Annotated in this window: 176 protein-coding genes, 8 tRNA genes and 2 riboswitches (1 of these 186 only partly in view); of the genes, 70 read left to right on the forward strand and 114 right to left on the reverse strand. The window is 73.2% G+C overall.

Going from position 1 to position 183,153, the window contains the following annotated elements:
* The 3 genes in view from pdhA to J4709_RS08825 are tightly spaced (at most 1 nt apart) and all read left to right on the forward strand, a layout consistent with a single transcriptional unit that may run on beyond the window.
* On the forward strand, positions 1-389 hold the 3' portion of the coding sequence (gene pdhA, locus J4709_RS08815) for a pyruvate dehydrogenase (acetyl-transferring) E1 component subunit alpha (protein ID WP_372442051.1). 778 nt of this gene lie to the left of the window's left edge; the window shows 389 of its 1,167 coding nt (coding positions 779-1,167); the start codon falls outside the window, past its left edge; it ends in the stop codon at positions 387-389.
* A gap of 1 nt (position 390) precedes the next feature.
* Positions 391-1,431, forward strand: a complete 1,041-nt coding sequence (locus J4709_RS08820; protein ID WP_208238966.1) for an alpha-ketoacid dehydrogenase subunit beta — start codon at positions 391-393, stop codon at positions 1,429-1,431.
* The gene (locus tag J4709_RS08825; protein WP_307801090.1) at positions 1,428-2,759 is read left to right on the forward strand and encodes a dihydrolipoamide acetyltransferase family protein; all 1,332 of its coding nucleotides are present in this window, start codon (positions 1,428-1,430) and stop codon (positions 2,757-2,759) included. The genes J4709_RS08820 and J4709_RS08825 overlap by 4 nt, the downstream gene beginning before the upstream one ends.
* Positions 2,760-2,775: 16 nt before the next feature.
* Here the strand turns inward: J4709_RS08825 and J4709_RS08830 are convergent, their stop codons facing one another.
* Together J4709_RS08830 and J4709_RS08835 are read right to left on the reverse strand one after the other, a co-directional pair.
* The gene (locus J4709_RS08830) at positions 2,776-3,798 is read right to left on the reverse strand and encodes an NAD(P)/FAD-dependent oxidoreductase (RefSeq protein ID WP_208238968.1); all 1,023 of its coding nucleotides are present in this window, start codon (positions 3,796-3,798) and stop codon (positions 2,776-2,778) included.
* Positions 3,799-3,942: 144 nt separating this feature from the next.
* On the reverse strand, positions 3,943-4,803 hold the full coding sequence (locus tag J4709_RS08835; protein ID WP_208238970.1) for an LLM class F420-dependent oxidoreductase: 861 nt from the start codon (positions 4,801-4,803) through the stop codon (positions 3,943-3,945).
* Positions 4,804-5,038: 235 nt separating this feature from the next.
* Here J4709_RS08835 and ctaD (J4709_RS08840) point away from each other — a divergent pair, with 235 nt between their 5' ends.
* Together ctaD (J4709_RS08840) and J4709_RS08845 are read left to right on the forward strand one after the other, a co-directional pair.
* Complete coding sequence (ctaD, locus tag J4709_RS08840) at positions 5,039-6,730, forward strand: aa3-type cytochrome oxidase subunit I (RefSeq protein WP_208238972.1); 1,692 nt, start codon at positions 5,039-5,041, stop codon at positions 6,728-6,730.
* A gap of 49 nt (positions 6,731-6,779) precedes the next feature.
* On the forward strand, positions 6,780-7,121 hold the full coding sequence (locus tag J4709_RS08845; protein WP_208238974.1) for a PadR family transcriptional regulator: 342 nt from the start codon (positions 6,780-6,782) through the stop codon (positions 7,119-7,121).
* A gap of 47 nt (positions 7,122-7,168) precedes the next feature.
* Here J4709_RS08845 and J4709_RS08850 read toward each other — a convergent pair whose 3' ends face one another.
* The 10 genes from J4709_RS08850 to J4709_RS08895 all read right to left on the reverse strand — a co-directional run bounded on the left by J4709_RS08850 (position 7,169) and on the right by J4709_RS08895 (position 15,776).
* Positions 7,169-7,318 carry a DUF6893 family small protein gene (locus J4709_RS08850; RefSeq protein ID WP_208238975.1) on the reverse strand — a complete coding sequence of 50 codons (150 nt, stop codon included), beginning with the start codon at positions 7,316-7,318 and terminating at the stop codon, positions 7,169-7,171.
* 21 nt (positions 7,319-7,339) lie between these two features.
* On the reverse strand, positions 7,340-7,549 hold the full coding sequence (locus J4709_RS08855; RefSeq protein WP_208238976.1) for a hypothetical protein: 210 nt from the start codon (positions 7,547-7,549) through the stop codon (positions 7,340-7,342).
* Entirely contained in the window at positions 7,549-8,184 is a 636-nt protein-coding gene (locus tag J4709_RS08860; RefSeq protein WP_208238977.1) for a DUF5947 family protein, read from the reverse strand. Before J4709_RS08860 ends, J4709_RS08855 begins: the two co-directional genes overlap by 1 nt.
* Positions 8,181-8,753, reverse strand: a complete 573-nt coding sequence (locus tag J4709_RS08865) for a NifU-related iron-sulfur-binding protein (RefSeq protein WP_208238978.1) — start codon at positions 8,751-8,753, stop codon at positions 8,181-8,183. Before J4709_RS08865 ends, J4709_RS08860 begins: the two co-directional genes overlap by 4 nt.
* Positions 8,746-10,545: a nickel-dependent hydrogenase large subunit gene (locus tag J4709_RS08870; RefSeq protein WP_208238979.1), complete on the reverse strand. Its 1,800-nt coding sequence runs from the start codon at positions 10,543-10,545 to the stop codon at positions 8,746-8,748. Before J4709_RS08870 ends, J4709_RS08865 begins: the two co-directional genes overlap by 8 nt.
* Before the next feature lie 17 nt (positions 10,546-10,562).
* Positions 10,563-11,600, reverse strand: a complete 1,038-nt coding sequence (locus J4709_RS08875; protein WP_208238980.1) for an NADH-quinone oxidoreductase subunit B family protein — start codon at positions 11,598-11,600, stop codon at positions 10,563-10,565.
* A 31-nt stretch (positions 11,601-11,631) separates the two neighbouring features.
* Positions 11,632-12,174, reverse strand: a complete 543-nt coding sequence (locus J4709_RS08880) for a hemerythrin domain-containing protein (RefSeq protein ID WP_208238981.1) — start codon at positions 12,172-12,174, stop codon at positions 11,632-11,634.
* Positions 12,174-12,728, reverse strand: a complete 555-nt coding sequence (locus J4709_RS08885; RefSeq protein ID WP_208238982.1) for a hydrogenase maturation protease — start codon at positions 12,726-12,728, stop codon at positions 12,174-12,176. Before J4709_RS08885 ends, J4709_RS08880 begins: the two co-directional genes overlap by 1 nt.
* Entirely contained in the window at positions 12,725-14,125 is a 1,401-nt protein-coding gene (locus J4709_RS08890; RefSeq protein ID WP_232383181.1) for a hypothetical protein, read from the reverse strand. Before J4709_RS08890 ends, J4709_RS08885 begins: the two co-directional genes overlap by 4 nt.
* Positions 14,126-14,330: 205 nt before the next feature.
* A complete protein-coding gene (locus J4709_RS08895) occupies positions 14,331-15,776 on the reverse strand; it encodes an MFS transporter (protein ID WP_307801092.1) in 1,446 nt (481 codons plus the stop codon).
* A gap of 152 nt (positions 15,777-15,928) precedes the next feature.
* Here J4709_RS08895 and J4709_RS08900 point away from each other — a divergent pair, with 152 nt between their 5' ends.
* Positions 15,929-16,384, forward strand: a complete 456-nt coding sequence (locus J4709_RS08900; RefSeq protein ID WP_208238983.1) for a MarR family winged helix-turn-helix transcriptional regulator — start codon at positions 15,929-15,931, stop codon at positions 16,382-16,384.
* A gap of 41 nt (positions 16,385-16,425) precedes the next feature.
* Positions 16,426-17,832 carry an alpha/beta hydrolase domain-containing protein gene (locus J4709_RS08905; protein WP_208238984.1) on the forward strand — a complete coding sequence of 469 codons (1,407 nt, stop codon included), beginning with the start codon at positions 16,426-16,428 and terminating at the stop codon, positions 17,830-17,832.
* 24 nt (positions 17,833-17,856) lie between these two features.
* On the opposite strand, the gene J4709_RS55465 is transcribed toward J4709_RS08905, so the two are convergent.
* From J4709_RS55465 to J4709_RS08920, 3 genes are all read right to left on the reverse strand, one after another.
* On the reverse strand, positions 17,857-18,525 hold the full coding sequence (locus J4709_RS55465; protein ID WP_208238985.1) for a PaaI family thioesterase: 669 nt from the start codon (positions 18,523-18,525) through the stop codon (positions 17,857-17,859).
* Positions 18,526-18,577: 52 nt separating this feature from the next.
* Positions 18,578-19,330 carry a GntR family transcriptional regulator gene (locus J4709_RS08915; RefSeq protein WP_307801093.1) on the reverse strand — a complete coding sequence of 251 codons (753 nt, stop codon included), beginning with the start codon at positions 19,328-19,330 and terminating at the stop codon, positions 18,578-18,580.
* Between the two features lie 143 nt (positions 19,331-19,473).
* Positions 19,474-21,201, reverse strand: coding sequence for a class I adenylate-forming enzyme family protein (locus J4709_RS08920; RefSeq protein WP_208238986.1), 1,728 nt, complete (start codon positions 21,199-21,201; stop codon positions 19,474-19,476).
* Between the two features lie 147 nt (positions 21,202-21,348).
* Here J4709_RS08920 and J4709_RS08925 point away from each other — a divergent pair, with 147 nt between their 5' ends.
* The 3 genes from J4709_RS08925 to J4709_RS08935 are packed head-to-tail and all read left to right on the forward strand — an operon-like array spanning position 21,349 to position 24,656.
* Positions 21,349-22,539, forward strand: coding sequence for a cytochrome P450 (locus J4709_RS08925; RefSeq protein ID WP_208238987.1), 1,191 nt, complete (start codon positions 21,349-21,351; stop codon positions 22,537-22,539).
* A 1-nt stretch (position 22,540) separates the two neighbouring features.
* Positions 22,541-23,617, forward strand: coding sequence for a TIGR03857 family LLM class F420-dependent oxidoreductase (locus tag J4709_RS08930; protein ID WP_208238988.1), 1,077 nt, complete (start codon positions 22,541-22,543; stop codon positions 23,615-23,617).
* A 4-nt stretch (positions 23,618-23,621) separates the two neighbouring features.
* Positions 23,622-24,656, forward strand: a complete 1,035-nt coding sequence (locus J4709_RS08935; protein WP_208238989.1) for a phosphotransferase family protein — start codon at positions 23,622-23,624, stop codon at positions 24,654-24,656.
* A 9-nt stretch (positions 24,657-24,665) separates the two neighbouring features.
* Here J4709_RS08935 and J4709_RS08940 read toward each other — a convergent pair whose 3' ends face one another.
* The 5 genes from J4709_RS08940 to J4709_RS08960 all read right to left on the reverse strand — a co-directional run bounded on the left by J4709_RS08940 (position 24,666) and on the right by J4709_RS08960 (position 29,219).
* Complete coding sequence (locus tag J4709_RS08940) at positions 24,666-26,453, reverse strand: ABC transporter permease (RefSeq protein ID WP_208238990.1); 1,788 nt, start codon at positions 26,451-26,453, stop codon at positions 24,666-24,668.
* Between the two features lie 5 nt (positions 26,454-26,458).
* On the reverse strand, positions 26,459-27,199 hold the full coding sequence (locus J4709_RS08945; RefSeq protein ID WP_208238991.1) for an ABC transporter ATP-binding protein: 741 nt from the start codon (positions 27,197-27,199) through the stop codon (positions 26,459-26,461).
* Positions 27,196-27,729 carry a PadR family transcriptional regulator gene (locus tag J4709_RS08950; protein WP_208238992.1) on the reverse strand — a complete coding sequence of 178 codons (534 nt, stop codon included), beginning with the start codon at positions 27,727-27,729 and terminating at the stop codon, positions 27,196-27,198. Before J4709_RS08950 ends, J4709_RS08945 begins: the two co-directional genes overlap by 4 nt.
* Before the next feature lie 108 nt (positions 27,730-27,837).
* Complete coding sequence (locus J4709_RS08955) at positions 27,838-28,323, reverse strand: nitroreductase family deazaflavin-dependent oxidoreductase (RefSeq protein WP_208238993.1); 486 nt, start codon at positions 28,321-28,323, stop codon at positions 27,838-27,840.
* A 2-nt stretch (positions 28,324-28,325) separates the two neighbouring features.
* The gene (locus J4709_RS08960; protein ID WP_208238995.1) at positions 28,326-29,219 is read right to left on the reverse strand and encodes an SDR family NAD(P)-dependent oxidoreductase; all 894 of its coding nucleotides are present in this window, start codon (positions 29,217-29,219) and stop codon (positions 28,326-28,328) included.
* Positions 29,220-29,269: 50 nt separating this feature from the next.
* Between J4709_RS08960 and J4709_RS08965 the strand changes: the two genes are divergently transcribed.
* Both J4709_RS08965 and J4709_RS08970 read left to right on the forward strand, forming a co-directional pair.
* On the forward strand, positions 29,270-30,031 hold the full coding sequence (locus tag J4709_RS08965; protein WP_208238997.1) for an SDR family NAD(P)-dependent oxidoreductase: 762 nt from the start codon (positions 29,270-29,272) through the stop codon (positions 30,029-30,031).
* A 12-nt stretch (positions 30,032-30,043) separates the two neighbouring features.
* Positions 30,044-30,862, forward strand: coding sequence for an SDR family oxidoreductase (locus J4709_RS08970; protein WP_208238998.1), 819 nt, complete (start codon positions 30,044-30,046; stop codon positions 30,860-30,862).
* A 40-nt stretch (positions 30,863-30,902) separates the two neighbouring features.
* Here J4709_RS08970 and J4709_RS08975 read toward each other — a convergent pair whose 3' ends face one another.
* Both J4709_RS08975 and J4709_RS08980 read right to left on the reverse strand, forming a co-directional pair.
* Positions 30,903-31,667 (reverse strand): enoyl-CoA hydratase/isomerase family protein, encoded by a 765-nt coding sequence (locus J4709_RS08975; protein WP_208238999.1) that lies wholly within the window; start codon positions 31,665-31,667, stop codon positions 30,903-30,905.
* Between the two features lie 51 nt (positions 31,668-31,718).
* Positions 31,719-32,924, reverse strand: a complete 1,206-nt coding sequence (locus J4709_RS08980) for an MFS transporter (protein ID WP_208239000.1) — start codon at positions 32,922-32,924, stop codon at positions 31,719-31,721.
* A 47-nt stretch (positions 32,925-32,971) separates the two neighbouring features.
* On the opposite strand from J4709_RS08980, the gene pdxR reads away from it, so the two are divergent.
* Positions 32,972-34,384 carry a MocR-like pyridoxine biosynthesis transcription factor PdxR gene (gene pdxR / locus J4709_RS08985; RefSeq protein ID WP_208239001.1) on the forward strand — a complete coding sequence of 471 codons (1,413 nt, stop codon included), beginning with the start codon at positions 32,972-32,974 and terminating at the stop codon, positions 34,382-34,384.
* Between the two features lie 80 nt (positions 34,385-34,464).
* Entirely contained in the window at positions 34,465-34,848 is a 384-nt protein-coding gene (locus J4709_RS08990; protein ID WP_208239002.1) for a BlaI/MecI/CopY family transcriptional regulator, read from the forward strand.
* Positions 34,849-34,857: 9 nt separating this feature from the next.
* Here the strand turns inward: J4709_RS08990 and J4709_RS08995 are convergent, their stop codons facing one another.
* The 5 genes from J4709_RS08995 to J4709_RS09015 all read right to left on the reverse strand — a co-directional run bounded on the left by J4709_RS08995 (position 34,858) and on the right by J4709_RS09015 (position 39,738).
* On the reverse strand, positions 34,858-35,793 hold the full coding sequence (locus J4709_RS08995; RefSeq protein ID WP_208239003.1) for a M56 family metallopeptidase: 936 nt from the start codon (positions 35,791-35,793) through the stop codon (positions 34,858-34,860).
* A gap of 6 nt (positions 35,794-35,799) precedes the next feature.
* Positions 35,800-36,156, reverse strand: a complete 357-nt coding sequence (locus tag J4709_RS09000; RefSeq protein WP_208239004.1) for a BlaI/MecI/CopY family transcriptional regulator — start codon at positions 36,154-36,156, stop codon at positions 35,800-35,802.
* 61 nt (positions 36,157-36,217) lie between these two features.
* Positions 36,218-36,961: a DedA family protein gene (locus tag J4709_RS09005; RefSeq protein ID WP_208239005.1), complete on the reverse strand. Its 744-nt coding sequence runs from the start codon at positions 36,959-36,961 to the stop codon at positions 36,218-36,220.
* A 102-nt stretch (positions 36,962-37,063) separates the two neighbouring features.
* Positions 37,064-38,770, reverse strand: coding sequence for a glycosyltransferase family A protein (locus J4709_RS09010; RefSeq protein WP_208239007.1), 1,707 nt, complete (start codon positions 38,768-38,770; stop codon positions 37,064-37,066).
* A gap of 155 nt (positions 38,771-38,925) precedes the next feature.
* Positions 38,926-39,738, reverse strand: coding sequence for an SAM-dependent methyltransferase (locus tag J4709_RS09015; RefSeq protein ID WP_208239009.1), 813 nt, complete (start codon positions 39,736-39,738; stop codon positions 38,926-38,928).
* Positions 39,739-39,822: 84 nt separating this feature from the next.
* Between J4709_RS09015 and J4709_RS09020 the strand changes: the two genes are divergently transcribed.
* Together J4709_RS09020 and J4709_RS09025 are read left to right on the forward strand one after the other, a co-directional pair.
* Entirely contained in the window at positions 39,823-40,674 is an 852-nt protein-coding gene (locus J4709_RS09020; RefSeq protein WP_232383182.1) for a DUF72 domain-containing protein, read from the forward strand.
* Between the two features lie 69 nt (positions 40,675-40,743).
* Complete coding sequence (locus J4709_RS09025; RefSeq protein WP_208239012.1) at positions 40,744-41,733, forward strand: BtrH N-terminal domain-containing protein; 990 nt, start codon at positions 40,744-40,746, stop codon at positions 41,731-41,733.
* A 32-nt stretch (positions 41,734-41,765) separates the two neighbouring features.
* Here J4709_RS09025 and J4709_RS09030 read toward each other — a convergent pair whose 3' ends face one another.
* The 4 genes from J4709_RS09030 to J4709_RS09045 form a co-directional block, all read right to left on the reverse strand.
* The gene (locus J4709_RS09030; RefSeq protein ID WP_208239014.1) at positions 41,766-42,872 is read right to left on the reverse strand and encodes an acyl-CoA dehydrogenase family protein; all 1,107 of its coding nucleotides are present in this window, start codon (positions 42,870-42,872) and stop codon (positions 41,766-41,768) included.
* Positions 42,872-44,074 carry an acyl-CoA dehydrogenase family protein gene (locus J4709_RS09035; RefSeq protein WP_208239016.1) on the reverse strand — a complete coding sequence of 401 codons (1,203 nt, stop codon included), beginning with the start codon at positions 44,072-44,074 and terminating at the stop codon, positions 42,872-42,874. The genes J4709_RS09030 and J4709_RS09035 overlap by 1 nt, the downstream gene beginning before the upstream one ends.
* The gene (locus tag J4709_RS09040; protein ID WP_208239018.1) at positions 44,071-45,345 is read right to left on the reverse strand and encodes an acyl-CoA dehydrogenase family protein; all 1,275 of its coding nucleotides are present in this window, start codon (positions 45,343-45,345) and stop codon (positions 44,071-44,073) included. Before J4709_RS09040 ends, J4709_RS09035 begins: the two co-directional genes overlap by 4 nt.
* Before the next feature lie 81 nt (positions 45,346-45,426).
* The gene (locus J4709_RS09045; RefSeq protein ID WP_208239020.1) at positions 45,427-46,986 is read right to left on the reverse strand and encodes a class I adenylate-forming enzyme family protein; all 1,560 of its coding nucleotides are present in this window, start codon (positions 46,984-46,986) and stop codon (positions 45,427-45,429) included.
* A gap of 83 nt (positions 46,987-47,069) precedes the next feature.
* Here J4709_RS09045 and J4709_RS09050 point away from each other — a divergent pair, with 83 nt between their 5' ends.
* Complete coding sequence (locus J4709_RS09050) at positions 47,070-47,768, forward strand: TetR/AcrR family transcriptional regulator (protein WP_208239022.1); 699 nt, start codon at positions 47,070-47,072, stop codon at positions 47,766-47,768.
* A 9-nt stretch (positions 47,769-47,777) separates the two neighbouring features.
* Here the strand turns inward: J4709_RS09050 and J4709_RS09055 are convergent, their stop codons facing one another.
* The 10 genes from J4709_RS09055 to J4709_RS09100 all read right to left on the reverse strand — a co-directional run bounded on the left by J4709_RS09055 (position 47,778) and on the right by J4709_RS09100 (position 61,277).
* Positions 47,778-49,049 carry an ABC transporter substrate-binding protein gene (locus J4709_RS09055; RefSeq protein WP_208239023.1) on the reverse strand — a complete coding sequence of 424 codons (1,272 nt, stop codon included), beginning with the start codon at positions 49,047-49,049 and terminating at the stop codon, positions 47,778-47,780.
* Positions 49,050-49,051: 2 nt separating this feature from the next.
* Entirely contained in the window at positions 49,052-50,104 is a 1,053-nt protein-coding gene (locus J4709_RS09060) for a GlnX family signal transduction membrane protein (RefSeq protein ID WP_208239025.1), read from the reverse strand.
* Positions 50,105-50,220: 116 nt separating this feature from the next.
* Entirely contained in the window at positions 50,221-53,835 is a 3,615-nt protein-coding gene (gene metH / locus J4709_RS09065; RefSeq protein WP_208239035.1) for a methionine synthase, read from the reverse strand.
* A 179-nt stretch (positions 53,836-54,014) separates the two neighbouring features.
* Entirely contained in the window at positions 54,015-55,604 is a 1,590-nt protein-coding gene (locus J4709_RS09070) for an FAD-dependent monooxygenase (RefSeq protein ID WP_208239038.1), read from the reverse strand.
* Positions 55,588-56,544: an MBL fold metallo-hydrolase gene (locus J4709_RS09075; protein WP_208239039.1), complete on the reverse strand. Its 957-nt coding sequence runs from the start codon at positions 56,542-56,544 to the stop codon at positions 55,588-55,590. Before J4709_RS09075 ends, J4709_RS09070 begins: the two co-directional genes overlap by 17 nt.
* Before the next feature lie 91 nt (positions 56,545-56,635).
* On the reverse strand, positions 56,636-57,592 hold the full coding sequence (locus J4709_RS09080) for a glycine betaine ABC transporter substrate-binding protein (RefSeq protein ID WP_208239041.1): 957 nt from the start codon (positions 57,590-57,592) through the stop codon (positions 56,636-56,638).
* 18 nt (positions 57,593-57,610) lie between these two features.
* Positions 57,611-58,420 (reverse strand): ABC transporter permease, encoded by an 810-nt coding sequence (locus J4709_RS09085; protein WP_208239043.1) that lies wholly within the window; start codon positions 58,418-58,420, stop codon positions 57,611-57,613.
* Positions 58,417-59,466, reverse strand: a complete 1,050-nt coding sequence (locus J4709_RS09090) for an ABC transporter ATP-binding protein (RefSeq protein ID WP_232383183.1) — start codon at positions 59,464-59,466, stop codon at positions 58,417-58,419. Before J4709_RS09090 ends, J4709_RS09085 begins: the two co-directional genes overlap by 4 nt.
* Complete coding sequence (locus J4709_RS09095; protein WP_246342539.1) at positions 59,463-60,107, reverse strand: ABC transporter permease; 645 nt, start codon at positions 60,105-60,107, stop codon at positions 59,463-59,465. Before J4709_RS09095 ends, J4709_RS09090 begins: the two co-directional genes overlap by 4 nt.
* Before the next feature lie 141 nt (positions 60,108-60,248).
* Positions 60,249-61,277: a helix-turn-helix domain-containing protein gene (locus J4709_RS09100; RefSeq protein ID WP_208239045.1), complete on the reverse strand. Its 1,029-nt coding sequence runs from the start codon at positions 61,275-61,277 to the stop codon at positions 60,249-60,251.
* Between the two features lie 122 nt (positions 61,278-61,399).
* Between J4709_RS09100 and J4709_RS09105 the strand changes: the two genes are divergently transcribed.
* On the forward strand, positions 61,400-62,362 hold the full coding sequence (locus tag J4709_RS09105) for an alpha/beta hydrolase (protein ID WP_307801097.1): 963 nt from the start codon (positions 61,400-61,402) through the stop codon (positions 62,360-62,362).
* 7 nt (positions 62,363-62,369) lie between these two features.
* On the opposite strand, the gene J4709_RS09110 is transcribed toward J4709_RS09105, so the two are convergent.
* From J4709_RS09110 to J4709_RS09165, 12 genes are all read right to left on the reverse strand, one after another.
* A complete protein-coding gene (locus tag J4709_RS09110; protein WP_232383184.1) occupies positions 62,370-63,857 on the reverse strand; it encodes an FAD-binding protein in 1,488 nt (495 codons plus the stop codon).
* A 40-nt stretch (positions 63,858-63,897) separates the two neighbouring features.
* Positions 63,898-64,632 (reverse strand): glucose 1-dehydrogenase, encoded by a 735-nt coding sequence (locus J4709_RS09115; RefSeq protein WP_208239047.1) that lies wholly within the window; start codon positions 64,630-64,632, stop codon positions 63,898-63,900.
* Positions 64,633-64,721: 89 nt separating this feature from the next.
* Positions 64,722-65,807, reverse strand: coding sequence for an NAD(P)H-dependent amine dehydrogenase family protein (locus J4709_RS09120; protein WP_208239049.1), 1,086 nt, complete (start codon positions 65,805-65,807; stop codon positions 64,722-64,724).
* An 8-nt stretch (positions 65,808-65,815) separates the two neighbouring features.
* Positions 65,816-66,232: a carboxymuconolactone decarboxylase family protein gene (locus J4709_RS09125; protein WP_208239050.1), complete on the reverse strand. Its 417-nt coding sequence runs from the start codon at positions 66,230-66,232 to the stop codon at positions 65,816-65,818.
* Positions 66,229-67,116 (reverse strand): NAD(P)-dependent oxidoreductase, encoded by an 888-nt coding sequence (locus tag J4709_RS09130; protein WP_208239051.1) that lies wholly within the window; start codon positions 67,114-67,116, stop codon positions 66,229-66,231. The genes J4709_RS09125 and J4709_RS09130 overlap by 4 nt, the downstream gene beginning before the upstream one ends.
* Positions 67,117-67,138: 22 nt before the next feature.
* On the reverse strand, positions 67,139-68,623 hold the full coding sequence (locus tag J4709_RS09135) for an aldehyde dehydrogenase (RefSeq protein ID WP_208239052.1): 1,485 nt from the start codon (positions 68,621-68,623) through the stop codon (positions 67,139-67,141).
* Complete coding sequence (locus tag J4709_RS55470; RefSeq protein WP_208239053.1) at positions 68,620-69,267, reverse strand: nuclear transport factor 2 family protein; 648 nt, start codon at positions 69,265-69,267, stop codon at positions 68,620-68,622. Before J4709_RS55470 ends, J4709_RS09135 begins: the two co-directional genes overlap by 4 nt.
* Positions 69,268-69,276: 9 nt before the next feature.
* Entirely contained in the window at positions 69,277-69,474 is a 198-nt protein-coding gene (locus tag J4709_RS09145; RefSeq protein WP_208239054.1) for a ferredoxin, read from the reverse strand.
* A 5-nt stretch (positions 69,475-69,479) separates the two neighbouring features.
* Positions 69,480-70,865, reverse strand: a complete 1,386-nt coding sequence (locus J4709_RS09150; protein ID WP_208239056.1) for a cytochrome P450 — start codon at positions 70,863-70,865, stop codon at positions 69,480-69,482.
* A complete protein-coding gene (locus J4709_RS09155; RefSeq protein WP_208239058.1) occupies positions 70,862-71,644 on the reverse strand; it encodes an SDR family oxidoreductase in 783 nt (260 codons plus the stop codon). Before J4709_RS09155 ends, J4709_RS09150 begins: the two co-directional genes overlap by 4 nt.
* Before the next feature lie 2 nt (positions 71,645-71,646).
* Entirely contained in the window at positions 71,647-72,915 is a 1,269-nt protein-coding gene (locus J4709_RS09160) for a cytochrome P450 (RefSeq protein ID WP_208239060.1), read from the reverse strand.
* Positions 72,912-73,502 carry a TetR/AcrR family transcriptional regulator gene (locus J4709_RS09165; RefSeq protein ID WP_208239062.1) on the reverse strand — a complete coding sequence of 197 codons (591 nt, stop codon included), beginning with the start codon at positions 73,500-73,502 and terminating at the stop codon, positions 72,912-72,914. The genes J4709_RS09160 and J4709_RS09165 overlap by 4 nt, the downstream gene beginning before the upstream one ends.
* A gap of 143 nt (positions 73,503-73,645) precedes the next feature.
* On the opposite strand from J4709_RS09165, the gene J4709_RS09170 reads away from it, so the two are divergent.
* Positions 73,646-74,497: an LLM class F420-dependent oxidoreductase gene (locus tag J4709_RS09170; RefSeq protein WP_208239064.1), complete on the forward strand. Its 852-nt coding sequence runs from the start codon at positions 73,646-73,648 to the stop codon at positions 74,495-74,497.
* A gap of 41 nt (positions 74,498-74,538) precedes the next feature.
* Positions 74,539-75,795, forward strand: a complete 1,257-nt coding sequence (locus J4709_RS09175; protein WP_208239066.1) for a hypothetical protein — start codon at positions 74,539-74,541, stop codon at positions 75,793-75,795.
* Between the two features lie 575 nt (positions 75,796-76,370).
* Here J4709_RS09175 and J4709_RS54595 read toward each other — a convergent pair.
* A complete protein-coding gene (locus J4709_RS54595) occupies positions 76,371-77,303 on the reverse strand; it encodes a PDR/VanB family oxidoreductase (protein WP_307801101.1) in 933 nt (310 codons plus the stop codon).
* A gap of 421 nt (positions 77,304-77,724) precedes the next feature.
* On the reverse strand, positions 77,725-78,519 hold the full coding sequence (locus tag J4709_RS09185; protein WP_208239070.1) for a phosphotransferase enzyme family protein: 795 nt from the start codon (positions 78,517-78,519) through the stop codon (positions 77,725-77,727).
* 107 nt (positions 78,520-78,626) lie between these two features.
* Between J4709_RS09185 and J4709_RS09190 the strand changes: the two genes are divergently transcribed.
* A complete protein-coding gene (locus J4709_RS09190) occupies positions 78,627-78,968 on the forward strand; it encodes an MmcQ/YjbR family DNA-binding protein (RefSeq protein WP_307801102.1) in 342 nt (113 codons plus the stop codon).
* Positions 78,969-78,982: 14 nt separating this feature from the next.
* Here J4709_RS09190 and J4709_RS09195 read toward each other — a convergent pair whose 3' ends face one another.
* Positions 78,983-79,870: a type IV toxin-antitoxin system AbiEi family antitoxin gene (locus tag J4709_RS09195; RefSeq protein WP_208239072.1), complete on the reverse strand. Its 888-nt coding sequence runs from the start codon at positions 79,868-79,870 to the stop codon at positions 78,983-78,985.
* Between the two features lie 77 nt (positions 79,871-79,947).
* Positions 79,948-81,339, reverse strand: a complete 1,392-nt coding sequence (locus J4709_RS09200) for an MFS transporter (RefSeq protein ID WP_208239074.1) — start codon at positions 81,337-81,339, stop codon at positions 79,948-79,950.
* An 88-nt stretch (positions 81,340-81,427) separates the two neighbouring features.
* Here J4709_RS09200 and J4709_RS09205 point away from each other — a divergent pair, with 88 nt between their 5' ends.
* Positions 81,428-82,117, forward strand: coding sequence for a TetR/AcrR family transcriptional regulator C-terminal domain-containing protein (locus J4709_RS09205; protein WP_208239076.1), 690 nt, complete (start codon positions 81,428-81,430; stop codon positions 82,115-82,117).
* Between the two features lie 2 nt (positions 82,118-82,119).
* Here J4709_RS09205 and J4709_RS09210 read toward each other — a convergent pair whose 3' ends face one another.
* Positions 82,120-82,884 carry an alpha/beta hydrolase gene (locus J4709_RS09210; RefSeq protein ID WP_307801103.1) on the reverse strand — a complete coding sequence of 255 codons (765 nt, stop codon included), beginning with the start codon at positions 82,882-82,884 and terminating at the stop codon, positions 82,120-82,122.
* Between the two features lie 151 nt (positions 82,885-83,035).
* Between J4709_RS09210 and J4709_RS09215 the strand changes: the two genes are divergently transcribed.
* The 3 genes from J4709_RS09215 (at position 83,036) to J4709_RS09225 (ending at position 85,043) form a co-directional block, all read left to right on the forward strand.
* Positions 83,036-83,365, forward strand: coding sequence for a hypothetical protein (locus tag J4709_RS09215; RefSeq protein WP_208239079.1), 330 nt, complete (start codon positions 83,036-83,038; stop codon positions 83,363-83,365).
* 69 nt (positions 83,366-83,434) lie between these two features.
* Positions 83,435-84,082, forward strand: coding sequence for a hypothetical protein (locus J4709_RS09220; protein WP_208239080.1), 648 nt, complete (start codon positions 83,435-83,437; stop codon positions 84,080-84,082).
* Positions 84,083-84,131: 49 nt separating this feature from the next.
* A complete protein-coding gene (locus J4709_RS09225) occupies positions 84,132-85,043 on the forward strand; it encodes an LLM class F420-dependent oxidoreductase (protein ID WP_208239082.1) in 912 nt (303 codons plus the stop codon).
* Positions 85,044-85,059: 16 nt separating this feature from the next.
* Here the strand turns inward: J4709_RS09225 and J4709_RS09230 are convergent, their stop codons facing one another.
* Together J4709_RS09230 and J4709_RS09235 are read right to left on the reverse strand one after the other, a co-directional pair.
* Positions 85,060-85,437: a VOC family protein gene (locus tag J4709_RS09230; protein WP_208239084.1), complete on the reverse strand. Its 378-nt coding sequence runs from the start codon at positions 85,435-85,437 to the stop codon at positions 85,060-85,062.
* The gene (locus J4709_RS09235; protein ID WP_232383185.1) at positions 85,434-86,075 is read right to left on the reverse strand and encodes a TetR/AcrR family transcriptional regulator; all 642 of its coding nucleotides are present in this window, start codon (positions 86,073-86,075) and stop codon (positions 85,434-85,436) included. Before J4709_RS09235 ends, J4709_RS09230 begins: the two co-directional genes overlap by 4 nt.
* Before the next feature lie 276 nt (positions 86,076-86,351).
* Between J4709_RS09235 and J4709_RS09240 the strand changes: the two genes are divergently transcribed.
* The 4 genes from J4709_RS09240 (at position 86,352) to J4709_RS09255 (ending at position 90,187) form a co-directional block, all read left to right on the forward strand.
* Positions 86,352-87,269, forward strand: coding sequence for an ABC transporter substrate-binding protein (locus tag J4709_RS09240; RefSeq protein ID WP_208239086.1), 918 nt, complete (start codon positions 86,352-86,354; stop codon positions 87,267-87,269).
* Between the two features lie 409 nt (positions 87,270-87,678).
* A complete protein-coding gene (locus J4709_RS09245; protein ID WP_208239310.1) occupies positions 87,679-88,707 on the forward strand; it encodes a FecCD family ABC transporter permease in 1,029 nt (342 codons plus the stop codon).
* Positions 88,704-89,474 carry an ABC transporter ATP-binding protein gene (locus J4709_RS09250; protein ID WP_208239088.1) on the forward strand — a complete coding sequence of 257 codons (771 nt, stop codon included), beginning with the start codon at positions 88,704-88,706 and terminating at the stop codon, positions 89,472-89,474. Before J4709_RS09245 ends, J4709_RS09250 begins: the two co-directional genes overlap by 4 nt.
* Positions 89,471-90,187: an adenosylcobinamide amidohydrolase gene (locus tag J4709_RS09255; RefSeq protein ID WP_232383186.1), complete on the forward strand. Its 717-nt coding sequence runs from the start codon at positions 89,471-89,473 to the stop codon at positions 90,185-90,187. Before J4709_RS09250 ends, J4709_RS09255 begins: the two co-directional genes overlap by 4 nt.
* Positions 90,188-90,298: 111 nt before the next feature.
* On the opposite strand, the gene J4709_RS09260 is transcribed toward J4709_RS09255, so the two are convergent.
* From J4709_RS09260 to J4709_RS09270, 3 genes are all read right to left on the reverse strand, one after another.
* Positions 90,299-91,612: a phytochrome family protein gene (locus J4709_RS09260; RefSeq protein WP_208239090.1), complete on the reverse strand. Its 1,314-nt coding sequence runs from the start codon at positions 91,610-91,612 to the stop codon at positions 90,299-90,301.
* 89 nt (positions 91,613-91,701) lie between these two features.
* The gene (locus tag J4709_RS09265; protein WP_208239091.1) at positions 91,702-93,249 is read right to left on the reverse strand and encodes an AMP-binding protein; all 1,548 of its coding nucleotides are present in this window, start codon (positions 93,247-93,249) and stop codon (positions 91,702-91,704) included.
* Positions 93,250-93,386: 137 nt separating this feature from the next.
* Entirely contained in the window at positions 93,387-93,998 is a 612-nt protein-coding gene (locus tag J4709_RS09270; protein WP_208239093.1) for a TetR/AcrR family transcriptional regulator, read from the reverse strand.
* A gap of 76 nt (positions 93,999-94,074) precedes the next feature.
* Between J4709_RS09270 and J4709_RS09275 the strand changes: the two genes are divergently transcribed.
* Genes J4709_RS09275 through J4709_RS09290 form a run of 4 tightly spaced genes read left to right on the forward strand, consistent with a single transcriptional unit; the run spans position 94,075 to position 99,708 of the window.
* Positions 94,075-95,688 (forward strand): carboxyl transferase domain-containing protein, encoded by a 1,614-nt coding sequence (locus J4709_RS09275; RefSeq protein WP_208239095.1) that lies wholly within the window; start codon positions 94,075-94,077, stop codon positions 95,686-95,688.
* An 8-nt stretch (positions 95,689-95,696) separates the two neighbouring features.
* Positions 95,697-97,634, forward strand: a complete 1,938-nt coding sequence (locus J4709_RS09280; protein WP_208239097.1) for an ATP-binding protein — start codon at positions 95,697-95,699, stop codon at positions 97,632-97,634.
* Positions 97,631-98,560, forward strand: a complete 930-nt coding sequence (locus J4709_RS09285) for a hydroxymethylglutaryl-CoA lyase (protein ID WP_208239099.1) — start codon at positions 97,631-97,633, stop codon at positions 98,558-98,560. The genes J4709_RS09280 and J4709_RS09285 overlap by 4 nt, the downstream gene beginning before the upstream one ends.
* On the forward strand, positions 98,560-99,708 hold the full coding sequence (locus J4709_RS09290; protein WP_208239314.1) for an acyl-CoA dehydrogenase family protein: 1,149 nt from the start codon (positions 98,560-98,562) through the stop codon (positions 99,706-99,708). The genes J4709_RS09285 and J4709_RS09290 overlap by 1 nt, the downstream gene beginning before the upstream one ends.
* A gap of 39 nt (positions 99,709-99,747) precedes the next feature.
* Here the strand turns inward: J4709_RS09290 and J4709_RS09295 are convergent, their stop codons facing one another.
* The gene (locus J4709_RS09295) at positions 99,748-100,194 is read right to left on the reverse strand and encodes a MarR family winged helix-turn-helix transcriptional regulator (RefSeq protein ID WP_208239101.1); all 447 of its coding nucleotides are present in this window, start codon (positions 100,192-100,194) and stop codon (positions 99,748-99,750) included.
* 18 nt (positions 100,195-100,212) lie between these two features.
* Entirely contained in the window at positions 100,213-101,583 is a 1,371-nt protein-coding gene (locus tag J4709_RS09300) for an MFS transporter (protein WP_208239104.1), read from the reverse strand.
* Positions 101,584-101,669: 86 nt separating this feature from the next.
* Here J4709_RS09300 and J4709_RS09305 point away from each other — a divergent pair, with 86 nt between their 5' ends.
* The 3 genes from J4709_RS09305 (at position 101,670) to J4709_RS09315 (ending at position 103,944) form a co-directional block, all read left to right on the forward strand.
* Positions 101,670-102,587, forward strand: coding sequence for a LysR family transcriptional regulator (locus tag J4709_RS09305; protein WP_208239106.1), 918 nt, complete (start codon positions 101,670-101,672; stop codon positions 102,585-102,587).
* A 32-nt stretch (positions 102,588-102,619) separates the two neighbouring features.
* Entirely contained in the window at positions 102,620-103,300 is a 681-nt protein-coding gene (locus J4709_RS09310) for a class I SAM-dependent methyltransferase (RefSeq protein WP_208239108.1), read from the forward strand.
* 74 nt (positions 103,301-103,374) lie between these two features.
* A complete protein-coding gene (locus J4709_RS09315; RefSeq protein WP_208239110.1) occupies positions 103,375-103,944 on the forward strand; it encodes a DUF4240 domain-containing protein in 570 nt (189 codons plus the stop codon).
* A 3-nt stretch (positions 103,945-103,947) separates the two neighbouring features.
* Here the strand turns inward: J4709_RS09315 and J4709_RS09320 are convergent, their stop codons facing one another.
* A complete protein-coding gene (locus J4709_RS09320; RefSeq protein ID WP_208239112.1) occupies positions 103,948-105,360 on the reverse strand; it encodes a G protein-coupled receptor family protein in 1,413 nt (470 codons plus the stop codon).
* Positions 105,361-105,551: 191 nt separating this feature from the next.
* Here J4709_RS09320 and J4709_RS09325 point away from each other — a divergent pair, with 191 nt between their 5' ends.
* The 5 genes from J4709_RS09325 (at position 105,552) to J4709_RS09345 (ending at position 109,686) form a co-directional block, all read left to right on the forward strand.
* Positions 105,552-105,989 carry a DUF4260 family protein gene (locus tag J4709_RS09325; protein ID WP_208239114.1) on the forward strand — a complete coding sequence of 146 codons (438 nt, stop codon included), beginning with the start codon at positions 105,552-105,554 and terminating at the stop codon, positions 105,987-105,989.
* A 45-nt stretch (positions 105,990-106,034) separates the two neighbouring features.
* A riboswitch (cobalamin riboswitch) is annotated at positions 106,035-106,226 on the forward strand.
* 39 nt (positions 106,227-106,265) lie between these two features.
* On the forward strand, positions 106,266-106,880 hold the full coding sequence (bluB, locus tag J4709_RS09330) for a 5,6-dimethylbenzimidazole synthase (protein WP_208239125.1): 615 nt from the start codon (positions 106,266-106,268) through the stop codon (positions 106,878-106,880).
* A 57-nt stretch (positions 106,881-106,937) separates the two neighbouring features.
* Positions 106,938-107,819 carry a GNAT family N-acetyltransferase gene (locus tag J4709_RS09335; protein ID WP_208239127.1) on the forward strand — a complete coding sequence of 294 codons (882 nt, stop codon included), beginning with the start codon at positions 106,938-106,940 and terminating at the stop codon, positions 107,817-107,819.
* Positions 107,820-107,930: 111 nt separating this feature from the next.
* Entirely contained in the window at positions 107,931-108,533 is a 603-nt protein-coding gene (locus tag J4709_RS09340) for an RNA polymerase sigma factor (RefSeq protein ID WP_208239129.1), read from the forward strand.
* Positions 108,526-109,686 carry a hypothetical protein gene (locus J4709_RS09345; RefSeq protein WP_208239131.1) on the forward strand — a complete coding sequence of 387 codons (1,161 nt, stop codon included), beginning with the start codon at positions 108,526-108,528 and terminating at the stop codon, positions 109,684-109,686. Before J4709_RS09340 ends, J4709_RS09345 begins: the two co-directional genes overlap by 8 nt.
* 88 nt (positions 109,687-109,774) lie before the next feature.
* On the opposite strand, the gene J4709_RS09350 is transcribed toward J4709_RS09345, so the two are convergent.
* Complete coding sequence (locus J4709_RS09350) at positions 109,775-110,107, reverse strand: DUF397 domain-containing protein (RefSeq protein WP_208239133.1); 333 nt, start codon at positions 110,105-110,107, stop codon at positions 109,775-109,777.
* Complete coding sequence (locus J4709_RS09355) at positions 110,104-110,952, reverse strand: helix-turn-helix domain-containing protein (RefSeq protein ID WP_208239135.1); 849 nt, start codon at positions 110,950-110,952, stop codon at positions 110,104-110,106. The genes J4709_RS09350 and J4709_RS09355 overlap by 4 nt, the downstream gene beginning before the upstream one ends.
* Positions 110,953-111,138: 186 nt before the next feature.
* Here J4709_RS09355 and J4709_RS09360 point away from each other — a divergent pair, with 186 nt between their 5' ends.
* Positions 111,139-111,528, forward strand: a complete 390-nt coding sequence (locus tag J4709_RS09360; protein ID WP_208239137.1) for an ATP-binding protein — start codon at positions 111,139-111,141, stop codon at positions 111,526-111,528.
* 10 nt (positions 111,529-111,538) lie between these two features.
* Here J4709_RS09360 and J4709_RS09365 read toward each other — a convergent pair whose 3' ends face one another.
* Positions 111,539-111,994 carry an Lrp/AsnC family transcriptional regulator gene (locus J4709_RS09365; RefSeq protein ID WP_208239139.1) on the reverse strand — a complete coding sequence of 152 codons (456 nt, stop codon included), beginning with the start codon at positions 111,992-111,994 and terminating at the stop codon, positions 111,539-111,541.
* Positions 111,995-112,116: 122 nt separating this feature from the next.
* Here J4709_RS09365 and J4709_RS09370 point away from each other — a divergent pair, with 122 nt between their 5' ends.
* Positions 112,117-112,665: an RBBP9/YdeN family alpha/beta hydrolase gene (locus J4709_RS09370; RefSeq protein WP_208239146.1), complete on the forward strand. Its 549-nt coding sequence runs from the start codon at positions 112,117-112,119 to the stop codon at positions 112,663-112,665.
* A gap of 97 nt (positions 112,666-112,762) precedes the next feature.
* Positions 112,763-113,443 (forward strand): hypothetical protein, encoded by a 681-nt coding sequence (locus tag J4709_RS09375; protein WP_208239148.1) that lies wholly within the window; start codon positions 112,763-112,765, stop codon positions 113,441-113,443.
* 11 nt (positions 113,444-113,454) lie between these two features.
* Here J4709_RS09375 and J4709_RS09380 read toward each other — a convergent pair whose 3' ends face one another.
* Positions 113,455-114,072, reverse strand: coding sequence for a GNAT family N-acetyltransferase (locus tag J4709_RS09380; RefSeq protein WP_208239150.1), 618 nt, complete (start codon positions 114,070-114,072; stop codon positions 113,455-113,457).
* 7 nt (positions 114,073-114,079) lie between these two features.
* Positions 114,080-114,168, reverse strand: a riboswitch (SAM riboswitch).
* 455 nt (positions 114,169-114,623) lie between these two features.
* Here J4709_RS09380 and J4709_RS56095 point away from each other — a divergent pair.
* Positions 114,624-114,860, forward strand: coding sequence for a DUF397 domain-containing protein (locus tag J4709_RS56095; RefSeq protein ID WP_372442052.1), 237 nt, complete (start codon positions 114,624-114,626; stop codon positions 114,858-114,860).
* 21 nt (positions 114,861-114,881) lie between these two features.
* On the opposite strand, the gene J4709_RS09390 is transcribed toward J4709_RS56095, so the two are convergent.
* Entirely contained in the window at positions 114,882-115,757 is an 876-nt protein-coding gene (locus J4709_RS09390) for a helix-turn-helix domain-containing protein (protein WP_208239154.1), read from the reverse strand.
* Between the two features lie 283 nt (positions 115,758-116,040).
* On the opposite strand from J4709_RS09390, the gene J4709_RS09395 reads away from it, so the two are divergent.
* The 3 genes from J4709_RS09395 (at position 116,041) to J4709_RS09405 (ending at position 121,960) form a co-directional block, all read left to right on the forward strand.
* Positions 116,041-116,667, forward strand: a complete 627-nt coding sequence (locus tag J4709_RS09395; RefSeq protein WP_232383188.1) for a nucleotidyl cyclase domain-containing protein — start codon at positions 116,041-116,043, stop codon at positions 116,665-116,667.
* 47 nt (positions 116,668-116,714) lie between these two features.
* Positions 116,715-119,972: an NACHT domain-containing protein gene (locus J4709_RS09400; protein ID WP_208239158.1), complete on the forward strand. Its 3,258-nt coding sequence runs from the start codon at positions 116,715-116,717 to the stop codon at positions 119,970-119,972.
* 437 nt (positions 119,973-120,409) lie between these two features.
* On the forward strand, positions 120,410-121,960 hold the full coding sequence (locus J4709_RS09405; protein ID WP_232383189.1) for a DHA2 family efflux MFS transporter permease subunit: 1,551 nt from the start codon (positions 120,410-120,412) through the stop codon (positions 121,958-121,960).
* A 127-nt stretch (positions 121,961-122,087) separates the two neighbouring features.
* Here J4709_RS09405 and J4709_RS09410 read toward each other — a convergent pair whose 3' ends face one another.
* Together J4709_RS09410 and J4709_RS09415 are read right to left on the reverse strand one after the other, a co-directional pair.
* Positions 122,088-123,623 carry an acyl-CoA synthetase gene (locus J4709_RS09410; RefSeq protein WP_208239160.1) on the reverse strand — a complete coding sequence of 512 codons (1,536 nt, stop codon included), beginning with the start codon at positions 123,621-123,623 and terminating at the stop codon, positions 122,088-122,090.
* 57 nt (positions 123,624-123,680) lie between these two features.
* Positions 123,681-123,908, reverse strand: coding sequence for a DUF397 domain-containing protein (locus J4709_RS09415; protein WP_208239161.1), 228 nt, complete (start codon positions 123,906-123,908; stop codon positions 123,681-123,683).
* 198 nt (positions 123,909-124,106) lie between these two features.
* On the opposite strand from J4709_RS09415, the gene J4709_RS09420 reads away from it, so the two are divergent.
* Positions 124,107-124,721 carry an ATP-binding protein gene (locus J4709_RS09420; protein WP_208239162.1) on the forward strand — a complete coding sequence of 205 codons (615 nt, stop codon included), beginning with the start codon at positions 124,107-124,109 and terminating at the stop codon, positions 124,719-124,721.
* Here the strand turns inward: J4709_RS09420 and J4709_RS09425 are convergent.
* From J4709_RS09425 to J4709_RS09435, 3 genes are all read right to left on the reverse strand, one after another.
* Positions 124,702-126,162: an alpha,alpha-trehalose-phosphate synthase (UDP-forming) gene (locus J4709_RS09425; protein ID WP_269757137.1), complete on the reverse strand. Its 1,461-nt coding sequence runs from the start codon at positions 126,160-126,162 to the stop codon at positions 124,702-124,704. The two genes, J4709_RS09420 and J4709_RS09425, sit on opposite strands and share 20 nt — an antisense overlap.
* A 196-nt stretch (positions 126,163-126,358) precedes the next feature.
* Positions 126,359-127,192, reverse strand: coding sequence for a PCRF domain-containing protein (locus J4709_RS09430; protein ID WP_208239164.1), 834 nt, complete (start codon positions 127,190-127,192; stop codon positions 126,359-126,361).
* Between the two features lie 69 nt (positions 127,193-127,261).
* Positions 127,262-127,732, reverse strand: a complete 471-nt coding sequence (locus J4709_RS09435; protein WP_208239165.1) for a DoxX family protein — start codon at positions 127,730-127,732, stop codon at positions 127,262-127,264.
* A 123-nt stretch (positions 127,733-127,855) separates the two neighbouring features.
* Here J4709_RS09435 and J4709_RS09440 point away from each other — a divergent pair, with 123 nt between their 5' ends.
* Positions 127,856-128,317 carry a MarR family winged helix-turn-helix transcriptional regulator gene (locus J4709_RS09440; protein ID WP_208239166.1) on the forward strand — a complete coding sequence of 154 codons (462 nt, stop codon included), beginning with the start codon at positions 127,856-127,858 and terminating at the stop codon, positions 128,315-128,317.
* Positions 128,318-128,374: 57 nt separating this feature from the next.
* The gene (locus tag J4709_RS09445) at positions 128,375-129,469 is read left to right on the forward strand and encodes an FAD-binding protein (protein ID WP_208239168.1); all 1,095 of its coding nucleotides are present in this window, start codon (positions 128,375-128,377) and stop codon (positions 129,467-129,469) included.
* A 112-nt stretch (positions 129,470-129,581) separates the two neighbouring features.
* Here the strand turns inward: J4709_RS09445 and J4709_RS09450 are convergent, their stop codons facing one another.
* The 5 genes from J4709_RS09450 to J4709_RS09470 are packed head-to-tail and all read right to left on the reverse strand — an operon-like array spanning position 129,582 to position 133,558.
* Complete coding sequence (locus J4709_RS09450; protein WP_307801105.1) at positions 129,582-130,166, reverse strand: HDIG domain-containing metalloprotein; 585 nt, start codon at positions 130,164-130,166, stop codon at positions 129,582-129,584.
* A 2-nt stretch (positions 130,167-130,168) separates the two neighbouring features.
* Positions 130,169-130,687: a YbaK/EbsC family protein gene (locus J4709_RS09455; protein ID WP_208239170.1), complete on the reverse strand. Its 519-nt coding sequence runs from the start codon at positions 130,685-130,687 to the stop codon at positions 130,169-130,171.
* A 27-nt stretch (positions 130,688-130,714) separates the two neighbouring features.
* Positions 130,715-131,359 (reverse strand): response regulator, encoded by a 645-nt coding sequence (locus tag J4709_RS09460; protein ID WP_208239172.1) that lies wholly within the window; start codon positions 131,357-131,359, stop codon positions 130,715-130,717.
* Positions 131,350-132,534: a sensor histidine kinase gene (locus J4709_RS09465; protein WP_307801106.1), complete on the reverse strand. Its 1,185-nt coding sequence runs from the start codon at positions 132,532-132,534 to the stop codon at positions 131,350-131,352. The genes J4709_RS09460 and J4709_RS09465 overlap by 10 nt, the downstream gene beginning before the upstream one ends.
* Positions 132,518-133,558, reverse strand: a complete 1,041-nt coding sequence (locus J4709_RS09470) for a DedA family protein (protein WP_232383190.1) — start codon at positions 133,556-133,558, stop codon at positions 132,518-132,520. Before J4709_RS09470 ends, J4709_RS09465 begins: the two co-directional genes overlap by 17 nt.
* A gap of 228 nt (positions 133,559-133,786) precedes the next feature.
* Here J4709_RS09470 and J4709_RS09475 point away from each other — a divergent pair, with 228 nt between their 5' ends.
* The 3 genes from J4709_RS09475 (at position 133,787) to J4709_RS53080 (ending at position 135,732) form a co-directional block, all read left to right on the forward strand.
* Positions 133,787-134,602 carry an SAM-dependent methyltransferase gene (locus tag J4709_RS09475; protein ID WP_208239176.1) on the forward strand — a complete coding sequence of 272 codons (816 nt, stop codon included), beginning with the start codon at positions 133,787-133,789 and terminating at the stop codon, positions 134,600-134,602.
* Between the two features lie 284 nt (positions 134,603-134,886).
* Positions 134,887-135,384, forward strand: coding sequence for a hypothetical protein (locus J4709_RS09480; protein ID WP_208239178.1), 498 nt, complete (start codon positions 134,887-134,889; stop codon positions 135,382-135,384).
* Between the two features lie 138 nt (positions 135,385-135,522).
* On the forward strand, positions 135,523-135,732 hold the full coding sequence (locus J4709_RS53080) for a DUF5999 family protein (protein WP_307801107.1): 210 nt from the start codon (positions 135,523-135,525) through the stop codon (positions 135,730-135,732).
* A 136-nt stretch (positions 135,733-135,868) separates the two neighbouring features.
* Here the strand turns inward: J4709_RS53080 and J4709_RS09490 are convergent, their stop codons facing one another.
* Together J4709_RS09490 and J4709_RS09495 are read right to left on the reverse strand one after the other, a co-directional pair.
* The gene (locus J4709_RS09490; RefSeq protein ID WP_232383192.1) at positions 135,869-138,025 is read right to left on the reverse strand and encodes a molybdopterin-containing oxidoreductase family protein; all 2,157 of its coding nucleotides are present in this window, start codon (positions 138,023-138,025) and stop codon (positions 135,869-135,871) included.
* A 19-nt stretch (positions 138,026-138,044) separates the two neighbouring features.
* Complete coding sequence (locus J4709_RS09495) at positions 138,045-138,698, reverse strand: YdcF family protein (protein ID WP_307801108.1); 654 nt, start codon at positions 138,696-138,698, stop codon at positions 138,045-138,047.
* 127 nt (positions 138,699-138,825) lie between these two features.
* On the opposite strand from J4709_RS09495, the gene J4709_RS09500 reads away from it, so the two are divergent.
* Together J4709_RS09500 and J4709_RS09505 are read left to right on the forward strand one after the other, a co-directional pair.
* Entirely contained in the window at positions 138,826-139,140 is a 315-nt protein-coding gene (locus tag J4709_RS09500; protein ID WP_208239184.1) for a hypothetical protein, read from the forward strand.
* 182 nt (positions 139,141-139,322) lie between these two features.
* On the forward strand, positions 139,323-141,284 hold the full coding sequence (locus J4709_RS09505) for an SNIPE associated domain-containing protein (protein WP_208239186.1): 1,962 nt from the start codon (positions 139,323-139,325) through the stop codon (positions 141,282-141,284).
* Positions 141,285-141,296: 12 nt separating this feature from the next.
* Here the strand turns inward: J4709_RS09505 and J4709_RS09510 are convergent, their stop codons facing one another.
* From J4709_RS09510 to J4709_RS09530, 5 genes are all read right to left on the reverse strand, one after another.
* Entirely contained in the window at positions 141,297-142,247 is a 951-nt protein-coding gene (locus J4709_RS09510; RefSeq protein ID WP_208239188.1) for a ribose-phosphate diphosphokinase, read from the reverse strand.
* Between the two features lie 75 nt (positions 142,248-142,322).
* Positions 142,323-142,724 (reverse strand): nuclear transport factor 2 family protein, encoded by a 402-nt coding sequence (locus J4709_RS09515; RefSeq protein ID WP_208239190.1) that lies wholly within the window; start codon positions 142,722-142,724, stop codon positions 142,323-142,325.
* Positions 142,725-142,810: 86 nt separating this feature from the next.
* A complete protein-coding gene (locus J4709_RS09520) occupies positions 142,811-143,626 on the reverse strand; it encodes an ArsR/SmtB family transcription factor (protein WP_232383193.1) in 816 nt (271 codons plus the stop codon).
* Between the two features lie 125 nt (positions 143,627-143,751).
* Entirely contained in the window at positions 143,752-144,918 is a 1,167-nt protein-coding gene (locus tag J4709_RS09525; protein ID WP_208239192.1) for an acyl-CoA dehydrogenase family protein, read from the reverse strand.
* Between the two features lie 133 nt (positions 144,919-145,051).
* A complete protein-coding gene (locus J4709_RS09530) occupies positions 145,052-145,927 on the reverse strand; it encodes a LysR family transcriptional regulator (RefSeq protein ID WP_208239194.1) in 876 nt (291 codons plus the stop codon).
* Between the two features lie 75 nt (positions 145,928-146,002).
* Here J4709_RS09530 and kdgD point away from each other — a divergent pair, with 75 nt between their 5' ends.
* Together kdgD and J4709_RS09540 are read left to right on the forward strand one after the other, a co-directional pair.
* A complete protein-coding gene (kdgD, locus tag J4709_RS09535) occupies positions 146,003-146,917 on the forward strand; it encodes a 5-dehydro-4-deoxyglucarate dehydratase (RefSeq protein ID WP_208239196.1) in 915 nt (304 codons plus the stop codon).
* A 1-nt stretch (position 146,918) separates the two neighbouring features.
* The gene (locus J4709_RS09540) at positions 146,919-148,067 is read left to right on the forward strand and encodes an L-talarate/galactarate dehydratase (RefSeq protein ID WP_208239198.1); all 1,149 of its coding nucleotides are present in this window, start codon (positions 146,919-146,921) and stop codon (positions 148,065-148,067) included.
* Between the two features lie 9 nt (positions 148,068-148,076).
* Here J4709_RS09540 and J4709_RS09545 read toward each other — a convergent pair.
* The 10 genes from J4709_RS09545 to J4709_RS09590 all read right to left on the reverse strand — a co-directional run bounded on the left by J4709_RS09545 (position 148,077) and on the right by J4709_RS09590 (position 150,150).
* Positions 148,077-148,152: transfer RNA gene (locus tag J4709_RS09545), tRNA-Val, on the reverse strand.
* A gap of 30 nt (positions 148,153-148,182) precedes the next feature.
* Positions 148,183-148,254 (reverse strand) — tRNA-Gln (locus J4709_RS09550).
* A 23-nt stretch (positions 148,255-148,277) separates the two neighbouring features.
* Positions 148,278-148,348, reverse strand: a tRNA-Lys gene (locus tag J4709_RS09555).
* Between the two features lie 13 nt (positions 148,349-148,361).
* A tRNA-Gly gene (locus J4709_RS09560) sits at positions 148,362-148,434 on the reverse strand.
* A gap of 25 nt (positions 148,435-148,459) precedes the next feature.
* Positions 148,460-148,531 (reverse strand) — tRNA-Arg (locus J4709_RS09565).
* A gap of 5 nt (positions 148,532-148,536) precedes the next feature.
* Positions 148,537-148,608 (reverse strand) — tRNA-Phe (locus J4709_RS09570).
* A 1-nt stretch (position 148,609) separates the two neighbouring features.
* Positions 148,610-148,682: transfer RNA gene (locus J4709_RS09575), tRNA-Pro, on the reverse strand.
* Positions 148,683-148,715: 33 nt separating this feature from the next.
* Positions 148,716-148,789 (reverse strand) — tRNA-Ala (locus J4709_RS09580).
* Positions 148,790-149,164: 375 nt separating this feature from the next.
* Complete coding sequence (locus J4709_RS09585; RefSeq protein ID WP_173100220.1) at positions 149,165-149,302, reverse strand: LPFR motif small protein; 138 nt, start codon at positions 149,300-149,302, stop codon at positions 149,165-149,167.
* Positions 149,303-149,355: 53 nt separating this feature from the next.
* Positions 149,356-150,150: a putative protein N(5)-glutamine methyltransferase gene (locus J4709_RS09590; RefSeq protein WP_208239200.1), complete on the reverse strand. Its 795-nt coding sequence runs from the start codon at positions 150,148-150,150 to the stop codon at positions 149,356-149,358.
* Positions 150,151-150,374: 224 nt separating this feature from the next.
* Here J4709_RS09590 and J4709_RS09595 point away from each other — a divergent pair, with 224 nt between their 5' ends.
* The 4 genes from J4709_RS09595 to J4709_RS09610 all read left to right on the forward strand — a co-directional run bounded on the left by J4709_RS09595 (position 150,375) and on the right by J4709_RS09610 (position 153,769).
* Positions 150,375-151,103, forward strand: coding sequence for a 2OG-Fe(II) oxygenase (locus tag J4709_RS09595; RefSeq protein ID WP_208239201.1), 729 nt, complete (start codon positions 150,375-150,377; stop codon positions 151,101-151,103).
* 41 nt (positions 151,104-151,144) lie between these two features.
* Positions 151,145-151,987, forward strand: a complete 843-nt coding sequence (locus J4709_RS09600; protein ID WP_232383194.1) for a pentapeptide repeat-containing protein — start codon at positions 151,145-151,147, stop codon at positions 151,985-151,987.
* Between the two features lie 118 nt (positions 151,988-152,105).
* Positions 152,106-152,633, forward strand: coding sequence for a hypothetical protein (locus J4709_RS09605; protein ID WP_208239203.1), 528 nt, complete (start codon positions 152,106-152,108; stop codon positions 152,631-152,633).
* The gene (locus J4709_RS09610; protein WP_208239206.1) at positions 152,630-153,769 is read left to right on the forward strand and encodes a PrsW family intramembrane metalloprotease; all 1,140 of its coding nucleotides are present in this window, start codon (positions 152,630-152,632) and stop codon (positions 153,767-153,769) included. The genes J4709_RS09605 and J4709_RS09610 overlap by 4 nt, the downstream gene beginning before the upstream one ends.
* Positions 153,770-153,772: 3 nt before the next feature.
* Here the strand turns inward: J4709_RS09610 and J4709_RS09615 are convergent, their stop codons facing one another.
* Positions 153,773-155,143: an MFS transporter gene (locus J4709_RS09615; RefSeq protein ID WP_208239207.1), complete on the reverse strand. Its 1,371-nt coding sequence runs from the start codon at positions 155,141-155,143 to the stop codon at positions 153,773-153,775.
* A gap of 97 nt (positions 155,144-155,240) precedes the next feature.
* On the opposite strand from J4709_RS09615, the gene J4709_RS09620 reads away from it, so the two are divergent.
* A complete protein-coding gene (locus J4709_RS09620) occupies positions 155,241-156,119 on the forward strand; it encodes a LysR family transcriptional regulator (RefSeq protein WP_208239209.1) in 879 nt (292 codons plus the stop codon).
* Positions 156,120-156,198: 79 nt separating this feature from the next.
* Positions 156,199-157,845, forward strand: a complete 1,647-nt coding sequence (qcrB, locus tag J4709_RS09625) for a cytochrome bc1 complex cytochrome b subunit (RefSeq protein ID WP_208239211.1) — start codon at positions 156,199-156,201, stop codon at positions 157,843-157,845.
* 73 nt (positions 157,846-157,918) lie between these two features.
* Here the strand turns inward: qcrB and ctaD (J4709_RS09630) are convergent, their stop codons facing one another.
* From ctaD (J4709_RS09630) to J4709_RS09640, 3 genes are all read right to left on the reverse strand, one after another.
* A complete protein-coding gene (gene ctaD, locus J4709_RS09630) occupies positions 157,919-159,601 on the reverse strand; it encodes an aa3-type cytochrome oxidase subunit I (RefSeq protein WP_208239213.1) in 1,683 nt (560 codons plus the stop codon).
* A 150-nt stretch (positions 159,602-159,751) separates the two neighbouring features.
* Positions 159,752-160,087, reverse strand: a complete 336-nt coding sequence (locus J4709_RS09635; protein ID WP_208239215.1) for a DUF2795 domain-containing protein — start codon at positions 160,085-160,087, stop codon at positions 159,752-159,754.
* Positions 160,088-160,116: 29 nt separating this feature from the next.
* Positions 160,117-161,334, reverse strand: a complete 1,218-nt coding sequence (locus tag J4709_RS09640; protein ID WP_208239217.1) for a zinc-dependent alcohol dehydrogenase — start codon at positions 161,332-161,334, stop codon at positions 160,117-160,119.
* A 187-nt stretch (positions 161,335-161,521) separates the two neighbouring features.
* On the opposite strand from J4709_RS09640, the gene J4709_RS09645 reads away from it, so the two are divergent.
* The 3 genes from J4709_RS09645 to J4709_RS09655 all read left to right on the forward strand — a co-directional run bounded on the left by J4709_RS09645 (position 161,522) and on the right by J4709_RS09655 (position 164,309).
* Entirely contained in the window at positions 161,522-162,514 is a 993-nt protein-coding gene (locus J4709_RS09645) for a Dyp-type peroxidase (protein WP_307801110.1), read from the forward strand.
* Complete coding sequence (locus tag J4709_RS09650) at positions 162,511-163,305, forward strand: family 1 encapsulin nanocompartment shell protein (protein WP_208239221.1); 795 nt, start codon at positions 162,511-162,513, stop codon at positions 163,303-163,305. The genes J4709_RS09645 and J4709_RS09650 overlap by 4 nt, the downstream gene beginning before the upstream one ends.
* A 185-nt stretch (positions 163,306-163,490) precedes the next feature.
* Complete coding sequence (locus J4709_RS09655) at positions 163,491-164,309, forward strand: MerR family transcriptional regulator (RefSeq protein ID WP_208239223.1); 819 nt, start codon at positions 163,491-163,493, stop codon at positions 164,307-164,309.
* A gap of 70 nt (positions 164,310-164,379) precedes the next feature.
* Here the strand turns inward: J4709_RS09655 and J4709_RS09660 are convergent, their stop codons facing one another.
* The 3 genes from J4709_RS09660 to J4709_RS09670 form a co-directional block, all read right to left on the reverse strand.
* The gene (locus J4709_RS09660) at positions 164,380-164,853 is read right to left on the reverse strand and encodes an SCP2 sterol-binding domain-containing protein (protein ID WP_208239225.1); all 474 of its coding nucleotides are present in this window, start codon (positions 164,851-164,853) and stop codon (positions 164,380-164,382) included.
* A gap of 118 nt (positions 164,854-164,971) precedes the next feature.
* Entirely contained in the window at positions 164,972-166,297 is a 1,326-nt protein-coding gene (locus J4709_RS09665; protein WP_208239227.1) for a PucR-like N-terminal domain-containing protein, read from the reverse strand.
* Between the two features lie 323 nt (positions 166,298-166,620).
* The gene (locus J4709_RS09670) at positions 166,621-167,748 is read right to left on the reverse strand and encodes a Ppx/GppA phosphatase family protein (protein ID WP_232383195.1); all 1,128 of its coding nucleotides are present in this window, start codon (positions 167,746-167,748) and stop codon (positions 166,621-166,623) included.
* Positions 167,749-167,857: 109 nt separating this feature from the next.
* On the opposite strand from J4709_RS09670, the gene J4709_RS09675 reads away from it, so the two are divergent.
* Positions 167,858-169,045, forward strand: coding sequence for a zinc-dependent alcohol dehydrogenase (locus J4709_RS09675; protein WP_208239229.1), 1,188 nt, complete (start codon positions 167,858-167,860; stop codon positions 169,043-169,045).
* A gap of 30 nt (positions 169,046-169,075) precedes the next feature.
* Here J4709_RS09675 and J4709_RS09680 read toward each other — a convergent pair whose 3' ends face one another.
* Positions 169,076-171,421 (reverse strand): MFS transporter, encoded by a 2,346-nt coding sequence (locus tag J4709_RS09680; RefSeq protein ID WP_208239231.1) that lies wholly within the window; start codon positions 171,419-171,421, stop codon positions 169,076-169,078.
* 339 nt (positions 171,422-171,760) lie between these two features.
* Here J4709_RS09680 and J4709_RS09685 point away from each other — a divergent pair, with 339 nt between their 5' ends.
* On the forward strand, positions 171,761-172,147 hold the full coding sequence (locus J4709_RS09685) for a nuclear transport factor 2 family protein (protein WP_208239233.1): 387 nt from the start codon (positions 171,761-171,763) through the stop codon (positions 172,145-172,147).
* Positions 172,148-172,153: 6 nt separating this feature from the next.
* Here the strand turns inward: J4709_RS09685 and J4709_RS54605 are convergent, their stop codons facing one another.
* The 8 genes from J4709_RS54605 to J4709_RS09720 all read right to left on the reverse strand — a co-directional run bounded on the left by J4709_RS54605 (position 172,154) and on the right by J4709_RS09720 (position 181,925).
* The gene (locus J4709_RS54605; RefSeq protein ID WP_269757120.1) at positions 172,154-172,285 is read right to left on the reverse strand and encodes a hypothetical protein; all 132 of its coding nucleotides are present in this window, start codon (positions 172,283-172,285) and stop codon (positions 172,154-172,156) included.
* Between the two features lie 297 nt (positions 172,286-172,582).
* Positions 172,583-173,176 carry a cytochrome P450 gene (locus J4709_RS09690; protein WP_208239338.1) on the reverse strand — a complete coding sequence of 198 codons (594 nt, stop codon included), beginning with the start codon at positions 173,174-173,176 and terminating at the stop codon, positions 172,583-172,585.
* A gap of 426 nt (positions 173,177-173,602) precedes the next feature.
* Positions 173,603-174,817 (reverse strand): PucR family transcriptional regulator, encoded by a 1,215-nt coding sequence (locus tag J4709_RS09695; protein ID WP_208239235.1) that lies wholly within the window; start codon positions 174,815-174,817, stop codon positions 173,603-173,605.
* A gap of 14 nt (positions 174,818-174,831) precedes the next feature.
* Positions 174,832-175,878: an isoprenoid biosynthesis enzyme family protein gene (locus J4709_RS09700; protein WP_208239237.1), complete on the reverse strand. Its 1,047-nt coding sequence runs from the start codon at positions 175,876-175,878 to the stop codon at positions 174,832-174,834.
* 45 nt (positions 175,879-175,923) lie between these two features.
* Positions 175,924-178,056: a PEP/pyruvate-binding domain-containing protein gene (locus tag J4709_RS09705; RefSeq protein WP_208239246.1), complete on the reverse strand. Its 2,133-nt coding sequence runs from the start codon at positions 178,054-178,056 to the stop codon at positions 175,924-175,926.
* Positions 178,053-178,481 (reverse strand): methyltransferase family protein, encoded by a 429-nt coding sequence (locus tag J4709_RS09710; RefSeq protein ID WP_208239248.1) that lies wholly within the window; start codon positions 178,479-178,481, stop codon positions 178,053-178,055. The genes J4709_RS09705 and J4709_RS09710 overlap by 4 nt, the downstream gene beginning before the upstream one ends.
* Positions 178,478-179,308 carry an AfsA-related hotdog domain-containing protein gene (locus J4709_RS09715; RefSeq protein WP_208239250.1) on the reverse strand — a complete coding sequence of 277 codons (831 nt, stop codon included), beginning with the start codon at positions 179,306-179,308 and terminating at the stop codon, positions 178,478-178,480. The genes J4709_RS09710 and J4709_RS09715 overlap by 4 nt, the downstream gene beginning before the upstream one ends.
* 517 nt (positions 179,309-179,825) lie before the next feature.
* Complete coding sequence (locus J4709_RS09720) at positions 179,826-181,925, reverse strand: catalase (protein ID WP_208239252.1); 2,100 nt, start codon at positions 181,923-181,925, stop codon at positions 179,826-179,828.
* A gap of 252 nt (positions 181,926-182,177) precedes the next feature.
* Here J4709_RS09720 and J4709_RS09725 point away from each other — a divergent pair.
* Positions 182,178-183,153: PucR-like N-terminal domain-containing protein (locus J4709_RS09725; protein WP_504740134.1), on the forward strand; the 976-nt coding region annotated here is incomplete at its 3' end.

Raw genomic sequence — 183,153 nt, forward strand, 5'->3', positions numbered from 1 at the left:
TCCTGGCCTCGGCAGTGGAGTACGCGCGTTCGGGCGGCGGACCGTCGCTGGTGGAGGCGCACACCTACCGGATGGACGCGCACACCAACGCCGACGACGCCACCCGCTACCGGGAGGACGGCGAGGTCGAGCGGTGGGAGGCGGCCGATCCCCTCGCGCGTCTGGAGACCTACCTGCGCGGCCGGGGCGTGCTGGACGACGCGGAGGTCGCGGCGGCGCACGAGGCCGCCGAGGCGTTCGCCGCCGGGGTCCGCGACGCGCTGAACGCCGACCCCGAGCATGCGCCCGGACCGATGGACCTGTTCGAGCACGTCTTCGCCGAGCCCACGCCGCAGCTGCGCGAGCAGCGCGACCTGCTGGCGTCCGAACTCGCCGCCGAGGAGGACTGAGATGACCGCGACGACGACCGCCGGGACGGCGGAGACGACCATGGCGCGGGCGCTCAACGCCGCGCTGCGGGACGCGCTGCGCGAGGACGAGCGGGTCCTGGTGTTCGGCGAGGACGTCGGCCCGCTGGGCGGCGTCTTCCGCATCACCGACGGGCTGACCGCCGAGTTCGGCGAGGACCGGTGCTTCGACACCCCGCTCGCCGAGGCGGGCATCGTCGGGCTCGCGGTCGGCATGGCGATGGGCGGGTTCCGCCCCGTCGTGGAGATGCAGTTCGACGCGTTCGCCTACCCGGCGTTCGAGCAGATCGCCTCGCACGTGGCGAAGATGCGCAACCGCACCCGCGGCGCGCTGCCGATGCCGATGGTGATCCGCATCCCGTTCGCGGGCGGCGTCGGCGGCGTCGAGCACCACTGCGACTCCAGCGAGGCGTACTACGCGCACACCCCCGGCCTGAAGGTGGTCACCCCCGCCACGCCGGACGACGCGTACTGGCTGCTGCGCGACGCCGTCAACGACCCCGACCCGGTGGTGTTCATGGAGCCCAAGCGGCTGTACTGGGCCGCGGGCGAGGTCTCGCCGGCGGACCGGCGGCCCACCGGGATCGGGCGGGCGGCGGTGCGCCGCACCGGGACGGACGCGACGCTCGTCGCCTACGGGCCGAGCGTCTCCGTCGCCCTGGAGGCGGCCGAGGCGGCGGCCCAGGACGGCCGTTCCCTGGAGGTCGTGGACCTCCGGTCGATCGTCCCGTTCGACGACGAGACCGTCGCGGCGTCGGTCCGCAAGACGGGCCGGTGCGTGGTGGTCCAGGAGGCGCAGGGGTTCGCGGGCGTCGGCGCGGAGATCGCGGCGCGCGTCCAGGAGCGCTGCTTCCACTCGCTGGCCGCGCCGGTGCTGCGGGTGAGCGGGTTCGACATCCCCTACCCGCCGCCGAAGCTGGAGCGCTCGCACCTGCCGGACGCCGACCGCGTCCTCGACGCCGTCGACCGGCTCCAGTTCGACGACGAGCCGGACGTCCTGCACCTGGCGCGGGAGGCATCGTGACGACCGCGCTCGCGGTGCGGGTGTTCCGCCTGCCCGACCTCGGCGAGGGCCTGACCGAGGCCGAGGTCCTGGAATGGAAGGTCGCGGTCGGCGACGCCGTCGAGGTCGACCAGGTCGTGGTGGAGGTCGAGACCGCCAAGGCCGCCGTCGAGGTGCCGGTCCCGTTCGCCGGGACGGTGCTGAAGCTGCACGCCGGGCCGGGGACGGTGCTCGGCGTCGGCGAACCGCTCATCGAGGTCGGCCCCGCCGGCGCGGAGCAGGAGGCGGAGGTTCCCGAGCAGGCCGCCGCGGCGCGGTACCGCGAGGAGGAGCAAGCGGGATCGGGCAATGTCCTGATCGGCTACGGGACGGGCGGCGCGTCGGGCGCGCGCAGGCGGCGGCGCGGCCGGGCCCGGCCCGCCGGGGAGACGCCCGCGGCGGCTCACCCGCTGCGCGCGCCACGCGTGATCTCGCCGCTCGTGCGCAGGATCGCCCGCGAGCACGGCGTGGACATCGGCGCCGTCACTCCGACCGGACCGCGCGGCGTGATCCTGCGCCGCGACGTCGAGCAGGCCATCGCCGCCGCCGCGCCCCCGCAGGCCGCGTCCCCGCAGCCCGCACCCGAGACGGCGGCGCCCAGAGAGCCGGCCGGGCTCGCGGACGAGCGCATCCCGCTGCGCGGCCTGCGCCGGGCGGTCGCCGACAAGCTCACCCGCAGCCGCACGGAGATCCCCGATGCCACCACCTGGGTGGACGTCGACGCCACCGGGCTGCTCGCGGTGAAGGACGCGCTGCGCCGCACCCGCCCGGACCTCGGCATCGGGCTGCTGGCGCTGCTCGCCCGCATCTGCGTGTCCGGGCTGCGCCGGTTCCCGGAGCTGAACTCCTCGGTCGACACCGGCCGCGCCGAGATCGTCCGGCACGGGCGGATCAACCTCGGCTTCGCCGCGCAGACCGACCGGGGGCTCGTCGTCCCGGTCGTGCGGGACGCGCACCTGATGACGACGGAGGAGCTCGCCGCGGAGCTGGCCCGGCTCACCGGCCTCGCCCGGGAAGGGAAGCTGCCGCCCGAGGTGCTGACCGGCGGCACGTTCACGCTCAACAACTACGGGGTGTTCGGCGTCGACGGCTCCACGCCCATCATCAACCATCCGGAGGCGGCGCTGCTCGGCGTCGGTCGCGTCGTCGACCGGCCGTGGGTGCACGACGGAGCGGTCGTGCCGCGCAAGATCACGCAGCTGTCGCTCACGTTCGACCACCGGGTCTGCGACGGCGGCGCGGCCGGCGGGTTCCTGCGCTACGTGGCCGACTGCGTGGAGGATCCCGCCGTGCTGATCGCGTACGGCTGAGCCGCGGCCGGCGGGGTCAGCGGCCGGGCCGGTAGGGCCCGAGCGCCTCGGCGGGACGGCCGTGGATCTCCGCGGCGACGAGCTCGGCGAGGTGCGGGCCGAGCGTGATGCCGCTGTGCGTCACGACGGTGTAGAGGCCGGGGATCTGCGGGCCGACGAGCGGGTAGCCGTCGGCCGGCAGCGGCCGCACGCAGCGCCGCACCTCGGCGACCTGCGCGGTCAGGCCGGGGATGAGCGCGCGGGCGCGGGCGAGGAGTTCGGTTCCCACGGCCTCGATCCGCTCCGCCGTGACCGAGTCGTCGACGCCCGCGTCGATGTCGTCGGCCTCCAGGACGAGCCCGCCGTTCTCCGCCGGACGAACCGACAGTTCGGGGCTGTGCACCAGCCCGTTCAGGGCGCCAGGCGCGGACGTCGTCCGGGCGACGAGGCACGGCGCCGCCGAGCCGGGCGCGGACGGGTCGACCAGCGGCAGCGTGATCCCGGCGGTGGCCAGCAGCGCGGGGGCGTGCGGGCCGGCGGCGCAGATCACGAGGTCGGCGTCCAGGTCCCGGCCGTCGTCGAGGCGTGCCCCGGTGGCGCGTCCGCCGTCGACGTTCAGGGCGACCGCGCGGTGCCCGGTGAGGATGCGGGCGCCCGACTCCTGCGCCCGCAGAGCGAGCGCCTGCGCGGCCATGCCGCCGTGCACGTAACCCTCGTCGGGATAGTGCGCGATCAGCGCGTCGTCCGGGACGCGGACGGCCGGTTCCAGCTCGCGCAGCTGATCCGGGCCGATCAGGCGGGCGGCGTAGCCGAGGCGGTCCAGTCCATCGACCCGCGCCGCCAGCCGCGCCTTCTCGTCCGCCGTCACCGCCCACGCGGTGTTGCCCGCGAGCCGGTACCAGGACGGCCCGCCGAACCCGGCGGCGAGGTCGCGCCAGGTCCGCAGCGCCGCCGTCCGGAACCGGTGGTAGACCGGGTCGGCGGGGTCGTTGGCGTTGAGCCACGCGTAGCTGGTCCCGGACGTCCCGGCGCCGGGCCGCCGCTCCTCGACGACCGTCACCTCGTCGCCGCGCCCGGCCCGCCCGGCCCGCCCGCCGGGCGGGCGAGCCGGTCGGCCAGCGCGGCCCCGATGATCCCCGCGCCGATGACGAGTATCCGCATCAGCCCAGCGTGACACCCCGCGCGTCAGGCGCCAAGCGGGGCGTCAGCGCAGCGCGGGGGCCAGGCGGCGCCATTCCTCGCGTGGGAACGCGTTGCCGTCCGCCGTGAGCACCTGCACGCAGACGTGGTCGGCGCCGGCCGCGCGGTGCTCGTCCACCCGCCGCCGGATCGCCTCCTCGTCGCCCCAGGCGATCAGGGCGTCGAACAGCCGGTCGCTCACCGCGTCGACGTCCTCCTGAGTGAACCCGAGCCGCAGCAGGTTGCCCGCGTAGTTCGGCAGGCCGAGGTAGGAGCGCAGCCAGTCCGCCCCGATCTCGCGCGCCTGCTCGCGCGTCGAGCACAGGACGACCGTCTGCTCCGGTACCACGAGCGGCCCGTCGCCGACGGCCTCGCGGGCGAGCCGGGTGTGCTCGGGCGGGACGAGGTAGGGGTGCACGCCGCGGGCCCGCTTCGCCGCCGTCTCCAGCATCTTCGGGCCGAGCGCGGCGAGCACCCGGCTCCCCTGCGGGACGGGCCGCGCCGCCGCGTCGAGGCCGTCGAGGAACTCCGACATCGCCGCGAGCGGCCTGCGGTACCGGCCGGGCTCCGCGGCGTCGACCAGCGGCGCGTGGCTCACCCCGATGCCCATCAGGAAACGGTCGCCGTGCGCGTCGGTCAGCGCGGCGAACGACGCGGCGGCGTCCTCGGGCGCGTGCATCCACAGGTTCAGGATGCCGGTCGCGACGACCGCGTCCCGGGTCGCGCCGAGCAGGTTCCCGACCGCGTCGAACACCGGTCCCCCGATGTCGGGCACCCACATCGCGCGGTACCCCAGTTCCTCCAGCTCCGCGGCGGCCTCCGCCGCCTCCGCAGCGTCCCCGTAACGCAGCTGCTGGCTCCATACACCGATACCGGACAGCTCCACGGCGCCCCCTCCGGGTCATGCCGGACGGGGGCGGGCGGGCCGCCCGCCGTCCGGCCGGTCGTCCTCGATCTCGGGCAAGAGCGTATCGGTGCCGCGGCGGCGGGGGCCTGCGTGCGGCCGGATCCGCTCCGGCGCCGTGCCCGCCCCATGACGATGATCAGGCGGTGCACGGCGTTTGACGTGGGCTTTCTCCGGCTACTGCCCGGTGTAGGCACGGCAGCGGGAGGGGGGCCGGATGACGGCGGTCGAGGAGGCAGCCGACACCAGCGCCGAGGAGGCGCTGGAACGGCACGGCCTCGGGACGCGGATCGGCAACGTGCTGGCGACGACCGACCACAAGATGGTCGGCTACCTGTACCTGACGACGTCCTTCGCGCTGTTCCTGGTCGCCGGGCTGATGGCCATGCTGATGCGCGCCGAGCTGATGCGGCCGGGCCTGCAGGTGATGGACGAGCTGCAGTACAACCAGCTGTTCACCATGCACGGCACGATCATGCTGCTGCTGTTCGCGACGCCGCTGTTCCTCGGCTTCGCCAACGTGATCATGCCGCTGCAGATCGGCGCCCCGGACGTGGCGTTCCCGCGGCTGAACGCGCTGACCTACTACCTGTTCCTGTTCGGCGCGATCATCGTGGTGGCGGGGTTCCTGATGCCGGGCGGCGCGGCCGACTACGGCTGGTTCGCCTACTCGCCGCTGACCTCGTCGACCTTCTCGCCCGGCCTGGGCAAGGACATGTGGGTCATGGGCCTGATCGTGTCGGGGGTCGGGACGACGCTGACCGGCGTCAACCTGATCACCACCATCATCACGATGCGGGCGCCCGGCATGCTGATGTTCCGGATGCCGATCTTCACCTGGAACGTGCTGCTGACCAGCCTGATGGTCATCATCGCGTTCCCGGTGCTGGCGTCGGCGCTGTTCGCGCTGGAGGCCGACCGCAAGTTCGGCGCGCACGTCTACGACGGCGCGTCCGGGGGCGCGCTGCTGTGGCAGCACCTGTTCTGGTTCTTCGGCCATCCGGAGGTCTACATCGTGGCGCTGCCGTTCTTCGGCATCGTCACCGAGATCATCCCGGTGTTCGCGCGCAAGCCCATCTTCGGCTACCTCGGCATGGTCGCCGCCACCATCAGCATCACCGGTCTGTCGATGACCGTCTGGGCGCACCACATGTTCGCGACCGGGCAGGTGCTGCTGCCGTTCTTCTCGATCACCTCGTTCATGATCGCGGTGCCGACCGGCATCAAGTTCTTCAACTGGGTCGGCACGATGTGGAAGGGCGAGATCTCCCTGGAGACCCCGATGCTGTGGGCGATCGGGTTCCTGGTGACGTTCCTGTTCGGCGGCCTCACCGGGGTGATCCTGGCGTCGCCGGCCATGGACTTCCACCTCACCGACTCGTTCTTCGTCGTGGCCCACATGCACTACGTGCTGTTCGGCACGGTGGTGTTCGCGATGTTCGGCGGCTTCTACTTCTGGTGGCCGAAGATGACCGGGAAGAAGCTCGACGAGACCTGGGGAAAGATCCACTTCTGGTCGCTGTTCGCCGGGTTCCACACGACCTTCCTCGTCCAGCACTGGCTCGGCGCCGAAGGCATGCCGCGCCGCATCGCGGACTACCCCAAGGAGTTCGCGACGCTGAACCTCGTGTCGTCGATCGGCGCGTTCGTCCTCGGCGCGTCCACCTTCGCGTTCCTGTGGAACATCTACCGGACGCACAAGCGCGGCGTGCCCGTCGGCGTGGACGACCCGTGGGGCTACGGCGGCTCGCTGGAGTGGGCGACCTCGTGCCCGCCGCCGCGGCACAACTTCGAGGCGATGCCGCGGATCCGCTCGATGCGCCCGGCGTTCGACCTGCACTATCCGCCGCTGGAGCCGCCGGAGGAGGCGGAGATCGCCACGCCTACGCCGCCCGGCCTGTCCTCGTAGCGGCCGGCGGCTGCGGTTCGGCGGCGGTTCCGGTTCCGAGGGAGGACGTGTGTGCGGCGGTGAGGTCGGCAGCCTGCTTCGGCTCTTCCTGCTGCTGCTCATCCACCAGCGGCCCGGCCACGGCTACGACCTCATCGAGCGGCTCGCGGGCACGGGCGTGATGGACGCCGAGCCCGGGCACGTGTACCGGGTGCTGCGCGGCCTCGAACGCGAGCGGCTGCTGACCTCGCGGCTCGTCCCGTCCGGGTCGGGACCCGCCCGGCGGCACTACGAGCTCACCGCGGAGGGGCTGGACGACCTGGACGCGCGGATGGCCGGTCTGGCCCGCCTCGAAGGCGTGCTCGGCGCGTTCCTGGCCTCATGGCGGGAAACGTCCGGGCTACGGAGATGACGCGCACGCCGGCGGGGGCGGTCCGTGCCCGCCCCCGCCGGCAGCGGTCACATCCGCTCGATCTTGATGTAGCGGACCGCGGCCGGAAACTCCTTCCAGAACAGCGCGGCGAGCCCGGCGGCGGCCACGCACGCCGCCGCGATCGCCGCCGTCCGCCGTCCGCCCGCTCTCTTGCACGTCCGTGACCGGTTCCCCATGGTCGCGCTCCCCTCTCGGTGTCAGCCGGGCGGCAGGTTCGGCATGATCGGCAGGATCGGGTTCCGCCGCTTCGGCCGGATCCCGGTCGAGCGCCGCGCGTCGGCGGTGCCGTCCAGGTGGTGCCCCGCCTCGTGCCGGTAGGCGCCCGTCTTGTTGCCCTGGTGCACGCCCTTGGTGTGCGAGGGCAGGTCGAGCCGGACGTCCGGCTTCCCCACGCGGATCTCGGCCATCACCCTTCCCCCTTCCGGTTCTGCTGCGCCGCCCGGTCCCCGCCGGCGCGGCGCTCGGCCAGGCCGGCGAAGAACGCTTCGATCTCGGCCTGTACGCGGTCTCCCCCCGACAGCCCGGTCCACGCGCGGCGGACGGCGCCGACCAGCCGGAAGCAGTCGTCGACCGGCACCAGCCACTGCTCGGCGGCGCCCTTGGCGGTGTTGACGAGGAGCGCCTCGGTGGCGGGCCGGATCGACGCCAGTTCGGCGCAGCCCGCGGTGGCGGCGGCCCAGGCGTCCTGGTCCACGGACCAGGCGGTGGCGCCGGCGGGGCTCGGGTAGCGGGCCGTCACGGCGCCGTCCGGCTCCACGACGAAGAACGCCAGGCCGACGGGGACGCCGAGGTCGGCGGCCCGGACGCCGGTGAGCCGGATCCTGCGGTCGGGGACGAGCCGGTAGCTTCCCTGCCCCGCCGCGCCCTGTTCGAACAGCAGCGCGCAGGCGCGGCAGGCGCAGAGCGGCTTGCCGCTGCGCTCCTCGACGAGGTGGGCGTGGACGTCGCCGACGGGCGCCGCGCACAGCGTGCACGCGTCGGCGGTGTCCCGTCCCCCGGCGGACGCGCGCTCGACGAGGCGAGCGAAGGCGCCGGCGGTCACGGCGCGCCGTCCGCCGCCGGGACCGGCGGCCGCAGCAGCGCGTCCACCGGGACGAACGCGGGCGCGGTCGGCGGCGGTCCGGTGAACTCCACGCGCGACGCCTCGGGCGCCACGGCGAGGACCGCCTCCCGCACGGCCTCCTCGGTCCCTCCGGCGCCGCAGCCGCAGCCGCCCGCCGTCCGGATCCGTACCGTGCCGCCGTCGAGGCCGGCGAGTTCGGCGGTGACGCCCTGCCGCCGCAGGCCCTCCAGCGCCCGGGCGACGCGGCGCTCGACCGGTTCGGGATGCACGTCGTGCAGGACGAGCAGGTGCCCAAGCAGCTCGTCGCCGAGCAGCGCCTCGACGGTCCGCGGCTCCCCCGCGACGCGGTCCATGACGCGCGCCAGCGCCTCCCCGTACACCTCGGCGAGGGTCGTGACGGCGGCCATGGCGGTCTCGGCGGTCGCGCCGGGCGTGCGCTCCAGCCCGGCGAGCGTCTCGTCGAGCCGGGCGAGCCGCTCGGCGACCTCCGCGCCGCCGAGCCGGTGCGGCCCGCGCGGCGCGGCGCCCGCGGCCCCGGGGTCAGGCATTGTTCTGGCCGAACATCGGCGAGTGGACCTTCTGCAGCGTCCGGCCCTTGCCCAGGTACATGTGCACGCCGCACGGCAGGCACGGGTCGAAGCTGCGCACGGCGCGCATGATGTCGATGCCGCGGAAGTCGTCCGGGCCGTTCTCCTCGAAGATCGGCATGTCCTGGACGGCGTCCTCGTACGGGCCGGGCGTGCCGTAGATGTCGCGCGGGCTGCCGTTCCACGGCGTCGGCGGGTACGGGTGGTAGTTCGCGATCTTCTTGTCCTTGATGACGAGGTGGTGGGACAGCACGCCGCGCACCGCCTCGTGGAAGCCGCAGCCGATCCCCTCGTCGGGCACCTCGAAGTCCTCGAAGATCTTGGTCTCGCCTGCGTGCACGAGGCCGAGGCCCTGCTCGACGAAGTGCAGCGCCATCGCCGCCGCGTACGCGACGAAGTACACCCGGGCCCGGTCGCGCTCGATCGCGTTGGACCACTGCGGGATGCGCCATTCGAGGGTCGTCTCGGGCAGCTTCTCGCCCTTCGGCAGCGAGATCCGCACGCTCGACCCGGTCGCCTTCACGTACGGGGTGTCGACCAGGTTCGCCAGCGCGGTCGTGTAGAGCCGCGCGAACGGCCCGCCGCCGGTGTCCAGCGCCAGGTGCTCGCCCGTCTGCGGGTGCTTCCAGCGCGGGCTCATCACCCAGCTGTACTTGTCGCCGAAATCGCGTTTCTGCGGGACGGGAAGCGTCGTCTGGTTCCACGGATGGCGCATGTCGACCGGGTTGCCGAGCGGGTCGCGGGTGACGAACGGATCCTCGTTCACCCAGTCGTCATAGAAGGAACTGCCGAGGAGAATGCGGATGCCGAGGTTGATGTCGACCAGGTTCGTGGTGACGAGCTCCCCGTCGACGACGACGCCCGGCGTGACGTGCATCGCCTTTCCCCACCGGTCCATCGTCTCGTACCGGTAGTCGACCACGTCGGGATCCTGGAAGGCGCCCCAGCAGCCCAGCAGAATGCGGCGCCGCCCGACCTCCTCATATCCGGGGAGCGCCTCATAGAAGAAGTCGAAGACGTCGTCGTTCATCGCCACGGACTTCTTGATGAAGTCGATGACGCGCATCAGCCGGGACAGGTAGTCGGTGAACAGCGTCGGGGTCGGCATCGTCCCGACGCCGCCCGGATAGACCGTCGACGGGTGGACGTGCCGCCCCTCCATCAGGCAGAACATCTCCCGGGTGATCCGGCTGACCTGCAGCGCCTCCTTGTAGACCTCGCCCTCGAACGGGTTGAAGGCCGCCATGATCTCGGCGATCGTCCGGTACCCGTGGACGGCCGCGTTCGGCGCCTCGGCGGTCTTCGCCTTCTTCAGCACGCTCGGGTTGGTGTCCTTGACCATCGCCTCGCAGAAGTCGACGAAGACGAGGTTGTCCTGGAAGATCGTGTGGTCGAACATGTACTCGGCGGCCTCGCCGAGATTGATGATCCATTCGGCCAGCGGCGGGTTCTTGATGCCGTAGGCCATGTTCTGCGCGTACACCGAGCAGGTGGTGTGGTTGTCGCCGCAGATGCCGCAGATCCGGCTGGTGATGAACCCGGCGTCGCGCGGGTCCTTGCCCTTCATGAAGACCGAGTAGCCGCGGAACAGCGACGAGGTGCTGTGGCATTCGGCGACCCGCCGGTTCGCGAAGTCGATCTTCGTGTAGATGCCGAGGTTGCCGATGATGCGGGTGATCGGGTCCCACGACATCTCGACGAGCTGCTCCGGTTTCCCGAGAGCCTTCTGCTTGGACGTAACGGACGTTGCCATCGAACGGGTCCTCTCCCCTAGGGACGCCAGCGCGGGTCGTAGCCGCTGGTCAGCACCTCGCGGTCGTGGTGCCACTTCGGCTCGCGGTTCAGGGTGTCGTTGGTGATCCCGCGCATCCGCCGGATGAACGCGCCGTACGGCTTGATCATCATCGAGGAGAGGCTGCCGCCCGGCGGGGTGTCCATGAACGGCATGAACTTGTCCGGGAAGCCCGGCATGGTGCAGCCGATGCAGATGCCGCCGACGTTCGGGCAGCCGCCGACGCCGCCCATCCAGCCGCGCTTCGGCACGTTGCAGTTCACCACCGGGCCCCAGCAGCCCACCTTCACCTGGCATTTCGGCGAGTTGTAGTCCTTGGCGAAGTCGCCCTGCTCGTAGTAGGCGGCGCGGTCGCAGCCCTCGTGGACCGTCCTGCCGAAGATCCACTGGGGGCGGAGCATGTCGTCCAGCGGCGGCGGCGGAGCGCCGCCCGCGGCGTGCCGCAGCACCCAGGTCAGGGTCTCCATGAAGTTCTCGGGCTGGACGGGGCAGCCCGGCACGTTGACGATCGGCAGCGCGCCCGCCGACCGGAAGTCCGCGCCGAGGTAGTCGGCGAGGCCCATGCAGCCGGTCGGGTTGCCGGCCATCGCGTGGATGCCGCCGTAGGCGGCGCAGGTCCCGGCCGCGACGACCGCCCACGCGCGCGGCGCGAGCCGGTCGATCCACCAGTTCAGCGTCAGCGGCTCGCCGGTGTCCGGGTGGTTGCCGAACGAGCTCCAGTACCCGTCCCCGTTGATCTTCTCGTTGGGCACCGAACCCTCGAGCACGAAGATGAACGGCTCGAGGTCGCCGCGCGCCGCCGCCCGGAACGGCGCGAGGAACTCCTCACCGCCGACGGTCGGCGACAGCACCTTGTTGTACAGGTGCACCTTCGGCAGGCCCGGGATGAGCCCGTTCACGACGTCCTCGATCGCCGGCTGCCCGGACGCCGTCACCGACACGGTGTCGCCGTCGCAGCTCATGCCCTCCGAGATCCACAGGACGTGGATCTCCTCGAAACCGTTCTCGCTGGTCATGACGTGTCCCTCCTGGGTGTCGTCCGGCGGCTCACGTGCGGGGCCGGCTCTGCAGCCGGTCCCGGAGGCGGTCGTAGGCGGCGGCGACCGGCGCCGCCATCGCCAGCGCCGGCGGCCGGTCCGGCGCGGACGGGTGCGGCCGGGTCGGCGCGCGCCGCTTGGCGCGCTCCAGCTCGGCGCCGAGCTCGCGGAGCTCGTCCTCATCGGCCGCGGCGCGCACCTCGGGCATGAGCTGCTCCTCTTCCTCGCGGATGTGCTCGGCGACGGCCTCGCGGAGGGCCGCCAGGACGGGCCCGGCGCGCTCCCCGTCGCCGCGCGCGGAGTCCAGCTCGGCGAGCAGCCGCTTGATCGTCATGTGCTCCTGCAGATGCCGCTTGATCTCCTCCTCGCGGCCGACGGCCCGGCCCGCGAACGGGTAGAACAGCAGCTCCTCCACCGCGGCGTGCTTGGACAGCTCGCGGACGAGGATCTCCAGCACGGCCTTGCGCTGCGCCGGCGTCGCCGCCGACCGGTGGTCGCGGAACAGCTGCTCCACCATCCGGTGGTCGTGCTTCAGCAGGTCGATGGCGTCCATCAGCGGCTCCCTTGGGTCGTGGCGGTGCCCACCGCGCGGTCTGCCTCGTCGCATGCCAGCCGGGTCACCAGCCGGACGGCCTCGCCGAGCGCCGCCTCGACCGGCGCGGACAGCCCGATGCCCTCGTCGAGGCTTCCGGGCCGGCAGCCGGCCACCAGGACGCGGCCGACGCCGCCGCCCAGCTGCCGCAGCAGCCGCAGGACGGCCATCGGGTCCATGCCGTGGCCGTCGAGGGCGGGCGGGGCGATCGGATCGGCCGGGTCGAGGCCGGCGGCCGCGGCGTCGATGTCGGCCGGGTCCACCTCGATGACGGCGAGGGTGCCGGGCGGGCCGTCGACGGGCACGGCGTCGACCATGACGAGCGTGTCGTGCCGGCCGTTCAGCAGCTCGTAGGCCAGGTGGACGCCGCGGATGCCGTAGTCGGCGGCCTCGACGCCGGCGGGCAGCGCGGTGCCCGCGAGCCGCCGGACGACCTCGACGCCGAACCCGTCGTCGCCGAGGAACACGTTGCCGATGCCCGCGACCAGCACGCGCGCCTTCGCCGCGCCGCTCACCGGTCGTCCCCGACCGCGGGCACCGGCCCGGAGGGCAGCGGTTCGATCTCGTCGGGCGCGAAGTAGCGGAACCGGCCGTACCACTGGTTCAGCTCGGCGGCGGGGTCGTCGTCGAGGGTGACGGCCAGGTGGACGGCGTCGTCCACGTCATGCAGCACCGCCTCGACGCGCGCGGTCCGGCCGTCGAGGAACCGGTCGTGCGGGTCGGTGCCGTGCGCCCTCGGCCGCAGCCGGACGCGGCTCCCCTGGACGACGGTCACGCCGTCCACCACGATTCCGCCGGGTTCGGCGTCCCCGGGACTCCAGCGGGACGCCGGGGCGGCGGCGGTGCTCGCGGGCACCGGCCGCAGGGACCGGACCGCGCCGTGCAGGCGGGCGAACGTCTCGGGCGGCAGCGACTCGGTCCGGTCGACGATCCGCGCGGCCCGCGGGTCGGTCCCGCGCGCCTCCCGCTTCTCCTCGTCGGTCAGCGTCAGCGTGCGAAGCGACAGGATCTCGTCGATCTCCGTCGCGTCGTGCAGGTCGCCGGGGCTCTCCGGCGCGACGCGCGGGTGGTCGTAAAGCAGGATCGGCGAGGACAGGACCGTGCGGCGCTCCCCGGCCGCACCGGCCAGGACGGGGAACGTGTGGACGTTCCGGCATTCCCCGGCGGCCCGCTCCGCCCGGTCCGGCGGATCGAGCAGGGACACGAACGAGCCGTCCGCCGTGTTCAGGAGGACGTGGCAGGCCAGCAGCGAGTCCCGCAGCGCCTCGTCCCGCGACGCGTCCGGCGGGGTCGCCGCGCCGGTGTTGTCGATCCGCACGCGGATCCGCGTGAGCGGCTCCGCCGTGCCGCAGCGCACCGCCGACACGGTCACCGCCGCGGCCAGCGGCCGGCGCCGGCGGACGGTGCGGCCCGCGGCGCCCGCGATTGGCTCGCGGTCCTCGCCGCCGGGCGTCCGGACGGCGAAGCGCCGCTCGCCGGCGACGACGTCGGCGAGGCGGAAATGGAAGTCGAACTCCTGCGGGACGGCCTCGTCGAAGGCGCACTCCGTCCGCGCGCCGGCGTCGAGGGAGTCGACCTCGGCATGGGAGCCGTCGGCGCACCGCTGCTCCACGGTCTTCTTCTGCACCTGGAGGAAGCGGACCCGGCCGTGGACGACGGCGTCCTCCGGCGCCTCGACCAGGCATTCGGTCTGCTGCCACGACGCCTCCGCCGACCCCGCGACACCCGTGTCGTCCAGCCCGTGCGCCTCCGCCCAGGCGGGCGGCACAAGGACGCCGAACTGCCAGCGGACGCGGTTCTTCCCCGACGAGCGCCGGTACGGGTAGAGCAGGTATCCCTCGTAGAGGATCGCGTCGGCCACCGCGCGGGCGTGCTCGAAGCCGGCCATCGCCGTGGCAGGCGCGTTCTCCATGGTGAGCGACCCCTCCTCGTGGCATGCCGGAACGCGCGCACTTCGTCCCGCTGCGCGCGCGCAGCCGGCACACGGAGCCCGCCACTTCTGTATAACAACGGCGAACACGCTCAGTAAGTGCAAGACGCCACTACGTGCATGCATGGGAAACGCCGCGGGGCGGGCGCAATGGCGCGCCCGCCCCGCGGCGTTCGTTCGAGGTCGGTCAGGCGACGGGTTCGGTGGACGGTTCGGCGTGCGCGGCGTCCTTGGCGGCGGCGGCAGCGCGGCGGCCCGGGATCGTCATCGCGATCAGCGCGGCGAGGACCGCGACGCCGCAGCCGATCCCGAGGCCGGTGCGGAAGCCGTTCTCCGAGGGCAGCGCGTGCCCGCCGAGGCTGATCGTCATCTGCGACAGCACCGCGCCGACGACGGCGGCGGACACCGACGTGCCGATCGAGCGCATCAGCGTGTTGAAGCTGTTGGCCGAGCCGGTCTCCGACCGCGGCACCGCGCTCATGATCAGGGCGGGCATCGCGCCGTAGGCGAGGCCGACGCCGGCACCGCAGATCGCGGTGAAGACCATCAGGCCCCAGGCGTGCCCCAGCAGGACCTGGGACGACCCGTACCCGACCGCGACGACCAGGGCCCCGCAGATCAGCGTGACCTTGGGGCCGCGGGCGGCCGACAGCCGCGCGCCGAGCGGGGACACAGCCATCATCACCAGGCCGGACGGGACCATCCAAAGGCCGGCGGCGACCATCGACTGGCCGAGCCCGTACCCGGTCTGCTCGGGCAGCTGCAGGAGCTGCGGGGCGATCAGCGACTGGGCGTACATGGAGAAGCCGACGACGACGGACGCGGCGTTGGTGAGCAGCACCTGCGGCCGCGCGGTGACGCGCAGGTCGACGAGCGGGTCGCGGGTGCGCAGCTCCCACAGGCCCCAGGCGAGCAGGACGACGACGGCGGCGGCGAACAGGCCGATGGTGGTGCCGCTCGCCCAGCCCCAGTCGGCGCCCTTGGAGACGGCGAGCAGCAGGCACACCAGGCCCGCGCCGAGCCCGACCGCGCCGAGGGCGTCGAACCGGCCCTTGGCCTGCGCGGGGACGGCGGGCACCAGCAGCCAGATCAGCACGGCGACGAGGACGCTCAGCGCCGCCGATCCCCAGAACAGCACGCGCCAGTTGGTGTTCTCGGCGACCAGCGCGGCGATCGGCAGCCCGAAGGCGCCGCCGATGCCCATCGAGGAGCTCATCAGCGCGATGGACGAGCCGAGCCGCTCGGGCGGCAGCAGGTCGCGCAGCGCGCTGATGCCGAGCGGGATCATGCCCATGCCGAGGCCCTGCATCCCGCGGCCGATGATCATCGGCCAGAGCGAGCCCGACAGCGCGCAGACCACCGAGCCGGCGATCAGCGGCACCATGCAGGCCAGCATCAGCCGGCGCTTGCCGTACAGGTCGCCGAGGCGGCCGATCATCGGCATGGCGACCGCGGAGGCCAGCAGCGTGCCGGTGATCACCCAGGTCGCGTTGGAGGCCGTGGTGTGCAGCAGCCTCGGCAGGTCGGCGATCAGCGGCACGACCAGCGTCTGCATGAACGCGGCGACGATGCCCGCCACGGCCAGCACCGCGACGATGCCGTTCGGGCGGGCGGCGGGCCCGGACTCGTCCACGTGGGTCTCCTCTTCGGGGAACGACGGTCTCGACCATGTGCACGATACATACGATGTGGTAGATACACAACGTGTGTATGCCGCACATGCGTTGTGATAGGCAGGAGCACGCGCCCGGAGGGCCGATCCCGGGGGCACGGATCGGAGGCACCATGGACAGACCGACGCATCGGGTCGAGTACGAGACCATGCTGCTCGGGCGGCACAGCCTGGAGTTCGCGGGCGGCTCGGCGCGCGCGGCCGGGCATCTGGAGCGCAGCGCCTACATCCTGCTGAGCCGCATCCGCGTCGAGGGGCCGATGTCGATCCGCCAGCTGAGCGAGGCGTTCGGGCTCGATCCGTCCACGCTGAACCGGCAGACCTCCGCGATGGTGCGCTCCGGGCTGGCCGAGCGCATCCCCGACCCCGAGGGCGGCATCGCCCGCAAGTTCCGCATCACCGCCGAGGGCGAGCGCCGCCTCGACGAGGAGCGCGGCCGGATCGTCGCGAGCCTGGACAAGATCATGGCCGAGTGGCCGCCGGAGGACGTGCAGACGTTCGCCGACTGCCTCAAGCGCTTCAACGCCGACATCGAGCGGCTGAGCGGCCGCCCCTGGCCGCGCCCCTGAGCACTCCCCGCCTTCCGGGGCGAAGAAAGGACGGCAAGGGAATGGACATCCGGCTCGTGGACGGCCCCCCGTCCCTGATCTCCACGTTCTTCGACCTCGGCGAGTCCGGGTACACGGCGGCCGAGTACTTCGTCTCGGGCGAGGCCACCGCGTACGAGCCCGCCGGCGGGACCGGCGACGACGGCGTGTGGCCCGTCCGGCCCGGCCGCCGCGCGCCCTTCACGACGCGGCTGGTGGTGTACCGGCCGGCCGATCCGGCGGCGTTCGGCGGGACGGTCGTGGTCGAGTGGCTCAACGTCTCGTCCGGCGCGGACGCCCCGGCGGGCTGGCTGACCCTGCACCGGCAGCTGATCCGGGACGGCGCCGCCTGGATCGGCGTCTCCGCCCAGCGGGACTCCATCGACGGCGAGTCGCTCTTCTCCAGGCTGTCGAGCACGGAGGGCGACTTCTCCTCGATCATCCTTCCGCCGCTGAAGAAGACCGATCCGGAGCGGTACGCGCCCCTCGACCATCCCGGCAACGCGTTCTCATACGACGTCTTCGCGCAGGTAGGGCGGCTCGCGCGGCAGGAGGGCGGCGTCCTCGGGCCGCTGCGGGCGTCCCGCGTCCTCGCCGTGGGCCAGTCGCAGTCGGCCGCGCATCTCGTCACGTTCGTCAACGCGGTCGCGCCGGTCGCCGGCGGCTACGACGGGTACCTGATCCACGGCCGCCCGGGCAGGCCGGCGTTCCTCGACGGGACGCGCTGGGAGACGCGGGAGGGACGCGTCCAGATCCGCACCGACGGCGGCGCGCCCGTCATCACGCTGCAGAGCGAGACCGACGTGGCGGGGCTGCTGCGCTCGGCGGGGTCGCGGCAGCCCGACGGCGAGCGGTTCCGGCTGTGGGAGGTGGCGGGCACCGCGCACGCCGACACCTACACGATCGACGCCGCGTTCCGCGACTCCGGGCGGCGCCGCCCGGACGAGCTGGCGGCGATGCTGGCGCCGCGGTCCGCTCCGCTCGGCGCCGAGTTCCCGCTGCCGATCAACTCCGGTCCGCAGCAGCACTACGTCGCGCAGGCCGCGATCGCCGCGCTGGACCGCTGGGTGCGCACCGGCGCTCCCCCGGCGTCCGCCGACCGCCTCGGCCTGGAGCCGGGCGAACCGGTCCGGCTGCGGCTGGACGGGCACGGCATCGCGACCGGCGGCGTCCGGACGCCGTGGGTGGACGTGCCGGTCGCGGTGCTGTCGGGCCTCGGCCAGGAAGCGGCGCCCGGTGCCGCGCTGCTGTTCGGCTCGACGCGCCCGTTCGGCGCGGCGACGCTGCGGCGGCTGTACCCGCGCGGCGCGGACGACTACCTGCCCGCGTTCCGGGACGCGGCCGAGCGGGCCGTCGCGGCGGGGTTCCTGCTCGCCGGCGACCTCGACGAGATCACCGGGCTCGCCGCCGCCTCCTTCCCGGCCTCCTGACGCCCGCCCGGCCGGTGCGGAGCCTCACTGCATCCGGGCGGCCATCCGGACGATGTCCTCGCGGTCCAGCTGGACGAAGTCGCCCGTCGCCTCGACCGTCACCCGGCCGCGCTGCAGCAGCCGCCCGGCCGTCCGCACCCGCTTGCCCTCGTGCGCCTCGACCTCGCCCTCGAACAGGCACGGCTCCCCGAGCAGGGTCGGGCGGCGGTAGACGATCTCCAGCCGGGCCGTCGGGCCCGCGACCCCGGCGGCGAAGTTCGCCGCCGCGCACAGGATGTCGAACGCGCCCGCGAGCACCGCGCCGTGCACGCAGCCGGGCGGCCCCTCGTAGGGCCGGGTGAACGTGCCGCGCAGCAGCGCCTTCGGCGGCTCGAACTCCACCTCCAGCGGCAGGGCCATCGGGTTGTGCCGGCCGATGACGAAGTCGTAGGCCATCCGCCCGGCGAAGTCGGCCCTGCCGTCCTCCGGGAGGTGCACCAGCGTCTTCGGCAGCGGCGGGTCGGGGACGTGCCGCTCCAGCGCGTCCGCGACGGACTCCAGCTCGCGCGCCGCGGCCAGCGTCGCGTCCGCGGGCGCCGTCGTCGCCGTGGCGACCGCGATGAGGCGCCGGAGGGCGGCCGTCAGCGCCGCGGACTCGCCTTCGCGGCCCGCCAGCGCGGGGTGCAGGGGTTCGGGGGTGTTCGTCACAGGCACCTCTACCATCGTTGATCAGGCCGCCGGCCCGGCGGAGGCGCCGGGACGGGTGTCATGGCGAGGCGGGCGCCGCCTCCGCGTCCGGCCGCTCGAACATGCCGCGGCCGCGGAACAGCTCGACGACGAGGTCGCCCTGGGAGCGCAGCATCGCGACGTACTCCCGCTCCGCGGCCTGCGCGTCCGCCTTCCGGACGGCCCGGACGATCGCCGCCGTGCCGCGCTTCTCCACCGCCTGCACGCCGGGCACCAGCTCGAAGAAGTTGCCGGGCACGATCCCGGTCATCTGCTTCAGCATGTTGCGCAGCCGCGGCGACTGCGCGGCCTCCACGATGAGCCGGTGGAAGCGCGCGCTCAGCTCCTGCAGCGCCTCCGGGTCGCCGGCCGCGGCGAGCTCCTTCTGCAGCGGCGCCAGCCGCTCGCCCAGCTCGGCCCCCTGCCGCTCCACCGCGCGCCGGACCGCGAAGCCGTAGAACAGCCCGTACAGCTCGTAGTGGTCGTGCACCGACGACGCGTCGAGCGCGTTCACGAACGCCCCGCGGTGGGCGATGATCGTGATCCAGCCCTCCCGCTCCAGCGCGATCAGCGCCTCCCGGACCGGGATCCGCGACACCCCGAGCGCGCGGGCCACCGCGTCCTGCGGGACCCGCTGCCCCTGCCGCAGCACGCCGTCGAAGATCAGCCGGCGCAGGTAGAGCCGGACCTGCTCGCCGCTGGTCAGCCGGGACAGGTTCTGCCCCGGCAGCCCGCCGGCCCCGTCCGCCGCGCCCCGCAGCTCGGGTTCCTGGCTCCGCGGGATCTGTCTCACCCCCAGGTTCGGTGGGCGGTCCGGCGCCGCCCGGCACGCAACGCAAAGCTAGCAGCGCGCACTCCCCGCGTCCGGCGGCCCGCACGTCCGGCGCGGCGGCGCGTCCCGGCACTCGGCGCGCAAAGAATATATTGTAGCCGTTATCAGATCGCATGGCCGCGTCCGGCGGGCGGCGCCTCCTCCAGGAGCCGCTTGATGACCTTGCCGGTCTCGTTGTAGGGCAGCGCGTCGCGGAACTCGACGTGCGCGGGGACCTTGAAGGACGCGAGCCCCGCGGCGACCCAGTCCCGGACCTCCCGCTCGGTGAGGCGGACGCCGTCGCGGGGCACCACGACCGCCTTCACCTCCTGGCCGAGGACGGTGTGCGGCACGCCGATCACGCAGGCGTCCGCGATCCCCGGATGCTCCACGAGCCGGTACTCGATCTCGATCGGGTACACGTTCTCGCCGCCCCGGATGATCAGGTCGCGCATCCGGCTCTCCAGGTACAGGACGCCGCCCGCGATCCGGCCGAAGTCGCTCGACCGGTACCAGCGGTCCGCCGTGAGCGCCTCCGCCGTCGCCTTCTCGTCGCCCCAGTAGCCGAGGAACACGCCCGCGCCGCTGATGTGGACGCGCCCGACCTCGCCCTCGGGCAGCGGGTCCCCGTCCTCGTCGCGGACCTGCACGCGGATGGTGGGCGCGGCGGCGCCGACCGAGGCCGGATGCCCGTCCATCGCGCGGCCGTTGAGGAACGTGCCGGTCCCGGTCGTCTCGGTCATCCCGTAGCCGTTGGTGATTCCGACGCCGGGCAGCCTCTCCTCGAACAGCCGCAGCAGCTCCGGCGCGAACGTGGCGCCGCCGCTGCCGATCGTCGCGACCTGCGAGGTGTCGTACTCGTCGAACCGCGGGTGGGTGAGCATCCGCCAGAAGTGGGTGGGGACGCCGGTCCACTGCGTCAGCCGGTGGTCGTGGGTCAGCTTCAGCGCGGCCTCGGCGTCCCAGCGTCCGGGCGGTGGCAGCACGAGCTTCAGCCCGAACAGCGGCGCGTTCGCCAGCGCGAGGCAGGCACCGGAGACGTGGAACAGCGGGTTGGCGAACACCGACGCGCGCTGGACGCCGTCCGGTACCTGCCGGCGTCCGGGCGGGCCGGTGAGCGCGTCGACGGCGCCGCCGAGCCCGCCGAACAGCCCGAAGTGGACGAAGTTGCGGTGCGACAGGGTGGCGCCCTTCGGGCGTCCGGTCGTCCCGCTGGTGAACATGATCGCCGCGGGGTCGTCCTCGTGGAGCCCGGCGTCGGGCAGGTCGTCGGGCGGGTCCGGCAGGGACGTCGCGGCGGCGTGCAGCTCGTCCAGGGACACGACCGGGACGCCGCCGGCCGCGGCGCGGGTCTCCGCCAGGCGCGCCAGCGGCCGTCCCGCGCCGAACAGCACCGACGGCCCGGTCAGCGCGATGCCGTGGTCGAGCTCGCCGGGCGTCCACCAGCCGTTCAGCCCGGCCATGATCGCGCCGAGCGACAGCGTCGCCCACCACAGCAGGATGTGCTCCAGCCCGTTGGGCGCGGCCACCGCCACCCGGTCGCCCTTGCCGATCCCGTAGCGGGTGTTGAGGACGCGGGCGTACGCGGCGGCCAGGCGGTGCGCCTCGGCGAACGTCACGGCGCCGTCCGGTGCGCCGGCGAAGGCCAGGTAGCTCAGGCCGGGGGTGCCGGACGCGGCGCCCGCGAGCATGGCGGGGACGTGCGGCGCCCGCTGCGCGAACACCTCCGCAGGCACGCCGAGCACGTCCTCGACGCGGCGCTCGAACATGGCGCCGGGCCCGCACAGCAGCTCGCGCAGGCCGCCGTCGAGGAGCTCGTCGCCGTGCCACGCCAGGGTGGTGGGGGTGGGCATGGATCGCTCCCGTCGGCCGCCGGATCGACCCTTGTATATAACATCAAGTCTACGAAATGATGAGACTGCAGTCTCATTTCGATCCGTCGGGCGCGAACCGCACGCCGGCCGGCGCCGCCGGCCGGCCGCTACTGGTGGAGATGGCACATGCACGAGTCGATCAACCTGGTCAGCGGCGAGTTCTGGGGCCGCGACCCGCACGAGGAACTGCGCTGGATCCGCGAGAACGAGCCCGTCTACCGGGACGAGAACGGCGGCGTCTGGGGGATCTCCAAGCACGCCGACGTCAAGGCGGTCTCCCGCAACCCCGACGCGTTCTCCAGCGCGCACGGCATCCGGCCCGACAACGCCGCGATGCCGATGATGATCGACATGGACGACCCCGAGCACAAGCTGCGCCGCAAGCTGGTCAGCGCCGGGTTCACCCCGCGCCGGGTCGCCGCGCAGGAGGACTACCTGCGGCGGATCTGCGACGAGATCCTCGACGGCGTCTGCGAGCGCGGCGAGTGCGACTTCGTCCACGACATCGCCGCGCAGCTGCCGCTGATCGTCATCGGGGACGCGCTCGGCTTCGCGCCGCAGGACCGGCAGAAGCTGCTGACTTGGTCCGACGACATGCTGTGCGCGCTGACCGGCGGCGACGACCTGGAGCTGATGGTCAAGGCAGGCGAGGCGTTCAACGGGTTCAACGAGTACGCGTCCCGGGCCGTCGAGCGGCGCCGCGCCGAACCGGGCGACGACCTGCTCAGCATCCTCGTGCACGCCGAGATCGACGGCGACCACCTCGACCACGACTCGCTGCTGCAGGAGTCGCTGCTGATCCTGATCGGCGGCGACGAGACGACCCGGCACGTCATCTCCGGCGGCATGTACCAGCTGTGCCTGCACCCCGACCAGCGCCGCAAGCTCGTCGACGACCCCGGGAAGATCCCGACCGCGGTCGAGGAGATGCTGCGCTGGGTCTCCCCCATCAAGAACATGAACCGGACCGCGAACCGCGACGTCGAGCTCGGCGGCCGGACGATCCGCGAGGGCGACAAGGTGCTGCTGCTGTACCCGTCGGCCAACCGGGACGCGGACGTGTTCGACGACCCGTTCCGCTTCGACGTGGAGCGCACCCCCAACGACCACATCGCGTTCGGCAACGGCCCGCACTTCTGCCTCGGCAACAGCCTCGCCCGGCTGGAGCTGAAGGTGATGTTCGAGCGGCTGCTGGCCCGGATGCCCGACATCGAGCCGATCGACGACGCCGAGCCCGCCCACCGGGCCGCGAACTTCGTCTCCGGCTACGAGTCGATGAAGGTCCGGTTCACCCCGTCCGCGCCGCTGGGGAACTGACATGGACGACCTGCCGGAGCTGGGCTTCTACGGACTGGCCGGGCACTCGTCCGCGCCCCGCGACCTGCTCGGCCAGGTGCGCGACGGCGAGCGGCTCGGCCTGGGCTCGGTGTTCCTGTCCGAGCGGTTCGCCACCAAGGACGCCGCGACCCTGTCGGGCGCGGCGGGCGCGGTGAGCGAGCGGCTCGGCATCGCCACCGCCGCGACCAACCACAACACCCGGCACCCCCTCGTCACCGCGACGTTCGCGGCGACGATGCACCGGCTCACCGGCGGGCGGTTCGCGCTCGGCCTCGGCCGCGGCTTCGACATGCTGTTCGACGTGATGGGGCTGCCCCGCGTCACGTCCGCGCAGCTGGAGGACTTCATCGGCATCATGCGCCGGCTGTGGCGCGGCGAGCCGGTCGTCGACCACCACGGGCCCGCGGGCGACTTCCCCTACCTGAACCAGGACGCGTCGTTCGACGAGGACATCCCGATCCTGCTGACGGCGATGGGCGAGAAGACCCTCGAGTTCGCCGGCCGCGTCGCCGACGGCGTCGTCCTGCACACCTTCTTCACCGACGAGACGCTGAGCCGCTCGGTGGACGCGGTGCGGCGCGGCGCCGAGAAGGCCGGTCGCGACCCCGCGAGCGTCCGCGTCTGGTCGGTCCTCGCCACCGTCGGCGACCATCTGGACGAGGAGCAGCGGCTCCGCAAGCTCGTCGGCCGGTTCGCCACCTACCTGCAGGGCTACGGGGACCTGCTCGTCCGCGTGAACGGCTGGGACCCGGCGCCCCTCGCCCGGTTCCGCGCGGACGACCTCGTCAACGGCTTCCCGGGCGCGTTCGACGCGATCGGCACGGCCGAGCAGCTCGAACACGTCGCGGCGCTCATCCCGGACGCGTGGCTGGCCGCGTCCGCGACCGGCCCGGCCGCCGTGTGCGCGCGGCGCGTCCTCGACCAGTTCGACGCGGGCGCCGACGGCGTGATCCTGCACGGCGTCACGCCAGCCGAGGTCGAACCGGTCGTGGCCGCCTACCGCGACGTCAGGCCGGAGGGCTTCGCGGGCGCGCCGCACAACCCCGGACGGAGCTGACCACGTGCCCGTCATCGACGGCCCGTCCGGGCTCACCCCGGCCGCGCTCAGCGAGATCTTCGAGGCGCCGGTGACCTCCGTCGCCTGGGAGAAGGTCGGCTCCGGGCAGATCGGCGCGTGCTACCGCCTCCGGCTGGAGGGCGCCGAAGGCGTCCCGCGCCGCCTGGTCGCCAAGCTCGCCGCCGAGGACGAGGCGTCCCGCGCGTTCCTCGCGTCGGTCTACCGCACCGAGGTGTCCTTCTATCGGGACATCGCCCCGACCGTCGCGGTGCGAACGCCCCGCTGCCACTATGGCGCCCTGTCCGACGACGGCACGGCGTTCGTCCTGCTGCTCGACGATCTGCACCCGGCGACGCAGGGCGACCAGATCGCCGGGTGCACGCCGGAGCAGGCGGCCGACGCCGTCACGAACCTCGCGGGCCTGCACGGCCCGCGCTGGTGCGACCCGACGCTGACCGACCTTCCCTGGCTGAGCACGGTCGGCGACGACGACGCGGCCACGCTCGGCGAGGTGTACGCGCCCGCCGTCGAGACCTTCGTGGACCGCTTCGCCGGCGAACTCTCCGACCGGGACGTCGGCACGCTCCGCGACACCACCGGCGCGGTCGCCGCGTGGATGACGGGCCGTCCCGGACGCTTCGGCCTCGTCCACGGCGACTACCGCCTCGACAACCTGCTCTTCCCGCCCGCCCCGGAACGCGGCGCGACGGCGGTGGACTGGCAGACCCTCAGCCTCGGCCACCCCCTCCGTGACCTGGCCTTCTTCCTCAGCACCGGCCTGGAACCCGCCGACCGGGCAGCGCACGAGCGGTCGCTCGTCGCGACCTACCACGCCGCCCTGACCGGATACGGCGTGGACGGCTACGACCTGGACGAGTGCTACGACGACTACCGGTTCGCCGCCCTTCAGGGGCCGCTGATCACCGTCCTGGGCTGCGCGTACGGGACGCGCACCGAACGCGGCGACCGCATGTTCCTAACGATGACCACCCGTTCCTGCGCCGCCATCCGCGACCTCGGCTCGCTCGGCCTGATCTGACGGCGGCGCTCATCCTGTTTCGACGCTGAGGGTCCGGGCGACGGACCGGCGGGCCGCGAGGCGCGCGGGCACGGCGGTGAGCGCCGCCGTCGCCAAGGGTGCGACGAGCACGGGGATGAACAGCCACCACGTGGGAGGCACGACGGTGTTCTGAGGGGAGAGGGACAGCACCAGGAACAGCCCCAAGGGAACGCCGAGCACGGCACCGGGCACGGTCGGGAGGAGTTGCGCGGCGGACAGCCCGGCCGTGATCTGCCCCGGCGTCGCGCCGAGCGTGCGCGCGATCGCCATGACGGGCCGGGCCTCCAGCGCGGTCGTCCAGGTGATCGTGACGATGTTCACGGCGGCGAGCGCGGCCAGCGCGGCGGTGACGGCGAGCAGCACGTTGTGGCCCTGCTCCCTCTGCACGTTGCCCAGGTGGGAGGAGCCCAGGCCGTAGTCGAAGTCGGTCTGGACGCGGGCCATCAGCAGGGCCGTGGCGCCGATCATCATGACCGCGATGCTCCACGCGTGCAGGACGGCGCGGCCGGGCCGGCGGGCGATCAGGCGGAGCGCGAGCAGCAGCGGGGTCGGCAGCAGCGCCGACAGGCCGTTCAACCAGGGCCGGTGGCCGGGCCGGCGGGCGGTGTCGGCCAGCGCGGAGACGGTCTCGGTGCGCAGGGCGCGCCGCGTCGGGCCGAGGGTGGTGAGGACCGCCATGGCCAGGGCGACGCACGTCGTGGCGGCGACGGTGTCATCGGACGGGCCCGCGGCGGCGGTCAGCAGGCTGGCGGTCGGGTTGGCGAGGCCGGGCGCGGCCAGCCGGGCGATCGCCAGTCCCAGCGCGTCGGCGATCAGCGCCAGCGTCAGGTACTCGCCGAGCAGGACGGCGGCGATGAGGCCGGGCGTGGCGCCGACGGCCTTGAGCAGCCCGACGCGGCGGGTCTGCTTGGCGGCGCGTCCCGCCGCCAGGGTGGCCACGCCGCCGACGGCCAGCAGGGCCAGCAGCCAGCTGCCGATCACCAGGACCGGCTGGCCCTGCCGGAGTATGCGCGCGTCGTCTTCGGCCATGAACTGCCAGGTGAAGAAGTTCGTCTGGTGCTCATCACCGAACTGGCGGCGGGACTCGACGAACTCCTGTGCGGCGGCGGGATCCCGCAGGTCGAGGTAGAGCAGGGAGGTCACCGGGAGGCCGGCGGCCGCCAGCGGCCCGGTGTCGGCCTCGCTCATCCAGACCAGGCCGCTGTAGTCGCTCGGACCGCCGCCCGGGCCCATCATCTGCGCCCCCGGGTAGACGGGGTGCCCCGCACCCACGGCGATCCCGGTGACGGGAAGCGAACGGCCGGCGACGGTGACGCGGTCGCCGACCCGGACGCGCAGGGCGGCGGCGAAGCCGCGCTCGACCACCACACCGCCGGGACGCACCCAGGTGCCCGACGTGACCAGAGGACGATCGACCGGGCCCGGTGCCGCCCCGGCGCCCTGCGCCACCGCGGCCGACGTCAGGCCGTGCGCCGTCACGGTCGTGTAGTACTGGCGGTGCGGCCCGCTATGCGCGGTGACCTCGGGCGCCCGCGTCAGCGATCTCAGAGCCGAGGTGGCGGCCTTGTCGCCGCCGGGGGTGAGCGCGACCACGTCCGGCCCGGCCGTGGCGGCGCGGGTCTGCCGGTAGAGGGTGTCGGTCGTGCCTCGCAGCGACATGCCGAGCGACAGCGCGGCCGTGGCGGCGGTGATCGTCATCAGCATCATCGCGGCCTGGGCCGGATGGCGGCGCACGTCGGCCGCGACGAGGCGGAGCACCAGCAGGATGCGTCCCACGGCGCTCAGTACTCCAGCCCGAACATCTCGCCGAGCCCTCCGGTGGCGTGGCCGGCCAGCCGGGTGTCGTCGACGAACGCCCCGTCGCGCATCGAGACGACCCGGTCCGCGGTGGCCGCGACCCGCTCGTCGTGCGTGACGATCACCAGCGTCTGCCCGGCGGCGCGCAGCCCCTCGAAGAGCCGCAGCACGTCGAGCGTCGCCGCGGTGTCCAGGTTCCCGGTCGGCTCGTCGGCCAGCAGCACCGCCGGCTCATTGGCCATCGCACGGGCGATGGCGACCCGCTGCCGCTGCCCGCCCGACAGCTCCCACGGCAGGTGCCGCGCCCGGTCGGCGAGCCCGACCCGCTCCAGCAGCATGGCCGCGCGCTTCTTGGCCGCGCGCGGCGAACGGCCAGCCAGCAGCACGGGAAGCTCCACGTTCTCCCGCGCCGACAGCTCCTCCACCAGATGGAACGCCTGGAAGACGAACCCCACCGACCGGCGCCGCAGCCGGGCCAGCGCCCGCTCGCTCAGGGCGTCGATCCGCCGCCCGGCGAGCCGTACCTCGCCGCGGCTCGGCCGCTCCAGCCCTCCCAGCAGATGCAGCAGCGTTGACTTCCCGCAGCCGGACGGCCCCGTCACCGCCAGCATCTGCCCGGCCGGGACGTCCAGGTCGACCTCGTCGACCGCCCGGACCAGCCCCTGCCCCTGGCCGTGCTCCTTGGCCAGGCCGCGGGCCTGCAGCACCGCGCCGAACTCGTTCATGCGTCCTCGGATTCGTCGACGACCTTCGACCAGACCCGCTCGCAGGCCTCCAACCAGCGCAGGTCGGCCTGCAGCCGCAGCGCGATGCCCTCCAGCAGCAGGCCGGCGGTCGAGCCGTCCGGCTCGGCCAGCACCGCGCGCTGCGCCTCGCCGAGGCGGCGCATCAGCTCGCGGCGCTGCGCGTCGACCAGCTCCACCGGATCGGCGAGCCGGCCCGCGGCCGCGGCGGCGAGCTTGAGGTGGAACTCCGCCAGGTTCGGCTTCGGCCAGCTCACCTCGCTCAGCCAGGCGGCCACCCGCCGCTGGCCGGCGGGCGTCAGCGCGTAGACCTTGCGGTCCGGCCGGTCGGGCAACCCCTCGGCGTGCTCGGACGCGACCAGCCCGGCCTTCTCCAGCCGGGTCAGGGTCACGTAGACCTGGCCCGCGTTCATCGACTCCCCGAGCGGCCCGAGGGCGCGCCGGAGCCGCTCGCGCAGGAGGTAACCGTGCGACGGTTCCTTCGCGAGCATCGCCAGCACCGCGTCCTGCATGCACCACCCCTAACGGCTAGCTAATGAATAGCGGTTAGCCATCAAGGCGGTCAAGCGGAAGCCGCCGACGGGCGGGTCCGACGGCGGTAAGAAGAGTGACCGGGCCGGCTAGGCGGGCTCGCAGATGACGACCGGGATCTCCCGGTCCGTCCAGGACTGGTACTTGTCGAAGTCGGCGTACACGTCGAGCAGGCGGGGCCACAGCGCCTCGCGCTCGTCGGACGAGGCGGTGCGGGCGCGCATGCGGCGGACGTCGCGCCGCACCTGCACGGTGACGCGCGCGTCCGCGCACAGGTTGAGATACCAGAGGGGATGCTTGGGCAGCCCGCCCTGGGACGCGACGATGACGACGCGGTCGCCGTCCGGCATGTACAGCAGCGGCTGCGTACGGGGCTTGCCGGTCTTGCGGCCCTTGGTGGTGAGCAGGCAGATCGGGACGCCCTTGCGGAAGCCGGCGCCGATCCGCCAGGTGCCGCCCACCCGTCCGCCGGTCGCGCGGTAGAGCGCGATGTTCATCCGCGCCATGACCTTGAGGATCTTCGGGACGATCGGCGAGTCCATGCCCTTGGGCGCGGCACTGGTCGCAGGCGACATCGTCACCCCTTCCATTCGAAGTCGGGCATCCGCGGCAGGCGCCCGGTGGCAAAAGCCGCGGCCTGCTCGGCGAGGCCGGGCTCGTACTCGGGGTGGGTGAGGACGAGGAAGCGGCCCTCGCGGACGGCGCTCAGCGTCGCCTCCACCACCTTCTCCACCGGGATGCCGTCCGCGACGGTCTGGGCGATCATCTCGCCCATGAACGCGGAGTCCTCACCCGGCTCGCTTGCCAGGCTTGCCGGACGGCCCCGTTCCGACTCGTGGATGCGCGTCTGCACGCCGCCGGGGCACAGGGCGGAGACGCGCAGCGGCGAGTTCTCCAGCGCGAGTTCCTGGGCGAGGCTGAGGGTCGCGGCGAACGCCGCCCACTTGGAGACGGTGTAGGGCGCGGCGCCCGGGCCGACGAAAAGCCCGGCGACCGAGCAGGTGTTGACGATGTGCCCCTCGCCGCCCTGCTCGATCATGCGGGGGACGAAGGCGCGGATGCCGTGCAGGATGCCCCAGAGGTTGACCCGCAGCGTCCATTCGAAGTCGGCGGCGGGGCGCGTCCACGTGCGCCCGCCCATGTAGACGCCCGCGTTGTTGAACAGCAGGCGCACCTCGCCGAGGGCGGCGAAGGCGCGGTCGGCGAACGCCCGCACCGACTCCTCGTCGCCGACGTCGGTGACCTGCGTGATGACCGAGGTACCGGGGCTCAGGGCCCGTTCGGTCTCGTCGAGGGCCTCGGCGTCGATGTCGGCGAGCGCGAGGCTCACGCCTTCGCGCGCCAGCCGGACGGCCAGCGCGCGGCCGATGCCGCTTCCGGCGCCGGTCACGGCCGCCGCCGTCCCGCGCAGTTCCCGCACCGCAGCCTCCAGCGTGGGCGCGCCCGCCCCTGTCGGCGGGATCGCCAGCACGCTAATCTCGATCTGAACTTGTATCAAGTATCAAGTATCGAGGAGTCGCCATGGCGATCCGCAGCGCGTCCTCCGGCACCGCGGTCGTCGTCACCGGAGCGGCCTCGGGCATCGGGGCCGCCTGCGCCCTCGCCCTCGCCGAGGCCGGCCGCCCCGTCGCCCTGTGGGACCGCTCCGACGCGGCCGGGGTCGCCTCCGCCATCACCGCGGAGACCGGGACGGCGGCGCTCGCCGTCGGCATCGACGTGACGGACTCGGCCGCGTTCCCGGACGCGATCGAGCGCAGCCGCGCCGCGCTCGGCCCGATCGGCGGCCTCGTGCACGCCGCCGGGATCTCCGGGCCCGCCGCGGTCGGCGACCTCGACGAGGCGCGCTGGGACGCGGTCCAGCACGTCAACCTGCGGGCGCACGCGCTGCTGTCCCAGGCGCTGCTGGACGACCTGCGCGCGCAGGAGGGCTCGGCGATCGTCGGGATCGCCTCGATCGAGGCGTTCCTCGGGAGCCTGTTCATCCCGTCGTACTGCGCGTCCAAGGCGGGGCTGCTCGGCCTCACCCGGTCGATGGCGCAGCTGCTCGCCGGCGACGGCGTCCGCGTCAACGCCGTCTGCCCCGGGTACATCGACACCCCGATGCTCAGCACGGACGTCCCGCCGCAGATGCGGCCGGCGTTCGCGGCGAAGGCCCCGGTCGGGCGGCTCGGCCGCCCCGAGGAGGTGGCCGCGGCGGTCCGGTTCCTCATGAGCGACGAGGCGTCCTTCATCACCGGCACGCACCTGACGGTCGACGGCGGCACCACCGCCGTCGACCGCTGAAGAGGAGACGGCATGGGAAACCTGGACGGCACGGCGGCGCTGGTCACCGGCGGCGGCAGCGGCATCGGGCTCGGCTGCGCCGTGCGGCTCGCCGAGCAGGGCGCGGCCGTCACCATCTGCGGCCGCACCGAGGAGCGGCTGCGGGAGGCCGCCGGCAAGGCCGGGAAGGGCATCGGGTACGTCGTCGCGGACGTCACCGACGACGCGCAGGTCGCGAACGCCGTCGCGGCGGCGGCCGAGCGCGGGCCGCTGCGGACGGCGGTGGCGTGCGCCGGCGGATCCAGCTCCATCGGGCCGATCGGGGACCTCGACCTCGACGCCTGGCGGGCGACGATGGAGCTGAACGCCACCGGCACCATGCTGACGATCCGGCACGCCTCGCGGGCGATGGCGGGCGCGGGCGGCGGCTCGATCATCGCGATCTCGTCGATCGCCTCGTCGAACACGCACCGCTGGTTCGGCGCGTACGGGGTGTCGAAGGCGGCCGTGGACCACCTCGTCCAACTGGCCGCCGACGAGCTGGGCGGCGCGGGGATCCGGGTGAACGGGATCCGCCCCGGGCTGACCCGCACCGAACTCGTCGCGGGCATCGCCGACACCGGGCCCGTGCTGGAGGACTACCTGTCCTGCATGCCGCTGGCGCGGGTCGGCGAGCCCGAGGACATCGCCGCCGCCGTCGGGTTCCTGGCCGGCCCGGACTCGTCCTGGATCACCGGGCAGATCATCAACGTGGACGGCGGCCACCACCTGCGCCGCGGCCCCGACTACTCCTCGGTGTTCGAGCCGCTGTTCGGCGAGGCGGCACTGCGCGGCCTGCCCGCGCAGGAGTGACCCCGGCGCGGCCGGCGGGCCCGCCGAGCCGGGAGGCGGGTCAGCCGAGCCGGGAGGCGATGCGGTCGCCCGCGGCCGCGTCGCCGAGCAGCCGCGCGAACGCGGCGTCCTCGCGCTCGCGGGCGCGCCGCACCTCCTCGCGCCGGGACGCGACGATCAGCTCCTTCGTCGCCACCAGCGACGCGAGCGGCTTGGCGGCGATCTCGCCCGCGATCCCCCGGGCCGTGTCCAGCAGCGTCTCGGCCGGGCAGGCGCGCAGCGCCAGGCCGCACCGCACGGCCTCCTCGGCGGTGACCCAGTTCCCGGTGAACAGCGCGAGCGCGGCCTGCTGGTGGCCCATGCGCGCGGGCAGCAGGTAGCTGCCCGCCGCCTCCGGCACGACGCCCATCGACGCGAACGGCGCCATCAGCCGCGCGTGCTCGGCGATGAGCACCACGTCGCAGTGGCCCAGCATCGTGATCCCCAGCCCGACGCCCGAGCCGTTCACCGCCGCGATGAGCGGCTTGGTGAACTCGGCCAGCGCGTCCACGAGCGCGACGAACCCGCTGCCCATCTCCTGGTCCGAGCGGCCGGCGGCGTGGTCGCGGGCGATCTCGGCCATCTCCTTGATGTCGGTCCCGGCGGTGAAGGCGCGGCCCTCCCCCGTCAGCAGCACGACCGACACGCCGTCGTCGGACGCGGCGTCCCGCAGGGCCCGGGCGGCGGCGTGGTACAGCTCCTCGTTGAAGGCGTTGGCCGCCTCGGGGCGCGCGAAGACCAGCGTCCGCACCGCGCCGTCGTCCTCGATCCGCAGCGTCTCGGTCATCGCCGGGTCCTCCTCAAGATCTCCGTCTGAAGATACTTGATACAATATTTGTCACTCGGTGCCGGGGACGGCGCCCGGTGAGCGGGACCCGCCGCGCACGTCCCGCAGCGCCACGGGCAGCGCCGCCGCCAGCAGCGCCGCGGTGAGGACGAACGCCCACGGGTAGCCGGTCCGCCCGGCGACCAGCCCGAAGCCGAGCGCGCCCGCGCCCATCCCGGCGTCGTAGGCGAGGTTCCACAGGGCGCTGACCGTGCCGTACCCGGACCGCGGCGTCCGCGCGTACATCAGGACGAGCGTGGCGTTCTGCAGCAGCCCGAAGCCGACGCCGAACACCGTAACCCCGGCCAGCACGGCGACGTCGTGGCCGGTCAGCGCGGTGAGCAGCACGCCGGCCGCCGACAGGACCACGCCGGGCGGCACCATCCCGGCCGCACCGCGCCGGTCGCCGATCCGGCCCGCGGCGACGCGGGCGGCGGTCGAGGCGAGCGGCTGCAGGAACAGCGCCGCCGCCACGACCCCGGCGGACGCGGACGCGACGGCGAGCGGCAGGAACGTGACGATGATCCCGGCGACCAGCGCGGACGCGCCGAAGACGAGCGCGGGCCGCGCCAGCGCCGGCGTCCGCAGCCCCGCGAGCACCCCGGCGCCCCGCCCGGCGCCGCGATCACCGTCCGGCAGCCCGGGCACCGAGGCCACCGCGGCGAGGGCGGCGACGCCCGCGGCCACGGCGACCGGCGTGTACCCGAAGTGCCGCGCGGCCCAGACGCCGAGAGGCAGCGCGCCCAGGGCGGGGGCGCCCGCGACGATCCCGACGAGCGCCAGGCCCTCGCCGCGCCGCTCGTCCGGGATCAGCGCGGCGGTCAGTGCGCCCCCGGCGACCACCGTGAGCGCGAACCCGAAGCCGCGCAGCAGGCAGATCAGGACGATCCACGGCAGGCCCGACGACAGCGTCAGCACGAGGGCGGGCGCGCCGAGCAGCACCAGCCCGGCACCGAGCACGGCCCGGTAGCCGTACCGGTTCGCCAGCCACGGGGTGCCGAGCTCGCCGGCCACGGTGGCCGCCATCAGCGCGCCCGTCGCCAGGCCCGCCGCGCCGCCGCCACCGCCCGTGCCCTGGGCGTAGATCGGCGCCACCGACAGCAGCAGGTAGAAGCTGACCGCCGAGCCGAGCAGCGACACGAAGCGCAGCAGCAGCGGACGGGTCATGAGCGGCGGCCTCGTGAGCGGGGCGGGCGCCTCAGGGCAGTGCGTCGTCATGCCGATCACGTTAGGGACCGGGCGGACCGCCGATAAGCTCCACTTCCATGCCGCTGGAGTGGTCCGGTTCGTCCCCCGAACTGTTGCTGACGCTGGACAGGGCGTCCGCCGAGCCGCTGCGCTGCCAGCTGGAACGCCAGGTCAGGGACGCGATCCGGGGCGGGCGGCTGCGGGTCGGCGAGCGGCTGCCGTCCTCCCGGGAGCTGGCCCGGACGCTGGGGATCTCCCGCGGGCTGATCCAGGAGTGCTACGCCCAGCTGCGGGCGGAGGGGTACCTCGCCACGCGGACCGGCTCGGCCACCCGCGTCGCGGCCGGTGCGGTGCCCCCGGCCCCGGCGGCGCCCGCGCGGCCCGCTCCCCCGCCCGCCCGGCTGATCGCCGACTTCCGTCCCGGGGTGCCCGACCTCGGCTCCTTCCCGATGGCCGACTGGCTGTGGGCGGTCCGCGAGGCGGGGCGGGCGATCCCGACCGCCGCGCTCGACTACGGCGACCCGGCGGGCGCCGCGGCCCTGCGCGAGGTCCTGGCCGGATACCTGCGGCGCGTCCGGGCCGCGGCCGCGGAGCCGGACCGGATCGTCGTCTGCTCCGGCCACGCCCAGGGGCTGGTGCTGGCGTTCAGCGCCCTGGCCAGGGCGGGGGTCCGGACGGTCGCCTACGAAAACCCCGGCGGTCCCCGCTCCACCGAGGCCGCCGCGGCGTGGGCGGGGCTGGACGCGGTTCCGGTGCCGGTCGACGAGGACGGCGTCGACGTGCGGGCGCTCGCCGCCACCGGCGCCCGCGCGGTGGTCGTCACCCCGGCGCACCAGTGGCCGACCGGCGTGGTCATGGCGCCGCGCCGCCGCCTGGAGCTGATCGCGTGGGCGGCGGACCGGGACGCCGTGATCATCGAGGACGACTACGACGCCGAGTTCCGCTACGACCGCGAGCCGGTCGGCGCGCTGCAGGGCCTCGCCGCCGACCGGGTCGTCTCGATCGGCACGGTGAGCAAGTCGCTGGCGCCCGCGCTGCGCCTCGGCTGGCTGCTCGCCCCGCCCTCGCTCGCGGGGACGGTCCTGGAGCACAAGCTGCTCAACGACCGCGGCTCCCCGGCGCTCGACCAGCTCGCGCTCGCCCGGCTCGTCGAGTCGGGCCGCTACGACCGGCACCTGCGCCGGATGCGGGCGGTGTACGCCGCGCGCCGAACCGCGCTGCTCGCGGCGCTCGCCGAGCACGCGCCCGGCGTACGGGTGACGGGCCTGGACGCCGGATTCCACGCCGTCGCGCACCTCGACGTCCCCGGCGGCGAGGCCGCGCTGGTCGAGGCGGCCCGCGCGCGCGGGGTCGGGCTGCACGGGATGAGCATGTGCCGCGCCGACGGCGGGGACGCCCCGGTGCAGCTCGTGCTCGGGTTCGGCAACACCGGAGAGCGGGCCGTCCGGGCGGGCATCGCCGCCGTCGGCGACCTCCTCGCACCGCGCTGACCAGCGCCGACGCGTGCCGACGCCCGCCGTCCACCTGCCGTCCATGGGGTCGCCGCCGGCGGTGTGGCACACTTCGGTCCGTGACCTCCGCAGCGCGCCGCCCCTCGGGCGAGCTGGAATCGGCGGTGCTCGAGACGATCTGGGCCGCCGCGCGGCCGCTGACCGCGCGCGACGTCCGCGCCGCCCTCGGCGACGGCCTGGCCCGCACGACGGTCGCCACGATCCTGTCCCGCCTGCACGCCAAGGGCCTGCTCCGCCGGGTCCCCGCCGGGCGCACCTTCGCCTACAGCGCCGCCGTCGAGGACACCGCGGCGCTCACCGCCCGCCGTATGCACACCGAGCTCGACCGCAGCGGCGAGGAGCGTCCGGGCGTGCTGGCCCGCTTCGTCTCCGACCTGAGCGAGACCGACGAGCGGCTCCTGCGCGACCTGCTGGGACGGCCGCCCGCCACCGACGGGGACTGACCGGCCGGCTCAGCGGGTCTGGGCGTGCTCGATCAGCTGGTGCAGGTCGAGCACCCCGTCGTTGGCGGCCCACACCGACAGGACGACCAGCGCGGCCGTGGCCACGACGAGCCACCGGCGGTGCGGGAGCGGGGGCGCGAGCAGCGCGGCGACGCGGCGCGGCAACGGCCCCGGCCGGCGGCGGCCGAGCCCGGCGACCCGCCCGATGCCGAGGGCGGCGGCGTGCCCGAGCCCGGGGCGCCCGTTGTGCGCGAGGGCGGCCTTGCCGATCGCGCGGGCGGCCCGCTCCCGGTCGGCGCCGGCGGCGGCCCGCTCGTCCGCCCAGCGCTCGGTCGTGAAGGTCACGGCGCCGCGCAGCGGCCACAGCAGCGGGTTCGCGGCCGTCGCGACATGGACGAGCGCGCGGAACCAGTGGTGCCGCCCCGCCAGGTGGGCCCGCTCATGCGCGAGCAGCACCCGCCGCTCGGCCTCGTCGAGGATCGACAGCATCCCGGTCGACACGACGACGCGGCCCGGGCGGCCGGGCAGCGCGAACGCGTCCGCCCCCTCGTCCTCGACCACGGCGACGATCCCCCCGCCGGGCAGTTCGCGCGCCGCCTTCGCGCCCGCGAGCAGGGCGCGGACCCGCTGCACGGCGGCGCAGCCCGCCGCGCCCAGGCTCGCGACCAGCGCGGGGCCCGCGACCGTCGCCACCAGCGGGCTGGTCTGCGGGTCGCGGTGCAGGACGTGCTCCGACAGGTGGCCGAGCGCCGCGATCACCGGCAGCCGCAGCGCCCCGCCCAGCGCCAGCACCGCCAGCGTCGCGGTGCTCGCCAGCGCCAGCACGACCGCGGTGCCGGTGAGCAGCCAGGTCGCGGTGCGCGGCGGCAGCCGCCCCGACAGCGGGCGCGCGGCGAGGGCCATCACGGCGGGCAGCACCAGGGGCAGCAGGCCGTCCAGGTCCATGGCCGCTCACCCGCCTCCGAGCAGCGTGCGGACCAGCCGCTCGTCCTGGGCGGACAGGGACTCCACGAACCGCGCGAGGACGGCGGCGCGGTCGGGCCGCCCGTCCAGGGCCTGGTACATGCGCCGGGCGACCAGCCCGGGCTCGTCGCTCACCGGCGCGTACCGGTAGGCGCGGCCGGACTTCTGGCGGACCAGCAGCCCCTTGGCGTGCATGCGGGTGAGGATCGTCACGACCGTGGTGTAGGCCAGGTCGCCGTCCAGGTGCCGTCGCACGCCCGCCGGGGTCAGCGGTTCCGCCGCCCCCTGCAGCACTTCCATGATCTCCGACTCCAGGGCGCCCGCCGCCCTGCGTCCGCCGGTCATCGGCGCCCCCTCGTGAAACCCGCCGGCCGCCCCGCACGGCCCAGTCTGGCACGAGGGGCGCTCACCTCACCCGCCGGTGCGCGCCGCGCGAGCCCGCCGGGCGGCGCGGCGGCGCCGCGTCCGCCTGGTCTCCCGGGCCGGCCGGACGGCCCCGGGAACCCGCCTTCTTGCGGCGCCCCTTGAGCAGTTCGACGGCGACCGGGATCAGCGACAGCGCGACGATCACAGCGACGGCGGGCAGCAGGTAGTGGTCCACGTTCGGGATGGAGGAGCCGAGCAGGTAGCCGCCCATCACCAGGCCGAGGCTCCACACCAGCCCGCCGGCGATCTGCCAGATCGTGAACACGCGCGTGGGCACGTCCAGGGCGCCGGCCAGCGGGTTCAGGACGGTCCGGACGACCGGGACGAACCGGGCCAGCACGATGGCCTTGCCGTGCCCGTACCGGGCGAGGAACTCCTCCGCCCGCTGGACGCCTTCCAGCAGGTGCCGGTTGCGGCTGCGGGCGAGCAGCGCGCGCCCGCCCCGCCGGCCGATGATGAAGCCGGTCTGGGCGCCGGCCAAGGCGCCGAAGGCGGCGGCGGCGAGCACCGCCGGCAGCGAGAGCCGGGTGTCGCCGTGCGAGCTCGCCGTGCACAGCAGGCCGGCGGTGAACAGCAGCGAGTCGCCCGGCAGGAAGAAGCCGATCAGCAGTCCGGTCTCGGCGAACATCACCACGGCGATGCCGATGGCGCCGAAGGCCGCCAGCAGCGACCCCGCGTCCAGCGGGTTCACCGCCGCGGGCAGTGCGCCGAAGGCGTCGATCATGGGATCCCCCGTGTTCAGGAGGGACCGGGCGCCCGCCCGGTCCGGCGTCCCCGAAATCTACACGCATGTAGACGGGGGTCGCGACCGCGTCGCACCCGGTGATCATCGCACGGCCGGGCGGGCCGGCGGGCCGGAAGCGGGATCCCCGAGCCGATCCCCCGGCGGTCCGGTGCGGCCGCGGGCCGCCGGGCGCAGCCGCGACCGGCCGGCGCGGCGCAGCGCGGGCAGCGCCGCCCGCGCGGGCCAGCCGGCTGCCGCGACACGCAGCGCCAGCTCGCCGGTCTCGGCGACGTAGGGCTCCAGCCGGTCGCCCGCCGCCCGGGTCAACCGGGGCCGGACGGGCAGGAGCAGCCCCCGGTGCGCGGTGCCGTCGGAGGTCAGCCGGACCTCGACGGTGCTCGCGCCCGCGCGCAGCCTCAGCCACAGCCCCCAGGTCCGGTCGGCGAGGCCGGTCGGGCGGATCACGGCGTCCGGGACGAACACCGCCTCCCAGGTGATCTCCCCGCCGCGGGCCCGGACCGTCACCGGCACCTCGAACACCCGGCCGGCGCGGTGCCGGTCGCGGATCTCCAGGGCGCCGCCGAGGCCGGTGCCGGGCCCGAGCCGGCCGAGCGGGTTGGCGACGGTCCCCGACACGCGCAGCGCCCGGCCGGCGCGGCGCATCCGGGTGACCTCGCCGCCGAGCCGCAGCGCGCCCAGCGGGGCGGTCGCGATGCCGAGGTCGGTGATGTCCAGGACGCGGCGGCCCAGCGCGGTGCCCAGGCCGGCGCCCGGCCAGTAGACGCGCCCGTCCCGCTCCACCGGCTCGACCGCGAGGACGGGCCGCCCGGCGCCGCGGGGCGCGTAGTCGGCGGCGGCCATCGCCGCGGAGGCGTCGCCCTCCAGGACCATGAGCGCGGCGATCGCCGGCATCCGCCCGGACCCGGCGAGCAGCGCCTCGTCCAGCCCGGCGAGGTAGCCGCGGGCCAGCTCGACGAACGCCTGCCGGTGCCCGGGCTCGCGGCCGCGCAGCTCGCGCAGGCAGCCCGGCAGCACCCGGCCGACGAACCGCGCCTCCACCCGGCGCGCGAGCGCCTCGGCGCCCCGCGCGCGCAGCAGCGCGCCGGTCCGCCGGAGGATCTCCAGCCGGTCGGCGAAGTCGCCGAGGTCGGTCCGCGGGACGCCCCTGTGGTCCGCGGACCGGTGGTGGACCCGGTCGGGCACGACCGCGATCGGCTCGGCCGCGGCGTACGCGGCGGCGGTGAACAGCAGGTCCGCGTGCCGCAGCCGGTCGACGAACCGCAGCCCCTCGCGCTCCAGGAACGCGCGCCGGTAGCACTTGCCGGCGGCCGCCGCGTCGTCCAGCAGCTCCGGCGCGCGCGAGATCGACGGATGGAGCCGCCGCTCGGCGTACAGCTCCGGAAACCCGGTCCGTTCCCCGCCGCGGGACGCTTGGACGCAGCGTCCCGCGACGAGGTCGGCGCCCGCCTGCGCCGCGGCGGTCACCATGGTCTTGCAGGCGTGCGGGTCGAGGGCGTCGGCTGCGTCGAGGAACATCACGTAGCGGCCGCGCGCGTAGCGCAGGCCGAGGTTGCGGGCCCGGCCGTCGCCGCCCGAGCGCTCCTGGAGCGCGAAGGCGCGCACCCGGTCCCGCGCGCCCGCGACGAGCCGGGCCGCCGCGCGCGCGGACGCGGCGCCGCCCGCCTCGTCGACGATCACGACCTCGACGCCCGGCAGCGACTGCTCCAGCGCCGAGCGGACGGCGCGGGCGAGCCCGCGGGGCTCGCCGCGGGCGACCACGACGACGGTCACGTCCGGGTCCGGCAGCACCCGGCCCACCTCCTCGCCCCGGTCGGCTCACCGGCACATGAACAGGCCACTGGCCGGATGTTAGGAGGCGGAGGGTTATCGGAACGTAAGCGCCGGGACACCCCGCCGCGAACGCGGGACGTCCGGACGGCGCGCGCCCGCACGGGGGCGCCGGGTCAGCCGATGCGGCCGACGCCGCCCAGGTAGGAGGGGACGGTGAAGTCGGCCGGCACGTCGCCGCGCCAGCTCTGCACCGGGACCAGCCCCGGCTCCAGCAGTTCGGTGCCGGCGAGCAGTCTCCCGACGGCGGCCCGGCCGCGCAGGGTGAACGACCCCGAGGACGTCGTGGTGTAGACGTCGCCGATCTCCTCGAACGCCTCCCCCGGGCGCTCGCCCGGGAACGGGTGCGAGACGACGAGGTGGCTTCCGGCGGAGCACCGGTCCCGGAACGCGCCGACGATCGCCGCGGCCTCCAGGTCGTCCGGCACGAACTGCAGCACCGCGCAGAACACGATGGCGACGGGCTCGGCGAAGTCGATCCGCGAGACGACGCCGGGGTGCTCCAGGACGCTCCGCGGATCGCGCAGGTCCCCGTCGACGACGGTCGCGGCCCGGTCCGCGGCGAGCAGCGCGCGGGCGTGCACGAGCACCATCGGGTCGTTGTCGACGTACACCACCCGCGAGTCGGGCGCGCAGCGCAGCGCGACCTGGTGCACGTTCTCCTGCGTCGGCAGCCCGGCGCCGACGTCGATGAACTGGCGGACGCCGGCCTCGGCGAGCGCCTGCACGGCGCGGCCGAGGAAGCCGCGGTTGTCGCGCGCCGCGACCCGGATGTCGGTGCCGCTCTCCCGGCTGGCCGCGATGACCTTCTCCGCCGCGTCCCGGTCCACCTGATAGTTGTCCTTGCCCATCAGGTAGTAGTCGTACATCCGCGCCACACTCGGGACGGTGGTGTCGACCCCCGCCGGTGCCTGCTCGGGACCGCTCACCGGCCACCGCCTTCCGCTCGCAGTAGTGCGATCACCCTAACCGCCGGGCCGGATGCCCGCGCCGCCTCCGATAACGTCGCGTCCATGCGGCTTCATGTGGGATGCGCGATGTGGGCGCACACGCCGTGGCAGGGCCGTTTCCTGCCCCATCCGCTGCCTCCGGCGGAGCGGCTGCGCGCCTACGCGTCGTGGTGCAACGCCGTCGAGGGCAATACGACGTTCTACGCGACGCCCACGCGGGCGACCGTGGAGACGTGGGCGCGGCAGACCGCGCCGGACTTCCGCTTCCTGCTCAAGCTGCCGAAGACGATCACGCACGAGCGGCGGCTCGCGAACGCGGGCGAGGAGCTGCGGGCGTTCCTGGCGGCGGTCGAACCGCTCGGGCCCCGCGTCCACGCCCTCTGGGTCCAGCTGCCCGGCGCGTTCGGCCCCCGGGACGTCGGCGCGCTGGCGGCGTTCCTGCGCGGCCTGCCGCCGGAGTACCGGTACACCGTCGAGGTGCGGCACCGGGCGTTCTTCGAGGACCCCGGGGCCGCGCGCGACCTCATGCGGGTGCTCGGCGGGGCCGGGGCCGAGTGGGTGCCGTTCGACACCACCGTCCTGTTCCGGAGCCCGCCGACCAGCGACGCCGAGCGGGACGCGTGGACGAAGAAGCCGCGCGTCCCGCGCCGGGCGCCCGCGCTGACCGACCGTCCCGTCGTCCGCTATCTCGGCCGGGACGACGTCGACCGCACGGTCGAGGGCTGGGGGCCGTGGGCGGAGAAGGTCGCCGGGTGGCTGCGGGAGGGACGCTCGCCGACGGTGTTCGTGCACACCCCCGACAACGCCGAGGCGCTGCCGCTGGCCCGCCGCTTCCACGACGACGTGCGGGCCCTCGTCCCGGAGCTGGAGCCGCTCCCCGAACCGGTGCCCGCCGAGCCGCCCACGCTCTTTTGAGGGGACCGCGCTGGACTCTCCCACCAGGGGAGAGTCCAGCATGAGGGCGACCGTCCGGAGAGGTGGGGCATGGCCACGGTGATCGACGTTGAAGCGCCTGGGACGCGGCACTGCGAGACGACCGCCCTGGCGGTGCTGCTGCGGCACCAGGGAATCGGCCTGTCCGAGCCCATGCTCTTCGGTCTCGGTTCCGGCCTGTCCTTCATCTACTGGGACGCCAAGAACATGGGCTTCCCGTTCCTCGGGGGACGGGTCAAACCGTTCGAGCTCACCAGGAACCTGGCCGGCCGGCTCCGGCTGGAGCTGCGGGTCCAGGAGACCACCTCACCCCGCAGAGCCTGGGACAACGCGGTCGCCGCGCTCGACGCCGGACGCCCCATCGGGCTGCAGCTCGACAGCTACCACCTGGACTACTTCGGGTCGAAGGTGCACTTCGGCGGTCATGTCGTCGCCATGTACGGCTACGACGACCACGACGCCTACCTGGTGGACACCGACCAGCAGGGCGGAAAGGTGAAGACCAGCCTGACCAGCCTCGCCGAGGCCAGAGCGGCGCGCGGCCCGATGACCGCCAAGCACCGGTCGTTCACGATCACCACTCCCAAGGACGTGCCCTCGCCACAGGAGGTGGTCGTGCAGGCGATCACCGCCTGCGCCGACGCCTTCCTCGACCCGCCCATCGCCAACCTCGGCCACCGGGGCATCGAGAAGGCCGGCAGGCTGGTGCGCACCTGGCTCAAGCGGACCGACGACCCGCGGCGGGACCTGCCGCAGGCCGCCATGCTGATGGAGAGGGCGGGCACCGGCGGCGCCCTGTTCCGCAACTTCTACCGCGACTTCCTCGCCGAATGCATGCAGATGATCGACAGCGGCCACCTGCGCACCGGCCATGGGCTGTACGCCGAGGCGGCCACCCTGTGGACCGAAGTGGCGGCGCTGGTCGCGCAGGCCGGGGAATCGGGCGATGCGCAGAGCCTCGTCAAGGCCGGCGCCGTCCTCGATGACCTTTCACGCCTTGAGCGCGAGGCGATGCAGGCGCTGAGCCGCCTGGCCGAATGACTCCCGAAGAGCCCCTCTTCCCCCGGGACCGGCTAGATCTGGAGCTGGTCGGCGAGGCGGGCGCGGTGCTCGCCCGGCGGGCCGAACAGCAGCTCGGAGCTCTTCGCGCGCTTGTAGTACAGGTGCGCGTCGTGCTCCCAGGTGTAGCCGATGCCGCCGTGGTACTGGACCATGTCCGTCGCCGTGCGGAAGTAGGCGGGACCGATGTAGGTCTGCGCCAGCGCGGCGGCCGTGGGAAGTTCGGCGATGTCGTGGTCGGCGGTCCAGGCGGCGTACCGCGCGACCGACAGGGCCAGCTCCCATGCGCTGTACATGTCGGCGCAGCCGTGCTTGACGGCCTGGTAGGAGCCGATCTGGCGGCCGAACTGCACCCGCGCCTTGGCGTAGCCGACGGTCAGCTCCATCGCGCGGCGCATCCCGCCGACCTGCTCGGCGGCGAGCGCGACGGCGGCGAGGCCGGTGACCGTCTCCAGCGCCGCGCCGGGGTCGGCGCTGATCAGCCGGCGGGCGGGGGCGGCGTCGAAGTCGATCCGGGCGAGCCGCCGGGTGGGGTCGAGGCCGGTCAGGGTCGTGCGGGTGACGCCGGGCGCGCCGCGCTCCACCGCGAACCAGCCGGGCCCGGCGGGCGTCCGCGCGTACACCAGGACGAGGTCGGCGCAGTCGCCGGCGAGCACCGGGGTCTTGGTGCCGGTCAGCTCCCAGCGGCCGTCGCGCTCGGCCGCCGCGGTGGCGCCGCCGGCGAGGTCCCAGGCGCCGTCCTCGGCGGCGGCGACCGTGCCGATCAGCTCGCCGGCGGCCAGTTTCGGCAGGTGGTCGCCGCCGGCGCCGACGTCGTCGAGGGCCAGCAGCGCGTCGGTGGCGAGGACGGCCGACGCGAGGAACGGCGCGGGAGTCAGCGCGCCGCCGAGTTCCTCGAGGACGACGGCGCGCTCCGCGTGGCCCGCGCCGGAGCCGCCGAACGACTCCGGTACGACCAGCCCGAGGACGCCGAGGTCGCCGAGGGTGCGCCACAGGTCGCGGTCGAACCCGTCCTGCGAGTCCATCGCCTCGCGGACCTTCGCGCTCGGCGCCCGGTCGGCGAGCACCTTGCGGACGGTGTCGCGCAGCGCCTCCTGCTCGGGGTCCAGAACGAGCCTCATCAGGCGTCCTCCGTCCGCTGCGTGCCGACCTTCAGGTCGCGGAACGGGACGTCCCGGTCCACCTGCGGTTCCTTCGGCAGGCCGAGGATCCGCTCGCCGATGATGTTGCGCTGCACCTCGTTGGTGCCGCCCGCGATCGCCGACGCGGGCGCGGAGTTGATGCCGAGCGCGAGGCCGTCGCCGTGCGGGTCGCCCGGCTCCCACGCGACCGCGCCCGCTCCGGCCAGTTCCCCGGCGACCTCGATGGCGCGGCGCAGTTGGAGCGCGCCCGCGAGCTTGGCGACCGACCCGCGCGCCCCCGGCGGACGCCCGGCCTGCGCCTCCTGCCGCATCCGCGCGTTGAACAGCTCCAGCGCACGCTCGTGCGCGTAGAGTCCGGCGAGCCGCTCGCGCTGTGCCGGGACGTCGGTGACGCCCTGCCGCCGGGCCAGGTCGAGGACCGCGTCGAACGCCAGCGCGCTGCTGCGGGACGGGCGGGACGAGCCGATCGACACCCGCTCGTGCCCGAGCATGGTGATCGCCGCCCGCCAGCCCTGCCCGACCTCGCCGATGACCGCGTCCGCGGGGATCCGCACGTCGTCGAGGTACACCTCGTTGAACGGCGCCCTGCCGGACATGTCCTTCAGCGGCCGGACGGTCACGCCGGGCGCGTGCATGTCCACGATGAACATCGTGATGCCCGCGTGCTTCGGGACGCCGGGGTCGGTGCGGGCGAGCAGCGCCCCGAAGTCGGCCCACTGCGCGTTGGTCGTCCAGACCTTCTGCCCGTTCACGACCCAGCCGCCGCCGTCGCGGACGGCCCTGGTCTGCAGGCTCGCCACGTCCGATCCGGCGCCCGGCTCGGAGAACAGCTGGCACCAGATCTCCTCGCCGCCGAGCAGCGGCCGCAGGTAGCGGTCCTTCTGCTCGGGCGTGCCGAGGTCGACGAGCGTCGGCCCGGCCATCCCCGTGTTGACGATGAACGGGTAGGTCGGCAGGTCGTGCTCGGCGGCCTCCTCGGCGAAGATCTGCTGCTCGGCCGTGCCGAGCCCCTGCCCGCCCGCCTCCACCGGCCAGGTGATGCCGGCGAAGCCCGCCTCGTACAGCGCCGCCTGGAACCGCTTGGACGCGCTCAGCCGCTCGGCGGGCGGCAGCTCGGCGACGGATCCGGGGGCGTTGGCGGCCAGCCACGCGCGCGCCTTCGCGCGGTAGTCCTCCGTCATCCCTTCTCCCCGCCCCTGCCCGCCCTGTTCGGGCCGGCGAAGCCGAAAAGGTAGCCGGCCACCTTGCGCATCTGGACCTCCTCGGCGCCCTCGGTGATCCGGTAGCGGCGGTGGTGGCGGTAGATGTGCTCGAACGGGGTGTGCCGCGTGTAGCCCAGGCCGCCGTGCACCTGCATCGCGCGGTCGGCCGCCTCGCACACGAACCGGTTCGCGCGGTAGTTGCACATCGAGACCTTGTCGCTGATCTGCAGGTGCGGGACGCGGTCCAGCTCCCAGGCCGTCTTGCGGACGAGCCCGCGCAGCATCTCCGCCTCGGTCTGCAGCTCCACCAGCGGCCACTGGATCGCCTGCCGCGTCGCGAGGGGCTTGCCGAACGTCACGCGTTCCCGCGCGTACTCGACGCTGCGGTCGATGCAGTACTGGCCCGCGCCGACGCCGGAGGCCGCCTGCCGGATCCGGTTCTCGTGCACGAACGACTGCGCGACCGCGAGCCCCTCGCCCTCGGCGCCGAACACCGCCGAGTCCGGCACCCGCACGTCGCGGATGGTGACCTCCGCGTGGTCGGTGGGCATGTTGAGCGTCCACCAGTGGAAGTCGACGGAGAACCCCGGGGCGCCGGTCGGCACGAAGAACGCGGTGATGCCGCGCGCGTCGCCCGGTTCGCCGGACGTGCGGGCGAACACCACGTCGTGGGTGGCCGAGTGCATGCCGGAGTTGAAGCGCTTGGCGCCGTTGAGGACCCAGTCGCCGCCGTCGCGGACGGCGGTGGTCTCCATCCTGGTCGCGTCGCTGCCGTGGTCGGGCTCGGTGAGCCCGAAGCCGATCCGCTTCTCGCGGGCGAGCATCGGCTCGAGGAACTCCTGCTTCTGCTCGTCCGTCCCGAACTCCAGCAGCATGTGGGCGAACGGGAAGTTCCCGACGACCGACGACTCGTTCTGCAGGTCGTTGTGCAGCCCGAGGCCCTTGTGCGCGAGGTGCTCGCGGATCACCGCCATGTCGAGGTTGGTGCCGCCGGAGCCGCCGAGCTCCTTGGGCAGGCCGTAGCGCAGCCAGCCGGCCGCGTCCGCCCGCCGGAACATCTCGCCGAGCAGCTCCTCCCACTCCCGGCGCGGCACGCCGCCGCTCTCGAAGTCGGTGCGCGCGTACTCGCGGCGGTGGTCGAAGAAGCGCTCGTTGTCGTCCTGAGCCTGCAGCGGCGCGATCTCGCGCTCGACGAACGCGTCGAGATCGGCCAGCAGCCGGGTCAGCTCCGCGGGCAGCTCGAAGTCCACACACCCTCCCTAACGCTTGCTCTGGCCAGCTTGGCACCGGGGCGGCCCGCGCGGAAGCCGCCCGCGCCCGCCCGGCCCGGGTCAGCCGATCTTCTTCTCCTGCGACTCCCAGTACGGGTCGCGCAGCTGCCTCTTGAGCGCCTTGCCCGACGGGTTGCGCGGCACCTCGGCGATCCGGTCGAAACCGCGCGGCACCTTGTAGGACGCGAGGTGCTCGCGGCAGAACGCGTCCAGGTCCGCGTCCGCCGCCTCGGCACCGGGATGCACCACGATCGCGGCGTGCACCGACTCGCCCCACTCCTGCGACGGGACGCCGAACACGGCCGCGTCCGCGATCGCCGGGTGCGCGGTCAGCACCGCCTCGATCTCGGCCGGGTAGATGTTCACCCCGCCCGAGATGATCATGTCGGTGCGGCGGTCGCAGATGTAGTAGAAGCCCTCCTCGTCGCGGTAGGCGATGTCGCCCACCGTCAGCCACTCGCCGAGCTTGGCGTCCTCGAACTTGCGGTCCGCCTTGTAGTAGGCGTCGAACGTCGCCTTGCTGCGCACGTACAGGTCGCCCGGCACGTGCGGCTCCTCCACGCGCTCGCCCTTGTCGTCGAACAGCGCGATCTCGATGCCGGGCGCGGGCCGGCCGCAGCTGCCCGGCTTGCGCATCTGGTCCTGCGGCCGAAGGATCGTGTCGACGCCCAGCTCCGTCGACCCGTACACCTCGAACAGCGACCCGTCGCCGATCCTCTCGACGTAGCGGCGCTTCAGCTCGAACGGCCAGGGCGCCGCGTTGGCGATGAACCGGCGCAGCGACGACAGGTCATGGGCGGCGACCACCTCGTCCGGCAGGTCCAGCACGCGCCGGATCGGGGTCGGCGCGGAGAACGTCGCGGTCACCTTGTGCTCCTCGACCAGCTCCAGCCAGCGCCGGGGGTCGAAGTCGCGCATCACCACGACGGTGCCGCCCATCTGCTGGACGATCAGCATGAAGCTCATCGGCCCGGAGTGGTAGAGCGGGCCCGTCGTCAGGTATACGTCGCCGGGCTGGTAGCCGATCTCCGTCACCAGCCCGATGACGATCTCCGGGTCCGGCTGGCCGCGCACGACGCCCTTCGGCTTGCCGGTCGTCCCGGACGTGTAGAACATCGCGGTGCCCGCCGCCGGGTCGTCGCCCGCGGCGGCCGGTTCGGTCTCCGGGCTCGCGGCCGCGTCGGCGTCCAGGTCCGACGCCCAGTCCGGCACGTCCCCCGCGCCGCCGCGGAACGCCAGCCAGCCGCGCACGCCCTCCACCTCGCGCGCCGCGAGCTCCAGCTGCGGCGCCTGCTCGACGTCGAACAGCACGAGCGCGCTGTCGGCGTTCGCGACGACGTAGGACGCCTCCTCCGGGCTCAGCCGGTAGTTCAGCGGCACGCCGACCGCGCCGGCCTTGCGCAGCGCGGCGATCAGCGCGACGACCTCGGTACTGTTGCGCCCGCACCAGGCGACCTTGGTGCCGGCCCGGACGCCGAGGCCCACGAGCACGTTGGCGTAGCGGTTGACCAGCGCGTTGAACGCGGCGTAGCCGAGCCGCCGGTCCCCCTCGATGATCGCGGTCTTGGACGGGTGGGCGGCGGCGAGCGCCGCCAGCGGATCGGGGACGGGTGCGGTCACGGTGTCACACTCCCGGTAGCCGGCTGGGGTGGCATTGAACGAATGTACGTTGGAATGCAGGCGGAATCCAGAGGAGGATCTTCGTGGCCGACGACGCAGCCGCCGGACCGCAGCGCGCGTCCCGCGGGCGCGGGACCCCGGCGCACCGCACCACCGCCGACGTCACGCCCACGTCGAGCGACGCCCTGTCCCTGCCGACCGACACGCCCGGCACCCGGATCCTCATCGCGGCGGCCGTCGAGACGATGGCGGAGAAGGGCTACAACGGCACCTCGGTCCGCGACGTCGCCGACCGCGCCGGGATGAGCCCCGCCGTGCTCTACCACTACTTCGGCTCCAAGCACGACCTGCTCGTCGCCATCATGCACCGGACCATCGACCACCTCATCGAGCGCTGCGAGGCCGTCCTCGACGACGGGCCGGCCGACCCCGTGCACCGGCTGCGGCGGCTCGTCCGCGAGCACGTCCTCGTCCACATCGAGCTGCGCAGGGAGGCCGTGCTCGGCGTCGGCGAGATGCACAGCATCGAGGAGCGCGAACGCGCGCTGCTCATCGCCAAGCGCGACCGGCACGAGCGGCCGTTCCACCGCGTCGTCAACGCCGGCGTCGCATGCCGGGCGTTCCGCACCCCCTACCCCGCCGAGGCCGTCCGCGGCATCCTCACGATGGCGACCGGCGTGTCGGTGTGGTTCCGCGACGACGGCCCGCTCACCGCCGCCGAGGTCGCCGACCGGTTCGGCCGCCTCGCCCTGGCCATGGTGGAGGCGGACCCGGGCGCGTGATCCCGTCCGTCAGCAGCCGGGCGCCCGCGCGGAACCGGAGCCGGTCGTGCAGCGGACCTTGTCCAGCGAGCGGAGGATCCGGTCGAGGCGCTGCGGCGTCGGGTCGGTGACGTACTCCAGGACGGCGTGGTCGAACGCGGCGGCCATCACGGTCGGCATCGAGTCGGAGGCGTCGAAGCGGACCGTCTTCGCGCTCGCGAGCGCCTGCGCGATCCGCCGGGACAGCGCGTCGGGGTAGGCGCTCGGCGGGACGGACCGGTTGAGCGAGAACGCGCCGCCGCCCTTCTCGCCGACCCACGTCTTCTGGGCCTTCGCCGTGGTCAGATAGGCGACGAGCTTACGGGCGGCCGGGGTGGAGCGGAACATGCCGAGCAGGTCGCCGCCGATCTCCATCGCCTGCCCGCCGGGGAACGGCACGAAGTCGTAGTCGGCTCCCGGCTGCAGATTGGTGGAGACCTGGCGGTAGAAGCCCGTGATGAACGACGCCTGGTGGTCGAACATGCAGCCCGGCGGATTCGCGAACATCGGCGCGCCCGCCTTGCCGTAGCCGGTGAGCAGGATGGAGTCCGTGCCGGAGCGGGTTCCGGCGACGACGGACCCGAACGTCTCCCACGCCTTGCGGACGGCCGGAGAGGCCCATTCCAGCTGCCCGGAGACCCACTGGTCGTACTTCTCCGGACCGAACTCGTGCAGCATGACGTCCTCGATCCAGTCCGTCCCCGGCCAGCCCGAGTTGGACGTGTCCTCCAGGCCGAGGCACCAGGGCTTCGGCGCCGCGCCGGACGCGATCCTCATGAGGTCGTCGACGGACCCGATGGGCTGGGCGAGCCGAGCGCGCGTCGCCGCCGGCAGGGTCCGCGGGTCGTACCAGATCAGGCCCTTCACGGCCGCCTTGACGACGATGCCGTAGGGGCGGCGGACCTTGTCCGGGCCGGTCGCGGCGGTCAGGTCGCCGCCGATGCCCTCCTGCGCGCCGCCGACCGGCTTCAGCTCGCCGGCCGCGGCGTAGGTGCGCAGGTCGCCGGGCGTGGCGAGGACGGCGGTGTCGGGCGGCGTGCCGTCGTGCAGCTCGCTGGCGAGGATGGCGCGGGCGTCGCGGGTCCCGGTGTAGTCGACGTGGATGCCGGTGCTCTTCTCGAAGCCGTCCAGCGCCTTGCGGAACACCGTGCCCTCGTCGCCCGTCCACGAGCCGAGCACGGTGACGCTCTCCCCGGACCCGGTGCCGCCGCACGACACCGCGGTGAACGCGCAGAGCAGGAGGAGCGCTGCCAGCAGTCGCACGGTCATCTCCTGTATTCGCGGAGCCGGATCCACAGGCCGAGGGCGGCGAGGCCCGCGATGGCGAGGGACAGTAGCGGGAGGCCTACGTCCAGGCCGCGGGTGTCGGTGGCGTCGGCGAGCTTCGCCTCCAGCGGGCGCTGCGCCTTGTCCGCGGCGGCGACGTCCAGGCCGCCGGCCTGGGGGACGTTGTGTCCGGCGCGCAGTTTGCCGGCCCCGACGTCGGCGCCGCGGATCTGGGTCCGCATCGTGCGGTCGAAGGCGGGCACGCCGGCGTTGGACGCGTCCGCGAAGGCGTGGTCGATGTGCAGGAACGTGGTGGACGTCCAGACGACCAGCCCGACCAGGACGGCGCTGGCCGCGACGAGGGGCAGGTTGACCAGCCGGCGGAAGCGGCGCGCCATCGACACCTGCGCGTACCCGAGGACGGCGAGCAGCACCGCGCCGATGACGGCGGTGCCGAGCGCGAGGCCGCGGCCGGCCCACGCGGAGTCGCGCTCGCCGTCGATGCCGTGCAGGTCGCGGCGCGCGATCTCGTCGATGCGGGAGAGCAGCCCGCCGTCGCCGCGCAGCAGATCGGAGGCATAGGAGAGATAGGCGTAGCCGAGTTTCTCGAGCCCTTCCCGATAGGTGGCGTCGGCCTGTTCCACGAGCCCCTGATAGGTGACGACCTGCGCGTTCACCGCGCGCAGGAGATCGCGTCCGGTGGCGCCGCCGAAATCGAGTTCGGCGAGGTGCGCGAGATTGTCACTGGCCGTCGTGAGATCGTCCCGGAACTGCTGGCCCGGGCCGATGAGCTGCGCCGCACCGGAACGGAAGCTCTGCCATGCGGCCCGGTCGGCGTCCGACAGCGCGGCGTGCGCGGTGCGGGCGCTGACGTAGGCGGGGGCGCCGCCGTCCTTCACCGACGACACCGCCGACCGGCTCCCGACCAGCACCGCCGTGGCCGCCAGCCAGGACAGCACCGCCAGCCCGACGGCCGCGGCGAGCACCGTCCACAGCCAGCGCGGGGTGCTCCACCTCCTCGGGACCGCCCGGGCGGCCAGCGCTACCGACACGCGGGCCATGGTAATCCGCGGCCCTTTGCCGGGGCCTTTCGATTATGGGAGAAAAGCCGCCCGGGAGCCGCGGGGCATTGGCCGGTTCAGGTCAGCCCCGCGGCGTTTCCCGCAGCTCATTCCGTTTCGTAGGCGAGATTCGGGCGCAGCCACCGCTCGATTTCGGGAAGGGTGAGCCCGCGCCGCGCCGCGTAGTCCTCGGTCTGGTCGCGGCCGATCCGCCCGACCGTGAAGTACCGCGCCGACGGGTGCGCGAAGATCAGCCCGCTGACGCTGGCGGCCGGGGTCATCGCGTACGACTCGGTCAGCCCGATCCCGAGCTCCTGCGCGCCGAGCAGGTCGAACAGGTCCTTCTTCTCGCTGTGGTCGGGGCTCGCCGGGTAGCCGAGCGCCGGGCGGATGCCGCGGAACCGCTCGGCGTGCAGGTCCTCCAGCTTCGGGTCGGCGTCCGGCTCGAACCAGTCGCGCCGCGCCTGCAGGTGCGCGTACTCGGCGAACGCCTCGGCGAGCCGGTCGGCCAGCGCCTTCACCATGATCGAGCGGTAGTCGTCGTTCTCCGCCTCGAACTGGGCGGCGAGCTCCTCCGCACCGAGCACCGTCACCGCGAACCCGCCGAGGTGGTCGCCGGACGGGGCGATGTAGTCGGCGAGGCACCGGTTCGGCCGGCCCTCCGGCTTGGCGGTCTGCTGGCGCAGCATCGGGAAGCGCGGCGCGCCCTCGGCGTCCAGGACGATGTCGTCGCCCTCGGAGTGCGCGGGCCAGAACGCGTAGGCGCCGCGGGCGCGCAGCAGCCCGTCCGCGATGATCTTGTCGAGGAGGCCGTTGCCGTCGTCGAACAGCTCGCGGGCGACCGGCTGGTCGAGGATCGCCGGGTACTTGCCCTTCAGCTCCCAGGCGAGGAAGAAGAACTGCCAGTCGATCATCGCGCGCAGCTCGTCCAGGTCCGGCTCGAGGGTGCGCACCCCGGTGAAGGCGGGGACGGGCAGGTCGTCGAAGGCGACCCGCTCCCGGTTCGCGCGGGCCTTCCCGACCGTCAGCATCGGCGCGCGCTGCTTGCGCTCGTGCTGCTCGCGCAGCCGCTGCTGCTCCTCGGCGTTGGAGATCGCCAGCGCGCCGGCGCGCTCGGGGTCGAGCAGGTTCGACACCACGCCGACGACGCGGGAGGCGTCCAGCACGTGCACGGTGGTCTGGTCGTAGGCGGGCGCGATGCGCACCGCGGTGTGCTGGCGGGACGTGGTGGCGCCGCCGATCAGCAGCGGCAGCTTCATCCCGCGGCGCTGCATCTCGGTCGCCACCGACACCATCTCGTCCAGCGACGGGGTGATCAGCCCGGACAGCCCGACCGCGTCGGCGCCCTCGGCGACCGCGGTGTCGAGGATCTTGGCGGCGGGCACCATCACGCCGAGGTCGACGACGTCGTAGTTGTTGCAGCCGAGGACGACGCCGACGATGTTCTTGCCGATGTCGTGCACGTCGCCCTTGACCGTCGCGAGGACGATCTTGCCCTGGCCGCGGTCCTCCGTGACGCGGCCCTCGGCCAGCGCCTTCTCCTTCTCGGCCTCCATGAACGGCTCGAGGTAGGCGACGGACCGCTTCATCGCGCGGGCGCTCTTGACCACCTGCGGCAGGAACATCTTGCCGGACCCGAACAGGTCGCCGACGATCTTCATGCCGTCCATCAGCGGGCCCTCGATGACGTCGAGGGGGCGGGGCAGCTGCTGCCGGGCCTCCTCGGTGTCCTCCTCGATGAAGTCCACGATCCCGTGCACGAGGGCGTGCGACAGGCGCTCCGCCACCGGCGCGTCCCGCCAGGACAGGTCGACCTCGCGCTTGGTGCCCTTGCCCTTGACGTTCTCGGCGAACGACACAAGCCGGTCGGTGGCGTCGGGGCGCCGGTCGAACAGCACGTCCTCGACGAGTTCGAGCAGGTCGGCGGGGATGTCCTCGTAGACGGCGAGCTGCCCGGCGTTGACGATGCCCATGTCCAGCCCGGCCTTCACCGCGTGGAACAGGAACGCCGAGTGCATGGCCTCGCGGACGACCTCGTTGCCGCGGAACGAGAACGACAGGTTGGAGATGCCGCCGCTGGTGCGGACGCCGGGGCAACGCTCCTTGATCCGCGGCAGCGCGTCGATGAACGCCTTGGCGTACCCGTTGTGCTCGCTGATGCCCGTCGCGACCGCAAGGACGTTCGGGTCGAAGATGATGTCCTCGGCGGGGAAACCGGCCTTCTGCGTGAGCAGGTCGTAGGCGCGGCCGCAGATCTCGACCTTGCGGTCGGCGGTGTCGGCCTGGCCGGTCTCGTCGAACGCCATGACGACGACGCCGGCGCCGAAGTCGCGGATCCGGCGAGCCTGCTCCAGGAAGGGCTCCTCGCCCTCCTTGAGGCTGATCGAGTTGACGACGCCCTTGCCCTGCACGGTCTTCAGCCCGGCCTCCAGCACGCTCCACCGCGAGCTGTCGACCATGATCGGGATGCGGGCCACCTCGGGCTCGGTCGCGATCAGGTTGAGGAACGTCGTCATCTCCCGCTCGCTATCGAGCAGGTCGGCGTCCATGTTGACGTCGAGGAGGTTCGCGCCGCCGCGGACCTGCTCCAGCGCCACGTCCACGGCGGCCTGGTGGTCGCCCGCCTCGATCAGGTTGCGGAACCGCTTGGAGCCGGTGACGTTGGTGCGCTCGCCGATCATGACGAAGCCGGTGTCGCGGCCGATCTGGAACGGCTCGAGACCGCTGTAGCGGGTCGCCTTGCCGGGCTCGGCCACCGGGCGGGTGGCCGTGCCGCGGACGGCCTCGGCGATGCGCCTGATGTGCGCCGGGCCCGTCCCGCAGCAGCCGCCGACGGCGTTGACCATGCCGGACGCGGCGAAGTCGCCGAGCTTGACGCCCATCTCGTCGGGGGTCTGGTCGTAGCCGCCGAACGCGTTCGGCAGGCCCGCGTTGGGGTGGCAGGCGGTGTAGGTGCCGGCGAGGCGCGCGAGCTCCTCGACGTGCGGGCGCATCTCCTCGGCGCCGAGGGAGCAGTTCACGCCGACGACGAGCGGCTCGGCGTGCTCGATCGAGCGCCAGAACGCCTCGACGGTCTGCCCGGACAGGGTCCGGCCGGACAGGTCGACGATCGTCACCGAGATCCACAGCGGCAGTTCGGGCGCGACCTCGCGGGCCGCCGCGATCGCCGCCTTCGCGTTCAGCGTGTCGAAGATCGTCTCGATCAGCAGCAGGTCGACGCCGCCCTCGGCGAGGCCGGCGATCTGCTCCGCGTAGGAGGCCTTGACCTGGTCGAAGGTGACGGCGCGGTAGGCCGGGTCCTCGACCCGGGGCGACAGCGACAGCGTGACGTTGAGCGGGCCGACGGAGCCGGCGACGAACCGGTTCCCGTACTCGTCGGCCGCCTGCCGGGCGAGCCGCGCGCCCTGCACGTTCATCTCGCGGACCAGGCCCTCCAGGCCGTAGTCGGCCTGGCCGATGCTGGTGGCGGTGAAGGTGTTGGTGGTGGTGACGTCGGCGCCGGCGTCGAGGTACTGCCGGTGGACGTCGAGGATCACGTCCGGGCGGGTGAGGTTCAGCAGGTCGGGGTCGCCGGTGACGTCCTTCTCGTGGTCGCCGCCGATCCGGTCGCCGCGGTAGTCCTCGGGGGTGAGCCCCGCGCCCTGGAGCATCGTGCCCCACGCCCCGTCGAGCACCACGACCCGCTCGCCCAGAAGCCTGTGCAGCTCTTCGGTTCTGCCCACCAGCCACCTCCCACGTCGTTGGGAGGCGCCCTTGCGTGTACCGGTCTCGGGCCGAGCGTGGCGGACGCCCGCGCGTCCGTTGCAGCGCCTCTCGGCCCGTCTCCGAGGTTACCGAATGGACCCGGCGCCTGTGAAACTCCCGTCCCCCTTTCCGGATCATCCCGGGCGGGGGCGGGCGGTCAGGAGCGGCCGCAGGCGCGGCGCAGCGCCGCCGCGAACGCGCCCGGGTCGGGGTCCGGGAGGACGGCGGCGAGGTGGCCGTCGGGCCGGACGAGGTGGACGGTGCCGGGCCCGGTGTCCAGGGCCGTCCTCAGGACGCCGCCGGTGTCGATCGCGTCCAGGGCGTGGACCGCGACCGGGACGCCGCCCGCCGCCTCCTCGATCCGGGCGCATCGGCGCCCGTCGGCGGCCAGGGCGACGAATTCCGTGCCGAACAGGCGGCGCAGCCGGGTCTCGCGGCCGTCGACGATGCAGGGGCCGTCGGGGCACAGGACGCCGGGCAGCGGCGGCCGGACGGCCCCGGCGGCCTGCGGGAAGCCCTCGACCGGCCCGGCCGGGGTGGTCAGTGGCGATTCCAGGTACCAGTACGGTTCGGCGAGCTTGCCCGAGTCGATGCGGGCGCGGGCGGCGGGATCGGTGAGCGCGGCCTCCAGCGCGGTCGCCCGCCGCGTCCTCTCCTCGGCGCTGTGCGGGACGAGGAACTCCATCGTCCGGGTCGTCACCCCCAGGTTCTCGTGGGCCGCCGCGCGCCGCTCGGCGTCGTAGCTGGCGAGCAAGCGCTCGGCGCCATGGCCGTGGCGGGCGAACGCGAGCTTCCACGCGAGGTTCTCGGCGTCCTGGACGCCGGAGTTCAGCCCGCGCGCCCCGAACGGCGCGTACAGGTGCGCCGCGTCCCCTGCAAGGAACACCCGCCCGCGCTGGAACGTCTCGGCGCACCGCTGGTGGAACCGGTACACCGACGCCCACACGACCTCGTACGGAACGTCCCCGGTGATCTTCCGGATGCGGTCGTCCAGGGCACCGGAGGCGCGCTCGGCCTCGAAGTCGTAGTCCGCAGGCATCTGCCAGTCGATCCGCCACGTGCTGTCGGGGCACTGATGCACGAGGACCTGGCGGCCCGGGTTCCATTCGGGATCGAAGTAGAACCGGCGTTCCTTCGGGAACGGCAGGTCGGCGCGGACGTCGCAGATGAGGAACCGGTCGTCGTACGAGCGGCCCGGGAACCCGGCGCCGATCAGCCGCCGGACCGCGCTGTGCGGCCCGTCCGCCCCGATCAGGTGGCTTCCGGCGACGGTGATCTCGCCGTCGGGGGATTCCGCGCGGACCCGCACGCCGCCCGTGTCCTGGTCGAGACCGGAGACGCGGTGCCCGTACCGGACGTCGACCAGCGGCTCGGCGTCCGCCAGATCGCGCAGGAGGCACTCGACCTCGGCCTGCGAGATGTTGATCCACGGCGGGACGTCGCTGCGCCCGGCGTCCGGGAACGTGACCGCGAACAGCTCGGTGCCGCGGTAATAGGTGCGGCCGGTCGTCCAGGTGACGCCGCGTTCGATCATCTTCTCCGCGCACCCGGCGCGGTCGAACACGTCCAGCACGTCGCGCTGGAAGCAGATGGCCTTGGACCCGACGGGTTCGCACCGGCCGGCGGCCTCCAGGACGGTCGCGGGCACGCCGAACCGTGCCAGCAGCAGCGCCGCGACCAGTCCCACCGGCCCGGCGCCGGCGATCACGACCGGTTCGGCGGGTCCGGCGTCAGCCTTGGAGTTCATCCCAGACGGCCCGGTCGCGTTCGGCCGTCCAGATGACGGGCCGCTCGATGCCCGACAGCTCGTCCCACAGCCGCGACACATCGAACGGCAGACAGTGCTCGAAGATCGGCCACCGCCCGTACCGCGGCTCCAGCTCCCCGTGCACCGCCTCGAACGCCTCCTTGAGCGTCCCGCCGCGGCCCTGGACGGCCGTCACCTCACCGATCATCACCTGCAGGAAGTGCCGGGTCTGGTCGATCGCCGCGTCCACCGCGTCCCGGCCCACCGCAACCGCGCCGCGTCCGCCCACCAGCGCCTCGGCGCCCAGCGCCGCCACCCGGTCCAACGTCCCCGACGCCCAATCCCGATGGAACGCATCCCCGGTGTAAAGGGCCGCCTGCGCCTCCACCAGATCACCGGCGAACAACACCCTCTGCCGCGGCAGCCACGCCACGATGTCGCCCTCGGTATGCCCCCGCCCGCAGTACTGCAGCACCAGTTCACCGCGGTCACCACCCAACTGGACGGTGAACCGGTCAGAGAACGTCACCGTCGGCCACGTCAACCCCGGAATCGACTCCGGCTCCTTGAACAGCCGCGGCATCCGCCCGAACTCCGACTCCCAATCCTGCCGCCCCCGCTCGGCGACCAGCTCACGCGTCTTCTCATGCGCCACGACCACCTCGGCACCGAACGCACTCGCCCCCAGCACCCGCACCGCGTGATAGTGCGACAACACCAGAAACCGCACCGGCTTGTCGGTGTGCTCACGCAGCAACGACAACCACTCACGCGCCGCCACCGGCGTCGCCAGCGCCTCGAAACAGACGACGAAGTCCTCCCCCTCCACCGCCCCCACATTCGGATCACCCTCGGCGGTCAACGCGTACACCCCGTCCGCCAGCACCTCCAGACTCCGCTCCTTCTCCCCCAGATCAGCCGACGACGCGAACGGCTTCATCTGACGCCTCCCTGAGCTCCTCTGCGGACTCGGCCACCCTGGAGTCCTGCCCGGCCGGGCCCGGCGCGCAACAACGAACTCCGGCGGGCCGCTACTTGCCGATGAAGCCCTTCGACTGGAGCCACTTCTGGGCGACGTCCGTGGCCTCCTGGCCCTTGATGTCGACCTCGCCGTTCAGCGTCTGCAGGACGGAGTCGCTGAGCGCCGCCGCGATCGGGTTCATGATCTTCTCGATGCCGGGGTGGTCCTTGTAGACCGAGTCGCGCAGCGTCAGCGCGGGGTTGTAGACGGGGAAGAACTTCTTGTCGTCGGGGATCGAGGTGAGGCCGAGCGCCTTGATGCGGCCGTCGGTCGTCGCGACCTCGCCGAAGTTGCACGGCTTCCCCTTGCCGATGGCGTCGTAGATGGCGCCTTCGGCGAGGGTCGCGACCGACGATTTCGGCAGCGTGAACCCGTACGCCTTCTGCAGCCCGGGCCATCCATCGCTGCGTCCGGCGAACTCGCTGGCCACGCAGGTGGACGCCTTGGCCGGGTCGGAGTGCGCGAGCTTGGCGTAGTCGGAGAGGTCCTTGATGCCGAGCTGCTGCATCGTGGTCGTCTTCACCGCGATCGCATAGGTGTTGTTCGCGGACGCGGCGGCCAGCCACTTCACTCGGTTCTTGGAGAGGTCCTGCTGCGCGACGGCCTGGTACTGCTCGGTGGAGTTGTTGAGCGGCTTGGTGTTCTTCAGGTAGTTGATCCAGGCCGTCCCGGTGTACTCCCAGTACATGTCGATGCTGCCGGACGTCAGCGCGGCGCGCGTGGTGTTACTGCCCTGCAGTCCGCACTTCTCCTTGACGGTCGCGCCCGCCGACCGCAGCGCCAGCGCCGTGATCTGGCAGAGGACGAGCTGCTCGGTGAACTCCTTGCCGCCGACGGTGAGGGTGGCGCCCTTGAGCGAGTTGCCCTTGGCGAGGCTGCCCGCCTTGGCGTCGGTGCCGGCCGAGCTGAAGCACCCCGCGGTGAGGCCGACGGCGGCGATCGAGGCGACGATGGGGAGCAGGCGCATGGTGACTCTCCTGGGGGTTCAGATGCCGCGCGGGCGCAGGTAGTGATCGACGATGCCGATGAGCCAGTCCGCGGCCATCGCGAGCACGGCGGTCAGGACGCTTCCGGTGAGCAGGATCGGGGTCCGGTTCAGCGCGATGCCGGTGTTGATGAGGTCGCCGAGGCCGCCGGCGTTGGTGAACGCGGCGAGCGTCGCGCTTCCGACGTTGAGGATCACCGCGACCCGGACGCTGGCGAGGATCACCGGGACGGCGAGCGGCAGCTCCACGCGCAGCAGCACGGCCGTCCGAGACAGCCCGATGCCGCGGCCCGCGTCGATCAGCGAGCGGTCGACGCCCTGCAGCCCGACCATGGTGTTGCGGAGCACGGGCAGCGCGGACACGAGGATGAGCGCGATCACCGCCTTCTGGAAGCCGATCCCGACCGTGACGGCGAGCAGCACCAGCACCCCGATGGACGGGACGGCCTGCCCGACGTTCGCCAGCGCGAGGAACGGCGCGGACAGCGCGCGCAGCCCCGGCCGGGTCAGCAGCACGCCGAGCGGGATCGCGACCGCGAGGACGAGCGCGGTCGACGCCGCGACCAGCTCGATGTGCTCGACGAACCGCTGGGTGATCACGTCCCCGTTGATCGAGCGGCGCTCGATCGCGTCCAGGTGCCGTCCGTGCAGGTAGGCGAAGAGCGCGGCGGTCGCCAGGACGAGGACGGCGGGCGTCGCGACCATACCGGCCACCGAACGCCGTGGCTTCTCCCCCGCCGCCTCGTCGCGCGCGGCGCCGCCGCCGCTCGGGTCGTCGGGGCGGCCGTCGAGCATCGTGGTGACGCTCATCGGCGGCGGCTCTCCCCGTTCGGCGCCTTCGTCAGCGACGGCTCGGCAGGCGGTTCGGCGGACGGGCCGGCGGGCGGGGGCTCCGCGGCCCGCGGCGTCTCCCGGACGATCGTCGACCACGAGACGGCGCCGGCGGGCCTGCCGTCCTCGTCGAGCACGACGGCGCCCTCGTCGCCGGCCCGCAGCATCGCGTCGAGCGCCTCGTACAGGCTCTGGTCCGCGCGCACGCTCGTCGAGACGGCGCCGACCGCCTCGACCGGCACCAGCTCGATGGACCCGACCTCGACCAGCCGGAGCCGCCGCATCGCGGCCCCGGAGCCGACGAACGAGGCGACGAACTCGTCCGCGGGCTCGGCGAGGATCGCCGCGGGCGTGTCGTACTGGACGAGCCGGGCGTGCTCGCCGAGCATCGCGATCCGGTCGCCGAGCTTGAGCGCCTCCGTCAGGTCGTGCGTGACCAGCACGATCGTCTTGCCGATCCGCCCCTGCAGCTCCAGGAACGCGTCCTGCAGCCGCTCCCGCGTGATCGGGTCGATCGCGCCGAACGGCTCGTCCATCAGCATCGCGGGCGGGTCGGCGGCGAGCGCGCGGGCCACCCCGACGCGCTGCTGCTGCCCGCCCGACAGCTCCTTGGGGTAGCGGCCGCGGAACGTGCCCGGGTCGAGGCCGACCAGGTCGAGCAGCTCGTCGACGCGGGCGCGGACGCGCTTTTTGTCCCAGCCGAGCGTCCGCGGGATGAGGCCGATGTTCCCGGCGATCGTCATGTGCGGGAACAGTCCGACCTGCTGGATGACGTAGCCGATGCGGCGGCGCAGCTCGTCGGGGTTCACCCGGGTGACGTCCTCGCCGTCGAGGAAGATGCGCCCCTCGGTGGGCTCGATGAGCCGGTTGATCAGCCGCAGCGTCGTCGTCTTGCCGCAGCCGGACGGGCCGAGCAGCACGACGATCTCGCCCGCCCGGACGCTGAGGGTGAGCCCGTCGACGGCCGGCGCGGCCTGCCCGGGGTAGCGCTTGGTGACGCCGTCGAGCCGGATCATCTCCGTCATCGCATGCCCCTCGGGGTGGTCAGCCGCGACACCACGGCGAACATCAGGTCCAGGGCGAGCGCCAGCAGCGCGACGCCGAGCGTGCCGGCGAGGGTGTCGTTGAGCGCGTTCGCGCCGCCGATCCGCGACAGCCCGCCGAAGATCAGCTCGCCGAGCCCGGGGCCGGCAACGGCGGCGGCGATCGCGGCGATCGCGACCGTCATGATCGTGGCGACCCGGACGCCGGTGAGCACGACGGGCCAGGCCAGCGGCAGCCGGATCCGCAGCATCCGGCTCGCCCGCCCCATCCCCATCCCCCGGGCGGCCTCCTCGACCGCGCCGGGCACCGACTCCAGCCCGGTGATGGTGTTGCGCAGGATCGGGAACACCGCGTACAGCACCAGCGCGGTGATCGTCGGCGCGAGGCCCAGCCCGAACAGCGGGATCAGCAGCCCGAACAGCGCCAGCGACGGGACGGTCAGCATCGTGCCGGTGACGCCGAGCGCGAGCCGGCTGAGCCGCGGCCGGCCCTCCACCGCGATGCCGAGGCCGATCCCGACGACCGCGGCGATGCCGACGGCGATCAGCACCACCTCGGCGTGCTCGGCCATCTCCCGCGCGATCGTCGGCCAGCGGTCGGCGAGGTAGTCGGAGAAGCTCACGCGCACCCTCCGTCTCTCGGCGGTAAGGGTGGTGGAACCGGGGCGAGGACGGTCAGGCGGGCGTCTCCCATACCAGAAGAGGCTGCCTACGGGTGATCAATAAGGCAAGAAAAGTCAGGACACAGATCTGTTAAGTGGGACTCACTCGGGTTCGTCCCGCAGGTGGCGGAGCAGCAGCGCGAGGTCCAGCCGCAGCCGCCCGCCGGGCGCGTGGAAGGAGAACCCGAGCCGCCGTTCCGCGTGCGCGAGGCGCGCGGCGATCGTGCTGTGGTGGCGGTGCACGCGGGCGGCGGCCTTGCGGGTCGAGCCCGTCGCGCAGAACGCGACGAGGACGTCCAGGACGTCGCCGCCGTGCGGTTCTCCGGCGAGCCGGTCGAGCGCCGCCACGTCCGCGACCTGGGCGATGTCCTCGGGGCGCAGCCGCGCGGCGATCGCGGCGAGCCCGCCGAGCCGGTCGTGGCGCACCACCGCGGGCAGTCCCTCGCCGAGCGTGGTGAACCGCAGCGCCGACCGGGCCTGCCGCCACGACTCCGGGGCCCGCACGCCGGGCAGCGCGGGGCCGATGCCGATCCGCGTCCCGCCGGGCGTCCGGTGCTCCAGGTCGGCCGGGACCTCCCGGGCCAGGACGGTGTGGACGGGCCCGGGCGACGCGGCGCGCGCGTCCCGGCCGAGGGCGGCGAGCACCGCCGCGACGTCGCCGGCGACGGCGAGCGCGTGCAGCGGGGCCGCCGGCTCGAACCGCAGCGCCCGCAGCGCGCGGGACCGTTCGGCCTCCGCCGCGTCCGCCGACACGGCCAGGCCGGCCAGCGCGGCGTCGTCCCGCTCGTCCCGGTCGCGCTCCAGCAGCAGCGCGGCGGCGAACGCGAACCGTTCGAGGACGATGTCGTCCAGCGGCAGCGGCGCGCCGGTGCGCTCCAGCCACACGAGCCCGGTCTCGGCGAACTCGCGGACGGACCGCTCCCCCGCCGCCGCGCCGGGCTCCGAGCGCAGCGAGATCCCGCGCGCCGGGTCGGCGAGCCCGGCGGGGCACTCGGCGAGCGCGGCGGTGGCGCGCACCAGCGCGTGCGGGGCCGCGCGTCCCGCGATCAGCCGGTCGAAGAAACCGATCACCCGGACGGCGTTCTCCGCGTCGGCGTCCAGCCCCGACAACCGCAGGAGCAGCCCCTTCATGGACGGATCGTACGCCACCCGACGATCGGCGGATTCCGGTCCGCGATCCCCGCCGCCCGGCGGCTGGGCGGGACCGCGGATCGCCGCGAAACTGGTGGTCAGCCGCCGAGAGGAGCCGGAACGTGACGTACGCCTTCGACCCGGAGCTCGCCCCGTGGACCGCCATGATCCCCGAGATCACGCTGACCGACCCCGTGGCGATGCGGGAGGCCGACGACCGGCTGCTCGCCGCGCGCCCCCCGTACGAGCCGCCCGTCCCGGTCGAGATCCGCGACGTCTCCGTCCCCGGGCCGGGCGGCGCGCCTGAGGTGCCGGTGCGGATCTTCACCCCGGCCGCCGCCGACGGCGGGCCGCTGCCCGGCCTGCTCTACATCCACGGCGGCGGGTTCGTCCTCGGCAGCGTCGACGCGTTCCACGACGACGCGCTGCGCATCGCCGCGGAGGTCGGCGCGGTGGTGCTGTCGGTGGAGTACCGGCTCGCGCCCGAGCACCCGTTCCCGGCCGGGCTGGAGGACTGCTACGCCGCGCTGACCTGGACGGCCGCCAACGCCGCCGAGCTCGGGATCGATGCCGGCCGGCTCGCGGTCGGCGGCGAGAGCGCCGGCGGCGGCCTGTCCGCCGCGACCGCGCTGCTCGCCCGCGACCGCGGCGGCCCCGCGCTGTGCTTCCAGCTCCTCGGCATCCCCGAGCTCGACGACCGGCTCGACACCCCGTCGATGCGGGCGTTCACCGACACCCCGATCTGGAACCGGCCGAACGCCGAGCTGAGCTGGGACTACTACCTCGGCAAGGGCGTGCGCGGCACCGCCGGGGTCTCCCCCTACGCCGCGCCCGCCCGCGCCGACGACCTCACCGGGCTGCCGCCCGCCTACGTCACCACCTGCGAGTTCGACCCGCTGCGCGACGAGGGCCTCGCCTACGCGCTGCGGCTCGTCCAGGCGGGCGTCGGGACGGAGGTGCACCACTACCCGGGGACGTTCCACGGCTCGGCCCTGATCCCGGACGCCGCCGTGTCCCGCCGCATGGCCGCCGACCGCATCGGCGTGCTCCGCCGCGCGCTGCGCACCGTCGAGCAGCCCACGTAGCCGCTGCCTACCGCGCCGCCGCGCGTGCCCGCGCGGCGGCGGCGACACCGGCGCGGCGGCCGAAGAACGAGCCTTCGCCGAGCTGGGTGCCCGAGCAGTATCCGGCGCCGTCCTGCGCGATGTTGGACGCGCAGGCGCCGGCCGCGTAGAGCCCGCCGATGACCGACCCGTCGGCCCGCCTGACCTCGCCGTCGACCGTGGTGGCCATGCCGCCGAGCGTGAAACCGGCGTACAGGGCGGTGCCGAGGGTCAGGTCGTAGACACCCCACGGGCCGTTGGTCTGCGGCGCGAGCCAGTCGGGGTGCTTGTGGAAGTCGGGGTCCTCGCCCCGCGCGGCGTGCTCGTTGTAGCGCGCCATCGTCGCCGCGAGCGAGCCGGGAGGCAGGCCCAGGCCCGCCTCCATCTCCTCGATCGTCTCGTAGCCGTCCTTCAGCGGGACGAGCGGCATCCGCTGCTCCTCCATGTGGTCGCTGTCGGCGATGAGGTACGCCGCCGCGCCCGGCTGCTGGAGCACGAAGTACGAGGTGCGCGCGTGGTAGCTGTCCTCGGCGACGAACCGCTCCCCGCGGTTGTTGACGATCAGCCCCTTGACCAGCGACGACGGCGGGTAGAACGGGGCGGTGATGAACGGCTCGTCCATGTGCTCCAGCGCGGCGCCGGCCGACTGGCCGAGCCGGATGCCAAGGCCGTCGTCGTAGGTGCCGCCGAGCGTGAACAGCTTCTCGCCGAGGGCCGGGGTGTACGCCGCGACCATGTCCGCGTTCATCACGAACCCGCCGGCCGCGACCACCACCCCGGCGGCCGCCACCACGCCGGTCTCCTCGAACCTCCGCCAGGCGACGCCGGTGACCGCGCCGGACCCGTCCACCACGAGGTTGGTGGCGCCGGTCTCGTAGCGGACCTCGACGCCGGCCTCCTCGACCCGGTCCCGCAGCAGGTCCATCACGATCTTGGTGCCCTCGGTGTCGCCCGGCACCGGCACCTTGTGGCCCCGCGGCGCCGGGGCGGTCCCGTCGCGGAACGGCCACACCTTCTCGTTGCCGGTGAACATCAGGCCCTCGGTGCCGGGCTGGATCACCGCCTTCCCCGGGAAATAGGACCGCTCGAACGCGAACCCGAGCGCCTCCAGCCAGTCGAAGTGCTCGACCGACCCCTCGCAGTAGGTCCGGATCTTCTCCTCGTCCGGGTCCTTGGTGCTGGCCATGAGATAGCGCGCCATCGCCTCGGCCGTGTCGTCGTGGCCGGTGGCCTTCTGCACGGCGGTGCCGCCGCCGAGGTAGAAGTGGCCGCCCGACATGCTCGACGTGCCGCCGTGCACGGCGGCGCGCTCGAGCAGCAGCACCCGGGCTCCCGACCGCGCGGCCTCCAGGGCGGCGCAGCCGCCGGCGATCCCGAAGCCCACCACGACGACGTCGAACCGCTCGGCGTCGCCGGGGAGCTCCGCGGCCGGCACCACCGGGGGGACGGCCATTCCGGGGGAGGTCTGTGCGTTCATCGGTCCCTGTCTCGAATCGCTCTGCGTCTGGGGTCTTGTGTCACTTGTGGGGGATCTGGTTGACGGTGCCGCCGTCGATGACGAACTCCGACCCCGTCGCGTAGGACGACTCGTCGCTGGCCAGGAAGACCACGAACGACGCGACGTCCTCGGGCACCCCGGGCCGGCCGAGCGGGACGGGGATCATGTCGTCGGGGATGCCCTCGGTGAGCGGCGTCCGGATCAGGCCCGGGTGCAGCGAGTTCACCCGGACGCCGTGCGGCGCGAGCTCCATCGCGACCGACTTGGTCAGCCCGCGCAGCCCCCACTTCGACGCTACGTAGCCGTGCGCCCAGGCCGTGCCGCGCAGCCCCTCGATCGACGAGGTGTTGATGATCGACGCGCCGCCGGCCGCGACCAGCGCGTCGGTGGCCGCGCAGATGCCGAGGAACGGGCCGGTCAGGTTGACATCGATGATCTTCTGCCACTTCTCCAGCGAGAACCGGTTGATGGCGGCGCCGTTGGCGATCCCGGCGTTGTTGAACAGCACGTTCAGGCCGCCGAACTCGGTGACGGCGGTCTCGACGGCGGCGGTCCAGTCGTCGGCGCTCGTCACGTCGAGGTGGACGTAGCGGGCCGCGTCGCCCAGCTCGTCCGCGACGGCCTTGCCCTCCTCGTCGAGGAGGTCGCCGAGCACGACCTTCGCGCCCTCGGCCACCAGCGCCCGCGCGCTGGCCGCGCCGATGCCGCGCGCACCCCCGCTGATCAGGGCGATCTTCCCGTCCACGCGTCCCATCTCGATGTCCTCCCTCTCGTCGGTCCGGATGCGTTGACTTGCGGCGTGTCGGCCTCAAGAACCGTGTTTTAAGGCCGACACGCCGCAAGTCAACGGGGCAGTGTCGTGGCGAAGACGCCCTTCGCGGTGTTGAAGGGCAGGTCCAGGGGCGTGCGCAGGCCCGGCGGCGCCGCGACGACGTCGGGGATCGCGTTGACGATGCGTCCGGCGCCCGCCGCGATCGCGGCGTAGTTGTGGTCGCCCTTGGCGCTGGTCGGGCAGACGTCGACGCGGTAGGACGGCTCGCCGGTGATCTCGAGCCGGTAGGAGCCGCCGTCCTGCGCGGGGCGCGGCCAGTCGGGGCGCAGGTCGTCGCGCAGCCGGGTCGTGTGGTCGATGACCAGCACCTCCTTGCCGACGGCGACGCCGGTGATCTGGAACCGCATCGCCGCGACCCCGCCCGCGGGGATGTGCCCGGCGGCGACGTCGAACGCCTCCGGCGCCGGCTCCCGCTCGTAGGACTCGGTGATCTCGTCGAGCTCGAAGCCGAAGCCGCGGGCCATCATCCGGAGGCTGACGCCCCAGGACGCGGCGAGGATGCCCGGCTTGAACATGCGCGGCAGCTCGTCCAGCGGACGTCCGAAGCCCATGAAGTCGAACATGACGGGCCCGCCGTCGTAGGTCGCGTAGTCGGCGATCTCCGAGCAGCGCACCTGCTCCACCCGCTGGCAGGTGCTCGCGATCGCGAAGGGCAGCAGGTCGTTGACCCAGCCGGGGTCGACGCCGCTGGCGAACAGGCTGGTGCCGCCGGCCTCGCACGCCTTCTCGATGGGGTCGATCATCCGGTCGGGCAGCAGCCCCCACGGGTAGATCAGCGGCACCGGCGAGGACGCGGCGACGTTGCTGCCCGAGGCGAGGATCTTCTCGATGTCGGCGAGCGCCTCGAACAGCCGGGTCTCGCCGAGGGCGCAGTAGACGGTGCAGTCCGGCCGCGCCGCGAGGGCCGCGTCGAGGTCGGCGGTGGCGGTCACGCCGGTGACCGCGCCGAGGCCGGCGAGGTCGCCGGCGTCCCGCCCGACCTTCGCGGGGTCGGACACGACGAGGCCCGCCAGCTCGAAGCGGGGATCCTCGATCAGCTGGGACAGGGCGATGCGGCCGACGTTGCCGGTCGCCACGTGCAGGACGCGGATGGCCATGCTGCTCCTCAGTCCCGCTTCTCGGCGGCCCGTGCGGCCTTGCGCGCCGCCTTGGCGATCGTCTCCTCGACGATCGAGTTGAGCCGTGCGCCGTTCGGCCAGCCCGCGTAGTGGGTGAGGAACACCACGACCTCGCGCAGCGCCTCGTCGTCGAGCTCCCCGGCGGCGTGGGCGGCGGGCACCTGGATGCCGAGGACGTCGGCGGCGCCCTGCCCGGCGAGGAGCCCGATGAGCAGCAGCCGCCGGTCCCGGTCCGACAGGCCGGGCCGCTGCCAGATGTCGCCGAACAGGTGGTCGGCGGTGTAGCGGAAGAAGTCGCCGGCCCCGTCGGTCATGTCGAAGCCGTAGACCTGCTCCATCTTGCGCAGGCCCCGGGCCCGCGGCTCGGGGAGGTCGTCGAACTTGCCGGCCTTGTCGTCGGTCATTCCTGCTCCTCGGGGAAACCCAGGCCGGGCGCGAGCCGCTCGCGCGCGAGCCTGGCCATCGGTACCTCGACGCCGAGCTCGTCGGCCAGCGCGATCGCGAAGTCGAGGTCCTTCTCGGCGAGCTGCCGGAGGTGGCCGAAGGTGGTGAACCAGAACGACCCCGGCTCCATCTCGGCGGCCGTGTCCCGGTACATGATCGCTCCGGGGCCGCCGGTGAGCGCGTCGGTGTGCCGGACGACCTCGCCGAGCGCGACGAGGTCGAGCCCGGCCGCCTCGGCGAGCCGCTGCGCCTCCGTCGCCGCGGTGAAGGCGGCGTAGTGCATCAGGTTGCGGGCGAGCTTGAACCGGGTGCCCGCGCCGATCGGCCCGGCGTGCACGACCTTCTTCGCCAGGACGTCCATGACGGGGCGGATCGCCGCGAACGCCTCGTCCGACCCGCCGACCAGGACGGCCAGCTCGCCGGTGCCGGCGCCCATCGCGCCGCCGGAGACGGGCGCGTCGACCAGCCGGACGCCCCGCCGGGCGGCGAGTTCCTGCAGCTCGGCGGGCGTCCCGGGCGCCACGGTCGAGTGGATGACGACGGTCAGGCCGGCGCCGTTGCCGTCGCCGGCGGCGGCGGCGGCGGCCAGCGCCTCGTCGAGCACCGAGCGGACCTGCTGGTCGTTGTTGACCATCACGCACAGCACGTCGCTGCCGGCCGCGAGGGCGCCGACGCTTCCGGCGGCCTTCGCGCCGGCCGCGACCAGTTCCTCGACCGGTGCCGCGGCCAGGTCGAACACGGTGAGGTCCAGCTTCGCCTCGGCCTGCTGCCCGGCCAGCCGGGCCGCCATCGGCTTGCCGATCTCGCCGAGCCCGACGAATCCGACACGGACGGTGTCGCACATGGCATTCCCCTCTCGTCCGCGCTCAGGCCGGCTCGGCCGTGGTCTTGGTCTCGAGGTACTCCTCGAACCCGGCCACGCCCATCTCGCGGCCGATCCCCGACTGCTTGTAGCCGCCGAACGGCGCGTCCGCGCCGAACCACAGCCCGCCGTTGACGCCGATCGTGCCGGTGCGGATCCGGGCGGCGACCGCCTTCGCCCGCTCCAGGTCGCCGGAGTCGACCGAGCCGGACAGCCCGTACGGCGACTCGTTGGCGATGCGGACGGCGTCGTCGTCGCCGTCGTGCGCGATGACGGTCAGCACCGGGCCGAAGATCTCCTCCTGGGCGACCCGGGCGGTGTTGTCCAGGCCGGCGACGACGGTCGGCTGGATCCAGAACCCGCCGGCGAGGTCGCCGTCCTGCTCGGCGATGCCGCCGCCGGTCGCGAACCGGCCGCCCTCCTGCGCCGCCAGGTCGAGGTAGGACTTCACCCGGTCGCGCTGCGCCGCGGAGATCACCGGTCCGCAGATGGTGCCGGGGTCGGCGGGGTCCTTCGCGCCGAGCGAGGCCATCGTGGACGCGGCGATCTCCACCGCCTCGTCATAGCGCTCGCGGGGCACGACCAGGCGGGTGGTGATGGCGCATCCCTGCCCGGCGTGCACGGACGCCGCGAACGCGGTGGTGCCGACGACCGCCTTGAGGTTCGCGTCGTCGAGCACGATCGCCGCGGACTTGCCGCCGAGTTCGAGGAACACCCGTTTGAGGGTCGGGGCCGCGGCCGCCGCGATCGCCCGTCCGGTGGCGGTCGAGCCGGTGAAGGACACCAGGTCGACGCGCGGGTCGGACGTCAGCTGCGCCGCCACCGCGTTGTCGCGCGGCGTGACGACGTTGAAGACGCCGGCCGGGATGTCGGTGCACTCGGCGAACAGCCGTCCCAGCTCGCATGCCAGCCACGGGGTGTCGGGCGCGGGCTTGAGCACGACCGTGTTCCCGGCGGCGAGCGCCGGCCCGATCTTGGCGAGGTTGATCTGGTTGGGGAAGTTCCACGGCGTGATCGCGGCGACCACGCCGACCGGCTCGCGGTACACGGTCCGGCGCGACCGGATCCCCATCGTGACGCCGACGCCGAGGTCGGTCTCCCACTCGTAGCCTTCGGCGAGGTCGATCGTCCACTTGAGGCTTTCGACCGGGGTGTCGAACTGGGGGCCCGCGACGAAGAACGCCGGCGCCCCGGCCTCGGCGGTGGTGAGGGCGCGGAGCGCGTCGGCGTTGTCGAGCAGCGCCTGGTGGAACTGGCGCAGCACCCGGATCCGCAGCGCGCGGTCGGTCGCCCAGCCGGACGTGTCGAACGCGCGGCGGGCGGCGCCGATCGCGGCGTCCACGTCGGCGGCCGTGCCGCCGGGCGCGCGGCCGATCTCCTGCCCGGTCGCCGGGTTGAGGATCGGGTACGACGCCCCGCCGCCCGCGGCGCCGAGCTTGCCATCGACGTACTGCTGCGCGGGCGGATTCGTCGGAACGCGCTCGGTCACTTCGCCGCCTCCCCGTCGCCCTTCGGGGCCTGCGTGATGAAGTCGCCGCGCTCGACGGGCGGCGGCCACAGCGTCGAGGGCATCTCGGCGTAGTGGTAGTGGCCGGGGACGCCATGGCCCGCGACCTTCATCCGCTTCAGCAGCGTCTCGGGCGCCTTGCCGGAGTTGATGATCTCCATGAAGGTGTGGACGGTCGACGGCATGTCGAACCAGTCCCGCTGCCAGGCGATCTTGACCTGGCCGGCGTCCGCGCCGGCCGTCTGCCGCTCGACGCCGAACCACGAGCCGCCGATGCCGAGGATCTCGAACTCCCCGCCCGTCGCGTCGTTCGTGATCCCGGACTTCTGCTTCCAGAACCCGACGATCATCGACTTCTTCTCGTCGATCACCGTGACCTGGTAGTCGTAGTGCCAGCCGTCGAGGCCGTCCATCTCGATGCCGATCGCCCAGTCGCGGATCTGGTCGCGGCCGACCGCCATGAAGTGCTCGTCGGGGCTGTACATCCAGCCGTACGTCGCGTCCTCGGCGTACCACTCGGCCATCACCCGCCAGTCGCCGGTGCGCTCGGCCTCGCGGTTGATCGCCAGCCAGGAGTCCCAGAACTCCTCGATCTCGGCGCGGGTCAGCCCGCCGTCATCGCTCACGTCGTCCCCTTATTCGTCTTCGATGGAAAGCGCGAAGGCCGGGCAGTACTTGACGGCCGTGGCCACGTCCTTGCGGCGGGACTCGTCCGGTCGCTCGTCGAGGACGACGACCACGTCCTTGTCCTCGTCGAACCCGAACACGTCGGGCGCCTCGCCCTGGCAGAGCTGGTGCCCCTGGCAGAGGGTGGTGTCGGCGACCACGCGCATGCCGCTCACCGCCCCGCCCGCCGGCGGTACTTCACCCGGCACGGCTGCTTGAGCTGGATCACCATCTTGGTGAAGTCGTCCTGGTAGGAGTCCAGGGACTGCGCGGCCTCGAACGTGAAGTCGCGCAGGACGACGGAGAAGATCGCCTTCATCTGCATCATCGCGAACGCGTTGCCGACGCAGCGGTGCCTGCCGGCGCCGAACGGGATCCACGTCCAGCGGTTCTGCAGGTCCTCCTGCCGCGGGTCGATGTAGCGGCCGGGATCGAAGTCCGCAGCCTTGGGGAAGTCCTCCTCGATCCGGTTGGAGACCCGCGGCGAAGCGGCGAGCATCGTCCCGGCGGGGATCGTCCGGCCGAGCAGCTCGAAGTCCTCCCGGACCAGCCGCATCAGGATGACCAGCGGCGGGTGCAGCCGCAGGGTCTCCTTCAGCGCCGACTCCAGCACCGGGATCGACCGCAGCGCCTGGAACGACACCTCGGTGCCGTCGGCGTAGAGCGCGTCCAGCTCGGCGACGACCTCGGCGAGCACGTCCGGATGGCGGAGCAGCTCGATCATCGCCCAGGACGCGGTGCCGCTGGAGGTGTGGTGCCCGGCGAACATCATCGAGATGAAGATGCCGGTGATGTGGTCGGCGCTCATGTCCAGCGAGATCAGGACGTCGAGCAGGTCGCGCTCCTCACGCGGCACCTTCCCGCGCTCCTTGCGGCGCTCGATGATGCCCTGCACCAGTGCGACGAGCTTCCCGCGCGCCGCGTCCCGCATCCGGAAGCTGTCGATGTCGGCGTACGGATCGACGTAGGCGATCGCGTCGGTGCCGCGCTCCAGCTCGTGGTAGTGCTGCGCGAACGAGGCATCGAGCTCGTCGCGGAACGGCTTGCCGATCAGGCACGCGGACGTGGTGTAGATCGTCAGCTCGGCGAAGAAGTCGAGCAGGTCGATCTCCCCCTCGTCGCCCCAGCCCGCGACCATCCGGCGGATCTCCGCCTCGATCGTCCGCGCGTGCCCGCGCATCATGTCGCCGCGCAGCGCCTGGTTCTTCAGCATCTGCTGCCGCTCCTCCGGCGAGGCGTCGAACACGACGCCCTTGCCGAAGATCGGCGTCATGAACGGGTACGCGGCGGCCTGGTCGAGCTGCTCGTCCGGCGCGCGGAAGAACACCTCGTTCGCCCCGGCGCCGCTGACCAGCACGACGTCCTTGTCGGCGAGCCGGAACCGGCCGACGTCGCCGCACTCCGCGCGGACGCGGTGGAACAGGCCGATCGGGTCGACCCGCATCTCCGGCAGGTGCCCGGTGCCGCGGATGATCTCGGGCACCTCGGGGCTCTGGTCGTCGAGGACCGTGCTCACCTCGGGGATCGCGGCGAGCCGATGACTCTCGGCGGCGGTCATGGCTTCTCCTCCACGGGCGCTTCGGGATTGACGTCGAGCAGGCTGAGGTGCACGCCGCGGGGCGCGCCGACGATCGTCGCGATCGCGTCGGCGTGCGCCTTCGCCTTGAGGAAGTGCGGGTGCCGGGCGAGGCCGAAGCGCACCCACTGGTCGAGCACGAACCCGGCCTCGTCGGCGTCCCAGTCGGTGCCCATGCCGCTCCACGTCGGGCCGGGCCGGATGATCGAGGCCCGGACGCCGGTGCCCTCGAGCTCCATCTGCAGCGCGCTGACCATTCCCTCCAGACCCCACTTGCCGGCGGAGTACGCCGACATGAAGGGCCGCGCGCGGACGGCGACGTCGGACGAGACGAAGACGATGTCGCCGCGCCGCCGCTCGACCATCGCGGGCACGAACGCGCGCAGCACCCGGTGCGCGCCGACGAGGTTGACGTCGATCTCCCGCGCGAACCGCTCGGAGCCGACCTCGATCGTCGCGCCCGGCGCGACCAGGGCGGCGTTGCTGACCACGACCTCGATGTCGCCGAGGTCGGCGGTCGCCTTCGCGGCGAACTCGGCGACCGACGCGCCGTCGGCGACGTCGAGCGCGTGCGCGACCGCCTCGCCGCCCTCGGCGCGGACCGCCGCGGCGATCTCCTCCAGGACGTCGGTCCGGCGCGCGCCGAGCGCGACCGGGTGGCCCGCCGCCGCGAGGACCTTCGCCGTCTCCGCGCCGATGCCGGACGACGCGCCGGTGATCACCGCAGGGCGGCGCTCGGGATGCCGGTACTTCTTGGACACGATCAGTCCCTCCCCTCAGCCCTGCGCAGCGTGAAACCGGTCGGCAGCTTCGCGAACCCGCGAACGCTCGTGGAGTGCACGCGGACGGCCCGGTCGGCGTGCACATGGAAGTCCTCCACGCGCCGGACCAGCTCGTTGAGGACGACCCGCGTCTCCAGCCGGGCCAGGTTCGCGCCCAGGCAGAAGTGCTTGCCGGAGCCGAAGCTGAGGATCTGCCCGAGCTCGGTCTTGGGCCGGTGGACGTCGTAGACGGTCGGGTCGGCGAAGACCCGCTCGTCGCGGTTGGCGGAGCCGAGCAGGACCAGCGCCTTCGACCCGGCCGGGATCGTGACGCCGTGCATCTCCACGTCCTCGACGACGTAGCGCGCGAGCATCTGGCTGGAGGTGTCGTGCCGCAGCGTCTCCTCGATCCACGGCGTCACCAGCGTCTCGGGATCGCCGGGGTCCGCGAGCACCTCCGCCTTCTGCGCGGGGTGCGCGGACAGGTGGAACAGCGCGTTGCCGAGCAGCTTGGTCGTCGTCTCGTTCCCGGCGACCACCATGAGGAAGAGGAACGCGATGATCTCGCCGTCGGTGAGCCGGTCGCCGTCGATCTCGGCGACGGTGAGCGCGGCGGTGAGGTCCCCCGCCGGTTCGCTCGCGGCCCGCCGCCCCTGCACCATCGCCGCGTAGTAGGTGATCAGCTCGCCGGCCGCCTCCATCCCGGCGGGCGGGACGTCGCGGACGCCGTCCTCGCGGTGCACGACCAGGTCGGCGAGCCGCCGGACCTCGTCCCGGTCGGACTCCGGCACGCCCATCATCTCCGAGATGACGTCCATGGGGAGCTTCCCGGCGAAGTCGGTGATCCAGTCCGCCTCGCCGTGCTCGGCGTTCGCGGCGAAGGCCCGTTCGAGGTAGTGCTCGGTGAGCCGCTGGATCTGCGGCTGCAGCTCCTTGACCCGGCGCGGCGTGAACGCGGCGGACACCAGCCGACGCAGCCGGGTCTGCCGCTGCCCGTCGAGGGCGAGGAAGCTCATCACCCGGTGCGCCTCGGGGCTCCACGCGCTCGCGTCGAGGGAGACGCCCATCCGGTTGGAGAACGTCGCGTCGTCGCGGAGCACGTCGAACACGTCGGCGTGCCGCGAGATCGCCCAGAAGTCGTCGCGCTCGGCGTGGAAGACCGGCGCCTCGTCGCGCAGCCGCCGGTAGAGCGGGTACGGGTCCTCGTGGAAGTCGTAGTCGTAGGGGTCGAAGACCAGGGGTTCGACCGCGGCGTCGCTCGACGCGCTCATTCGTTGCCTCTCATGATCACTTCCACGGCGGAGACGAGCCGGTCGGCGATCTGGTCGTAGGTCAGCAGGCCCATGCCGGCCTGCAGCAGCGCGCCGGTGAAGGTGAGGACGAGCACCTCGAGCACGGCGGGGTCGGCCGGCCGCCGGTCCCCCGCGAGGGCCGCCTCGAACCGGGCGTAGAACTCCCCGCCGATCCGCAGCCGCAGCCGCGCGACGTCGGGGTCGCCGCCGAGCAGCGCCGGCGTCACCGCCGCCGCCAGCTCCGGTTCCGCGACGATCCGGGCCGTCAGCGCGCGGACGGTCGCCTGCAGGCGCTCGGTCGCGCGCGCCCCCGCGGGTGCTCCGGTGCCGTCCTCGCTGAGGTGCCGCCAGAACAGTTCTGCGAAGAGGTGGTTCTTGGACGAGAGGTAGGTGTAGGCGGTCGCCGGGGAGACGCCGGCCCGCTGGGCCACCGTCCTGATCGTCAGCCCCTCGTGCCCGACGGCGCGCAGCTCCTGCAGCCCGGCGGCCATCAGGTTCTCCACCGTTTCGGCCTGCCGGGCGTTGAGGCCCTGCCGCAGCGCGGGACTGGTCACCTGACTGGACATGTGTCCACCGTAGTGCGGGCCGGACATCCCCGCAATAGCCGGATCCGGGCGGGGTTCCCGTTTCCGAGCGGGAAGGACTCTCGATCGGACAGCTGTCCAGTCACTATTCCAGAAATCCTAGAACGCGTTCTAGTATGGCGGCCATGCGCAACGGAATCGTGCTCTTCACCTCGGACCGCGGCATCACGCCGGCCGCCCTCGCGAAGGCCGCGGAGGAGCGCGGCTTCGACACCTTCTACGTCCCCGAGCACACCCACATCCCGGTGCGCCGCGACGCGCTGCACCCGACCGGCGGCGAGGACCTGCCCGACGACCGCTACATGCGCACCCTCGACCCGTGGGTGTCGCTGGCCACCGCCGCCGCCGTGACCGAGCGGATCGGCCTCGCGACCGCCGTCGCGCTGCCCGTCGAGTCCGACCCGATCACCCTCGCCAAGGCGCTCGCGACCCTCGACCACCTGTCCGGCGGCCGGCTCACGATCGGCGCCGGCTTCGGCTGGAACACCGACGAGCTGGCCGACCACCACGTCCCCGGCGGGCGCCGGCGCACCGCCCTCAAGGAGTACCTCGAGGCCATGCGCGCACTGTGGACGCAGGAGGAGGCGTCCTACGACGGCGAGTTCGTGTCGTTCGGGCCGAGCTGGGCCTACCCCAAGCCCCCGCAGGGCCGGATCCCCGTGATCATCGGCGCGGGCGGCGGCCCCAAGACCATGGCCTGGATCGCCCGCCACGCCGACGGCTGGATGACCACCCCCATCGAGACCGGCATCGGCGAGAAGGCCGCTCTCCTGCGGAAGGAATGGGCGGACGCGGGCCGCACCGGTTCGCCCGACGTCCGGATCCTGGTCGCCAAGAAGCCCACCCCGGAGGACCTCGCCGAATGGTCCGCCGCAGGCGCCGCCGAGCTGATCTGGGGCGTGCCCGACGCCGACGAGGCCACCGTGCTCAAGTACCTGGACAAGACGGCCGCCCGGCTCGGCCTCACCGGCCGGTAGACGCGGACGAGAACCCATTTCACCTTCGAGGAGATCATCCGATGACGCACCCCGAGGCGATACCGCCCGGCCGCTACTCCGCCTTGTCCAGGAAGGAGCTCGCGGTCGCCGTCCCCGAACTGCTGCTGATCGGTCAGCTCATCGACCGTTCCGGAATGGCGTGGTGCATCTCCGCATTCGGCCGGGAGGAGATGGCGCGGATCGCGATCGAGGAGTGGGCCGCCTCCAGCCCGATCTACACCCGGCGGATGCAGCGCGCGCTCGGCTACGCCCCCGAGGTCCCCGGGAAGGGCGACGTTCCGACGATCTTCAAGGGCCTCCAGCTCGACATCGGCGCCCCGCCCCAGTTCATGGACTTCCGCTACACCGTCCACGACCGCTGGCACGGCGAGTTCCACCTCGACCACTGCGGCGCCCTCATGGACGTCGAACCGATGGGCGACGACTACGTCCGCTCCATGTGCCATGACATCGAGGACCCGACCTTCGACGCCACCGCGGTCGCGACCAACCCGAAGGCGCAGGTCCGCCCCGTCCACCGGCCGCCCCGCTCGCCCGCCGGCCGGCACCCGCACTGCGCCTGGACCGTGATCATCGACGAGTCCCATCCGGAGGCGCAGGGCATCCCCCTGCTCGCCGACAACGAGCGGTCCCGCGCCGCGACCCTCGACCTCGCACCCATCGACCCCGCCGACGACGGCCTCGCCGACTACACCGGCCCGCTGCTCTCCGACCTCGACTTCGCCGCCTTCTCCCGCTCCGCGCTCGCCCGGATCGCCGACGAGGTGTGCCTGCAGATGCACCTGCTCAACCGGGCCTTCACCCTCGCCGTCGCCGAACGCGCCGACGCCGACGGCCTCCTGCGCATCCGCCGCAAGCAACTGGTCGGCATCGCCGGCATCGCCGCCGAACGCCTCGCCCGCGCCCTCGACCTCCCGGCCACCCCCGAGGGGGCGGCCCGCCTCCTCGCCGTCCACCCGCTCCTCAACCCGTCCGCCTACGTCGACGCCACCGTCGACGGCGCGACCATCACCGTCCGCCCGTCCCCCGCGCACGAGGACGGCGCCTGGATCTCCCTCTGCGGCCCCACCTGGACAGCCGCCCTGCAAGCCGTCGTCCGCGCCGCAGACCCCTGCCTCGACACCGAGGTCACCGGCACCACGAACGAGTGGCGACTCACCGTCGTCCGCCGCGACGAGCCCACCCCCGAGCCGGACGAGGTCGCCGTCGTCCGCTTCAGCACCGGCTCCGACTTCACCTTCGAACCCCGCCGCTCCCTCCCCATCACCCCCCTCTAACCCCCACCCCACCGACCAGCGGCCCGCCTGACCAGGGACCACCGCCCTCCATGCGGCGGCCGACCGAACCCGCACAAGCCCGACCGCAGCGCCACCTGACCAGCGGCGCATCCGACCAGCGGCGCATCCGACCAGCGGTCACCGCCCCTCATGCGGCGGCCCACAGAACCCACACAAACCCATCCCAACCCCTGGCCAGCAGCCCACCAGCGCCCGCATCCGACCAGCGGTCACCGCCCTCATGCGGTGGCCGACGAAAGCGCGCGAGCCCGACCACGACGCCACTTGACCAGCTGCCGCATCTGACAAGCAGCCACCGCCCCCCTTCCGTAGCCGCCGCAAATCGCGCAAGCCCGACCGCAACGCCACCTGACCAGCAGCCGCATCTGACCGACGGTCACCACCCCCTCGTGCGGTGGCCGACGGAAGGCGCGCAAGCCCGACCACAGCGTCACCTTGACCAGCGGCGCCTAACCAGCGGCCGCATCTGAGCAGCGGCCACCGCCCTCGTGCGGTGGCCGACGGAAGGCGCGCGAGCCCGACTGCGGCGCCATCGGGGTGAACGGATTCGCGGGTCAGAGTTCCAGGACGAGGCGCGGGCCTTGGGCGCGGGACACGCAGATCATCATGAACCCGCCGTCCGCGCGCTCGTCCTCGGTGAGCACGGAGTCGCGGTGGTCGGGCACGCCGTCCAGGACGGGCGTCTCGCACGTCCCGCACGTCCCTTCCCGGCAGGACGACAGGACCGTGACGCCGGCCTCCTCCACCGTCTCCAGGATCGAGCGGCCCGCCTCGACCTTCACCGTCCGGCCGCTGAGCGCCAGTTCGACCTCGAAGGCCTCATTCGGCCCGGTCACGGGCTTCGGGGAGAAGCGCTCGGTGCGCAACGCTCCCGGGAGGCACCGCTCCTCAACGGCCGCCAGCATCGGCTCGGGGCCGCAGCAGTAGACGAGCGTGCCCTCCTCAGTCCCGGACAGCACGGCGTCCAGATCGGGCAGTCCGACCTCGTCCTGCGGACGCACCTCGACACGCTCCCCATAGCGCGCCAGGTCGTCGAGGAAGGCCATCGCCGTCCGCCGCCGCCCGCCGTACAGGAGCCGCCAGTCCGCGCCCGCCGCGTCCGCTGCGGCGATCATCGGCAGGATCGGCGTGATGCCGATGCCTCCTGCCAGGAACAGGTAGCCGGGTGCCTCCTCCAGCGCGAAGTGGTTGCGGGGACCGCGAGCGACGAGCCTGTCGCCGACCCGGAGGCGCTCGTGGACGAACGTCGAGCCCGGCCCCTCCTTCAGCACACCGAGCCGCCACGTGCGGTCGTCGGCGGGGTCGCCGCAGAGGGAGTACTGCCGCTCGAGTCCGTCCGGCAGCAGCAGGTCGACGTGCGCACCCGGCCGCCAGGACGGCAGCGCGCCCCCGTCCGCGGCGGCCAGCGTCAACCCCACGACGCCTTCCGCGAGGTCCGTCCTCTCCTGGACGACGACCTCCGTCTCGACGGCGCTCTGCTCGGTCACGTGGCCCCCCTTGCGTTCGTGGTCGTCCTGACCATCGCCGGTCCGCCGAGCCCGCGGCACCCCCGCTTCCACCGAACGGAAGACCTCCCCCCAACCACCACAGCCCTGCCGCCTTAGCCCCGATGACCGCGCATCCACCCCCGACGACCTCTCCCAGCCGATGCGGCAGCGCAGCACGAGCAGCAACACCGGCGGTCGCGTTGCCCGGCGCGAGGTATCCGTCGCAGCGCGCATCGACCGGATGCCGAGCTACGCAGGCGGGAGGCGATCGCGCCGGACAGCATCGCGCCGGAGAGCACCGAAGCGCGCCACCCCAAGCTGCTCCAGCAGACGAGTGCGATTACTGCCGAAGCGCATAGATGTACGGGGACGCCCTTCGACCGAGCTACAGCCAGCGCCCTACTGCCGCAAGAACATCGCCTCAGGTATCGAGCAGGGCGCGTTCCCACAGCTCCTGCCGGTCCTCGATGTAGTCGGCGTTGTTCCGCCACGTATCACCGTGGCCCTGCCGCCAGAGCGTCTTCCAAGGCTGGTTGCCCGCGGCCGCCTGCGCTTGCAGGAAGTCGTGCATGGCCCGCGCCCGCTTGCCCAGCAAGGGCACCAACGCGCGCCGCTGTCCTTCCTCCAGTCCATAGGCGTCGGCGAAAACAACGAGTCGGTCAGCCGCATCGGCGCGTTGCCACGCCGGATCGGCGGACAAGGGGATGAAGCTCTGGCAAGCATGAGCAAGGTCCCACAGCCGGGAGCCGGGGCCCGCGGTGTCCCAGTCGATGAAGACCCATGCGCCGTCATCGCCGGCGACCAGATTCCACGGCGCCAGGTCGTGGTGAGCGATGATGTCGCGCGCATCGGGAGGTATCAGCGCCTGCCAGCAGGCATCCGGTGGCGGCGTGAAGCCCTGCACGGCGTCATGGAACTCGCAGATGAGCCGCGCAACGCGCTTCGCGCTCTCCATGCCGTCCATCAAGTCGAAGTGATCGGGCCACACCGTGGTGCCGGGAACAAAGGTGAGCACCTCCCTTCCCTGCTCATCGAGCCCCAACGGGCGCGGTGCCGCCCGGAACCCGACCGAGCGCAGGTGGTCGAGCAACGCGTGGACCGCCGGCGTCCACGGCCCCGCGGGACGTCGAACCGTGTCGCCTACCCGGACTACTCCGGCGCTGACGTTGCCACCGGCCAGAGGCTCCTCGTCCAACTCAACCTCCATCAGTGTCATCTGGACCCCGAGGAGCACCTCATCAGGGCTGGTTCGGAGGTTGGGGTGGAGTGGGGGGCGGCGTTTAGGGTGCGTTGGACGGGTGGTCGTTGCGGGAGGGGTGGGGCGTGGACGTTCTGGAGCGGGTTCGGGAGATCTGCTTGGGGATGCCGGAGGCGACGGAGAGGCCGTTCGGTGGGCATACGTCGCCCTCCTTCCGGGTGCGCGACAAGTTGTTCGTCATGACCAGCGAGGACGGCTCGTCCATGATGTTCAAGGCCGGGCCGGGGGTGCAGGAGGCCCTCGTTTCGGAGAGCCCGGAGCGGTTCTTCGTTCCGAAGTACGTGGGCGCCAAGGGATGGGTCGGCGCACGGTTGGACGTCGAACAGGACTGGGCGGAGCTGGCGGAGCTCATCGAGGACAGTTTCCGTCTGATCGCGCCGAAGCGGGTCTCGGCTCAGCTGGACTGAGGCGCCCCGGGGGGTCAGCGGCGGCGGGAGAGGGACGTGAGGCGGGCGGCGATGCGGGTCATCGTCGCCTCGTCGGGGTTCCAGCCGCGTTGGAGAAGTGCGGTCAGGAGCGCCTCCAAGTAGGGGGCCGGGCGGGACAGGAAGAGCTTGGTGACGGGGATGATCTGCCAGCCCCTCTCCCGGCGGAGCCAGCGGCGGCGGTTCTCGTCGTGGGCGCGGGCGGCGCGGCCCGTGTGGTGGCGTTCGCCGTCGTACTCCAGGCCGACGCGGTAGGTCTCGTAGCCGAGGTCCACGTAGAGGCAGCGGTCGTTCGGGCCCGCGACGGGCACCTGGGTGCGGGGGCGCGGGAAGCCCGCGTCGACGACGGCGGTCCGCAGCCAGCTCTCGCCGGGGGACGCCGCGCCGCGGTCGCCGAGGCGGAGGAGTTCCCGGAGCCGCCTGTTGCCGTGGTAGCCGGGCAGCGTGCGGGCCATGGCCCTGAGTTCATCGGTGTCGACTCCGTTCCTGAGGAACTGGTCCAGTGCGGCGACGGCTTCGGCGCGCGGAAGCCAGCGGGTGCAGTCGAGCGCCGTCCGGGGCCGGGAGGTGACGCGGATGCCCGCCTCCTCCTCGATGTGGTCGGGCGGAAGCTCGACATGGTCGGGAAGTAAGGGAGGGCCCGTTGCGGGGTGGGCGGGTCGTGGGGTGATGAGGTCGACGTCCCAGTCGGTCTCGTTCACGCCCGGCGGGAGGACGTCGATGCCCCAGATCCACGCGGCGGTGCGGCGGGCGATGACCGCATCGGACGGGAGGAGCCGGCTGAGCGCCGCGGCGCGGGCGGTGAGCGACGAGCCGGTGCCCGGCGCCAAGTGGACGGCCGGGCCGCCGGACGTTCGTTTCCAGGTGATGCCGTGTGCGTTCATGTTCACCGATGATGGTCGCCTCGCCGGGCCCGCGGAAGGGTGCGGGGAAAATGTGGATAACCTCCCGTCAGCGCAGGTCAGCGCCGTTCCCGTGTCAGGAGCACTGCCGTCAGCGCGGCTCCGCAGAAGGCGACGGCCGATGCGGTGGCGAAGAGGGCGTCCAGGCCGTCGGCGAACACCCGGTGCCGGCTCAGAACGGCTCCGTACACCGCGATCCCTACGGCTGATCCGACCTGCATGACGGTGTTGTTGACGCCGGACGCCATGCCGAGCCGGGACCGGTCGGCGACGTCCACGGCGAGGCTCCCGAGGGTCGGCAGCGCGATCCCGCACGCGAGGCCGGCCAGCGCCATGCCGGGGGCGAGGTGCGTCCAGGAGGAGCCGGCGTCGAGCCCGGTCATGAGCAGGATCGCGACCGCGAGGAGGGCCAGCGAACCCGCGACGAGCGGTCCCTTCGGGAGGCGGTCCATGACGGCGCCGGCGACGGGGCCGGCGACGAGGATGGGCACGACGAGCGGCAGGAAGCACAGGCCGGTCTTGAGCGCCGAGAAGCCGAGCTGGTCCTGGAACCACAGCGACACGTAGATGAGCAGGGCGAACACGCTGGCCTGCACGGTGAACGACCCGATCTGGGTGCCGCTGAACGCGCGGTCCCGGAAGAGCGGCAGGTCCAGCATCGGGTCGCGCAGGCGGCTCTCGGCGATGAGGAACGCGGCGAACGAGGCGGCCGACGCGCCGAAGACGAGCAGGGTCGCGGTGCTCCCCCACCCGTGGTCCTCGGCCCGGAGCAGGCCGAAGACGAGAAGGGACAGGGAGACGGCCAGCAGGCAGGGTCCGGCCAGGTCGATGCGCCGGGGTTCGGACGCGGGTTCCTCACGCGGCAGTGAGCGGACGCCCATCGCGAGGGTGACGGCCGCGACCGGCACGTTCACCAGGAAGACCCAGCGCCAGCCGAGCGCGGAGACGAGCGCGCCGCCGATGACGGGGCCGAGGACGACGGCGAGCCCGGCGGCCGTCCCCCGCACGCCGAAGGCGACGCCGCGGGCCTGTCCCGTGTAGCACTGCGCGATGAGCGCGAGCGTCGTCGCGAACATCAGCGCTCCGGCCAGCCCTTGGACGGCCCGGGCCGCGATGAGGGCGGCGGCGGTGGGCGCGAGGCCGCATGCCAGGGACGCCAGTGCGAACAGCGTCACGCCCGCGAGGAAGGAGCGGCGCCGTCCCCAGCGGTCGGCGAAGGCCCCGGCGGTGAGCTGGGACGCGGCCATCGCCATCGTGTAGGCGTTCATCACCCATTGCAGGTCGCCGAGGCCGGCGTGCAGGTCGCGGCGCATTCCGGGGACGGCGACGGTCACCACCGTGGCGTCCAGCATCAGCATGAAGACGGCGGCGACGATCGCCGTGAGCGGCCACCATCCGGTCTCCCGGTCCGGGTGGCCGGCGATCTCGGCGGCGGGTCTCTGGTCGACCATGCGACTCCTTCCCTAGCACTGTTAGAGGTAATCTAACACCGCTAGGGGGTGCCTTGCACTGCTAGGTTGGGGTCGTGGAGGTGCGCTGATGGCCGCAGGGGATTACGGGTTCGCGCGCGGCGAGGAGACGTCCGCCGCGCCGCGGCTGGACCGCGCGGAGATCGTCCAGGCGGCGCTGCGGCTGCTGGACGAGGACGGGTTCGACGCGTTCAGCATGCGCCGGCTCGCCGCGGCGCTCGACATCAAGTCGCCGTCGCTGTACTGGCACGTCAAGGGCAAGGACGAGCTGTTCGACCTGCTCGTCGACACCGTCATCGGCAAATGCCCGCTACCGGAGGACGGCGCCGGGGAGCCGTGGGACGAACGGCTCATCGCGGTCGGCCTCGACCTGCGCCGCGTCCTGCTCGCGCATCCCGCGGCGACGCGCCTGCTGCCTGGCCGGCTCCCGTTCGGCCCCAACGGGCTGCGCCTCGCCGACCGCGTGATCGGCATGCTGCGCCGCGCCGGCTTCGACGACCGGATGGCGGGCTACGGGTACCTGCTGCTGATGTTCTACGTGACGGGGTTCGCCGTCCAGGAGATCGCGTTCGGCAAGGGTCCGGAGAACGGGGACCGGCTCGCCGAAGTGGGCCGCTATCTGGAGGGACTGCCCGCCGACCGCTACCCCGACCTGGTGGCGGTCGCGGGCGGGCTCCTCGCGCCGCGCCTCACCGACCGGTTCGATTTCGGGCTGCGGAGCCTCGTCGACGGCCTCGCCGAGAAGCGGCGGGCGCGCTGACGTCAGAGGGTCGCGTCGGGGCGCATGACGGTGGCGGCGGACGCGGCCCAGGCGCCGATGCGGTGGATGAGGTCCGGGGTCGCGGCGACCTCGGCGTGGCCGAATCCCGGTTCGATCCACAGTTCCTTCGGGTCGCGCGCCGCGTCGTACAGCTGCCGTCCGTGCTCGGTCGGGAAGAACGCGTCGGCGTCGCCGTGGACGACCAGCAGCGGCGCGGGCGCGATGCGCGCGGCGACCTCGTGAGGCGCTTCGGGGACGGGGTCCCAGCCCTTGGCGGCGATGCGGGTGCCGCGGGCGAGGCGGACGGCGAGACGTCCGAGGGGCCGTTCGATGACCCAGTGGACGCGGCGCATGGGCACGGTGTCGCGGTAGTACCAGCGGGCGGGCGCGCTGACCGAGACGACGGCGTCGACGTCGCCGTGCAGGGCGGCGTGCCGGATGGCGACGGCGCCGCCCAGCGAGAAGCCGGCGACGGCGACGCGCCGGTAGCCGCGCGAGCGTGCGGCGGCGACCGCGGCCTGCACGTCGAGGACCTCCAGGTCGCCGACGGTGGAGTGCCCGCCGGAGCGTCCGTGGCCGCGCAGGTCGAGGGCGACGACGCCGCCGTACCGGTGCAGGACCGCGCCGATGCGGCGGAGCGCGGGCTGCCGCCACGAGCAGGTGAAGCCGTGCGCGAGCACGAAGCAGAGGTCGCCGTCCCCGCCGAGGTGTCCTGCGTCGATCCGCACGCCGTCGGCGGCGTGCAGGGTCACGGGCTCCGGAGTCACCCCTCCATGATCGGTCATGGCGCCGCGGGGATCTCATCCGGCCCGCCGGAGAAGTGCGGCGGATGGGGCTGAACGGGCAGGTGGGTGGGTAGGGAGCGGGTGTGTCGGGGACGCCGGTCGGGTCACGGGCGCGCGGGTCGGGATGGCCGGTATGGACGGCGAAGACCGCGCGCTGCGCCTGACGGCGCGCGAGGGGCCGCCGGACGCCCCGGCCGCCGGGAAGCGGCCCGCGAAGAAGGCGGGTGCGCGTCCCGGGCGTTCGCCGCGGCGCGGTACCGGCGAGTACGCGCTGCGGTCCATGCTGTCGTCGGCGTGGGCGCACGACCGGGCGGCGGACCTGCTGGAGGACATGGCGGCCGTCCATCCGGACGAGGCCGCGGCGCATCTGGAGACGGCCGAGCGGCATCGCCGGTGGGCGGAGAACGACCGGGACCTGGCGGAGCGGTACGGGCCGCACTCCGGGGACCCGGACGGTTTGTGACGGGCGCCCCGCGGGGTGCAGGGTGGGACACCGGGCGGTCATCGGCGACGGCAGGCGGAGGTAGTGGACATGACGGTGGATCCGGGGACTCTTCGAACGACGCGCCGCTCGCTCCACGGCGTCGCGGAACAGCTGCTCGCGGGCCCGCAGTACCGGGAGAGCGGGACGATCCGCCTGCGCGTGCTGGCCGACGGGTTCGCGACCGTCGGCGCGTCGGGCCTCCGCGTGGCGGGGGCCGAGCTCGTCGCGGGTGACAGGGCGATCCCGCTGAACGGCGCGACGTGCGGGGAAATGGCCACGGCGGCCGGCATCGAGGCGGGCGCCCCGCAGGGCCTCTACAAGGACGGCAGCGGTGTCGGAGCGGACGAGACGCTCGGCGTGGACGCCGGCGCAGCCGCCCACATCGAGGAGTGCTTCGCGCGCGGCAACGAGGCCCTGGTCCGGTTCGCGCCGGATGTCGTGCCCGTCCTGTGGCCGGAGCATTTCGACCTGGCCATCACCCTGGACGAGGTCAATTACGGCATATCCCCCGGCGACGATTTCCTCGGCGAGCCGTACGCGTACGCGGGTCCGTGGGAGCCCCGGCAGGGGGCGTTCTGGAACGCCTCGTTCGGCGCGGCGCGGCCCGTCCGGCTCCTGCCCGGCGCGACGGCGCTGCACGACTTCTTCATGGAGGCGCGGGACCGGGCCGCCCACGACCCCGCCCGGCGGCCCTGACCACGCTCTGTGCGACGATCAGAGCAGGACGCTGACCTGGGAGGTCGTTGTGCGCATCGGTGTTTCCCTCGGCGAGCGCGGCGGTGCCGACGCGCTGGACAGGCTGGCCGACGACGTGCGGCGCGCCGCCGACGACGGGTTCGCCTCGGCGTGGATGTCGAACATCTTCGGCGTGGACGCGCTGACCGCGCTCGCGGTGGCGGGCAGCCGGGTGCCGGGGATCGAGCTGGGGACGGCCGTGGTGCCGACGTATCCGCGTCACCCGGCGGCGCTGGCCCAGCAGGTGCGGACCGCCGCGCTCGCGCTCGGCGAGGGACGGCTGACCCTCGGCATCGGCCTGTCGCACAAGGTCGTCATCGAGGAGATGTACGGGTACGACTTCGGCCGTCCGCTGCGCCACATGGACGAGTACCTATCGGTACTGCTGCCGCTGCTCGACCACCAGACGGCGTCGTTCACCGGTGAGACGGTGCGCGGGCAGATCGGGCTGACCGTGCCGAACGAGGGCCGGGTCCCTGTCCTGCTGGCGGCGCTCGGCCCGAAGATGCTGAGGCTCGCCGCAGAGCGCGCGGACGGGACCGTCCTGTGGATGACGGGCCCGGCCACCGTCCGCGACCACATCGCGCCGACCATCACCGCGGCCGCGGAGGCGGCGGGCCGTCCCGCGCCCCGGATCGTGTGCGTGCTGCCGGTGTGCGTCACGGGCGACGCGGAGCGGGCGCGCGAGCGCGCGGCGAAGGCGTTCGAGGTGTACGGGACGCTGCCGTCCTACCGCGCGATGATGGACCGGGAGGGCGCCGAGGGCCCCGCCGACCTCGCGATCATCGGCGACGAGGACGCGGTCGGCGCGCGGCTCCAGGACCTGGCCGCCGCGGGGGTCACCGAGTTCGTGGCGGGCGAGTTCATGCCCGGCGACGACCGGACCCGCACCCGCGCCTTCCTGCGCTCGTTCGCCTCCTGACCCGCCCCGGCCGCCGTCAGGGCGAGATCAGCTCGTAGAGGTTGCCGCTGGAGTCGGAGAAGTACAGGCCGCGCGCGCCGAGCGGGTGGTCGGTGTCGACGCGGCCGTTGTCGGGGTGCGCGGGGTGGTCGCCGTAGGGGATCTCGCGGGCGTCGAGGCGGTCGAGGACCGCGTCGAACGTGGCGGCGTCCACGTCGAAGGCCAGGTGGTGGCCCTGCGGGAACGCGACGGTCATGAAGTCGAGGGTGAGGCCCTCGTCGACCTTGATCGGGACGAAGTGGCGGGCGTGCGGGTGCGGCCCGGTGTACGCCAGGCCCATGACGGCGGCGAAGAAGCGGGCGGCCTCGTCGTTGTCGGCGGCGGTGACGATGGTGTGGTTGAGGGTGATGGTCATTCGGTGCTCCCTTCGGGGTCCGTGCCGGTGAGCGCGCCGTGCAGGAAGACGTCCAGGTACTCCTCCAGGGAGGGCGCCGGGGCGTCGGGGCCGCCCGGCGGGCGGCTGCGGGTGAACACCAGCCCCATGAACATTCCGGCGAGCTGGTCGACGGGCAGCCGGAGCCGGTCGCGGTCGGGTTCGAAGAGTTCGGCGAGCGCGCCCCGCGTGCGGGCCATGGCGGACGCGCGGTCGATCGCGGCGTCGGCCGCCTCGCCGCCGCCGTGCGAGCCCCGGCCGCGGCGCCCGGTGGCGTGCAGGGCGCCGAGGACCATGCCCATGCGGCCGAGGTAGGCCTCGATCGCGGCGGTGGCCTCGGCGAGGCGGGCGGAGAGCGGCTGGTCGAGCGGGATCTCCTGGATCTCGGCGAGCACGTGGTCGGTGCGCAGCGCCTCCATGACGCAGGCGTCGAGCAGCTCGTCCTTGTCGGTGAAGACGCGGAAGATCGTCGCCTCGCCGATGCCGGCGGCGCGCGCGATCTGCCCGGTGGTGACGGCGGTGCCGTGCTCGGCGACGAGCGGCAGCGCGGTCCTGACGATCATCTCCCGGCGCTGCTCGGGACTCATCCCGGGGGCGCGGCGGCGGTTCTTGGCCTCCATGCCCGCCACTGTACGGAGTGAGTGCTCACTCCGTCAATACCGAAGTGAGTGCTCACTCCGACGTTCGCGCGAAACCGGATAAGGCGGCTGATACCGTTGCACTTCAAGCGCGCCCTGGAGCGAAGTCCGGTGTGAACCCGGCGCTGTCCCGCAACTGTGGTGCCCCTGTCGAAGAGGCCGAGCCAGGTCGCCTCCGCGCGCGCCGACGACTCTCGACCTCGTGGAAGGGCGATCCGTCATGACGGGCCGCGGCTTCCCTGCAGCCAGGAGGCTCCTGTGAGACCCGTGCGCGTCCTCGGCGCGGCCATCGTGACCGCCGCCGTGACGCTCGCCGCCGGATGCGGCGGCGACGGCAAGACCAAGACGGCGGACGGCGGCGCGAAGACCGTCACCGTCCAGGCCGGGAACGGCGCGGTGAGCGTTCCCGCCCACCCGAAGCGGATCGTGTCGCTGTCCCCCACGCACACCGAGACGCTGTTCGCCATCGGCGCCGGCTCTCAGGTCGTCGCCGTCGACGGCCTGTCGGACTACCCGTCCAACGCGCCCCGCACGCAGCTTTCCGCCTTCAAGCCGAACGCCGAGGCGGTCGTCAAGTACCGGCCCGACCTCGTCGTCCTGTCCAACGACATGGACGGCATCGTCAAGGCGCTGGAGAAGGTCAAGATCCCCGTGCTGCTGGAACCGGCCGCAGAGAAGCTCGACGACGCCTACGACGAGATCACCGACCTGGGCCTCGCCACCGGGCACGCCGCCGAGGCCAAGAAGGTCACCGATGGGATGCGCGCCGACATCCAGAAGACCGTCGCCGCGTCCACCAAGGGCAAGGGCCTCACCTACTACCACGAGCTTGACAACGAGCTCCACACGGTGACGTCGCAGACGTTCGCCGGGCAGGTCTACGGCCTGTTCGGGCTGCGCAACGTCGCGGACGCCGCGGACAAGGCGAGCGGCGGGTACCCGCAACTGTCCCGCGAGTACCTCGTCAAGAAGGACCCGGACCTGATCTTCCTGGCCGACACCAAGTGCTGCGGGCAGAACGCCGCCGCGCTCGCCAAGCGGCCCGGCTTCCAGAGCCTGAAGGCCGTCAAGGACGGCGGCGTCGTGCCGCTGGACGACGACCTCGCGTCCCGCTGGGGCCCGCGCCTGCCGCAGTTCGTGAAGGCGATCGGCGACGCGGTGCAGAAGACGCGTTGACCGCCGCCCCGAAGGACCCCCGCCCGTGACGCCCCCCGACCGCGAGCCGTCCCCGGCCGTCCGCGAGGACGCGCCCGGGGACGTCCCGGCACGTCCCGAGAAGGCCCCGGCGCGAAAGCAGGACGTCCCGCAGGACGCAAAGGACGTCTTGCAGGACACGGCGGACGTCCCACAGGACGTCAAGGACGTCCAAGGGGCCGCGAAAGACGTCCCGCAGAACGCGGAGAACGTCCCGCAGGACACGAAAGGCGTCTCGCAGGGCGCGCAAGACGTCCGGGAGGACGGGGAAGACGTCCCACAAGACGCGAGCGATGTCCCGCAGGACGCTGAGGACGTCCCGCAGGACGCGAGGGACGTCTCCGCGCGGCGGCGCGGAGACGTCCTGGCGGGGCCGGGGGCCGGGCCTCGGGTGCGGGGTCGGTTGCGGCCGTTGCCGCTGGTCGTGGCGCTGGTCCTGCTGGCGGCGACGCTGCTGGCGGGCCTGGTGGTGGGCGCGGCCGGGCTGCCGGTCTCGGGGATCCTGGCGGCGCTCGCCGACAAGGTCCCGTTCGTGCACGTCGACAGCGGGTTCAGCGTCGTCGACGAGAACGTGCTGTTCCAGCTGCGGGTGCCGCGGGTGCTGATGGCGGCGCTGGTCGGCGGGATGCTGTCGATGGCGGGCGCGGGATACCAGGGGGTGTTCCGCAATCCGCTGGCCGATCCGTACCTGCTCGGCGCGGCGGCGGGCGCGGGCGTCGGGGCGACGCTCGTGATCGTGGTGGTGCCGGGCGACCCGGGATACGGGGTGCCGCTGGCGGCGTTCGCGGGCGCGCTCCTCGGGGTGGCGATGGCGTACGCGCTGGGCAGCGCGGCCGGGCGGGGGAACCGGGCGGCGACGCTGGTGCTGGCGGGGGTGGCGGTCTCGTCGTTCCTGTCGGCGGTGCAGACGTTCATGCAGCAGGTGAAGGCGGAGGAGCTGCAGCGGATCTACTCGTGGATCCTCGGCGGCGTCGGTTCGGCGGACTGGCATCAGCTGGCGCTCGTGGCGCCGTATTCGCTGGTCTCGACGGTGGTGCTGCTCGCGCACGGGCGGCTGCTGGACGTGCTGAGCGTCGGCGACGAGGAGGCGGCGTCGCTCGGATTGTCGGCGGCGCGTGTCAGGCTGACCGTGCTGCTGGCGGCGTCGCTGGCGACGGCGACCGCGGTGGCGGTGAGCGGGCTGATCGGGTTCGTCGGGATCGTGGTGCCGCACGCGGTGCGGCGGCTGGCGGGCGGGTCGTACCGGGTGGTGCTGCCGCTGTCGCTGCTCGGCGGGGCGGCGTTCCTGGAGCTGGCCGACCTGGTGGCCCGGACGGTGATCGCGCCGGGCGAGCTACCGCTCGGCGTGGTGACGGCGTTCGTCGGCGGGCCGTTCTTCGTGGCGGTGCTGCGGGCGAGCCGGCGGCAGGTGGAGACGTGACGGTCGCGGTGCGGGGCCTGGACGTGTCGCTGGGCGGGCGTCCGGTGCTGAAGGGGGTGTCGCTGGAGGTTCCGGCGGGGTCGTGGACGGCGGTGATCGGGCCGAACGGGGCGGGGAAGTCCACGCTGCTGCGGGCGGTGCTCGGGCTGCTGCCGTGCGCGGGTGAGATCGGGGTGGCGGGCGCGGACCTGGCGGCCATGAAGCCGCGGCAGCGCGCCCGGCTGGTCGCGTACGCGCCGCAGAGCCCGAACCTTCCGGTCGGGATGTCGGTATTCGACTACACGCTGCTGGGGCGGTCGCCGTACATCCCGCATCTGGGCCGGGAGAGCGCGCGCGATCGCGCCATCGCGGGCGAGGTCCTGGACCGTCTCGACCTGACCGGGCTGGCGGACCGTCCGCTGGACCATCTGTCCGGCGGCGAGCGGCAGCGCGTGGTGCTGGCGCGCGCGCTGGCGCAGCAGACGTCGGTTCTGTTGCTGGACGAGCCGACGACCGCGCTCGACATCGGGCACCAGCAGCAGGTGATGGAGCTGATCGACCAGCTCCGGCTGTCGGACGGGCTGACGGTCGTGACGACGATCCACGACCTGACGCTCGCCGGGCAGTACGCCGACGACCTGGTGCTGCTGTCGGGCGGCCGGGTGGCGGCGGCGGGCGCGCCCGCGAAGGTTTTGACGAGGGCGGCGATCCAGGAGCACTTCGACGCCCGCGTGCACGTCCTTCCCGGGCCGGACGGCCGGCCCCTGCTGTCCCTGGAGCGCCCTTGAACGTCGAGACGACCTGGCGGGACGAGGACGGCGCGCGGCTCGCCGCGACGGTGTGGCGCGCGGGCGGCGGGTGGCGGGCGGTGTCGTCGGCGATGCTCGGCGGCGGGATCGGGCCCGTGAACTGGGTGCTGAACGCGCAGGTCCGCGGCCGGTACGCGCGGACGGACCCGGTCGTCCATCTGGAGGAGCTGGCGGCGTCGTTGGGCCTGGACGGCCCGGGCGTCGGCATGCTGACGGCGGCGTCCGTAGCGCGGACGATGCGCCGTGAGGACGGTGGCGTCGCGGTCTCGGCGACGGTCGGGCTCCGCGTGCCGACGTGGGCGGCGGCACCGGAAGGGGCCGCCGATCCGGAACTGGCGCCGCTCCACATGGACGTGCCGCCACCGGCGCGGGAGCCCGCGCCCGAGACGACGCGGCGGCCGGGGACGATCAACATCGTCGTCGCGGTTCCGGTGGCGTTGAGCGACGCCGCGCTGGTGAACGCGGTGGTGACCGCGACGGAGGCCAAGACGCAGGCGCTCCTGGAGGCGGGTTACCCGTGCACGGGCACCGCGTCCGACGCGATCTGCGTGGCGGCGCACACTTCGGGCGCGCAAGAGCCGTTCGCCGGGCCCCGCTCGACGTGGGGCGCACGGATCGCGCGGGCCGTGCACGCGGCGGTCCGCGCGGGCGCGCTGGACTACACCGAGTACCTGCGCACCCGGCCGTCCTAGCCCGGCGTACCGGCCGCCCCACCACCCCGGTGCGGTGCGGCGGCCGGTTCAGGGCCAGTGCCGTGTGGGTGAGGGGCATCACCTCCTCGTCGTCGGTTCTCCGGCCGGTGGTCAGCCGGCGTGGGGAAGACGGTGTCCGTTGACCGCGAGCGGGTCGGTTCCGTCCAGCGAGGACCCGTTCGGCCGCGACCCGTTCAGCGGCGGCAGGGGGTGCAGGCCGGTCGGCGGTTCGCGGTCGGCGGCGGGGCGGCCGTCCGGGCGCGGGTCCGCCGGGCGGGTGAGCGCGTCGACGCGGCGGCGGGCGCGGTCGGCCTCGGCGCGCGCGGCGTCGCGTTCGGCGGTGAGGGCCTGGACGGCGGCGCGCAGCTCCTCGTTGGCGCGCGAGATGTCCCGGTTGCGCTCGTCGACGTCGCGGGCGCGCGCCTGGATCTGGTCGCGGTCGGCGACGGCCTGGCCGCGCTGGGTCTCGGCGTCGCGGACGGCGGCGCGCAGGTCGTCGGCGGCGCGCCGCGCGGCGGCGGCCTCGATCCGCTGGCCCTCGACGAGGGTCTCGGCCTCCGACAGCCGGCCGTGCAGGCCGACGAGTTCCGTCCGGGCGGTCTCGAGCGCGGCGAGCAGCTCGCCCTCGCGGGAGGCGACGCGGTCACGGTCGCGTTCGGCGGCCAGCCGCGCGGCGACGGCGGCGTCCGCGGTGTCCTTGGCGTCGAGGCCCTCGCGCCGGGCGGTGTCGCGTTCGGCGGCTGCCTGCTCGGCGGCGGCGCGGGCCGCGGCGGCCTCGCCTTCGGCGGAGTCCGCGCGGGCGCGGGCGGACGCGGTCTCGCGCCAGGCGGCCTCGGCCTGGTGCTGGGAGGCGTCGCGCTCGCGCTGGGCGACGGCGATCTGCCCGGCGGCGTCGGCGCGGGCGTCGGCGACGCGCCGCTCGACCCCGGCGACGCCCAGCTCGGAGACCAGCGACCCGGCGAGCCGGTCGGCGACGGCCTCCAGCCGCTCGACCATCTCCCACGTCCAGGCGACTTGGCCGGTGAGGCCGGGGGTCTCGCGGGCATGTTCGCGCTGCTCGTGCGCGGCGCGCTCGCATGCGCCGGCGCCGTCCTGGCAGTAGCGGACGGTGCGGGCGCCGCGCACCGGCTGCGGCACGGGCCTGCCGCAGCCGGCGCACGGCCAGACCGCGACCGGGCCGCCGGGGCGGGCGGTCCCGTCGCGGGGGACGGTGTCGAGCCCGGTGCCGGGGGCGGTGTCGAACCCGGTGCCGGGGGCGGTGTCGAGCCCGGTGCCGGGGGCGGCTGCGTCCTCGGGCGGGACGCTCTGCGCGGAGTACGCGGGGTCGGTGTAGAAGCCGGGGTCCGTGATCACGGGAAGGTCGGTCAACGTCGGGGCGGCAGGGGTCGGGGCGTTGTCGAGCGGGGCGACCTTCTGGTCTTCCATGTGCCGTTGTACGCGGCGCGCCGCGGGATCGTTCGACGGTCCCGCCGGCGAAGTGCGGCGCCCCTCCCCTGCAGGCGGCCCGCGGCCGCCTATCCCGCCTGTTCCCGCAGGTAGGCGTCCCGCACGCGGCTGCGGCTGAGCTTGCCGGACGGGGTGCGCGGCAGCGACGCGCGGAACTCCAGCCGGCGCGGGTGCTTGAGCCGGGCGAGGCGCGGCTCGCAGTGCGCGAGCAGGTCGGCGGCGAGGTCGTCACCGGCGACGGCGCCCTCGGCGGGCTCGACGAGCGCGACGACGCGCTGCCCCCAGTCCTCGTCCGGGACGCCGATGACGACGACGTCGCCGACGGCGGGGTGCTGGAGCAGCACGGACTCGATCTCGGCCGGGTAGATGTTCACGCCGCCGGAGATGATGAGGTCGGTGCGGCGGTCGCTCATGTAGAGCCAGCCGTCCTCGTCGAGGTGGCCGAGGTCGCCGGGGGTGTAGAACTCGCCGCGCATGGTGGAGGCGGTCTTGCCCGGGTCGCCGTGGTACTCGAAGCCGGGCTGGCCGGCGGCGTAGATGAGGCCGGTCTCGCCGGGCGGCAGCTCCGCTCCCTCCGGGTCGAGGATCCTGATCCGGACGCCGTCGACGGCGCGGCCGACCGTCCCGGGGCGGGCGAGCCAGTCGTGCGGGGTGGCGACGACGACGGCGCCGCTCTCGGTGGAGCCGTAGTACTCGTAGAGGACGGGCCCCCACCAGTCCATCATCCGCTGCTTGGTCTCGACGGGGATCGGCGCCGCGCTGTGGTACACCTGCCGCAGCGACGACAGGTCGTACCGTGCGCGGACGTGGTCCGGCAGGGCGAGCATGCGGTGGAACATGGTCGGCACCATGAAGGAGTTGGTGACGCCGTGCCGCTGGACGAGTCCGAGCGTCTGCTCGGGCTCGAAGCGGGACGCGACGACGACGGCGTGGCCGAGGTTGAGCGCCATCATCGCGTGCACGCACGGCGCCGAGTGGTAGAGCGGCCCGATCGCCAGGTGCACCTCGTCGCCGGGTTCGAGGCCGAGGTGGGTCGCGAGCGTCCGGCGCATGATGTCGAAGAGCAGTTCGGGCGGGACGTCGAGCAGCGGGCGCCGCACGCCCTTGGGGCGCCCGGTGGTCCCGGACGTGTAGAGCATGATGGAGCCCATCCGCCGCTTGCCGGGCGGTTCGGCGCTGCCGGACGCGCACAGCGCGGCCATGGAGCGGTGGCCTTCGGCGGGGTCGACGCTGACCCGCAGGTCCGCGGCGATCCCGGCCTCGTCGGCGGCGCCGGTGACGACCTGCGCGAACGCGCTCTCGGTGACGACGGCCTTCGCGCCGGAGTCGGCGAGGATGTAGCCGATCTCGGGCGCGGTCAGGTGGCGGCTCACCGGGACGATGTAGAGCCCGGACTGCATCGCCGCCAGCAGGACGGTGAGGAACTCGGGGCGGTTGCCGAGGACGGTCGCGACGGCGTCGCCGGGGCGCAGGCCGAGCCCGTCCAGCGCGTTCGACAGCCGGTTGACCTCGGCGTGCAGCTCGCCGTAGGAGACGGGGACGCCGGGGGCCAGGATCGCGGGGCGGTCCGGGTCGTTGCTCGCGATCTCGTAGAAGCCGACGCCCTGTACGCCCATGCGGCTCTCCTCTGCGGCGGGGTGGGATGACCGGGTGGCCTTTCATCCCATATGACCCACCTGGGCGGCGGCGCGTCAAGATTGCGGGCCGTCCGCAATCCGGCCCGTCCCGGACGGGCCGGCGGCGGCGCGTCGCGTCAGGCGGCTTCCAGGGCGGCGCGGGCCATGGTGCGCAGGAGGTCGCCCATCGCGTCGCGGTCGAGGCCGGCGGCGCTGCGCGGGGTGGAGTTGAGCAGGCCGAAGCAGGCGTGGACGGCGGCGCGCGTGCGCCCGCCGGGCTGGCCGGGGCGCAGCCGCCGCAGCACGCCGACCCATTCCTCCACGTAGGCGCGCTGGAGCCGGCGGACCTCGTGGCGCTGCGGCTCGGGGACGTTGTCGAGTTCGCGCTCGTGGACGGTGATGAGCGCGGGGTTGTCGAGCGAGAAGGCGATGTGCCAGCGCAGCAGGGCGTCGAGGGCGCGGCCTGGGTCGGGGTCGGCGGCGCGGCGGACGCCCTCGGCGTGCAGCCGCTCGCTGATGTCGACGAGCATCTCGGCGAGGACGGCCTCCTTGCCGCTGAAGTGCCGGTAGAGGGCGGGGCCGGTGAGGCCGACGGCCCGCCCGACGTCGCCGATGGACGCCCCGTGGTAGCCGCGGCGGGCGAACAGCTCGGCCGCCGCGGCGAGGATCTCGGCGCGGCGCGGGTTCACCGCGGCGAGGGGCGGCTCGCCGCCGGTGTCGCCGGGCGCCGCCGCCGGGTAGGAGGTCATGAGAGGAGTCTAGACTAAGGTTGTTAACGAGCATTAACATCGGCGTTGTTAACGAGCATTAACTGGGAAGGGGACCATGAGCGGACCCGAGATCGGCAGCCTCGCCGACGCCGCCGGCGAGGCGTTCAAGGCGAGCGCCGCGCACAACGAGGCGCTGGCGGCCGAGCTGCGCGACCGCGTCGACCGGGCCGGGCGCGGCGGTCCCGAGCGGGCCCGCGAGCGGCACGTCGCGCGCGGCAAGCTGCTCCCCCGCGACCGGGTCGACACGCTGCTGGACCCCGGCTCGCCGTTCCTGGAGCTGTCCCCCCTCGCCGCGAACGGCATGTACGGCGACGAGGCCCCGGGCGCCGGGATCATCACCGGCGTCGGCCGGGTGTCCGGCCGCGAGTGCATGATCGTCGCCAACGACGCCACCGTGAAGGGCGGGACGTACTACCCGGTCACGGTCAAGAAGCATCTGCGCGCGCAGGAGGTGGCCCTGCACAATCGCCTCCCCTGCCTCTACCTGGTCGACTCCGGCGGCGCGTTCCTGCCCCGGCAGGACGAGGTGTTCCCCGACCGCGAGCATTTCGGCCGGATCTTCTACAACCAGGCGACCATGTCCGGACGCGGCATCCCGCAGATCGCCGCGGTCCTGGGCTCGTGCACGGCGGGCGGCGCCTACGTCCCGGCGATGAGCGACGAGGCGGTGATCGTCCGCGGCCAGGGCACGATCTTCCTCGGCGGCCCGCCGCTGGTGAAGGCCGCGACCGGCGAGATCGTCACGGCGGAGGAGCTGGGCGGCGGCGAGCTGCACTCCCGCACGTCCGGGGTGACCGACCACCTCGCCGAGGACGACGCGCACGCGCTGCGGATCGTCCGCGACATCGTCGGCACGCTCGGCCCGCGCGAGCCCCGTCCGTGGGAGATGGCGGCGCCGGAGGAGCCGGCGGTCGACCCGTCCGAGCTGTACGGGGTCGTCCCGCCCGATCCGCGCACCCCCTACGACGTGCGCGAGGTCATCGCGCGGATCGTGGACGGCAGCCGGTTCCAGGAGTTCAAGAAGGAGTACGGCGCGACGCTCGTCACCGGGTTCGCGCGGATCCACGGGCACCCGGTCGGGATCATCGCCAACAACGGCATCCTGTTCGGCGAGTCGGCGCAGAAGGGCGCGCACTTCATCGAGCTGTGCGACCGGCGCAGCGTCCCGCTCGTCTTCCTGCAGAACATCACCGGTTTCATGGTCGGCCGCGAGTACGAGGCGGGCGGCATCGCCAAGCACGGCGCGAAGATGGTCACGGCCGTGTCGTGCGCGCGCGTCCCGAAGTTCACGGTCGTCATCGGCGGGTCGTTCGGCGCGGGCAACTACGCGATGTGCGGCCGGGCATACTCGCCGCGCTTCCTGTGGATGTGGCCGAACGCCCGCATCTCGGTCATGGGCGGCGAGCAGGCCGCGAGCGTGCTCGCGACCGTCCGCCGCGACCAGATGGACGCCCGCGGCGAGGACTGGCCCGCCGAGGACGAGGAGGCGTTCAAGGCGCCGATCCGCGACCAGTACGAGGCGCAGGGCAACCCGTACTACTCGACGGCCCGCCTGTGGGACGACGGGGTGATCGACCCGCTCGACACCCGGCGCGTCCTCGGCCTCGGCCTGTCCGCCGCCGCCAACGCACCGCTGGAGCCGGTCGGCTACGGCGTCTTCCGGATGTGAGGCACTTGATGTTCGACAGCGTCCTGGTCGCCAACCGGGGTGAGATCGCCGTCCGCGTGTTCCGCACGCTGCGGCGGCTCGGGATCCGCGCGGTGGCCGTCCACACGGATGCGGACGCGGGCGCCCGCCACGTCCGCGAGGCCGACGAGGCGCTCCGCGTCCCGTCCTACCTCGACATCGACGCGGTGGTCGGCGCCGCGCGGACGGCGGGTGCGGCGGCCGTCCATCCCGGCTACGGGTTCCTGGCCGAGAACACCGCGTTCGCGCGGGCGTGCGGCGACGCGGGGCTGGTGTTCATCGGGCCGCCCGCGTCGGCGATCGAGGCGATGGGCGACAAGATCCGGGCGAAGCAGACGGTCGCGGCGGCGGGCGTCCCGGTCGTCCCCGGGCGGGACGAGCCGGGCCTGTCGGACGCCGAGCTGGAGGCCGCCGCGCTGGAGGTCGGCCTCCCGGTGCTGCTCAAGCCGTCGGCGGGCGGCGGCGGCAAGGGCATGCGGCTCGTCCGCGACGCGGCGGACCTGCCGGACGCGATCGCGTCCGCCCGCCGCGAGGCGCGCGGCTCGTTCGGCGACGACACGCTGCTCGCCGAGCGGTTCGTGGAGAACCCGCGGCACATCGAGATCCAGGTGTTCGCCGACACGCACGGCAACGCCGTCCACCTGGGCGAGCGCGAGTGCAGCCTGCAGCGCCGGCACCAGAAGATCGTCGAGGAGGCGCCGTCGCCGCTGCTGGACGAGGCGTCCCGCGCGCGGATGGGCGCCGCCGCCGTCGCCGCCGCGCAGGCGGTCGGGTACGTGGGCGCGGGGACGGTGGAGTACATCGTGTCCGCCGACCGCCCCGACGAGTTCTTCTTCATGGAGATGAACACCCGGCTGCAGGTCGAGCACCCCGTCACCGAGCTGGTCACCGGCCTTGACCTGGTCGAACTCCAGTTGCGGGTCGCGGCCGGCGAGCCGCTGCCGTTCGCGCAGGACGGCGTCCGCCTGGACGGGCATGCGATCGAGGCGCGCGTCTACGCCGAGGACCCGGCGCGCGGCTTCCTGCCGACCGGCGGCACGGTCCTGGCGCTCGGCGAGCCGGAGGGCGCCCGCGTCGACTCGGGTCTCGGCGTCGGGACGGAGGTCGGCGGGTCCTACGACCCGATGCTGGCGAAGGTGATCGTCCACGGCGCGGACCGCACGGAGGCGCTGCACCGGCTCGACCGCGCGCTCGCCGGGTACACGCTGCTGGGCGTCCCGACGAACGTGGCGTTCCTGCGCGCGCTGCTGAAGCACCCGTCCGTCGCGTCCGGCGACCTCGACACGGGCCTGGTGGAGCGCGCGCTCGACGAGCTGACCTCGGGCGGCGGCGTGCCGCCGGAGGTGCTCGCCGCCGCCGCGCTGGACCGGATGCTCGCCCTCGAACCCGCCGACGGCGACCCGTGGGCGATCCCGGACGGCTGGCGTCCCGGCGCGCACGCCTGGACGCCGTGGATCATCACCCCGTCCGGCGGCGAGCCCGTCGAGGTCCGCGTGCGGGGCCGCGCCGCGTCCGCGCAGGTGGCCATCGGCGACGGCGAGGCGGTCGCCGCGTCGCTCACCGGCACGACGCTCACCTACGGCGGCCGAACGGTCTCGTTCACCGCGGCCCGCGACGGCCGCACCCTGTGGCTCGGCCGCGACGGGCACGCGTGGGCGCTCGCCGAGCACGTCAAGGCGGAGGGCGGCGCCGCGGCGGACGCGTCCGGCGACGGCGTGCTGCGCAGCCCGATGCCCGGCACCGTCCTGGCCGTCAAGGTCGGCGAGGGCGACCGGGTGGACGAGGGCCAGCCGCTCGTCGTCGTCGAGGCGATGAAGATGGAGCACACCGTCACCGCGCCGCGCGCCGGTGTCGTGGCGCAGTTGCCGGCCCGCGCGGGCGCCCAGGTCGCCCTGGACGCGGTGCTGGCCGTGATCGAGGAGGCATGATGGCGACACCGCTGCCCGGCCTTCCCGACCGGGTCACGATCTACGAGGTCGGGCCGCGGGACGGGCTGCAGAACGAGAAGGCGATCGTCCCGGTCGAGGTGAAGTCGGAGTTCGTGACCCGGCTCGCCGGCGCGGGGCTGACCACGATCGAGACGACGAGCTTCGTCCATCCGAAGTGGGTGCCGCAGCTCGCCGACGCCGAGGAGCTGCTCGGCGTGCTCCCGCGCTCGGGGAACCTGCGGTACCCGGTGCTGGTGCCGAACGAGCGGGGCCTGGACCGGGCGCTCGCCAACGGCATCACCGAGATCGCGATCTTCGGGAGCGCCACCGAGACGTTCGCCCGCCGCAACCTCAACCGGACCGTGGACGAGTCGCTCGCCATGTTCGCGCCCGTCGTGGAACGCGCGCGCGCCGAGGGCCTGTGGGTGCGCGCCTACGTGTCGATGGTGTGCGGCGACCCGTGGGAAGGCGATGTCCCGATCGAGCAGGTCGTGTCCGTCGCGTCCCGGATGATGGAGCTCGGCTGCTCCCAGCTCAGCCTCGGCGACACGATCGGCGTCGGCACGCCGGGGCACGTCACCGCGCTGATCGAGGCGCTGGTCGCGGCCGGGATCGGCACCGACCGGCTCGCCGTGCACTTCCACGACACCTACGGGCAGGCGCTCGCCAACACCCTCGCCGCGCTGCGCGCCGGCGTCACCGTCGTGGACGCCTCGGCGGGCGGCCTCGGCGGCTGCCCGTACGCCGAGAGCGCCACCGGCAACCTGCCCACCGAGGACCTCGTCTGGATGCTGGACGGCCTCGGCGTCGAGACCGGCGTCGACCTCGCGGCGCTCGCCGCCACCAGCCGCTGGATGGCCGAGCGGCTCGGCCGCCCGAGCCCGTCCCGCGTCGTCCAGGCCCTGTCACCCACCACGGAGAAATGATGATCGACTTCAAGCTCACCGACGAGCAGGAGGAGCTGCGGCGCACCGTCGAGCGGTTCGCGCGCGAGACCGTCGCCCCGGTGATCGGGGACCTGTACGAGCGCGGCGAGTTCCCGTACGACATCGTCGCGGCGATGGGCAAGATGGGGCTGTTCGGGCTGCCGTTCCCCGAGGAGCACGGCGGGATGGGCGGCGACTACTTCGCGCTCTGCCTGGCGCTGGAGGAGCTGGCGCGGGTCGACTCGTCGGTGGCGATCACGCTGGAGGCGGGCGTCTCGCTCGGCGCGATGCCGGTCTACCGGTTCGGGTCGGACGAGCAGAAGGCGCGCTGGCTGCCGATGCTGACCTCGGGTGAGAAGCTCGCCGGGTTCGGGCTGACCGAGCCGGGCGGCGGCTCGGACGTCCCGGGCGGGATGCGCACCACGGCCCGGCTGGACGGCGACTCGTGGGTGATCAACGGGTCGAAGGCGTTCATCACCAACTCCGGCACCGACATCACCGCGTTCGTGACCGTCACCGCGTTCACCGGCGACGGCGAGATCTCCACGATCATCGTGCCGAGCGGCACGCCGGGGTTCACGGTCGGCCGCAAGTACTCCAAGGTCGGCTGGTCGTCGTCGGACACCCGGGAGCTGGCGTTCGACGACGTCCGGGTCCCGGCGGAGAACCTCGTCGGGGAGCGCGGCCGCGGCTACGCGCAGTTCCTGCGGATCCTGGACGAGGGCCGGATCGCGATCGCCGCGCTGTCGGTGGGCCTGGCGCAGGGCTGCGTGGACGAGTGCCTGCGCTACGCGGGCGAGCGGCAGGCGTTCGGCCGGGAGATCGGCCGCTACCAGGCGATGCAGTTCAAGATCGCCGACATGGAGGTCCGCGCGCACACGGCCCGCCTCGCCTACTACGCGGCGGCGGCGAGGATGCTGGCGGGCGAGCCGTTCAAGAAGGAGGCGGCGATCGCCAAGCTCGTCGCGTCGAACGCGGCGATGGACAACGCCCGCGACGCGACGCAGGTCTTCGGCGGCTACGGCTTCATGAACGAGTACGCGGTCGGCCGCTTCTACCGCGACGCGAAGATCCTGGAGGTCGGCGAGGGGACGTCGGAGGTCCAGCGGATGCTGATCGCCCGCGCCCTCGGCCTGCCCGCCTCCTGACGCGGGAGCGGGAGAGGGGGCGCGCGCCCCCTCCCCCGCTCACTGGACGAGGCGGTCGAGGACGGTGAAGGCGCGCAGGACCGTCTCGCGCTCCTCCTCGGTGCAGCGGTCCTGGAGGGCGCGGCTCAGCCATTCGTCGCGGGCCTGCCGGGAGCCCTCGACCCATTCGCGTCCGGCGTCGCTCGGCGTGACGAGCTGGCGGCGGCCGTCCTGCGGGTCGGGGTCGCGGCGGATCAGGCCGCGCTCCTCCAGCGCGCCGAGCGTGGCGGCCATGGACTGCGGGCGGACCCGCTCGGCGGCGGCCAGCGCGCTGGCGGTGGTCGCGCCGTCCTTGAGCAGCCGGCTGAGCACCGCCGCCTGCGACGGTGTGAGATCGTGGGCTCCGCCGATCTCGCGCAGCCTGCGGCGCAGCCGGCTGAACACGACCCGCACCTCCTGGGCGGCGCGGGCGGCCGACGGGGAGATGGGCTCGACGCTGTCGCTCATGGACCCAGGGTAAATTATTCAGTCCAACCTGTCCAGTTCAACCTGATCAATACGGGGACGCGCCCGGCCCGCGAGCCCAGCCGCCGCGACGGTGGCCGCGGCCACCGCGACCAGCACGGACCCGGTCGCGGTCAGCGTCCCCAAGGTGCCGAAGACCGCCACGCCGAGCGCGGTGCCGGTCTGCCGCGCGGCGTTGAGCGCGCCCTGCCCCGTCGCCGCGAGCCGCAGCGGGACGGCGGCGGCCATGTCGGCGATGCACGCCGGGATCGCCAGCGGGCTCCCGGTCCCGACCAGTACCTGGACGGCGAACACCGCCCACAGCGACGTCCCGCCTTCCGCGAGGACGAGCCCGCCCAGCACGTCGAGCGCCATCCCCGCGAGCATCACGCGCCGCGCCCCGAACCGGACGACGAGCCGCCCCGTGACCATCGGGACGAACGCCACCGGGACGGTCATCGGCAGGAACGCCAGCCCCGCCTGCAAAGCGGTCATCCCCCGCGCGTCCACCATCCACTGCGTCAGCGTGAACAGCAGGCCGTAGTAGACGAGCTGGGACGCGACCGCGACGACCAGGTCCACGCGGACCCGGCGCAGCGCCATCAGCGCGGGCGGCAGCACCGGTGACGCGGCCCTGCGCTGCGTCACCGGGAGCACCCCGACGGAGGCGAGCGCGGCGAGCAGCGCGACCGCGGGCGTGACCCGCAGCCAGCCGCGCGTCCCCGCGTCCACCAGCCCGAACGTCAGCGCGGTGAGCCCGGCGACCGACAGCAGCAGCCCCGCCCGGTCGATCGGGCGCGCCGCTCCCGACCGGTGCCCGCTCAGCCCGCGCGACGCCGCGAGCGCCAGCGCCGCGACGGGGACGTTCACCAGGAACACCGGCCGCCATCCGGCGAGCGACACCAGCGCGCCGCCGAGCACCGGGCCCGCCACGATGCCGAGCCCGGTGATCGAGACGAGCGCGCCGATCCGGCGGGACCGCTCGCCGGGGTCGGGGTAGAGGGCGGCGAGCAGCGCCATCGACGCGGGCACCAGCCCGGCGGCGGGCACGCCGAGCAGCGCCCGCCCTCCGATCACGAAGCCGACGCCGGGCGACGCGGCGCAGAGCAGCGAGACGGCGGCGAACGCGGCGAGCGCCGCCCGGTACACCCGGCGCGGGCCCCACCGGTCGGCGACCGAGCCGGACGCGAGCATCAGCCCGGCGAGGACCACCGTGTAGGCGTCCACCGCCCACGGCAGCGCCGCCGCGGGCGCGTGCAGGTCGCGCCCCATGCCGGGCAGCGCCACGTTGAGGATCGTCGCGTCCATCGCGATCATGAAGTTGCCGGCCGCGAGGCCGGCGAACCGGGCCGGGGCGCCCCGCCGGACCGGTGGGCTGTCGAGGATCGTCATGGCCACGACCCTCGCGGCCGGCCGCCGCGCCCGACAGGCCGTGGATCCGATGGGGCCATCGAAAAGTCCGATGGCATAATCCGGGCGTGGATTCGCGCTACCTCCGGGCCTTCGTCGCCGTGGCGGAGACCGGCGGCATCTCCGCCGCCGCCGAACGCCTCGGCTACGCCCAGTCGAGCCTCAGCACGCAGCTGCGCCGGCTGGAGGACGACCTCGGCGTCCCCGTCCTGGCCCGCACCAGCACCGGCACCGCCCTCACCGACGCGGGCCGCCGCCTGCTCCCCTACGCGGTGCAGTCCCTCGACCTGGAGGACCGGATGCGCCGCGCCGCCCGCGACGTGGCCCCGCGGCTGCGCGTCGGCGCCCTCGACTGCCTCGCCGACGAGTGGACGACCGACCTGCTCGCCGCCTTCCAGCACGGCGCCGCCGGGCCGGGCACGGCCTGCGAGGTCGACCTGTCCGTCGGCGACCGCGCGTTCCTCGCCGCCGGGCTGGAAGCGGGCCGCCTCGACCTGGTGTTCGTCTACGACAACGGCGTCCCCGCCACCGGCCCGCACGAGATCGTCGACGAGGACCGCGTCGTCCTGGTCGCCGCGCCCGAGCACCCGCTCGCGAAGGCGTCGCCGCTGGACCCCGCCGCGCTGATGTCGGCGGAGTTCCTCATCGTCAACCCCGAGTGCACGTCGGAGATGCTGACCCGCCGCTACGGCCGCGCCCTCGGCCCGGACACCCGCATCGGCATGGCCACCGGCTCCCTCGCCGCGCTGCGCCGGATGGCCGCGCTCGGCCGCGGCGTCGCGCTCATCCCCGAGATGGCCGTCCGCGCCGAGCTCGACGCGGGCGACCTCGTCCGGCTCGACCCCGCCGTCGACGACGTCACCGCCGTCCACATCGAGGCCCGCTGGCGGCCCGGCGCCGAACCCCTGGTCCGGCCGCTCGTCGCGCTCGCCCGCAGGTCCGCGGGCCTGGTGTCCGCCGCCGCGGGCCCGGGCCGGCCGGCTTGACGGGAGCGGGGCGCCGTCCGACGATGTCGATCATGGCGACGGAGGACGGGCGGCGGGCCGGGACGGGTCCCGGCGAGATCGCGGACGACGGCTCGGCGGTCGAGTTCTACGCGGCGCTGCCGCCGGACGTGCCGAGCGCGGCGCTCGTCCACACGGCGATCCCGGCCGGCACGCCGGTCCTGGAGCTGGGCGCGGGCGCCGGGCGCGTCACCCGCCCCCTGATCGACTTCGGTCACCCGGTGACGGCGGTGGACGGCTCCGCGGCGATGCTCGCCCGGATCGAGGGCGCGCGCACCGTGTGCTCGCCGATCCAGGAACTGGACCTGCCGGAGCGGTTCGGCTGCGTGCTGCTGATGTCGTTCCTGGTCAACTACGGTGACCGGGACACCCTCCTCGCGACCTGCCGGCGCCACGTCCGGCCGGACGGCGTGGTGATCGTCCAGCGCGATACCGACGGCCGCTGGCGCGACGACGCGCCCCGCGCATGGGAGCGCGGTGGCGTCCACTACCGGAAGGCGTACGTCGAGCATCCGGAGCCCGGGGTCGTCGTGGCGACGATGGAGTACCGGATCGGCGAGCGCCGCTGGACGCACACCTTCACGACCCGGCGCCTCGGCGACGAGGACCTGCCCGCGGTGCTGGAGGCGGCGGGCCTTCGCCTCGACGGCTTCCTTGACGACGACGGCGCCTGGTTCACCGCGCGCCCCCGCTGACCTCCCCGCCGCTTTGTCGGACCCGTGCGCCACATTGGTCCATCGAAAGCGGAACCGATGCGTGCGGAGAACCGATGGACGAGCGGGCTTGGTGGGACCTGATCGAGGACGCGCGGGCCGCGGCGGGCGGGCACGCCGACGACCGCGACTCCCCCGACGACCCGCTGATCGGCCTGGTCACCGACCGGCTCCTCGCGCTGGACGGCCCCGGCATCGTCGCGTTCGACGCCGCCCTCACCCGGGTCCTCGACGCGGCGTACCGGTGGCCCCTCTGGAACGCCGCCTACCTCATCGAAGGCGGCTGCGGCGACGACGGCTTCATGGACTTCCGCGCCGGGCTCGCGCTGCTGGGACGCGAGGTGTTCACCCGCGCCGTCGACGATCCCGACTCGCTGGCCGACGTCCCCACGGTGGTGCGGATGGCCAAGGAGGACAAGGGCTGGATAGGCGCGGAGGGCCTGCTCTATGCGGCCGTCAACGCCTACGAGCGCGTCATCGGAGGGCGCGAGTCGTTCGACACGGCGGTGGAAACGGCCTTGCGCTCGATGCGGAGTCTCGAACACCCCCTGGGCGAGAGCTGGGACGTCGAGGACGACGCCGAGACCCGGCGCCGCCTGCCCCGCCTCGCCGAGTTGTTCCTCTGAACGTCAGTGCTCGGTGTTCTTGTAGACCTTCGGTTTCTCCGCCTTGCCGGGGAAGACGACGAGCAGGTGGTGCTCTCTCGGCGGTTCGTCCATTGTCGCCTCGGGCGCGTTTCTCCCCCTGACGTAAATGCGGATCCGGTAGCGGCCGGGCCCGGCGGCGTTCACCGCCGGAAAGGGAAGCAGACCGTCCATCGACATCAGACGTGCCCGGCCGCGCGGGTTGTCGACCCCGACCTCCTCGACGCGGTCCCAGCCCCTCGGCGCGAGCGGCGGCGCCTTCCTGTACACGCGGACGGTCAGGCAGAGCGGCCCCTCGGTCCCCGCGATCACCGTGGCCCCATGGCCCGCGCTCGCGATCAGCCCTTCCTTGATGGCGGGGTCGAAGGAGGCGCCGAGGCCGTCGCCCTCGTCCTCGACCGTGTAGCTCCCGCTCTCATCCCCGTCGATGACGTGCGTGGCCTGGCGGACCGGTCCGAACCCCTTCGGAACTCCGCGCCGGCAGAACGCCTCGGCCTTCGCCCTTTCCCGTTGATATCTCGTGTGGAGGGCGGCCAGCGAACGCTGTTGGGCCGCCTGCCGTTCGTCCGCTTTTCCTGGGCACAGGTATGCCATGTCCTGGAGTGAGACGGGGGCGATGCCCGGCCGCACTCCGTTCGTCATCGGCTCTTCGCCGCGGCATGCGCGGCGTCCGGCCTCGATCTGTTCGGCGTCGGAAAGCGAGTCATGGCGCATGGGTCCGCCCGAGTAGCCCATGAGGAAGCCGCGGCGCGAGCAGAGGAAGGCGATCTGCCTCTCGTGCCGCGACAGGCTCGCCATCGCCGCCGTGAAGGACGTCCGCTCGGACGCGGCGGCGTATTTCACACGCCGGCATTCGTCCTCGCTCGTCCCGTACCTGCGCGGAAGCTCCCGGTCCGCGGCGACGGACAGCAGGAGCCCGGCGGCGACCGTCCCGCCGACCAGGCGGACGGTCCGGCGGCCGGGCCGGCAGGTGGACGCGAGGATCAGGAGTACGGGCACCGCCGCGAAGATCCAGCGCGCCACCTCCCAGCCGCCGAAAGGCAGCCACATTCGCGTGCATTGCGTCCCCCAGCGCGCCACGTCGTATCCGTAGAGGACCGGTTCGGGCAGCGTCACCGCCCCGAGAAGCAGCGCCGCCGCCCATCCGATGGCGCGGCGCCGGACCAGCAGCCAGAGCAGGAACGCCGGAAGGACCACCAGGATCGGCCAGGTGTGCAGGAGCCGGTAACCAGGGAAGGACCAGAGCCTGATCTGGTGCCAGAAACCTTGGCAGGCACCGATGCTGGTCAGCCCGACCCCGAAGGAGAGCCTGGACGTCGCCGGCCCGAGCAGCGAGGTGCCGGCTTTCTCCAGGCCCGGTTCCGCGGTAATCGCGACGGCGACGATCCATAGCCGCATCTGTGCGCGCTGGCTCCATTGAGACACAGCCACCTGACCCTAGTGAACGACAAGCTCCCTTTCGCCACCTTTCCCGTGACTGCGCACAGCGACGAAGCGGACACCCTCCGACATAGAATCTCTTATAGCTTGACAGCTAATACCATTAGCCATAACTTGTAGCTAACGCCATTAGCCAGGAGGTCAAGGACATGAGCACCGTCACCGCACCCGCCGCCCGCGAGACCGCCGCCCGCAAGCACCTCGCCCTCACCGCCGTCCGCCGCGGCGCCTGGGCGGCGAACGGGCTGTTCTGGTCGGCGTTCGCCGTCCTCGAAGGGGTCAACCACGGCTGGCTCGCCGGCCTCGTGGCCGGGGCGTTCTTCATCGCGCCCGACCTGACCTTCCTGGCCGGGGTGCGCGACGCGCGGACCGTGGAGCCCGGTCAGCTTCCGGCGCGCGCCGTCCCGTACTACAACGCCGCGCACCGCGCGCTGGTCCCGCTCGCCCTCATGGTGCTCTACACGGTCACGCCGCCGATGCAGTGGGCTCCGCTGTTCGCCGGGCTCTGCGGCTGGATGGCGCACATCTCGATCGACCGCGCCGTCGGCTACGGCCTGCGCACCAAGGACGGCTTCCAGCGCGGCTGACCCCCGCCACCGGGCCCGCGCTGACGGCGCCGCTACGATCGCGGACGGCGTGAACTGACGCGAGGTGCCCCTCGGGGAGAATCGGGAAGCCGGTGCGAATCCGGCACGGGCCCGCCGCGGTGACCGGGGAGCCGCCGCCCATGCGCGAAAGCGCGGCCACTGGCCGTCAGGCCGGGAAGGCGGGCGGTGAGGCGTCGATCCGGGAGTCCGAAGACCGGCCTCGCTCCGATGGCCGCCCGCCCGGGCGGGCGGCCCGACCGCAGCGGGAGCCTGCCCATGAACCTGTACGACGTCATCCACCGCCGCCGCGACGTGCGCGCCGAGTTCACCGGCGCACCGATCCCGGACGGCGTCCTCGACCGGGTCCTGACCGCCGCGCACGCCGCGCCGAGCGTCGGCCTCTCGCAGCCGTGGGACTTCGTCCTGGTGCGCGACCCGGACGTCCGCCGCGCGTTCCACGACCACGTCCGGTCCGAGCGGGACGCGTTCGCCGCCACCCTGACCGGCGACGCCGCCGGCCGCTTCGCCCGCATCAAGATCGACGGGGTGCTCGAATCGACCGTGTCGGTCGTGGTCACCTACGACGCGGAGCGCGGCGGCCCGGCGGTCCTCGGCCGGCACGCGATCGCCGACGCGGGCCTGTACTCGGTCTGCCTGGCGATCCAGAACCTGTGGCTCGCGGCGACGGCGGAGGGGCTCGGCGTCGGCTGGGTGTCGTTCTACCGCGAGCCGCACCTGCGCGACCTCCTCGGCATCCCGGCGGGCATCCGGCCCGTCGCCTGGCTGTGCGTCGGGCCGGTCACCCACCTGGAGACCGTCCCGGATCTCGAACGGCACGGCTGGCGCCACCGCCGCCCCCTGGACGCCGCCGTCCACCACGACCGCTGGTGACCCCGCCACCTCGATATTCGGATGCGCGCAACGCGCCCGGCACGTGATCATGCACGGATGGACGCGGTACGCATCAGGCGCATGACGCGCGACGACCTCCCCGCGGCGCAGCGGGCGTCGGCGGTGACGTTCCTCGAAGGCGACCGCCTCACCCGCCGGGTGAGCGAACCGGAGCCGGAACCGCCGACGGAGGAGCAGTCCCGCCGGTGGATCGACCGCATGGACCACTTCCTGTCCGTCGATCCGGACGGCTGCTGGATCGCCGAAGAGGGCCGGGACGTCGTGGGCTTCGCCATCTCCCAGAACCGCGAGGGACTCTGGTACCTGGCGACCTACGGCGTCCTGCCCGGCAGGCAGGGCAAGGGCATCGGCAAGCGCCTGATGGACGCCGTCCTGGCGCACGCCGGCGACCGCCCCGGACTGTTCTCCGCGACGGTGCACCCGGCGGCGACTCGCCGCTACCGGCTGGCGGGCTTCACCCTGCACCCGCAGATGCGGATGGTCGGCACCGTCGACCGGTCCACGCTCCCCGCCCTGCACGGCCTGCGGGAAGGGCGAAGCGGCGACCTGGAGTGGATGGACGGCCTCGACACGGCCGTCCGCGGCGCGGGCCACGGCCCCGACCACGCGCACATGCTGGAGACGCTGCGGCTGGTCGTCGCGGACGGGCCCGGCCGGCGCGGCTACGTCTACATCGACGAGGCCGGCGGGCGTCCCGCGCTGCTGGCCGCCGACCGTCCCGAGACGGCGCAGGACCTGCTGTGGGAAGCGCTCGCCGCGGCGCGCGGCGAAACGCTCGTCAACTGCATCACCACCGGCAACCACTGGGCGGTGGACGTCGGTCTCGCCGCCCGCCTCGACATCGGCCAGGAGGGCTACATCGCCGTCCGCGGTATGCCCGAGCCCGCCCCCTACCTCGCCAGCGGCCACTACCTGTAGGCCCGGGCTGAGAAGGGGTGGGGCGGGACCGGGCAACCAAAGGACGTGACCCCCCTCCATCCTCCGAGAAGGGCTCCGCATGGCCACTCCCCCGGCAGCGCGGGACGAGCCGTGACGGGCGCCCCCTCCCAGACCGGCGCATCGGCGGAGCAGGAACCGTCCGACGCCGACATCGTCACCGCCGCCCAGCGCGACCCCGAACGGTTCGCGGACCTCTTCGACCGGCACTACCGGGACATCCACCGCTACGTGGACCGGCGGCTCGGCGCGGACGCCGCCGACGACATCGCAGCCGAGACGTTCCTCATCGCGTTCCGGCGCCGCGCCGCGTTCGACACCGCGCACGCGTCGGCGCGGCCCTGGTTGTACGGCATCGCGACGAAGCTGATCAGCCGGCACCGCCGCGACGAGCAGCGCCGCTACAAGGCGATGGCCCGGATGCGCACCGCCGACGTCGTCGAGAGCCACGAGAGCAGCGTGACCTCCGCGGTGGCCGCCGCGAGCTTCGGGCTGAGCCCCGCCCTCGCGCGGCTGCGGCACGGCGACCGCGACGTCCTGCTCCTCGTGGCGCTCGCCGAACTCAGCTACCCGGAGGTCGCCGAGGCCCTGGGCATCGCCTACGGGACGGTCTGCTCGCGGCTGAGCCGCGCCCGCAAACAGGTCCGCGAGGCACTGCGCGCATCGGGACACGATGAGGAGGACGACCATGGATGACCTCACCCTCATCCAGCACCTGCACTCCGCCGAACGGCCCCCGTCCCTCGTCACCGCCGAGGCGGCCCGCCGGCGCCTGGTGGCCGAGGCGACCGGACGCCGGCGGCACCGGCGGATCGCGTCGCTCCCCCGGCCGAACCGGACGACGACGCTCATCGCGGCGGCCACCGCGTGCATCCTCGCCGGCGGCACCTGGACGGCCTACCGCGGGGAGTCGCCGCCTCTCGTGGAGGCACGGCCCTCCCCGCTCGGACCCCTCGTCGACCAGAACGGCCCCGCGTCCACGTTCCTCCTCGCGGCCGCGGACGCGAAGACACGGCGCCTGTCGAACGGGCGGCTCTGGTACGTGCACCGCGTGGTGGGCGAGTCCGCGGTGGTGTCGTCCACCCGGCATCACGGCGTCCACTACACCGTCCAGATCACCAAGGACACCTACGACCTCAGCGCGAAGTCGGCGAAGGAGTTCGGCCCTCTCCGCGGCGAGAAGTCGCCGTCGACAGGCTTGAGCTGGGACGACCCGCACGTCGGCATCCGCCCAGCGACACCCGCCGACGGCCGGGCCTGGAAGGCGGACCACCAGCCCGGTGCAAGCCGGCTCGGCCTCAAGAGCCCCGACGTGGAGCACGCCCCGTTCAGGCAGGAAGGCGCAGAGCTGGACTTCGGCGCTGCCACCGCGCGCCGCCTGCCCACCGACCCGTCGAAGCTCCGGGCATGGCTCCTCGACTACGCGACCAGGCCGGACCACAAGGCGCTGCGCGATCCGGACCTCTACCTGTTCCAGAACGCGCCCGCCCTGCTCGCCGACCGGGCCGTCAGCGACCGGGTGCGGATCGCCACGTACCGCATGCTCGCCCGGCTCCGCAACGCCAAGACGATCAACGCCGAGGACGCCGCCGGACAGCGAGGCCAAGGCGTCGCCATGAGGCAGACCACCCGCGACTACGGCACCATCGAGTGGCAGCTCCTCATCGACCCCGCGACCGGACGGCTCACCGCCAGCCAGGCCATCGTCGTGACCCACGGCCCGAAGAACGCGGGCATGCGCCCCGGCACGCGGCAGTACTTCGAGATCGTCAAAGCGGCCGACTGGACGAACGCGCCCCGCGACAGCCTTCTCCCGAAATGGATCCTCGACCCGACCCAGCGCCCCTGACGCCCTCCGCACAGCGTTGACTTGCGGCGTGTCGGCCTTAAGAAGACGTCCATAAGGCCGACACGCCGCAACTCAACGAACCGCCGCGTCAGCGAGCGAGGTCGAAGGAACCGGCCTTGACGTCGTCGAGCAGCGCCGCCCACCCGTCCGGCGCGACGGCCAGCACCGCCCCGTCCGGATCCTTGGAGTCCCGCACCGCCACCCGCCGCTCCGTCTGCGCCACCTCAACGCACTGGCCCTCGCCGCCGCTGCTGTGGCTGCTCTTCCGCCACGCAGGGGCGACCTCGACACACGAGGAACCTTGGCTCCCGCTACGCCTACTCTTGCGCCACGCGGCCGCGACCTCGACGCACTCCGATCCCCCGCTTCCGCTGTGACTGCTCTTGCGCCACGGGGAGAAGACAAGCTGCTCACTGGTCATGACTCTGACAATAGCTGTTCGATCATGGCACGGGAATCAGATGGCGCGAGCGCGACCGCCCTAAGGTGATCGAAGACGACATCGTAGCTTCGAACCTCGTCGGGATCCTCGAGGTACCAGCCGGTTGTTAGGTTCTCCACCAGAGTTACCGACAGGTCGTTGGTGGTCAACGTAGTAAACGAGCCATTAAGGCCAGCGTGACCACTAACTGCAAACGGCAGAACTTGAAGAGTTACATTGGAGAGCCAAGAAAGCTCCACCAGGCGCCTGAGCTGGATCTTCATCACTTCACATCCACCAAACTGCTGACGAAGAGCACCCTCGCTCACGATCGCCCACAAGTGGGGCGGGTCGCCTTTGAAGAGCACCTGCTGTCGACGCATACGAATTTCCGTCAAAGCTTCGACATCGGGAGAATCCCCCTGACAGATACCGCAAGCGTTGACCGCGTAGGCATATTCTTTGGCCTGCAGGAGACCGGGTATGAGATGAAGCTGAAAAGAATTCATCGAAGTCGCTTCAGCTTCAACCGAGATGTAGTCCAGCGTTGTTGACGAGAGGTTGCTCTCGTAGCGCAACCACCAGCCCTTCTTTCCGGAGTCTTTGGCCAGCCCGAAGAGACACTCTCGTTCATCCAGGTCGGTGAGGCCGTAGCGGTCGAGCATGTTCTCCAGGGCGGGCCGGCGGATGCCGCGTTTGCCGGTTTCGAGTTTGCTGAGCGAGGACGGGGTGCGGTTCAGCAGGCGGGCGGCCTTCTGGAGGGTGAGCCCGCGGTCCTCGCGGATGGCGCGAAGGCGCTGGCCGAGCTTGCGGCTTCGCATGGTCGGGCGCTGCGCGTTCTCCATGGCGTAATCATGCCTTGACTTTGCGTGACGGTGAAGGTTTCCAACGAAGGCGGCAACAGTGCCTCAGTCAAAAGTGACTGGGGACCGCGTGCCGGAGGACTTGGAGCCGAGGCCGGGGAACGCATCGCTCGGCGGGGGATGTCCGGCTCATTCTTTTCGGCGACAGCGACGCGAAGGGAGTGAGCGATGACTGCGCCGACCACGAGGTTCGACGCGCTTCTGTTGCCGGGGATGGACCGGGCGGTGGGGCATGCGCGGCGCTGGCTGCGGGACGTGCTAAGCCGCGAGCACCCGTGCCTGGACGACGCGGCGCTGTGCATGAGCGAGTTGCTGACGAACGCGCTGCGCTACACCGAGTCGGGGCGGGCGGGGCAGATCCGCGTGGAGGTGACGCACTCGGCGCGGGCGGTCCGGATCGAGGTGATCGACGACGGCCGGGCTGCGACGACCCCGCATGTCGCCGCGGCGGGCGAGCTGGACGTCACCGGTCGCGGTCTGCGGATCGTCGCGTCCATCGCGCGGGACTGGGGAACGGAGCTGCGCGGCAAGGGGCGCGCCGTCTGGTTCGAGCTCTAGCCACTGCGGGTCAGGACGCCGCCGGCGTGGCGTCGGTCAGTGGCTTCTGCGGGTAGGCGCGGAGCACGAGGGACGTGGTGACGGGGCCGTACCGGGCGAGTGCGTCGACGACTTCTTCGAGCCGTCCCGCCTGCGGGCAGTGGACGTCGAAGATGAGGCAGTCCTCCCCGGTGACCCTGAGGACGGAGGTGATCTCGGGAGTCCGGGAGGCGAAGTCCAGGGCGGGTGGGAGCCTGGCGTGCGTGGTGCGCAGCCGGACGACCGCGTGGATGTTCAGTCCGAGGGCTTCCGGATCGACCAACGCCCGGTAGCCGGTGATGACGCCGTTCTTCTCAAGCCGCTGGATGCGCGCGCCGGCCGCGGGCTGCGAGAGTCCGACGCGGCGTCCGACCTCCGCGCCGGTCAGCCGGCCATCGGCCTGGAGCAGGGCGAGAATGTCCCGGTCTATCCGGTCGAGTGATTCCATCGTCGTCCGCACCATCTTCTTTGAGATCACTTGTGCAGCCACCGCTGCGCTGATGCATTCACCAGAATCTGCGTCTGGCGTCCCCAGGATCGCAGGGGGCGACGAGTGAAATGGTGGTGGACGTGACCGCGTACGTCATCGTCCCGGGCATCGACGGCTCGGACGAGCAGCACTGGCAGACCTTGTGGGAGCGGCAGTGGGGCGCCTCGGCGGTGAGGATCTCCCCTGCCTCCTGGTCCGCCCCCGACCTGGGCGACTGGGTCGGTGCCGTGCAGGACGCCTACGACGACGCGTCCCGGCAAGGCGGCCGGGTCATGCTGGTCGCCCACAGCCTGGGGTGCTGGGCGGCGTCCACCTGGCTGAACAAGAACCCGTCGAGCCCGATGGGCGGCGCGTTCCTGGTCGCGCCGCCCGACCCGGACGCGCCCGCGTTCCCGCGCCAGGCGGCCGCGACGTTCACCGAAGTGTCGGCGCAACCGATGCCGTGCCCCGCCTTGGTGGTGGGCAGCGCCGACGACCCGTACTGCACCCCGGAGGCGGCCGCCGGCTTCGCGGCCCGCTGGGGGGCGCGATTTCACCTGGCAGGCGCGTCCGGGCACATCAACTCCGCCGGCGACCTGGGCTCGTGGCAGCAGGGCCGTGACCTCCTGGACTCGCTGACCCAGCGTTGATCGATCACCACAGGTCGCGGCGCCGTCTGGTTCGAGCTCTAGGCGGGCCGGCCCGGCGCGTGCCAGGATCCGGGGACGACCCGGAAGGACGTCCACCGTGCCGGACGACGGTTTGCTGCACGTCATCGACGGACTGCTCCCGACCTTCGGACGGCGCGCCGGATGGCCCGGCCCGCCTTCCGCCGGTGTCTACGAGCGGGTCGAGGCCGCCCGGTTGCGGCTCGGCGAGGCGATGACCGAGCAGCCGGAGCGCACCGCCGAGTGCGCAGACGGGATATTCGAGGCGGTCCTCCTGGACAGCGGAGCGACGAGCCAGCTGGTGCATCCGCTGATCGCCGCGATCGGCCGGCGGCGGGTGCTGCTGCGGCTGATCCGGGCGGTCGAGGAGGGGCCGTGCGGGCGGAGCGCGAACGCCGGTTCGGCCGCCTACTGGGTGCGCTGCTGGCCTCCGCGCCCCAAGACCGTCCCGGCTGAGGTGCGGACACGCGAGGATCTGATCGCCTACCTCCACGAGCGGGCGGCGACGCTTGCGGCACGACCGGAGAACCGGGTGGACGATCTCTGGCCGCTGTTCTGGCGTGCCTGCATGGCGGCGTTCGCAGCCTGCGACGATGACGACGTCCGGCGCGTCCTGGAGACGACCTTCCCTCTCGCTCCGGAATGCCATCCGCCTGAGGCGGCCGGGCTCGTGGCGGCCGCCCAGGCGATCGTCGACGCGTCGCCGGAGAAGTACGCGCGGCTCCGCGACGGGACGACGGGATTCGGCCACGCGATCTGAGGCCGGCGGGGTCAGCGGCGGACGGCCTCGGCGAGCCGGTTCGTCATGGCCGTCTTCACCGACGGCCATTCCGGCGCGACGACCGAGAACATGGCCGAGTCGCGCAGGGTGCCCTCCTCGCCCGGCGCCCATGACGGCGACCAGCACCGCAGGACGCCCTCGAAGTGCACGCCGAGCCGTTCGATGGCCCGCCGTGACCGTTCGTTGCGGGCGTCGGTCTTGAGGTCGACGCGCGTGACGTCGAGGGTCTCGAACGCGTGGGTGAACAGCAGCTTCTTCGCCTCGACGTTGATGCCGGTGCCCTGCGCGGACGCGGCGAGCCACGTCCAGCCGATCTCGATCGCGCACAGCCGGTCGGTGCCGGGCCAGGTGCGCGGGTCCCACAGGCCGGTGTGTCCGACCGCCTTCCCGTCCGCCAGCCTGACCTGCGCGAACGGCGTCAGGCCGGGCCGTGCGAGCTGGGTCGCGACGTAGCCCTCCATGTCGGCGGCACCGGGCACGAGCGTGTACCCGTACGAGGAGCGGTTCTCCTCGGCGGCCTCGGCGAGGTCCGGCACGTGGCCGGTGGTGAGCGGTTCGAGCCGGACGAGCGTTCCGGCCAGCACGGGGACATCGGGGCGCACGCCCATCGCCTTCTCCTCATCGCTCCTGGCATTGGCACCTTGCCGCCGGGCAGGTTGCCGGACCGTCACCGGGCCAGGTCCCTCAGGTCCTCTGGATGATCAGTACGTCGGCATCCTGCCCCGCCCCGCCGCCGCCGTCAACACGTTCCGGACGCCGCCCCCGCGCGCCGAGCGAGCTTGGGGCGGTCGAACGTGAGGCGCCCGCGTCGCCGGGGCGCCGCCGGCCGCCGGCGCCTCCCCCGGCGGCCGAATGGCCGTCTCGCGCCCAGCCATTCGACGCCGATTGAGATTCTCATTTTAATGTGCGTGCTCGAAAGTGTCCCACCGGTCATCCATTGTCGGCGGCACGCGGTATCATCTCCGCCAGATCGCCCGATTTGTCGCCCTCCTCGGTATGACCGAGCGGCGCGTTGCTTTTACCCCGAACTGTCCGATTCTCCGGGGGTCAGGGACCATGTCGGGAATGTTGGAGCAAACACCCTCGAAGTCGACGGCGTATTCGCTACCCTCGGTCTCGAACCCGCGATCCGCGGCCCCGCTGGAAGAAGGGACCCCGCATGCCCGAACGGGCGGACGCCGACGCGACCGGCTCAGGCTCCGATGCACGGTCGCACGCGTGGCGTAAGAGCGGTAGATGTCAGGAGACGTGCTGCGTGGAAGTCGCTCGTCATTTCCCTGACAGCATCGCGGTACGAGACTCGAAACAAGGCAATGCGAGCCCCGTCGTCATCATCTCCCGGGCGGTTCTCCGGGCGCTTCCGAGGCTCTCAGAGCAGGCCGATCCTCGATCCTGATCACGCGTCTGCGCAGCTCCCCTACCCGGAGGCGCCCCATCGCTCCGCCGCCCGCGATATCCGGCGCAGCGACTCGTCCACAGAAAGGCAGACAGAGCTGAGCGACTCCCAGGAGAGCCGGTACATGTGCGTGACCTCGTCGCGCTGAAGAACCGCCGTGGTCGAAAGGTTCTCCAAGTAGACGACGTCCGGGAAGGTGACATCGTATGCGGGGGCGAAATCCAGTAGCGTGAAGTCGTCTGCGAATATCGGTTCCCTTTCCACGTCCAGCGGAAGCACATGGATGCGGACGTTCGGCAATGCGGCCACTTCGAGGAGAGCGAGCATCTGCGCTTGCATGACGTCCCGGCCCGCGATGGCCCGCAGGAGCACCGACTCGTCGATCACTGCCGACAACGTCATCGGATCGTCGCGGCGCAGCACTTCCTGACGGCGCATGCGCAGATCCACCCGGCGCTCGATCTGCCGCCGCGTGGAAACGGCGATGGCCCTCCCGCTGCTCAATATCCGGTGCGCGTAATCCCGGCTCTGCAAAAGCCCGGGCACGGCGTACGTCTGGAAGCTGAACGCGGTGCGGGCCTCGTCCTCCAGCGCGACGAAGGTGCCGAACTCGCCGGCCATGACGTCCCGGTACTCGGCCCACCAGCCCTGTTCTGTCGCGGCCTGCGCTAGGGCCAGCACCTCCCCTTTGTGCCCCTCCCCCACCCGGTACGACTCCAGCAGCAAGCGGACATCCGACACCCGGACGCCGATCCGGGCGTTCTCGATGCGGCTCAGCTTCGAAGGGGACCAGTCCAGCCGGGCCGCGATCTCCTCGACCGTGCCGCCGAGGCGCTCCCGCAGCCGCCGCAACTCGATGCCGAGGCGGCGACGGCGGACGGTCGGCGCTGCAGCCACCTTGCCTCCCGGCGAATCGGTTCGGCCTTCCGGCCCGGGCCGATCTGCACGTTGCAGGGCAACGATAACCGCGTGCTCCCTCGATCACCAGACCTCGCGGAACAGTGGTTCCCCACCTTTGACATCATTCTGTCCCACTGGAAGTCGTCAACCTTGCCAGACGGATACGGAGGCCATGCATGTCGCCGTGCACCTTGCACGGCTTCGGGAACCGGCTGCAAACTATTGTCGGAGGATCTAACAGCAGAGCGAAATTGGGGGCGCTCAGGTGAGCGGCAACCCGGTGCACAGAAGCATTCTGGCCGTCGACCTGGAGAACTCGACGGGGGCTCTCCGCACGAATCCCATCAAGGAGGAGTTGCGGAGCCAGATCTACGGCCAGGTTAAGCGGGCCATGGCGTCCGCGGGCATCGAGGAGCGGTGGTGCGACCCGTTCGAGGACCGCGGCGACGGCGTCCTCGCGCTGTTCCACCCGGTCGACGAACTGCCGAAGACGCATCTGCTGTCGCGTCTCGTCCCGAGCCTCGCCCGGCAGCTGGCCGAATACAACGAGTCGATATCGGCGACGGAACGGCCGAGCCGGTGCATGCGCCTCCGGGCCGTCGTGCACGCGGGCGAGATCCACCGGGACGAGAACGGGCCGTTCGGCGAGGCCATCGATCTTGCCGGCCGGTTACTGGACGCGCCGACACTGAAGAAATGTCTGCGCGGGTCCAGTGCGCCGCTCGTTCTCGCCGTCTCCGAGGACATCTACTGGGGAATCGTCAAACACGGCTACGACGGAATCTCCCCCTCGGCGTACCGGCCCGACCTTCGGGTCTCGGTCGCCTCGCGCCGCCGCCGCGGATTCGTCCACGTACCGTCCGAGGCCGTGGAGAACCCCGAGGAACGGACGATGGCGGTCGCGTGAACCGCCGTTCTCGCCATAATGGCCCGGCCGGGTGAATCGGAGGTGCCATGTCGGTCGAGGTGGCCGCGCTGCGGGTCGGGACATCGGTCGCGCGGCTGGCCGTCGGGCGGTGGCTCGCCGGGCGCTCCACCCGCGACGCCGCCGGCAAGGACCTCACCGAGCTGATCAGGACCGGGTTCCCCGACGAGATCAAGCGGCGGCGTGCGCAACGGCAGTTCGAGGGCATCGCCGACTCGGTCGCCGAGCGGCTCCTGACGTTCGCCGGCAGCGAGTTCGGCGGGCTCACCGACGGAGACCGCGACGCGGTGCTGTTCGAGGTCGTCCGCACCCTCGACACCGCCGACCTCTCCGACGACGCCTTCTTCGCGGCCGACGCCGACCCGGTGAAGTTCGCCCGCGGGCTGCGGTCACGGCTCCCGGCCCGCCGCGCCGAGTTCGAGCTCGGCGAAGCGGGCGCGCACCTCTACGAGGTCGTGCTGGACGAATACTGCGACTGCCTGGCCCGGATCGTCGTCCACCTGCCGGAGTTCGGCCCGCGCGCGTCCGCCGAGACCCTCGCCCGGCTCAGCGGCCTCGCCGACCAGGTCGGAGCCGTCCTCGCGCGGCTCCCCGCCCGCACGCTCACCGCACCGGAAGGCGAAGCCGACGACGCCGAATTCACCCGGCGGTATCTGGCGTCCATCTCCGAATCACTCGACACGCTGGAACTCTTCGGCGTCCGGTTCGAGCGTTTCACCCGCCCGCAGACCGCGCTCAGCGTCGCCTACATCAGCCTGAACGTCTCCGATGAGAGCGCACGCGAACGGCGCAGAACCCCGCAGGCCGTGCCCGTGAGGGAGTGGCGCGACGAGGTCCGGTCCGGGGCCGTCCGCGTCGAGACGGCACTGGGCGACCACCGGCTCATGCTCCTGCGCGGCGAGGCGGGCGGCGGCAAGAGCACCCTGCTGCGCTGGCTCGCGATCACGGCGGCGCGCGGTGCCTTCACCGGACCGCTCGCCGAATGGAACGGCTCCGTCCCGTTCCTCATCAAGCTCCGCAGCCACGCCGGCCGCGCACTGCCGCGCCCGGAGGAGTTCCTCGACGACGTCGCCGGCAACTTCGCCGGGCTCATGCCGCGCGGCTGGGTGCACCGCAGGCTGCTGTCCGGCCCCGCCCTGCTCCTCGTGGACGGCGTCGACGAGGTGACGAGCGGCCAGCGCCAAGCCGTCCGGCAATGGCTGAAGAAGCTCGTCACCGAGTTCCCCCACATCCGCGTCATCGTGACCTCGCGCCCGGCCGCCGCCGGCTCCGACTGGCTGCGCGCCGAAGGCTTCGCGACCGCGTTCCTCGAACAGCTCGCCCCGTCGGATGTGCGGACGCTCGTCCAGCACTGGCACACCGCCGTCCGCGACTGCGCCGGCATCCCGTGCGCGCCGGAACGCCTGCCGTCCTACGAGGCCCGGCTCCTCGCGCGCCTCGAAGCGGCACCCCACCTGCGGACCCTCGTGTCCAGCCCCCTTCTCGCCGCCATGCTCTGCGCGCTCAACCTCGACCGCGAGGCCCTCCCCCGCAACCGCATGGGCCTCTACACGGCCGCCCTCGAAATGCTCCTGGAAACACGGGACACCAAACGCGGCATCCCGAGCGTCCTCGAACGCGACCAGAAGATCCGGATCCTCCAGGACATCGCGTGGCAGCTGTCGACCAGCTCCCGCGTTGAACTGCCCAAGACGATGGTCGAACGCCTCGTCGCCGACCGGCTCGCCTCGATGCCGCAGGTCCGCACCTCGTCCGGCGCGGTACTGGAGGATCTGCTCCAGCGCAGCGGCGTCCTCCGCGAACCCGTTCCCGGACGCATCGACTTCGTCCACCGGACCGTCCAGGAGTACCTCGCCGCCAAGCAGGCCGCCGACCTCGGCGACATGGACCTCCTCATCCAGAACGCCCACCGTGACACCTGGCGCGAGACCGTCGTCATGGCCGCAGGTCACGCCAATGAGCCCCTGCGTCGCGAGCTCCTCACCGGCATCCTGATGCGCGCCCGCACGGAGAACCGTCGCGCCCGCACGCTCAAACTGGTGGGGGTCGCCTGCCTCGAAACGCTCCCGGCCATCCCCGACGACCTGCGCGGAGAGCTCGACCGCTGCCTGGACGACCTCATCCCGCCCCGCGACGAAGCCTCCGCCCCCTCCCTCGCCACCGCCGGCGACCCCGTCCTCCGCCGCCTCCCCGAGACCCTCGACGACCTCACCGAGGCCGCCGCCAAGGCAGTGATCACGACCGCCTGGCTCATCAACGGCCCAGAAGCGCTCGACGCGCTCGCGAGATACGCCTCCGACCAGCGCCCCGAGGTGCAGACCCAGCTATCGAAGGCATGGGCCTACTTCGACACCGACGAATTCGCCGACCGCGTGCTCGCCCGAAAGCCACCGGGCGGCGGCCTCTTGCTCGTCGATGCCTCACGGCGGCACATGCGGGCGCTCGCCAGAGTGCCGCCGCTCTCGGACCTTTACTTCCACGCGGACGGCATCGATGACTTCGAGTTCCTCCAACCGCACGCCCGCACCCTGCTCTACCTGCGCCTGTACGCGCTCGAAACGATGGCGGATTTGCTTCTCCTACCCGACCTGCCTGCGTTGCGGAGTCTCACGGTCGGATTCCCTGGCCTCGACGATCTCAGTTTCTTGGACGGGCTTCCCCAACTCGCCGAACTCTTGATCCCCCGCGCGCAAGCGATCACCGACTACTCCCCGCTGCGCCGGCAGACCCGGCTGACCACGCTGGCCATGCACGGCTGCGCACATCTGAACAGCCTCGCGCAACTGCCGCCACTGCAGTCCCTGGACACGTTCGGGATCAGCGACTCCCATCTCACCGAGGGGTTGGCGGAGATTCGCGAGTCCATCCCCGGCCTGCGTTGCCTCATGGTGGGCGGTTGCTCCTGGGTGCGAAGCCTGCGCTCCCTCGCCGGCCTTCCTCTCCGAGAACTTCATCTGAACTTCTGCCGGCAGGTGACCGACTTCCGCCCGATCGCCTCGCTGACCGATCTCAGGGCGCTGCGCCTGTCAGGAACGATGATCGATGATCTCGCCCAACTCGGAAGCCTCCCCAGGCTGACAACGTTGTGGCTTGTGCATTGCGAGCGGCTCTCCGATCTAAGTCCCCTCACCCTCTTGCCTGCCCTGACGGACCTTTACCTCTACGGCGCTGCGCCGGGGCTCGACCTCTCACCGCTCGCGGCCAACCGGAATCTCACCGTCTACATCGCGGCGGGCCAGGACGTGCGGGGGGCGGAGGCGTTGGGGCGCCGATTGGTGGTCGTCTGAGGACGTCGTCGCTGCGGGGACGCGGGGGGCGGTGGGGGCGGCGCGGCGGGGACGCGGGGGGCGGTGGCGGCGCTCGGCACGGGGTGGACGGTTACGGAAAGTTATCCTGAAATTTCGGGATACGGGCGATGAGTTCTTCGTAGTGCGCCGGTCTGCCTGTGCGTCCGCTTCGAACCGCTCCGCAGGAGGGGAGATCTCGATGTCGCATGCGTCACACTCTGTTGACCTCGAGTGCGGTCGAGGTCGGAGCCTTGAGGCCGGGGAGCAGCGCAGACCCCGGTCAGAGTGTCGGACCCTCCTGGAATAGTCCCGAAGGCCGCGAAGTTTACTCGTTCGCGAAAGTGTCAGTCTCTGCAGTATTTTGCTGCGGTATCCCCGAGAACGTTCCCCACGGTCCCGCGTGCCCTCGTGCACGGGCCCTGACGATTGGAAGAGAGTTGACCGCTCCCGCGTCTCCGCAGACGGCGGACGGCCCGCTGGAGGACCCGGCCCCCGGAGGCGGCCTTGACCGCGGCGTGCTCGCCGTGGCCATGTGCGTCGTCCTCGGCGCGATCATGTCCATCCTGGACGTCACCGTCGTCAACGTCGCGATCAATGACCTGACCAAGGAGTTCCACGCCCCGCTGGCCACCATCCAGTGGGTCGCGACCGGATACACCCTCGCGCTCGCGACGGTGATCCCGATCACCGGATGGGCCGCGGCGCGGTTCGGCACCAAGCGGCTCTACATGATCTCGATCGGGCTGTTCGTGATCGGCTCGATGCTGGCCGGGCTGGCCTGGTCGGCGAGCTCGCTGATCGCGTTCCGGGTGCTGCAGGGGCTCGGCGGCGGCATGATCATGCCCGCCGGCATGACGATCCTGACCCAGGCGGCGGGCCCGAAGCGGGTCGGCCAGGTGATGAGCGTCGTCGGCATCCCGATGCTGCTCGGCCCGATCCTCGGCCCGATCCTCGGCGGCTGGCTGGTCGACGACGTGTCGTGGCGGTGGATCTTCTTCATCAACCTGCCGATCGGCATCGTCGCGCTGTTCATGTCGGGGCGGATCCTGAAGCGGGACGAGCCGAAGCGCGGTGAGCGGCTGGACATCCCCGGTCTCATCCTGCTGTCGCCCGGCCTGGCCGCGCTGATCTACGGCCTGGCCAAGGGCGCCGAGCTGAAGGACTTCACCAAGCCCGAGGGGCTGATCCCGACGGTGGTCGGCGCGGTCCTGGTGATCGGCTTCGTGGTGCGGGCGCTGAACGCCAAGAGCCCGCTGATCGACCTGCGGCTGCTCAAGCGCCGGTCGGTGCTCGCCGCGTCCGGCACGATGGTGCTGTTCATGGCGTCGTTCATGGGCGCGATGCTGCTGCTGCCGCTGTACTACCAGACGGTCCGCGGGCAGGGCGCCCTGCACTCGGGCCTCCTGCTGGCCCCGCAGGGCCTCGGCGCGATGGTCACGATGCCGATCGGCGGCAAGCTGACCGACCGGATCGGCCCCGGCCGGGTCGTCCTCGTCGGCATGGTCGTGGTGGTGCTGTCGGTGGCGGGCTTCGCCGCGATCCTGGAGGCCGACACGTCCTTCTGGGCGCTCGGCTCGGTCCTGTTCGTCATGGGCCTCGGCATGGGCATGACGATGATGCCGACCATGGCCGCCGCGATCCAGACGCTGGAGCACGACGAGGTCCCGCGGGCCAGCACGATGCTGAACATCATCCAGCAGGTGTCGACGTCGCTCGGCACCGCGCTGATCTCGGTGCTGCTGGCCAACAAGCTGGCGTCCAACCTCAAGCCGTTCGGCGGGGGCGGAAGCCAGGCGGGGCCGGGCCAGAAGGTCCCGAAGGCGATCATGGACAAGATCGCCGGCCCGATGGCGGACGCGTTCCAGCACACCTACTGGTACGCGGTGGGGCTGCTGGTGCTGGCCTTCATCCCGGCGCTGCTCCTGCCGCGCAAGCGGCCGGACACCACCGCCGCGGAGAAGGCCGAAGTGCCGATCGCGATGCACTAGGACGCCGCTGGCGCCCGACAGGGCCCCGGTCCGGGAACGAGTTCCCCGGCCGGGGCCTTCGCCGTCCGCGGGCCTCTCAGGCCCGTCCGGACGGTTCTGCGACGACGCGGTCAGGCGGACGACGCGGTCAGGCGGACGCGGGGCTCTGGTCCTTCCAGTACTCGTCCCGCAGCAGCCGCTTGTAGAGCTTGCCGGTCGGATGCCGCGGCAGCTCGGCGCGGAAGTCGACCGAGCGCGGGCACTTGTAGTGGGCGAGCTGGCCGCGGCAGTAGGCGATCAGCTCGGCCTCCAGCTCCGGGCCCGCGTCGGCCATGGACGCCGGCTGCACGACGGCCTTGACCGCCTCGCCCATCTCGGCGTCGGGCACGCCGAACACCGCGACGTCGGCGACCTTCGGGTGCACCGCCAGGACGTTCTCGGCCTCCTGCGGGTAGATGTTCACCCCGCCGCTGATGATCATGTAGGAGCGGCGGTCGGTGAGGTAGAGGAAGCCGTCCCCGTCGACGTGGCCGATGTCGCCGAGGGTCGTCCAGCCGTGCCCCCAGGGGTCGCGGGACGCGTCGGTCTTCGCCTTGTCGCCGTGGTACTCGAACGACGGGCCGCCGCCGAAGTAGAGCGTGCCGGGGGTGCCCGGCGGCTGCTCGGCGCCCTCCTCGTCCAGCACGTGGATCTCGCCGAGGATGGGGCGGCCGACGGTGCCCTTGTGCGCCAGCCAGTCCTCGGAGTTGGTGTAGACGAAGCAGTTGCCCTCGGTGCCCGCGTAGTACTCGTGCAGGACCGGCCCCCACCAGTCGATCATCCGCTCCTTGACCGGGACGGGGCACGGCGCGGCGGCGTGCACGGCGCACGCCAGGCTCGACAGGTCGTACTCGGCGCGGACCTCGTCCGGGAGCTTCAGCATCCGGATGAACATGGTCGGCACCCACTGGCTGTGCGTGACGCGGTACTTCTCGATCGCGGCGAGCGCCTGCTCGGCGTCGAACTTCTCCATCACCACGACGGTGGCGCCGCACCGCTGGAAGACCAGCGAGTAGCGCAGCGGCGCGGCGTGGTACAGCGGCGCCGGGGACAGGTAGACGGAGTTCTCGTCGGCTCCGAACAGCCCGGTGATGAGCATGTAGAGCGGGCCGGCGGTGCCCATCGGGGCCTGGGTCAGCGGCGGTTTGACGCCCTTGGGGCGGCCGGTCGTGCCCGAGGAGTAGAGCATGTCCTGCCCCTCGCACTCGTGCTCGATCGGCTCGGCGGGGTGCGCGGCGACGCGCTCCTCGTAGGAGTCGTAGCCCGGTGCCGTGCCGCCGAGCATGAGGCGCAGCGGCACGTCCGGCGGGTTCTCGGCGGCGGCCTCCATCGACGCGCTGGTGATGAAGGCCTTGGCCTCGCAGTTGCCCACGATGTAGGCGAGCTCGTCGGGCTGGAGCCGGGAGCTGATGGCCGTGTAGTAGAGCCCGGACCGCTGGGCGGCCCAGGCGACGGCCAGGTAGAGCGGATGGTTCTCCAGCATGAACGCGATGTGGTCTCCGGGCCGGAGACCTTCCGCGTGGAGCAGTCGCGCGAGCCGGTTCGACTCGTCGTTCAGTTCCCGGAAGGTGACGACCCGGCCGGAGCCCGCCATGATGACGGCGGGCTTGTCGGGCGTCTGTGCGGCTACTTGCCCCAGGTGCATGGCCGCACGTTACCGGGCCGGACGGGCGAATGGAATCCCGTTCGGTTTATTGGACGGTCAGACCAGCATGTGGTCGAAGTCGCCGTCCTTGGCCCCGCCCACGAACGCCTCCACCTCCTCGCGCGTGTAGACGAGCACGGCCCCCTCCGGATCCCTGGAGTTGCGCACGGCGATCTCCCCGTTGGGGAGTTCGGCCATCTCGACGCAGTTCCCGCTCGGATTGCTGCGCCGGCTCTTCTGCCAGACCAGCCCGTCCCGCCAGCCCGACCTCTGGTGGCCGTCCATCGTTTGTGCCCCCTCAGGCGTCTCAGCCTCCCCTGACGGGAAGGCCGCGATCTCGCCCCACCCCACACCATGGTACGAGATGCACGTGCATTCGTTCTTGCATTCGTTCATGCAGACGGTCTTGCATCTGCACGACTTGGGGAGCAAGATAGCGAACGCTCGCCGGTACCGACCCAGCACGCCTTCGAGGTTCGAGAAATGACCGTTGACCAGGCAGACGACGTCGCGGCCCACGCCGCCCTCGGCGGCCGCGGACCGCGGCACGCCACCGTGCACGCGCCCTGGCCGGACGCCCCGCAGGCGCCCGCGCGCCCGAACGCTCCCGCGAGCGCCCCGGTGACCGCGCCCGGGCTGGCCGGCCTCTGGCCCGCCGCCCACGCCGGCACCCCGCGCACCGCCCGCCGGGTGCTTCCCGCCGAGATCACCGCGCCCCGCACGGCACGCGAGTTCACCCAGGCCACACTGCGCGAATGGGGCCTCGACGAGGGCGCCGAGGACGTCGTCGTCGCCGTCTCCGAACTCGTGACGAACGCGCTCCGGCACGGCCTGGAGGGACTCCCTCAGCCGCTGCCGCTGTGCCCGATCCAGGTCGTCCTCGTCGGACACCCGCGGCGCCTCGTCGTCACGGTTACCGACCCGGGGGCGCGCACGCCCGAAGCCCTGCCGAACGACCCCGACCGCTTCATCGAAGGCGGCCGGGGCCTGCTCGTCGTCGGCGGCGTCAGCGACGCCTGGGGCTGGGCGCGGCTGTCCACCGGCGGCAAGGCCGTGTGGGCCTCGTTCGACCTGCGGGTCAGCCCTCCAGCGCGCTGACCGGAGCGGGCACCGACCGCACCGGGCGCTCCAGCTCGCTGAGGAAGTCCTGCGCCCAGCGGTCCACGTCGTGCTCGATGACGCGGCGGCGCATCGAGCGCATCCGCCGGGCCTGCTCGGCGGGCTCGGCGCCGAGGGCGGCCAGCAGCGTGCCCTTCAGGCCGTCGATGTCGTACGGGTTGACCTGGAAGGCGCCCCGCTTCAGCTCCGCGGCGGCGCCGGCGAACTCGCTGAGCACCAGCGCCCCGCGCAGGTCCCGGCGGCACGCCACGTACTCCTTGGCCACCAGGTTCATCCCGTCGCGCAGCGGTGTGACGACCATCACGTCAGCCGCCAGGTAGAGCGCGGTCAGCTCGGAACGGTCATACGAGCTGTGCAGATAGTGGACGACCGGAAACCCGATCTCGCCGTACTCGCCGTTGATCCGGCCGACCTGCTGCTCGATCTCCTCGCGCAGCAGCTGGTACTGCTCGACCCGCTCCCGGCTCGGCGTCGCGATCTGCACGAACACCGCCTGGCCCGGCTTGAGGTGCCCGTCGCCGAACAGCTCCCCGAACGCCTGCAGCCGCTGCGTGATCCCCTTGGTGTAGTCGAGCCGGTCGACGCCCAGCAGGAGCGTCGCGTCTCCGAGGTCGCTGCGGATCTCCTGCGCCCGCTCCAGCACCTCCGGCCGTGCGACCAGGTCGTTCAGCTCGCCGACGTCCACCGAGATGGGGAACGCGCGGGCCCGCACGACCCGGTCGTCCCAGAACACGTCCTGCTTGGCGTAGCGGGTGTCCAGCAGCCGCCGGCACAGCCGGACGAAGTTGGCCGCCGCGCCGGGCAGCTGGAAGCCGACCAGGTCCGCGCCGAGCAGCCCCTCGAGGATCTGCCGCCGCCACGGCAGCTGCCAGAACAGTTCGACCGGCGGGAACGGGATGTGCAGGAAGAAGCCGATGCGCAGGTCGGGGCGGAGCGCCCGCAGCATCGCCGGGACGAGCTGGAGCTGGTAGTCCTGCACCCAGACGACCGCGCCGTTGGCGGCGACCTTCGCCGCTGCCTCCGCGAACCGCCGGTTCACCCGCACGTAGGCGTCCCACATGGAGCGGTCGTACACGGGCGGGGCGATGACGTCGTGGTAGAGCGGCCACAGCGTGGCATTGGAGAAGCCCTCGTAGTAGAGCGCGACCTCCTCGGCGGACTGGGCGATCGGGTGCAGCGACATGCCGTCCTCTTCGAACGGCTCCAGCTCCTCATCGGGCGCGCCCGTCCAGCCGATCCAGGTGCCGTGCCTGCGCCGCATCACCGGGGCGATGGCGCTGACGAGCCCTCCCGGGCTGCGCCGCCATGCCGGGACCCCGTCCTCGCCGACGATCCGGTCCACCGGAAGCCGATTGGCCACCACAACGAACTCACTACCGCGCGACACCAGCGACCCGCCTCTCCAGGAACTCTCGGTCATCACCATGCCCAGAAACGGTCATCGGGAACATTGTGTCAGTTCGACGCAAAGACCCGGTGACAGCAAAGCGGGATGTCAGGGAGGCGGGGCGCCCACGGGCCGGTTTTGGACCGGACCATATCCCTTTCCAAGCTGGTGACGGTTGTTTACCCGCAGGTCACCTTCCCTGTACGCCGCACAGAAAAAGTTACCTAGATCACATTAGCGAGGCGGGCGCGGCGGCGGCCCGCAGGCGCAGATGCCCGCCGGGCGCCTGCGGAACCGCCTGGTAGCGGCCTTCCGGGGCACTCTCCAACGCCGCGAGCTGGGAGCACACGACGCGCATGGCGTTCCCCTGAGCGCGCGCGGGTTCGGGGTCGCGCCCGTAAGCGCCGATGCCGGTCGGCTCGTGAACGACCCGCAAGACCGTCTGCGCGTCCCGTTCGCGAGTGCAATAAAGGTCGATGCGAATGTCCCGCGGATCGACCGGCGAAGGTTCCGCATCGGGCAGGACGGTGACGCGCACAGCGCCCGCGCCGCGCAGGGCGCCGTTGTCGGCCTTCAGGGCGGCCCAGGGACCGGCCCCCTCCTCCCCCGCCTCGATCTCCAGGATCGCCCAGTGCGGCGGCGGCTCGTTGTACAGGTGGCGGACGCGCCAGCCCCTTGCGCGCACGTCATCGCGGTACGCGTCCACGACCGCCTCGACGCGGCGGCGGTCGCCGGCCTCCGCGTCGATCAGCACGATCACGTCGTAGGGGTCGAAGGGATCGCGGGCGGCGTATGCGGCGGCGATGGCCGTCCGCAGTGACGCGGCTTCTCGTTCGATGCGGGTCGCCTCGGCGCGCCAGGCTGGGTCGGAGGCCAGATCCCGGGCGTCGCTCAGATCGTCCAGGAGGGACCGGAGGCGCACCGCGTCCTCATTGAGCGGCCGTAGTGCCTCCACGCACCGGCGCAGCGTGCGCGCGCGCCGGAAGTCCCTATGGACGCGGGGGTCGGCCAGCCGTGCCCCCAGAGCGGCGTATTCGGCCGTCACCGCCTCCCACGCGTCCATGGCGCCATCCTGGCAACGCAGCGGCCCCCGCGCCCGTGAATTCACGCGCAGGGGCCGATACGGGGCGGATCAGACGCGCGCGGGCTCCCGTCCGGGGACGCCGCTCTCGCTGCGGCGGGTCAGCCGTCCCCACAGGGCGGCGTCCAGCGAGAACCGGCCGCCGCCGGCGAGGGCGAACAGCAGCGCGGCGGCGCCGAGCATGAGGACGTACTCGTAGCCGCCCTTCTCCGAGAACAGCCCGTGGTCGCGGTGCACGAACCAGAACGCCCCGGCCATGTCCACGGCGATCAGGACGCCGGCGACGGGGAGCAGCACGCCGAGGACCAGCGCGACGCCGCCGGCCAGCTCCACCCAGGTGCCGTAGTAGGCCGACAGGCCGGGCATCGGGATGCCGAGCTTGTCGAACTCCGCGGTGACGGCGGCGTGGCCGGTGTCGTGCAGCTTCTGCCAGCCGTGCGCGATGAAGATCGTGCCGAGGGCCAGCCGGCCGATCAGCAGTCCGGCGTCGGGCAGCAGGGGATGGCGTCGGGCGGGGAGCATGCCGGTCCTCCGGTGTCTCTCGTCGATGGTTAAAACTTGAACTACTGCGACCGTAGCAGAGGTCGTTCAAATTCGGACCATCTAGAAACTTCAATCCGAATCCAGGTCAACTAGAATCACGCCATGACGGACACGGGGGACGCCCTCGATCCCGCCGAGCTGCGCGCCTGGACGGCCTTCCTGGCCGCCGGCCACCTGCTCGACCACGAGATCGAACGCCAGCTCAAGCGCGACGGCGGGCTGTCGCACGCCGAGTTCGAGGTGCTGGTGCGGCTGCGCCGGGCGGGCGGCGGCCGGCTGCGCATGTCCGACCTCGCGCGCGAGGTGATGATCTCCAAGAGCCGGCTCACCTACCAGGTCGGCCGCCTGGAGCAGGCGGGCCTGGTCCGGCGGACCGGCTGCGAGTCCGACCGGCGCTCGGTGTGGGCGGAGCTCACCGAGGCCGGCGCCGCGGCCCTCGACCGCGTCCGCCCCGGGCACCGCAGAGTCGTCCGGGAGGCCCTCATCGACGTCCTCACCCCCGAGGAGATCGAGCTGCTCGGCGACGCCCTCACCCGCGTCGGCGACCGGCTCCGGACCCGCTGACCGCCGGGCCGCCCGGCGGGGTTCCCAGGCCGCCGCGGTGCTGCGACGCTCGTACATATGCAGGACTTCGGCGGCACCGTGGACCGGTCACCGGCGCGCGTGGTGCGGCCGCGCAGCGCCGACGACGTCGCCGAGGCGCTGCGGGAGGCGCTGGCACGACGCCTGGACGCGGTGCCGCGCGGATGCGGGCACTCGACGTTCGGGCAGTCGCTGACCGGCGGCATCAGCCTCGACATGCGCGGCATCGCCGGCGTCGAGGACGTCGCCTCCGGGCACGCGGTCGCCGGGGCCGGGACGACCTGGCGCGAGGTTCTGGCGGCGACGCTGCCGCACCGCCGCGTCCCGCCCGTCCTGACCGACTTCCTCGACGTCACCGTCGGCGGGACGATCTCGGCGGGCGGCGTCGGCGGCACCTCCCACCTGCACGGGACGCAGGCCGACAACGTCCTCGCCCTCGACGTCGTGACCGGCGGGCGCGTCGTCACGTGCTCGCCGCGGGTCCGGGCGGGGCTGTTCGACGCGGTCCGGGGCGGGCTCGGGCGGCATGGCGTGATCACGGGTGCGACGCTGCGCCTCGTCCCGGCCCCGGAACGGGTACTGGCCTGCACCATCCCGTGCCGAGACGCGGACGACCTGCTGCGGACGCAGTGCGGGGTCGCGGCCGACGACGTCTCTGGCCGGGCCAAGCCGTCTCAGGACGGGTGGCGGTACGAGGTCAAGGCCACCCTGTACCGGGACGGCCCGGTCCCGCCGGGCACGACCGAGACCGAGGAACCGCCCTTCCTCGCGTTCGCCGACCGGATGCGTCCCGACGTCGAGGAGCTGGTCGCGCTCGGCGAGTGGGCGCGGCCGCACCCGTGGGCGATGGTGTTCCTGCCCCGGGACCGTGCCGCCGACGTCATCGAAGCCACGCTCAAGGAGATGACGCCGCACGACCTCGGGCTCAGCGGCGTCATCCTGGTCAAAGCACTGCGCATCGGGCACGTGCCGATGCTCGCCGCTCCCCCGGACCCGGTCCTGTTCAGCGTCCTGAAGACCGCCTCACCCGGCTGCGCGCCCGTCCCGGACATGCTCGCCGCCAACCGCGCCCTGCTCGACCGGGCCCGCGCCGCGGGCGGCACCGAGTACGGGGTCGGCGCGATTCCGGACTGATTTCCGGCCCGTGCGATGAGTTTCCGGCGGTCCGCAGGTCTACCCCCGATGTCGCGAACGCGACGCGGCGCGGCGGGCCGCGGGGGCCCCGCCGCACGGCCGCGCCGGACGGTCAGGCGACCACCGGATAGGCCGACTGGAAGGCCAGGCGGCGGTCCGCGCCAGCGGCGAGGCGGTCGCAGACGTCGTCGAGCCCCATGAAGACCTCCCACCTCTCGGCACCGGACGCGGCGGCCAGCACGTCCACGACGCATTCCTCCAGGTCCGGAACGCGTTTGGCCTTCCAGACCTTGTCGGCGAGGCTGACGAGCAGGTCGTCGGCGCCGATGCCGGGGGCGTCCCAGGACGCGTGGGTGCGGGCGAAGCGCGCCAGCCGCTCCTCGAAATCGCGTTCACGGAGCAGCGCGTGCCCTGCGGCCTCGTGCCGCGAACCGGGTCCCGACAACTCCTCCGGATGCACCGCCTTGCCGATGTCGTGGGTCGCCGCGCCGAACAGCACGGCGTCGGCGTCCACGGCGAGCGCCGGATACCGGTCGGCCACCCAGGCGAGGAGCTCGGCGGCGACATCGTGGACGGCGCGCAGATGCGCCGCCAGGCGGGGCGGCGCGTCAAGGTCCTCCAGCAGGCGGGCGGCCTCGTCCGGCAGCGGCCGCGGTCCAGGGTCGGTGAGGGCGCGCCGCAGGGCGTCGGACGGCACGGCTACTGGGCCAGGGCGATGACCTCGGCGCCCGGCAGCGCCGCGAGCGCCTTGCCAGGCAGGAGGATCTTGGACTTGCGCAGGCCGCTGCCGATCACGACGCGGGGCGCGGCGGCGACCGCCTCGTCCACCAGGACCGGCCAGCCGGCCGGCAGCCCGACCGGGGTGATCCCGCCGTACTCCATGCCGGTGAGCGAGGTCGCCTGGTCCATCGGCGCGAACGAGACCTTGCGGGCGCCGAGATGCTTGCGGACGACGCCGTTCACGTCGGCGCGGTCCGTCGCGAGCACCATGCACGCCGCATAGGTGACCTCGCCGCCGCGCTTCGCCGCGACGACGACGCAGTTCGCGCTGACCTCCAGGGGCACGTCGTAGCGCTCGCAGAACGCCGCAGTGTCCGCGAGCTCCGGATCGATCTCGGCCGCCTCAGCGTCCGGGACGCCGCCGATCGCGGCCGTCACCGGTTCCGCCAGCAGGTCCGTCCGCCCGGCGGCCGGTTCCCAGTCGAGCTTGCCGACCATGGTCCTCTCCTCCCGTCTCACCGGCTCTCAGGAGCCGAGGTAGCGCAGCACCGCCAGCACGCGGCGGCTGTAGCCGGACGCGTGCGACAGGTCCAGCTTGTCGAAGATCGCGTTGACGTGCTTCTCCACCGCGCTCTGCGAGATGTGCAGGTGCGCGGCGATCGAGGCGTTCGTGTGGCCCTGGGCCATGTGGTCGAGGACGTCGCGCTCGCGCGGCGTCAACCGGGACAGCGGGTCGGCGTGCGTGCTGTGCGCCAGCAGCCGCCGTACCACCTCCGGATCGAACGCGGCACCGCCGGCGCCGACCCGGTCCAGCGCGTCCAGGAACTCCTCGACCTGCGCGACCCGGTCCTTCAGCAGGTACCCGACCCCGCCGGTGTCCGCGGTGATCAGCTCGGCGGCGTAGCGCTTCTCGACGTACTGTGACAGCACGAGCACGCCGACGTCCGGCCACCGGCGCCGGATCTCCAGCGCGGCGCGCAGGCCCTCGTCGGTGTGCGTCGGCGGCATCCGGACGTCCACGACGACCACGTCCGGGGGCCGCTCGGCGACCGCCGCGAGCAGCGCGCCACCGTCGCCGACCGCCGCCGCGACCTCGTGGCCCTCCTCGGCGAGCAGCCGCACCAGGCCCTCGCGCAGCAGCGTGGAGTCCTCCGCCAGCATCACCCGCACGGCAGCTCCGCGGTGATCACCGTGGGCCCGCCGGGCGGGCTGTGCACGGCGAACGTCCCGTCCAGCGCGGCGACGCGCCGCGCCAGCCCGGCGAGCCCGCCGCCGGTCGGGTCGGCCCCGCCCGTCCCGTCGTCCTCGATGCGCACGCCGATCATTGTCCCGGATCCGGCGACCTCCACGCGTACCCGGCGGGCGCCCGAATGCTTCGCGGCGTTCGTGACGGCCTCGCAGACCACGAAGTACGCGGCGGTCTCGACCGCGTGCGGCGGCCGCCCCGGCACGTCGTAGCCGATCGCCACGGGGACCGCGGACCGCTCGGCCACCGACTCCAGCGCGACTTGCAGGCCCTCGCCGTCCAGCGCCGCCGGGTAGACGCGCCAGGTGACCTCGCGGAGGTCCGCAAGGGCGCGCTGCGACTCCTCGTGCGCCTGCCTCAGCAGGTCGGACGCCTTCTCCTGGTCGCCGGCGCGGCGGGCGCGGCCGATCAGCATGCCGAGCGCGACCAGCCGCTGCTGCACCCCGTCGTGCAGGTCCCGCTCGATGCGGCGGCGCTCGTCGTCCACCGCGTCGACGACCTCCGCGCGGGTCACCGACAGCTGCGCGATCCGCCGCTCGTACTCGGCGAGCGGGCTCGGGCCGAGGCAGCGGCGCGCCACCGCCCGCTCCAGCGCCGCCACCCCGACCAGCCCCTGGACTGCCAGGAACAGGAGCACCAGCCCGGCGATCGCCGTGTACAGGACGATCCACCACGCGGGCCGGATGCCGTCCAGGTAGTCGCCGGTGATCCACCAGCTCACCGCGAGTTCCACGCCGATCTCGACGCCGTAGGCGATGAGCCCGATGATCACGCCGCCGAGCAGCCCGACCGGCACCCGCAGCACCAGGTAGGCCAGCGCCCGCAGCGGCCCGTACTCGGCCGCGCCCGTCTCCCCCAGCAGCGCCAGGCGGCGCCGCTCCAGCTCGGTGAGGCGGCGCGCGCCGTCCGCGACGACCCGCGGCACCGCCCGCTGCCCGCGCGAGAAGGCCAGCGCGTACGCCATCAGCAGCGCCGCCGCCGCGAGCAGCACGATCTCCATGACGGCGGTGAACGCGCCGAGGAGCAGCCCGGCGGCGGCCCGCGCCGCCGCGCGCACACCGCGCCGCAGTACGCGCGCGTCGTCAGAAGGGTCGGTCACGTTCGAATTCTCGCGCCTGCCGCTGCTCGCTCGCGCGCCCACCTTCATACGGCCGAGCGTTCCCGTACTGCTGAGCGTTCCCGTACGGCTGGGCGCTTTCGTAAGGCTGGGCGCTTTCGTAAGGCTGGGCGCTTTCGTAAGGCTGGGCGCTTTCGTAAGGCTGGGCATTGGTGAACGGCCGGGCGCTTCCCTGCGGCTGCGGGTTGCCGTACGACTGGGCGTTGCCATACGACTGGGGGTTTCCGTAGGGCTGAGCGCCTTCGTAGGGCTGCGCGCTTCCATAAGGCTGAGCGCCTGAGTACGGCTGAGCGCTTCCGTAGGGCTGGTGGGGTTGCGGGGTCGGGGGCGTCTGCGGGGCGTCGGACGGGGCGCGGCGTGCCTTGACGATGCGGACCGCTACGAAGGCGAGCACCGCGACGGCCACGATCGCGACCACGGCCTTGGAGTAGACGCCGACGTAGTCCTGGACGGACGTCCAGTTGTCGCCGAGCCAGTACCCGGCCAGCACGAACACGGTGTTCCACAGCAGGCTGCCCACGGTGGTGTAGAGCAGGAACGTCGTCATCCGCATCCGCTCCAGGCCCGCCGGGACGGAGATCAGGCTGCGGAAGATCGGGATCATCCGGCCGAAGAACACCGCCTTGCCGCCGTGCCGGGCGAACCACGCCTCCGTGCGGTCGAGGTCGGACAGCTTCACCAACGGCAGCCACGCGACGAGCGCGCGGATCCGGTCGCGGCCGATCAGCGCGCCGATGCCGTAGAGCGCCAGCGCGCCGGCGACCGAGCCCAGCGTCGTCCAGACGAGGGCGGCGGCGAGGCTCATCCGGCCCTGCGCGGCGGTGAACCCGGCGAGCGGGAGGATCACCTCGCTCGGCAGCGGCGGGAACAGGTTCTCCAGTGCGATGGCCGCCCCGGCGCCGGGGGCGCCGAGCTGCTCCATCAGGTGCGTGGCCCATCCGGTGACGCCTCCGGACGGCGCGTCCCCGGCCGCCGCGGACGCCATCGCGTACGTCGTCTCGATCATGCCTTCGACGCTAGGAACCGGGCGCGGCGGCCACCATGGAGCGCACCGCCGGGCCGTCCGGCCGCGCACCGCACCCGCGCCCTGTGGAAAACCGCACCCCCGGCCGCCGCGACAGTGCGGGCAAAGCCGTGAAAACCCCGCCGGGGGCGGCGATTCGGCCTAATCTTGGGCCACCTCGTCCCGCCCCGAACGCGTCCGCCGCGGGGGCCAACGGAAGGAGCCGCACGCGTGGCCGACGAACTCCCGGAGAGCGCGCCCCCCGGCATCGACACCTCCACCCCGACGTTCGCGCGCGTGTACGACTACTTCCTCGGCGGCAAGGACAACTTCGCCGCCGACCGCGAGGTGGCCGACATGGTGATGCAGCTCGTCCCCGAGGCGCCGGTCGTCGCGCAGGGCAACCGGGTCGCGATCGGGCGCGCGGTCGCCTACATGGCGGGCGAGCTCGGGATCGACCAGTTCGTGGACATCGGGTCGGGGCTCCCGACGTCGTCCAACGTGCACCAGTTCGCCCGGTCGGCGAACCCGGACGCGCGGGTGGTGTACGTCGACAACGACCCGATCGTGCTGGCGCACGGCCGGGCGCTGCTCACCGAGCAGGGCGTCGCGACGTTCATCCAGGGCGACCTGTACGAGCCGGAGAAGATCTTCAACGACCCGGCGCTGGCCGGGCTGATCGACCTCGGCCGGCCGGTCGGGCTGATCCTCGCCGCGATCATCCACCACGTCCCGGACGAGCGGGACCCGGCCGCGGTGGTGGGGGCGCTGCACCCGTTCCTGCCGGCCGGCAGCCACGTCATCCTCACGCACCTGCACGACTCGGGCGACGACCCGCGGGTCGAGGAGGCCAAGCGGATCCTGCAGTCGGGGCTCGGCGGCTCCTACTTCCGGCACTCTTCGCGGATCGAGGGGTTCATGGAGGGGCTGACGATCCTGGAGCCGGGCGTGGCGAACGTGACGGAGTGGCGTCCGAACGGTCCCAAGGGCCCGCTGGAGCACCCGCTGCACGCCCAGATGGTGGCCGTGATGGGGCGCAAGGATTGATCAACGGAACTGCACCGGAGGGAGGGCCGGATTCAGCGGAGAGTGAAACCGGCGGCGCCGCCGGCGGGGGCTCCGCGACGCTCGGACGCCCCGATTCCGCAGGCCGTACGGGTTCCGGACGCTCGGCGAGACGGGTTTCGGACACCGGACCGTTCATGATCGCGATGAAGATTCTTTTCTGATCGACTTTTCCGTTAAGAGCCTTTCTTGTACCGTTCGCAGGGTTTTGTGAAGTGAATTCATGATCGGACTTTCCCGCCACAAGATCATGTAAGGACGCCGCGATGCCCCTGGCGACTGGCCTGGCAGCGGCCGCGCTCCTCGGCCTGCTGACCCTGCTGGCCACCGCGCGGCGCTCCAGGCGCCGACACCGACCGCGCGACGAGCACCCCGAGTCGCTGACGGCCGTGCTCGCCCCCGGAGAGGAGGAGTACCTGGCCTGGCTGGCCGACCACTGCTGGCCCGGCGACGAGTACCTCGACCTCGAGCACGAGTGGCGGGACGAACTGGGCCTCCCCGACCCGGCGGAGCACTACGAGTCGCCGCTGTGCCCGCAGTGCGACCGGCGCTGCGAGGACGTCTGGCCGTGCCCGAACTGCGGCCGGCTGCTGCATTCCTCCTGCGGACACGGGATGCGGCGCCGGTGGGTCGACCGGCCGTACCGGGCGCACGGCATGAACTCCGAGGCGGTCATCGCCGAGTGGATCTGCACCGGATGCCTGTCGGTGGTCGGTCTCGACGTCGACCACGGCGGCGAACCGGACGAGGGGCTTCTGCGCTGAACGTCCCGATGTGCCCCAACTTGTCCGGCGGCACACGCGACGAACAGTAAAGAATCCCCCATCCACTTGCATATTTCGGACGAACGGCGGCAGGCTTCCACTATGTCCTTAATCACAGGGACGTTCGTGGAGGAACCCGTGACCGATCAACGCGCACCGTCCTGCCCGCACCAGCCGCCGTGCCCCCGGCCCGACGCGCTGGACCGCGAGGCCGCGAGAACCGTCGCCGCCCACCCGGAGCAGGGCTGGAGCCTGCTCTGCAACGGCATCGTCGTCTTCGAGGACACCGGCGAACTGCTGCCCGACGGCCGCGTGATCGCCCCGCACCGTCCGACGACCGCCGTCTAGCGGCGCCGCGCGGCCCGCGGGCGCCCCGCGCCTCCTCCCCGCACCCGCCCGCAGGGCCGCTACAGCGCCGTTCCGGCGGCCGGCTCCGACGCACGGCGCGCCGGACGGCCGGTCATCCGGCGCGCGCCCGCGCCGGTCAGGCCGGCCCGATCGTGATCGGGACGGCGTTGAGCCGTGCCATCCCGGCCAGCGGCTCCAAGTCCGCCGGATCCGGCGACGCGAGCACGTTGACGTTCGCGCCGCCCGCCGCGTTCGCCGTCCGCCAGCCGCCCCGGTGCCCCCACCCGTGCGGGACCGCGACGGTGCCCTCGGTCATCTCGTCGGTGACCAGCGCCGTCAGCTCGATCGACCCGTGCGGCGAGGTGATCCGGCACGGCGCGCCGTCCTCGATCCCGTGCGCCGCGGCGTCCTTCGGGTTGATCCGCGCCGCCTGGACGCGGCCGCCGCGCATCAGCGCCGGCGCGTTGTGCATCCACGAGTTGTGCGAGCGCATCTCGCGCAGGCCGATCAGCCGCAGCGGGAAGCCGTCCGGCGGCTCCGGCGCCTCCGCCAGCCGCAGCACCTCGGCGGCGATCTCCGGCGGGGCGAGATGCACCCGCTTGTCCTTGTGCAGGATGCGGCGGCGCAGCGTGCCCGTCCGCTGGTGCTCGCCGAGGACGATGCCGTGCGGCGACTTCCGCAACCGGCGCAGGCTGAGCCCGTCGCGCTTGCCGAGAAGGCGGCGCAGCCCGTACCAGTCCCCCGCCGGGCCGGTGCGCAGCAGTGCGTCCGCCAGGGACCGCGGCGACGGCCGGACGCCCAGCCGGTGCGCGAGCCGCTGCAGCGGGAACGCGCCGACGCCGATCCCCATCCGGCGGGCGAGCGCGTCGATGACCTCCCACTCCTGGCGGGCCTCGCCGCGCGGCGCGACCACTGGCTCCGTCCACGTCACGTACGGGGTGAGGTGGTTCTGCAGGAACGGCAGCGGGAGGTCCTCGCGCTCCAGGAACGTGGTCGCCGGGAGCACGTAGTCGGCCTTGCGGCCGGTGTCGGTGACGTAGAGGTCGATGGTGACGAGCAGGTCCAGCTCGTCCAGCGCCCTGCCGAGCGACTCGCCGCCCGGGACGCTCAGCGCCGGGTTGCCGCCGGAGACGATCAGCGCCCGGAGCCGTCCCGGGCCCGGCGTGGTGATCTCCTCGGCCATCACCCCGGCCGGGAACGTGCCGAGGACGTCCGGGTATCCGCCGACCCGTGAGCGTGTCCTGCCGTAGGTGGCGATGCCGGACAGGCGCAGGATCTCGTCCAGCCACAGCGGCGCGGCGCCGAAGACCGCCCCGCCCGGACGGTCCAGGTTGCCGGTCACCAGCGTCACGGCGTCGATGAGGAACGCGGTCAGCGTCCCGTGCCGGCCGAGGCAGGTGCCCGTCCGGCCGTAGACGACCGCCCGCTCGGCCCGTGCCAGATCGCGGGCCAGTTCCCGGACGGCCGCCGCCGGCACGCCGCTGCGGTCCTCGGTCTCCTCGGGCGGGAAGCCGTCCGCGAGCGCCCGCAACTCCGCCACGCCGGACGCCTGGCCCGCGCACGCGGCACTGTCCTGCAGCCCCTCCTCGAAGATCACGTGGAGCATCGACAGCAGCAGCCAGGCGTCCCCGTCCGGGCGGACGGGCAGGTGCTCGTAGGCGCGGGCCGTCTCGGTCCGGCGCGGATCGGCGACCACGACCCGGCCGCCGCGCGCCACGATCGCCGACAGGTCCTCGCGGATGCGCGGCGCGGTGATCAGGCTGCCGTGCGACACCAGCGGGTTCGCGCCGAGCATCAGCAGCAGGTCGGTGCGCTTGAGGTCGGGGATCGGGACCAGCACCGGCGCGCCGTACAGCAGCGCGCTCGCCGCGAACCGGTTGTTGACGTCCTGCGAACCGGCTGAGTACAGGTGCGGCGACTTCAACGCCGCCATGAACCCGTTCAGCCACAGCGGATGGCTGTAGGAGAACGTCGCGGGATTGCCGAAGTACCAGCCGATCGACGACCCGCCGTGCTCGCGGCGCAGGGCGTTCAGCCGCGCGGTGATGCCGCCGAGCGCCTCGTCCCAGCTCACCCGCTCGAACTCGCCGTCCGGACGGCGGCGCAGCGGATGCAGCACCCGGTCCGGGTCGTTCTGGACCTCCGCCATCGCGATGCCCTTCGGGCAGGCGAAGCCCTTCGACAGCGGGTGCTCCTTGTCGGGGCGGATCCGGACGACCGTCCCGTCCTCGACGGTGGCCTCCAGCCCGCACAGCGGTTCGCAGATCCGGCAGTAAGTGGTCACTGACGCCATGCGTCCGATTGTGCCACCGTCACCTGATCACGTGCCGGTCGTACCCCATTTCCACCAGTTCCTCGTACGCCGCCCACACCGCCGCCGGGACCGGCATCGGCACCTGGTACCCCCGCTCGGCGTACACCTCCATCCGCTGGAGGTCGCCCACCATCAGCTCGATGAACCGCCGCTCGTCGTCCCCGTCCGCATATGTCTCGTATCCGAGGTCCGGGCAGGCGGCCGTCCAGGCCACTCCGGGCCACTGTTTGCGCGCCGTTGCCAGTGCGCGCCGGGTCATGTACGGCTTGGCGACCAAAATCCCGCTCCGCAGATCGAGCCGACCGTCAAGCAACCGCCGGGTCGCGGTGATGTTCTCCCCTGTGTTCGTGGCGGTCTCCTCCAGCAGCAGAGCCCCGTCCGGGACCCCGTTCTCGCGCGCCACACGGGCGAAGACCTGCGCCTCCGTCTCCGTCCACGCCGAAGTGATCTTGCCGCGGCCGCCGGTCACGACCACCACCGGAGCCCATCGCGCATGCCAAAGCCTCGCCGCGTGCGCCGCCACCCGCGTGTCGTGGCACCCCAGAGCGAGGATCGCGTCAGCCTTGGAGAGGGGGCCGGTGAGCACCAGGTGGTCCCAGACGACGCGGGCCAGCGCGCGGGCCCGCGCGCCGACCGCTCCATGAGACTCCACCGCGCCATTGTCTCCGGCGGCCCGCATGTCGGCTCCCATCCGAAAGGTCGTCCAGGTAGCGTTCAAGTGTTTTGCTACTTACGCAAGAATCATGTGGAACTCGACCGCGAAAGGACGGGGTGGTGTCGTGATCACAGTCCTGGTCCTGGTGTCAGTGGCCGCCCTGTTCGGCCTGTGCCTGCTCCGTCCCGCGGTGCCCGCCGCCCCGGACGAGGAACCGGCCGCCCCGGACCCCGCGCCGTCCGAGCCCGCCACCGAACCCGCCGCCACGGCCGAACCCGGCGGCGTCCACCCCGAGTCCATGACCGCCGAACTCGACCAGGGCGACGAGGAGTACCTCGCCTTCCTCGCCAACGAACTCTGGCCCGAGGACGAGTACCTAGAGCCCGAGCACACCACCGACGGCGAAGAGGAATCAGGCGGCAGCGACATGCTCCTCTGACGCTCGGACCTCGCACGCACCCGAACCTCGCACGGTGCCGCTCTCCTTGTGAACCGCGACCGCGGCCGGGCCGTCCCAGATAGGTCGAGCGCTCCCCTCGACGGTCCCACACCACGGCGGGACGGAGGCGCAGCGCCGAACCGGCACCTCGTTCCGCCCTGATGCGACGTTGCGAGGAAGCGATGACGGTACAGGAGATCCCGCGGCCGGACTATGTCGGCGTCGAGGTGGACGCTGGCGATGCGGAGCGCAGCCTGCGGCTGCTGAGGCTGTTCCTCCGGGACGGTGAAACGGTCCTGGCCCTCGCGACCACCGTCAAGGCCCTTCCGACGCTCACGCACATCGCCGTCACCGACCGGCGGATACTGGGCTTCTCCGCCGCCGAGCTGGCCAAGGAGGGCCCGCGCCAGGAGACTTCCCTCACGACGGTCCGCGGAGTCGAGACGCGGATGTCGTACAAGCAGCGCTGGTTCTTCGTCGTCACCGACAGTGCGGGGACCGAGACGGACTTCGGCGATGTGCACGACCAGGATGCACCGCGCCTCGCCCGCATCGTCCAGGATCTCGTCCGGCCTGCGCCTCCCGCCGCGGCACCGACCCCGCTCGCGGCTCCCGGCGCGCCGACACCGCCACCCGTCGCACCGGTCATGGCGCCGCAGTGGACCGCCGCCGCTCCCGCGCTGCCGCAACCGGCGGAGTGGCGGTACAACCCGCCGCCCACCTGGCCCGCGCCTCCCGCAGGCTGGACGCCACCGGCCGGCTGGATGCCGGACCCGGGCTGGCCGCCCGCACCGCCCGGCTGGCAGTTCTGGACGCCCGCCGCACCGCTCCCGCCCGTCCAGACCGCACCGCCCTTGCCGGCCCCGCACGCGCCGGCTCCGCCCACGGCCGCCCCGCACGTGACGCCCGCCGGAAGCCGGGGGAAGCCGGCGTTCGGCGCTCGCAAGCAGCGGATCGAGGAGCTCGAAGCGGAGAACGCCGAGCTGCGCCGCTGGCTGGAACGGCTCGGCGGCCTGGACGCGCCACAGGTGGGCGCGGAGATCGAACGCCTGCGCTCCGAAGCCGCCGAGGCCCAGCGCAAGCGCCGCGATCTGCGCGCCGAACTGCGGCGGCTCCGCGGCTCGATCGTGGAGACCGAGGATCTGGCGCTGCTCCAGGAGGCGGGCGTCTACGAGTACCAGCACCCGCTGGCGGACGTCGTCGCCTACAAGGCGGAACTGGCCAAGGTAAAGGACCAGATCAAGTCCATGGCCAGGACGGGGAAGGCGGTCGTCGGAGCGACCAACTGGACGGTGAACGGGTCGGCCGCGCAGGGCGGCAAGATGGTGCGCGACTTCTCCAAGCTCATGCTGCGCGCCTACAACGCCGAAGCCGACAACCTCGTCCGGACGATGCGCCCCTACAAGCTGCAATCGGCCATCGAGCGCCTCGACAAGAGCGCGCAGACGATCGAGCGGCTCGGCAAGACCATGGACATCAAGGTCAGCCGGGCGTACCGGACGGTCCGCGTCAAGGAACTGCGCCTGACCGCGGACCATCTGGCCAAGGCGGAGGAGGAGAAGGAGCGGGTGCGTGCCGAGCGCGAGCGGCAGCGGGAGGAGGACAAGGCCCGCAAGGAGTTCGAGCGGGAGAAGGCGCGCCTGCTCAAGGAGCGCTCGCACGTGGCGGCGGCGCTCGCCCGCCTGGAGGCCAACGGGGACGCCGGCGGCGTCGCCGACCTCCGGGCGAAGCTCGCCGACGTGGAGACGGCGATCTCGGACGTCGAGGGCCGCGCCGCTAACGTCCGCGCCGGATACGTGTACGTGATCTCCAACATCGGCGCCTTCGGCGAGCGGATGGTGAAGATCGGGATGACGCGTCGCCTCGAGCCGATGGACCGGGTGCGCGAGCTGGGCGACGCGTCCGTGCCGTTCCGGTTCGACGTCCACGCGCTGATCTTCAGCAACGACGCGGTCGGGCTGGAGGGCAGGCTCCACCAGGAGTTCGCCGAGCACCGCGTCAACCAGGTCAATCTCCGCCGGGAGTTCTTCTACGCGACGCCCGCCGAAGTGCGCGAGGCCCTCGAACGCCTCGCGGGGAACCACCTGCTCGAGTACAACGAGGTTCCCGAGGCCCTCGAATACCGCGCCGGCCGGAAGGGCTGACCGGGCCGATGGTCAGGGGTGGGGGTTTTCGAAGAGGGCGCTGACGGACTCGCCGTTGTGGATGCGGCGGACCGCCTCGGCGAGGGCCGGGGCGATGGACAGGACGTGCAGCTTCCCGCCGCGCTCGCCCTCCGGGACGGGCACGGTGTTGGTGCAGACGATCTCCAGCACGTCCGGCTCGGCGGACAGCCGTTTGAGCGCGCCCGCCGCGAACAGGCCGTGCGTGCAGGCGATCCGGATCGTGCGGGCGCCGAGCTCGCGGAGCCGGTCCAGGAGCTCCAGGACGGTGCTGCCCTTGGCGATCTCGTCGTCCAGGACGATCACGTCGCGGCCGGCGATCTCGCCGATGACCGAGCTGATCTGCACCCGGTCGTCGGAGAAGCGCTGCTTGGCGCCGGCCGCGACCTGCACGCCGAGCAGCCGGGCGAACGCCGCGGCCTCCTTGGCGTTGCCGAGGTCGGGCGAGACGACGGTGGTGCGCGACAGGTCGTACTGATGGAAGTGCTCGGCGAGCTCGCGCAGCGCGTGCAGGTGGTCGACGGGGACCGAGAAGAAGCCGTGCACCTGCGGGGAGTGCAGCGTCATGGCCAGCACGCGGCTCGCGCCGGACGCGACGAGCAGGTCGGCGACGAGGCGGCCGCCGATGGAGATGCGCGGCGCGTCCTTCTTGTCGGAGCGGGCGTAGGAGTAGTGCGGCATCACGACGGTGATGCGGCTGGCGGACGCGCCGCGCGCCGCGTCGCACATGAGCAGCAGCTCGACCAGGTTCTCCTGGACGGGCGCGACGAGCGGCTGGATGAGGAACACGTCCCGCTCGCGGCAGTTCGCCTGGAGCTGGACCTCGAGGCAGTCGTTGGCGAACCGGGAGACCCGGGCCGGGCTCAGCGGAACGCCGAGATGGGCGCAGACCTCGGCGGCGAGTCCGGGGTGGGCGCTCCCGCTGAACACGGCGATGTCTCGCACGAACCGCTCCTCACGTGGTCGACTCCAGCGGCCTCGCACATGCTATTCGGCGCGGTTCGGCGGCCACGGGGGCGGTCAGGGGGTGAGGGGTTCGCGGCGCGGGCGGACCGTGCGGTGGCGGATCAGCCACCGGCCGCCGTCGCGGACGAGGTCGTCGTCGTAGGTGGCGCTGCCGGAGCCGCGGTCCGCCAGCACGACGATGGCCTTCGAGACGGCGTGCGCGCGGTCCCCGTCGCCGCCGGTGACGACGACGTTGGTGACGTGGTGGGCGAGCGGGTTGCCGTCGCCGAGGTCGAGTGCGGCCTGCTTGAGGGCGGCGCGGCCGTGGATCGTGCCGCCGTCGACCGCGGTCAGGTCGTAGACGACGTCCTCGGTGAACAGTTCGGTCATGCGGTCGAGCTCGCCGTTGTCGGCGTGGTGGCCGTGCAGCGAGATCACGTCGGTGATCGCCAGCCGGTCCTCGGTGGTGAGCGGCATCGGACGTCCTTTCGGGGACATAAACGGGGAGTTCCCCGTTTATGTCCCCGAGCCTAGCCGCCACCCGCCGGAGCGGCAATCGCCTGTCACGGCGCGGGCAGGGTCTCGCCCGTCTCCAGCAGGGTCTTGAGCCCGGACAGGACCTGCGGCCAGCCCTGCTTCACCATGCCGAGCAGCGTGGTCAGCGAGGTTCCCGCGTCGAGCGCGTCGTGCACGACGGTGAGCTTCACCGCCTCCCCGGCCGGCTCGATCTCGAACGTCACCTTGGACCGGCCCTCGGCGGCCAGCCGCTCCCGGACGTCGGCGGGCACTCCGACCGCCTCCCCCCATTCGGGGGTGAACGTGTGCCAGGTGTAGGACAGCCGACTGTAGGGCTCGGCCTCCAGGACGACCTGGGCCGGGTCCTTCGTCACCTGCCCCGCCTGGCGCCAGGTGATCGAAGAGCCCGGCTTCCAGTCGCTCTCCAGGGACAGCCCCCAGTAGCGCTCGGTGAACGCCGGTTCGGTCAGCGCCCGCCAGAGCCGTTCCGGCGTGGTCTTGATGTAGGTGGTGTAGACGAACTCGTCCGCGCTCATCGGTTCCTCCTCCAGTGCGGCCTTGAGATCGGCGAGGGCCCGGACCCGCTCGCGGTCGTAGCGGCTGATCCAGCGGTCGGCGATGGCGTTGATCGGCGCGGCGTTGAGGTAGTGCAGCTTCTCGCGGCCGCGCCGCACCGTCGTCACCAGGCCGGCGCCCTCCAGCACCGCCAGGTGCTTGCTGACCGACTGCCGGGTCATGTCCAGGCCGTCGCACAGCTCGCGCAGGCTCTGCCCGTTCCGTTCGTTCAGCCCGTCCAGGAGCCGCCGCCTGCTGGCGTCGGCCAGCGCCTTGAAGACCTCGTCCATCCCTCGCCCGTCCGACATGCAACCATCTGGCTGCCTTTAAAAATAGGCAACCCAGCGGCTGCATGTCAATCGATAGGACGCCCTCATACGGATGCGCCCCCGGGTCCGGGTGGACGCGGGGGCGCGGTGATGCTGTTCGCGGGTTACTTCAGGAGCTGGCGGGCGATGACCATCCGCTGGATCTGGTTGGTGCCCTCATAGATCTGGGTGATCTTGGCGTCGCGCATCATCCGCTCCACCGGGAACTCCCGCGTGTACCCATACCCGCCCAGCAGCTGCACGGCGTCGGTGGTGACGTCCATCGCCACATCCGAGGCCAGCGCCTTGCACGCCGAGGACACGAACGTCAGATCCGCGATCTTCTCGCCGTGCATCGCCCGCTCGGACTTCACCGCCGCGTGATAGGTCAGCTGCCGCGCGCCCTCCAGCCGCATCGCCATGTCCGCCAGCATGAACTGCACACCCTGGAAATCAGAGATCGGCTTGCCGAACTGGCGGCGCTCCTTGACATACCCGAGCGCGAAGTCCAGCGCGCCCTGGGCGATGCCCAGGGCCTGGGCGGCGATGGTGATGCGGGTGTGGTCCAGGGTGGCCAGCGCCGTCTTGAACCCCGTCCCCTCCGCACCGATGATCCGATCGGCCGGGATCCGCACATCCTCCAGGATGACCTGGCGGGTCGGGGAACCCTTGATGCCCAGCTTGCGCTCCTTGGGCCCGAACGACACCCCCGGATCGGACTTCTCCACCACGAACGCCGAGATGCCGCGGGCGCCGGCGGAGGGGTCGGTGACGGCCATGACGGTGTAGTACTCCGACACGCCCGCGTTGGTGATCCACATCTTGGCGCCGTTGAGGACCCAGGCGTCCCCGTCGCGGACCGCGCGGGTCTTCATCCCGGCCGCGTCCGACCCCGCGTCGGCCTCCGACAGGGCGTAGGAGAACATCGCCTCCCCGCGCGCCACCGGCGCCAGGTACTTCTTCTTCAGCTCCTCCGAGCCCGACAGCAGCACCGGGACCGTGCCCAGCTTGTTCACCGCCGGGATCAACGACGACGACGCGCACGCCCGCGCGACCTCCTCGATCACCACCACCGTCGCCAGCGCATCCGCACCCGCACCCCCATACACCTCGGGCACATGCACCGCGTGCAGCTCATTGGCGACCAGCGCGTCCAACGCCTCCTGCGGGAAACGAGCGTCCTCGTCCACCTCCGCCGCGAACGGCGCGATCTTGGCATCCGCCAGCTCACGCACCGTCGCCCGCAGCAACTCCTGCTCCTCCGACGGCGCGTACGCGGGAAAGTCGCTCATCGTTCCTCCGGGTGGACGGTCGGTCGCGGCCGTTATTTTGACGGCCAATATTTGGACGCCAAAGTAAGCGAGCCGGGCGCGGCCGGTCAAGGCGGCGGCGCCCCCGCGGACGGTGGCCATCGCCACAGTCCCGTCAGAGGTGCTCCAGCAGCCTGGCCAGGGCCGGATTGTCGTTGCCGCGCCGCCAGGCCAGGCTCAGCTCGACCGGCGCCGGATCGGGCAGCTCCAGCGGACGGAACGTCAGGCCCGCGTACCGCAGCCGCGCCGCCGCCTCGGGGACGAGCGCGAGCCCCCACCCGCCGTCCACCAGCGCGAGGATGCTGTGCACCTGGCTGAGGTACTGCGCGTACACCGGGGCGACGCCCGCCCACCGGAACAGCCCGACCAGCAGTTCGTGGAAGTACCGCGCCTCGACCGGCGAGTACATGATGAGCGGGCGGCCGTCGAACGCGTCCAGCGGCAGGGGGCCGCTGCCGGCGGCGAGCGGGTGCCCGTTGGGGACGGCGGCCAGCAGCGCCTCGCGGTCGGCGGGCCTCTCCTCCAGCTCCGGGACGGCGACGGGCGGGCGGACCAGGCCGAGGTCGATGCCGCCCTCGCTGAGGGCGCGCAGCTGGTCGCGGGTCACCATCTCGCGCAGCACGATCTCGACGTCCGGGAGCGCGGACCGCGCCGCGTCCAGCAGCCGGCCGAGCGCGGCGTACGCGCTCGTGGCCGTGAACCCGACCGCGATCCGCCCCGCCTCCCCCGCCGACACGCGCCGCGCCGACAGCGCGGCATGGTCGGCCTGGTGCAGCAGGCGGCGCGCCTCGACCAGGAAAGCGCGGCCCGCCGGGGTGAGCCGCACCGAGCGGTTCGTCCGGTCGAACAGCCGCACCTTCAGCTCGGCCTCCAGCATCTGGATCTGCCGGCTCAGCGGCGGCTGCGTCATCCGCAGCCGCTCGGCGGCCCGGCCGAAGTGCAGCTCCTCGGCGACGGCGACGAAGCTCGCGAGCTGGTTGAGGGTGAACAAACGATTCCCTACGGGTATCAGTGGATCCGAAATTCGTGTTGGACCTGGATCGATCGGCCATCCTAGCCTCGGGTCATGAGCCAGCACGCGCCCGACGAGACCGCCCGGCTGCTCGGCTCCGGGCTCCTGTCGTTCCCCGTCACCCACTTCCGCGACGACCTGTCCTTCGACGAGGACGCCTACCGCGCCAACGTCGCCCGGCTGGGCCACGAGGGGGTCGCGGGCCTGTTCGCGGCGGGCGGGACCGGCGAGTTCTTCTCCCTCACCGCCGCCGAGGTCGGACGGGTCGTCCGGGCCGCCGCCGCGGAGACGCCGGACGGCGTCCCGCTGATCGCGCCCGCCGGGTACGGCACCGCCACCGCCGTCGAGATGGCCCGCGACGCCGAGCGGGCGGGCGCCGACGGGATCCTGCTGTTCCCGCCGTACCTGACCGAGGCGCCGCAGGACGGCCTCGTCGCGCACGTCCGCGCGGTGTGCGAGGCCACCGGGCTCGGCGTGACGGTCTACAGCCGGTCCAACGCCGTCTACCAGGACGGCACCGTCGCGCGGCTGGCCGAGGCGTGCCCCAACCTCGTCGGGTTCAAGGACGGCGTCGGCGACCTGGAGCTGATGACGCGGATCCGGTCGCGGCTCGGCGACCGCCTCGTCTACATCGGCGGGCTGCCGACCGCGGAGACGTTCGCGCTCCCCTACCTGGAGATGGGCGTGACGACCTACTCGTCCGCCATCTTCAACTTCGTGCCGGAGTTCGCGCTCGGGTTCTACAAGGCCGTCCGCGCCCGCGACCGGGACGAGGTCCGCCGCCGCCTCGACGGGTTCGTGCTGCCGTACTGCGAGATCCGCAACCGCTGCAAGGGATACGCGGTCAGCATCGTCAAGGCCGGGATGCGGGCCGCCGGACGCCCGGCCGGGCCCGTCCGCCCGCCGCTGACCGACCTGACCGCCGCCGAGTTCGCCGACCTGACCCCGCTGGTGGAGAAGGTGCTCTGACGTGGTCCCCGCCGGGGAGGCGACCCCCGACCGCGTCGCCTGGGTCGAGCTGTCCTCGGTCACGCTGCCGCTCGCCGTCCCGGTCAGCGACGCGAAGGTGCTGACCGGGCGGCAGCGCCCGATGACCGAGGTCGTGTTCCTATTCGCCGAGATCGGCACCGAGGACGGCCACGAGGGCGTCGGGTTCGGGTACTCCAAGCGGGCCGGCGGGCCGGGCCAGTTCGCGCACGCCGCCGAGATCGCGCCCGCGCTGATCGGCGAGGACCCCAACGACATCGGACGGATCTGGACGAAGCTGGCGTGGGCGGGCGCGTCGGCCGGACGCGGCGGGCTGGCCGTCCAGGCGATCGCCGCCATCGACATCGCGCTGTGGGACCTGAAGGCCAAGCGGGCGGGGCTGCCGCTCGCCAAGCTGCTCGGCGCGCACCGCGACTCCGTCCGCTGCTACAACACCTCCGGCGGGTTCCTGCACGCGCCGCTGGAGGAAGTGCTCGACAACGCGTCGGCGGCGCTGGCGTCCGGGATCGGCGGCATCAAGATCAAGGTCGGCCATCCCGACCATGCCGAGGACCTGCGCCGCGTCACCGCCGTCCGCGAGCGGCTCGGCGACGGCGTCCCGCTGATGGCCGACGCGAACCAGCAGTGGGACCGGCCCACGGCGCTGCGGATGGGCCGCGCGCTGGAGGGGTTCGGCCTCACCTGGATCGAGGAGCCGCTGGACGCCCACGACGCCGAGGGCCACGCGGACCTCGCCCGCGCCCTCGACACCCCGATCGCGACCGGCGAGATGCTGACCAGCATCGCCGAGCATTGCGCGCTGATCGACGCGCGCGCCGCCGACGTCCTCCAGCCGGACGCGCCGCGCATCGGCGGCATCACCGAGTTCCTGAAGCTCGCCGCGCTCGCCGACCACCATCGGCTGCAGCTCGCGCCGCACTTCGCGATGGAGATCCACCTCCATCTCGCCGCCGCGTACCCGTCCGAACCGTGGGTCGAGCATTTCGACTGGCTCGACCCGCTGTTCGACGAGCGGCTCGAGATCAGCGGCGGCCGGATGCACGTCCCGGCCCGTCCTGGGCTCGGCATCACGCTCAGCGAGCAGGCCCGCGCCTGGACGACCCGGCGGACCCGCATAGACACGCCACTATGACGCGCCTCCTGGTTGACCGGACAGGACTCGAACCTGCGACCCGCTGCTTGTAAGGCAGCCGCTCTACCGACTGAGCTACCGGTCATCGCCACCAAAAACGGCCGTGCGCTGTTTGCTGCTGGAGCAGGATTCGAACCTGCACTTTCGTGGTTCAGAGCCACGCGTCCTTCCGTTAGACCATCCAGCATCGCGGGAACGCGTCCCGCGCCGTGCCGCCCGGAGGAGTCGAACCTCCATATCCGGGGTAAGAGCCCGGAGTCCTCCCATTGAACGAGAGCGGCGTGTCCCTCATCGAGCCGCACCCGGGAATCGAACCCGGTACTCCTGGGTGGAAGCCAGGTACCTCAACCATTTCGGCATGTGCGGCCGGGCGGAGCCGGCGGGCTCCGCGGTACCCCTGCCAGGACTCGAACCTGGGCTCCCGCGTTCGTAGCGCGGTGCTCTGTCCACTGAGCTACAGAGGTCTGCGTGGCCATCCGAGGAGTCGAACCTCGTCCTCCCGGTTTTCAACCAGGCGCTCATCCCCATGAGCTTGAAGGCCGTCGGGAAGCACGGACTCGAACCGCGTCTCTCCCGCTCCCAAGGCGGGCGGGGCACCGCATCCCCTTCTTCCCGTGGTCCGCGCGGGCGCGATGCCCGGCGCGGCCGTGGATCGGACCGGACTCGAACCGGCAACCTCCCGCTTGCGGGGCGGGCGCTCTCCCAAGTTGAGCTACAGACCCATGGACCTGCGATTCAGTTGTCAATTCCTCGAATGCGCGCAGCATGAGGAGAACATTCGGCGAATGGTCGGGTGAGCATGAAAAAGGCCGCCGGGTCATTCCCCTGGCGGCCTCCGGCGGAACCTTGCGGCCCTATCCGGGGGCGCCCTGGGGGACGATGAAGCCTCGCCGCGGTCGAGCGGCGAACGCGCGCCCTTGCGGCTGCTGCACCTGCTTGGCGATGCCCGTTCCGATCATCTCCGCGGCTCCCTTCCGGCTCGTCCCGTGCGGTTCGTTACTCATATGGTGCGGGACGCGGAATGAATGCGCAACACCTTTTCGACGTGAATCGCCCCGGGCCCCGGAAAGGGGCCCGGGGCGATCCGGGAATGGACGTCAGGCGCGCCGGCGGGTACGGGCCGGACGGCCCCCTCGGGAGGGGGTCAGCAGCCGGGCCAGGACCCGGAACGGCAGGGTCACGATGTCCACGATGGTGCCGGCGATGGCGCTGAGCGCTGCAGTGATGCGGCGCATGGGGCTCACTCCTTCACGTCGTCCTGGTGGAACCCATACCCTCACGTGGCGTTCTACACGGGACGCGTGCCGACGATCACCGTCGCGGACTGCTCGTCGGACCGCGCGACGGACGCGGTGAGCCCGCTGCGGGCGACGGCGTCCAGGGCGTCCGCGACCTGCCGCTCGCCCGTCTCGAACAGCAGGTGCCCGCCGGGCGCCAGCCACCGCGGCGCCTCCGCGGTCACGCGCCGCAGCACGTCGAGGCCGTCGGAGCCGCCGTCCAGCGCGACGAGCGGCTCGTGGGCCCGGGCCTCCGCCGGCAGCAGTCCGACCTCGCCCGAGGGGACGTAGGGGACGTTGGCCAACAGCACGTCGACACGTCCCCGCAGGTCGGCGGGCAGGGCGTCGAACAGGTCGCCCTCGTGGACGCGTCCGCCCGCCGGGACGACGTTGCGGCGCGCGCACCGCACCGCCGCCGGCTCGACGTCGGCGGCGTGCAGCTCGAACGCGTCCAGGCCCGCGACGAGCGCGACGCCGAGCGCGCCGGACCCGCAGCACAGGTCGACGACGACCGGACGGGGCGGCAGCAGCCCGGCCGCCCGCTCGACGAGGAACTCGGTGCGGCGGCGCGGGACGAACACGCCGGGGCCGACGGCGATCCGCAGCCCGCGGAACGCGGCCCAGCCGACGACGTGCTCCAGCGGGAGCCCGGCGGCCCGCCGCGCGACCATCGCGGCCGCCTCCTGCGGGGTGCGGGCCGTGGAGAGGATCAGTTCCGCCTCGTCCTCGGCGAAGACGCAGCCGGCGGCGCGGAGTTGCGAGACGACGGAGTCGAGCGGGAGCGGGGGTGACGCGTGAGCGGACATGGGGGCGCCTTTCGAGGTGCCGATGGGCGCTCCCCGGCCGCTCTATCGGCGGGCGGCCGCGCGCGTGCGAGGCGGGAGCACCCGGACTGGACTGGCAGGAACGGGACTCACCTCCTCGGTCGGTCCGTCGCGGACCCCGCAACACTACCGCAGGCGGTGCAACCTCCCCGGCCGGACCGGTGTTGACCGGGAAAGGCACGCAACGGACGAAGGGGGCCCGCGGCATGGGCGGCCACACGGAGAGCACCGGCTACGCGGAGAGGGTCGCGGACGGCGACTGGACGGCGATCGGCGGGGAGGTGGACACCCGCGGCTGCGCGCTCACCCCGCCGCTGCTGACCGGGGCGGAGTGCGCGGAGATCGCCGCCCTGTACGACGACGTGAGGCGGTTCCGTTCGACGATCGACATGGAGCGGTACCGCTTCGGGGCGGGCCAGTACCGGTACTTCGCCGAGCCGTTCCCCGGCCCGGTCGCCGAGCTGCGGGAGGCGCTGTACCCCCGGTTGCTGCCGATCGCCCGAGACTGGGCCGCCAAGCTGGGCCGTCCCGCGCCGTGGCCGGACACGCTGCCCGAATGGCTGGACATGTGCCACGCCGCGGGCCAGCGCAAGCCGACGCCGATCCTGCTGCGCTACGGCCCGGAGGACTGGAACGCGCTGCACCGCGACCTGTACGGCGACCTGGTCTTCCCGCTGCAGGTCGTGATCGGCCTGGACGAGCCGGGCGCCGACTACACCGGCGGCGAGTTCCTGATGGTGGAGCAGCGTGCGCGCGCCCAGTCGCGGGGCACCTCGACGCTCCTCCCCCGCGGCCGCGGCCTGGTCTTCACGACCCGGGACCGTCCGGTGCGCAGCAGCCGCGGCTGGTCGGCGGCGCCCGTCCGGCACGGCGTCAGCGTCGTCCGGTCGGGGCGGCGGCGGACGCTCGGCCTGGTCTTCCACGACGCCGCCTGAGAACGGTCACGGCACCGCCCGGGGGGCGCGACAATGGAGCGTTGACCAGGACGGGGGTTCGCGCGGTGCCGGACAAGAGCGCTTTGAAGGCCGACTGCGGGGCGTGCTTTGGGCTGTGCTGCGTCGCGCTGCCGTTCGCGAAGTCGGCCGACTTCGCGGTGGACAAGCAGGCGGGGCGGCCGTGCGGCAACCTGCTCGCCGACTTCCGCTGCGGCATCCACACCGACCTGCGGGAACGCGGGTTCCAGGGCTGCACGGTCTTCGACTGCCTCGGCGCGGGCCAGAAGGTGTCGCAGGAGACCTTCGGCGGGCGGGACTGGCGGCGGAACCCCGAGGTGTCGGGACCGATGTTCCGCGTGTTCCCGGTGATGCGGCAGTTGCACGAACTGCTCTGGTACCTGGCAGAGGCGCTGGAGATGCCCGCCGCCGCGTCCGTGCACCCGGAGATCCGCGGGGCGCTGGACGAGACGGACGCGCTGACCCGCGGCGGCCCCGCCGAGATCACCGCCGTGGACGTCCCGGCCGTCCGCGAGAAGGTCAACGCCCTGCTGCTGCGCGCCAGCGAGGAGGCGCGGAGGAAGGTGCCGGGCCGCAAGCGCAACCACCGGGGCGCCGACCTCATCGGCACGCGGCTGAAGGGCGCGGACCTGCGGGGCGCGAACCTGCGCGGCGCCTACCTGATCGCGGCGGACCTGCGGAAGGCCGACCTGCGGGACGCCGACCTGATCGGCGCCGACCTGCGGGACGCCGACCTGTCCGGCGCCGACCTCACCGGCGCGCTGTTCCTCACCCAGGCGCAGCTCGACTCCGCGCGGGGCGACGCCGCGACGCGGCTCCCGGAGGCGCTCGCCGCGCCGGCCCGCTGGACGCCGCCGTCGGCCTGACCCGGGGCCGCCCATGTCCGTCTGATCTTGTTTAGCCCCTGTTCGAGGGGGCATTTCCCGCTGCGCACGGCATCGGGGGGGCCACGTGATGCGGGTGAAATGGTGGGGAACGGGGCTCGTGGTCCTCGTTCTGCTGATCCTCGGCCTCATGCTCCCCCTGGTCGACAAGGCGCTCGGCAGCAGCGGGACCGCGATCGCGGCGGGCACCGTCATCGCCGTCGGCACCGAGCGGGCCGGGGGCGTCCGGCCGGTGACGTTCACCGTCCCGGCCGCCGGATGGGTGCTGGACGAGGCGCGCTCGTCGCTGACCAACAACGCCGAGCTGTCCCGCGACGAGGTCGTGTTCAACCTGAACGTCGTCATCCCGCTCGGTTCGCTGGACGACCGTCGGCTGTGGAACGGGTTCGGCCGGATCGTGTCGATGGGCGGCGGCGAGCTGCGCGGCGGCCCGGAGCCGATCACCACCGCGCACGGCATGGACGGGCTGACCGGCCCGCTCGCCGGGCACGGCAAGATCGGCAGCGGGACCGTGTTCGCCCGCGACGACCTCGGCGCGGAGATCACCGCGTCCGGCCCGCCGGAGGCGTACCGGCGCCTCGCGGGCCAGGTGCGGGCGATGGTCCTCAGCGTCGAGTTCGCGCCATGACCCGCCGTCCCGCGTTCTGGTTGTGGGCCGTCATGTGCGTGCTCGGCCTCTGGATCGCGGTGAGCGCCATGGACGCGCAGGTCGGCGAGTTCACCACGGGCGCGGTGGCCGGGTTCGCGCTGCTGGCGCCGGTGCTCGCGGCCGGGGTGTGGGGGCTGCGGCGGCTGCATCCGGTCCGCCCGCGCCCGCTCGGGTACGCGCTGATCGCGGTGGCGTGGGGCGGGCTCGCCGCGTTCGGGACCGCGCTGCCCGCCAACGCCGCGTTCCAGGCGATCATCGCCAAGACCGCCGGACCCCAGTTCAATGCCGACTGGGGCGCCTCGATCGCCGCGCCGGTCGACGAGGAGCTGCTGAAGCTCGCGGGCGTCGCGGTGCTGGCGCTGATGGCGCCGCGCGCCGTCCGCGGGCCGCTGGACGGCTGGGGCTACGGCGCGCTCGCCGGGCTCGGGTTCCAGATCGCCGAGGACTTCCTGTACGTGCTGAACACGATCGTGCTGACCGGCGGGACGCAGGACGCGAACGCGGCGTTCTTCACCTTCGGCGGCCGGGTGATCGGCGGCGCCTGGTGGAGCCACTGGGCGATGACGGCGGTCGGCGGCGCCGGCCTCGGCTGCCTGCTCGGGCGGGCGTCGCGGTCCACCGCCGCGCTCGCGTGCGGCTCGCTCGTCCTCGCGATGGCCCTGCACGCCTGGTGGGACTCCCCGCTGCTGCCCGGCGTGGCGCTGCTGCCGGTGAAGGGCGCGCCGATCCTGCTGGCGGCGGTGGTCACCTACCGGCTGGCGCGGCGGCACTACCTCTCCCGGTTCCGGCGGGCGGCGCGGGAGGAGACCGCGCGGGGCGTGCTCCTGCCCGGCGAGGACCGGGTGCTGGCCTTCCGCAGGTGGCGCCGCAAGGAGCGGTGGGACGTGCCGGGCGGGGAGCCGCGGCGCCTCCTCGCCCGGCTGCGGACCGCCGAGCTGGACCTGCTCGAGGACGGTTTCGGCGGCCTGGAGCCGGACCCGCCGGCGGCGGACCGGCTCCGCACGGAGATCACCGTCCTGCGGCGCCGCCTGAACGCGGCCCGCGCGGGCCCGATCCGCCCCGGCGCCGTCCCTCCCGATCACCATCCGGACGCCGCCCGTCCAGACAGCGCCTGACCATCAGCACGTGGGGCGCCGGACGGACGCCGCCGCGAGCGCGGCCGCGCAGACGGCGGCGGCGACGAACAGCGCCCCGGCAGCCTGGCCGTTCCGGTGCCCGACGGCCGCGAACGCGCCCATGATCGCGACACCGAAGGTGGCGCCGAGTTGCCGCGCCGCGTTGAGCAGCCCGCCGGCGGCTCCCGCGGTGCCCTCGGGCGCGGCGGTGACGACGAGGGTCGCGAGCGCCGGCAGCGCGAACGAGACGCCGAAGCCGGTGCACAGCAGGCCCGCGAGCAGCGCCGGATAGGAGGCGCCCGCGGCCATCACGGCGCCGAGCAGCACGCCGGCGGCGGTGAGCAGGCCGAGCCCGGCGAGGACGGGCGGGCGCGGCCCGGTGCGCGCGACGATCCGGCCGGTGACCAGCGGGTTGAACGCGAACGGCAGGGTCATGGGGAGGAACGCGAGGCCGGTCCGGAGCGCCGACATCCCGAGCGTCTCCTGGAAGACCAGCGGGAGCACGAACAGGACGCCGGTCATCATGAAGTTGACCGCCGCGCCCGCGATCAGCGAACCGGGCATTCCGGGCGCGCGCAGGACGGCGGGGACCAGCACGGGCGCCGTGCTCCGCCGCTCCAGCAGCGCGAACGCGACCGCGGCGGCGACCGTCCCGGCCGCCGAGCAGGCGGCGTGAACGGTGGCGCCGGAGCCGAGCGCGATGAGCGCGTCGGTGAGCAGCGCGAGGGCCGCGCAGGCGACGGCCTGGGCGGGCCGGTCGATGGTGCGGTCGCCGCGCGGGCAGTGCACCCGCGGCCCGGCGACCAGGGCGAGGACGACGACGGCGAGCGGTACGTTGATCAGGAAGATCGCGCGCCAGCCGGCCAGCCCGACCAGCGCGCCGCCCGCGATGGGCCCGGCGGCGAGCGCCGCGCCGCTGGTGGCCGCCCACGCCGCCACGGCCTTCGCGCGTTCGGCGGGCACCGGGTAGAGCCGGCTGATCATCGCCATCGAGGCGGGCACGCAGGCCGCGGCGGCTGCGCCGAGCAGCGCCCGCAGTGCGACGAGCGTCCACAGGTCCGGCGCCAGCGAGCTGAGCAGCGACGCGGCGCCGAACACGGCGATGCCGGCGCGGAACGCGCGGTGCGCGCCGTACCGGTCGGCGACCGCGCCGGCCGACAGCAGCAGCGAGCCGAACACGACGGTGTAGCCGGTCACGGCCCATTGCAGGCCCGCGACCGTCCCGTGCAGGGAGCGGGCGAGGTCGGGCTCGGCCACCGACAGGACGGTGGTGTCGAGCAGCACCATGAAGTAACCGAGGGATATGCCGAACAGGGCGGCGCGGCGGCGCGCGCCGGGGGCCGCCACCGGGTCCGGGGAGAGAACCGTGCTCATGAGGCCCCAGTCTCGGAACCGCGGGTCCGGGGCTCCACCGGCCCGCCCGCACGCCGCGTTCGGAATATCCGAACGCTCCGGGCGGGTTGCCGTGGGCATGGAACTGCGCCAGCTGCGGACCTTCGAGGCCGTCATCGAGCACGGCACCGTCACGGACGCGGCGAACGCGCTCGGCCTCGCACCGTCGTCGGTGTCGGAGCAGGTCCGCACGCTGGAGCGCTCCCTCGGCGTCGAGCTGTTCGACCGCGGTCCGAAGGGGATGCGGCTGACCGCGGCGGGCGAGCGGATGCACGGCTGGGCGGGGCGGCTGCTGCGGCAGGCCGAGCAGGCCCGCCGCGAGGTCACCGCCGAGCCCCCGGTCGTGCGGCTCGGCGCGCTGGAGACGATCGCGGCGACGCACGTGCCCGCGGTGCTGGCGCGGGTCGCCGAGCGCCGGCCCGGACTGCGCGTCGAGGTCAGCGCGGACGCGGCCCGCGACCAGCTGCTCGGCGCCGTCGCCGCCGGCGAGCTGGAGGCCGCGCTGCTGCTGGACGCCGGCACCGGGCTCGGCGACCTCGGCTTCGCCCCGCCGCCCGCGCCGCTCGGGTTCGTCGACGTGGAGCCGGTCCCGCTGGCGCTGGTCGCCGCGCCCGACCATCCGCTCGCCGCCGCGCCGCGGGTCACCGCCGCCGACCTGGCCGGCGAGCGGCTCCTGGTGAACGTGCCGGCCTGCTCGTTCCGGCTGGCCGGGGACCGGGTCATCGGGCCCGGCGTCGAGCGGGTCCGGGCGGGCAGCGTGACGGTCATGGCGTCCTGGGCGGAGCGCGGGCTCGGGATCGCGCTGCTGCCGGAGTTCGCCGTCCGGGACCGGCTGGACTCCGGCGCCCTCGCCCGCCTCGCGCTCGACGCGCCGGACCTCAGCCTCCGCCTGGTGTGGCGCACCGACCGGGAGTCGCTGCCCGGCCTGCGCGAGGTGCTGTACGCGGCGAGCGCCTGACCGCCGCCGGCCCGCCGTTTGTGGCCCCCGCCGTCGGGTACCCGCCCAGCGGACAGTCCGCTTGATCAGGAGGAGCGCGATGGCGGGACGGGAACGGGACGGCGGGAAGCAGCGGCTTCCGGCGGGCTGGAAGCTGGTCTACGGGGTGAACGACCGGCTCGGGTCGACCACCTTCCTGCGCACCAACCTGGGCAAGGCGTTCCCGAAGCACTGGTCGTTCCTGCTCGGCGAGATCGCGCTCTACTCCTTCATCGTCCTCATCCTCACCGGCGTCTACCTCACGCTGTTCTTCCGGCCGAGCGGCATGACGGTCCTGTACGACGGCTCCTACACCCAGCTGCGCGGCGTGAAGATGAGCGAGGCGTACGCGTCGACGCTGAACCTGTCGTTCGACGTGCGCGGCGGGCTGCTGATGCGGCAGATCCACCACTGGGCCGCGAACGTCTTCCTCGCGGCGATCTGCGTCCACCTGCTGCGGATCTTCTTCACCGGCGCGTTCCGCAAGCCGCGCGAGATCAACTGGCTGATCGGGGTCACCCTGTTCGCGCTGTCGGTGCTGGAGGGGTTCGCCGGCTACTCCCTGCCGGACGACCTGCTGTCGGGCACCGGGCTGCGCATCGCCGAGGGCATCGTGCTGTCGATCCCCGTCATCGGCACCTACCTCACCCTCTGGATGTTCGGCGGGCAGTTCCCCGCCAGCGAGAGCTTCATCCCGCGACTGTTCACCGTGCACATCCTGCTGATCCCCGGCATCCTGCTCGCGCTCATCACCGCGCACCTGATGATCCTCTGGCACCAGACGCACACGCAGTGGCCCGGCAAGGGCCGCCGCGAGCAGGCCGTGCAGGGCGAGCCGACGTTCCCGAGCTTCATGGCGCAGAGTGGCGCGTATTTCCTCTACACCTTCGGAATCCTCGCCGGGCTCGCGACGTTCGCGCAGATCAACCCGGTCTGGCTGTACGGCCCGTACGACCCGGACGAGGTGTCGTTCGGCTCGCAGCCCGACTGGTACATCGCGTTCCTCGAAGGCTCGCTGCGCATCATGGGCCGGATCTCGACGGACGTCGCCGGGCACACCATCAGCTGGAACGTGCTGCTGCCGGCCGTCGTGCTGCCGATGGTGTTCTTCGGCTCCATCGCCCTGTACCCGTTCTTCGAGCGATGGGCGACCGGGGACGAACGCATCCACCACCTGCTCGACCGGCCGCGGAACGCCGCGACCAGGACCGCGATCGGCGCCGCCGTCATCGCCTGGTACGGCAACCTGTGGGCGGCCGGCGGCAACGACATCCTGTCCAACGCCTTCAAGATCCCGCTGTTCTGGACGACCTGGTTCTTCCGCGTCGGCTTCTTCGTCTTCCCGGTGCTCGCGTTCATCGTCGCCCGCCGCGTCTGCCTCAGCCTGCAACGCCGCGACCTGCAGAAACGCGATGAGGGTGTGGAGAGCGGGCTGATCTCGCTGACCCCGGACGGCGGCTACACCGAGCGGCACGAGCGGTCCGCGCCGGAGGCGGCCGCCATCCTGCAGACCCGGCAGCCCCGAGAGCTGGTCGCGGCCTACCCGCACCACATCATCCCGCTGCCGACGCCCGGCCGCGTCCGCACGCAGGTCCGGACCCGCACCAACCGGTTCTACCTCAACTACCAGACCGAGTCCCACGGCGGCGGGCAGGGCGACCTCAAGCGCGAGGGCGCCGTGGAGAAGGAGAAGAAGGAGACCTCCTAGCGCCCCGAGAACCTCAAGCCGGAGCCCGGCGCACCTTGCGGTGCGCCGGGCTCCGTCGTCGGTTCCGGGGCTCTCAGGCGGGGGGCTGCGGGAGGGCCGGCTCGGACTCCTGCGGGGGCTCCTTCGGCGGGTAGCGCAGGTCGAACGCCGGACGGAAGGAACGGATCCGCGGCATCGTCTCGAAGTTGTGGCGGGGCGGCGGGCAGGAGGTCGCCCACTCCAGCGAGCCGCCGTAGCCCCACGGGTCGTCCACGCCGACGGGCACGCCGCGCTTGTGCGTCCGGTAGATGTTCCACAGGAACGCGAAAGTGGACGCCCCCAAGATGAAAGCGCCGATCGACGACACGAGGTTCAGCGTCGCGAACTGCTTCGGGTAATCGGCGATGCGGCGCGGCATGCCTTCGGCGCCGAGCCAGTGCTGGACGAGGAACGTCGTGTGGAACCCGACGAACAGCGACCAGAAATGGATCTTTCCCCAGGTCTCGTTAAGCTTCTTCCCGGTCATCTTCGGCCACCAGAAGTAGAAGCCGCCGAACATCGCGAACACGACCGTGCCGAACAGCACGTAATGGAAATGGGCGACGACGAAATAGGAGTCGGTGAGGTGGAAGTCCATCGGCGGGGAAGCGAGGATCACGCCGGTGAGCCCGCCGAACAGGAACGTCACCAGAAACCCGATCGCCCACAGCATCGGCGTCTCGAAGGTGAGCTGTCCCTTCCACAGGGTGCCGATCCAGTTGAAGAACTTGATACCGGTCGGCACCGCGATCATGAAGGAGGTCATGGAGAAGAACGGCAGCAGGACCTGGCCCGTGGCGAACATGTGGTGCGCCCAGACGGTCATCGACAACCCGGTGATCGCGATCGTCGCGCACACCATGCCGAGGTAGCCGAAGACGGGTTTGCGCGCGAACACCGGGATGATCTCGGTGACGATGCCGAAGAACGGCAGCGCCACGATGTAGACCTCCGGATGGCCGAAGAACCAGAAGAGGTGCTGCCACAGCAGCGCACCGCCCGTCGCGCCGTCGAAGATGTGCGCGCCGAACTTGCGATCGGCCTCCAGCGCGAACAGTGCCGCGGTCAGCACCGGGAACGCGATCAGCACCATCACGCTGGTCAGCAGCGCGTTCCAGGTGAAGATCGGCAGCCGGAACATCACCATGCCGGGCGCCCGCATCGCGATGATCGTCGTCATCAGGTTCACCGACGTGAAGATCGTCCCGAATCCGGAGACGATCAGGCCCATCACCCACATGTCGGCGCCGAGTCCCGGCGAATACGTCGACGAGGACAGCGGCGAATAGGAGAACCAGCCGAACGCCGCCGCGCCGCCCGGCATCAGGAATCCCGCCAGCACCATGATGGCGCCGAACAGGAACAGGTAGTAACTGAGCGTGTTCAGCCGCGGGAACGCCACGTCCGGAGCGCCGATCTGCAGCGGCACGATCACGTTGGCGAACCCCGCGAACAGCGGCGTCGCGAACAGCAGCAGCATGATCGTGCCGTGAATGGTGAACAGCTGGTTGTACTGCAGGTGGTCCATCACCTGCATGCCGGGCTGCATGAGCTCGGCCCGCATGAGCATCGCCATCAGGCCGGCGATCAGGAACATCGCGAACGAGGTCCCGAGATACAGGTAGCCGACCATCTTGTGGTCGGTCGTCGCGAGAATGTCGCCGACCCTGGTCCCCTTGCGGTGGCGCGCCAGTGCGTCCGCCGTACTGGTGTCCGGCGTGCCCTGCACAGCCGTCATCCGGGCTCCCCTCCTCGTCCACTACCAACGCTTGGTAATGACCGAGGAAAAACCCCTCAAACGCGCGCCCGCGCCACGTGCGGGCGGGCGCGCCCGCGCGGGTGGTGAGCGCGGGCACGCGGTGGCGGGTGAACGCGCGCGGGTGGTTCGTCAGGGGTGCCAGTGGGGGGTGTCGTCGCCGCGGAGCTCGTCCTGGACGGGCGGGCGCTCGGTGTCGCGCATGTGCTCGGCGAGGCCCTGCTTGTTGTGGTGGCGCCGCTGGTAGGCCTGCTCGGCCGCGGTGCGGCCCGGGTCGGGGTCGACGGGCAGCGACCGCAGCACCTCCGCCGCGCTGCCGTAGGTGCCGAGCGGCAGCGACGACAGCGCCCGCTCCTCCTCGCTCAGCGGGCGCTCGGCGTGCGCGTGCTCGACGATCCGCTCCTTGCTGGCCGGGAACGCCAGGTCGCCCAGCAGCTCCTCGACCCGCCTCGTGTCGGCGATCTTCATGGTGTGCTCCCCCCTGTCGCGGCCGGCCGTCATCCGGCGACCTCCAGCGCCACCTTCGTCCAGCCGGGCTCGCGCCGGTCGAACGCCTCGTAGGCGTCGATGACCCCGGGCAGGCGCGCCTGCTGGGTGAGGATGGTGGTCGGGTCGGCGCCGCCCTTGGCGATGCGGCTGAGCAGCCCCGGCACGTACCGGCGGTGGTTGCAGTTGCCCGCCTTGACGGTCAGGTTCCGGTTCATCGCGAGGCCCAGCGGGAAGCTGGTGAAGTGCGGCGGGTACACCCCGACGATCCCGATGGTGCCGGCCTTGGCGACCATGTCCACCGCCCAGCGCAGCGCCTCGCCGGGCGCGTCGCCGGGGCGCCACCGGACGCCGTCCTGGCCGGTGCGCGGCGCGGCCTGCGCCTGCTCGCGCTCGAACTCGCGCCGGTCCTCCTTGGTGATCGCCTCGGCGGCGGGGCCGCTCGCCGGGCTCTCGGCGTCCACGCCGACCGCGTCGATCACCCGGTCCGCACCGATGCCGCCGGTCATCTCCCGCACGACCGCGACCGGGTCCTCGGTGTTGAAGTCGACGGTCTCGGCGTTCTGCAGCCGGGCCGTCTCCAGCCGGTCGGCGTGCCCGTCCACGACGAACACCCGGCCGGCGCCCTGGATCCGCGCCGACAGCACGGCGAGCTGCCCGACCGGCCCGGCGCCGAGCACCGCGACGGTGTCACCGGGGCCGACCTCGGCGAGCCGCGCGCCGAACCAGCCGGTCGGCAGGATGTCGCTGACCATCAGCGCCTGCTCGTCGGTGACGCCGGGCGGGATCGCGACGAGGTTGGTGTGCGCGTACGGGACGCGCGCGTACTCGGCCTGCAGGCCGTCGAACGGGCCGGTCGAGCGCGGGCCGCCGTAGAACGACGACCCGGCGGACGGGCCGTTCGGGTTGGCGACGTCGCACTGGGCGTAGTAGCCGGCGCGGCAGTACGAGCACCGGCCGCAGCCGATCGTGGACGGGATGACGACGCGGTCGCCGGGCACGAAGTTGCGGACGTCCCGGCCGACCTCCTCGACGACGCCGACGGCCTCGTGGCCGAGGACCGTGCCCGGTTCCATGCCGGGCATCGTGCCCCGGACGAAGTGCAGGTCCGTCCCGCAGATCGCGCTGGCGGTGATCCGGACGACCGCGTCCTCGGGGTCGCGGACGGCCGGGTCGGGCACCTCGTCCAGGCTGATCTCGCCGACGTCGTGCCAGACCACTGCCCTCATGGCTCTGCTCCTCCCCTCGCGGGACCCGTCCTTCCCGCCCTTCCCGCAGGTCACCGGACAAACATGGACATTGCAGACACCTGGCGTACCTCGTGCCCGGGGCGCACCGGATAATGGTGTGCCGCACACCGCGATCAGTTCAGGAGACGGCCATGACACGCCCATCCCGGCCCGCGCGGGCCCGCCGGTGAGCGCCCCGCGCGCCGGCGCGTCCCAGGAGGTGCTCGGGCCGCTGACCGGCTCGGCGATCTTCCTGGTGGTGACCGTCGACCCCGGCGGCGAGCCGGTGGTCGCCGAGCTGCTGCCCGACCTCGCCGGCCTCGTCCGCGCGGTCGGCTTCCGGGTGCCGGGCGGCGGGCTGACCTGCGTCACCGGCATCGGCTCGGACGCCTGGGACCGGCTGTTCTCCGGCCCGCGCCCCGCAGAGCTGCACCCGTTCACCGAGCTGAACGGCGACGTGCACACCGCGCCCGCGACCCCCGGCGACCTGCTGTTCCACATCCGCGCGCACCAGATGGACCTCTGCTTCGAGCTGGCCGCCCAGATCATGGAGCGGCTCGCGGGCGCCGTCACCGTGCAGGACGAGGTGCACGGCTTCCGCTACTTCGAGCAGCGCGACCTGCTCGGCTTCGTCGACGGCACCGAGAACCCGACCGGCGAGGGCGCCCGCGCCGCCGTCGTCATCGGCGCCGAGGACCCGGCGTTCGCCGGCGGCAGCTACGTGATCGTCCAGAAGTACCTGCACGACATGCGGGCGTGGAACGCGCTCACCGTCGAGCAGCAGGAGGACGCGGTCGGCCGCCGCAAGCTGTCCGACATCGAGATCCCGGACGGGATGAAGGCGCCCGGCGCGCACGTCGCGCTCACCTCGATCACCGGTCCGAACGGCGAGGAGCGCGAGATCCTGCGCGACAACATGCCGTTCGGGAACCTGCGGGACGGCGAGTTCGGCACCTACTTCATCGGCTACTCCGCCACCCCGGACGTCACCGAGGAGATGCTGCGGAACATGTTCCTCGGCGACCCGCCCGGCGTGCACGACCGGCTGCTCGACGTCTCGACCGCCGTCACCGGGACCCTGTTCCACGTCCCCGCGGCCGACTTTCTCGACGACCCGCCCCCGCTTCCCAGCGACGACGGATCCCTGGGCATCGGCGACCTGAAGAGGAGCGCACCTTGAACAACCTGCACCGCGAACTGGCACCGATCTCCGCCGCCGCGTGGGACGACCTGGAGGCGGAGATCCGCCGCACCGTCACCCGCAACCTCGCCGGGCGGCGGCTGGTGGACGTGCCGGAGCCCGGCGGCGTGGCGCTCGCGGCCGTCACCACCGGGCACCTCGACCCGGTCGACGCGCCCGCCGACGGCGTGCAGGCGCACGTGCGGCGCGCCCGCCCGCTGGTGGAGCTGCGGGTGCCGTTCACCGTGGACCGGCGGGACGTCGACGACGTGGAGCGCGGCGCGAAGGACCCGGACTGGCAGCCCGCCAAGGACGCCGCCCGGCTGATCGCCCGCGCCGAGGACCGCGCGATCTTCGAGGGGTACGCCGCGGCGGGCATCGAGGGGCTGCGCGCCGCGTCCGCCAACCCGGCGATCGCGCTGCCGGAGGAGCCGCGCGAGTACCCGAACGCCGTCGCGCAGGCCGTCACGGCGCTGCGGCTGGCCGGGGTGGACGGCCCGTACTCGCTGGCGCTCAGCGCGGACGCCTACACGGCGGTGAACGAGACGTCCGACCACGGCTACCCGATCCACGAGCACCTCGCCCGGCTGGTCAGCGGCGACATCGTCTGGGCGCCCGCGATCTCCGGCGCGTTCCTGCTGTCCACGCGGGGCGGCGACTTCGAGTTGCGCGTCGGCCAGGACCTGTCGGTCGGCTACGAGTCGCACGACGCGACGAGCGTCCGGCTGTACCTGCAGGAGACGTTCACGTTCCTGACCTACACCTCGGAGGCCGTGGTCGCGCTGGGCTGACGGCCGGCGGGCGCGGGGCCGCACGATCGCACGCGCGCGCCCCGCGCGCACCCACCATCCCGCGCCCGCGCGCCGCCGCACAATGTGCCATGGATTCGCGGCCCATGACTCAATGGACCACGAATAACCGCGCCAGCGCTTGTGAGTACGATGAGGAGATCGACCGCCGACTCGAAGAGACGGGCATGGCTGACTTCCGAATCGACGACCTGGCGCGCGCGGCCGGCACCACCGTCCGGCACGTGCGCGGCTTCCAGGAGCGCGGCCTGCTCCCGCCGCCCCGGATGAAGGGCCGGGTCGGCTTCTACGACGACACCCATCTCGCGCGCATCCACCTCATCACCCGGCTCAAGGACCGCGGCTACACGCTGGCCAGCATCGGCGAGATGCTGTCGGCGTGGGAGCGCGGCCACAACCTGGCCGACCTGCTCGGCCTGGAGCGGGTCATCCACGACCCGTGGTCGGACGAGGAGCCCGCCCGGATGACGCTCGCGCAGGTCGTGCGGCGGTTCTACCCGCAGGTCCCGGAAGAGGCGCTCGAGGGCCGCACGCCCGCCGACTTCCCCCGGCTCCGCCGCGCCGAGCAGCTGGAGTTCATCCGCTGGACGGGCGAGGGCTACGAGGTGCCGAGCCCGCGGCTGCTCGAGGTCGGCGCGGGGCTCGTCGAGGCCGGCATCGAGCTGGACGCGGTCCTCGAGATCGCCGGCCGGCTGCGCGGCGACGTGGACGCCATCGCCCGCCAGTTCGTCCGGCTGACGGTCGAGCACGCCGGGCTGGACGCCCGCCTCGCCGACCGGGACATCCGCGAGGTCGGCGAGGTGATCCAGCGGCTGCGGCCGATCGGCATGCAGGCGGTGCAGGGGCTGCTGGCCCGTGCGCTGCACGCCGAGATCCAGGCCGAGTTCATCCGGCAGATCGAGACCATCGGCCCCACTCCCCCGGCCCCGGACGCCGCCGCGGCCGCCGGTGCGAACGGGAAGGCCGCGCCCGACCTGCCCGTCTGACCCGGCCCTCCCGCGCGTGCGGCCCCGCACCCGGAGACCGGGACGGGGCCGGATCGGCGGCGGGGACCGGTCAGTAGTCGAACCAGCCCGGCAGCTTGGCGCCGAACATCATGTCGCCGGCCAGCTTGATCTGGCCGGTCATGAAGCCCTGCACGCCGTTCAGCCGGCCCGCGCACAGCCGCAGCAGCGTCGGCACCGACAGCGTGAGCGTCACCTTCGGGCCGGCCGGCGCGCCGCGCTCGCCGATGGCGGCGCCGTCGCGGATCGACAGGCCGTAGGACAGCGTGCCGCCGGGCGCGGTGACGTCCCAGCGGATCACGCCGGCGTCGTTCCCGGCGCGCTCGGCGACGAAGTGCTCGCCCATCAGGCCGAACACCTTGTCCAGGACGCCCTCCGCGCCGACGGCGTCGACGAATCCGTCGATCATCGCGTCGTCCACGCCGGGCGTGTCCAGCAGTTCGCGGAGCTGGTCGGGCGAGGCGACGTCCTCCAGCAACGCCTTCAGCTGTTCGGTGTCCCCGAGGTCGGGCACGGTGCTGCTCATCGGATTTCCCTCCGGTCGGTGCGGCGCGTTCTCCGGTCCGAGGATTCCAGGATCGCGGCGGCCGGATAACTGCACCGGTGACGAAATCGCGATGGGCGGCACTCACCTATTCAAAGGTTTATGCGGGGGCGCTCGCGAGGCCGTTCAGAAACCAGTCGGGCTGCCCGTCGGGACGGGTCGTCGCGAGCCAGAGACGCAGCGCCATCAGCAGTTCGACGTGCAGGGACGGGTCGTGGATCTCGGCGCCGAACAATTCGTCGAGTTTGCGCATCCGGAGCCGGACGGTCTGCGGATGGACGCGCAGCCGGACCGCCGCCGCGGAGGCGTTGAATCCGCATTCCAGTACCGCCTGGAGCGTCCGCGCATACTGCGTGCGGCGATTCTGCCGGATATTCAGCAGCGGGTTCAGCCGGCGCCGCGCGGAATGCTCGACGAGGTCGCGGTGGCGCAGCACCACGAGGGTCGGCGCGTGGTCGGCGGCGATGACCGGGCCCCGGCCGGGCGGGTCCCCGGGCGGCTCACCGTCGAGGGCGGCGCCGAGCGTGCCGTCCAGGGCCAGCGCGAGCGCCTGCCGCGCCCACGCCAGCGAGCGGGCGAGCGCGGCCGGTTCGACGGCGGGGCCGACGGCCGCCGCCAGGCCGCCGAGGAGCGGTTCCAGGGTCAGGCGGTGCGCCGGGTCGCGCGGGTCGGGGACGATCAGGCACGGCTCGGCGAGGTGCCGGCCGTCGAGCACCTGCGGCGGGAGCGCGCGCGGGCGGGGCGGCTCGGCGCCGGGGGCCAGCGCGACGGCGGCGGCGCGGCGCGGCAGCGGCCAGCCCGCCTCCCGCGCCAGGCCGGCGATCCGCCGGGGCTCGGTCGCGGGGCGGGCGAGCAGCGCGTCCAGCAGCGCGCGGCGGCGGCGCAGCAGCAGCACGGCGGGGTCGCGGGCGGCCTCGGCGCGGCCCTGCGCGACCGCCACCGTCAGCGCGTTCAGCAGCGGGAAGAGCGCGGAGACGACCTGCCCGTACAGGCCGGACGGCACCTCGGCGTCCAGCGCGTCGGCGACCCGGGACAGGTGCCGGACGACGACGCGGGTCGCGACGTTCGCGGCGTTCTGCAGGGCGCTCGCGGCGCGGCCCTCCTGCACCTCGGCGGCGCCGATGCGGCGGAAGAGGGCGAGGAGGTCGTCCGGCGGCGGGCCTGGCCGGGCGACGAGGTCGGCGAACGCGCCGAGCGTGCATCCGGCGGCGAGCTCCAGCGCGTCCCGGCAGGCCGGGGCGGCGTACTCGACGACGTCGCGCCGCACCTCCTCGACCGTCTCCGCCACGATCGCGGGGACGGCTGCGCGCAGCGCGGCCGCGAGGGCGGCACGCACCTCGTCGTCAGGCACGTCGGGCGCATCGGGGCCGGGCCGTCCGGTTTCGGGGCCGCAGTCCGGTTCGGTGGCGTGGCCGGGAGCCCTCATCGCGCGCGTCCCCTCCCGACGGCCATCGCCCCGCGAGGCACCGTATCGTCGATCTATGTACCGCAAATTAACGGAACAAGCGTGTACGGCTCATGGAAGGAATGTCAAGACACACGGACCACAGAAGTATGTCCCGCAAGTTTACGGGATGGTCGTCCCGGCGATCCCGCGTCACACCGCGAGTTCGGCGACGACACGGGCCACCGCCCGGGCGGCCGCCATGACAGTACGGCGCCCCGGCGATGTCCAAGTCCAGTCTGGATGAGCGTCTGATAGGCGAGCCCGTATCTTCGCGGGTGATCCCGTCCCCCGGGTCCGGACGATCAGCCGGTGCCGACCGCGTGCAGCCGCGCCACCGCCTTCCGCTCCGCGTCAGGCCGGGACGGCCGGACCGGGACGGGGCACGGGTACGGCGCGCCCGCCCGGTCGGCGGCGGTCCCGAACGGCGGCCCCGCCGGGCGCCCGGCGGCCAGCGCTTCCAGCCGGTGCAGGAAGATCCCCTCGCGCAGCGCCCACGGGCACACGTCGAGCCGGTCGAGCGAGAGGACGTCCATGACCGCCTCGGCGACGATGGCCCCGGCGAGGATCTGGTGCGCCCGCGACCGCTTCACCCCGCGCAGCTTCGCGCGCTCCTCGTCCGGCAGCTTCGCCAGCTCCGGGATCCGGCCGTGCAGGTCCGCGCGGGCGAGGGTGCGCGGTGCGTACGGCCCGGCCTTCGCCTTCGGCGCGCCGCACAGCCGGGCGAGCTGCGTGAACGTCTTGGACGTCGCGACCGCCCGGACCGGCGCGGGCCGCTCGGCGAGCCCCGTGGTCGCCTCGTCCAGCACGGACCGGACGTGCGCGCGCAGCGCCTTGCGGGTGCGCTTGCGGACGGGCGGGCGGCTGGGCAGGTGATGCCGGGTGAGCCGGCCCGCGCCGAGCGGGAGCGACAGCGCGATCTCCGGTTCGTCCCCGGCGCCGTAGGCCAGCTCCATGGACCCGCCGCCGATGTCGGCGAGCAGCAGCGGCCCCGCCGACCAGCCGTACCAGCGCCGCACGGCGAGGAACGTCAGCCGCGCCTCCTGCTCGCCGGACAGGAACCCCAGCTCGACGCCGGTGGCGGCGCGCACCTCGGCGGCGACGTCGTCGCGGTTGGCGGCGTCGCGCAGCGCGGACGTGGCGAGCGGCAGCAGCTCGCCCACCCCGGCGGCGGACGCGGCGGCGGACGCCTCCCGGACCGCGCCGATGAGCCGGCCGACGGCGGGACGGCCGATCACGCCGTGCCGGTCGGTCGACTCGGCCAGCCGCACGGCGCTCTTCACCGACCGCACCGGCAGGGGCGGCTCCCCGGGGGCGAGGTCAGCGATCCGCAGGTGGGCCGAGTTGGAGCCGATGTCGAGGACGCCCAGGCGCAGGCGCGCCGCATCGGCCGGGGTGTCCGGAAGCGCGCGGCTCTCAGAGAGGTGGGCCATGGCCGTGGATTACCCGGAATTTACCCGTCCAGTCGGAGGCGCGCGGCGCCGACGTTTCGCGCCGGGGCGCCGGGTAGTGCCGCCCTAGACCCGCTCTAGGAGGAACACGATGAAAGCGCTCACCTGGCACGGCAAGCGCGACGTCCGCGTCGAGGACGTGCCCGACCCGACGATCAAGGAACCGGACGACGCGGTCATCCGGGTGACCTCGTCCGGGATCTGCGGCTCCGACCTGCACCTGTACGAGGTGCTCGGGCCGTTCATGAGCGAGGGCGACGTGCTGGGCCACGAGCCGATCGGGATCGTCGAGGAGACCGGCCCGGACGTGAAGCACGTGAAGCCGGGCGACCGGGTGGTGATCCCGTTCAACATCTCCTGCGGACGCTGCCACATGTGCGAGAAGCAGCTGTACGCGCAGTGCGAGACGACGCAGGTCCGCGAGAGCAACATGGGTGCGGCGCTGTTCGGCTACACCCGGCTGTACGGGCAGGTGCCGGGCGGGCAGGCGGAGTACCTGCGGGTGCCGCAGGCGCACTTCGGCCCGATCAAGGTGCCGGAGGGGCCGCCGGACGAGCGGTTCGTCTTCCTGTCGGACGTGCTGCCGACGGCGTGGCAGGCGGTGCAGTGGGCGGAGGTCCCCGAGGGCGGCTCGGTGACGGTGCTCGGCCTCGGCCCGATCGGCCAGATGGCGGCGCGGATCGCGCGCCATCTCGGGCACCGGGTCATCGGCGTCGACCTCGTCCCGGAGCGGCTGGAGATGGCGCGCCGGCACGGGATCGAGGTGATCGACGCGGACGCCGCCGACGACGTGCCGGACGCGGTCCGGCAGATCACCGGCGGGCGCGGCACCGACTCGGTGATCGACGCGGTCGGGATGGAGGCGCACGGCTCGCCGGGCGCGAAGCTCGCGCAGACGCTGACCGGGCTGCTGCCCGGCAACAGCGCCGCGCCGCTGATGCAGCGGATGGGCGTGGACCGGCTCGCGGCGTTCCTGACGGCGATCGAGGTGGTCCGCCGGGGCGGGACGATCTCGCTGAGCGGCGTGTACGGCGGGATGACCGACCCGCTGCCGATGCTGCAGATGTTCGACAAGGGGATCACGCTGCGGATGGGCCAGGCGCACGTCAAGCGCTGGATCGACGACATCATGCCGCTGGTGGCGGGCGACGGCGACCCGCTCGGCGTCATGGACCTGACCACGCACCGCGTGCCGCTGGAGAAGGCGCCGCAGGCGTACGAGATGTTCCAGAAGAAGCAGGACGGCGCCATCAAGGTCCTGCTGCAGCCCGGCACGTGACGCGCCGGGCCGCGGCAGGACCCTGGCCGGCTACTCGCCCGCGCGGTGGGTCAGTGCGATGTCGAAGTCGTCGCGGCCGGCGCCGGACAGGTCGAGCGGCACCGCCACGGGCGGGTACCCGGACGCGATGACGGTGTAGTCCTCGGGGGCGAGGCCGTCGAACGCGTAGCCGCCGTCCGGGCCGGTGCGCGCGGTGGCGACGACGTTGCCGGCCTGGTCGACCAGCGACACGTGCGCGTCGCCGAGCGCCTCGCCGCCGCGGCCGCGGACGGTGCCGCGCAGCGCGGGCGCGGCGGGCAGCCCGATCTCGACGGGGGTGGGCTCGCCGCCGTCGACCCGCACGGGGCGGGCGGCGGGGCGGTGCCCGGGCGCGCTCACCGTCAGCGTGTAGCCGCCGGGCGCGAGGTCGGCCAGCGCGAACGCGCCGTCGGCGCCGGTGGCCCCGGAGGCGACGACCTCGCCGCGCTGGTCGGTGGCGACCGCGACGGCGCCGGCGACGGGACGGTCCGCCTCGTCGACGACCGTGCCGGACAGGCCGCCGATGCCGCCGAGCACCAGGTCGGCGTCCGCGGGGGCGTCGAGCACGGTGACGGTCGCGGCCTCGGGCTGGTGGCCCTGCGCCGACCCGACGAGGACGTAGCCGCCGGGCTCGGGCACGGCGATCGCGTAGCCGCCGTCGTCCTCGCTGGCGACCACGCCGAGCTGGCGGCCGGTCGCGTCGATCAGCGTGACGGTGGCGCCGGGGAGCGGCGTACCGTCGGGGCGCAGCACCCGGCCGCGCACCGCCGGACCGCCGACCACGCCGGACGGCACGGCGGGAGCCGCGGCCTCCACCGGAGCAGGGTCCAGAACGTCGGCCGCGACATCGGCGGGGGCGGTGGGCTGCGCCGGGCGCCCGGCGTGCCGCACCGCGCGGCGGCCGGACGGCAGGAACGCCGCGAGCAGCACGCCGATCGCGATGGCGCCGGTCGCGATGACGAACGAGATCCGGAAGCCGGTCATGTCCGGCACCTCCGCCCCGCCGAAGTGGACGGTGTTGCGGGCGAGGACGGTGCCGAGCAGCGCGCTGGACACCGAGGTGCCGATGGAGCGCATCAGCGTGTTGACGCCGTTGGCGGCCCCGCTCTCCGACGGGTCGACGGCGCCGAGGATGAGCGTGGGCAGCGCCGAGTAGGCCAGCCCGATGCCGGCGCCGACGATCGCCGAGACCAGCCCCACCTGCCAGACCGCGTTCATCAGGCCCTGCGCCGCGCCGTAGCCGCCGCCGATCACGATCATGCCGAGGATCAGCGAGGTCTTGGCGCCGAACGCGGCGGAGACGCGCGCCGACAGCGGCGAGACCAGCATCATCGCGATGCCCATCGGCGCCACCGTGAGCCCGGCGACCAGCAGCGACTGCCCGAGGCCGTACCCGGTCGCCTTCGGCAGCTCCAGCAGCTGCGGGAACACCAGCGACATGGCGTAGAACGAGACGCCGACGGTGATCGCGGCGAGGTTGGTGAGCAGTACCTGGCGGCGCGCGGTGGTGCGCAGGTCGATCAGCGGGTCGCGCAGCCGCAGCTCCACCACGCCCCACAGCACGAGGACCGCGACGCCGGCGGCGCCGAGGCCGAGCGTGCGCGGGCTCGTCCAGCCCCAGTCGCCGCCCTTGGTGATCGGCAGCAGCACGGCGAGCAGCCCGACCGTCAGCCCGACCGTCCCGATGATGTCGAAGCGGCCCTGCGCCCGCACCTTGGACTCGGGGACGGCGAACAGCACGAGCACGAACGACACCGCGCCGAGCGCGGCGGCGCCGTAGAAGAGCATGTGCCAGCTGAAGTGCTGGGCGATGTAGGCCGCCACGGGAAGGCCGAGCGCGCCGCCGACGCCGATGGACGAGCTCATGAGCGCGAGCGCCGAGCCGAGCCGCTCGCGGGGCAGCGAGTCGCGCATCAGGCCGATGCCGAGCGGGATCGCGCCCATCGCGAAGCCCTGGATCGCGCGTCCGGCCACCACGAGCAGCAGCTCGGAGCTGACGGCGGCGACCAGCGAGCCGATGACGACGGTGCTGATGCTGACGAGCGTCATCCGCTTCTTGCCGTACAGGTCGCCGAGCCGCCCCATGATCGGGGTGGCGACGGCGCCGGACAGCAGCGTGGCGGTCATCGCCCACGTCGCGTTGGACAGCGAGGTGTGCAGCAGCTGCGGGAGCTGCCCGATGACCGGGATCAGCAGGGTCTGCATGACCGCGACGACGATGCCGGCGAACGCCAGGACGGCGATCAGCAGGCCCGAGCCGCGCTCGGCGGGCATGCCGAGACCGGGTTCGCGGCCGGCGGTCGCGGCGCCGGCGGGGGCGGCCGTGCGCGGATGCTGGGCGGTGGCGGGCTGGGTCACGCTGGTACGCCTCCGGGAGGATGGATCGGTCCGTGCGGCGGGGTGGGCACCGCGCTCCGGGCGGCGGCGCACCCCGTGATCAAGACGTTGAGGGGGCGGTTTCATTCCCGGGCGGGGTTCCGCGACGGAGAATGAGACCAGCATCACTCTCCGCGAAGACCGAAATTTACCGATAGAGGCGAAGGGATGAGAAAAAGGAGTCACGCCGGTCAGGTCGGCGTGCCCCCGGCACGTCCGCCGGAGGGTGATCGCAATAGGCTCGGCGGGATGCCGCCCGGAGCGCCGGCGGCCCGAGCACGCACGACACGACCAGGGACGACACACATGGAGGCAGGCCCGATGCACCCCTTCCGCGCGGCCGTCGAGAAGGGCGACCTCGACGCGGTCACCGGCCTGCTGGCCGAGGACGTGCGGTTCCTCAGCCCGGTGGCGTACGCGCCGTACGAGGGCCGGCCGGTGGTGTCGGCGATCCTGCGCGCCGTCACGCGCGTCTTCGCCGACTTCCGCTACGTCCGGGAGATCGGCGGCGGGCGGGACCACGCGCTGGTGTTCAAGGCGCGCGTCGGCGACCGCGAGGTGCACGGCTGCGACTTCCTCCACCACGACGACGACGGGCTGATCGACGAGTTCTGCGTCATGGTGCGTCCGCTGTCGGGCGCGAAGGCGCTGTCGGAGGCGATGGCGGTGGAGTTCGAGACCGTCAAGCGCGAGATGGGGCTCGCCTGACGCGCGTCATCCGGCGAGGCCCAGTGCGGCGTACCCGGTGAACGTGAGCAGCAGGTGCAGCGCGGGCGCGGCGAACGCCAGTGGCACCGCGCCGGTGAGCCCGAGCGAGGCGGTGTAGGTCCGCTCCCCCGGCCGCATAGAGAACACCGAGGTCACGGGCCCGGACGGCCCCGGACGCCAGCGGACGCTCCGGGTGGAACCGCCGGTCGTATCCGACGTCGCGGACGTCGTCCAGCGCCCGCATCAGCAGCAGGTCGGCGAACACCGTGACGGCCGCGACGGCCGTCCCCGTCCCGGGCCGCCACCGCGTGACGTGCGGGTCGAGCGCGGCGAACAGCCCCGTGACGCCGTACGCCCACGCGCCCGCGAGAAGCAGCGACGGGACGGGCGGGCAGCTCCCCGAGACGAACCGTCCGACGCGCCGGAACCAGCCGGTCACCGCCGCGGCCCGCACCGCCAGGTGACGGGAAGCTCCCAGACGCCGCGCACGAACATCCGCTCGCGCCGGCGCAGCCGCGCCGGGTCGACGGCGAGGTCGAGACCGTCGAGGCGGCGGAGCAGCGCCGCGACCGCGACCTGCAGCGACATCCGGGCGCGCGGGGCGCCGAGGCACATGTGTCGGCCATGGCCGAAGCCGAGGTGCGGGTTGGGTGCGCGGTCCGGCCGGAACCCGTCGGGGTCCGGGAACGCGTCGGGTCGCGGTTCGCGGCGTCGGTCAGCGGGACGACGACGTCGCCGCGCCGCAGCACCGTCCCGCCGAGGAGCCCGAAGACGGTGATCTCCTCGGCGGTCAGCCGCCCGCCGGGGTCCGCGAGGAGCGCGGTGAGCAGGTCGGAGCCGGGTTCTCCGGCGGCGGCCGCGGCGCGGCGCGCGTTGAGCAGGGCGGAGAAGTAGCCGGACATGCCGGCGCGGGCCGCCTCGACCTCCGCCGCCGCGACGTGCCCGGCCGACATCATCGCGCCGACCCAGGGCAGCAGCCTGGGGAGGCCGCCTGCGGGCACGCCGAGCATGTCGCCGATCAGCGTGCAGGGGAGCGGCGTCGCGAAGCGGGCGAGGAGGTCGGCGGGCGGGCCCGCGGCCACCAAGTCGTCCAGCAGCCGTTCGGCGAGGGCCTCGGCGCGCGGACGGTCCGCTTCGGCGCGGCGGGCGGCGAACCGCGCCTGGACCGCCCGGCGCCTGCGCGTGGGGGTCGGCGGATCGGAGGCGGCCAGGGCCAGGGACGGGCGTCGCGGGCGAACAGCGTGCCGCCGGTCCACGCCTCGCGGCCGAACCGGTCGCCGGCCAGGACGGCGCGGACGTCGGCGTGCCGGGTGACGAGCAGCGCGTCGTGGCCGCCGGGCAGCCGGACGGGCGTCGGCAGCCGCTCGCGCAGCCGCCGCAGGTGGCCGCCGTCCAGCGGGACGCCGGGGCGGTGCGGCAGGGGGAAGTCCGAGGCCGGTCTCCAAGAGGGGAAGGTCAGGCGCTCAGCGGCGGCGGCAGCGACGCCTCCTCGGCGCGGCGTCCGTCGCGTTCGAGGCCGGCGAGCCGCGCCGAGGTGAGGGCGGCGCGGAACAGCTGGATGCCGCGCGCGGAGCTCGGGTCGATGCCGGACAGGTCGCGGATGCGGTCGAGCCGGTAGTGCAGCGTGCGGCGGTGGATCCACAGCTCGCGGGCGGCGCGCTCGCGGTCGAGGTTGCACGCGAGCAGCACCTCCAGGGTCCGGCGCAGGTCGGTGCCGGCGTCCAGCGGGGACAGCACCGCGGTGAGCCGCCCCCGGATGCCGGGCTGGCCGAGGATCGCCAGCTCGACGAGCAGTTCGTCGGCGCGGTAGGGGCGGTCCTCGGCGTCCGGGATCGCCTTGACGACCGTCAGCACCCGGGACGCCTCCTCCAGCGCCTCGGGGATGCCGCCGGGGGCGCCGCGGCAGGACGCGGCGGCGTGCACCCGCTTGCGGGTCCAGGTGGCGAGGACGGCGACGAACTCGGCGGCCAGCACCTCGGCGCGCACCGGGTCCGCGGCCGGGAACAGCGCGACGAGTTCGGCGAGGTCGCCGGAGTGCAGGACCCCGTCGACCGCCTCCAGGTGCTCGCGGGCCCGCGACCAGTGCGCGGCGGCGGACGCGCCGAGGCCGGGCACCTCGCACAGCAGCACCAGGTAGCAGGGGGCGAGCGCGACCCCGGCGGCCTCCGCGATGACCTCGGCGGGCGCGCCGTCGATCAGCGTCTCGGCGAGCAGCCGGCGCAGCGGCCGGGACCGGGCGCCCTCGCGCGGCGCGTCCGCGTACCCCTGGATGCACGCCTCCCGGGCCCGTCCCGCGAGCCGCGCGGCCCGGCCCGTCGCCTCGGCCAGCTCGGTGAAGCACCCGGCGGGCACCGCCGCCCAGCAGGTCCGGGCGGCCGCGGCGAGCGCGACGTCCCACACCTCCGACAGCACCGGCAGCGGGATGCCCTGCCGGGCCGCCATCACGCCGAGGTCGCGGAACCGGGCGAGGTCGCCCGCGGGCAGCGGCGAGCCCGCCGCGGCGAGGGCGAGCAGCCGCGCGGCGGCCTCCTCCCGGCCGCCGAACAGCGGCCCGGCGGTGCGCCGGATCGGCTGGTGCGCCGGGTGCCCGGCGAGCGCGTCGCCGACCGCCGCGGCGACCCGCGGCGCCTGCGCGGCGAGGAAGTCCGGCAGTCCGCCGGCCGAAGTCATGCGGGGTCCTCCTCTCAGGCCACGGCCAGCCGGAGCCCGGGCAGCCGCCCGGCGGTCTCGTCGACGAGGTCGTGCAGCTCCCGGACGAACGCGGGGTCGCCGCCGAGCAGGCCGAGCAGGTCGTGGGCGTGCCCGATGAGCGGCGCGACGGACGCGGCGTAGCCGTCCAGGACGTCGTCGTCGAGCATCCAGGCGGTCAGTTCGGCGCGCGCGCAGGCCGAGTGGCGGGCGCCGGCGTGCAGCGCGAGCGCCTCGCGGCGCCGCCCGGCGGGCAGCGCGGACAGCAGGTGCGCCAGCAGGTACGTGGCGGTGCCGTTGGCGAGGTCCTCGTGCCGTCCCGACGCGAGGTCGCGCTGGTCGTTGACGAGCTGGCGGAGCACGCCGAGGCGCCGGCCGAACGCGCGCCAGCCGCCGGCCCGGTCGTCGCCGGCGTCGGCGAGGCGCGCCGCGGACGCCGCCGCCATCGCGTACGGCGCGCCCGTCTTGCCCGCATAGCCGCGCAGCACCGACGCGGGCGTCGCGGCGGACGGGCGGTCGGTGAGGTCGCGCAGCCGGCCGTCCACCGCGTCCAGCCAGGCCCGCGACACCTCGCCGGCGAGGCCGCAGCGGACGGCGTCGGGCACCGGCAGGTCCGCGACGAGCCGGGCGGGCAGCTGCCCGCCGACCGCCAGCGCGGTCAGCACCCGCTTGGCGACCGCGGTGTCGCCGGCGGGCGGGGCGCCGGGCACGTCGGTGAGGTCGTCCAGGTAGCGGGCCGCCGCCCACCACAGCAGGTGGACGACGGCGAGCGGCCGGGCGGGGGCCGGGTCGCCGGTCTCCGCGCCGTGCACCAGCATCGGCAGCGCGACCATCCCGCGCATGCCGGGCCGCGAGCCCTTGGCCCGGACGGTCTCGAAGAAGTCCACCAGGAACTCCGCCATCGCTCCGCCGACCATCTCGCGGCCCTCGTCCAGGCCCATCGCCAGGCCCTCGGCGAGCCGCTCGCACAGCCGGCCGATCTCCGCCTCGACCTCGGCGGCCGCCCGCTCCTGCGCGGCCTGGCCGAACGCTCCTTCTTCCACGTGCCGACTCCTCCTTGTTCGCGGGGTTCTCGGGCGGTGCCGGGGTCAGCCGGCGGCGCCCGCCGGGGCGCCGAGGATCCGGACCGTGCCGGACCGCCCGTCCAGCTCGATCCAGGCGCCGTCGGGGATGCGGGCGACGGCGCCGCCGACCGCGACCGCGGTCGGCACGCCGAGCAGCCGTCCCGTGACGGCGGTGTGCGAGAGCAGGGTGCCGCGCTCGACGACCGGCCCGGACGCGGCGATCATCAGGGCGAGCCAGCCCGGGTCGGTCTCGCGGGCGACGAGGATGCGGCCCGCGCAGTCGCCGGGCGGGACGCGCGGGTCCAGCACGACCTTGGCGCGGCCGCGGACCGTCCCGCCGCAGGACCCGAGCCCGCGCAGCGTGCCGTCCGCGGCGGCGGCGTCCTGCTCGCCGGGCGGGCACGCGGCGGGCACTGACCAGCGCATCATGCCGAGCAGTACGCGCAGGACGGCGCGTTTGGCCGGGCCGGGGCAGGATTCGCGCAGCCGGCGCCGCGCGCCCGCCGCCTCCCGCGCCTCGGCGGCCCGGCTCGCGGCGGCCGTGGCGCCCTGCCGGACGAGCGGCCGCAGGACCGCGGCGGTCATCCAGGGCCGCTGCCGCGGCGTGGGCTCGTCGAGCTTGAGGTCGTGCACCGCCCGGTCGCCGCAGCGGCGCAGGTAGGCGCGCGCGGACGCGGCGAGGAACGCGCCGTGCCGGCCCGCGGCGACGTCGTCCCAGACGGCCCGCAGGTGCTCCTCGTCGGTGCGTCCGCCGAGGTCATCGGCCAGCAGCGCCGCCTTCAGCGCGGGCGCCCCGGCGGCGCGCTCGGCCAGCACGAGGGCGGCGCGGGCGGCGGCGAGCGACCGGTTCTCCGGCCCGCCGCACAGCAGCCCGGGCAGCACCTCCGGCCCGGCGCCCGCCCAGCGGCGCGGCAGCGCGGTCGCCGCCCGCATGAGCAGCAGGCCGTAGACGCCGTTGGCGAGGGTGACGCCCCAGCGCACGGACGCCTCGGCCCACACCCACCGGTACAGGGTGATCAGCTCGTCCGGGGTGTACTCGGCGAGCGGCCGGGCCGCGGGGCCGCGGACGTCCGCCATCAGCGCGTCCCACCAGCGCAGGAACCGGACGGTGGCGCGGCGGTGCCCGGCGGCGCGCCAGGCGAGCGCGGGCAGCGCGGCGGCGACGCGGGCGCGCGGCCACCGATGCTCCGCGCGCGCCTCCCGCGCGCGCTCCGGCGGGGCGGCCAGCGGGCGCGCCTGGACGAGATGGACGGCGCCGTCCGGCGTGATCGTCCCCTCGATGTCCTGCGGGCACCCGAACAGCACCTCGACGCGGGCGACGAGGTCGGCGACCTCCCCGGCCTGCTCGCCGGTGAGGACGGGCGGGACGCGCAGTTCGTCCGGGACGCGGACGGTCCGCGGGCCTTCGCCGCCGTCCGCCGGCGGGCCGACCATGCGGTCCTTGGTCACGACCTCGGCCTCCACCCGCCCGGTGCCGGGATCGACGAAGAAGTGGTCGACGTCGGCCTTCTCCTGGACGACGCCCTCCCCGATGCCGTGCGCGGCGGCGATGACGTGCCGCCGCGCCCCGTCCCGGGGGTCGCGGGTGAAGGCGACGAACGAGCGGCCCCCCGGCACCATCCGCTGGACGCCGACCGCGACCCGCGCCGCCGCCGGGTCGAGGCCCCGGAACTCCCGGTAGCGGACCGCCTCGGCCTTGAACGCCGACGCCCAGCAGCGCGCCACCGCCTCCAGCAGCCCGTCGCGGCGGACGTACAGGAAGCTGTCGCTCAGCCCGGCGAACGGGTCGCCGGCCGAATCCTCGGCCGCACCGTCCGGGCCGGGGACGGCGAACGCGCGCACGGCGACCGTCCCGCCGCCTGAGCCGGCGCCGCCGCGCGTCAGCTCGTCGAAGCCGGCGAGCAGCCGGGCGGCGAGGGCGCCGTCCGGGACGGCACCGGCGAGCGCCGACGCCGCGAACCCGCACCACTGCGCGCCCGGGACCGCCGAGCGCGGCGGCAGGGCGCCGCTCAGGCCGTCCAGCGCCCGGTCGAACTCCGACGCGGGCACGCAGAAGAACTCCGGAACGGGGAAGCCCGCGTCGCGCAGCGTGTCCAGCCGGGCGAACTGGTGCCCGACCTCGCCCGTGCTCATCGATCCGGCGGGCACGCCGCTCACCACGCCTTCGGCAGCACGCGCGCCCGTCCGGCGGCGTACGGCGGGTAGCCGGGAACGTCCCACAGTGCCCGTTCCTCCACGCGGATCCGCCACGCGACCGCCGCCACGAGCAGCGCGAACGCGGCCGCGCCGAGCGGGGTGAGGAAGAAGCAGGTGAAGGCGAGGTTGGCCAGCAGCATGCCCGCGTACGCCGGGTGCCGGACGGCCCGGTAGACACCGCCGGTCACGACGCGATGGCCGTACTGCCTCATCACGTGATGCGAGTAGAACCGGCCGAGCGTGCGGATCGCGGACCGCCGCAGCGCGGCCCCGGCGACGAAGACCAGAGCGGGGATCGCGGGCCACGGCGACGACGCCGGCCACGGGGACGGCCCGAGCGCGGCGGACGCGACCAGCAGGGCTCTTTCGCGAAGGGGAGTGTTCATGAGGACCGGGTCCGCTCGTAGCGCTCCTGGTCGACGGCGTACGCCTCGTAGGCCAGCGACCCGAGGCCCGCGCCCGTCGAGGCGTCCGCGAGGACGGCCGCGCACCGCGACCGCGGCCCGGGCACCCGCGCGACCGGCCAGCGCAGCAGCAGCGGGACGGACCCGTCCAGCCGGAACGGGACGTCCATCCGCAGCGACACCCACAGCAGGCGCGCGTCCAGCGGCCTGCCGTGCTCGCTGTGCTCCAGCAGCGTCGCGAACTGGCGGCCCGCCTCGACGATCTCCACGGGGGTCCAGGCGTCCCGGTCCCGGCCCGGCGGCCGGAGCACCGCCGCCTCCACCGCGCCGCGCCCGCGCCGCACGGGCTCGCCCACCAGGATGTTCTCCTGGCGGTGCCGGTGCACGAGGTCCGCGGAGGCGTGCCGGGACGGCGGGATCGCGGCGGGCGGCCGGGCCCGGCCCGGCGGCGCGGCCACGCCTGCGGGTTCGACGCATGGGGCGTCGTCGGTGAACGCGATGGAGCCGGCGCACACCTCGCGGCCGCCCTGCCGGGCGGCGACCGTCCAGGCGCGGTTGCGGCCGGGGATGGGACGGCAGGCCAGCGTGGTGCCGCGGTCGAGTTCGCAGAACCGGGTGAAGTCCAGCCCGGCCGCGACCCGGCCGGCCCGCCGTCCGCGCGACCGCGCCGAGTCCGCGCGGACGGCGAGGTCCAGCACGCCGCTGAACAGCAGCATTCCCGGCACGTGGTCGAGGGGGTGGTCGACGTGGAAGGGATCGGACTCGTCGACGACCGGCTCGCGGAATCGTTCAATGACGGACGCGGCCATGCGCCCTCCCTCCATAATCGGCCCCATGCCCTTGCCCGGCGGCCGGCGAAAAAGCCGCCCGGCGCCCTTACCGGAAGCACAGGAATTTCAGCGGGACGGCCGTCATCTTGCTACAGAATTGCGCCCGGATGAACTGCACCCGTGGGCAGTCCGGGCCGTGCGGGTCTTCCCAGACCGGCAAGGCGCGGCCCGCCGGGCGCGCGGCGGGACGGCCGCACTCCGCCCGGAATCCGCATGTCAGGACCCACTTGCAGGGACGGTCGCGACGTCGGCCCGGCCGCGTCCAGCCGGAATGCGGGCGGAATGCGCGCGATTCCCGCGATTCGGGCCCGCGCGTTTTCGCCGCGAGTCGCACAAGATATATTTTCAGATCACGCTTCCCGCATTCCGCCACCCGCCCGCTTTGTGACGTGGCCCACAATTGATTGGCGGAATGCGGCCACACGCGGCGGAGCCCGGCGCGGCGCCCGCTCGAAGCGTGCCACCGCGCCGGGCCCCTGCCGCGGCGCCGGTCCCGTTACGCCGGGACGTGGTCCTTCTGCCGGCGCCAGTGCCGGTGCTCGGCGATCGCCTTGATCAGCTCGGCGCTGAAGTCGCCGCCGGGACCGCGCCCCGTGACGACGCCGGCGTCCTCGACGGTGCCGTTCCCGGAGGTCTTCACCCCGGTGATCCCGGCCCGCTCCAGCAGCGCGACGCCCTCGTCGAGGGCGCCGATCGCCTTGCAGTGCACGAACGCCTCCGCGACGAAGTGCACCGCGTCGCCGTCCTGCGCCAGCGTCCGCACGCTCGCCTCTCCCCCGGGCACCAGCACCGCGTCGTACAGCACGGACGCGACGGTCGGCATCGCGCGGGTCACCGTGACCTGCGCGCCGTTGGCGGCCTGGACGTGCCCGTCCGCGGCGGCGAGCACGTCGCACACCGCGCCCGCCTCGCCCAGCGCGTCGCCGACCGCGCCGACGGCCGCCGAGTCGACCCCGTCGGCGACCAGGATCGCGACCTTGCGGCCCTTGATCGTGTCAGTGGGCTGGTCGTGCTGGCTCAGCGCGGGCGAGGTGCGCCCGTGGTTGGCGGTCGGGGCGTCCGCGGGCGGCTCCACGCCGATGCCCTCGGCGACCCGCACGGCGAGGTCGTGGTCGACGTGGTTGAGCTGCGCGACGACGCCCTCGCGGACGTGCTTGTGGTCGCACTTGCCGAGCTCGAACCGGAACGCGCCGACGATGTGCTCCTTCTCCCAGTCGGCCATGCTGTTCCAGAACAGCGTCGCCTGCGAGTAGTGGTCCTTGAAGCTCTCGCTGCGCTTGCGGATCTTGTCGCCGTCCACGCGCTCCTGGTAGTGGGTGTAGGAGCCGGGGCCGCCGACGGCCGGGCAGCCGCCCGCCAGCGAGTTCTTGTGGTAGCTGACCTGCCCCTGGTGCACCTTCATCTGGTGGTAGCCGTCGCGCTGGTGGTTGCGGACGTCGGCGACGGGCTGGTTCACCGGGATCTGCGGGAAGTTCGGCCCGCCGAGCCGGATCAGCTGGGTGTCCAGGTAGGAGAACAGCCGGGCCTGCAGCAGCGGGTCGTTGGTGAAGTCGATGCCCGGCACGACGTTGCCGATGTGGAAGGCGACCTGCTCGGTCTCGGCGAAGAAGTTGTCGGGGTTGCGGTTCAGCACCATCCGGCCGACCGGCCGCAGCGGCACCTCCTCCTCCGGAATGATCTTGGTGGGGTCGAGCAGGTCGAACCCGAACCGGTGCTCGTCCTCCTCGGCCACCAGCTGCACGCTCAGCTCGTACTCGGGGAAGTCGCCGTCCTCGATGCGGTCCCACAGGTCGCGCCGGTTGAAGTCGGGGTCCTTGCCGGCGATCTTCTGCGTCTCGTCCCAGGCGAGCGAGTGGGTGCCGAGCTTCGGCCGCCAGTGGAACTTCACGAACGTGGCACGGCCCTCGGCGTTGACCAGCCGGAACGTGTGCACGCCGAAGCCCTGCATCATCGCGTAGCTGCGCGGGATCGCCCGGTCCGACATCAGCCACATCATCATGTGCATCGTCTCGGGCTGGAGCTGCACGAAGTCCCACAGCGTGTCGTGCGCCGACTGCGCCTGCGGGATCTCGTTCATCGGCTCGGGCTTCACCGCGTGCACGAAGTCGGGGAACTTGATGCCGTCCTGGATGAAGAAGACCGGCATGTTGTTGCCGACCAGGTCGAAGTTGCCCTGCCCGGTGTAGAACTTCGTGGCGAACCCGCGGACGTCGCGGACGGTGTCGGCCGACCCGCGCGACCCCGCGACGGTCGAGAACCGCACGAACACCGGCGTCGTCAGCGAGGTGTCGCACAGGAACTCGGCGGTGGTGTACTCGGCCAGCGAGTCGGTCAGCGTGAACTGCCCGTACGCGCCGGAACCGCGCGCGTGCACGACCCGCTCGGGGATCCGCTCGTGGTCGAAGTGGGTGATCTTCTCGCGGAGGTGGAAGTCCTCCAGCAGCGACGGGCCCCGCTCGCCCGCCGACAGCGAGTTGTCGGTGTCGTCGACCCGGACGCCCTGGTCGGTGGTCAGCCCGGCCGACCCCTCCGGGCCCACCCGCCGCCGCTCCAGCTGCTCCTGCTTCCGGTCCTCGTGGCCGGCCGGGTTGGCCATGATTCGGCTCCTCGTGGCTGCTCGGTGATCGCACTCCGTGGGGCCGCTACCCGGCGAACCCTCCGCCATGCGCGCTTTGACCGGAACTTGAGCGCGGCCGCCGCGCCGCCCCCGCACGGCCGCCGCCGCGCGCGGGGGCTTGTCAAACCGCTGACAATCACCGGCTCCCGGCGGTGCGGACGGATGAGTGTCGCGGCCCGGCCCGCATGCCTAGGTTGAGACGACCGGGCGTTCGGTCGAGGAGGTGTCGCCATGACGACGGCTTACGAGGACGCGCGCATCGGGTCCCCGGTGCTGGACGGGCTGACGGAGGAGCCGTGGCGGGACGTCCCCGCCGAGGAGGCGCGCTGGATGCGCCCGCGGCTCCCCGCCCTGCTCGGCCCGATGGTGCAGGGCGTGCTGCGGCACGTCCCGGAGTACGACCGTCCCGGCGACACCGCCTACGTCCGCGTGACGGAGGCCGCGGTCGCGCACGCGATGGAGCACTTCGTCCAGATGATCGCCGACCCGGACGCCTCCTGGAAGGAGGTGTACCAGGTCTTCTTCGACGTCGGGTACGGCGAGGCGGTCGAGGGGCGCAGCCTGGAGCACCTGCAGAACGCGATGCGGGTCGCCTCCCGGCTGGCCTGGCGGCACCTGGCGGTCGAGGCGGACCGGCTCGGCCGCCCCCGCGCCCTGGTCAGCCTGCTCGCCGAGGCGAACTTCGCCTACCTGGACGCGCTCGCGTCCGCGGCGGCGCACGGCTACGCGCGGGCCCGGGAGAAGGCCGCCGGGGAGCGCGAGCAGCGCCGCGGCCGGCTGCTGTCGCTGCTGCTGTCGGACCCGGCCGCGCCGCCCGAGGTCGTCGGCGAGCAGTCCGCGCGGGCGGGCTGGCCGCTGCCGCGCCGGCTCGCGGTGATCGTGCTGCGGCCGCGCCCGGGCAGCGGCGGCGAGGGCCCCGCCGGGCTGCCGCCGTCGCTGCTGACCGGGCTGGACCACGGCCGCCCCTGCCTGGTGATGCCGGACCCGGACGGCCCCGGCCGGATGGACGAGCTGACCGCGACGCTGGCCGGCTGGACGGGCGCGGTCGGCCCGTCCGTCCCCGCCGACCAGGCGCGGACGTCGCTGCAGTGGGCGCGGCGCGCCCTCGGCCTCGCGCCCGAGCCGGCCCGGCGCCGCGGGGGCGGCGGCGCCGCGGGGCAGGCGGCCGGCGCGGGCCCGCGGGGTGCGGGGGGCGGCGGGGTGGGGG

This window comes from Actinomadura violacea (assembly GCF_017573465.1).
Classification (GTDB): Bacteria; Actinomycetota; Actinomycetes; order Streptosporangiales; family Streptosporangiaceae; genus Spirillospora; species Spirillospora violacea.

Coding starts and splice junctions, on each gene's coding strand:
- J4709_RS08820 (WP_208238966.1), top strand. CDS start 391: ATGACCGCGACGACGACCGCCGGGACGGCGGAGACGACCATGGCGCGG.
- ctaD (WP_208238972.1), top strand. CDS start 5,039: ATGACGGCGGTCGAGGAGGCAGCCGACACCAGCGCCGAGGAGGCGCTG.
- J4709_RS08850 (WP_208238975.1), bottom strand. CDS start 7,318: ATGGGGAACCGGTCACGGACGTGCAAGAGAGCGGGCGGACGGCGGACG.
- J4709_RS08855 (WP_208238976.1), bottom strand. CDS start 7,549: ATGGCCGAGATCCGCGTGGGGAAGCCGGACGTCCGGCTCGACCTGCCC.
- J4709_RS08865 (WP_208238978.1), bottom strand. CDS start 8,753: ATGCCTGACCCCGGGGCCGCGGGCGCCGCGCCGCGCGGGCCGCACCGG.
- J4709_RS08870 (WP_208238979.1), bottom strand. CDS start 10,545: ATGGCAACGTCCGTTACGTCCAAGCAGAAGGCTCTCGGGAAACCGGAG.
- J4709_RS08875 (WP_208238980.1), bottom strand. CDS start 11,600: ATGACCAGCGAGAACGGTTTCGAGGAGATCCACGTCCTGTGGATCTCG.
- J4709_RS08880 (WP_208238981.1), bottom strand. CDS start 12,174: ATGGACGCCATCGACCTGCTGAAGCACGACCACCGGATGGTGGAGCAG.
- J4709_RS08890 (WP_232383181.1), bottom strand. CDS start 14,125: ATGGAGAACGCGCCTGCCACGGCGATGGCCGGCTTCGAGCACGCCCGC.
- J4709_RS08900 (WP_208238983.1), top strand. CDS start 15,929: ATGGACAGACCGACGCATCGGGTCGAGTACGAGACCATGCTGCTCGGG.
- J4709_RS08905 (WP_208238984.1), top strand. CDS start 16,426: ATGGACATCCGGCTCGTGGACGGCCCCCCGTCCCTGATCTCCACGTTC.
- J4709_RS08920 (WP_208238986.1), bottom strand. CDS start 21,201: ATGCCCACCCCCACCACCCTGGCGTGGCACGGCGACGAGCTCCTCGAC.
- J4709_RS08925 (WP_208238987.1), top strand. CDS start 21,349: ATGCACGAGTCGATCAACCTGGTCAGCGGCGAGTTCTGGGGCCGCGAC.
- J4709_RS08930 (WP_208238988.1), top strand. CDS start 22,541: ATGGACGACCTGCCGGAGCTGGGCTTCTACGGACTGGCCGGGCACTCG.
- J4709_RS08945 (WP_208238991.1), bottom strand. CDS start 27,199: ATGAACGAGTTCGGCGCGGTGCTGCAGGCCCGCGGCCTGGCCAAGGAG.
- J4709_RS08950 (WP_208238992.1), bottom strand. CDS start 27,729: ATGCAGGACGCGGTGCTGGCGATGCTCGCGAAGGAACCGTCGCACGGT.
- J4709_RS08955 (WP_208238993.1), bottom strand. CDS start 28,323: ATGTCGCCTGCGACCAGTGCCGCGCCCAAGGGCATGGACTCGCCGATC.
- J4709_RS08965 (WP_208238997.1), top strand. CDS start 29,270: ATGGCGATCCGCAGCGCGTCCTCCGGCACCGCGGTCGTCGTCACCGGA.
- J4709_RS08970 (WP_208238998.1), top strand. CDS start 30,044: ATGGGAAACCTGGACGGCACGGCGGCGCTGGTCACCGGCGGCGGCAGC.
- J4709_RS08975 (WP_208238999.1), bottom strand. CDS start 31,667: ATGACCGAGACGCTGCGGATCGAGGACGACGGCGCGGTGCGGACGCTG.
- J4709_RS08980 (WP_208239000.1), bottom strand. CDS start 32,924: ATGACGACGCACTGCCCTGAGGCGCCCGCCCCGCTCACGAGGCCGCCG.
- pdxR (WP_208239001.1), top strand. CDS start 32,972: ATGCCGCTGGAGTGGTCCGGTTCGTCCCCCGAACTGTTGCTGACGCTG.
- J4709_RS08995 (WP_208239003.1), bottom strand. CDS start 35,793: ATGGACCTGGACGGCCTGCTGCCCCTGGTGCTGCCCGCCGTGATGGCC.
- J4709_RS09000 (WP_208239004.1), bottom strand. CDS start 36,156: ATGACCGGCGGACGCAGGGCGGCGGGCGCCCTGGAGTCGGAGATCATG.
- J4709_RS09005 (WP_208239005.1), bottom strand. CDS start 36,961: ATGATCGACGCCTTCGGCGCACTGCCCGCGGCGGTGAACCCGCTGGAC.
- J4709_RS09020 (WP_232383182.1), top strand. CDS start 39,823: ATGCGGCTTCATGTGGGATGCGCGATGTGGGCGCACACGCCGTGGCAG.
- J4709_RS09025 (WP_208239012.1), top strand. CDS start 40,744: ATGGCCACGGTGATCGACGTTGAAGCGCCTGGGACGCGGCACTGCGAG.
- J4709_RS09030 (WP_208239014.1), bottom strand. CDS start 42,872: ATGAGGCTCGTTCTGGACCCCGAGCAGGAGGCGCTGCGCGACACCGTC.
- J4709_RS09035 (WP_208239016.1), bottom strand. CDS start 44,074: ATGACGGAGGACTACCGCGCGAAGGCGCGCGCGTGGCTGGCCGCCAAC.
- J4709_RS09070 (WP_208239038.1), bottom strand. CDS start 55,604: ATGAACTCCAAGGCTGACGCCGGACCCGCCGAACCGGTCGTGATCGCC.
- J4709_RS09075 (WP_208239039.1), bottom strand. CDS start 56,544: ATGAAGCCGTTCGCGTCGTCGGCTGATCTGGGGGAGAAGGAGCGGAGT.
- J4709_RS09080 (WP_208239041.1), bottom strand. CDS start 57,592: ATGCGCCTGCTCCCCATCGTCGCCTCGATCGCCGCCGTCGGCCTCACC.
- J4709_RS09085 (WP_208239043.1), bottom strand. CDS start 58,420: ATGAGCGTCACCACGATGCTCGACGGCCGCCCCGACGACCCGAGCGGC.
- J4709_RS09090 (WP_232383183.1), bottom strand. CDS start 59,466: ATGACGGAGATGATCCGGCTCGACGGCGTCACCAAGCGCTACCCCGGG.
- J4709_RS09100 (WP_208239045.1), bottom strand. CDS start 61,277: ATGAAGGGGCTGCTCCTGCGGTTGTCGGGGCTGGACGCCGACGCGGAG.
- J4709_RS09110 (WP_232383184.1), bottom strand. CDS start 63,857: ATGAACGCACAGACCTCCCCCGGAATGGCCGTCCCCCCGGTGGTGCCG.
- J4709_RS09115 (WP_208239047.1), bottom strand. CDS start 64,632: ATGGGACGCGTGGACGGGAAGATCGCCCTGATCAGCGGGGGTGCGCGC.
- J4709_RS09120 (WP_208239049.1), bottom strand. CDS start 65,807: ATGGCCATCCGCGTCCTGCACGTGGCGACCGGCAACGTCGGCCGCATC.
- J4709_RS09125 (WP_208239050.1), bottom strand. CDS start 66,232: ATGACCGACGACAAGGCCGGCAAGTTCGACGACCTCCCCGAGCCGCGG.
- J4709_RS09130 (WP_208239051.1), bottom strand. CDS start 67,116: ATGTGCGACACCGTCCGTGTCGGATTCGTCGGGCTCGGCGAGATCGGC.
- J4709_RS09145 (WP_208239054.1), bottom strand. CDS start 69,474: ATGCGCGTGGTCGCCGACACCACCCTCTGCCAGGGGCACCAGCTCTGC.
- J4709_RS09150 (WP_208239056.1), bottom strand. CDS start 70,865: ATGACCGCCGCCGAGAGTCATCGGCTCGCCGCGATCCCCGAGGTGAGC.
- J4709_RS09160 (WP_208239060.1), bottom strand. CDS start 72,915: ATGAGCGCGTCGAGCGACGCCGCGGTCGAACCCCTGGTCTTCGACCCC.
- J4709_RS09165 (WP_208239062.1), bottom strand. CDS start 73,502: ATGTCCAGTCAGGTGACCAGTCCCGCGCTGCGGCAGGGCCTCAACGCC.
- J4709_RS09170 (WP_208239064.1), top strand. CDS start 73,646: ATGCGCAACGGAATCGTGCTCTTCACCTCGGACCGCGGCATCACGCCG.
- J4709_RS09175 (WP_208239066.1), top strand. CDS start 74,539: ATGACGCACCCCGAGGCGATACCGCCCGGCCGCTACTCCGCCTTGTCC.
- J4709_RS09185 (WP_208239070.1), bottom strand. CDS start 78,519: ATGACACTGATGGAGGTTGAGTTGGACGAGGAGCCTCTGGCCGGTGGC.
- J4709_RS09195 (WP_208239072.1), bottom strand. CDS start 79,870: ATGAACGCACACGGCATCACCTGGAAACGAACGTCCGGCGGCCCGGCC.
- J4709_RS09200 (WP_208239074.1), bottom strand. CDS start 81,339: ATGGTCGACCAGAGACCCGCCGCCGAGATCGCCGGCCACCCGGACCGG.
- J4709_RS09205 (WP_208239076.1), top strand. CDS start 81,428: ATGGCCGCAGGGGATTACGGGTTCGCGCGCGGCGAGGAGACGTCCGCC.
- J4709_RS09215 (WP_208239079.1), top strand. CDS start 83,036: ATGGACGGCGAAGACCGCGCGCTGCGCCTGACGGCGCGCGAGGGGCCG.
- J4709_RS09220 (WP_208239080.1), top strand. CDS start 83,435: ATGACGGTGGATCCGGGGACTCTTCGAACGACGCGCCGCTCGCTCCAC.
- J4709_RS09230 (WP_208239084.1), bottom strand. CDS start 85,437: ATGACCATCACCCTCAACCACACCATCGTCACCGCCGCCGACAACGAC.
- J4709_RS09235 (WP_232383185.1), bottom strand. CDS start 86,075: ATGGAGGCCAAGAACCGCCGCCGCGCCCCCGGGATGAGTCCCGAGCAG.
- J4709_RS09260 (WP_208239090.1), bottom strand. CDS start 91,612: ATGGAAGACCAGAAGGTCGCCCCGCTCGACAACGCCCCGACCCCTGCC.
- J4709_RS09265 (WP_208239091.1), bottom strand. CDS start 93,249: ATGGGCGTACAGGGCGTCGGCTTCTACGAGATCGCGAGCAACGACCCG.
- J4709_RS09270 (WP_208239093.1), bottom strand. CDS start 93,998: ATGACCTCCTACCCGGCGGCGGCGCCCGGCGACACCGGCGGCGAGCCG.
- J4709_RS09275 (WP_208239095.1), top strand. CDS start 94,075: ATGAGCGGACCCGAGATCGGCAGCCTCGCCGACGCCGCCGGCGAGGCG.
- J4709_RS09280 (WP_208239097.1), top strand. CDS start 95,697: ATGTTCGACAGCGTCCTGGTCGCCAACCGGGGTGAGATCGCCGTCCGC.
- J4709_RS09285 (WP_208239099.1), top strand. CDS start 97,631: ATGATGGCGACACCGCTGCCCGGCCTTCCCGACCGGGTCACGATCTAC.
- J4709_RS09290 (WP_208239314.1), top strand. CDS start 98,560: ATGATCGACTTCAAGCTCACCGACGAGCAGGAGGAGCTGCGGCGCACC.
- J4709_RS09295 (WP_208239101.1), bottom strand. CDS start 100,194: ATGAGCGACAGCGTCGAGCCCATCTCCCCGTCGGCCGCCCGCGCCGCC.
- J4709_RS09300 (WP_208239104.1), bottom strand. CDS start 101,583: ATGACGATCCTCGACAGCCCACCGGTCCGGCGGGGCGCCCCGGCCCGG.
- J4709_RS09310 (WP_208239108.1), top strand. CDS start 102,620: ATGGCGACGGAGGACGGGCGGCGGGCCGGGACGGGTCCCGGCGAGATC.
- J4709_RS09315 (WP_208239110.1), top strand. CDS start 103,375: ATGGACGAGCGGGCTTGGTGGGACCTGATCGAGGACGCGCGGGCCGCG.
- J4709_RS09320 (WP_208239112.1), bottom strand. CDS start 105,360: ATGCGGCTATGGATCGTCGCCGTCGCGATTACCGCGGAACCGGGCCTG.
- J4709_RS09325 (WP_208239114.1), top strand. CDS start 105,552: ATGAGCACCGTCACCGCACCCGCCGCCCGCGAGACCGCCGCCCGCAAG.
- bluB (WP_208239125.1), top strand. CDS start 106,266: ATGAACCTGTACGACGTCATCCACCGCCGCCGCGACGTGCGCGCCGAG.
- J4709_RS09335 (WP_208239127.1), top strand. CDS start 106,938: ATGGACGCGGTACGCATCAGGCGCATGACGCGCGACGACCTCCCCGCG.
- J4709_RS09345 (WP_208239131.1), top strand. CDS start 108,526: ATGGATGACCTCACCCTCATCCAGCACCTGCACTCCGCCGAACGGCCC.
- J4709_RS09350 (WP_208239133.1), bottom strand. CDS start 110,107: ATGACCAGTGAGCAGCTTGTCTTCTCCCCGTGGCGCAAGAGCAGTCAC.
- J4709_RS09355 (WP_208239135.1), bottom strand. CDS start 110,952: ATGGAGAACGCGCAGCGCCCGACCATGCGAAGCCGCAAGCTCGGCCAG.
- J4709_RS09360 (WP_208239137.1), top strand. CDS start 111,139: ATGACTGCGCCGACCACGAGGTTCGACGCGCTTCTGTTGCCGGGGATG.
- J4709_RS09365 (WP_208239139.1), bottom strand. CDS start 111,994: ATGGAATCACTCGACCGGATAGACCGGGACATTCTCGCCCTGCTCCAG.
- J4709_RS09380 (WP_208239150.1), bottom strand. CDS start 114,072: ATGGGCGTGCGCCCCGATGTCCCCGTGCTGGCCGGAACGCTCGTCCGG.
- J4709_RS56095 (WP_372442052.1), top strand. CDS start 114,624: ATGCCCGAACGGGCGGACGCCGACGCGACCGGCTCAGGCTCCGATGCA.
- J4709_RS09400 (WP_208239158.1), top strand. CDS start 116,715: ATGTCGGTCGAGGTGGCCGCGCTGCGGGTCGGGACATCGGTCGCGCGG.
- J4709_RS09410 (WP_208239160.1), bottom strand. CDS start 123,623: ATGCACCTGGGGCAAGTAGCCGCACAGACGCCCGACAAGCCCGCCGTC.
- J4709_RS09415 (WP_208239161.1), bottom strand. CDS start 123,908: ATGGACGGCCACCAGAGGTCGGGCTGGCGGGACGGGCTGGTCTGGCAG.
- J4709_RS09420 (WP_208239162.1), top strand. CDS start 124,107: ATGACCGTTGACCAGGCAGACGACGTCGCGGCCCACGCCGCCCTCGGC.
- J4709_RS09425 (WP_269757137.1), bottom strand. CDS start 126,162: ATGACCGAGAGTTCCTGGAGAGGCGGGTCGCTGGTGTCGCGCGGTAGT.
- J4709_RS09430 (WP_208239164.1), bottom strand. CDS start 127,192: ATGGACGCGTGGGAGGCGGTGACGGCCGAATACGCCGCTCTGGGGGCA.
- J4709_RS09435 (WP_208239165.1), bottom strand. CDS start 127,732: ATGCTCCCCGCCCGACGCCATCCCCTGCTGCCCGACGCCGGACTGCTG.
- J4709_RS09440 (WP_208239166.1), top strand. CDS start 127,856: ATGACGGACACGGGGGACGCCCTCGATCCCGCCGAGCTGCGCGCCTGG.
- J4709_RS09445 (WP_208239168.1), top strand. CDS start 128,375: ATGCAGGACTTCGGCGGCACCGTGGACCGGTCACCGGCGCGCGTGGTG.
- J4709_RS09455 (WP_208239170.1), bottom strand. CDS start 130,687: ATGGTCGGCAAGCTCGACTGGGAACCGGCCGCCGGGCGGACGGACCTG.
- J4709_RS09470 (WP_232383190.1), bottom strand. CDS start 133,558: ATGATCGAGACGACGTACGCGATGGCGTCCGCGGCGGCCGGGGACGCG.
- J4709_RS09480 (WP_208239178.1), top strand. CDS start 134,887: ATGCCCCTGGCGACTGGCCTGGCAGCGGCCGCGCTCCTCGGCCTGCTG.
- J4709_RS09490 (WP_232383192.1), bottom strand. CDS start 138,025: ATGGCGTCAGTGACCACTTACTGCCGGATCTGCGAACCGCTGTGCGGG.
- J4709_RS09505 (WP_208239186.1), top strand. CDS start 139,323: ATGACGGTACAGGAGATCCCGCGGCCGGACTATGTCGGCGTCGAGGTG.
- J4709_RS09515 (WP_208239190.1), bottom strand. CDS start 142,724: ATGCCGCTCACCACCGAGGACCGGCTGGCGATCACCGACGTGATCTCG.
- J4709_RS09520 (WP_232383193.1), bottom strand. CDS start 143,626: ATGTCGGACGGGCGAGGGATGGACGAGGTCTTCAAGGCGCTGGCCGAC.
- J4709_RS09525 (WP_208239192.1), bottom strand. CDS start 144,918: ATGAGCGACTTTCCCGCGTACGCGCCGTCGGAGGAGCAGGAGTTGCTG.
- kdgD (WP_208239196.1), top strand. CDS start 146,003: ATGAGCCAGCACGCGCCCGACGAGACCGCCCGGCTGCTCGGCTCCGGG.
- J4709_RS09585 (WP_173100220.1), bottom strand. CDS start 149,302: ATGCGCCGCATCACTGCAGCGCTCAGCGCCATCGCCGGCACCATCGTG.
- J4709_RS09590 (WP_208239200.1), bottom strand. CDS start 150,150: ATGTCCGCTCACGCGTCACCCCCGCTCCCGCTCGACTCCGTCGTCTCG.
- J4709_RS09595 (WP_208239201.1), top strand. CDS start 150,375: ATGGGCGGCCACACGGAGAGCACCGGCTACGCGGAGAGGGTCGCGGAC.
- J4709_RS09610 (WP_208239206.1), top strand. CDS start 152,630: ATGACCCGCCGTCCCGCGTTCTGGTTGTGGGCCGTCATGTGCGTGCTC.
- J4709_RS09615 (WP_208239207.1), bottom strand. CDS start 155,143: ATGAGCACGGTTCTCTCCCCGGACCCGGTGGCGGCCCCCGGCGCGCGC.
- J4709_RS09620 (WP_208239209.1), top strand. CDS start 155,241: ATGGAACTGCGCCAGCTGCGGACCTTCGAGGCCGTCATCGAGCACGGC.
- qcrB (WP_208239211.1), top strand. CDS start 156,199: ATGGCGGGACGGGAACGGGACGGCGGGAAGCAGCGGCTTCCGGCGGGC.
- ctaD (WP_208239213.1), bottom strand. CDS start 159,601: ATGACGGCTGTGCAGGGCACGCCGGACACCAGTACGGCGGACGCACTG.
- J4709_RS09635 (WP_208239215.1), bottom strand. CDS start 160,087: ATGAAGATCGCCGACACGAGGCGGGTCGAGGAGCTGCTGGGCGACCTG.
- J4709_RS09640 (WP_208239217.1), bottom strand. CDS start 161,334: ATGAGGGCAGTGGTCTGGCACGACGTCGGCGAGATCAGCCTGGACGAG.
- J4709_RS09655 (WP_208239223.1), top strand. CDS start 163,491: ATGGCTGACTTCCGAATCGACGACCTGGCGCGCGCGGCCGGCACCACC.
- J4709_RS09660 (WP_208239225.1), bottom strand. CDS start 164,853: ATGAGCAGCACCGTGCCCGACCTCGGGGACACCGAACAGCTGAAGGCG.
- J4709_RS09665 (WP_208239227.1), bottom strand. CDS start 166,297: ATGAGGGCTCCCGGCCACGCCACCGAACCGGACTGCGGCCCCGAAACC.
- J4709_RS09670 (WP_232383195.1), bottom strand. CDS start 167,748: ATGGCCCACCTCTCTGAGAGCCGCGCGCTTCCGGACACCCCGGCCGAT.
- J4709_RS09675 (WP_208239229.1), top strand. CDS start 167,858: ATGAAAGCGCTCACCTGGCACGGCAAGCGCGACGTCCGCGTCGAGGAC.
- J4709_RS09685 (WP_208239233.1), top strand. CDS start 171,761: ATGCACCCCTTCCGCGCGGCCGTCGAGAAGGGCGACCTCGACGCGGTC.
- J4709_RS54605 (WP_269757120.1), bottom strand. CDS start 172,285: ATGCGGCCGGGGGAGCGGACCTACACCGCCTCGCTCGGGCTCACCGGC.
- J4709_RS09695 (WP_208239235.1), bottom strand. CDS start 174,817: ATGACTTCGGCCGGCGGACTGCCGGACTTCCTCGCCGCGCAGGCGCCG.
- J4709_RS09710 (WP_208239248.1), bottom strand. CDS start 178,481: ATGAACACTCCCCTTCGCGAAAGAGCCCTGCTGGTCGCGTCCGCCGCG.
- J4709_RS09715 (WP_208239250.1), bottom strand. CDS start 179,308: ATGGCCGCGTCCGTCATTGAACGATTCCGCGAGCCGGTCGTCGACGAG.
- J4709_RS09720 (WP_208239252.1), bottom strand. CDS start 181,925: ATGGCCAACCCGGCCGGCCACGAGGACCGGAAGCAGGAGCAGCTGGAG.